We start from the raw sequence: 229,955 nt of genomic DNA, 5'->3' as shown, positions 1-229,955 counted from the left end.
GTCCGGAGGCGTGATGCAGCGTGCGCGCGGCGAGCTCCTTGCCGGCGCCGGAGGGACCGACGATCAGGATGCGGCTGTTGGCCTTGGCGGCGCGGTCGATGGTCTGGCGCAGCTGGTTCATGCAGGCCGAGCGGCCGGTCAGGACGCTCGCAGCCGGCGCCAGTTGCTTGAGCTCCTTCACCTCGCGCTTGAGGCGCGAGGTCTCCAGCGCGCGGGTCGCGACCAGGATCAGCCGGTCAGACTTGAACGGCTTCTCGATGAAGTCATAGGCGCCGCGCTTGATCGCTGCGACGGCGGTTTCGATGTTGCCGTGGCCGGAGATCATCACGACCGGCAGATCGGCATTGTCCTTCTTGATCTGCTCGAGCAGTTGCAGGCCGTCGAGCTTGGAGCCCTGCAGCCAGATGTCGAGGAAGACCAGGTTGGGGCGGCGGTTGGCGATCTCGGCAAGCGCCGAATCGCTGTCGCGCGCGGTGCGCGTGGAGAACCCCTCATCGTCCAGGATACCCGCAACGAGGTCGCGAATGTCAGCTTCGTCGTCGACAATCAGAATGTCACTTGCCATGGGTTACACCTGCGTTGTCAGTCGCCCGTCGCGGCTTTGATTCTTGGCTGTTGGCTTCTTGGCTCTTGTGCATTTGGCTCTTGGTTATTTGGTTCTTGCTGATCGGGTTCTTGGATTGGTCGTTGGATTTTTGGTTCATTGTTGGTCGCCTGTGCCGGGCCGTTGGTCGGCTCTTGCGGCGGATTTTTTTCGCTGTCGGGGTCGGATGATTTCACGTCCGGCTTTTGTTCCTTGCTCTCCGGTTTGGCCGCCTGGCCCGTGACGGAAAAGCGCAGCCGCATCCAGGCACCGCGCTGGCCCTCGCGGAAATCGGACGCGTCCTTGAGCTCGATGCGACCGCCATGGTCCTCCAGAACGCGACCGACGATCGCAAGTCCAAGGCCGGTGCCCTTCGCACGCGTCGTGACATAGGGCTCGAGCAGGCGCGCACGGGCGACCTTGGGCAGGCCGATGCCGTTGTCGACGACATCGATCAGGATGTCGTCGCCTTCGCGCTGCGCCACGACATCGATGCGGCCCTTGCCGAGCTCCTCGCGCGGGACCTGCTCGATCGCCTCGGTCGCGTTCTTGATGATGTTGGTCAGCGCCTGCGAGATCAGCCTGCGGTCGAACTGTGCCGGCAGCGGCGACTGCTTGATGTCGGCCTCGATGTCGAGATCCGGATGCGCGACCTTCATCAGGAACACCGCCTGGCGCACCACGTCGGCGACGTCCTCGCCTTCCATCACGGGCTTGGGCATCCGCGCAAAGCGCGAGAACTCGTCGACCATGCGCCTGATGTCGTCGACCTGGCGCACGATGGTGTCGGTGCACTGCTCGAAGATCGATTTGTCCTTCTCTTCGGTGATGGCCTTGCCGAACTTGCGGCGAATGCGCTCGGCAGAGAGCTGGATCGGGGTCAACGGGTTCTTGATCTCGTGGGCGATGCGGCGGGCGACGTCGCCCCAGGCCGAGGTGCGCTGCGCGGAGACCAGCTCGGTGATGTCGTCGAGCGTGATGATATAGCTGTCGCGGGATTGGCTGGTCTGCTCGGCCGAGACGCGAACCGACAGATTGCGCTCATTGCCGTCGCGCAGGATGGTGACCTGCCCCTGCACCAGGCGCTGGGTGCCCTCGCGCGCCGTCTTCATCATCTCGTCGAGCTCGGGCAGCACGTCCGAGAGCGGATGGCCGAGCGTCTCCGACTCGGCGTGCCCGATCAGCTTTTCGGCCGAACGATTGAGGACGCCGATGGTGCCGGAGGCGTCGACCCCGATGATCCCGGCGCTGGCCGATGACAGCACCGCCTCGATGAAGCGGCGGCGGCTGTCGATGGTCTCGCTGGCGTCGACCAGCTCGTTGCGCTGGGTGCGCAGTTCCTGGGTCATCTTGTTGAAGATTTCACCGAGCATCGCGAGGTCGCTTGCCGATTTGTGGACCGGCACCTGGACATTGAGGTTGCCGGTCGAGACCTCGCTCGCGGCGCCCATCAGCTGGCGGATCGGCGACACCAGCCCGTTGGCGAAATTCAGGCCGATCAGCACCGAAGCCATCAGGATGGTCAGCGCGATCACCGCGAACATCAGCGCGAACGCCACCTGGATGCCCAGCCGGCGGGTCTCGAGCTGGGCGTATTCGGCGGCACTGGTCTGGGTCTGCTTGAGCTGGGCGACGACAGCCGGATCGAGCAGACGCGCCACATACAGGAACATGTCGTCATAGGCCCGGAGGCGGACCACGGAGGCGACGTAGTTTTCGGGAAAGACCGAGATCTTCGGCTCGGTCTCGTTGATGTCCTTGAGGATGTCGGGTGGCGGCGCTTCATAGTTGAAGCGAACGCCGGTTTCCGCGCTGGCGACGATCTTGCCGTCCTTGTCCATCAGAACCGCGACCGGCAAATTGCGCGCCTCGGCGCCGGCGGTCAGGAGTTGCAGGAACGTCATGCGATCCTGGTCGTAGAGCGGACGTGCATGGGCGAGATCGTTGGCCATCGCCAGCGTGTCGCCGTTGATGAGCTGCGCGTGCTCCTGCATGTAGGCGCTGGCGATCGTCAGCGAGTTCTGGATCACCTGCTTGGTGGGACCCGAGAACAGCCGGTCGAGGCCGCGCTCGATGGTGACATTGGCGACGATCGACACCAGCACGGCGGGCAAGACCGCGATCACCGAGAACAGGCCGACGATCTGCACGTGCAGCCGTGCTGCCGCCCGGCCGCGCCGCCTCGCCTGCACCATCTGCCAGACTTCCCGGACGATGATGCCGACCAGCAGCAGGATCGTGGCGGCGTTGATCATCAGGAAGGAGCGGACGACGTCTGAGGTCGGCTCGATCGGGGTCAGGCCGGTCAGCACCACGAAGGTCAGGAAGGCGGACAGCAGCGCGATAGCCACGGCGAACGGCGCCAGCCAGCGCCGCAGTGGGAAGCCCCGCGCCTCTGCATTGGGCTCGGCCGCGGGCGCGTGTAACGTCGAAGCGGTGGTCTCTGCGCTGGTCATACCGGCAATTGAGCTGAGTGCGATCGCCCGCGGGAATTGCGAACTGATGCAATCATATCACAATGTTGCCGAATTGCGACATTTCCGCGGCGCGAACCGCGGTGCGGCGCCGTGTCCTCCAAAACCATTTGTGACTACTCAAAAACGGTGGCGAGGCTCGCGCCCCGCCCCGTCAGCCCTAGCCACCGCTCCGGTAGACCTGGATATCGAGGTCGCGGATCTTCTTGCGCAGCGTGTTGCGGTTCAATCCGAGCAGGTCGGCGGCCCGGATCTGGTTGCCGCGGGTCGCCGCCAGCGCGGCGGTCAGAAGCGGAATCTCGATCTCCTTCAGGATGCGGTGGTAGAGGCCCGGCGGCGGCACGCCGTTCGGGAAACCGGAGAAGTGCGAGGACAGATAGGCCTCCACGGCACCGCCGAGATTGTCGACGCCGACGGTCGCGGTGCTGCCCGAGGTGACGGCCGGCGGCGCCAGCTCGCCGTCGATGACGGAGGCGGTGATGACGTCCTGCGGATAGAGCGCGGCGAGCCGCCGGGCGAGGTTTTCCAGCTCGCGGACGTTACCCGGCCAGCGGTGCTGCTTGAGCCGCTCCAGCGCCTGGGCGTCGAGCTTCTTCGGCGGCAGACCGTCCTTCTCGGGCGAGCGAGAAGAAGTGCCGGATCAGGTCGGGCAGATCCTCGATCCGCTCGCGCAGCGGCGGCAGCCGCAGCGGCACCACGTTGAGGCGGAAGAACAGATCTTCGCGGAACAGGCCCTGCTGGATCAGGATGCGCAGATCCTTATTGGAGGCCGCGACGATGCGCACGTCGGTCTTGATCGGCGTGCGGCCGCCGACGGTGGTGTATTCGCCCTGCTGCAGCACGCGGAGCAGACGGGTCTGCGCCTCCATCGGCATGTCGCCGATCTCGTCGAGGAACAGCGTGCCGCCCTCGGCCTGCTCGAAGCGGCCGGAGGCGCGGGTGTTGGCGCCGGTGAAGGCGCCGCGCTCATGGCCGAACAATTCGGATTCGATCAGGTCGCGCGGGATCGCCGCCATGTTGACCGCGACGAACGGGCCGTTGCGGCGCCGGCCGTAATCGTGCAGCGCGCGGGCGACCAGCTCCTTGCCGGTGCCTGACTCGCCCGAGATCATCACGGTGAGATCGGTCTGCATCAGCCGCGCCAGCACGCGGTAGATCTCCTGCATCGCCGGGGAGCGGCCGACCAGCGGGATCGAGTCGAACTCGCCGTCGTCGGCGGAACTGGAGACCCGTTCCTTCGGCTCGGCCAGCGCGCGGCCGACGATGGTGATCAGCTCCTTCAGGTCGAACGGCTTCGGCAGATATTCGTAGGCGCCGCGCTCGGAGGCGCGGATCGCGGTCATGAAGGTGTTCTGCGCACTCATCACGATGACAGGCAGGTTCGGCCGCATCTTCTTGATCCGCGGCAGCAGATCGAACGCGTTCTCGTCGGGCATCACCACGTCGGTGATGACGAGATCGCCCTCGCCCTGGCTGACCCAGCGCCATAGCGTGGCGGCGTTACCGGTCAGGCGCACCTCATAGCCGGCGCGCGACAGCGCCTGGTTCAGGACGGTCCGGATGGCGGTGTCGTCGTCAGCGACAAGTATGCTACCTGCAGGCATTGTTGTTCCTCATCGTGCGCCCTGAGAGGCAGGCGAGGACGTACCCGGAACGTCATCGCGGTTGCTGTGATCGTGTTGCTTGGCGGCGCTGTACATCGGCATCAGCACGCGGAAGGTGGTCTTGCGCGGCTGCGACTCGCATTCGATGATGCCGCCGTGATCGCCGACGATCTTGGCGACCAACGCGAGGCCGAGCCCGCTGCCGGTCTGCTTGGTGGTGACGAAGGGATCGAACAGGTTCGGCAACAGGTCTTCCGGCACGCCTGAACCATTGTCCTTGACGCAGAATTCCAGCGGCAGCGAGACCCGCGATTTCTTGCCGGGCACCGACAGCCGCACGCCGGGCCGGAACGCCGTGGTGAGGTGGATCTCCGCATCGGTGCCGAGATCGGCAACCGCTTCGGCGGCGTTCTTCACGAGATTGAGGAACACCTGGATCAGCTGGTCCTGATTGGCCAGCACCGGCGGCAGCGACGGATCATAGTCCTCGATGAAGCGGACGTTGCGGGCGAAGCCGGATTGCGCCAGCCGCTTCACATGGTCGAGCACCGAATGGATGTTGACCGGGCCGCGCGCCACCGGACGGTCGTCGCCGAACACTTCCATGCGGTCGACCAGCGTGACGATGCGGTCCGCCTCGTCGCAGATCAGCCGCGTCAGCAGCCGGTCCTCGGAGGACGCCTGTTGCTCCAGGAGCTGGGCGGCGCCGCGGATGCCGGACAGCGGGTTCTTGATCTCATGGGCGAGCATCGCGGCCAGCGCGATCACCGAGCGCGCCGCGCTGCGATGGGTGAGCTGGCGGTCCATCTTGTCGGCGATGGTGCGCTCCTGCAGCATCACCACGATATGCCCGGGCCGCTCGGTCAGCGGCGCAACATGGAGATCGACCTGGCGATCGCCGCCGATCCGCGGCGTACCGAGATCGACCTTGTATTCGTTGACCGGCGAGCCGCTGGCGCGCACCTGCTCGATCAGCGCCAGCAGCGGGCTGCCGAACGGCACCAGCTCCTTCAGCGACTGCCGGCGCAGGAACTGGGTCGATATCTCGAAGAAGGACTCGGCGGCGATGTTGGCATCGACGATCCGGCCGTCGGGTGCGACCAGCAGCACCGGATTGGGCAGCGCGTTGAGGATGGCCTCGCCGTCGGTGGGCACGGGCCGGCGAAATTCCATGGCTGACGTCATGCGGCAGCACTCCAGGCAAAATCGTCGTAGGCGTCCTCGAGTGCGCGATGCACGCTGGACGGCTCCTCCGAGGTCAGGATCGCCTGCCGCCAGGTCTTCAAGGTTGCCGCCGGCGCGCAGCTATAGGCCGCAGCAGTCTCCAGCGCCCAGCCGAGATGCTTGCGCGCATGCCTGAGCCCGATACGCAGGCCATAGTGGCTGCAGACCTCGTCATAGAGCGCGCGAACATGCTTGAGCTGCTCGGCAAGCGACGGCGCAGCCTCGGCGATGCCGGTCTCGAGCCGGCGGCCGATCTGGCCGGGCAGCCAGGGCTGCCCCTGCGCGCCGGCGCCCGATCATGACGGCGTCGGCGCCCGAAATCTCCAGCGCGCCGAGCGCCTTGTCGAACGAGGTGATGTCGCCATTGACCACGACCGGGATCGTGACGGCGTCCTTGACCGCGCGCACCGCGCTCCAGTTCGCCTCGCCCTTGTAGAACTGGCAGCGCGTGCGGCCATGCACGGTGATCATCTGCACGCCTGATGCCTCGGCGCGGCGCGCCAATTCGGGCGCATTGAGCGAGCGATCGTCCCAGCCAAGTCGCATCTTCAGCGTCACCGGCACCTTGACCGCCGACAGCGTCGCCTCGATCAACGTCACCGCGTGGTCGAGGTCGCGCATCAGGGCCGAGCCTGACTGGCCGCCGGTCACGTGGCGCGCCGGGCAGCCCATGTTGATATCGATGATGTCGGCGCCGGCGCCCTCGGCGATCCGCGCGCCCTCCGCCATCCAATGGGTCTCGCAGCCGGCGAGCTGAACCACATGCGGCCCGATCCCGGCTGCCTCACAACGCAGCTTCGACATCGGCTTGCCATTCACCAGATCGTCGCTGGCGGTCATCTCGGAGACCACCAGCCCGGCGCCCAAAGTGGCGGCGAGTCGCCGGAAGGGCGCGTCGGTGATGCCGGACATGGGCGCGAGGAGAACCCGGTTGGCGACAGCAATATCGCCTATCTTCAATGGGTTACGAGGAGTACTTTGCACGCCGGTCACAGCCGTCTCGTCGTTCTGTCAGCCACGCCATTGCAGCTGACGCCGTCTATTCTGCGCACAATTCTTGTGCAGTCAAGGCTCATGCCTACAGTTTAGACATTCCTAGCATCTGTGCAAGTGCACTGCAACAAAATCTGCTTTTCCCACAGTCATTGGCAAACGCTCTGTTTTTGCGCAGCGGTCATGCTAAGGGCTGTGCGCGGCGGTCCCCGCCGCTCCCCTCATCCCCGATTCGTCTGTCACTGGTTCAACATGTCGAAGCCTGAGCGTACCGCAGCCATCCTTGTCGCAGCCGGCCGTGGACTGCGCGCCGGCGCAGGCGGACCAAAGCAGTATCGGACGATCGGCGGACAGACGGTGATCTACCGCGCTATGGAGGCGTTCTCCGGACACCCCGACGTGCTTGCGGTGCAGCCGGTGGTCAATCCCGATGATGCGGCGCTGTTCGACGAAGCGGTCGCAGGCCTCCGCCACCAACCGCCGACGCCGGGCGGCGCGACCCGGCAGGCCTCGGTCCATGCCGGGCTCGAGGCGCTCGCCAGCGAGAAACCCGACATCGTACTGATCCACGATGCCGCGCGCCCCTTCGTCACCGCGGCCGTGATCTCGCGCGCGATCGCCGCGGCCGGCCGGACCGGTGCTGCGATCCCCGTGATTCCCGTCACCGACACAATCAAGGTCACCGGTGATACCGGCGATGTCGAGGCGACGCCGGAGCGCGCCCGCTTGCGGATCGCGCAGACCCCACAGGCATTTCGTTTCGACGTAATATTGGAGGCGCATCGTCGTGCCGCCCGCGAGGGCCGCAGCGATTTCACCGACGATGCCGCGCTTGCTGAATGGGCGGGATTGACCGTTGCGACGTTTGAAGGCGATGCTGCCAACATGAAACTCACCACACCCGAAGATTTCGTGCGCGAGGAAGCGCGGCTTGCGAGCCAGCTCGGCGATATCAGGACCGGCACCGGCTACGACGTGCACGCCTTTGGCGACGGCGACCATGTCATGATCTGCGGTGTGCGCGTGCCGCACAGCAAAGGATTCCTGGCCCATTCCGACGGCGATGTCGGGCTGCATGCGCTGGTCGACGCGATCCTCGGCGCGCTGGCCGACGGCGACATCGGCTCGCATTTCCCGCCGAGCGACGCCAAGTGGAAAGGTGCCTCCTCCGACCAGTTCCTGAAATACGCCGTCGAGCGCGTCACCGCGCGCGGTGGCCGGATCGCCAATCTCGAGGTGACGCTGATCTGCGAGCGGCCGAAGATCGGGCCGCTGCGTGATACCATGCGGGCGAAGATCGCGGAGATCTCCGGCGTTCACATCTCGCGCGTGGCGGTCAAGGCCACCACCAGCGAGCGGCTCGGCTTCACCGGCCGTGAGGAAGGCATTGCAGCAACCGCAAGCGCCACGGTCCGTTTGCCCTGGGACGACAAAGGTTGGGACGAAAAAGGCTGGGGTGCCTGACATGGGCGGCAGCGACGCTCGTGCCCTCTCCCGCGCGCTGCTCGACCTGTGCCGGATGCGCAAGCTGACCATCGCGACCGCCGAGTCCTGCACCGGCGGTCTGGTCGCCGGCGCGCTCACCGACATCCCCGGCTCTTCCGACGTGATCGATCGTGGCTTCGTCACCTATTCGAACGAGGCCAAGCGGGTGATGCTCGGCGTCAAGGCGGCGACACTGGAGACGTTCGGCGCGGTGAGCAAGGAAACCGCGACCGCGATGGCGATCGGCGCACTGGAAAAGGCCGGCGTCGACCTTGCGGTCTCGATCACCGGGATCGCGGGCCCCGGCGGCGCGACGCCGGGCAAACCGGTCGGGCTGGTGCACTTCGCCGTCGCCGCGCGCGACGGCCGCATCCTTCACCGTGAGCAGCGATTTGGCGCGATCGGCCGCAGCACGGTGCGGCAGCGCTCGGTGGTCGAGGCGCTGCGCATGCTGATGGAGCTTGCACGCCCGCCGCAGGCCGCAAAGCCGCGCCGCGAGGCTACCAGCCGATTACGGCCGCGCGTGGCCCGTTCGCCGCGAAGCCACGCCGCGAAACGCCGGCGGCCGCCACGCGGATAGGCCTACGCAAGTCGAATCGCGCGAAGGCCAATCTCCTCACACCCCTGTGTCAACTGCGACCCAGTGCCGCCTATCTCAGGTGGAACTGCGAGGTCGCTTCGCCGTTTTCTATTGTTCCAACTCTGCTGTTTGAATTGTTTGTCCAAGCAGCAAAATCCCACAACAAGGAGAAATGATGAAGTTGGGAACTTTGGTCGTGGCCGCAATCACCTCAGGCGCCATGACGCTGTCGACTATTGCCCCCTCGTTCGCCGCACCGCTCGCGCCCGCGCGGTTGCAGGACCGGCCGACCTCCGTCGAGCACGTGCAGTATCGTCACTGGCATGGCGGCCCGCGTCACGGTTACCGCGGTGGCTACTACGGTCATCGCCATGGCGGTGGTGGAAACGGCGCGGCGATCATCGGCGGGCTTGCAGCCGGCGCGATCATCGGCGGCGCCATCGCGGCGAGCCAGGCCAAGGCCAACAACGACGCCTATTGCTCCCAGCGTTTCCGCTCCTACGACCCGGCTTCGGGCACCTACATCGCGTCGGGCGGCGTGCGGCGTTCCTGCCCGTAACGAAGCGCAAAGGGGCATACCGCTGAAGGCGACGATGCCCCTTCTCCCTCCCCGTCATTGCGAGGAGCGACAGCGACGAAGCAATCCATCTTTCTGCGTATGCGGTGCTGTGGATTGCTCACATGGGGATTTGGTGTGTCAAGATTTATGGTCAGCTCTTTGTTCGATTTTCGGGCCAGCTCTTCGTCCCGACCATGGGCCGGTTTGGAAGGCGCGCGCAGATCAGGTCAAGACCGGCCCGGCAGGGCCGCCGCGAAGCGGCTTGGTCTTGAGCTGAGCGAGCACGCCTTCAGGCTCGTCGGGTCGGGAAGTGCGGCGTGAACTCCTCCTATGTTCGGCGATCCAAGGGTCGAGCCAGTTCGGGCAATCTGGTTTGCATGCCAGATCAAACTCACATTCGGTCGTCGCTCGGTGGCGACTGCACCAACATTCCGCTTGCGGCGGGCAGGCTCGAGAGGACGGGACCATTCTTCGTTGCGGCGTTTGAAGCCATGCAATCCATCGGTTCGTCCGCCCGGATCGGCCGAGGCTGATCAACCTCGGCAGATTGGTTTTAAGCTTGCAGGAAGCCACGCATCAGGCGGCCTTCATCTCGGCCCCCTCGATCACGACGCCGGCGGTCACGTATTTCCACAGTGCCACGAGCAGCTTGCGGGCCAGCGCCACGATCGCGCGCGCTTGCGGCCGCACTGCGCCTTGAACCATTGGGTCAGCGCCGATTGCGGCTGGTGGCGCACCCAGAGCCAAGCGAGCTGGATCATCGTGGTTCTCAGGCGCGGATTGCCGGCTTTCGACACGCCTTGCTCGCGCTCGATCCCACCACTGCGCCAGGGCGTCGGCGCAAGTCCGACATAAGATGCGACCTGACGGCGGTTGGCGAACTGCCGCCAGAAGGCTTCCGACCACAGAACGGCAGCGAAGTTCGAGCCCAAACTCTTCAGACCGAGCAGCATCGCAACCGGGGTCGATGCAGCCTTCCCGCCCGACGGCTTGCTCGCGGCCAGCAACGCATCCTGCTCGCGCTCCACCGCCGCAATCTGCTCCAGCAGCAGTTCGAGCCGGTCGAGCTCACGGTCGATCTGCGCCTTCAGATGCGGCAGTAATGCGCGCCCGTCTCCAGTCCGCAAGGCCTCCAGCCGCTTCCGTCGATCCCGCCGCAACGGCGCATAACCCGATATCCCTTGCGCGAACAGAAGACCCTTGATCCGGTTCACATGCTCGACCCGCTCCGCGATCAATGTCCTCCGTTCGCGGCACAGCCGGCGGCGATCCTCCTCTTCGGGAGAGGGAGCAACAACCATGGCGCAGACCCGAGGCTCGCCGCGCTTGTAGGCCAGAAGCGTCCGCAACAGTGTCTCCCCATCCAGCCTGTCCGTCTTGGCTCGCTGGCGCCGGCGCGGCGTCGCAATCGAGGCCGGATCCACCACATGGCTCTCAATGCCTTCCTGCTGCAGGGCCCGGTGAAGCCAGAACCCATCCAGCCCCGCCTCCTGGATGGTGATGATCGGATAACTCTCGCCCGTGCGCGCCTGCGCCTTGCGCTTCAGCTCCGCGAACAGCTTCAGCAGTTCCGCAAGATCGCCGGCCACCACGCTGTGTTTGGACATCTTCTCGCCTTTGCCCGGCGAAAGCGAGGTGACCAGCCAAGTCGAACGGCTCAGTTCCAATGACGCGAAAATTGCGCCAAACTGAGTGCGGATAGCGGCCAGTTTGTCGGAAGGATGATCGAGCAACATCGTCGTCTCCAGGTTGAATGGGTGCAACCTCAGTCTGGCCTCAGACTTGGTCGCTATCCACTCCCCATGGAATCTTCGCTCCGCTCGCAATGACGGATGGGTCTACGACACGGCCGGCTTGCCGTAGACCTGGTCGGCGCGCTTCTCGAACGCGGCGGCAAAGCGCGAGAATGCGGCGTCGAACATCGAGCCCATCAGCATCGCCAGCATCCGGCTCTTGAACTCGTAATTGAGGAAAAAGCCGACATCGCATTCGGTCTCCGACTTCGGCTCGAAGCTCCAGCGGTTCTCCAGATTGCTGAACGGGCCGCGCAGATATTCGACCAGGATCTTCAGGTTGGGCCGGTCGAGCGTCACCTTGCTGGTGAAGGTTTCGCGCACCAACTTGAACGAGACCGTCATGTCGGCCACCACGACCTCGGTACCGTCGTCCTTGGGCGTCCGCTGGCGGATCTTGAGCGCCTGGCACAGCGGCACGAATTCCGGATAGCGCTCGACGTCGGCGACCAGATCGAACATTTGAGGTGCGGTGTGGCGGACCCGCCGCTTGCTTGAGAATCGTGGCATCAGTGGATACTCGCACGGTTTTGCTTCAGTGCGAGGCGCTTCAGATAATCGTCCGCCTGGGTCCGATCGGTGAAGCACACCAGCGATTGATCGGCGCGCAAGCCCGAAAAATATTCGATCAGCTTCGGCCGCTGCTGCTGGCGATAGGTCCAGACATAGCGGAAGAATTCGAGATCGATCTTCTCCGGGCAGCCTTCCGCCATCTCGGGGCGAACCTGGCCATAGCTGCCGGCGATCCGCCCCAGGATTCCGAGCATGCAGGTCAGCCGCGGCAGGTCGAACCAGATGATCGTATCGGAGAGCTGCCGGCGCAGTTCACCTGCGCCGCTCTTCATGTAGTTCCCATCCATGATCCAGCGCGGCGCTTGCGTAACCTCGACCATGCGCCGCTCGAATTCATCCTTGTCGGACTCGACCCAGCCCGGCTTCCAGAACAGCGCGTCGATCGACACAGTCGGGATGCCCGTCATGGCGGAGAGCCGTCGTGCAAAGGTCGACTTACCGGACCCCGACGATCCCATCACCAGAACGCGTTGCATTGGTCCAGTCCAAGGCTCGATCAAGCAACGGCGCGTAATGGCGCCGGCTCACCGCCGTTTACAAAATCTAGCGGCCGCGAGCCGTGCGCGCCGCCTGCAGCTTCGCAAAATCCTCGCCGGCATGATGCGACGAGCGCGTCAGCGGACTCGCCGACACCATCAGAAAACCCTTGGTATAGGCGACACGCTCGTAGCCCGCGAATTCGTCCGGCGTCACGTAGCGCATCACGGCGTGATGCTTGCGCGTCGGCTGCAGGTACTGGCCGATGGTCAGGAAATCGACCTCGGCCGAGCGCAGGTCGTCCATCACCTGCAGCACCTCGTGCCGTTCCTCGCCGAGGCCGACCATGATGCCCGACTTGGTGAAGATGGTGGGGTCCATCTCCTTGACCCGCTGCAGCAACCGGATCGAATGGAAATAGCGGGCACCGGGACGGACCGTCAGATAGCGCGACGGCACGGTTTCCAGATTGTGGTTGAAGACGTCGGGCTTGGCCGCGACCACGCGCTCGAGCGCGCCGTCCTTGCGCAGGAAGTCCGGCGTCAGGATCTCGATCGTGGTGGTCGGGCAGCGCGCGCGGATGGCCCGGATGGTCTCTGCAAAATGCTCGGCACCGCCGTCGGCGAGATCGTCGCGATCCACCGATGTGATCACGACATGGGTCAGACCCAGCTTCGAGACCGCCTCAGCGACGTATTCGGGCTCATGGGCATCGAGCGCGCCGGGCATGCCGGTCTTGACGTTGCAGAACGCACAGGCACGGGTGCAGGTGTCACCCATGATCATGAAGGTGGCGTGCTTCTTGTCCCAGCATTCGCCGATGTTGGGGCAGCCCGCCTCCTCGCACACCGTGACGAGGCCGTTCTCCTTCACGATCCGCCGTGTATCGGCATAGCCGCGCGTGTTCGGCGCGCGGACGCGGATCCAGTCCGGCTTCGGCGGCGACACGGCATCCGGCCGGTTCACCTTTTCGGGGTGGCGCGGGCGGAGCTGAGTGGTGGAAATGATGTCGACGATGGTGACCATTTGTGCCTGCAAGTCGCGAGAGGCCATAGCTAATCGGTGTTGACGCGGCTCGCAACCCGCCCTGCGACCCTAGCAGATCAGCCCATATATTGGCAGTCTTGCGGTCCGTTCCACGCCGATTCCCACCTCAAAATGGCTCAAAAACCCCGATCGACCCGTGCGACCGCGCCGCGCCTCGGCAAAGCTCTGAAACGCGCCTTCTTCGATCGCAGCGTCCACGAGGTCGCGGCCGACCTGATCGGCGCGACCTTCCTGGTCGGCGGCGTCGGCGGCATCATCACCGAGGTCGAGGCCTACCATCACGCACCGAGCCGGCGGCCCACTCGTTCAACGGACCGACCCCGCGCAACCAGATCATGTTCGGCCCGCCGGGCTTCTCCTATGTCTACCGCTCCTACGGCATCCATTGGTGCGTCAACTTCGTCTGCGAGGCGCCGGGCTCGGCCAGCGCCGTGCTGATCCGCGCGCTCGAGCCGACCCACGGGCTCGCCGCGATGCGCCGGCGGCGCGGGCTGGAGGATGAGCGCGCCTTGTGCTCGGGGCCCGGCAAGCTCTGCGAGGCGCTCGGCATCACCATCGCGCACAGCGAATTGCCGCTCGACCGCCCGCCGATCGCGCTCCACGCGCGGACCGAGACGCCCGACATCGTCACCGGATTGCGGATCGGCATCACGAAAGCCGTCGACCTGCCCTGGCGCTACGGGCTGAAGGGATCGAAATTCCTCAGCAAGCGGTTCTGAGCGTCGCAGCGTCGCCCGCTATGACGCCTTCTTCAACAGCTCGATCGCCTCGAGAATCTTGGCGCGGCGCTCCGTTGCGGCCGCGCGCTTTTCCTTCTCTTCCTCGACAAGTTCTTCCGGCGCGTTGGCGACGAACTTCTCGTTGGAGAGTTTGGCGTCGACCCGCTTGATGTCCGCGTCGGCCTTGCCGAGCTCCTTCTCCAGCCGCGCGCGTTCGGCCGCAAGATCGATCACGCCCTTCAGCGGCAGCGCGACGACTTCGCCGCGCACAAGCAGCTGCATGGCGCCTTCCGGCGCGGCGTCTGCGAAGGAAATCTCCGACAATCGCGCGAGGCGCTTGATGGTGTCGTTCCAGCGTTGGGCACGGTCCCGCGTCTCGTCGGAGGTGGTCACGATCACCAGCGGTGTCAGCGTCGACGGCGGGATGTTCATTTCCGCCTTCACCGACCGCATCGCGGTCACGAGATCGACCACCCAGCCGATCTCGGCTTCGGCTGCGGGATCGCTGAACTCGTCGGCGTCGAGCGCGGCAATCACCGGCGGAATGATCGGATCGACCACCGGACCTGCGGTTGCGATTGCCGCCAGCTGCTCCCCGGTCACGCCCGACTTGCGCGGCCAGGGCGCCAGCACCAGGAGGCCGTCGCGCTTCGCGGTGACGGCCCACAGCTCTTCGGTGATGAAGGGCATGAACGGATGCAGCAGCTTGAGGATCTCGTCGCGGGTCCAGGCGATCATGGCGCGGGTCTCGGCCTTGGCCGCGCCCTCCTCGCCCATCAGTACCGGCTTTGCGAGCTCGAGATACCAGTCGCAGAACACGTTCCAGACGAAGCGGTAGATCGCGCCGGCCGCATCGTTGAAGCGATGATCCTCGATCGTCTCGGTCACCTCGCGGGTGACGCGCCAGGTCTCGTGCGCGATCCAGCGGTTCAAGGTCTCCTTGGCGCCCTTCGGATCGAAGCCGTCCGGCTTCACGCACTCGTTCATTTCGGCGAAGCGGCAGGCGTTCCAGAACTTGGTCGCGAAGTTGCGGTTGGTCTCGACCAGATGCGGAGACAGGCGAATGTCATGGCCCTGCGCCGCCTCGCGGGTCAGCGCGAAGCGCAGCGCGTCGGCGCCGAAATCGTCGATCACGCCGAGCGGGTCGATGACATTGCCCTTCGACTTCGACATCTTCGCGCCCTTCTCGTCACGGACGAGACGGTGGATGTAGACGGTCGAGAACGGCGCCTCCTTCATGAAGTGGAGGCCCATCATCATCATGCGGGCGACCCAGAAGAAGATGATGTCGAAGCCCGTGACCAGCGTATTGGTCGGGTAGTAGCGCGCGACCTCCGGCGTGTCGTCCGGCCAGCCCAGCGTCGAGAACGGCCACAGCGCCGACGAGAACCAGGTGTCGAGCACGTCCTCGTCACGCGTGATGAAGCCCTCGCGCTTTGCGGGGTCGACCGCCATGTCGTGGCCCTGCTCCGGCGTGATGACTTCCTGCTCGACGTAGTAGCCGAGCGCGTTGCCGACTGCCTCTTCCTCGGTCTCGGCAACGAACACCTTGCCGTCGGGCCCGTACCAGGCGGGGATCTGATGGCCCCACCAGAGCTGGCGCGAGATGCACCAGGGCTGGATGTTCTCCATCCACTCGAAATAGGTCTTTTCCCAGTTCTTCGGCACGAACGTGGTTTCGCCCGAGCGCACCGCCGCGATCGCCGGCTGCGCCAGCGTCTTGGCGTCGACATACCACTGGTCGGTGAGGTACGGCTCGATCACGACATTGGAGCGGTCGCCATGCGGCACCATGTGGATGTTGGGCTCGATCCGCTCGAGGAAACCGAACTCCTCCAACCTTGCGACGATCTTCTTGCGCGCGGCGAAGCGCTCGATGCCGTGAAACTCTGCCGCGAATTCGTCGGCGCCCGCCGGCAGGCCGCGCAGGTAGTCCTCGTTGCCGGTGAGATTCAGGCAGCCTTCCTGGTCCAGCACGCTGATCTGCTGCAGGCCATGACGCTTGCCGATCTCGAAATCGTTGAAGTCGTGCGCCGGCGTCACCTTGACCGCGCCCGAGCCCTTCTCCGGATCGGAATAGTCGTCGGCGACGATCGGAATCTTGCGGCCGACCAGCGGCAGGATGACGTGCTTGCCGACCAGATCGGTGTAGCGCTCGTCGTCCGGATGCACCGCGACCGCGGTGTCGCCGAGCATCGTCTCCGGACGCGTGGTCGCGACCACGATGAACGATTTCGGGTCGTCGGGGCTGAAGGTGCGGCCCTCGATCGGATAGCGCAGGTACCAGAGATGGCCCCTGACCTCGACCTGCTGCACTTCGAGATCGGAGATCGCGGTGAGCAGCTTCGGGTCCCAATTGACCAGGCGCTTGTCCTTGTAGATCAGGCCCTGGCGGTGCAACTCGACGAACACCTTGACGACGGCACGCGACAGGCCCTCGTCCATGGTGAAGCGCTCGCGCGACCAGTCGCAGGAGGCGCCGAGGCGCTTGAGCTGGTTGACGATGGTGCCGCCGCTCTCGGCCTTCCACTGCCAGACCCGCTCGAGGAACTTGGCGCGGCCCATGTCGCGCCGGCCCGGCTCCTGCCGTTCCATCAGCTGACGCTCGACCACCATCTGGGTGGCGATGCCGGCATGGTCGGTTCCGGGCTGCCACAACACGTCGCGACCGCGCATCCGCTCGAAGCGGCACAGGATGTCCTGCAGCGTGTTGTTGAGCGCATGGCCCATGTGCAGCGAGCCGGTCACGTTCGGCGGCGGGATCACGATGGTGAAAGGCGCGGCGTCCTTGCGCTCGGGCCGGCCGGCCTTGAACGCACCGCTCTCCTCCCAGAGCTGGGCCATTCGGAGCTCGATATCGGCAGGCTGGTAGTTTTTCTCGATCATGACAATGCGCTGTGGACCATGGGGAAAGGGTAGAAAGCCGCCGGAGCGCACCGAGTCAACCGGACCGGCACGTCAAAACGGCATTGAGAGCGTTTTCGGGCGAAGTGGACACCGGTTCGCGTGAAGAAAACACGTCGAAACAGGGAACTGGCGTTTCGGGTCTGATCCTATCAGAACCGAAACTCTGGGGCATTTGGGGGCTGAATGAGGGCTGCCAAGCCCCCTGCGGCAGGAGCTACCGCCGGCGGTGGGGGCTAACGCCCGCGGGAGACCCGCTCGATCTCGGCCTTGACGATCCGCTCGACCAGCCCCGGCAGATTGTCGTCCAGCCAGGACTTCAGCATCGGTCGCAGCATCTCCTTGACTAGATCCTCCAGCGTCCGAGCATTGTTGCTCAGCACGGTGTTGGCCAGCGAGTTGAAGGCGGATTCGACCGCCCGCATCGTGGTTCCCGAGATGATCTGCTGCATCGGCGCCGTTTCGATTGCCGGCGGTTCTCGCTCTCGAACCGGTTCTCGCATGGGCTCCGGCGCCCGGGTGCGCGCTTCCGTGAACTCGACATCGTCCTGCGGCTCGACCTTGCGGAACGATGGCGTGGCCGCCGGCTCCGGCAGCGCCATGTCGTCAGTGAGCTCGAATACGTCGGCTTCGGGCTGCGGCGACGGCCGGATCTCGGCCTGCGGGCGTCGCCTCGTCGAGGCTGGCGAGCAGCGAGTCGATGTCGTCCTGACTGTTGCTGGCCGGTGCTGGTGCAGGCGGCGGTGATTTCGGCGCTGCCGCGGCGGGCTTCGCGGCCGGGGGCGCTGCGGGTGGCGGGCTCTTCATCGCGGGCTTGACTGCTGGCGGAGGCGGCTCGACCTTCGGCGGCGGCGTAGCGGCAGCAGGTTTCTCGGCCGCGGCCGGCTTCGCCTCGTCGTCGGCAATGATGCGACGGATCGACGCCAGAATCTCCTCCATCGAGGGCTCTTGGACCTTCGCAGGTTGCGTCATCTCCGACTCCACATCGAAACTTATTTTACATCAAGCCCGAGAGGATTCGCCGGTTCCGATGAAGCAGGCGGAGATTTTCATTGCTCCCGCCCGACTTGTCCCCAGATCAAGCCCGCCCGAGGCTTTGTGCAAGCTTCGTGTCGCCCAATGCAGCGTGATCACAGGTGGCGTCGCCCCTGCCATCACGCAACGCCGGCGCCGCGAATCGCCTTGCTGCCCGACAAAACGGTATGTCAGGCCAATTATCGATTGCAAGCAAACGCGCCAGTCTGTGGTCCTGATTAACTCAGAACCACAAACATGGCGCGACAAGCGATGTTGACGTGAAGGTGTTTAGCGGCCGTCTGGCGTGCGTACGCCGGCCCAGTTGTCGCGCACCTGCTGGTAATGCACGGTGGGATCATAGACGTTGGTCGAAAGGCCCATCACCTGCGGTGACAGCCGGCCAATCGCGCTCAGCACGTTGTAGGATGCAACGACGCGGTCGTGTTGCGCGGTGACGAGCGCATTGCGCGCATTGACCAGCGCCTGCTGCGCGTTGAGCACGTCGAGCGTGGTGCGCTGACCGGCCTTGGCCTCTTCGCGCACGCCGTTCAGCGCGATTTCGGACGCGGTCACCTGCGCCTGCGCCGACGCCACCTGCGACTTGCCGGCGACCAGCTGGCCCCATGCGGTGACGACGTTGGCGCGCGCCTGATCCCTGGTCTGTTCCAGGACCAGACGCTGCTGCGCCAGCGATTCCTTCGACTGCCGGATCAGCGAGTATTCAGTGCCGCCCTGATAGATCGGCACCGACACCTGAACCTGCGCCGCTGCATTGAAGCTGCGGTTCACCGACAATTGTTGCTGGTAGCCTTCGGTCACTGACGCCTGCAAGCCAACCGTCGGCAGCAGCGCGCCTTCGGCAACCTTGGTCTGCAGGAAGTTGACGTCGACGCCGTACATCGCGGACGTGACGTTCGGATTCTGGGTCAGGCTGAGTTCGACGGCGGCCGCAAGCGTCGCCGGCAGGAAGCGGTCGACCGGCGAGCCGGGCGCGAGATTCTGCGGCTCGTTGCCGATGATGCGGCGGAAGTTCGACCGCGTCGTCGTCAGGTTCGATTCCGCAGTGAGCTGCTGGGTCTTGCCAGCCGCGAGCTGTGCCTCGGATTGCGCCACGTCCGTCCGCGTCACCTCACCTACGTTGAAGCGATCCTGGGTCTGCTTCAGCGTCTGCTCCAGCACCCGCGTGTTGCTGCGCTGGACCTCGACGATCGCAGCGTCGCGCAGATAATCCATGTAGATGGTCGCGGCGCTCAGGATCACGGTCTGCTCGAGCACGCGCAGACCTTCGCGCGCCGACGACACCTGGCTCTCGGCAGCGCGCACCCGTTGCGGCGTCTGCGCGTTGAACAGTGACTGGTTCACCGTCAGGCCGGCGCTGGCCGGATTTTGGGTGCCGTGGATCGCGTCCTTGATGAGCGTCTGCTGCTGGTCGGTGTACTGATATCCGCCGTTCACGGTCAGCGCGGCGCGCGGGCGATAGCCTGACAGCGCCTGGGGAACGTTTTCGTCGGTCGCCCTGACCAGCGCGCGTTGCGCGTTCAGCTGGGGATTGTTCTGGTAGGACCGCACCAGCGCGGCCTCGATAGTGTCGGCGAGCGCGGGCACGGGGCCCATCTCCGCCAACAGAAGGACGGCAGTCGCAGCCGCGGTGATAGCTTTCACCCCTCGCATCCCCGGTAATCCAATCATTGTAGTCGCCGTCTCCACACGCAAGTCAGTCCGGCGGTCGCTTCAGATGAAGTGAGTCCCGCCTCACCTTAGTCCGCAGCTAAGGGCAACGGAACTACCCCGCAACGGAACGCGGTCGAAACTCTTCACGTGGGGCAAACGGGCCACACTTCTGATTCGGAATGGGATTTTATCAGCCAGTGCGCCGCGGTAGCGGTCAGAAGACGAACGCTGGAACCCGTTCCAATCCGGGCAGCACGGGGGCCGTGGCGTCGAACAGCTCGCGATGTCCGAAATCCCCGTGGGAATGAGTCACAAGGGTGGCGCGCGGCGGCGGCCTCAGGCCGAACACCCCGACCAGCCGGCCCCCCTCCTTGAGCTGGCCGAACAGCCCGGTCGGGATAATCTCGGTCGCACCGTTGAGAACGATGACGTCATATGGCGCGCCGGCGGCGTCACCGTCGGCAGCTGCTGCGGTCTTGACGGTCACATTCTGGATGCCGAGCTGGGCGAACGCTGCGGAGGCCTTTGCGGCCAGCGCCGGATCGCTTTCGGTTGCGCTGACCTCGGCGGCAAAGTGCGCCACGATGGCGGCGGCGTAGCCGGTCGCGCAGCCGACCACCAGGACGCGGTCGGTCGCCTTGATCTCGGCGGCTTGCAGTATCCTGGCGAGCAACGCCGGCGTAATCAGGCAGCGCCTGACCGCGCCGCCCTCGGTCACGTCGAGATCGAGGTCCAGATAAGCCAGCGCCTGCTTGCCGGCCGGCACGAACACCTCGCGCGGCACGGTCAGCATGGCTTCGAGAATACGATCGTCGGTCACGTCGCTCGGACGCACCTGACCATCCACCATGTACTGGCGCGCGGTCGAAAAACCGGTCATTGGCGGGACCCTGCAAGTCGCGGCATTGCCGCTGGAGAAGCTAGAACAGGGCCATCTTTTGGAACAAGCTCCGCCAAAACGCAACACGCCGTTGGCATGCAAAACGCGCTCCCAAAATGCGCGCCGATGCGCCCTATTCGATCGTGACGGCAAGCCGGCCGATCAGGCGGACTACTTCATCGAGATGCTCGGAATCATGCTCCTCGACGGCCCTCGCGAGCCGGCGGACACACTCATCGTCGCTGATGTCGGGAGTATCGCTCGGAACAAGCGTCGGCTGCGGCATCGACAGGTCGATCAGGTTAATGGCCATCAAAATCACCTCTCAAGACCCGGCAGGACGAAGTGTCGACGGTTATTGAGTCGATTTGACGACGTTTTTTGTCTGTCCGTAGCGGACCACAGGCTTGTGATGGGTGTTGAAGGGGTCTTGATGGGGCCAAAACTGGCTCCCCGGGCTGGATTCGAACCAGCGACCATTCGATTAACAGTCGAATGCTCTACCGCTGAGCTACCGAGGAATAGGCGAACAAAACGTTCGCGAGCGGGCAGCGTATAACAAAGCCTTTCGGCCTTGCAAAGAACCAAATGGGCCTCCGGCGAAACTTTAGCGGGGCACGGTAAACCTCTGCGGTGCAAGGCTTTGCCGGCGTTCCAGGGCGATGCAGGCCTGTCCCGGTTGTCCCGTTATCTGCGCCGCGGGCGCAAGGAAACACCGTCAAACACCGTCGGGTGCGGCCATTCCGCCGCGCCGCTGATTCTTCCGCGGGCACACCCCGCCCCCGACGTCATTCCACGATGGACGAGGTGGTCTTGGTGCCGGGGTCGTAGCGCAGCCTCAGGACGTTGAGCTTGCAGAGATTGACGTTCTTCCACAGCACCGATCCATTTTAGTTGGCCCAGTCGACCTTGCGAAGCGCCTCTCTGGAAAGCGCTCTATCGCGCGGCGATGGCGGCAATGAACAGCGCCGTCGCCGCAAGCGAAGCGATGGTCCGCAGGTGGTTCCAGAAGGTCCAATCGGTCAGGTAGCGCGCCCAGACCGGCACGGCCGCGGTGCTCGCGGGATCTGTGGCCGCAAGCTGATCGTTCAGCGGCACGTTGAAGACGACCGTGACGACGAACATCCCGACGACATAGAGGCCGCCGCCACAGATCATCGCAAGCGCGCCCGGCTCCTGCCATCGCAACCCGCCGAGCACGACCAGCACGGCGCAAGACAGCGTGGTGCCGAGAAAAACCGGCATGAACAGCGAGCGCACGATGTCGACATTGATCGCGTTCATCGCCGAGATGCCGGCGGCCTGGTCGATGCGGCCGAGCGCGCTCATGACGAACGCCGAGAACGCGAAATAGAGCCCGGCAAGCAGGCCGCAGCCAAGCGCGGAAAACCACAGCAAGCCCGAGGTCAGGATATTGCGCATCGCTCCACCCCCAAAAGCGAGAAGTACTCGCATTTGTAAAATGCGATAAACTCTCGTATTTGAGACGTCAACCCCGATTGCGGAGGAGACAGATGGCGAGACGAAAGGCCGCCCCCGCGGCAGTCGCAGGGGCCGCGCCCGGGGCGGAGGCCCCCCTACCCGGGCTGGCGCGGCTTGCTCCGACGCAGCGGCGCAGCCGCGAGCGGTTCGAGCGCATCCTCGCCTGCGCCACCGAGATCATGGCGGAGAAAGGCAGCGAGGCCTTCCGCATGAGCGACATCGTCGAACGCAGCGGCGTCGCATTCGGCTCGCTTTATCAATATTTCCCCGACAAGGCCGCGATCATCGGCACGCTGGCGGAACGGCATAACGCGGTCGGGCGCGATTGCGTCAGGCGCGATCTGGCCGCGGTCTCGTCCGCGCGCGACCTGCACCCGGCGCTATGCCGGATCGTCGATAGTTACTACGAGATGTTCATGCGCGAGCCTGTGATGCGCGACATCTGGCAGGCGACGCAGGCCGACCGCGCCCTGCAGAAGCTCGATGCGGACGACATGGCCGTGCTCTCCGGCCTGTTGTCCGACGCAGTCAGGCGGGTTGCGCCCACCATGCCGGCTGCCAGCCTCACCACCTTCTCGGGACTGACGATGACGCTGATCGCAGCCGCCGTGCGTCACGCGATCACGCTGCCGCCGCGGAAGGCGCGGCAGGTGCTGACACAGTTCAAGACCATGCTGCCGGGAGACCTCGCCGGGCTGGCATGACCGCGATCGTGCCGATGTCGGGAATTTCCCTTTCGCTGCGGCGATAGACAGCGAGCGTAGACGATCTACGCCGTTCGGGAGCGGCTCGCTGCACCGACGCCGTCCCGCTGGCGGACCATGCCGGCAAGAGCTGAGGATCGATGCGACATGGGATCGCCGACCATCCTGCGAAGCTTGCCTCCGCTGTCACGTCTCCCTAAAATTCCTGCGATATTTGACGGCTATGAATACTGCCGGGAAGTCCGGGAAGAGTTTTTCGCAAGATGTGATTTGTCTCACACGAGGAGCCGGCCGTGCCGACCTAGGTTCCCCACGGGGTCATCATCCATTTACCAAAGCGGGTGCCATCGTTCTTTTCATAAAATTCGAACGAATCGCTCAATCCGGACCGAACACAGTTTTGCGATCATGGTGCTCTCGAACCTCGGAGAGCGCGATGAGCGAAGTCGAATTTGATCTGCTGCTGGACGTCGTGCGTACGGCGATCGCGCCAATTGCTCAGGAGGATTTCGTGGCCCAACCGTCGCCCCGCATTCAGCCGCCGCCGCGCGCGGCGAATGACAACCAGGCGCCGTGGCCGCTGATTCCGTTTCCTGAAGGCTGGTACGCCGCAAGCTAATGCGGCTTCTCATTTGTCGGCTGCAAGCCATTGATGAGATGAGTGGAGGCCACGACCAGAATTGAACTGGTGTACACGGTTTTGCAGACCGTTGCGTAACCACTCCGCCACGTGGCCCCTTGCGGCGCACTTCATATACGCCCTCACTGCGATAGGCAACCAAGCCGGACAGCTAACGTCGGCGCTTCCGGAAGTCCCGCTTCTTCGGTTTTGGCGCCAATTCCGGCATTTCGGCCTGCACTTCGCGGAATCTCGCCAGCATCCGCTCGAAACTATCAGTTAACGTTGCCGCGATATCCGGCCGCTTTTCCAGCCCGGCCAGCAGGATCGCGGCCGCCTCGATGGTGGACAGGCCGTCGCGCCGCGGTTCCCGGCGCAGCTTGCCGTACAGCGAGGGCTGTTTCGGCCCGAGAATCACCCGCTGGCACTTCAGCATCCAGGCGTTGCGCCACCACAGCGCCTTTGCCTGGCTCCAGGTGCCGTCGAGCAGCACGATGCCCTCGATGTCGGAGAGGATCGCGCGCTGGTGCGGCTCCAACTGACCCTTGCGGTTGATCGCAACGATCTCGGCGTCGGTATCGAGATCCTCGACCTTGGCCGAGCCGAGATAGAGCACCGCCCAGCGCGACGGATCGGGCACCGGCCGGCCGAGCGCCTTGGCAAGGCTCGGCCAGGACAGTCCGATCCGCACCACCGCATTCTCAAAGTGCCGTGCGGTGAGCCGCGCCGTACCGAGCGCCCTGTCCTGCTCCTGCGGGTGCTGCAGGATCAGGAGCTGAATCCGGCTTTTGATCGGCGTGACGCTGTCGCAGATGCACAGCGGCATCGGCTTGCCGCAATGCGGACACTCCGGGATCTCGGTGGCAAGTTCGGTCTTTGCTTCGGTCGGTTCGGACATCGCTTCGCTATACGCGTGCGAAGCCGTTCAATCCAACCTATTCCGCTGGCGCGTGCACGCCTGACGGCGACGGGCGCCGGCGCAACCGGTCGATCAGGAGATAGATCACCGGCGTGGTGTAGAGCGTCAGGATCTGCGACACGAACAGGCCGCCGATGATGGTGATGCCGAGCGGCCGCCGCAGCTCGGTGCCCGGGCCGGTCGCGATCACCAGCGGAATGCCGGCGAACAGCGCGGCCATCGTCGTCATCAGGATCGGGCGGAAGCGCGCCCGGCAGGCCTCGAAGATCGCATCCCGGGACGACAGGCCCTGATGCCGCTCGGCCTCGAGCGCGAAGTCGACCATCATGATGCCGTTCTTCTTGACGATGCCGATCAACAGGATGATGCCGACAAAGGCGATCACGGTCAGCGGCGTGTTGGTGACCTGCAACGCCAGCAACGCGCCGAGCCCGGCCGACGGCAAGGTCGAGATGATCGTGATCGGATGCGCCAGGCTCTCATAGAGCACGCCGAGCACGATATACATCGCGACCAGCGCGCCGAGGATCAGCAGCGGCTGCCGCCCGCTGGTCTTGTTGAAGTCGCCGGCATTGCCGTCGAAGCTGCCGCGAATGCCCTCGGGCATGTGCAGCTCGTCGACCGCCTGCTGGATGTTCGTGGTCGCGACCTCCAGCGGCACGTCCGGCAGCAGGTTGAACGACACCGTGGTCGAGGGGAAGCCGCCGGAGTGATAGACGGCGAGCGCCGACAGTCCGCGCTGGTAGTGCACGAGCGCCGACAGCGGCACCTGCACGTCATTGGCGCCGGCGACATAGATGCGCTCGAGGTTCGACGGGTCGCTCTGGAATTTCGGATCGATCTCCAGCACCACCACGTACTGGTTGCGCTGAGTGTAGATGTACGAGATCTGCCGCTGCGAGAACGCGTTGTTGAGCGCATTGTCGATGTCCTGCACCCGGACGCCGAGGCTGGAGGCGATCTTGCGGTCGATCACGAGGTTGAGCTGCAAGCCGCCGGGGTCGCGGTCGGCGGAGACATCGGTGATGCCCTCCACCGTCTCCATGCGCTTGGCGACGAGCGGCGCCCATTTCTGCAACAGATCGAGATCGGTCGAGGCGAGCGTGTACTGGTAGTCGGAATCGCTCTGCCGGCCGCCGGTGCGGATATCCTGGGCGGCGAACATGAACAGGCGGATACCCGGCACCATGAACAGATTGCGGCGCAGCCGATCGATCACCTGCGCGGTCGACAGGCCTCCCCGCTCCTCCGGCGGCTTCAGGCTGATGAACATGGTGCCGCGATTGGAGGTGGCGCCGCCCGGGCCGCCGCCGGAGCCGACCGACGAGCCGATGCCAGCGACCGCGGGGTCCGCCATCACGATGTCGGCGAGCCGCTGCTGCAGACCGAGCATCGATTGGAACGAGATGTCGGCAGAAGCGCGGGTCGCCCCGATCACGAAGCCGCTGTCGTCGGTCGGGAAATAGGCCTTGGGCGTCTTGACGTACAGCACCACCGTCAGCGCGACGGTGGCGAAGAACACCACCAAGGTCAGGAAGGGATAGCCGAGCACGATGCGCAGGGTCAACGCATAGAACGCCACGACGCGCGACAGCGTGCCCTCGATGACACGATCGTACCAGGTGGCACGATCCGAGGTCGCCTCCTTGATGTAGTGCGCGCAGATCATCGGCGTGATCGTCACCGACACCAGGGTCGACACGATGATGGCAAACGTCAGGGTCAGCGAGAATTCGCGCAGCAGGCGGCCGACGATCCCGTCCATGAAGATCAGCGGCGTGAAGGCCGCGATCAGCGACAGCGAGATCGACAGCACCGTGAAGCCGATCTGCTTGGCGCCTTCAACCGCGGCCGGATATGGCGCCATGCCCTGCTCGAGATTGCGGTACATGTTTTCGATCATCACGATGGCGTCGTCGACCACGAAGCCGACGGAGATCGCGAGCGCCATCAGCGACAGATTGTCGATCGAGAAGCCGGCAAGCCACATCCCGGCGCAGGTGCCGGCCAGCGCCAGCGGCACCGAAACGCCGGCTGCGATCGTCGGTACGATCCTGCGCAGGAACACGAACACCACGACCATCACCAGCATGGCGGTCGCCAGCAGCGTGAACTGCATGTCCTGGACGCTGGCGCGGATCGTTCCGGTACGATCGACCAGGGTCGAGATCTCGACGCCGGCCGGGATCCACTGCTTCAGTTCCGGCAGCATCCTGCGAACGCCGTCGACGGTGTCGATGACGTTGGCGTCGCCCTGCTTGGTGATCTGGATCAGCACCGCGGGCTGCTTGTTGAACCAGGCGATCGAGCGCGAGTTGCGGACGGAATCCTCGACCTCGGCAACATCCGAGAGGCGGACGAAATTGCCGTTCGAGCTCTTGATGACGATATCGCGGAACTCGGCCGCGGTGCGCATCTGCTTGTTGATCGAAAGCGTCTCGCTCAGCCGGTCGCCATTGAAGATGCCGACCGGGCCCAGCGGATTGGCATTGATGATCGCAAGCCGGACGTCGTCGGTCGCGATCCCGGCATTCGCCAGCGACACCGGATTGAGCGCGATGCGCACCGCCGGCTGGTCGGCGCCGCTGACGGTGACCTCGCCGACACCTGGCACCTGCGAGATGCGCTGCGCCAGCACGGTGTCGGCGACGTCGTACATCGCGCTGGTCGAGATCGTCTTCGAGGTCAGCGCCAGCACGAACACGGGTGCCGCGGCCGGATTGGCCTTGCGGAACTTGGGTAGCGACGGCAGGTCGCTCGGCAGATCGGCGAGCGAGGCATTGATCGCGGCCTGCACGTCGCGCGCGGCGCGGTCGATATTGCGGCCGATCGAGAACTGCACCTGGATGCTGGTGGTGCCGAGCGAACTCGTCGAGGTGATCTGGTCGACCCCCGAAATGGTGCCGAGCTTGCGCTCCAGCGGCGCGGCGACGGTCGCAGCCATCACCGAGGGATCGGCGCCGGGCCGCGACGCCGACACCCGGATGGTCGGGAAGTCGACATTCGGAACCGACGACACCGGCAGGAATTCGTAGGCGACGATCCCGACCAGGAACAGCCCGATCGCCAGCAAGGTGGTGCCCACCGGCCGGCGGATGAAGGGCTCGGAGATCGAGATCACTGCATGCCCTCGGTGGCGCCTGCGATCGGCGGACCGCTGGGGCCGGGCTCAGGCACGGCCCGCTCGATCCGACGGTTGAGCCGGTCGAGCGCAAGATAGATCACCGGCGTGGTGTAGAGCGTCAGCAGCTGGCTCAGCAGCAGGCCGCCGATGATCGAAATACCGAGCGGGAAGCGCAGCTCGGCGCCGGTGCCGCTCTCGATCGCGAGCGGCAGCGCGCCGAACAGCGCCGCCAGCGTCGTCATCATGATCGGCCGGAACCGCAACAGGCAGGCCTGCACGATCGCATCATAGGACGACATGCCCTGATGCCGCTCGGCCTCCAGCGCGAAGTCGATCATCATGATCGCGTTCTTCTTGACGATGCCCATCAGCAGGATGATGCCGATCAGGCCGATCACCGAGAGGTCCTGCCCGCACAGCATCAACGCCAGGATCGCGCCGACGCCGGCCGAGGGCAGCGTCGACAGGATCGTGATCGGGTGGATGTAGCTCTCGTAGAGCACGCCGAGCACGATGTAGATCGTGATGATCGCCGCCAGGATCAACCAGGGCTGTCCGGCCAGCGAGCGCGCGAATTCGGCGGCGTCGCCGGAATAGATCCCGACGATGCTGCTGGGCATCCCGATCCGGGTCTCGATCGCCTTCACCGCCTCGACCGCGTCGCCAAGCGCCTCGCCCGGCGCCAGGTTGAAGCTCAGCGAAACCGACGGGAATTGCGCCTGGTGCGAGATCGCGAGCGGCGCCGTGGTGCGTACCAGCGTCGCCACCGCCGACAGCGGCACCTGCGCGCCGCCGGCGCCCGGCAGATAGAGCTTGTCGAGGATCGATGGGTCGCGCTGATACATCGGCAGCGCCTCGAGCACCACGCGGTACTGGTTGGCCTGGCCGTAAATGGTCGAGATCTGCCGCTGCGCGAAGGCGTCGTTCAGCGTGTCGGTGACGCCCTGCAGACTGACGCCGAGCTGGCCGGCGCGCTGGCGGTTGACGTCGAGCGCCGCGCGCAGGCCGCCATCCTGCGCTTCCGAGGAGACATCGCGGAAGATCGGGTCGCGCCGCATCTCGGCGACCAGCTTCTGCGACCATTGCGAGACCTCGGCGGCATCGGTCGCGGTCAGCGTGTACTGGTATTGCGAGCGGCTCGACTGGGTCGAGATCTGCACGTCCTGCACCGGCTGGAAGTAGACGGTCATGCCGGGGACCGTTGCGATCTTCTGCTTGAGTCGCTCGATCACCTTGACGACGCCGTCACGCCGCTGGTCGAGCGGCTTCAGCGTCATCACCAGGCGGCCGACATTGGTGGTCGGATTGACCGAGCCGGCGCCGATCACCGAGACCACGCCGACCACGTCGGGGTCGGCCTTGATGAGGTCGGAGACCTCGCTCTGGCGTCGCTGCATCTCGGCGAACGAAACGTCGCGGCCGGCCTCGGTCACCGCCGTGATCGATGACGTGTCCTGCAGCGGCAGGAAGCCCTTCGGCGCCAGCACATACATGATGAGCGTCAGCGCGATGGTCGCGAACGTCACCAGCAGCGTCGCGCGCTGGCGCTGCAGCACCCAGAGCAGCGTGCGATGATAGAATTCCACCATGCGGTCGATGAAGCGGCTGACCGCGGCAAGGCCCGGGACCGCCATCTCTTCGTGGATGTTCTTGAGCAGCCGCGAGCACATCATCGGCGTCAAGGTCAGCGAGACGATCGCCGAGGTCACGACCGCGATCGTCAGGGTCAGCGCGAATTCGCGGAACATGCGGCCGACCAGGCCGGACATGAACAACAGCGGGATGAACACCGCGATCAGCGACACCGTCAGCGAGATCACGGTGAAGCCGATTTCGCTGGCGCCCCTCAGCGAGGCCTCCATCACCGTCTCGCCGCCTTCCATATGGCGGACGATGTTCTCGATCATCACGATGGCGTCGTCGACCACGAAACCGGTTCCGATGGTCAGCGCCATCAGCGACAGATTGTCGAGGCTGAAGCCCGCGAAATACATGACGCCGAAGCTCGTGATCAGCGACAGCGGCAGCGCGACGCCGGCGATCAGGGTCGCGCGCAGCGACCGCAGGAACAACAGCACCACCAGTGTCACCAGCACGACGCTCAGAATCAGCGTGAACTGCACGTCGTGGACCGAAGCGCGGATCGTCACGGTGCGGTCGGAGACCACGGTCAGCTTGACGCCGGCCGGGACGGCCCGCTGCAATCGCGGGATTTCGCCGCGGATCTGCTTGACGACGTCGATGACGTTGGCGCCGGGCTGGCGCTGGATATCGATGATGACGGCCGGCGTGCCCTGGTACCAGCCGCCGGTGCGATCGTTCTCGAGCCCGTCGACGATCTGCGCGACATCGCCGATCGTCACCGGCGAGCCGTTGCGATAGGCGATGATGATCGGCCGGTAGGCGTCGGCGGCGGCGATCTGGTCGTTGGCGGCGATGGTATAGGACTGCTGGGCGCCGTCGAGCGAGCCCTTCGGCCCCGACACGTTGGCGCCGGCGATCGCGTTGCGCAGATCCTCCATCGCGATGCCATAGGCCGCAAGCCGCGCCAGATCGGCCTGCACGCGCACCGCGGGCTTCAATCCGCCAAGGATCGAGACCCGGCCGACGCCGGAGATCTGGCTCAGCCGCTGGCCGAGAATGGTATCGGCAAGATCGCTCATCGCCCGCAGCGAGATCGTGTCCGAGGTCAGCGCCAAGGTCATGACCGGCGCGTCCGCCGGATTCACCTTGGCGTAGACAGGCGGGTACGGCAGCGTCTTCGGCAGAATGCCGGCGGCGGCATTGATCGCGGCCTGGACGTCCTGGGTGGCGCCGTCGATATCGCGGTTGAGGTCGAACTGCAGCGATATCTGGCTGACGCCGAACGAGCTGGTCGAGTTCATCGACGACAGCGACGGAATCTGCCCGAGCTGCCGCTCCAGCGGCGCCGTGATCAGCGAGGCCACCACGTCGGGGCTCGCGCCCGGCAGTTGCGTCGTCACCTGTACGGTCGGGAAGTCGACCTGCGGCAGCGCCGAGACCGGTAAAGCCCAATAGCCCAGCGCGCCGCCGATCATCAGGGCGATGCCGAGCAGCGAGGTGGCGATCGGCCGGCGGATGAACGGTTCGGAGACGCTCATGGCTGCGTGCTCGCTGTTAGGTCGGACATTACGAGGTCAGGATGTCGGTCATGGCTGCGCCTTCGGCGCGCCGCCCGACTGTTCGCCCCCTGCCGCCGGCGCGGGTGCCGGTCCGGTCTGCCCCTTCTGATCGCCCTCGCTGTGGTCGCGTCGGCCGCGATGCTCGCCGTTCTTGCCCTGCCCGTCCTGCTTGGCGTCTTTGCTCTGGTCCTTGCCCTGGTCCTTGCTTGGGCCCTCGCCTTGCGCCCCGCGCTTGCCGTCGGGCGTGCGGCTGCGCTTGCGCGGCGCGAGATCGGCTGCCGGCGGCCCGTCGTCCTTGCCGACCACGACCTTGGAGCCATCGGCGAGATTGGCAAAGCCCGTCGTCACGACGCGGTCCGACGTGCTCAGGCCGCTGGCGATGACGGCTTCATGCTCGTTCTGCTGCGTGACCGTGACCGGCTTGGCGGTGACAGTGCTGTCCTCGCCGATGACGTAACTGAACGTGCCGGCGGGACCGCGCTGCACCGCCGAGGTCGGCACCACGATGGCCTGCGGCAAGGTTTCGACCTTGAGCCGCACATTGACGAACTGGCCAGGCCAGAGCTGGTAGCTGGCATTCGGCAATTCGGCCTTCAGCTTCAGCGTGCCGGTGGTCGGATCGACCTGGTTATCGATACCGGTCAGCTTGCCGGTATCGATCACGGTGACGCCGTCATTACCGAACACATCGACCGCAAGCTGGCCCTTCGCCGCCGCGGCGTTGACTCGCATGATCTGCTGCTGCGGCAGGCTAAACCACACCGCGATCGGTTGCAGCTGGGTCAGGATCACAAGCCCGGTGGTGTCGGAGGCGTGGATGATGTTGCCCTGGTCGACCTGGCGCAGGCCGGCGCGGCCGGAGATCGGCGCGACGATCTTGGTGTAGCTCAGGGTCGCGCCCGTATTGTCGATCGCGGCCTGGTCGGCCTTGATCAGCGCCTCCTGCTGCGCCACCAGCGCACGCTGCGTGTCGGCCTGCTGCTTGGAGCCGGCATTGCTGGCGGCCAGCTGCTCATAGCGGGTAAGGTCGAGCTTTTGATTGGTGAGCAGCGCGACGTCCTGCGCCTTCTTGGCGACGGCCTGGTCGTACTGCGCCTGATAGATCGCAGGATCGATCTCGCCCAGCACGTCGTCCTTCTTGACGTCCTGGCCCTCGACGAAGTTCACCTTGAGCAACTTGCCGTCGACCTGCGAGCGCACCGTGACGGTGTTGAGCGCCCTTACCGAGCCGACGCCGTCGAGATAGACCGCCACGTCCTGCACACGCGGCGTGGCCGCGAGCACCGGCACCGGCAGATCGGGCCGCGCGCCCGCGCCGCGCCCGCCGCCTCCATTTTGCTTGGGCTGGAAAGCAAGCCAGCCGAGATAGCCGAGCCCGCCGAGGATCACGAGCGTGATGAGCAGCGATACCATGCGCCCAAGCAGGCGCGAAACCAGGCTCCGCTTGCGTGGGGCTGAGCTTTTCTCGTCGTCCCTCGAGTCGGGCTTAAAGAGCATCGACCGGTCTTTCCATCTTCGGTTCCCAGCCGCCCCCCAAGGCCTGATACAGGCTCACAATCGCCAATAGCCGGGCCAGCTGGGCCTGGGAATAAGCGTCTTCCGCCTGGAACAGGGTCAGCTGCGTGTTTAGCACAGTTACGATGTCGGCGGTGCCGGCCTTGAGCTGCTGCTCGGCGAGATCGAAGGCGCGCCGCGACGACGACAGCACGTCGCGCTGCAGCTGCAGCCGCCGCGTGGTCTCGCGGATCGCGACCAGCGCGTTGTCGACATCGGTGAACGACTGCACGACCGTCTTGCGATAGGTCTGCAGCAACTCATCCTGCCGCGCCTTTGCGTTCTCGAAATTGCCGAGGATCCGGCCGCCGTCGAAGATCGGCTGGGTCATGCCGCCGACCAGATTGAAGAAGGCCGCATGCGGCTGGAACAGCGAGACCAGCGCCTGGCTCTGGTAGCCACCCGTCCCGGTCAGCTGGATGCTCGGGAAGAACTGCGCCCGCGCACTGCCGACATTGGCGGTGGCGGATGCGAGCTGCGCCTCCTGCCTGCGGATATCGGGACGTTGGGTCAGCAATTCGGACGGCAGGCCCGGCGTGACGCGCGGGATCGCGACCGAATTGAGCGAGCCGCCGGCGACGCGTACGCTCTCCGGCGGCCGCGACACCAGCACCGCGAGCGCGTTGATGCTCTGGTCAAGCGTCTGCCGCAGCGGCGGCACCAGCGCGCGCTGGTTGGCCAGCACGCTCTCCTGCTGCGCCACATCGAGATCGGAGCCGGTGCCGGCCTTGAAGCGGTCCCGGATCGCGTTGAGGATGCGCTCGGCGCTGGCGATGTTGCGCTGTGCGGTTCGCAGCCGGTCCTGGGTGGCAAGCACCGTGAAATAGGCGTTGGCGACGCTGGCGAGCGTGGTCAGTGCCACCACCTCGCGGTCGAACCGGTTGGCGACGGCAGTCTCCTCCGCCGCCTGCGCGGCGTCGCGATTCTGGCCCCAGAAGTCGAGCTGGTAGCTCGCGCTCAGCGAGGCGCTGTAGTTCACCACTTCGCGCCCGCCATTGGTGAGGCCGCTGGCGCTGGAGCCGGAGGTGCGTGAGTAGGTTTCAGACCCGTTGAGATTGAGGGTCGGGAGCAGCGCCGCGCCGGCCTGCCGCGCCAACGCGTCGGCCTGGCGGAAGCGCGCCACAGCCGCGGCGATGTCGAGGTTGACGGTCTGCGCCTCCTCCATCAACTGCGTCAGCTCCTTGGAGCGGAAGCCCCGCCACCAGTCGAGCGTCGGAAGCGCGTCGCCCGATCGGCCAAGCCGCGCGGCCTTGTAGCCCTGCGGCACGTCGAGCGCGGGATCGGGGATGTCCTGGGTCAGAATGCAGCCGGCTGAACCCGCGACCAGGCCGAGCGCGACAAGCGATCGTCCCGCGAGCCGTCGCATGCGGACGGCGAGGCCGAACCGGCCTCCAGGCGCCATCACGGACGCGGGCTGGGTCACACCCATTCTCCGCCAAAGCCAGACTTCGCCCGTGGCGCACGAATGACGCAGTCAGCAATGGTCTGGGTGACGTGCACGTAATGCTTCCAATGGAACCTGGCTGTCCCATCCTACCCTTGGGACGATAGGGCGGACAGTCCTGTCACGATTGTGCGACGTCGCATCCACTGTGATTCGCCACCACCCGGACAGACGAGTTTTCCCCATTTTTGCAGCGTTTCCTCGCACCGGAAGCAGTATCCGGGCGTTCTAATTCTAACAAAGATTTCATGGGGATTTCTCGGCCCTGTTGCTTCGAATCCGCAGCTTGCCGTCCCCAACGCGCCGGAATGATCCAGCCGCCGCGATCTGTCGTTACCCCATTGAGAGCTGCGCCCCGCGACAGTGGCGTTCAACCTTCGGGCCCCGACATGACCTACCTCTATGCCTACCTGTCGACACTCATCGTCTTTTTGCTCTGCGACATGGCCTGGCTTGGAACGATGGCGAGCCGATTGTACCGCCCGACGCTCGGCGACATCTTGTCGACGGAGGTCAACCTGCCTCCGGCAATCGCCTTCTATCTGATCTACCCGATCGGGCTCGTGGTGTTCGCGGTGCTCCCGGCGATAAGGTCTGAAAGTCTGGCTCAGGCGGCGCTCAGCGGCGCGCTGTTCGGCTTTTTCAGTTACATGACGTACGATTTGACCAACCAGGCGACTGTGCGGAACTGGACCTTCCAGCTCACTCTGCTCGATCTGACCTGGGGAACACTACTCGGCACCATGTCCGCCACGGCTGCTTGCCTCATTACGGCAAGGCTAGCCGCCTGAAGTCAGCTTCGGAAATGGAAAGAACGGCCGGGTCCGCGCCTGCACGTCGCGAAATTGCTGGCCGCGCGAGCGCAGCATGTGCTGTTCGAGCGGTGGCACGCCGGACACATAGACCAGAACCCAATACATGCAGGCCGGTGCAAGCAACGTGATCCAGCCGACGGGATACGAGGCATCGATCGCGATCAGCGGATAGGCCAGCCAACACAGCCACTCGAAGAAATAGTTCGGATGGCGCGACCACTTCCATAATCCGGCCTCGCAAATCCGATGTCGATTGGCGGGATCGGAGCGGAATTTGCTGAGCTGCGCGTCGGATAATGCCTCCCCGATCAAGCCAGTCAGCAGCAGCACCGCGCCGAACAAATCCGCAAACCCAAGTACGGCTCGCGGGTTATGCGCCGCGATTGCAACGGAGATCGTGAGGATGAGCCCAACTGCCGCCTGGGCCTGGACCTGCAGGAACATCCGCCTGTCGGCCGAGTCGCCCCATTGATCGATCAGGTCGCGATAACGCGGGTCGTCGCCGGCTTTCCAGGTCCGCGACAGAAGATGGCTTCCGAGCCGCAGCGACCAGATCGCGACCAGCAGCGCGACCATGATCTGCCGCGCGGTCGGTACGCCACCTCCTGAGGCCGGAACAAGGCTGGTCACGCAAGCGACCAAGCCGGTGCCAAATGTCCAGCAGACATCGATCCATCCGGTGGCCCCGGTCCGTCGTTGGATCTGCCAGGCGGCCGCCATGACCGCGGACAGCGCAAGGGCCATGATGGCGATCAGCTTGAGCAGGCTCACCGAGCATCTCCCACGAGCGACCGTCACATGCGGATCAACGGCTGCAATAGACGGCCGATCATCCCGTTGAGCTTCAAATCTCCCTGCATTGCGACCAGGCAGATGCAGTCCTCTGTCGAACTGATCCTGACGTCGTGATCCACCGCGCCGTCGCCAAAGTCGAAATCTCCGGGCCCGAAATGGCCGCCGGCATGGACGAAGCTTCCTGACAGCACGCAGGTCATTTCAAAGCCGGTGTGCGTGTGTTCGATCATCCGCGTTCCCGGGCTGGATTTCAGGAGAAAGACGCGCGTCGCGCTCGGCTCGGGCAGCCGGATCGGCCGCAAATGCACCTTTGGTGCGATCCATCTCCACGAACTATCGGGATAGCTGTCCAAAAAGTTCGGCAAACCCGGTACGTCGCGGAATGCCCGCCCCCGGCGCCGCTCCGGCGCGGATGTCCGCGAGGTCTCGTCCAGCCTGCGGGCCACTGCCGCGAGCGCTCCGTCCGACATCGCGGTCGGCGGCAATCCAGTCAGCATCGCGCCGCCGACATGCTCCATCTCGCGTACCACTGCACGGCACTTCGCACAGCCGACCAGATGGGTGGCAACTGCAATATGCTGACCGAGGTCGACCGTGCCGGCTGCGAACATCGCCAACAACTCGTCCGGGGGGTGATGATGGACGGTCATGAGAAGTCATCCAGCAAGCTGCGCAGCCGGACCATTGCCAGCCGCAAGCGTGATTTGACGGTGCCGAGCGGGATATCGAGCGCCCTCGCGATCTCCGCGTGGGCTGTTTCGTGAAAGAAAGATAGTTCGATCACCCGCATCTGCTCGTCCGGCAGCGCAGACAGCGCATCGCGAACCCGCGTCTCGATTTCAGATGCCGCCACCCCGGCGTCGGGCAGTGGTCCCTCATCTTGCTGAAACTCGAGTTCCGTCTGGGACGTATCGATCGTCGGGGTTCGTTTCTGACGACGGAGCGCGTCGATGCGGAGATTTCGCGCGATCGTAAATATCCAGGCTGCGGCACCAGCGCTGCTGGGATCGAACAGGCTGGCCTTCGACCACACTGCGAACAAGGCCTCCTGCGCCAGTTCGTCGGCAAGCTGCTCGCTCGCACCGGAGCGCTTCATGAACGTCTTGATGCGCGGCGCAAAATGCCGAAACAACGCCGCGAAGGCCTCGCGGTCTCTGCGAACAGCAACGGCTTTGATCAGCCGGGCCCATTTGGCGGCATCCGACGTCCCATTTTCGGGAGTTTCACTCAGCATGCCGCGCGGGCACTCCCAATTACTGACAGCTCTGCGACCGCAATACCGGATCGCGTCGGGCCTGACCAGACCGATGATCCCGGAGACATGTCGAGCGGCGGCTGCATTCATGCAACGGAAACGCCATCCGGCCGCGGTTGGATCACTGCCGGTGATCCAACCCGCAATATCCGTCGTTTCCGTCCATGACGCCGCCCGCGCAATCGGCCGGCGCATTGTGTGCCGCTGAGGGATTGTAGTTGAGCAGCGACGGCCGATTGAACATAGCCGTGATCGGGACCGGCATTTCCGGCCTCTCGGCTGCCTGGCTGCTCAGCCAGCGCCACGATGTGACTGTTTACGAGAAGTCCGATCGGATCGGCGGGCATTCCAACACCGTGATAGCGTCCATCGGGCGCGAACGCGTTGCCGTGGATACCGGCTTCATCGTGTTCAACCGGAACACCTACCCTAATCTCGCTGCGCTGTTCCGGCATCTCGACGTCCCTACACAAGCATCGGAGATGTCGCTGTCGGTCTCGCTCGACCGCGGCAATCTCGAATATTCCGGGACCGGCCTCTCGGGTCTGCTGGCGCAGCCCGGCAACCTCCTGCGCCCGCGCTTCTGGTCGATGCTGCGCGACCTCGTCCGGTTCTATAATCGCGCGACACGCGACGCGGCACGGCTGAGCGACGAGACGATCAGCCTCGGCGACTATCTCGTGCAAGGTGGTTATGGCTCAGCGTTCCGCGACGACCACCTGCTACCGATGGCAAGCGCCATCTGGTCGGCGCCTCCGGATGAAATTCTCGCCTTTCCCGCGGCCACGTTCATTCGCTTCCATCACAATCACGGGCTGCTCCAATTGACGAGGCGGCCGCCATGGGAAACCGTGATCGGCGGCAGCCAGGTCTATGTGCAGCGGCTGGTCCAGCCTTTCGCGGACCGGATCAGGCTCGACTGCGGCGTGGTCGGGATACGCCGATCGCCCGGCCGCGTCCTGGTCATGGATGTTCATGGCGAAACGCAGCCGTACGATCACGTCGTGCTGGCAACACACGCAAATCAGGCATTGTCGACGATCGATGACCCGACGCCCGATGAGGCCGAACTGCTCGGCGCGTTCCGCTATACCCGCAACCTAACCGTACTCCACTCCGATCCCAGATTCATGCCCCGACGCAGACCGGCCTGGTCGAGCTGGAATTATGTCGGATCGCGCGACAACGTCGCCGCGCCGGTCGGCGTCACCTATTGGATGAACCGGCTCCAGAACTATTCCCCAGCATTTGCCGCTCTTCGTCACGCTCAATCCGGCGCATCCGCCACACAGCGACACGCTGCATCACACGGAGGTCTACGAGCACCCGATCTTCGATGCCGCCGCAATCGCCGCACAGCGCCGGCTCTGGTCGCTGCAAGGTCAGAAAAACACCTGGTTCTGCGGCGCGCATTTTGGTGCCGGCTTCCACGAAGACGGGCTGCAATCAGGGCTTGCGGTCGCCGAACAGCTAGGAGGCGTGCGGCGGCCGTGGACCGTGTCCGACGAATCCGGACGCATAGCGCTCACCGCGGGCGCCAGGTCGTTGCCCGAACCGGAGCTGCAACCATGATGCTCCGCTCCTGCCTCTATCGCGGCAGCGTGATGCATCGGCGGCTGCGGCCTACCACGCATCGCTTCCGCTATCGTACGTTCTGGTTGCTGCTCGATCTCGACGAGATACCCCTGCTCGCCTCCCGTTTGCGGCTGTTCTCCCGCAACAGATTCAACCTGCTTTGCACTTCACGATGCCGATCACGGCGACGGTAGCGCGACGCCACTGCGCCTGCAGGCCGAACGTTGCCTGATGCAGGCAGGGATCGATATCGCCGGAGGGCCGATCCGGCTCTTCTGCATGCCTCGAACCCTCGGCTACAGCTTCAATCCGCTCAGCATCTATTTCTGCCACCGACATGACGGCCAGCTCGCCGCGATCATCTATCAGGTTCACAACACGTTCGGCGAACGCCACGCCTATGTGGCGTCGGTCGCGGCCGGTGCCGGCACCATTCGGCATGACTGCGGCAAGGCCTTCTATGTGTCTCCCTTCATGGACATGGACGTGTCCTATCACTTCCGGCTGAATCAGCCGGGCGAACATTTTGCGCTCGGTATCAGCGCAAGCGAGAGCGGAGAAACAGTGCTCGGCGCGTGCCTGACGGCGTCACGCCACGAACTCAGCGATCTAGCGCTGTTGCACAACTTCATTGCGGTTCCCCTGGTTACGGTCAAGGTGATCCTGGCGATTCATTGGGAAGCGTTGCGGCTTTGGTCGAAGGGCTTGCGGTTGCGCAGGCGCCCGCAACGCTCCCCGCACGGGATCACGTCCGTGCCCCCTTCACCCCAGCAGCGGATTGACTCGCATGCACTCTGACCACCCGCAGACCGTCCCCGGCCCGCAGCCCGTCGAATGGCCGCCAATGCTGCGCGCGACTGTCGGGAGTTTGCTGCGGCGAATGTTGCGCCGTATCGATTGCGGCGAAATCCTGCTCCAGACGCCAAGTGGGCGCGGCATTGTGATCTCCGGCATGCGGTGCGAGCAGCAGGCACATGTCAGGATTCATGATTGGAAATGCCTGCTGCGGCTGCTCATCGGCGGTGATCTGGGTTTTGCCGAAGGCTTCCTTGCCGGTGAATGGTCGACGCCCGACGTCTACTCGTTCCTGAGCGCGGCTGCGCCGCGTTCGGCCCGCGCCCCCTCGTTCGAGCGTCTGAGGCCGCCGCAGCCTCTCAACTGGCTTCGTCATGCCCTGCTCAATCGCAATACCAGGCGTGGCAGCCGGCGCAACATTCGCGCCCATTACGATCTCGGCAATGATTTCTACCGCCTCTGGCTCGACCCGAGCATGACCTATTCATCGGCGATCTACACCTCGCCACACCAGACGCTCGCGCAAGCCCAACAGAGCAAGCTCGATCGGGTCACCGAACTGCTCGATCTCAACGGCGGCGAGAGGGTTCTCGAGATCGGTTGCGGCTGGGGCGCGTTGGCACGGCATCTTGTCGAACGGGGCGCCCATCACGTCACCGGCCTGACACTGTCGACTGAACAGCTTGGCTACGCTTGTGAGCAACTCGCCGAGCGGGATCTCGCCGACAGAACAACTCTACGCCTGGAGGACTATCGCGATACCAACGGTACGTTTGATCGTGTCGTCTCGATCGAGATGCTGGAGGCGGTCGGCGAGGCGTACTGGCCGCTGTTTTTCGACAATCTGCGGCAACGGCTCGATAAAAAAATCGGCGGCATCGCGTTGCTGCAGGTGATCACGATCGACGAACGTCGCTTCGAGAGCTATCGCAGGCGGCCGGAATTCATCCAGCGATACGTTTTTCCGGGCGGAATGTTGCCGACCGTCGAGATCATCGAACAACTTGTCGACAATTCCGGACTTCGGCTGGTTTCCACTGAGTTCTTCGCTGCCAGCTATGCGCGCACCCTGGCCGATTGGCGCGATCGGTTCCGTGACGCCTGGCCATCGATCGAAGCCCTCGGCTTCGATGTCCGCTTCAAGCGGATGTGGGAGTATTATCTGGCCTATTGCAGGCTCGGCTTTGAAATCGGCGCACTCAATGTGGGGCTGTACAAGATCGAACGACCATCTTGAACTCACCGTGTCGTCCGAATCTGACGCGGTGCGCCGATTGGCAGCAAGATTTGGCCAAATCGCAGCGGATTTTCAAAACGATCTTTCCAGCGTGTCATCCCCCGAACGGCCGACTGGTTAACGCAGACCGCCGCGCGAAATTCGCCGCACTGCAAAAGCCTTCCCCTTTTGTCATCTGCGCACTAGTTTCCGGCCAGAGCAAAACACCGACCGGCAAAAGATTACCCCGACATGGCATTCAACAAAGACGTCATTGAAGCGATCGGCAACACCCCCCTCATCAAGCTGAAACGCGCATCCGAACTGACCGGCTGCACCATTCTCGGCAAGGCCGAATTCATGAATCCCGGCCAGTCGGTGAAGGATCGCGCCGGCAAGGGGATGATCCTGGAGGCCGAAAAGCGCGGCGATCTGAAGCCCGGCGGGCTCGTGGTCGAATCGACCGCGGGCAATACCGGCATCGGACTTGCGGTCGTAGCCAGTGCGCGGGGCTACCGCACCCTGATCGTCATTCCGGAGACGCAGAGCCAGGAAAAGAAGGACATGCTGCGCCTGTGCGGGGCCGAGCTCGTCGAGGCGCCGGCGCTGCCCTACTCCAATCCGAACAACTATCAGCATCTCGGCAGGCGTCTCGCCGAGCAGCTGCGCAAGACCGAGCCGAACGGCGTGCTGTTCGCCGACCAGTGGAACAACCTCGACAATCCCAAGGCGCACTACGACTCGACCGGACCGGAGATCTGGCAGCAGACCAACGGCAAGGTCGATGGCTTCATCTGCTCGGTCGGCACCGGCGGCACGCTCGCCGGCATCAGCCGATATTTGAAGGAAAGGAACAAGGACATCGTCACCGCCTGTGCCGATCCGCACGGTTTCGCGATGTACGAGCTGTTCAAGAACGGCCAGGTCAAATCGACGCCGGGTGACTCGATCACCGAAGGCATCGGCCTCGGACGCAAGACGCCGGTGATCGAGACAGCGAACGTCGACGATGCGTTCCTGGTCTCCGACGAGGAAGCCGTGACCATCATCTACGAGCTGCTGGAGCACGAAGGCCTGTGCCTCGGCGGCTCGACCGGCGTCAACATCGCGGGTGCGATCCAACTCGCCAAGCAGCTCGGCCCCGGCAAGACCATCGTCACCATTCTCTGCGACTCCGGCAACCGCTATCAGTCCAAGCTGTTCAACCCGGCCTTCATGCGTTCGAAGAACCTGCCGGTCCCGGAATGGCTGGAAAAGCGCAGCAAGATCGAGCTGCCGTTCGTTTGACGAACGACGTCCCGCAGACGTCATTGCGAGGAGCTATTGCGACGAAGCAATCCATGCTTCCGATGCGGATGATTGGATTGCTTCGCCCGCTCGCAATGACAGCGTAAATCACCGCAATATCTGGCTCAGGAACAGCTTCGACCGCGCGTGTTGCGGGTTGGCGAAGAATTCCTGCGGCGTGTTCGACTCGATGATCTGACCGGCGTCCATGAACACGACACGGTTGGCGACTTCGCGGGCAAAGCCCATTTCGTGGGTTACGACCAGCATGGTCATGCCCTCCCTGGCGAGATCGACCATGGTGTCGAGCACCTCCTTGACCATTTCCGGGTCGAGCGCCGAAGTCGGCTCGTCGAACAGCATCACCTTCGGGTTCATGGTCAGCGCGCGGGCGATCGCGACGCGCTGCTGCTGACCGCCCGACATCTGGCCGGGAAACTTGTTGGCCTGATGCGGGATCTTGACCCGCTCGAGGAACTTCATCGCGGCCGCCTCGGCATCCTTCTTCGGGATGTTGCGCACCCAGATCGGCGCCAGCGTGCAATTGTCGAGCACGGTGAGATGCGGGAACAGGTTGAAGCTCTGAAACACCATGCCGACCTCGCGCCGCACCTCGTCGACCCGGCGCAGGTTCGGGCCGAGCTCGATGCCGTCGACCACGATCTCGCCTTCCTGGAATTCCTCCAGCGCGTTGATGCAGCGGATCAGGGTCGACTTGCCCGAGCCGGACGGGCCGCAGATCACGATACGCTCGCCCTTGCCGACCTCAAGGTTGATGTCGCGCAACACGTGGAAGTCGCCGTACCATTTGTTGAGCGTGGAGATGTTGACGATCGGGGTTGTGGACATGGTGACCTTGTTCAGTGGCGGCGGTGAGCGTTGAGCCGATGTTCGACGAACAGCGAGTAGCGCGACATTCCGAAGCAGAACACGAAATAGATCATTCCCGCAAAGGCGAAGCCGGTAAAGGCCGTCGTCGGCGTCGACCAGTTCGGGTCGGAGAACGATGCCCGCAGGGAACCCAATAGATCGAACAGCGCCACGATCGACACCAGCGAGGTATCCTTGAACAGCGAGATGAAGCTGTTGACGATGCCGGGAATGACGTAGCGCAGCGCCTGCGGCAGCACGATCAGCGACGTCGTCTTCCACCAGGACAGGCCGAGCGCCGATGCGGCCTCCGCCTGCCCGCGCGCCACCGCGGCTAACCCGCCCCTGATCACCTCGGCCATATAGGCGCCGGTAAAGATCGCCACGCCGATCAGGGCACGCAACAGGCCGTCGACGGCGAAATTGCCCGGCACGAACAGCGGCAGCATGTAGGTCGCGAAGAACAGCACCGTGATCAGCGGCACGCCGCGCCAGAATTCGATGAAGGCGATCGAGAAGATCCGGATCAGCGGGATGCTGGAGCGACGGCCGAGCGCAAGCGCAATCCCGATCGGCATCGAGGCAACGATGCCGGTGATCGCGATCACCAGCGTCACCAGGAGCCCGCCCCACAGTCGCGTGTCGACGATGGGAAAGCCGCCGCGATCGAGCCCCATCAGCTTGATGCCAACGCCTATCCCGGCAAACGTCAGCAGGCTGCCGATCAGCGCTCTGCGGCCGGTCCGCATGCCGCCTCCGAGCACAAACAGCACGGCGGAGACGACCACGGCAGTGACCAGGAAATCGCCCCAGACCGGCAGCGACGAGAGCTGCAACTGGTCGCGCAGCCAGGTCAGCGGAAAGATCAGCCAATGGATCAGAAAGCCGACCAGGACAAGCACCTTGCCCAGTGCCCACGGCAGCGGGGCGATCGCCGAGCTCTTGCTGAGATTGACCAGCAGATCGCCGGCGCCGCCAACGCTCTGCTCGAACAGCTGCAATACGCCGGCGGTCCAGCTCACGCCGAAGCCCGCGATGCCGCCGCCATGCAGCAGGAAGAACGCCACCACCGGAAATGCGAAGAAAAACAGGCCGGAGTTGATGCCCTTGGCCGGCAGGCGCGGCATTAGCAGCGGCAGCAACAACGCGGCGCCGAGCCCATAGGTCAGATTGACCCGCCAGCGCTGCGCTTCCGGATAGAAGCCATAGATCAGCTGCGTCAGCTTGGCCTCAATATAGGGCCAGCAGGCACCGACCTCGTGCCCCGCCTTTTCGGCGAGGCAAGCGGTGCGATCCTTGCCGGCCCAGACCGCGTCGACCAGCAGGAACTTGATCGTCGGGACAACGATGTACCAGGCCAGCAATAGCCCGAGGATCGTGAGCAGGATGTTGCCCGGCGAATTCAGCAGCCGCGTTCGTACTAAGCCGATGAAGCCGGTGGTGTTGGCCGGCGCCGCACGCTCGGCGACCAGATCCTGCCGGACAAAGGACGGGGCGGACAGATCGGTCATGCCGCCATGCTCCGGTTGATGCGCCAGCCATAGACGCTCATCAGCGCGCTCGTCGCGAGCGAGAGCAGCAGGTAGACGCCCATCGTCATGGCGATGATCTCGATCGCCTGCCCGGTCTGGCTAACCGCGGTGCCGGCAAACACCGAGACAAGGTCCGGATAGCCGATCGCCACCGCCAGCGACGAATTCTTGGTGAGATTGAGGTACTGGCTGGTCAGCGGCGGCACGATGACCCGCATCGCCTGCGGCACCACGATCAGGCGCAGCGTCGCGGCGCGGCTGAGGCCGAGCGACGAGCCTGCCTCCATCTGTCCCTTGTGGACCGACATAACGCCGGCGCGGACGATCTCGGCGATGAAGGCCGCCGTATAGGTCGACAACGCGACCGTCAGCGCGACGAATTCGGGGATGACCCGCGCGCCGCCGGCGAAGTTGAAGCCTTTCAGCTGCGGCAGCTCGAATTTCAACGGCCAGCCGAAGATCAGCATGGAGACCAGCGGCAGACCTATCAGGCAACCCAGCACATAGGGCCAGATCCGGATCATCTGCCCGCGCTGGAACAGGGCGCGCCGCGCGTGGTGCCGCAAGCCCAGCGCCACGACGATGCCGACCGCGAGCGCGGCCAGGAACGGATAGAGGCCGGGCTCACTGACCGGCAGCGGCACGATCAGGCCGCGATTGTTGAGGAAGAACGTACCGAGGATCGAGATGCTCTGCCGCGGGGCCGGCAGCGCCGCGAGCACAGCGAGGTACCAGAACAGGATCTGGAACAGGACCGGCAAGTTCCTGACGATCTCGACGTAGATGCCGCCGATCCGCGACAGCAGCCAGTTCGGCGACAACCGGCACAGCGCCACGACGAAGCCGATCACGGTGGCAAAGACAATGCCGATCACCGAGACCAGGATCGTGTTCAACAAGCCGACGAAGAACACCCGCCAGTAGGTGTCGGAGTTGTTGTAGGCGATCAGGCTCTGATTGACGTCAAAGCCTGCATTGTAATTGAGGAAGCCGAAGCCCGACGCAATGTGCTGGGTCTCCAGGTTCGTCCGCGCATTCGCCACGATCTCGTAGGCGATCCAGGCCAGGACCGCGGCGAAGGCAATCTGGGCGACTAATCCGTTCCAGCCGGTCTTGCCGCCAAGCGCACGCTTCAGCCTGAGGGTAAATTGCAGCGGTGGTTTGCGGGGCGCGATGCTCATCGCGGCAGCCGTTGGCCGGACCGATCAGCGGATCGGCGGCGCGTACTGGATCCCGCCCTTGTTCCAGAGATTGTTGACGCCACGGGCGATGCCGAGCGGCGAGCCGGTGCCGACATTGCGCTCGAAGGTCTCGCCGTAATTGCCGACCGCCTTGACGATGCGCACCACCCAGTCCTTGGTCAGGCCGAGCTGCTCACCCAGATTGCCGTCGGTCCCGAGCACCCGCTTCATTTCCGGCTTGTCCGATTTGAGCATCGTGTCGACATTCTTCTGGGTGATGCCGAGCTCCTCGGCATTGATCATCGCAAACAGCGTCCACTTCACGATGTCGAACCACTGGTCGTCGCCGTGGCGCACCATCGGCCCCAGCGGCTCCTTGGAAATGATTTCGGGGAGCACGATGTGATCGGCCGGGTTCGCGAGCTTCAGACGGCTGGCATAGAGCCCGGAGGCGTCGTCAGTGAAGACGTCGCAGCGTCCGGACTCATAGGCTTTGACAGCTTCGTCGATGCTGCCGAATGCGATCACCTCGTACTTCATGTTGTTGCCCTTGAAGAAGTCGGCGAGGTTCTGCTCCGTCGTGGTGCCGGTCTGCACGCAGACCGAAGCGCTGTTCAGTTCGAGCGCCGAATTGACCTTGAGCGACTTCTTCACCATGAAGCCCTGCCCGTCATAATAGGTCACGCCGGTGAAATTGGCGCCGAGCGAGGTGTCGCGCGACACCGTCCAGGTGGTGTTGCGCGACAGCACGTCGATCTCGCCGGATTGCAGCGCGGTAAAGCGATCCTTGGCCGACAGCGGCACGAACTTGACCTTGGTCGGGTCGTCGAGCACCACGGCGGCAATGGCCCGGCACACGTCGACGTCGATCCCGGTCCAGTTCCCCTTGTCGTCCGGTGATGAAAAGCCAGGCAGGCCCTGGCTGACGCCGCAGGACAGCTGGCCCCGGTCCTTGACCGTCTTGAGGGTTTGCGCCGAGGCGGACTGGACCGACAAAGCAGCGGCAGCGGCAAGGAGGACAGCCAGGGATACGCGTTTCATGGGTAGGCCTTTCAGGGTCGTCCGTTGGACGTTTTGCTTTGTGATCGCCTCGCGTTCACGGGCCATCCCAATGATCCCTTGCAGCAAAAGATGCTGATCTGACAGTCAGTTTGACGTGTAAACCGGCCAGGCAACGGATCGTAGGTCGCGGCAGGCCCCTCAACGTGCGGCGACTGGTAGTTGCGGCGCATCACATAGCGACTGACGAGCCGGGTCAAGGGGTTGACGCACGTCTTCTACCTCTTGTTAGTAACACCTCCCGGCGTGGCCCTGTCTTCCCGACGCGGTCTGGCTGCGGCAAAAAGTCTAAAATCTAACGGCAGCACACCATGACCTCCTCCGACGGCTCCATGCCCTCCCGCCCGCACGACGCCGCGACCCGCCTGGTCACGGCCGGCCGCGACACCAAGGCCCAGAAGGGCTTCGTCAATCCGCCGGTGTTTCACGGCTCGACCGTGCTCTATCCGACCGCGGAAGACCTCCACGCCCATCGCGCCGAATTTACCTATGGCCGCCACGGCAGCCCGACCACGCGGGCGCTGCAGGACGTGCTGATGGCGCTGGAGGGCCCGCAATGCGCCGGCGTCGGCCTCGCCCCGTCGGGCCTGGCAGCGATCAGCACCACGCTGCTCGCCGTGCTGAAGGCCGGCGATCACCTGCTGGTGTGCGACAACGCCTATCGGCCGACCCGCAATTTCTGCGACAACATGCTGAAGCGCTACGGCATCGAAACCAGCTACTTCGATCCGCTGATCGGCGCCGGCATCGAGACGCTGTTCAAGCCGAATACCCGCGCGGTGCTGGTCGAGGCGCCCGGTTCGCAATCCTTCGAGATGCCCGACGTCCGCGCGATCTCGGCCGTGGCGCATGCCCGCGGCGCGCTCATGATCGACGACAACACCTGGGCGACGGCGCTCTACCACCGCTCGCTCGAACAGGGCGTCGACATCAGCATGCAGGCCGGCACAAAGTATATCGGCGGCCACTCCGACATCATGTTCGGCACCATCTCGGCCAATGCAAAGGCCTGGCCGCTGGTGCAGGAGGCGATCCGCCTGCTCGGCGTCTGCGCCGGCCCGGACGACGTCTATCTCGCGCTGCGCGGGGTCCGAACGCTGTCGGTGCGGCTGGCGCAGCATCACCGCTCCGGGCTCGAGATCGCGCGCTGGCTTGGCGCGCGGCCCGAAGTCGCTCGTGTGCTGCACCCCGGCCTTGAGACCGATCCCGGGCATGCGATCTGGAAGCGCGACTTCACCGGCGCCTCCGGCCTGTTCAGCATCGCGCTGAAGCCTGTGCCGCAGACCGCGGTCGATGCGATGCTCAACGCGCTCACGCTGTTCGGCATGGGCTTTTCCTGGGGCGGCTTTGAAAGCCTCGCCATCCCGTTCGACTGCAGCGACTATCGCAGCGCGACCGAATGGTCGCCGGGTGGCCCGACGCTGCGGCTGCATATCGGGCTCGAAAATCTCGACGACCTCAAGGCAGATCTCGATCGCGGTTTTGCCGCGTTGAAGGCCGCGCTCTGATCTTTCCACGCCGGCTGCGTTAGACGATGTTAACCACAACCGACCGGCCAAGACGCCGCGTTGCGACTAACGTCGCACGCGTTGCGCATACCCGATCTCCGGGATTCTGCGGAGATGCGACGGCGCCGATAACTCGCCGTTCACCATCCCCACCAAACCCTTAATTGTCCGAACCTTCCATCAAGTTCCCTTATACTTTTGCGGCCGTACTGATGCTCTCGGGAAGGGCTGTCAGTGCCGCAAGGACGTGACTGCCCTGCGTTAAGGGCATTCAGACAATCGCATGAAGACGGCACGCATCGTGGTCCTCGGCATCGCCGGCGTCGCAGGCCTCGCGGCCATGTATCTCGCGAGCGTTGGCGATCGCAAACCGGCGCCGGTAGCGCCGCCAATGGTACAATTGCCGACCGTCGAGGTGCTGGTGGCGAAGTCCGATATCGGGCTCGGTCAGTCGGTCAAGCCTGAAGACGTGCAATGGCAGCGCTGGCCGGCCGAAACCGCAAGCAGCGCGTTCATCCGCCACGACACCAATGCCGACGCCATGAACGACGTCATCGGCTCGATCGCACGCGCCCCCTTCATCGTCGGCGAGCCGATCCGCGAGCAGAAACTGGTCAAGGCCAATGGCAGCGGCTTCATGGCCGCGATCCTGCCCACCGGCATGCGCGCGATCTCCACGGAAATCTCGCCGGAGACCGGCGCCGGCGGCTTCATCCTGCCCAACGACCGCGTCGACGTGATCCTGTCGCGACGCGACAAGAATCCCGATCAGCAACAGGGCAGCCGCGACATCATCACCACCGAAATCTTGCTGTCCAACGTCCGCGTGCTGGCGATCGACCAAGCGCCGAAAGAGAAGGACGGCAACAACTCCCTCATCGGCAAGACCGTGACCCTCGAGCTCAAGCCCGAACAGGCCGAGACGCTCGCGCGGGCACGGCAGAGCGGCACGCTGGCGCTGGCGCTGCGCAGCATCGCCGACGTCAACGAGAAGAGCGACGAGACCACAGACCATGCCCCGAAGCGGGGCGAGAGCATCCGGGTGGTGCGTTTCGGCATCCCGAGCTCTCAGACGACACAGAAGTGATGGGGGCTTCGATATGACAATTGGTGCAAAACAACTGGCGACGCGGGCCACACTGGTCCGCTCGCTGTCATTCTCGGCGGTCACCGCCCTGATGCTGATCCCTGCCCTCGCCAGCGCGACCGATCCCGACAAGAACGCGGACGTCGCGGTGACGAGCAGCATCGCCGCCAAGACGCGCTTCGTCTCGCTCGGCGTCGGCAAGTCGGTGGTGGTCGACCTGCCGCGCGAAGCCAAGGACGTCCTGGTCGCCGACCCCAAGATCGCCAACGCCGTGATCCGCTCGGCGCAGCGCGCCTATATCATCGGCGCGGCGGTCGGCCAGACCAACGTGGTTTTCTTCGACGCCGACGGCAACCAGGTCGCCTCCTACGACATCGCGATCAAGCGCGATCTCAACGGCATGCGTGCCGCGCTGAAGCAGATGCTGCCGGGCGTCCAGATCGAGGGCGTCGGTGAGAGCGTGGTGCTGACCGGCACGGTGGCAAGCCCGGTCGAGGCCCAGCAGGCCGGCGATATCGCAGCCAAGCTGGTCGGCGGCGCCGACAAGGTTGTCAACTCCATCGTGGTGCGCGGCCGCGACCAGGTGATGCTGAAGGTCACCGTCGCCGAAGTGCGCCGCGACGTCGTCAAGCAGCTCGGCGTCGATCTCAGTGCCAACATGAACTATGGTACCGCTGCGGTCGTCTTCAACAACACCAACGCCTTCACCGCCAACAACGGACCGCTCGCCAACAACGTGCTGACCGGCGCCGCCCTGAACAAGCTCGGCGTGCCGACTGTCACCGCGACGCTGCGCGCGATGGAGAGCGCGGGCGTGGTGAAGACGCTGGCCGAGCCCAACCTCACGGCGATTTCGGGCGAGTCCGCGACCTTCGTGTCAGGCGGCGAGTTTCCCATTCCGACCGGCGTCACCTGTCAGACCTCGTCGACTGGCACGATCGGGAATTGCGTCCAGACCGTCAGCTTCAAGAAGTTCGGCATCTCGCTCAACTTCACCCCGGTGGTGCTGTCCGAGGGGCGCATCAGCCTGAAGGTGATGACCGAGGTTTCCGAAGTCTCGATGGACAACGCGTTGACCGGCGGCCAGGGCGGCACGACCATTCCCTCGATCAAGACCCGCCGCGCCGACACCACGCTGGAAGTGCCCTCCGGCGGCTCGATCGCGATGGCGGGATTGATCCAGGAGCAGACCAAGCAGGCCATCAACGGAATGCCCGGTGTCGATCAGATCCCGGTGCTCGGACAGCTGTTCAGGAGCCAGGACTTCGTCAACAACGAGACCGAGCTCATGGTCATCGTGACGCCCTATGTTGTGCGCGCCGTTGCGCAGAAGGAATTGTCGCGTCCCGATGACGGGTTCGCCCCGGCCTCCGACGCGCAGTCGGCGCTGCTGGCGCGCGTCAATCGCATCTACGGCGTTGCCGCCCGTGCCGAGCCGATCGGCGCCACGCCGGTCAATTTCGGCTTCATCATCGACTGACGCGTTGAAGGGATGGGGGATGCCATGATGACACGCAAAACACGAGCCGGTCATGCGAGGACGCTGTCGCTGTCCGGCGCCCTTCTCGCCACCGCGATCGCGCTTGGCGGCTGCAATCTGACCGGCGATAATATTACGACCGGCACGGTGCCCGACGACTACCGGCAGCGGCATCCGATCGCCGTCACCGAGGGCGAGCAGTCAATCGTCGTGTTCGTGGGCCGCGCCCGCGGCAATCTCACCGAAACGCAACGCGACGACGTCATGGGACTGGCTCGCACCTGGCGCCGCGAAGGCACCGGCGCAATCGCAATCGACGTCCCGGCCGGTACCACGAATGCGCGCTCGGCGCAGGCGGTGTACCAGGAGATCCGCGGCATGCTGGCGTCGATGGGCGTGCCCGCCCACGCGATCACGCGGCGTTCCTATCGCGTCGACGATCCGCGCGCGCTACCGACCATTCGCATCAGCTATCCGAAGATGGCCGCGGTCGCCGGGCCCTGCGGCGTGTGGCCGGCCGACCTTGGTCCGTCGATCTACAATCCCAGCTACAACGAGAACAAGCAGTGGGACAATTTCGGCTGCGCCACGCAGAGCAATTTGGCTGCGATGGTCGCCAATCCGTCCGACCTCGTGCAGCCGCGGACCGAAACCGCAGCCTACACGCCGCGCCGGTCGGTCGCGTTCCAGAAGTACGGCAAGGGTGAGTCGACCGCGACCACCTACCCTGAAGCCGATAGAGCCAAGCTGAGCGACGCCGGGAAATGACCGAACAACAAGACGAGCCACAGCACGTCAACGACCACATCGCGCCGGCGCCACGGATTTCCGTGCAGGCGTTCTGCGCCAGCGTCGCGACCGCCACGACGGCGCGCGCCGCCGCTGAAGACCGCCGGCTCGCCAAGGCCCACCTCTCCGTCCATATGGGCGGCATCGCTGCCGCCATCGACGCCTATCATAAGGCGCCGACGCCTAACGTCATCATGCTGGAGACCGAGCCGGACATTGATTTGCTTGCCGGTCTCGACGAACTCGCCACGGTCTGCGATCCCGGCACCCGCGTCGTCGTGCTCGGCACGCCCGGCGAGACTGCACCATATCGCGAATTGGTCCGGCGCGGCGTCAACGACTACGTCATCGGGCCGGTCAAGGTGCTCGACGTCGTGCGCTCGATCTGCGGCCTGTTCTCCTCCTCGGAGGCAGTCTCTGTGGGCCGTCTGATCGCGGTCGCGGGCGCCAAGGGCGGGGTCGGCGCCTCGACCATTGCTCACAATATCGCCTGGACCATCGCGCGCGACCTCGGGCTGGATTCGGTCGTGGTCGATCTCGACCTCGCCTTCGGTACCGCGGGCCTCGATTACAACCAGGATCCGACACAGGGTATCGCCAACGCCGTGTTCTCGCCCGAGCGCCCGGACAGTGCCTTCATGGAGCGTCTGCTGGCCAAATGCGGCGATCACCTCAGCCTGCTGGCGGCACCGGCCACGCTCGACCAGGTCTACGATTTCGGCGCGGAAGCTTTCGATGCCATCTTCGATACGATGCGCATGACCACATCCTGCATCGTGCTTGACGTTCCCCATCAATGGACCGCCTGGACCAAACGCGTGCTGGTCGGCGCCGACGATATCCTGATCGTCGCCGAGCCAGACCTCGCCAACATGCGCAACACCAAGAACATGATGAACCTGTTGCGGACCGCACGTCCGAACGACCGCCCGCCGCTCTACTGCCTGAACCAGGTCGGCATGTCGAAGCGCCCCGAGATCGAGGTCAAGGACTTCGCCAAGACGATCGAGAGCCAGCCGATCGCGACCATCCCGTTCGATTGCAGGTTGTTCGGTGAAGCCGCCAACAACGGTCAGATGATCGCGGAAGTCTCCGCGCGTCACCGCACCACCAAGACCTTCCTGCAGATCGCGCAACGCCTGACCGGCCGCCCCGATCTCGCCGAGACGCGCGAGTCGTTCCTGTCGCCGATCCTCAGGAAGCTGCAGTCGCGTCGAAGCGATGGACGCCGCGCCGCCGGCTAGCCTTCCAGACTTTCGCGTGAAAACGCTCTAGTCGCGGCGGCTGGCCGCGACCGGGATCTTGTCCGCATCGCTGCGGCTCGCATCCCTGCGCGTCAACAGCCGCTTCAGCGCGGTGACATTGGCTGATCCCTGATCGGGCGGCAGATCGGCCTTCATGATGGTCTCAGCCTCGGCCTGGCGGCCCTGCAGGCCGACCACGACAGCGAGATTGGTGCGCACCCGCATGTCGTCGGGCGCGCGATCCCGGGCCCGGCGCAGCGTTTCCTCGGCCTTCGGCAGATCTTTCGACAGCAGATAGGACAGGCCGAGATTGGAGAGCACCGATGGATCGTCAGGCACGATCTTCAGGGCGCTCGCGTAATATTGGCGGGCCTCGTCGTGGCGCTCGAGCTGATCGAGCACGGCACCCTGCGCCGACAGGATGCGCCAGTCCGGGTCTTCCGGGGTGTGGGCGCGCCCGAGCACGTCGAATGCCTGCTGGAAATTGCCGTTGTCGGCGAGCGCCCGTCCGTAGCCGGCGAGCAGCGCCTTGTTGCTGGGCTGCGCCAGCACCGCCTGCTCCATGACCGCGACCGCCTGCGCCCGCTGGCCGGTGGCACGCAGCGCCCGGGCGTATTTCAGCGCGGAGTCGGTGTCCTTGGGGTTCGCGCGGACGCGCTCGTGATAGGTCGCGATGTCGCGCCGCGGGTCGGCTGGGGCCGGCGTGGATTCCGCCGTATCGCCCAATGACCCAGTGATGTCGGACGGACCTGAGGTCTGACAGGCGGACAGCCCGATCAGCAGGAGCGCGGCAGATGCCGAGCCGGCGAGACGGTGCATGCGGCCTGAAGGTCGGGGCAGTTTGTCAGACATCAAGGAGACTCGGAACAGCGAAGGTTCCGGGATGCTCACAGCTTAACCCTAAGTTCCGGTTAAGGATGCCATCATCTCGCCGTCATCCGGCCCAGAAGCGGTGCCGGACGCGACACGAACCGCCAGCCTGGCGGCTGGATCAGTCGACGAACTGGGCGCCGAATTCGTGCCCGATCCGCCAGGCTAGGCGGCACTGACGCGGACTGCCGCTCGACAGGATGATGGTGAATTCCGGCGGAATCTCCAGATATTCAGCGATCACCTTGACGCCGCCGGCCGAGATATCGGTGATCATGCAGTCGCGAGGCAACGACCCTGTGCCCAATTGAATTTTGGCGACGCTCCGGCACTCACGGCGTTCGCTCTTGCGGCGATTGACAAACATCCTGATCCCCAAGCCCTTTTCTGGATAGCTTCTCGGCTGGACAGCTTCTCGTTCCCACCGTCATAACGGGGAAAGATTGGAAACTGCCTAGCGGAACCAATCGCAATTGAGCGGTCATGTTCGAGATTCGTTTACCGGCTCCAGTGACCTCAGTGCCTCATTTGGCGGCCGCGCTCGTTACAGGCCCTTCCGACAAGCCGGTTCCAACGGGAACAAAAAGGGGTTGATCCAAGGTCATTTGGCGATAGCGTGACCCCTTCGACTCGAATTTGCCGGGATATCCAGAAAGTATGGGAAGTCTTGTTCTGCTTGATCTGATGGGGGGCGTCGCACTCCTGCTGTGGGGCCTGCATATGGTCCACAGCGGGATTCTGCGGGCCTTCGGGCCCGATTTGCGGCTGTTGCTGGCCCGGGCGCTGAAAAACCGCTTCACCGCGCTTGGCGCTGGCCTTGGCCTGACTGCCCTGCTCCAGAGCTCGACCGCGACCGCCCTGATCACCAGTTCCTTCGCCGCCGAGGAGATCGTCAGCCTGGTGCCGGCGCTTGCGATCATGCTCGGCGCCAATATCGGCACCACGCTGATCGTGCAGGTGCTGTCGTTCAACGTCGCCGCCGTGGCGCCGGTGCTGTTCATTGTCGGCCTCGTCGCATTCCGCAGCGGGCCGCGCTCCCGGATCAAGGATCTCGGCCGCGTCTCGATCGGCCTCGGCTTGATGCTGCTCGCGCTGCATATCCTGCTCGATACGATGGCGCCGGCCGAGAATGCCCCGGGCGTGCGCGTATTCCTGAACGCGATCACCGGCGATCCCGTGCTCTGCATCCTGATCGGCGCGGTCGTGACCTGGCTGGTCCATTCCAGCGTCGCCAGCGTGCTGCTGGTGATGTCGCTGGCCTACTCCCAGTTCATCTCGCCCTATGCCGCGTTCGCGCTTGTGCTCGGCGCCAACCTCGGCAGCGCCGTCAATCCGTTGATGGAGGGGGCGCGGCGCGACAATCCGGCGAGCTACCGGCTGCCGGTCGGCAACCTCGTCAACCGTATCGTCGGCATCCTGCTGGTGGCGCCGTTCCTGCGCCCGATCACCGAGCATATTTACGCCTGGCAGCCCGATCTCGCCAAGGCGACCGCGCTGTTCCACATTGCCTTCAACATTGCAACCGCGCTGCTGTTCATCGGGGTGCTCGACCAGATGGCGCGTCTGCTCGAGCGCCTGTTGCCCAAGCGGGCGCAGGAGACCGATCCGTCACGGCCGCGCTATCTCGACGAGAGCGCGCTGGAGACGCCGTCACTCGCGCTGGCCGATGCCGCGCGCGAGGTGCTGCATATGGGCGATCACACCGAGGCCATGTTGCGCAAGGTGATGACGGCGATGCTGACCAACGATCGCGCAATGGTCGACCAGGTGTCGAAGATGGACAACACCGTCGACCGGCTGAACGAGGCGATCAAGCTTTACGTGACAAAACTTACCCGCGGCAGCCTCGATGAGCGCGAAGGTCAGCGCGCCATGGAGATCGTCGCATTCGCGATCAATCTCGAGCATATCGGCGACATCATCGACAAGAATCTGAGCGAGCTCGCGACCAAGAAGATCAAACATCGCCTGCAATTCTCGGCCGAAGGCGCCGAGGAATTGTCGGCGTTCCACAAGCGCACGATCGACTCGCTGCGGCTCGCGTTCGGCGTGTTCATGTCGGGCGACGCCGCCGAGGCGCGCAAGCTGCTCACCGAGAAGGCGGCGCTGCGCGCGGCCGAGCTTGCCGCCGTCGAGCGCCATCTGGAGCGCCTGCGCGAAGGCCGGCCCGAGACCATCGAGACCACCTCGCTGCATCTCGACGTGTTGCGCGACCTTCGCCGCATCCATTCGCACATCTGCTCGGTCGCCTATCCCGTGCTCGACGCCGCCGGCGAGACCGCGGCCGATCGCGAGAGCACCGCGGAGACGACCGACGTTGCTGCGCCGGTGGCCGGCCGCTGATCAGCTGTCGAGCGTCTTCGACGCCTTGCCGCGGTTCTTCACGATCAGCATGATGTTACGGATGTAGATCAGCGTCGCGAGGCCCTGCCCGATGATGATGACAGGCTCGCGTTTGGCGAACCCGTAGATCAGCGTCATCAAACCGCCGCCCATCGAGAAGAACCAGAACGCCATCGGCACCACGCTCTGGCCAGCGCGCTCGCTGGAAATCCACTGCACCAGGAAGCGCGCAGTGAAGAACAATTGCGCGATCAGGCCGAACGCCAGCCAGAAGTCGAACTTGGCGATGAACACTTCGTAGAAATAGGCGCTGAGCGCCTGGCCGAACTGAATCAGCATCACTTCACCTCGGTCACATCAGGCACTTCAGTGCGTGTCACTTCAGTGACGACCGGCGTCGGCTTCTTGCGGCGGATCAGCCACCACACGCCACCGAGATCCATGATCCCGATCCAGAGCCGGTCGAAGAATCCATAATTCGACACGCCGGAATGGCGCGGGCGGTCGACGACGTCGACATAGGCGATCGCGAGCCCCTCGCGGCGGACCAGCGCCGGAAGGAAACGATGCAGCCCGTCGAAATAGGGCATCGCCAGAAACACCTCGCGCGGAAACGCCTTCAGGCCGCATCCGGTGTCGCGGGTGCCGTCGCGCAGGATGATGCCACGCACGGCGTTGGCGATCCGCGATTGCAGCTTCTTGAAGCCGGTGTCCTTGCGCCCGACGCGCTGGCCCGCAGCGAGGCCAACCCGGCCATTGCCGCTCTCGACCGCCGCGATCAGGTTGGGCAGGAAGGTCGGATCGTTCTGGCCGTCGCCGTCAAGCGTTGCCACGATCGCCCCGCGCGCGGCGCGCACGCCGCTGCGCACGGCTGCCGACTGGCCCGAGGAGACTGCGTGGCGGAGCTGCCGGAGATTGGACCGCTGCGCCATGATCGCGCTCAGCCGTTCGCCGGTGGCGTCGGTCGAGCCGTCATTGACGTAGACGATCTCGTAGGCCCAGCGTCCGTCGAGCGCCGCCGCGATCTCGGCGATCAACGGCGCGATATTGTCCGCCTCGTTGCGCACGGGCACGACGATGGAAACGGCGACCGGCGTCTGGTCGGAAGCAGGCAAATCGGCACTCGTGGTTGGTGTTGGCAGCGGCTGGAACCCGCCCGATCCGGCCATCGGGCGACCGCTTTTATGGGGCGAAGGCGTTCCTCGCAACCCTTTTAAGGCGCCCTTCCGACGGTCCTGACAGCGCCAACACGGTGCCATCGCGATCAATGGCGAAACCAAGGCGGCGGGCGGCGAACCAGTAGCGCACGGCCATTGCGCCGATCACGCCGACCAGCGCGCCGGCCACCACGTCGCTCGGATGATGGGCCAGCAGCACGAGCCGCGTCGCGACGATGATCAGCGCATAGACCAGCATCGCGACCCGTGCGCGTGGCCATACCGCCGACACGGCGAAAGCCAGCGCAAGCGCGGTGATCGAATGTCCCGACGGAAAGCTCGAATAGGCCTCGGTGCCGGCGAAATGCTGGAAGTTGAACGCGTTGGCCTTGCCGCCGACAAAAGGCCGCCCGCGGCCGACGATCCATTTGATCAGCTCACCGACCGCCACCGACAACATGACCGACAGGAACAGGTATTGCAGCCTCGTTCCGAGGCCGAGCAGTGTCGCGCGCGGCACACCGCGCAGCGCAGGTGCCGCCAAGGCGACCGCAATCAGCAGCAGGCCAAGCGCGCACAGCACATACTCGTCCTTGCCGAAATCGGTGAGTATCTTCACCCACCAGAGACCCGGCGTGCCGCGTGGCGGCATCAGGCTGATCTCGGCGACATCGACCGCATACATCAGCGTGATGATGACGGCGCCAACGACGACGACGAGCAGGAGTGCGTGGCGCGCGGAGCGTCGCGCCGCCTCGGCCCGGCGCGAATGCGACGGTGCCCGCACGAGCTGGGCAAAGGATAGCCAGACCAGCGTCAGCAATCGTCCGAAATAGTTGGCGGATTCCGCCGTGGCTGGCGGCGCCGCCATGTCACTCCGTCCCTTCGGAACGGAAGATCGCGATCGAAACGGCCTTGCCCTGCGAGATGTTGTAGCCGTCGATCCGCACCGGCGCGTTGTAGCGCAGGCCGATCGCCTCGGCGCGTTGCACGAAGGCGCGCTCGGAGCGCTGTTCGACCAGCGCGAAGCGGCAGGAGCCCTGCCCCAGGAAATCCGCGGCGCCCGATCCGTCGGTGAGCAGCGTCGAGGTATCGGTCATGAACACGAGGCTCGGCTCGTGGAAGCCGGCAGCCGCCGCCTTCGGGCCGACGCAGGTCACGTTGCGCAGCGCGCGCGCGCGACCTCCTGGCTCGGAAACACGGTGGTGAGCCGCGGCAGCACCACGCCATAGGTTGCGCCCGCCATCAGCGCCGCGGCGATCACCGCATTGAGCAGCGAGCGCTCGGCGCGGCTATCCTCGAACATCCACCAGGCGATCAGGCCGAACACCATCGCCACCGCGAACAATGGCCAAGCCGGAAACACCGGCTGATGGATCGCCTTGATGGCGCCGACGATCACCAGCACGGCGCCGAACGCGGGGATAGCGAACCACCAGGCAGCGCCGCGCAACAGCCAAGGGGAGCGCGACAGCACACGCCGCTCCAGCCCGCCGACGGTCAGGATCGCGATCGCCGGATAGAGCGGCAGCACGTAGTGCGGCAGCTTGGTCAGCACCGCCTCGAACACGATCCAGGACGGGATCAACCAGGCCAGCAGAAACTGGGCACCCGGCTCGCGCCGCGCACGCCAGACAGCCGGCGCCGCCAAGCCGGCGAGCGGCGCGCCGGGCCAGAACGTGATCCAGAACAGCAGTAGATAGAGCCCGGGCGGCGCGCCGTGGGATTCTTGTGCGCCGAGCTTGCTCAGCATGTCGCCGCCGACGGAGTCGGCAAAGAAGGTTTCGCCGGCGCGCAGGAAGATCAGCACGAACCACGGCAGCACCAGCACCAGGGTCCACATCAGGCCCCAGACCGGGCGCATGCGCCAGAACCAGGCCGCCGATCGATCGAGGGTAGCAAGCCCGGCCATGGCAAGGCCGACGAACATCAGGATCAGCGGGCCCTTGAGCAGGATGCCGACCGCCAGCGCCGTCCAGAAGATCGCAGGCGGCACCCACGATGGATGCGCCGGGTCCTCGCCGCGTTGCCAGGACAGATACACCCGCGCCATCGCGCCCATCGCCGCTGTGACCGTCAGCAACAACATCGCGTCGGTCTTGGCGAGCCGCGCTTCGACTCCGAGTAGCACGCAGCTTGCCATCATCAAGGCAGCCAGCACCGCTCCCTGTCGCGTCACGAAGGCAAGTGCTGTCCAATAGGTCAGCAAAACGGCGCCGATGGCGCCGATCAGGGACGGCAGGCGGTAGACCCAGATGCGGACCTGGGCGCGCGGCACCCCGAGCGCGGAGATCGTCTTCAGCGCCGCCGCCTGCATCCAGTAGATGCCGACCGGTTTCTTGTAGCGGACGTCGTCCTGGAAGCGGATATCGACGAAGTCGCCGCTCTCGACCATCTGCTTGGTCGCCTGGGCAAAGCGAACCTCATCACGGTCGATCGGCGGGATGGTGAAGAAGCCCGGCAGGAACAGCACCAGGCAGGTCAGCGTCAGGAACAGAATCGAACGCCATTGGCTGGCCGTCGCGAACTCGAACGCCATGAACAGCCTGCGGCTCGAATGCGCAGGTTTTACAGACTGTTGCCCTGCTCCGAAGCGCCGGGGTTGGAGGCTATCCACCATGGGTTTCGCATACGATGAAACCGCAGCGCAAACAACCGTGCTGTTCCGCTTTCCCGCGCGATCATTGCACGCGGATCACAACGGTATCCGCTGCCCCCGTGGCGTCGATGACGGTGAGCCGCGCGAAGCCCGGCCCGGGCGGGTCGATCAGCCGCTGCCGCCGGCTGTCGATGTCCCCGGCTGAGACACCGTTCACGAGTACCGTCAGCGGCAGCACCCCACCGGCGACCTTGACCGGCATCGCTGTACGACCGCCCTCGGATTGATCGACGTCGATGCGTGAGCCATTCAGCGGAAACTGGATGTGTGGCGCCTGGTCGTTGCCGCTGCGGACCAGTTCGCCGAGCGGCCGGAACCGGCGCAGCGGCGGCGGCAATTTTGCGTTGGAGGCGACCAGCACGCCGCGCGGCGGCTTCGGCAACGCCGCCGGGATCTTCCCGGTGCGTGCAAAGGCATCGAACAGGATTGGCGCAGCCGCCGTGCGCCCAACCAGCCCCGGCACGGGCGCGCCATCCGGGCGACCGACCCAGACCCCGATGGTGATGCGACCGTCGAAGCCGACCGACCAAGCGTCGCGATAGCCGTAGCTGGTGCCGGTCTTGAACGCGATCCGGTTATGCACGCCGTTCTCCGGCGGCGGTGTGCCGAGCAGGACATTGCCCACCTGCCACGCCGCGGCCTGATCCATCAGCCGCATCGTTTCACGGCCGTCATTCGGCTGCACGATCTCGCGCAGCGGCTTGGTCGCACCGAGCCGCGCCAAACCGGAATAGAGCTGGGCGAGATCCTGCAGCGTGATGCCGACGCCGCCGAGGCCCATCGCAAGCCCTGGTGCCTCGTCCTTCGGCAGCACTAGGTTGGTGCCGGCCTGCTTCAGCCGTGACGATAGCCGGCTGGCGCCAACCCGGTCGAGCAGCGCGATCGCCGGCACGTTCAACGACAATTGCAGCGCCTTGCGGATCGGCACCGTGCCCTGGAACGTCATGTCGAAATTTTCCGGAGCATAGGTGCCGAAGCGGATCGGCCGATCCTCGATTAGGCTGTCGGGATGAACAAAGCCGTCTTCGAAGGCGAGGCCATAGATGAACGGCTTCAGCGTCGAGCCCGGCGAGCGCACCGCGCGCGTCATGTCGACCTGCCCGGCACGCCGCTCGTCGAAATAATCTGCCGAGCCGACGCGCGCGAGCACGTCGCCCGTCTCGTTGTCGACCACGACGATCGCGACCGAAACGTCCGGCCCCTGCGCGATGGCGCGGTCGCGCGCCAGCGCCTCCAGGTTCCGTTCCAGGGTGGCATCCAGCGTGAGCTTGATGACCGGCGCATCCTTCATCGTCGCGATCGCCTGATCGGACGAATGCGGCGCCAGGATCGGGATCTGCTTGCGCATCTTCGGCACGGGCGTTGCCCGGGCCTGCGCCGCGTCGTCCTTCGACACCGCGCCGTCCTCGACCATGCGGTCGAGCACGCGGTCCCGCGCGGCGTGGGCCGCGTCCGGATAACGATCGAGCCGCCGCCGCTCCGGAGATTGCGGCAGCGCAACCAGCAATGCGGCCTCCGCGAGCGAGAGCCGCTTCGGCTCCTTGCCGAAATAGGCGATCGAGGCGGCGCGCACGCCCTCGAGGTTGCCGCCGAATGGCGCCAGCGCAAGGTAGAGGTCGAGGATCTGGTCTTTCGAAAGCTGCCGCTCCAATTCAACCGCGCGCACCATCTGCCGCAGCTTTGCATAGACCGAGCGCTGGTGCCGCGGCTCGATCAACCGCGCCAGTTGCATCGTGATCGTCGAACCGCCCGAGACGATATGGCCGCTTGTGAGCAGCTGGAAGCCGGCGCGCGACAGCGCCAGCGGATCGATGCCGTGGTGCGCGTAGAAGCGCTTGTCCTCATAGGCGAACAACAGCTTCAGATAGGTGGGATCGACCGATGCCTTGGCGTCGACCGGTAGCCGCCAGCGTCCATCCGCCATTGCATAGGCGCGCAACAGTTTTCCATTGCGGTCGATGACCGTCGTCGAGACCTGCTGCGCCTGCGCAAGCGGCAGCGGCCCGAGCGAGACCACCCAGGCGGCGAAGGCCGCAGCAACCATGACGAGCACGATCGCAACAGCGTCGGCAATGCGAAGCACCAACCGACCGCTACGCTTGTCAAGCCCGGGCTTGACCCGGGCATCCATGTCTTTCGTGCCAGCGGACGTGTCCCTGGAAGGCCGGGTCAAGCCCGGCCATGACGAGAAGAGTTTTGGACGCGCGTCCTTGCTCATTCCACGATCACTCATTTCGCCGGCTTCACCTCGACCGCACCGGTGCCGCTGCGGCCGTAGCGCGAGGGGTTGTACATGTCCTCGACATAGGCCTGCGGCAGCACGTAATTGCCCGGCGACACCGCGCGCACGACATAGGCGACCGTGAACACCGACTTGTCATTGGCGCCCCGGTCGATCGCCGCAGTGAAGCGGTCATCGCGGAACTCGGTGTTCTTCGGCTCGACACCGTCCTCGATCCACTCGAGCGTGCCGGAATCGCCCGACGACACCAGGTTCGGATTGTCGATCTCGAGCCCCGCCGGCAGATAGTCGGCCACCATGATGTGACCGAATTCCGGTTTGGCTTCCGTCACCTTCAGCACAACTGCGAAGCGGTCATTCTGTTTCGCCTTGCTGACGTCGGCCGGCTTGCCGTCGAGCGTGAAATAGCTGCGCTCGATCTTGAAGCCGTTGGAGGCGGCGGGCTCCGGCGTCACCGGCGAGCCCGACACCGAGATCACCGCCTGTACCGGCGCATCGCCGGTGTTGGTGATCTTGAGCGGCTGGCCCGTCATCTCCTCGGCCTTGTAGCTGCGATAGACTGCGGTCTTGACCGGCTGGCCGTTGATGTCGAGCGCCATCGTCTCCCTGGCGAGCGCGCGTGCCGCCAGCACCATCCACGCATTCTCCTGCGTCGAGGTGTAAGGCGACAGCCCCCGCGCCGCTTCGACCCGCAGCACGGCCTGGGTCAGCGTCGTGCGCGGCGCATTGCCCTCGCCTGCGAGCGAAACCAGCGCGGCCGCATCGCGCAGCGCCGAGCCGTAATCGACGCGGCCGAACTCGATCACCGGTTTGGGGTTCAGCGCGTCGAGCGCGGCACCATAGACCCGCTCCGCCCTCGCCTTGTCGCCGACCAGCGCCAGCGCCGCGGCCAGCTGCGCCTTGGAGATCGGCGTCGCCAGATTGTTCAGCTTGGTGTCGGCGAGATAGCGCAGGTCGCCGATCGGCGCAGCGCCGTTACGGGCGAGCACGTAGAGGCCGTAGGCCAGATCGCGGCCGCCGTCCTTCTCCGGCTCGTTGGCATTGACCACCGAGTTTCTGACGCGGTCGAGTGCGTTCTTGAACAGCACGTCCGGCACCGCAAAGCCCTTTTCACGGACCCGGGTCAGGAAGTCGGTGACGTAGGCGTCGAGCCAGGCGTCGTCGCCGCCTGCCGACCACAGGCCGAACGAGCCATTCGATCCTTGCCGCGCCAGGAGCCGCTCGATCGCATCGCGGATGCGTTGGTCGACCGCGGTGTCCATCGCAAGATGGGCGCCGGCGGCGAGATCGTTGACATAGAGCAGCGGCAACGCGCGGCTGGTGATCTGCTCGGAGCAGCCATAAGGGTAGCGGTCGAGCGCCTTCAGAATGCTCGCCGCATCGAGCGCGGTCGACAGGCTCGCCGAGACCGAGACGCTGCCGGTGCCCGGCACCAGATCGGAGAACATGTCGGAGGTCAGCGTCAGGCTCTCGCCCTTCGCCAGCGTGCGGATCGAGCGGCGCGCCAGCACCTGGGTCGCCGGCTTGACGTCGAGCGCATAGTGCCGCGCCAACGTTATCCCGTTCGGCCCGGAAATGTCGACGTCGAAATCGGCGCGCCCCGCGCCGCCGGCCTCGAGGCCCAGCGACAGCGACGTGCGCTGCTTGGCGGCAAGCTTCACGGTCGTGGTCGGATTACCCGAAGCCTTGATCGGGCCGCTCGCCTTGACGCTGATGGCGTAATCGCCGGCGGCGCCCTCGACGTTGTCGATATCCATGCTGATGGTGCCCTTGTCACCGGTCAGCAGGAAACGCGGCAATGTCGCGGTCACCACCACGGGATCGCGCACGATGACATCAACATTGGCGCGGCCGAGCTTGGTGGCACTCCACGCCACCGCCATCACCCTCGCCGTGCCGGCGAATTCGGGGATGTCGAAGCTCACCTCGGCAGTGCCGTCGGGACCGACCGTGACGATGCCGGAATAGAGCGCGAGCGGCTTCTGCGTCGGCGGCGAGCCCTGCAGCTCGGCGCCGGCTGCGTCACCGCCGCTGCGGATCTGACCCTGGGTGCCCTGCATGCCGTCGATCAGCTGGCCGTAGAGGTCACGGATCTCGGCAGTCAGGCGGCGCTGGCCGAGATAGTAGTCATCCGGCGCCGGCGGCTTGTAGTTGGTCAGGTTGAGGATGCCGACATCGACCGCGGCGAGCACCACCTTGGCGTCCTCGCCGGGATTGAGCCCGCCGAGCTTGACCGGGATCTTCAGCGCCGTGCCCGGCCGCACCAATGCGGGTGGCGAGAGCTCGACGGCCAGTGTGCGTGTCTTCTTGTCGATGCCGAACCATTTCAGCCCGATCGCGCGGCCCGGCATGCGCCCGGCGGCGGCATCGAGCGGTCGGCGCAGCGTCGTCATGACATAGGCGCCGGTGCCCCAGTCCTTGCCGACCGGTAGCTTGACCTGCTGGGTGCCCTCCTTGACGTCGACACTTTGGGTCGTCAGCAGGCGGTCGCCCAGCACGTAGACCGTGAGCTTGCCGGCGGTGCGCGCGTTGACCGACACCGTCATGGTGTCGCCGGACTGGTATTCCGGCTTGTCGATCGAGGTTTCGAGCAGGTCGGGCGTGTCGGCACTGCCGTCGGAATACCAGCCGACATCGAACTGCACCGAGGTCACCGGACCATCGGCGTCGGTCGATTTCACATCGAGCCGGTAGCGGCCGGGCTGCGGCTGGAAGGTCAGGCGCATCGGCTTGTCGGCCGCGAGATTGACGTCGCCGTCGGCGACGCGGCGGGTCGATTTGACCGGCTCATACTGCCAGGACGAATTCTGCCGGTACCATTGGTAACGCGACTCCAGCTTCAACAGCTCGTAGCGCAGCCCGTTGCGCGACAGCTGCTTGCCGTCGGGCGCGACCAACACGACGTCGAACTCGGCCTTGGCGCCCTCGGCCACACTCTTGTCGCCGAACAACGGCTTGACGCCGATCAGCGAGGCCGCAGGCGCCACCGGCAGCACGATCTTGCGCTCGACCGAACGGCCGCCGGTCTCCGCCATGCGGATGAAGATCTGGGCCTCCTGCGGCCGGGTCGAGGCCGGGACCTTGTCGAGCTTGACCGGGAAGCTCGCCGCGCCATTGGCATCGGCCTCCGGCAGGTCCTCGATCGGGGTCCGCTCGTTGCTCGCGGTCTGCTCGTCGTCGACGCCGAACTGGTAGCCGGCATAGCCGGGTCGGCCGGTTGCTGCTGGCGCGACCAGCATGTCGCCTTCGAGCTGCAGGCCCGAGGCCGGCGCGCCATAAGAGGAAGTGGCCGGAAACCTGAAGTTCCACTGGAACTTCAGCTTTGATCACCTTCTCCTTGCTGGTCAGGTCGAATTCGATCCGCTCGGGGATGTAATCCTCGACCATGAAGGTGGTCTCGCCGACCGACGAGCCCTTGGGATCGGTAAAGACACGTGCCCGCCAGGTCCCCGTCGGCACCGCGGAGTTCAGCGCCACCGCCAGCATGCGGCCGCCAGCGCCCTGGTCGGGCAGCACGGTGCGGCGGAATTCGACGCCGTCGGGCCGCTCGATCACCATGGTCAGCGGCGTCCCGGTCAAGGCATTGCCCTGTCCGTCGCGCAGCAGCGCGGTCAAATAGACGGTCTCGTTGGAGCGATAGACGCCGCGCTCGGCGTAGACGAAGGCGTCCGCACCGGCCGGGATCGCCCGCCCTGCGACGCCGCGGTCGGTGAGGTCAAAAGCGTTGGTCTTCAGGCTCAGGAAGGCGTAGTCGGCCTTCTCGCCCGTCACCGTCAGCAGTGCCGGCGACAATCCACCCTCGCCGCGTGCCAGCCCCTGCTCGAACAGCACATGGCCTGCTGCATCGGTCTTGCGGGTGGCCAGGATCTCGTTGTTGCGGGCGACCAGCTTCACGTCGGCATTGGCGACCGGTTCGGTCGAGGCCAGCGAATTGACGAAGACGTGGATACCGTCGTTGCCGGAGAAGGCCGACAGGCCCATGTCGGAGACGATGAACCATTGCGTCGCCAGCGTGCCGTCATCGTCGCTGCCCGGCCCCTTGGCCGCGGCGGTCATGACGTAGACACCCGGCTGCAGGTCGCCGAGCGCCTGGTCGACCGGAAATGCGGTGACGACGTCCTGGTTCAACGTGGTGGCGGTGGCGAGCTCGCCGGACCACACCTTGACGCCACGCTGGTCGCCGAGATCGGAGAGCTGATAGCGGCTCAGCGTGCTCTGGAAGTCGCTGTCGATCACGGTGTTGATCAGGTTGCGGTCGCCGATCCGGAACACGTTGACCGTGACCGCCGGCGTGTTGACGCTGACCACCGGGATACCGCGCTGGCCGGTCCGCGGCAGCACGTAGGCCCGCCCGGTGAACCGCACGAACGGCTTGCGGTCGCGGACATAGATGTTGAACTCAGCGGATTTCGGCAGGGTCTCCTTGACGGTCGACGGCAGGCCGGCGCGCAGATTGATGTTGTAGCGCTCGCCGTGCTTCAGCCCGTCGACGCAGAGCTGCTGGCCTTCCGCCGACAAAGCCGGCTTGTCGGTGCCGGCCAGTGCGAGATACGGCGCGAAGTCGACGCGCTTGGCGAGTTCCTCGGAGAACTGGAAGCAGGCCCGCGGCGAGGCCGCATCGGAATCGACGGTATAATCGAGCAGCCGGAAGCCATGCTCGTCGCGCATCTTCTCATACTGGCCCCGGACATCGGCGACCTCGCGCAGGTCGAGCGACAGCCGCAGCGCGTCGAGCGCCGGACGCCACAGCTTGCGCTCCGCGAGCGCCTTGCCGAGCACGGCCAACGCATCGGCCTCCTCGCCCGCATTGCCGGCGCGCTGATAGGCGATGTAGGCGGCAGTGGAGGCGCGCTCCACCAGGAAGGTCTGTTCGCTGGAGCTGGCGGAGCGGATCTGGAACACGGTCCTGGCAAGCCGCAGCCAGTTGGCGCCGTCCTCGGGCGCGGTTGCCGCGATCTGGCCGAGGATCGTGAGCCCGCCGCGGAAATCATTGCGCTTGAAGGCTGCGTCCGCGTCGGTGCGCAAGGTCGCCGCCGACTTGTTGACCGCGCCCGCCTCGCTCTTGATCTGGGCTTCCAGCTTGATCGCGGAATCCGCGAGATCGTCGCGCCTGAAGGCCTTGTCCGCAGCCTGGGCGCTCACCAAGCCGAGCGCCAGCGTGGCGCAAATTGCGGCCGCACGAACCAATCCGATCATGATGGAGCTCCTGAACGCCCCGCGGTCGACCGCCGCGTTGGGGCTAAAAAATGCGCGAAAAGGTGACGGAGTGAAGGCGCTGACATGAACGGACGAAAACGTCGCAGATTGCATTGCCGACATTCCTTCGACCTGCCCCGGCGGCAGCGTCATGCCGGCTCGGCGGGCGGGTCTGGCCAACACAGGACGGGACCCCTGCTCGCCTTTGTCGTCTGACCACAAAAATCGGTTCGGACGGACTTGGCGGAAAGGCGGATTTTTCATATTGCGGGTGCTACAAGGCGGCCACGGTCCCGTAGCTCAACTGGATAGAGTAGCGGATTTCTACTCCGCGGGTTGCAGGTTCGAATCCTGCCGGGATCGCCACTCCCCCTCGATGAAGCCATTTTCCGGAAGCCGCGAAGCCGGCCGGAAACAAAGCCGGGGTAGCGTCCCGTCATTGCACCAAAAGGGGATTCGGTCATGTGGGATTTCATCAACGAATTGTACCGGGATTTCTGCCTGGCTCGCCTGCAGGAGATGCGGAAGCTCGAGCAACATATCTGAACAGGCGCGGAGCATGGACAACGATCAGCCCTTGGTCGGCGCGATCCTGACGGCAATGGTGATTGCCGCGGTGGTCTGGGTGACAATCGGACCTCCGCCGGGGCACAAGAAGGTCAGCAGCCAACACCAGACTGTCGCGAGACGCTAACGCCCGTATGAATACGGGGTCCTCGAACCTTGGCGCCGGTCTTGCAGACAGAACATCACTGGGATTGCGGGCCCAGGTTGAAACAGACCGCCGTCGGGACAATTCATTTCGAGCCCGGCGGCGTAGTTTCGTTAGCGACCCCAATTCTAAGGTTCTCTTAACCACCAACGAAGGCCGCGCGCGAGAGCGTGGACCGATTGCGCGTCCATTCGCGTTGTACAGCGCCATGCGTACAACGGGTCATTGGGTCATCGTTGCGGTGTGGGGCGCGGCAGTTCTCGCCACACCCATCGCAACCGCTGAGGCACAACAGGTGCAGGCCGGAACGCTCGCGTGTCGCGGCGCCCCCGACACCGGCTTCGTCCTCGGCGCGGTGACCAATCTCGATTGCGTGCTGCATGCCGATAGCGCACCGGACAGTCGTTACGTCGCAGCCATTCCCAACCTCGGCATTTTCATCGGCGACGAGGAAGTCGCAATGATCTGGAAGGTGATGGCGCCAGTGCCGTGGCTCGGGCTCGACCAACTCGCCGGCAGTTACGCGCACGAAAGCGGCGCGGGCGACAATGTCCTCACCGGCGGCACGAATACTCCGATCACGCTGCTTCCGTTGAACGAGGATGCTTTCTCGACTCCGCCGGTCAAGATCGAGAGCCTGGAAATTCGGCCGATGGATCGCTGATCCTGATCGAAGCCACGTACCGGCTGCCGAAATGCACAACGCCGCCCGCTTGAAATATAGGCGGACGGCGCTGCTCCTAGCCCCAGGAAGGTGATGCAAAATCCTGACAGCTCCAACTCTGCACGTTCTGTGCCAACGATCATGGCCCATATGGGCTATTTGGCTGCAGAGAAACAAAGGTAGGTTAAGCACCGAGGCGCTGGTGACGGTGCCTCACGACCAAAGTGTCAACTTGGCCTCAGCACGGCCCACGCGCTGAGGCTTTTCTTTTTTGATGCGCACAGTCTGCTCTGAGATCGCGTCTTGTTCTTTATCATTCAGCGCACGAAACGATTCCGTAGTTCTCCGTGCGTGAACAAAGTTCCGACGGCGCTTGAGATGCCGAACGTATTCTGTTCGCCACGTTGCAGGTTCCGATTCTCGCAGCGATCTTGGGCGGCGTGTTTCGTGATTTCTTAATCTGGAATTGCTTCCTCAAAGCGGTTGCCAGCGCGCTCATTGTTCGTCGATATTTTGGGATCGATATGGAAGACTCCGTCCAGATCCGTTGCACTCGCTGCAAGAACGTCTTTCGTGATCGCGCCAAGCGGCTGCAGAACGGTTACTCGCGTCAGTGCCCAAGCTGCGAGATCGTCCTCTTCTTCGACGAGGACTCGCATGATTCAAACATCAAGCGAGCGATGCGAACCGCACGGCGCGCGCGGAAGGAACTACGTGAAAGCGAAGGCGTGAGCACGAGAAGGGCCGCGAGCGCTCCCCGGCAATACAGCGGGCGCTCGGCATCGAACTCTCGGGGAACCGAGGAGGACGACGCCGATTGAATATGGCGCCAAGGGGCTACCGCACTATCCGCCTCGGCCGGCATTTTCCGACGCGCGGTCGAGCCATTGCCGCGTCGCCTCGTCGCTCCAGCCAGGAACGGCGAAGCGCGCCGACGGCGTTGCAGACGTGGGCGAACGAACGGTTGCGGGTTGGCGTGTGTGGGAGTGACGCCGTGTTGCGGCGCTCGCAGACACACACAGGATGACCAGTAGGCCAAGTGCCAAGACACAACGCATCGCATTTGCTCCTGACGACCTTCGCGATCGCGCCGAGAGAACGATCACCTCGCCCGTTTGCTCGGCCGATGCGCCATTCTCATATAGACCCCGCCGGCTCTCAATTCTTCCAGCATCTGGTCGATCCGCTTGCGCTTGGTTGCAGTCTCGCTGGCAGCACAAGCTGCCAGACCCTTGCTGCATCGATCACGTCGCCTCCAGTGGCCGGATCAGGACCGCTGCTTTGCCTCGACGTAGCGCTTGAAATTATCCAGGATCGCCTGCCAGCCGCCGCGCTGCTGCTCGACCGAATGGGTATCCTCGCCGTCGAAGCTGACCTGCAGCTTGACGCCTCCCGCCTCAGGCGTGAACGCGACCTGCGCGGTGCGGTCGCCGAACGCATATTCGAGCAGCCGGGGTGCCTCGACCTTGGTGTAAGTGCCGGCGAAATCGAACCCCATGCTGCCGTCCTTGGCTTCCATCCGCGACGAGAATGCGCCACCGGCGCGCAGGTCCACGGTCGCAGCAGTGGTGTGCCAATCGTCGGAGGCCGCATTCCACTGCTTGATGTCGTCGGGCGTGGTGTAGGCGCGCCAGACATCTGCGATCGGCGCGGCAACGATCGTTTCGACGGCAATCTTCAAATGCGTTCCTTCGTCGTTCCTAAATGAAGCGGATGCGCCCACGGCACCCGGCCGGGGCCGCCGGACCGCGGACACTCTACTAGTGCTATTCGCCGTGATCCACAAATCGCTCCGCCGGACGACAGCGCGAGCCAGGGCCGCCGGAAACATGAGGCGGCCGGCGACGCCGTTCAACAAACCAAATGGTGTGTGGCCGGCACAAGAATTTCGTCAGGAATGACCGTGTATGGAAGACGGGTCCAACGCCCGGAGAGGACGACATGCGGAACCTGAATACTGTGCTGAGCAAGCTGAACGACCGCCTGCTGCGGCTGGAGGGCGAGCTGTTCGTGCTGCGATCGATCGCGCGCGCCGCCCTGACTTCCGGCGACGAGTCCGCTATCCGCACCCGCAAACTGCTCGAAGGCGCCAAGCTCGCGCTGGCAGACGAAGCCGAACGGCCGCTGGACGCCGCGACCGGGAAATACGTCGCGGCCGCGATCGCCATGGTCGAAGAGCTGCTCGAGAATCCTCGCGAGGCAGCCCCGCTATTCAGGGTGATCGACGGCGGAAAGCGCGACGATTAGCCCGCGGTCAAGAATTACGACCGGGCCTAGCCCGTCTTATTCATCAGCGGCTTGTTGAGAGGCTGGCGAGCGTGGCGTAAGCCGCTGAGATGGCGTAGGATTCGGTTGCTGACACCCACCCTCCGCGCATCCGGGCCGCCACACTCGCCATGACCGACGATACGAGTCTGCCGTTCTCATTTCCAGCCGTTTCCCGCAAGAAGATCACAGCCTCGTTCGACGGCGGCAAGCTGACGTCGGATGGCGGCGTCATGCTTCTGGCCATGGCGGACCGGCGCCTCGGCTTGGCCGCGAAGTTGTCCTGCGTATTCCCCGAGCGGCGCGATCCGGGACGCATCGTGCACAGCCTTGCGGATATGATCCGCGCCCGCATCTTCGCCATCGCGTGTGGCTACGAGGATGGCAATGATCTCGATCGTTTACGCGGCGATCCGGCGTTCAAGCTGGCTTGCGGCCGACTGCCGGACACTGGCCGGGATCTGTGTTCGCAGCCGACCCTATCGCGCCTGGAGAATGCACCACACCTGCGCGAGGTGATCCGGCTGAGCTCTGTGCTGGTTGACCTATGGATGGACAGCTACGCGCGAGCGCCGAGCGCAATCACGCTCGACATCGACGACACGGTCGACGTGGTGCATGGCCGTCAGCAACTCTCGCTGTTCAACGCCCATTATGATGAACACTGCTTCCTGCCGATCCACGTCTACGACACCGAGCACAGCCGGCCTGTTGCGGTCATCCTGCGCCCCGGCAAGACGCCGAGCGGCCGCGAGGTGCGGGCACACCTGCGCCGCCTGGTTCGGCGCATTCGCCGGCGCTGGCCCGATACGCGTATCACCTTCCGCGGCGACAGCCATTACGCCGGCCCCGAGGCGATGACTTTTTGCGAGCAAAACGGCGTCGATTACATCTTCGCGCTAGCCGGCACGAAGCCGCTCGCCAGAAAGGTCGACGAGGTCTGTGATGCAGTTCGAACCGAACGTGCGATCGAGAACAAGATCGTGGTTCGCGGCTACACCGAGACCCGCCACGCGGCCGGCTCCTGGCATCGTGAGCGCCGCGTCGTCGCCCGCATCGAGGCAACCCAACAAGGGCTCGACGTCCGCTACGTCGTCACCAGCCTGGATATCGGCTCGGCTGAGTGGATCTATGACAGCCTCTATTGCGCTCGCGGACAGGCCGAGAACCTGATCAAGCTGCACAAGACCCAGCTCGCCTCCGATCGCACCAGTTGCCGCTCGGCGCTCGCCAACCAGGTCCGCCTCGTCTTCCACACCGCCGCCTATTGGCTCATCCTCGCCGTGCGCGATGCCATCCCAAAGCCGCGCGATCTGGCAACGGCCGAGTTCAACACGATCAGGCTCAGGCTTCTCAAGATCGCAGCCCGCGTCATCGAGACCGCCACCCGCGTCCGTCTCGCCTTCGCTGCGGCGTGCCCCGACGCCGACCTGTTCCGCGGCTTGGCAAACGCTCTGGTCCCGCAAGCACCCTGACGCGCGGGGCATGAGCCCCCGGTCACCCCGCTGCCGTCCTCCAACGCGTTCACGAAGTCGGGTCGAAAAGCGGCGAAAAAGCCGAAGCGTTCGCGCGCGCCTTCACCCCGACCGGAAATGTTCCAGCTGCCCCGCCCGGCAATCATGAATAAGACGGGCTAGCTCGCGCCCTGCACGGCCCTGTCATACGCCTCGATCGTGACTTTCGCCCTGACCGCAACATCGGCGGCCGTCATGCCCGGCTTGTAGAGGCTGCTGCCGAGACCGAAGGCGCGAATGCCCGCCTTCACGTATTCCGCGAAATTCTGGTCCGAGACGCCGCCGACCGCGGCGAGCATCACATCCGGCGGCAGCACGGCGCGGATCGCCGAGATGCCGGAAGCGCCGAGCACGCTTGCCGGAAAGAACTTCAGGCTCGAGGCGCCCCCGCGTGCGGCGAGCAGCGCTTCCGTCGGCGAGAACACACCGGGCATCGTGATCATCGCGTGGTGCTGCGCGCGCGCCAACACGTCGACATCGACGTTCGGCGACACCATGAGGCGTCCGCCGGCGTCATGGAGACGATCGACGTCTTCCGCGGTCAGCACCGTGCCGGCGCCGATCAGGACATCAGCAGGCGCCCGCTTCGCTGCAATCTCGATCGAACGGAACGGCTCGGGCGAGTTCAGCGGAATCTCGATCGCGGTCATATCAGCCTCGAGCAGCGCGCTCACGATGCCCAAGGCCTCGTCCGGCTTGACGCCGCGCAGGATCGCGACCAGCGGACGCTTCATCGGAGGAAACGGAATGCTCATGCGTTGATCCCTAAATTGGTCCAGATCGCCGCCGCGGCGCCGGCGAGGCCACGGCGAACCGCCTCCTCCGCATCCATCACGTTGAGCGGAATCGAAAGGCTTTCGAGCGCGATCCGATAGAGCCGCTGCAGCCGGCCCGATGCAATCAGCGTAACCGGCGTTGCTCGCTCCCGCTCCGCAAGGCCGGCCGCCAGCTCGGCACCGATCAACGTGCCGGAGATCGTCTCACGGGCCGTCTGCGCGCTGCCGCCGAACAGCAACTGCCGGGATCGCACCCGAAACAGCAAATTGGCCGATAGCGCCGGCGTTGCGAACGCCTCGATGACAGCAGAGCGGAACGCATCGGTATCAACGGCCTCTTCCGCGCCGGCGACGGCATGCGAGAGAACGGTGTCGCGCGCAACCACGCTGAACAACTCGCCGGTCATGAAGGTCGCAAAGCGCTCGACCGTTCCACCGCGCAAGCGCACCCATTTGGAATGGGTTCCCGGCATGCAAACGAGGGCCTCACCCGGCGCCTCCAGACCAAGCGCGCCGAGCAACTGGGTTTCCTCGCCACGCATCACATCGGGTGCCGCAGCATCGCGCTGTGCAATCCCGGGCAGGATGCGGATATCGCGCGGCTGCCCCCTGACCACGACGGCGCCTTTGAGGATATCGGAGAGATGCGCTGGTGTGTCGACATAGCCGGCCTCGACCCAGCCCTGCCGCGCGCCGGCCATGCCGCAGATCACGACCGGAAGGTTGGCCGTCGCGCCCAGCGCGTCGAGATGCGATTGCAGCACCGACGCAAAGCCGGCCCTAGCGGCCACCGTCATACCCTCGTTGCTGCGCCGTTCGCCGAACACCTCGCCGCCAGCGCTCATCAGCCAGAGCCGGAAGCTGCTGGTGCCCCAATCGACCGCGACATAGGAAGGCCCGCTCATCGCGCTCTGTTCCACGCTTTTTGGTTTCCGGCTCGGCGATGGCGCCGCTGACCAGACGCGATAACGGCGTTCATCACGCTGCGCAAGGCGCGCCAATATCGCGACGCCGCGCGGTCACGCGAACGCGCGCGCATGCGACCGCTGGGCCCTGTTCGCGTCGGTGAGTGCGCGGATCGGTTACCGCGCGCCCTTCAGCGTACAGGAGGTCGTGCAGGTCGTGACGTTGCCATGGTCACACTTGATGCAGGCATTGACGCACTGATCCATGACCTTGGGATTGTACTGGCTGTAAAGATTGGCCGCGCAGCTGTTGGTCGATCCCGTGACCTCCGGGTCGGACCAGCAACCGGACAGTAAAAATGCTGCGGCACTCAAAATGGCGACCTTGCGCATAAGGCCTCCTGCCACGCTCTATCCAAGTATTCTTGCAAGTAACCTTGATAGGTTAGGTTAAATTTCGGTTTCAATTGCGACCTGATCCGGAAGCAGTATTGCTTATCCACCGGACATTTCCCCAAGGTCCGGGCCCACACCGGCAAGGCCGTCAGGCGACCCCGCCTGGCGGCTTTGTTGCCCAGCAATGCACAAGGATACCAACAAGATGGCCCGAAAGCCGCGGTGGTCGTTCAAGGAGGACCGACGACTGATGGAATTGGCGCGCTCCTCCAAGTCGCTGGAGGAGGTCGTGAAGGCGACCGGCCGTTCCCCGGAGCGAATCAAGAAGATGGCGATGCGCCTTGGCCTCTCCATCAAGCCGCGTGGCGCCACCAAGAAATAGTTTGAAATACGGCCGCGGCCCGGCGCTCTCGCGCGAAGTGGGTAGCCGTCAGCGTGAAGGCGATACCTCAAAAACTAAGAATGCTAGCCCGTCTTATTCATCAGCGGCTTGTTGAGAGGCTGGCGAGCGTGGCGTAAGCCGCTGAGATGGCGTAGGATTCGGTTGCTGACACCCACCCTCCACGCATCCGGGCCGCCACACTCGCCATGACCGACGATACGAGTCTGCCGTTCTCATTTCCAGCCGTTTCCCGCAGGAAGATCACAGCCTCGTTCGACGGCGGCAAGCTGACGTCGGATGGCGGCGTCATGCTTCTGGCCATGGCGGACCGGCGCCTCGGCTTGGCCGCGAAGTTGTCCTGCGTATTCCCCGAGCGGCGCGATCCGGGACGCATCGTGCACAGCCTTGCGGATATGATCCGCGCCCGCATCTTCGCCATCGCGTGTGGCTACGAGGATGGCAATGATCTCGATCGTTTACGCGGCGATCCGGCGTTCAAGCTGGCTTGCGGCCGACTGCCGGACACTGGCCGGGATCTGTGTTCGCAGCCGACCCTATCGCGCCTGGAGAATGCACCACACCTGCGCGAGGTGATCCGGCTGAGCTCTGTGCTGGTTGACCTATGGATGGACAGCTACGCGCGAGCGCCGAGCGCAATCACGCTCGACATCGACGACACGGTCGACGTGGTGCATGGCCGTCAGCAACTCTCGCTGTTCAACGCCCATTATGATGAACACTGCTTCCTGCCGATCCACGTCTACGACACCGAGCACAGCCGGCCTGTTGCGGTCATCCTGCGCCCCGGCAAGACGCCGAGCGGCCGCGAGGTGCGGGCACACCTGCGCCGCCTGGTTCGGCGCATTCGCCGGCGCTGGCCCGATACGCGTATCACCTTCCGCGGCGACAGCCATTACGCCGGCCCCGAGGCGATGACTTTTTGCGAGCAAAACGGCGTCGATTACATCTTCGCGCTAGCCGGCACGAAGCCGCTCGCCAGAAAGGTCGACGAGGTCTGTGATGCAGTTCGAACCGAACGTGCGATCGAGAACAAGATCGTGGTTCGCGGCTACACCGAGACCCGCCACGCGGCCGGCTCCTGGCATCGTGAGCGCCGCGTCGTCGCCCGCATCGAGGCAACCCAACAAGGGCTCGACGTCCGCTACGTCGTCACCAGCCTGGATATCGGCTCGGCTGAGTGGATCTATGACAGCCTCTATTGCGCTCGCGGACAGGCCGAGAACCTGATCAAGCTGCACAAGACCCAGCTCGCCTCCGATCGCACCAGTTGCCGCTCGGCGCTCGCCAACCAGGTCCGCCTCGTCTTCCACACCGCCGCCTATTGGCTCATCCTCGCCGTGCGCGATGCCATCCCAAAGCCGCGCGATCTGGCAACGGCCGAGTTCAACACGATCAGGCTCAGGCTTCTCAAGATCGCAGCCCGCGTCATCGAGACCGCCACCCGCGTCCGTCTCGCCTTCGCTGCGGCGTGCCCCGACGCCGACCTGTTCCGCGGCTTGGCAAACGCTCTGGTCCCGCAAGCACCCTGACGCGCGGGGCATGAGCCCCCGGTCACCCCGCTGCCGTCCTCCAACGCGTTCACGAAGTCGGGTCGAAAAGCGGCGAAAAAGCCGAAGCGTTCGCGCGCGCCTTCACCCCGACCGGAAATGTTCCAGCTGCCCCGCCCGGCAATCATGAATAAGACGGGCTAGGTGGTGTGGACTCTAAGGATTCCCTTTTAGGCGCAAATCAGATTCAAGACTGCTTTTGGGGAGGCAGTCTTGGGTGTGATGGACCGTTTGGTATTGAGCGACGCGGCTTGGGAGCGGATGGCGCCGCTGATCATAGGTCGCCCCGACCAGAAGGGCTCCACTGGGCGCGACAATCGGATGTTCGTGGAAGGTGTACTTTGGATTGTTCGCACGGGCTCTCCCTGGCGTGATCTCCCGGAGGCGTTCGGGGATTGGAACAGCGTGTTCCGGCGCTTCAGTCGGTGGAGCATCAAGGGCGTCTGGTGGCGGATCTTCGAGGCGATGTCCGATGATCCGGACTTCGAATATTTGATCGTCGATTCCACCATCGTCCGGGCGCATCAGCACGCCGCCGGGGCCAAAAAAGGGGGTCTGAAGATCAGGCGATCGGCCGCTCGCGCGGTGGCCTGAGCACCAAGATACATATGGCCGTTCGTGGCTTGGGATGTCCCGTACGGTTCGCGCTGACCGCAGGCCAGAAGGGCGATGCACCGCAAGCTGCCGCATTGATCGAGGGACTACCTGCCGAGGTCGTCATGGCCGATACGGCCTATGACGCCGATCATTTGCGCCAAGCCATCGCCGCCAAGGGCGCGCTCGCCGTCATCCCCAACAACCCGTCACGCGCACTCAAATACCCGCTGGACAAGCACCTCTATGCCCAGCGTCACCTCGTCGAATGCTGCTTCTCAAAGCTCAAGCAGTTCCGACGCGTCGCAACCCGCTTCGAAAAGACCGCCCGAAATTACCTAGCCGTCGTCACTCTCGCAGCCATCGTCCTTTGGATGCGGTAAGTATCCACACCACCTAGGGTTCCGGCGGACAATCGTCCTTGGCCCGCACCGGGATCGCCTTGACCTCGCGCTCAGCCTTGACCTCGCGCTCAGCCCTGGCCTCTTGTTCATCCTCGTCCGCCCGCGTGCAGGTGGTCAGCACGAAAGCCACCCGGCTGCATTGCCAAGCCGGCCCGAGCGCCGCGCTCGACACCGGTTCTGGCGACGCCAGCGTCAGGGATAGATACGCTACCAAAACGGCACCCGCCGCGGCTGCGGCGGCCAGTGCCGCGCCCGTTCCGGACCACAGCTTAGACATCATGGCCTTGGTTCCCGCCGATCTCTGGGAGTCGAGGCAGCCCGCCTGCCCGCGTGTGACCGCAGTCACAACCGGGACCAAACAGTTCAGCCCGAGTCTTTGGGCTCGATGTGGGAGCGATATTGCACTGCCGCAAGGCAGGGTCAGCGCGCCGGCTCGATCACATTACAGTTGGTCCGGCCCGACATCAGGCAGTCCTGCATCTTGCTCGCCGCCGTCAGGTCATGCGCAAGCCAGAGACCGACCGCGAGCATGACCACCGCGACCAGCAGTCCGATTAGCGCCCCGCGGCGGTTGCCTCCGTCTTCGGATTCGCTCATGGCCGCCTCGGTTCCCTCTTGCTATCGCCCGCATCATGACCGTTTGCACGGTTGCGTGCGATCAATTCTGCAACAGTCGCACAACGAAATGCGCGCCGGCAGCGATCGGACCTGCAATTCCATTGCGGGCTCGCGCGACTCGCGAAAAACTGCTCGCTGAGTGGAGCGCGTGTGCGGGGCGTGCCGGTGAGCGAACAAGAAGCGAGTTACGATTATCAGCGTTACAGGCAGCTGCTCTCGGAAGTTGTCGACGAGACCAGCAGATTGCGGCTGATCAGCCTCCTGATCACCGAAAAGGCGCGCGACAGGCTGGAAGCGCAGCGCGCCTCGGACCGGAGCGCGATGACCGCCGAGACAGTCGCCAAGGTGCTCGGCAATGGGCGGCGCGAGCAGTTTCAGCGCGGCTAGGCCTGTCGGCAGGTTCGGTGACCAACCACTCACCACGCCGGCCGCCAGCCGGCGCAAAGACCGCCGCCGGCCATTTGCTGTCCGCTCATATCTCCTTTGCTCCACAGCCCCTCGTTCACCACTGGCCTTTTCGCTGCCATTCACTTATTGAACGCCGAACCGAACCCCATCCATCAACGAACAGAAAGCAGCAGGCTTCCTCTATGAGTGGCTTCAAGGAACCGGGTTTTGCCGACCGCCAGAAAGCGGCCCTGCAGGCGCGGCAAAACCTCCTCAACAAGTTTCGCACCCAGCCGGGCGCTGACGATCCGACCGTGAAGGCACGGGCCGAGGAGCGCGCGGCTATCGCCGAACGCCGCGCCAAGGCCAGGGAAGCCCGTGAAATCGAGAAGGCCGAACGGAAGCGCCGCGAGGAAGAGGCCGCCGCAGCCGAGGCCGCCCGCATTGCGCGGGAGAAGGAAGAGGAAACCGCACGACTGGCTGCGCTCGAGGCCGAGCAGAAGGCCAAGCGCGACGCCCGCTACGCGGCGCGCAAGGAGCGCGGCAAGAAGAAGCGCTGAGGCGCAACCAGGCCCGCCACGGCGGCGGGCCTGTGAAGGATGAGCGGTGGCGGCGGTCAGTTCTTCTTCATGCCGTCGTCTTTCTTCATCATCGCGCCGCCATCCTTCTTCATGGCGTCGTCCTTCTTCATCATGCCATCGTCCTTCTTCATGGCATCCTTGGACATCGTGCCTTCCTTCTTCATCGCATCGTCCTTGCCCATCTTGTCCTGAGCGAAGGCGGCGGGCGCAAGCGCGAGGCTGAACGAGAGCAGCGCGGCGGAAAGGCCGAGGCGGGTCTTGGTGGTCATGATGATGATCCCTTGTGTGGTCGAATGTGAGCGCGACGACTTGCCGCTCTCTCCTCGACGCACTTGCGCCGCCGGTTGTTACCTTCAATAACAAATTCTTGAAGCATCCCGGCGCGTACGCCCATCGCTCATCGCGCGAGGATCGGGCGGCGGCGCAGTGTGCGCCGCAGCAACGGCAAGACTTGCGACCGCCTGCCGGCCCGCACTAACAGGGCGCCTCGAACTATCAGACTAGAGAAGTTTCACGCGAAGACCGGCTAAGCTAAAGCTCCGCGCCGGTCTAACAGCCACTCAAGAAGCTCTTCAGGGGAACAACCATGCTCACACGTCGCCACGTCCTCGCTTCCGCCCTCGCCGCACCCGCCGTCCTGCGGATGGGTGTCGGGACCGCGCATGCCGCGACCACGCTGAAGATCTCGCACCAGTTCCCCGGCGGCACCATCGACAAGGGCGATTTCCGCGACAGGCTGTGCCGGATGTTCGCGGCCGAGGTCGCCAAGCGCTCGGGCGGCGACCTCACTGCCGAGGTCTATCCGAACTCCTCGCTGATCAAGACCAACGCGCAGTTCTCGGCGATGCGCAAGGGCGCGCTCGATCTCAGCCTCTATCCGATGCCCTATGCCGGCGGCGAATTGCCGGAAACCAATATCGGCCTGATGCCGGGCTTGGTCACGACCTACGACCAGGGCCTGCGCTGGAAGAAGGAGCCCGTCGGCAAGGCGCTGAGCGACTTCCTTGCCGACAAGGGCATTCTGCTGATCTCCTGGGTCTGGCAGGCCGGCGGCGTCGCGAGCCGCTCCAAGGCGATCGTGGCGCCCGAAGACGCCAAGGGCCTCAAGGTGCGCGGCGGCTCGCGCGAGATGGACATGGTGCTGCAGACCGCCGGCGCCGCCGTGCTATCGGTGCCCTCAAACGAGATCTACGCCGCGATGCAGACCGGCGCCTGCGATGCCGGCATCACCTCCTCCACCAGCCTGATCTCGTTCCGCCTCGAGGAAGTTGCGAAGTCGCTGACCTCGGGCGCCGGCGCCTCCTACTGGTTCATGCTGGAGCCGTTGATGATGTCGAAGGCGATCTTCGACAAGCTGCCGAAGAACCAGCAGGACATCATCCTCGCTGTCGGCGCCGAGCTCGAGGCGTTCGGCCGCAAGGGGGCGCAGGACGACGATACCGAAGTCACCAAGGTCTATGAAAAGGCAGGCGCCAAGGTCAGCGCGCTCGACGCCGCCATTGTCGGCAAGTGGCGCGACATCGCGCGCGATACCGCCTGGAAGGACTATGGTGCCAAGACGACGACTGCCGCCAACCTGCTGAAGCTCGCAAGCGACGTCGCCGCATGATGCATGGTCCGGTCGCGGATCAAGCCGAAACCGCAAGCACGGCCACCGGCAATGCACCCGTGGCTCTGCTCGGGCGGGCGCTGTCCGTCTGCAACAACATCATCGTGGTGTTCGCCGCGCTGGCCTTGATCGCGGCCTGCGTGATCCTGAGCTACAGCGTGCTCGGCCGCGCTTTGTTCCACAGCCCGAACTACTGGCAGGACGAGGCCGCCGTATTCCTGCTGGTCGGCGCCACCTTCATGACCTCGGCCTATGTGCAGAGCCAGCGCGGCCATGTCAGCATCGAGGCGTTCGTCGGCCTGCTCTCGGCCCGCGCCAACGGCATCAGGCTGTGGCTGGTCGATGTCGCAAGCTTCGCGTTTTGCACCTTCTTCGCTTGGAAGTCCTGGACCCTGGCGCACGAAGCCTATGTCGACGGCCAGGTGTCCAACTCGATGTGGTCGCCGCCGCTCGCCATCCCCTACGGGCTGATGGCGCTCGGCATGACGCTGCTCTGCGTGCAGCTCCTTCTGCAAATCCTCATTCCGCTGACCGGTGGCGCGCGCCGATGACCGTGTTTGGTATTGGCATCTCCTACGGGCTTGCCACCCTGTTTGCGATGTTCTCCGGCATGCCGATCGCGTTCGCGCTCGGTGCGGTCGCCGTCGCCTTCATGGCGATCTACATGCCGGCGGCCTCGCTCGATACGGTGACCCAGAACGTCTACGAGGAGATGGCCTCGATCACGCTGCTGTCGATCCCGCTGTTCATCCTGAAGGGCGCGGCGATCGGCAAATCGCGCGCCGGCCAGGATCTCTACTCGGCGCTGCATGCCTGGCTGCACCGCGTGCCCGGCGGCCTCGGCGTCGCCAACGTGTTCGCCTGCGCGTTGTTCGCGGCGATGGCCGGTTCCTCGCCCGCGACCTGCTCGGCGATCGGTTCGGCCGGCATCCCCGAGATGCGCAAGCGCGGCTATTCCGGCGGCTTTGCCGCGGGGATCATCGCCGCCGGCGGCACGCTCGGCATCCTGCTGCCGCCCTCGATCACAATGATCCTGTTTGCCGTCGCCGCCGAGAAATCGCTCGGACGGCTGTTTCTGGCCGGCATCGGCCCCGGACTGCTGCTGGTGTCGTTGTTCGGCCTCTACGCCGTGTTCCGGTTCCGCAAGGAATACGCCATGGCCCGCGCCGTCTACGACGCGACCGGCAAGGATGCCGCGATCCTGCAGCGCGACGAGTTCACCATGGCCGAACGCTTCAGCGCGCTGCCGCGCGTGATCCCGTTCGTGCTGCTGCTAACGGGCGTGATGATCGCGCTCTATGGCGGCTACGCGACGCCGTCGGAAACTGCCGGCCTCGGCGGCCTCCTGGCGCTCGGACTGATCGCCGTGATCTACAGCGTGTGGAAACCCAGCGATCTGTCGCCGATCCTGAAATCCACCATTCGTGAATCGACCATGCTGATGCTGATCATCGGCATGTCGCTGCTCTATTCCTATGTGATGAGCTATTTGCACATCTCGCAATCGGCGGCGGAGGCGATCGTCGCGATGCACCTGCCGCGCTGGGAGCTCTTGTTTGCGATCCTCGTGATGGTGATCGTGCTCGGCTTCTTCCTGCCGCCGGTCTCGATCATCCTGATGACCGCGCCGATCATCCTGCCGCCGCTCCGCGCCGCCGAGTTCGACATCATCTGGTTCGGCGTCGTCATGACCATCGTGATGGAGATGGGCCTGATCCACCCGCCGGTAGGGCTCAACATCTTCGTCATCCGCAACGTCGCGCCCGACATCCCCCTGAGCGAGGTGATCTGGGGCACGCTGCCCTTCGTGCTGCTGATGATGTTCGCGGTGCTGATGCTGTGCTTCTTCCCGGAGATCTCGACCTGGCTGCCCAATCTGGTGATGGGGCCGGACGGCGGGCGCTAAGCCGTTTTCGGACGAACAAGGCACCGGTCGCCTGAAGCAAACGCGTCAAACCGGAGCTTCAGGCCGCCTCCTGCTCCCTCGCAGCCAAGGCCTTCTCGATCCGGCGGACCATCAGCGCCGTTGGACGTCCCTCGCGCTGCAGCCGGCGGAGCTCATTCCAGAGCCTGATGATTTCGCGGTCTCGCTCGGCGTCCATGGCATTCTCCCGGAATGCCCAATATGAACGAAACAGGAACAAAACTCAAGACCGCAAGATGCGGTCGCTGGCGCGGGAACCAGGACGACGCAGCGCAATTGGGTCCTTCATGAAAATGGCCAAGGCAATTCGCAAGCAGGCGCAGACCGCGGAACGGGTCGCATCGGCGACCGCGGACGCAATCGTCGCCGATCAGATGCGCTCCCTGGCCCGCGCCTTCAGGAGCCAGGCCGAGATACTGAAGAAGAAAGAGAAGCAAAAGAAGAAGCAATCTCGCCCCGGCTAGGGATAGCCGTCGCCCGGAGTATCGACCTCGACGACGTCGATCCGCGACACCGATTTGCCCTTCCGCAGCTCTTCGTAGGACGTCTCCGCGCTTAGGCAGAACAGCGTGCTGCGGTCCGCGCCGCCGAGTGCACAGGCGAGCGCGCGGCGGCCGGGCACCGCGATGCGCGCGCGCTCCACACCATTGCGATCGATCCGGACAAACGCGTCTTCGGTGAAGGACGCGACCCAGACTGCGCCCTCGCCGTCGAGGCAGATGCCGTCGGGATCATTGACGCGACCGAACCGCCCGCGAAGGCTCAGGCCGCCGTCCGGCGCGATGTCGTAGTCGGCGAGACCGGCACCATCCATCTCAGCGACGACGAGCCGGCGATGGTCGGAGGAGACGGCAATACCGTTGGGAAAGCGCAAGCCGTCGGCGACGACGCGGGCGCTGCCGTCGGGCATCACCAGGATGATGCGGCCGACGGCGCCGCGGCCCTCCGGCGGCGGCAGATTGAAGCCGAGATCGCCGACGTAAGCGCGGCCTTGCCCGTCGACGATCATGTCGTCGATCGTACCGGTCGCGATCCCGGAGAGATCGGCATACAGCGACAGCGCGCCGCCGGAAAACCGCAGCAGCCGCTTCCTGAACATCGTCAGCACGACGATGTCGCCATCAGGCAGCACGCCAAGACCGCACGGCGTGTCGTCGCTCACCGCAGCATACTCCTGACGTTCGCCTGACGGGCTGATGCTGAGCAGCATCCGCGCCATGCAGTCGACGAACCAGAGGCGCCCGCGATGCCAGCGCGGGCCCTCGAAATAGCGCCCGCCATCCAGGATGGTTCTGAGACGAGCCGTCATGACGCACCGGCCTGAAAGAACAGCTCTGACATGAGAAAGCGCCGCGCCGCACGTCTGATGAGAATATATCCCCGCTGGGACCGGTCAAACCGGAGTCTTGGGCCCTTCAAAAACGTCCTCAAAAACCCGGTTCCCGCGGGTTCCGCACGTCATATTCCATATTTCGCCGTGTTTTCCCTGTTGAGTTGCAGCTGCATTAAGACTCGAGAATCGAGGGTGGTGGTAATCTGCGGCCGATGTGCCGCGTACGACGCGTTCCGTTTGTGCCTGATCGTTTCAGGGGGGCCAGGGAATGAACCATTGCCTACGTCCGCTGGCGTGCCTCGCCACGGTGGCCGTGCTCGCGCTGCTTCCGCTTGAGGCGGGCGCCAAACCGCATCATCAGCACCAGGCCAAGAGTGGCCACGGGGACAAGAAGGCGCACGGCGCCAAGGCGACGCGCGAGAGCGCCGCCGGCAAGCGGCGCCATGCTAGGCATGGCGCCGACAAGCGTAACTCAGCGAAGGCCAAATCCGCTTCGTCCAAGTCCACCGAGGCCTCGAAGGCGCCCGAGCCGGAGAAACCCGCCGGGCCGCAATTGTCGGGCGATCTCGCCGCGGTCAGGGACGCGATCGTCGCGGCGCGCCGCGGCAAGACCAGCGACGCGACCGATATCCAGGCAAAGATCACCGACCCCGTCGGGCGGAAGCTCGTCGAGTGGTATCTGCTGCGCCACTCCGAGTCGAATGCACCGTTCAGCCGCTATGCGGCATTCGTCACGGCGAATCCGGACTGGCCAAGCGTCACGCTGTTGCGCAAGCGGGCTGAAGCGCGGATCTGGCAGGAGCGCAGTGATCCAGCCACGGTGCACGGCTTCACCCTCGACCAGCCGATCAGCGCCAAGGGCAAGTTCGCGCTCGCTCGCACGCTGCTCGCCGAAGGCGATCGCGACGGCGCCACGCGGCTGGTACGCGAGGCCTGGCGCTCGGAAGACCTATCCGACCGCACCGAGAGCGACGCCTATGACGCATTCAAGGACCTGCTGGCGCGCGACGATCATCGCGCGCGCATGGACAAGCGGATCGGCGCCAAGGATCTCGCCGGCGCGAGGCGCGCAGCACAGCACCTCGGCAGCGACGAGCTGGCCATTGTGAAGGCTTGCGGCGCGGTCCGCGGACAATCCAACAAGGCCGAGGACACGCTCAACGACGTGCCGGCGGACGCCCGTAGCGACCTCGGCTACACCCTCTGCCGCATCCAGTGGCTGCTCGCGAAGAACAGGATCGACGATGCGGCGCGCGTGACGATTGCCGCGGCGCCCGAGACGATGGCGCAGCAGGACACCGACCAGTGGTGGCGCGAGCGCCGCATCCTCTCCCGCAAGCTGCTCGACCAGGGTGAGCACCAGGCGGCCTATGACGTCATCCGCGCCGCGGCGCCGCCGGACAACCCCTATTACCGCTCCGACATGCACTTCATGCGCGGCTGGATCGCGCTGCGCTATCTCGACGATGCCAGGACCGCGGCAGCGCATTTCGCACGGATCGACGAGGGCCAGACCAACCCGACCGTGCTGGCACGCGCCGCCTATTGGCGCGGCCGTGCCGCCGAGGCGCTCGGCAACAGTGTGGCGATGCGGGCCGACTACCAGGCCGCGGCGCGCTACCCGACGGCCTATTATGGTCAGCTCGCGCTGGCCAGGCTCGGCCGCGACGGCGTCGAGTTGCGCGCGCCCTCGCCGGCGGCCAGCGCCGGCAGCATGGCGGCCGACGAGCGCGTGCGTGCCGCCGACATGCTCTACGCGATCGGCGAGCCCGATATCGTGCTTTATTTCGCCGCCGACCTTGCCGAGGAAAGCGCAGATGTCGGGATGCTCGAGGCGCTCGGCGAGCTCACCGGCCGCCATAACGATGCCCGCGCCATGCTGCAGATCGGCAAGATTGCACTGGCGCGCGGCTTTGCCTTCGACCATTACGCCTTCCCGGTCATCGGCATTCCCAAGCACACCCCGATCGCCCCCGATATCGGGCGCAGCATGACCTACTCGATCGCGCGCACCGAAAGCGCGTTCGATCAACGCGACAAGTCGGCGGCCAATGCCGTCGGCCTGATGCAGGTGACGCCCGAAGCCGGCCGCGACACCGCCAAGCGTTTCGGCGTCAGCTACGACTGGAGCCGGATGGTCTCCGATCCGGTCTACAACGCCCAGATGGGCGCCGCCGAACTGAGTGCGCTGCTGGCGGAATATCGCGGCTGCCACATCATGACCTTTGCCGGCTACAACGCCGGCCGCGGCCGCGTCCGCGACTGGATCAAGGCCTATGGCGACCCGCGTGATCCCAAGGTCGATCCGGTCGACTGGGTAGAGCGGATTCCGATCTCGGAGACGCGCAACTACGTCCAGCGCGTGATGGAGAATTTCGCGGTCTATCAGGCACGGTTCGAGGACACAGGCACGGCGATGGCGGCAAAGAGCGGCGAGCGCGTCGTGACGCAGGAGAGCAACGCGGCGCCGGCGCAGACAATGCCGTCGCAATAATGCTGCGTCGTCCCGGCGAAGGCCGGGACCCATACGCCGTGGCCGACGTAAGGGGCAATCGGCTCGACGATTTGCGAACAAGCCACAGCGGTGGCTATGGGTCCCGGCCTTCGCCGGGACGACGTGGAGGGACCCCCCTCAATCCACCTTCACATTAGCGGCCTTGATCATCGGCCACCATTTTGCAATCTCCGCCTTCTGCCAGGCGCCGAGTGCGTCCGGCTTGAGCTGGTCCTTTGGCGGCATCTGCAAGCCGAGATTTTCGAGCTGCTTCTTCACGGCAGGATCGTTCATCGCCTGGATCGCCGCGACGTTGAGCTTGTCCACGATCTCCTTCGGCGTGCCCTTCGGCACCCAGAGGCCGGACCACAGCGTCATGTGGAAGCCCGGCAGGCCGGCCTCGTCGACCGTCGGGACCTCAGGCGCGTTCGCGACCCGCTTGGAATCGGTGACCGCGTAGGCGCGGATGTTGCCGGCGCGGACCTGGTTGATCGAGTTCGACGTCTGGTCGACGATGATATCGATCTGACCGGCGACGAGGTCGTTCAGCGCCGGCCCGGTGCCGCGATAGGGCACGTATTGCAGCTTGATGCCGGAGACGTTCTCGAAATAGAGCCCGGCGATATGGCTGCCGCTGCCGGCGCCGGCGGTGCCCGCGGTCGGCGGCGCCGGCCGCGACTTCAGCCACTCCAACAGCTCCTTCAGCGACTTCGCCGGCACGGCGTTCTTGCTGACGATGATCATCGGATTGCTCGGCAGCAGCACCACCGGCTCGAGATCATCGACGAGGTCGTAGCCGAGTTTGTAGATCGCGCCGTTCGCGACATGGGTGCCGAGATGGCCGAACGAGACGGTGTAGCCGTCCGGCGCCGCGCGCACTGCACGGCCGACACCGAGCGAGCCGCCCGCTCCGGTCACGTTCTCGATCAGAACCACCTCGCCGAGCGACCGCTTTCATGCGCTCGGCGAGGATGCGCGCCATCGCATCCGACGGACCGCCGGCGGCGAACGGCACGACGATGGTGATCGGGTGCGCGGGCCAGGTTTCCGCCGAAACGCTCCCGGTGAACGACAACATCGCCAGCACGGCCAGAACCAGCTTCCGCATCACGCGCTCCCCTCAATCTTCCTTGTCGTATCATTTTTGAAGGGCCATCTTTCGACAAGATGGCCCTTCGGATGAGGCGTCAGAACTGCGAGAAGTCGATCGGCTTGTGCCGGTCGAGCGCGCGGGTCACCGGCGGCAGCGGGTATTTCAGGCCGCTGGCGCAATTGAACAGCATCACGCGGTCTGCGTTGGTGACGCGGCCGTCGGCAAGGCTCTGCTTGTAGGCGGCATAGGTCGCTGCCCCCTCGGGGCACAGCAGCAGTCCCTCCTCGCGCGCGACCTCGTTGAGGGCGGCGGTGATCTTGTCGTCGTCGACCGCGATCGCAAATCCCTTGCTCTCGCGCACCGCGCGCAGGATGAGAAAGTCGCCAATCGCCTGCGGCACGCGGATGCCGGAGGCGATGGTGTGAGCGTCCTCCCAGCGCGCCGCATGTTCGGTGCCGGCCTCATAGGCGCGCACCATCGGCGCGCAGCCGGAGGCCTGCACCGCGACCATCCGCGGGCGTTTCGAACCGATGAAACCGATCTTCTCGAGCTCGTCGAACGCCTTCCACATGCCGATCAGGCCGGTGCCGCCACCGGTCGGATAGAAGATCACATCGGGCACGTCCCAGCCGAGCTGCTCGGCGAGCTCGAGGCCCATCGTCTTCTTGCCCTCGATCCGGTACGGCTCCTTCAGGGTCGATGTATCGAACCAGCCGACTTTTGCTTTTCCCTCGCCGACGATCTTGCCGCAGTCGTCGATATAGCCGTTGACGCGATAGACGGTGGCGCCCTGCAGCTCGATCTCGCTGACATTCACCTCCGGCGTATCCGCCGGACAGAAGATCGTGGTCTTGATCCCACAGGAGGTCGCGTAGGCCGCGAGCGCCGCGCCGGCGTTGCCGTTGGTCGGCATCGCCATGTGCTTGATGCCGAGCGCCTTGCCCATCGAGACCGCCATGACGAGGCCGCGCGCCTTGAACGAGCCGGTCGGCAGCCGCCCCTCGTCCTTGACGATGATCTCGCCACCGCCAAGCCGTGCGGAAAGCTTCGGCAGCCGGATCAGCGGCGTCGTGACTTCGCCGAGACTGACGATGTCCTTGCATTTGCGCACCGGCAACAGCTCGCGGTAGCGCCACAGGTCGGCGGGGCGCTCGGCCAGCGCGTCCTTGGTCAGCGCCTTCTTCACCCCGGCGAGATCGTAGCGCACCAGCAGCGGCTTGCCGGCCTTGGAGAGGTTGTGCACCTGATCCGCCGCATAATGATCGCCCTCCATCGCGCATTCGAGGTGGGTCACGAAGGTCGGGCGTTCGATGGTGAGGTTGTCGTTGTCGTGCACGGGTTCTGATCCTTCTTGTTCTTAGGTCCACTGATATCAGACCCGTCACCCTGAGGTGGCCGCGTCTTAGCGGCCCTCGAAGGGCGACGAGCCCTGCTGCATGATCTCGGCCGTGCATCCTTCGAGGCTCGCGTCCCGCGAGCACCTCAGGATGACGGGACTTCTACCTGCGACGTCTCCAAACGTCAGATATTCAGCACGCGCCCGTAGGCGTCGAGTACCGCTTCCTTCATCATTTCCGACAAAGTCGGATGCGGGAACACGGTGTGCATCAATTCCTCCTCCGTGGTCTCCAGATTCATCGCCACGACATAGCCCTGGATCAGCTCGGTGACCTCGGCGCCGATCATGTGCGCGCCGAGCAGCTGGCCGGTCTTCTTGTCGAACACCACCTTGACGAGGCCCTGGTCCTCGCCGAGCGCGATCGCCTTGCCGTTACCGACGAACGGGAAGCGGCCGACGCGGACCTCGCGACCGTCTTCCTTGGCCTTGGCTTCGGTGAGGCCGACGGAGGCGACCTGCGGGTTTGCAGTAGGTGCAGCCCGGGATCAGCAGCTTGTCCATCGGGTGCGGATGCAGGCCCTTGATCGCCTCGATGCAGATCACGCCCTCATGCTCGGCCTTGTGCGCAAGCATCGGCGGTCCCGCGACGTCGCCGATCGCGTAGATGCCGGGGACGTTGGTCTTGCCGAGACCGTCGATCACGATGCAGCCGCGGTCGGTTTTGACGCCGAGCTTCTCCAGCCCGAGATTCTCGATGTTGCCGACCACGCCGACCGCCGAGATCACGCGCTCGAACTCCTTGGCCTGCGGCTGGCCCTTGCCGTCGTCGATGGTCGCGACCACGCTGTCGGCCTTCTTCTCAAGCTTCGTGACCTTGGTCGAGGACATGATCTTGATGCCCATCTTCTCGAACCGCTTGCGCGCCAGCCCCGCGATCTCGGCGTCCTCGACGGGCAGGATCTGCGGCAGCACCTCGACCACGGTGACGTCAGAGCCCATGGTGTGGAAGAACGAGGCGAACTCGATGCCGATCGCGCCGGAGCCGACCACCAGCAGCGATTTCGGCATCCGCTCCGGCACCATCGCCTCGAAATAGGTCCAGATCAGCTTCTTGTCGGGCTCGAGCCCGGGCAGTACGCGCGGCCGCGCGCCGGTCGCGACGATGATGTGCTTGGCCTGATAGGTGCCTTCGCCGCTGGCACCTTTCGGCGCCTCGACCGCCGATTTCTTCACCGTGATCTTGCCGGGCGCATCGATCGTGGCATCGCCCCAGATCACCGTGACCTTGTTCTTCTTCATCAGGAAGCCGACGCCGTCGTTGAGGCGCTTCGAGACCCCGCGCGAGCGCTGCACCACCGCCTTCGGATCGAACGAGACGTTGTCGGCCGACAACCCGTAATCCTTGGCGTGCTGCATGTAGTGATAGATCTCGGCGGAGCGCAGCAGCGCTTTGGTCGGGATGCAGCCCCAGTTCAGGCAGATGCCGCCGAGATAGGATTTCTCCACGATCGCGGTCTTGAATCCGAGCTGCGCGGCGCGGATCGCGGTCACGTAGCCGCCGGGGCCGGAGCCGATGATGATGACGTCAAAGGATGTATCGGCCATGGCGGCTCCCGTTCAACTCAATTTGTGACGCCGCGCGCGCGGCTTCTTGCGATCAACGACCTGACCAGCCATTCGAGCCCGATCGCCACGGCCATGATGGCCAGGGCCGTCAGCACGATCGGCTGGGCGATATTCCGCGCCAGCCGTTCGCCGGCGAAGAACGCGGAGTGCAGAAAATCGAACCCGACCGGATTGCACACCAGTGCGGCCGACAGCAGCAGCGAGATCCAGGGCCAGCGCGTGCGAGCCGTGCCGGCCATCTATCCGTACTCCTGCCATACCGCACCGAGGAATATCGACCACGCCAGCGCCAGCACGACGGCGGCGATCATCATGATCCTGAACTGGATCGTCGAAATCAGGTCGCGGTTGACCGCGACGAGCAACGCGACGGCAACGGCGGCGAGCAGGACGTACGGACCGTAGATCGCGTACATGGCTGATGCCCGTCACACCATCATCATCACGGGGTTTTCGATCAGCTGCTTGAAAGCGCCGATCAGCTCGGCGCCGAGCGCGCCGTCGATCGCGCGGTGATCGCACGACAGGGTCACGCTCATCATGTGCGCGATCTCGATCTTGCCGCCGCGCACCACCGGACGTTCCTCCGAGGTGCCGACCGCGAGGATCGAGGCGTGCGGCGGGTTGATCACGGCGGTGAAGTGGTTGATGCCGTACATGCCGAGGTTCGACACCGCGGTGGTGCCGCCCTGGTATTCTTCCGGCTTCAGCTTGCGGGCACGGGCGCGCGCGGCAAAATCCTTCATCTCGTTGGAGATGGTCGAGAGCGTCTTGGTCTCGGCCTTGCGGATGATCGGCGTGATCAGGCCGCCCGGCATCGCCACCGCGACGCCGACGTCGGAATGCTTGTGCTTGAGCATGCCGCCCTCGGTCCAGCTGACGTTGCAGTTCGGGATCTTCTGCAGCGCGACCGCCATCGCCTTGATGACGAAGTCGTTGACCGAGATCTTGTAGAGCGGCTTCTTCTCCTTGTCCTTCGGCGCAGCCGCGTTGATCTCCTCGCGCGCGGCGAGCAGCTTGCCGATGTCGCAGTCGATTGTGAGATAGAAGTGCGGGACGTTCTGCACCGAGGCGGTGAGACGTTGCGCGATGGTGCGGCGCATGCCGTCATGCGGCACGACTTCGTAGGAGCCCGGCTCGAACAGCGCCAGGATCTGCTTGTCGGACATTGACGGCGCGATGCTCGGCCCAGCGGCCGCGGGCGCAGCTGCCGGCGCCTTCAGTCCCTTGCCGGACTTGGCGTCGTCGACGTCGCGCGCGATGACGCGGCCGTGCGGGCCGGTGCCGGTGATGCGGCCGAGATCGATACCGGCTTCCTTCGCGAGACGCCGTGCCAACGGCGAGGAGAACACGCGGGCGTGGCCATTGGCCTGCGCGGCCGGTGCAGCAGCCTGCGGCGCAGCGGCGGGCGCTGCGGCCGGCTGCGGCGCGGGCGCAGCCGCCGGTGCGGGAGCCGCGGCAGGCGCGGCCTGGGCGGCAGGCTTCGGGGCCTCGGCGGGCTTGGCGGCCGGGGCAGCACCCGCTCCGGCGCTGGCTGCCGCCTTCACGTCCTCGCCGTCACCGGCCATGACGGCGATGACGTCGTTGACCGGCACGTCCTGGGTGCCTTCGGGCACCAGGATCCTGGCGATCGTGCCTTCGTCGACCGCCTCGACTTCCATCGTCGCCTTGTCGGTCTCGATCTCCGCGATCACGTCGCCGGACTTGACCTTGTCGCCCTCTTTCTTGAGCCACTTGGCGAGGTTGCCCTTTTCCATCGTCGGCGACAGCGCGGGCATGAGAATATTGATCGGCATTGTCAGTGACCTTGTTGCGACCGCGGTTTGGTTTGGCCCATGTCGGTCGGCCGGGCGATTTCGGCTTCGAACATCTCGACGATGCGCGCGAGCGCCTCGTCTTCGGTGTATTCGCTCTCGCGCGAATAGGCGCGCGCAGCGTGGCGGGCGATGTCCACGAGCATCAGCCCCCACATGTCCGGCTCTTCGAAGGCGCGCTGGAACGCGATCGACAGGCCGCCGTCGACGACGAAGGCGCGCAGCACCTCGACGGCGTCCTCGCGGCCCATCACGTCAGGCGGCAGCGGCTGCTCCTTCGGACCGGCCATCGGCGTTACCGGTACGACACGGCCTTGGCGGCCGCGACCACCTCGGCGACGGAGGGCAGAGCGAGCTTTTCGAGGTTCGCGGCATAGGGCATCGGCACGTCCTTGCCCGAGACGCGCGCGACCGGCGCATCGAGATAGTCGAAGGCATGCTCCATGATGCGCGCGGCGACCTCGGAGCCGACGCCGCTCTGCTGCCAGCCCTCCTCTACCGTGACCGCACGGCCGGTCTTCTTCACCGAATTGATGATCGTCTCGGTGTCCATCGGACGGATGGTTCGAAGATCGATCACCTCGGCCTCGATGCCTTCCTTGGCGAGTTCATCGGCGGCCTTCAGCGCATAGGACATGCCCATCGCCCAGGAGACGATGGTGACGTCCTTGCCGGCGCGCGCGATCCGCGCCTTGCCGATCGGCACCACGAAATCGGGCAGCTTCGGCACCTCGCCGGTGTGGCCGTACAGCATCTCGTTCTCGAGGAAGACCACCGGATTGGGATCGCGGATCGCGGCCTTGAGCAGGCCCTTGTAGTCGGCGGCCGAGTACGGCGCGATCACCTTGAGGCCCGGGATCTGCGAGTACCAGGCGGCGTAGTCCTGGCTGTGCTGGGCGGCGACGCGCGCGGCGGCGCCGTTCGGGCCGCGGAACACGATCGAGCATCCCATCTGGCCGCCGGACATATACAGCGTCTTGGCGGCGGAGTTGATGATCTGGTCGATCGCCTGCATCGCGAAATTCCAGGTCATGAACTCGACGATCGGCTTCAGCCCGGCCATCGCTGCGCCGACGCCGACGCCGGCAAAGCCGTGCTCGGTGATCGGCGTGTCGATCACGCGCCGGGCGCCGAATTCCTGCAACAGGCCCTGCGTCACCTTGTAGGCACCCTGATACTCGGCGACCTCTTCGCCCATGATGAAGACGTCGCCGTCGCGCCGCATCTCCTCGGCCATCGCATCGCGCAGCGCCTCGCGAATGGTCTGGGTGACCATCTCGGTACCCGCCGGAATTTCCGGATCGGGCAGTGCTTCGCTGACCGGCGCGGCGGGCGCCTTCGGCGCAGGCTGCGGCGCTTCCGCCTTGGCTTCCGCAGCGGGAGCCTCCGCGGCCTTCGGCTGCGGCGCCGGTGCGGCAGGCGCCTTGGCGAGGTCGGCGGCGCTTTCGCCGTCGGCCAGGATGGTGGCGATCGGCGTGTTCACCGCAACGTCGGCGGTGCCTTCCGGAATCAGGATCTTGCCGAGCGTGCCCTCGTCCGTCGCCTCGACCTCCATCGTCGCCTTGTCGGTCTCGATCTCGGCGATGACGTCACCGGACTTGATGGTCTCGCCTTCCTTTTTCAGCCATTTGGCGAGGTTGCCCTTCTCCATGGTGGGCGACAGCGCAGGCATCAGCACTTGAATGGGCATATCAGCTCCCGAAATCGGTCTTGAGATTCTTCTGCGCGGGTTGGGTCAGCGGTAGATGTCGGTGTAGAGCTCGGATGGATCGGGCTCCGGATCGTGCTGCGCGAAGTCAGCGGCTGCGTTGACGATCTCGCGCACCTCGGCGTCGATCGCCTTCAAATCCTGCTCGCTCACGCCTGCCGCCAGCAAGCGGTTGCGCACCTGCTCGATCGGGTCCTGGTCGTGGCGAACCTTCTCGACCTCCTCGCGAGTGCGGTACTTCGCTGGATCGGACATCGAATGGCCGCGGTAACGGTAGGTCTGCATCTCGAGAATGATCGGACCGTTGCCGCCGCGGCACCATGCCGTGGCCTCATCGGCGGCGGCCTTCACAGCGCGCACATCCATGCCGTCGACCTGCTTGCCGGGAATGTTGAAGGAGACGCCGCGCTTGGAGAAGTCCTGTTGCGCCGAGGCGCGCGACACCGCGGTGCCCATCGCATAGCGATTGTTCTCGATGACGTAGATCACCGGCAGCTTCCACAACTCCGCCATGTTGAAGCTTTCGTAGACCTGGCCCTGGTTGGCCGCGCCGTCGCCGAAATAGGTCACGCTGACGTTATCGTTGCCGCGATAGCGGTTGGCGAACGCAAGGCCGGTGCCCAGCGACACCTGCGCGCCCACGATTCCGTGACCGCCGTAGAAATGCTTCTCCTTGCTGAACATGTGCATGGAGCCGCCCTTGCCGCGGGAGTAGCCGCCGCGGCGTCCGGTCAACTCAGCCATCACGCCCTTGGCTTCCATGTCGCACGCAAGCATGTGGCCGTGGTCGCGGTAGCCGGTTATGACCTCGTCACCCTGCTTCAATGCCATCTGCATGCCGACCACGACGGCTTCCTGGCCGATATAGAGATGGCAGAAGCCGCCGATCGCACCCATGCCGTAGAGCTGACCGGCCTTCTCCTCGAAGCGTCGGATCAGGAGCATATCCCGCAGAGCCTTGAGCTCCTGCTCCCTGGAGAATTCAGGCGGAGAGCCAGCCTTCTCCTGCCCTGATTCCTTTGCGACGGTTTTCTTGGGTGCGGCCATGGCAATTCCGGGTGAGAGAAGTCGAAGAACCCTCTCTAACCCAACTCAAATCGCCTTGGAAGGATTGCGTTCGCCTGATGGAATTTTGCTATGCCGCACTGCAGCGCGGCGCGACATTTTTGTGATGCTGATCGATCAATTTTGAAATTTGAAGAACGGGCGCGAGTTAATTTCGGACAAGCGCTGTCCAAAAATCACTGCCGGTGTCAATTCGCCTTGTTGACCCGAACGAGATCGCGCGGATTGGCGTAGTCGAGCTGGAAGCGCGCGCGCTCGTCCAGCATGTCGGGATCGACCCGGTCCGACCGCAACAGCGACACGCGCTGCTCGCCTTCGGCCCGTTCCTTCTTCAGCCGCGCCAGTTCCGAGGTCAGCGCGATGATTTCCTGGTCGAGCTCTTGCCGCGCGTTCAGGCCGTATTTGCCGGTGTAGGCGTTGACGCCGAAATACCCGACCATCAGCGCCGCCAGCGTGTAGAGGGCGAGCCCGGTCAGAATCGATTTGAGGCGTGTGCGGGAAACCATGGCCGCGAAGATGCGGCCATGCGGTTAACGGAGTGCTAAACCAGAGCGTTTTCGAGCGAAGCCTGTCCCGGACTTGATCCGGGATGGATAGCGGTTCGCGCGCAGAAAACCGGACAAAACAACAAGCCTCGAGCCCCGCTCCGATTCAATCGGAACGGGGCGCCGGGTCAGCCGTTCTGCTTCGCGACGAAGGCTGCGAAGGCGTCGAGGTACTGCTGCAACACCGTCTTGAGCGCTTCCTTGGTCAGTTCGCCCTTCTCGTCGAAGGCATCGCCGACGCCATTGAGATAGGTTTCCGGCTGACCGAGGATCGGGCCGGAAATGCCCGGCAGGATGTTCTGCAGGTGCTTCGCCGCGCTGACCCCGCCGAGCGGGCCCGGCGAGTTGGAGACGATTCCGACCGGCTTGCCGATGAATGAACTCTTGCCATAGGGCCGCGAGGCGACGTCGATCGCGTTCTTCAGCACGCCCGGGATCGAGCGGTTGTATTCGGGCGTCACGAACAGCACGCCGTTCGACTTCTGTAGCTTCTCGCGAAAGGCCAGCCAGTCCGCCGGCGGCGCCGCCTCGAGGTCCTGGTTGAAGAAGGAAATGCCCTCGAGGGTCGTCACATCGAGATTCAGCGAGGCCGGCGCGAGCTTGGCCAGCGCATTGGCGATCTTGAGCGAGAAGCTCTGCTTGCGGATACTGCCGACGATCGTGACGATGTTATAGGCCATTGCAAAATTCCCCTCGGGTTACGCGTAAGACTGGTGCACTTCACCTACCGGCACGCCAAGAACGATGCAAGTGCATGGATCGTCCAATTCCGGAAACGCAGTGTTCGCGAAATTTGCCTGAACATCGGGCTTCACCCAACCAGGAGGTCCCGAAGCGACGGCCCGGACCATGCGCAGCAAATTGTCGACATCTTCGTCCGAGCATACTGCCATGGATTCCTACATCACCCGCCGACGTCGAGAGGCCAAACAATGCCAGAGCGCAAGATCCGGGTCGCGATCCTGTTCGGTGGCCGCTCCGCCGAACACGACGTTTCGCGGGCATCAGCCGCCAACGTACTTCGCTCACTCGACCCGGATCGCTATGACCCGACCGCGATCGGCATCACCCGCGATGGCCGCTGGATCGTCACCGACGCGGGAAACGGCGCCGGCACCGGGAGCGGCGCGCTGACCATTCCGGACCAGGGACCGCAACTCGCTTTGCTGCCGGGCGGACAGGGCCGCGTCGTGGTGCTTCGAGGACCGGCGGAATTGCCGGCGTTCGATGTCGTCTTCCCGGTCCTGCATGGCCCGAACGGCGAGGATGGCACGGTGCAGGGCGCGCTGGAATTGTCGGATGTCGCCTATGTCGGCTCGCGCGTGATGGGCTCGGCGGCCGGCATGGACAAGGACATCGCCAAGCGCCTGATGCGCGAAGCGGGCTTGCCGATCGTCCCCTTTGTCGCGATGTCGAGCGCGGCTCCCATCCGCTATCACGACGCGGTCAGCGCCCTCGGATCGCAGGAGGTCTTCGTCAAGCCCGCCAACATGGGATCATCGGTCGGCGTGTCGAGGGCGCGCACCGCGGAGGAGTTCGAGGCCGGCTGCAGATTGGCGTTCCGTTTCGACACCAAAATCCTGATCGAGCGCGGTGTCGCGCCGATCCGGGAGGTCGAGTGCTCCGTGCTCGAGGATGCCGAGGGCCGCGTCCGTGCCTCCCAGCTCGGCGAGATCGTTCCGTCCGACAAGCACGGCTTCTATTCCTACGACGCGAAGTATCTCGATGCGGATGGCGCGCTGCTGCAGGTGCCGGCCAACGTGCCGGCTGCCGTCGCCGAAACCATCAGGGAGCTCGCCATCAAGACATTCCGCGTGCTCGGCTGCGAGGGCATGGCGCGGATCGACTTCTTCCTGCACGGCGAGCAGGCCTTCGTGAACGAGGCGAACACCCTGCCCGGCTTCACCAACATCAGCATGTATCCGCGGCTGTGGGAGGCCAGCGGCCTGCCGCAATCCGAGCTGATGGATGTCCTGATCGGCCACGCCCTGGAGCGTCACAAACGCTCCGGGAAGCTGGCATTCGAGCGCGAGTAGACGCGGTTGGTTACGCGCCCTTGTTCGGGTTGATCAGGAATTTCTCGCCGGTCGCGCGCTTGCCGTAGACCGCGATGTTGTCGAGCTGCAGGGTCTCCTGCAGCGACACCACCTTGGTGTAGTGACTGGCGAAAGTCGTCTTCAACTCGGCCACCACGCGCTGGCGCAGCTTGTTGCCGGCCTCCGGACCGATCTTCATCAGGAACGGGAACAGCAGCCAGCCGCCGATGCCCCAGGCCATGCCGAAGCCGCGCGGCAGCTCGATCTCGCGGGTATCGAGGCTGCCATAGACATAGACCTGCTTGTGCACGTTCGAGCCGTAGCGGCTGTAGACCTTGGCAGTCTTGTTGATCGCGGTCTCCATCGCGACCAGGATCTGGCCCGCGAGCTTGCCGCCGCCGATCGCATCGAAGGCGATGGTCGCGCCGGTCTCGACCAGCGCGCCGGTGAGCTTGTCCATGAAATCGGGCGCGCTGGAATCGACGACATGCTTGGCGCCGATCTTGTGCAGGATGTCGGCCTGCTCCTTGTTGCGCACGATGTTGACGAGGCCGATGCCGTCCTTGAGGCAGATCCTGTTCAGCATCTGGCCGAGGTTCGACGCCGCCGCCGTGTGCACCAGCGCCTTGTGCCCCTCGCGCCGCATCGTCTCGGTCATGCCGAGCGCGGTCAGCGGATTGACGAAGCAGGACGCGCCTTCCGCCGGCGTGGTGCCGTCGGGCAGCGGCAGGCATTCATTGACCCGCAGCGTGCGGTATTGCGCATACATCGCGCCGCCGATCATCGCGACGGTGCGGCCCATCAGGGCTTTCGCCGCGTCCGACGAGCCGGTCCTGATCACGACACCGGCACCTTCATTGCCGACCGGCATCGACTCGTCGAGCCGCGCGGCGAGGCCAGGCAACGCCGCTTCCGGCACGCGAGCGGTCACCACAGGCAATTCTTTGCTGCCGGAGACCTTTGCCGCCGCCATGTTGGCCGGGCCGATCAGGAGCCCGAGGTCAGATGGGTTGATCGGGGTCGCCTCGACCCGGACCACGACCTCGTCGGGACCGGGCTCGGGGGTCGGGACATTGACCAGCGACAATTCCAGTTCGCCATCCTTCTTGAGCAGCGAACGCAGCTGCAGACCGCTCTTGCCGTCACTCATCCCGACCTCCCTTTTTTGCGTCTTGTTCAGTCCCGATCAGTTGGGGCGCTAGGCCAGCGCCTTCAAGGCCGCCCTGCCTGCGTATTTCGCCTGCGTGCCGAGCTGCTGCTCGATGCGCAGCAGCTGGTTGTACTTGGCGGTGCGGTCGGAGCGCGCCAGCGAGCCGGTCTTGATCTGCCCGCAATTGGTGGCGACCGCGAGGTCGGCAATCGTGGAGTCCTCGGTCTCGCCGGAGCGATGCGACATCACGGCGGTGTAGCCGGCCTTGTAGGCCATCTCGATCGCCGCAAGCGTCTCGGTCAGCGTGCCGATCTGGTTGACCTTGACCAGGATCGAATTGCCTCGACCGTTCTTGATGCCGTCGGCAAGCCGCGTGACGTTGGTGACGAACAAATCGTCGCCGACCAGCTGGCACTTCTTGCCGATCGCGTCCGTCAGCTCCTTCCAGCCGTCCATGTCGTCTTCCGACATGCCGTCCTCGATGGTGACGATCGGATAGCGGGCGACGAGATCGGCGAGATACTTCACCTGCTCCGAACGCGAGCGGGTCTTGTTCTCGCCGCCATAGACGTAGGCGCCTTCCTTGAAGAATTCGGTGGAGGCGCAGTCGAGGCCGAGCACGACGTCGTCGCCCGCTTTGTAGCCGGCCTTGCCGATCGCGTTCATGACGAACTCAAGCGCGGCGTCGGCCGACGGCAGGTTCGGTGCGAAGCCGCCCTCGTCGCCGACATTGGTGTTGTGGCCGGCCTTCTTCAGCTCGCCGCGCAGCGTGTGGAAGATTTCCGAACCGCAACGCAGCGCCTCGGCGAACGACGTGGCGCCGACCGGCAGGATCATGAATTCCTGGAAGTCGATCGGGTTGTCGGCATGCACGCCGCCATTGATGATGTTCATCATCGGCACCGGCAGCGTCCGCGCCGAGGTGCCGCCGACGTAACGATACAGCGGCATGTCGAAGGATTCGGCCGCGGCCTTGGCGCAGGCCAGCGACACGCCGAGGATGGCGTTGGCCCCGAGCCGGCTCTTGTTCGGCGTGCCGTCGAGCTCGATCATGATCTGGTCGATCGCGACCTGCTCCTCGACGGCCTGGTCGCTGAGCGCCTCGAAGATCTCGCCATTGACGGCGGCAACCGCCTTTTCCACGCCCTTGCCGAGATAGCGCGACTTGTCGCCGTCGCGCAGTTCCACTGCCTCATGGGCGCCGGTGGAGGCGCCCGACGGCACCGCCGCGCGGCCGATTGACCCATCCTCCAGCACCACATCGACCTCGACCGTAGGGTTGCCGCGGCTATCCAGGATTTCGCGGCCGATGATGTCGACGATGTCAGTCATGAGTACCTCTTGTGGCAGTGAGGGGGTCGGATGGCGGTGCTTCTAGCGCAATGCATCGAGGGGGAAAAGGCCGGGTGACGGACGCCCGATCATAGGCTAGGAGACCCCCCGGAGACCCCGAATGGCGAAGAAATCCAGCAAATCAACGACCTCCCCCGGCCTGCAACTCGGCCGTGCGGTGGAATGGCCCGACGCGCCGGAAAAGGCGCGGCTCGACCGCGTGCCCAATCCGCAGGCTGGCACCGATTATCTGGTACGCTTCACGGTGCCGGAATTCACCTCGATCTGCCCGGTGACGGGCCAACCGGATTTCGCGCATCTGGTGATCGACTACGTGCCGGGCCGCTGGCTCTTGGAATCCAAATCGCTGAAGCTGTTCGCCGCCAGCTTCCGCAACCACGGCGCATTCCATGAGGATTGCACGGTCATGATCGGCCGGCGGATATCAGACGAGATCAAGCCGAAATGGCTGCGCATCGGCGGCTACTGGTATCCGCGCGGCGGCATTCCAATCGACGTGTTCTTCCAGACCGGCCGGCTGCCGAAAGGCCTCTGGGTTCCCGATCAGGGCGTCGCGACTTATCGCGGGCGGGGTTAAGCCGAGCACCCACAAATTCGCCACGTCCGCTTATTTTCGGAAGACGACTTGGAGGCCGACGTGAATTCATGTGCAGCCGCAAGCCTCTCGGCGATCGACAGCGACATTGTTGAGCAATCAACAGGAACTGAGCCGCCACTGCCGGATTAGCCTAGGTCAATTTGCGTCCCACGCAAATCACAGCCGGGCTTGCACATTCAATGACACGCTCGGCTGTTCTGGTCGTCGAAGACGATTTTCTGATCCGCATGCAGGCCGCCGACATGGTCGAGGAAGCTGGGTTCCACGCCATTGAAGCTGGGAACGCCGACGACGCGATAACGATTCTTGAAGCGCGTGACGACATCCGGGTGATTTTCACCGATATCCAGATGCCCGGCTCGATCGACGGCTTGAGGCTTGCGCATGTCGTTCGCCATCGTTGGCCGCCGATTGCGATCATTGCCACGTCAGCCACTGACGTAACCCTCGACGACCTCCCGGCCGGCGGTCATTTCATTCCCAAGCCGTACAGCCTCGCCGACGTCGGGATGCACCTCCGGCAGGTTACGGCTGACCAATAGTTGGCGATTGCGCACCGGCGTCACCTGGACGCCAATTGGTCGCCTCGGTCCGGCATGAGATCCAATGCGCGAGAGATCAGGATGTAGGGTCTTTCATGACGCGGCTCCGTTGTCGAACATGTTGCGAAAGCCTCGCGGCAGCCGCGCCTCGCCTTCAGGCATATTGCAACGAGGACATGGCGCCCCGGCCCCGCAACACGTGCAGGCGTCGGGGCCTGTCCATGGCTGATCCTCGTGAGTCTTACAGACCCAGCGCGTGTCATCACAAAGGATGCAATGACCGATCATGACAGCTCGGCGGACGTGCGGAACAATCGCCAGCCCAAATAGCTAAAAGTGCCCGACCATTGATGCACCAATCTGGCGCAATGAACGCAGTGAAACTTTCCACTGCGATCGTTGCGATCCTGTGAGGCCTCATATGTGGCACCACAGCTTTCGCAGGAAAAATACACGGAAATATGAGGCAAACTGATCATTGGCGGCGCTGTTCCCTGAGTGGGGCGAAAGCGCAACGGCGTTCTCATCACCGATAGAAGCCACGAGCCGGGCGGCGATACGGGAAGCATACGCCGATCCTGCTGGCGGCGATAGGGCCACGATCAAACACGATACGGTGGACATCCGGTCTGAGCACCGACGGATGTTCCTTTCGAGGCCAACACTACCGTTGAAGCCGCTTTGCGGCGACATTCGATGTCACGGTATCCGCACCTGGCATTTCAAACACTGAAAGCAGCAGACCTCCGGATCAATGCAAGCGAAGCCGGCTGGCACATGGTCAGCGCGCGTACCGCTATCGCCTCTCACATAAGCATAGCCATCCGCCTGAGACAGAATAGCTACGTCGATGCTCCCGCAGCGCGGGCACTCCAAGTCTACGGTCCATCTATCACGCGCGACCATGGGTCAATATTGCCTCGTTGGGGCGACGGTTATCAGGCTTCGGTGTCGAGCTTTGCCATGATCACGTTAACGGTGGGGCGGCCGACCGGGCGCTGCCGGTTCACCGCGACTTGAGAATTCTGGGCTGCATACGCGAGATCAGACTGAGCGTCAGAATACGGGAGGCACGTCGAGATCATACATTGGTCATGAGCCCTGCAATCGCTCCAGGAGCTCTTTTGCCCTTCTCAGCGCTTCTGCAGGCGTCGGGCATCTCGAATTGACGCGAGAAAAGCTGATTGTTGCCATTGACGAGATATTGCAGCTCCGGCGCGCTAACCACGCCAGACGGCCGCAGCGACCAGGCAGAGCAGAAGAAACAGCGGCACGATGACCGGCGGCACAATTCAGTCGGTCATGCGACGTCCAGACAACGCGCACGCTCCTTCATCACCACGGCGGGAGCGTTCGTTACCCTCGGTCACCGTCAGAGGCCGCGTTGGAAGCACGGTGATAAGGCACGCTACGCGCATCTTGTTTGAATAGCGAGCACTAAGGCGACTGAACGACACGATACCTTGATGCTTGTGATGTCCATGACCTGAGGGATCGCTAGGGCTCGACGTCCGGGCGCAGGTCGGCGTCGGCCGGTCGCCGCTGCCTCAGGAATCTCGCGCAGATGAAGCCGAGCACGACCATCACGGCGGCGGCGGAAACGAGCGTCGCGGTCTTGCCGGCATGTTGCAGGCCGAAGCCATAGGCGATCGGGCCGACGGTCTGCCCCATGAAAAAGAAGAACGAGTGCAGCGACAGCGCGGTGGCGCGCGCCTCGACCGACAGCTCGCTGGCGAACACCTGCAGGCAGCCGTGGATCATGTAGAAGCCGAGGCCCATCACCAGCAGGCTCGCCATCTGCAGCTTCCAGTGCGGCCCGAAGGCGACGCCGACCAGCTGGATGCCGACCAGCGTTGCGCCGACGACCATCATGCCCCTCACGCCGATCAACGGCAGCAGGCGCGCCACCGTCAGCGTGTAGAGCAATCCGCCGATCGCAAAGCCTGCGATCACGATACCGGCGATCGACAGCGAGGTCTCGCCGAGCTCGAACAGGAACGAGGCGATGAACGGAAACAGCCCGAGCACGCAGCAGCCTTCGATGAAGACCGCCGAATAGCAGATCCGCGCGTTCGGATTGGTGAAGATGGGTGCGATAGCCGTGACGCAGCGCCTTCAGGCTGGTGCGCGGCGGACGGTTCAGCGCAGCGCCGCGAAAGCCGGCCGCAACCGCGAGCGCAACGATGATCACGAGGCCGCCGAGCACCGCGAGCACACCGCGCCACCCGAGGAAATCGCCGATCAGACCGGAGGCCGTGGCGCCGAGCAAATTGCCGGTCATCGAGCCTGCGAGCGTTCGCCCGATCGCAAGCTGCCGCTTGTCGGAACCGACGAGATCGCTGGTCAGCGACAGCGCCACGGGAAACACGCCGCCCGAGCCGATGCCGGCGAGGATGCGGGTCACGAACAGCATCGGAAACGAGGTCGAGAGTGCGCCAAGGATGTTGGCGACGCCGAGCAGGCCAAGGCAGATCGTCATCAGCCGCGCCTTGCCGAACAAATCGGCGGCGGCGCCGATCGCCGGCTGGACCGCGGCAAAGGTGAAGGCGAACACTGCGGCGAAGCTCGCCGCGGTCGCGATGCTGACGCCCAAAATCCTCCGCGACATGCGGCAGCACCGGATCGAGTGCGCGCACCGACAGGCTCGCCGCGAAGGTCGCCAGCGTAATGACGTTGAGGGCCGGCGGCATGCCGCTCGTTGCGGTCATGTCGTTGTCCGCTGATCAGGCTGCCGTCTTGGCGAGCGCGTCGAACTGCATCAGCCGCTTGACGAGGGATTCGAAGTCGCGGAGCGGCACCATGTTGGGACCGTCGGACGGCGCGTGATCCGGATCGGGATGGGTCTCGATGAACACGCCGGCAACGCCGACCGCGACCGCGGCGCGCGCCAGCACCGGCACGAATTCGCGTTCGCCGCCCGAGGACGTGCCTTTGCCGCCCGGCTGCTGCACCGAATGGGTGGCGTCGAAGATCACAGGCGCGCCGGTGGTGCGCGCCAGGATCGGCAACGCGCGCATGTCTGACACCAGCGTGTTGTAGCCGAACGACGCGCCGCGCTCGGTGACCAGCACATTGGCATTGCCGGCGCCGGTGATCTTGCTGGCCACATTCGCCATGTCCCATGGCGCCAGGAACTGGCCCTTCTTGACGTTGACGACCTTGCCGGTCGCAGCCGCAGCCAGCAGGAGATCCGTCTGCCGGCACAGGAAGGCCGGGATCTGCAGCACGTCGACTGCCTGCGCCGCCTCAGCGCACTGGTCGGGTTCATGCACGTCGGTCAGCACGGGCAGCCCGAGCGAAGAACGGATCTCGGCGAAGATCGGCAGCGCCTGCTTCAGCCCGATGCCGCGCGCGGCCGACGCGCTGGTGCGGTTCGCCTTGTCGAACGAGGTCTTGTACACCAGACCGATCTTTAGCCTTGCTGCGATCTCCTTCAGCGCGGACGCCACTTCGAGCGCATGCGCGCGGCTCTCGAGCTGGCAGGGACCGGCGATGATCGAGATTGGCAAGGCATTGCCGAATTTGGCCGATCCGACGGCAACGATCGGCGCGGCGGCTGGCGCGGAAACTTGATTTGTCAAAATGCTGCATCCTTTTGCCGGCGACCATGCAATCCCGCGCCGGAGGGATCAAGCCATCCCGCACGATGAGGGGGTTGCGCTGACGCCGTGGGTGCGCCGTGCTATCACAATCCTGCCCCAACCGCTCCTATAAGTTGTCGCGGAACGGATTCCCATGAGGAACGAAATGCGCATATCGGTTGTGATCGGAGCTGTGACCGCCCTATCGGCGATGCCGGGCCTGGCGCACGCCCAGACCAGCAGCCAACCAGGCATCGTCACCGGTGGCGCCGCAGGCGTCACCGTCAACGGCAAGCCGGCCGCGCGCAGCGGCGACACCACCAGCAATGGCGGTCCGCTCGTCGAGGGCGTGCCCAACGTCCTGATCAACGGCAAGCCGGCCGTGGTGATGGGCGATCGCACGCATTGCGGCGGCAAGACCACTTCAGGCAGCCACGGCGTCTTCATCAATGGCAAGCCGATGGTCCGCGAGGGCGATCAGACGTCGGGCTGCCCGCAATAGTTTCGCCGCTGCATTTCGGACGGGACCCGCTACAGCAGATGGCGCACTGTGCCTCGCCGGCAAGAAACTCGCCACCGCAGGTCCGCGCGGCCAAAATATCGAAAACAACCCCATGCAAAGGCGCTGGCGGCTACCGGCGTTCGACATGGCACCTTGACCCGTCGGGCAAATCAGGGATATATTTCCAGTATTCCGAAATCGTGCAAGCACCCTCTCGCCTGCCGTCGTTGCGCGGAGCGACAGCGACGAAGCACTCCATCGCTCGCATATGCGGTGCCAATGGATTGCTTCGCTCCGCTCGCAATGACGGCAGCCTGCGTCACTTCACCGCTGAGAACGCGGTCGGCACCAACAGCTGGTTTTCGATGGTGAGAACGATCTGGCCGTCTTCCTCGGTCTTGGCGCGCGCGGCGATCCATTCCGGATCGGTCGCGAATGCGGTCCATTTCTTCTCGCGTTCGGCGAGCGATTCCCAGGCCAGCAGATAGGTCAGGTCCTGGTTGGATTCGCCGACCAGCGTCGTGAAGAAGCCGGCCTGCCTGATGCCGTGCTTGTCCCAGAGCTTCAGCGTGATGGTCTCGAAGCGCTTGAGCAGCGCCGGCAGCCGGCCCGGCAGGCAGCGATAGACGCGGGTCTCGTAGATCATTGGCAGTCCTCCCAGATCCAGTTGTGCGGGCGGTTATAGCCAGCCGGTTCCGGACTGTCTTGAGGGGGCGACAACATGGCACCTCTGCTCGTCGGAAGCGGCCATTTCCGCAATGTTGTTGCAATGTTACTTGCCCTACAACCGGCCGTACGGGAACTGGACCCAAAAGCACATGCGGATACTGCTGGTTGAAGACGAGGCCGAAATGGCGGCGGCGCTGTCGCAGGCGCTGAAAGGCTACGACATGGTCGTCGATCATGTGCCGACCCTTGCCGAGGCCGAGGAAGCGATTTCCGCCGACGTGCATGGCGCCGTCCTGCTCGACCGCCAGCTCCCCGACGGCGACGGCCTCACGCTGATCCCGAAGCTGCGCGCCAAGGCCGACGGCGTTCCGATCATCGTGCTGACCGCACGCGGCGATCTCGCCGACCGCATCACCGGCCTCGACAGCGGCGCTGACGACTATCTGGCCAAGCCGTTCGCGGTCGAGGAGCTGTTGGCGCGGCTGCGCGCCGTGCTGCGCCGTCCCGCCGGCGTGCAGTTCGAGATCATCAAGGCCGGCCGGATGGCGTTCGACTGCAGCCATCGCGAGGCCAGCGTCAATGGCCGCCCGCTCGAGCTGCCGCGGCGCGAGCTGCTGGTGCTGGAGACGCTGCTGCGCCGGATGGGCCGCACCGTGCTGCGCGCGACGCTCGAGGAAGCCGTCTACAATTTCGAGGACGAGATTCAGTCGAACGCGCTCGACGCTCACGTCTCGCGGCTGCGGCGCAAGCTCGCGGACTCCGATGCCGGCGTCGAAATCCACAGCATCCGGGGCGTGGGCTACCTGCTGAAGCAGGTGTCATGAGCGAGCCCGCCGATCACTACTGCCTGCGCTCGCAACTGAGCTGGCGCCTGGTTGCGCTGCAGGCAATCTTGCTGACGGGACTCGTGCTCACGGTGCTCGGCGCCCTGTGGGCGTCGGGCTTCCTGCTGGTCAACCGGGATGAAGATCGCGTCGTCGACGTCGTGCAATCGGCTGTCGCGCGCAACGCGCAGGGCGAACTGGTGCTGCGTCCGACCGACGATCTCAACAAGCTGCGGGCCGAGATTCCCGATCTCTGGTTCGCCGTGCGGGACCGCGAGGGGCACACGCTGTCCGAAGGCGAGGTGCCACCAGATTTCGCGCGGATCGGCAATGCCCTCGATCATATCAGCCAGGCGCGGCTCGGTTACCAGATGCTGGAGGACAGCCCCGGCAAGCCGGCGGCGCGGCTGAAGCGCGTCAACACGGATGCCGGAAACGTCCAGATTCTTACCGCGACACAAGGCCGGATGACCGGGACCAAGGCGCTGCTGGTGATGGCGGCGACGTGCCTGGGCAGTACCCTGCCCGGCCTGTTGCTGATGGCGTGCGCCACCTTCATCGCGACGCCGATGGTGGTGCGGCGCGCGTTTGCGGGCATCGACTCCACGGCCGACGAAGCCCGCCGGATCGATTTCCGCCAGCGCGGCAGCCGGCTGTCGGCCGACCAGTTGCCGCTCGAAGTCGCGCCGCTGGTGAGCGCCGTCAACGATGCGCTGACGCGGCTCGACGACGGCTATTCGCGTCATCAGCGCTTCGTCGCGGATGCCGCGCATGAATTGCGCACGCCGATCGCGATCCTCAACACGCGGCTGGAGTCGCTGCCGTCAGGGCCGGAGAAAACCCGCCTGCTCGAGGATGCGGCACGGCTTGCGACGCTCGCCGAGCAGCTGCTCGACATCCAGCGTTTCGACCAGTGCCGCAATCCGTTCGGCCGTGTCGATCTCGTCGCGGTCGCGCGCAATGTCGCCGCCGATCTCGCGCCGCTCGCGATCGCGGCCGGCTACGAATTGTCGCTCGATACATCGGCCGATCGGGTCGAAACGATCGGCGACCGCGCCGCGCTGGAGCGCGCGCTGACCAATCTCGTGCAGAACGCCATCCAGCACGGCGGCCGCCGCGGCACCATCACCATCCATGTCGGCAGCGCCGCGACGATCGACGTGACCGATGAAGGTGACGGTATTCCGAAGGATGAGCGCGCCCGGATCTTCGATCCGTTCTATCGGCTTGCGCCGCTCGATCGCGGCGCCGGCCTGGGCCTCAACATGGTGCGCGAGATCGCAAGACTGCATGGCGGTCACGTCTCCGTGCTCGATGGCCGGACGGGCGGCGCGAGCTTCCGTCTCACGTTACCGCCGGCACCGTTCGCATCGTGATGCCAGCGCATTTTCGAGCGAAGTCTGTCCCGGACTTGATCCGGGATGGGCATCGGTTGGCGTGAAGGAAACGGGTCAGACCAGAGTCTGGAGCCCGTTCCGATTCAATCCGAACGGGCTCCAGCAACATCGCGCAATGTTGTCGCAATGCAGGCCCCGCAAAGAAGAGAACGCGCCACGCAATCGAGTCGAGGCGCGGCGACACTTTGTTGGGAATCCCAATGTCACATGATCTCCTGTCTTTCTTCACGGCGTGGATGGCAGCCCCCGGCCGCGTCGGCGCCATCGCGCCCTCGGGCGCAGCGCTCGCCGAACTGATCACGCGCGACATCAGCGCCAAGACCGGTCCGGTGCTGGAGCTCGGTCCTGGAACGGGCGCCTTCACCTATCAGCTGCTGAAGCGCGGCGTGCGCCAACAGGATCTCACGTTGATCGAATACGGTTCGGATTTCATGCGGCTGTTGCAGCTCCGCTTTCCCGGCGCGCGCGTGCTGTGGATGGACGCCGCGCGGCTGGCCTCGGAACGGCTGTACGAGGGCGCGCCGGTCGGCGCCGTGGTCAGCGGACTGCCGCTGCTCAACATGTCGCCGCGCAAGGTGATCTCGATCGTCAGCGGCGCATTCAGCTACATGCGTCCCAATGGCGCATTCTATCAATTCACCTACGGCATGCGCTGCCCGGTGCCGCGGCCGATCCTCGACCGGCTCGGTCTGCGCGCCACGCTGGTCGATCGCGCCATCCTCAACGTGCCGCCTGCCGCGGTCTACCGGCTGACGCGACGCCCGCAATACAAGCTCATCACGCGCGACGTCACCCCTGCGGTCGATGCAGGCATCTCACCGATCAAGAAGGAAAGCCGGGCCAGCAAGGACTGCGCCGCCGTGTGACGGTGCAGCTGACGGCGGCTTACATCAGCCGGCTCTGCTTCGCTGCCGCCTCGATGAACGACGCAAACAGCGGGTGCGGCTCAAAGGGCCGCGACTTCAGCTCGGGGTGGAACTGGACGCCGATGAACCAGGGATGGTCCTCGTATTCGACGATCTCCGGCAGCACGCCATCGGGCGACATGCCGGAGAAACGCAGGCCGTGCTGCTCGAGGCGGTCCTTGTAGGCGGTGTTGACCTCGTAGCGATGGCGGTGCCGCTCCGAGATCTCGGTCGCGCCGCCATAGACCTGCGAGACGCGGCTGCCGCGGTTCAGCGCCGCGGGATAGGCGCCGAGCCGCATGGTGCCGCCGAGGTCGCCGCTCTGCGAGCGCTTCTCGAGCTCGTTGCCGCGCAGCCATTCGGTCATCAGGCCGACCAGCGGCTCACTGGTCGGGCCGAACTCGGTCGAGTTGGCCTCCTCGATGCCGACCAGATTGCGCGCGGCCTCGATCACGGCCATCTGCATGCCGAAGCAGATGCCGAAATACGGCACGTCACGCTCGCGCGCGAACTGCGCCGCGCGGATCTTGCCCTCGGCGCCGCGCTGGCCGAAGCCGCCGGGCACCAGGATGCCGTTGACGTGCTCGAGGAACGGCGCCGGGTCCTCGTTCTCGAACACCTCGCTCTCGATCCAGTCGAGATTGACCTTCACCTTGTTGGCGATGCCGCCATGCGAGAGCGCCTCGATCAGCGATTTGTAGGCGTCCTTCATGCCGGTGTACTTGCCGACGATCGCGATCGTCACCGCGCCTTCCGGATTGCGGACGCGCTCGTTGATGACGTTCCAGCTCTGCAGCGCCGGCGGAATCTTCGCCGTGATGCCGAACGCGGCCAGCACCTCGTCGTCGAGACCGGCCGCGTGATAGGCCTCCGGCACGGCGTAGATGTTGTCGACGTCGCGCGCCTCGATCACGGCGCTCTCGCGCACGTTGCAGAACAGGCCGAGCTTGCGCCGCTCTTCCTTCGGGATTTCACGGTCGGTGCGGCACAGCAGGATGTCCGGCTGGATGCCGATCGAGCGCAGCTCCTTGACCGAGTGCTGCGTCGGTTTTGTCTTGAGCTCGCCGGCACTTGGAATGTACGGCAAAAGCGTCAGGTGAATGTAGACGGCGTGATCGCGCGGCAGCTCGTTCTTGAGCTGACGGATCGCCTCGAAGAACGGCAGGCCCTCGATGTCGCCGACGGTGCCGCCGATCTCGACCAGCACGAAATCGTACTCGTCGTTGCCCGACAGCACGAATTCCTTGATCGCGTTGGTGACGTGCGGGACCACCTGGATGGTGGCGCCGAGATAATCGCCGCGGCGCTCCTTGGTGATGATGTCCTGGTAGATCCGCCCGGTCGTGATGTTGTCGGCCTTGGTGGCCGGACGACCGGTGAATCGCTCGTAATGGCCGAGATCGAGATCGGTCTCGGCGCCGTCGTCGGTCACGAACACTTCGCCGTGCTGATACGGCGACATCGTTCCCGGATCGAGGTTGAGATAGGGATCGAGCTTGCGAAGGCGGACTTTGTAGCCTCGGGCCTGCAGCAGAGCGCCGAGCGCCGCCGATGCCAGACCCTTTCCGAGCGAGGAGACCACGCCGCCGGTGATGAATATGTACCGCGCCATGGGACTTTACCTTTAAGCCGACTCCAGCGATTCGCAAAACGAATCGGCTGTTCCCGGCAAACAATCCACCGGGCTGTGGGTTAGATTAAATTGGAAGCGATTTCAGAGCATTGATGGGGATTTCTGATGCAGGATGCCAGCGCTGCATCCTGCATGGCGCCCCTGCTTTATTGCGACCGTGGTGCCTGCGGGCCGCTCGGAGCCTGCTGCCCCTGCTGCTCGTCGGTCTTCTTCAGCGAATCGAGGATGCCGCCGGAGGTCGGTGCAGTGATCGGCGCGCCGCTGGCCGGCTGGGTCTGCGCCGGTGCGCCGGTGCCGATGATCGAGCTCGGCTTGCGGTCGTAGCCCGCATACCAGGACAGGAACAGGCTGGTGAGGAAGAAGCCGGCCGCGAGGATCGCGGTGGTCCGCGACAACAGATTCGCGGTGCCGCGGCTCGACATGAAGCCGGCGCCGCCGCCCATGCCAAGGCCCCCGCCTTCGGATTTCTGCAACAGTACAGCGCCGATCATGACGGCGACGATCATGAGATGGATAATGATAACGACAGTCTGCATCGCAAGCCTTCCGTCACAAGCCGCTAAGCGGCCAGACAAACGGCGCTATCGGCTTTGCGGTTTTTCGTGAAGTCGCGCCCTGTTACACGATTGGACCGGGCATTGTCACCCCCGAGATAGTCGCAATGGCTGACATCACAAGCTGCCTCGGCCGCGCTTGCCTGAGCCTTGATCGGAACCGGCCATTTCTATTATAATAGAAAAATGGATACTTTGATAGACGATCTGAGCCAGCGCCTGGCGCAGCGGATCAGGCTCGAGCGCGACGGCCGGGGCTGGTCACTGGCCGAGCTTGCCGAACGCTCCGGCGTCTCGAAGGCGACGATCAGCAAGATCGAGCGCGCCGAGGTCAGCCCGACCGCGGTCGTGCTGGTGCGTCTCGCCTCGGCCTTCGACCTCACTCTGGCCGGCCTGATGTTGCGCGCAGAAGGCCAGGGCGAACGGCTGTCGCGCGCGGCCGCGCAGCCGATCTGGAGCGATCCGGAAACCGGCTATCTGCGCCGCCAGGTGTTCAGCCGTCCCGATCATCCGGTCGAGCTGGTGCGGGTGGAAATGCCGGCGAGGCAGTCCGTGACCCTGCCCGCCTCGTCCTACGCCCATATTCGCCAGCTGGTCTGGGTGCTGAGCGGCAGCCTTGTCATCACCGAGGGCGGCGCGCGCTATGTGCTTGCCGCCGGCGATTGCCTCGGCTTCGGGCCGCCCGCTGAGACCACCTTCGCCAACGAAACCAACGCCGGCTGCACCTACGTGGTCGCCTTGGCCCGGAGCTGATGCATGTCGCACTTCGCCATCAAGCCGCTCGAGGACGAGCCGGACCTGTGCAACGCACTCGGTGCGCTGCTGATCGAGACCGTCGCGAGCGGCGGCTCAGTGAGCTTCATGCATCCGCTGCCGTTAAATGACGCGAAGGCATTCTGGCAGGACTCGCTTGGCGCCGCGGCGCGCGGCGAGCGAGTAGTGCTCGGCGCGTTCGACGGCGACAGCCTGATCGGCACCGTAACGCTGCTGCTGAAGCTGCCGCCGAACCAGCCGCATCGCGCCGAGATCGCCAAGATGATGACGCGCGTGAGCCACCGCAACCGCGGCGTGGCGACGGCATTGCTGCGCGCCGCCGAGCAGCTGGCGATCGCGCACGGGCGCACGCTGCTGGTGCTCGACACCGCCGTCGACGACGGCGCCGCGCCGCTTTACGAGAAGCAGGGCTTTCGGCTCAGCGGCATCATCCCCGATTACGCGTTGAAGCCGCATGGCGGCCTCACCGGGACGATGATCTACTGGAAGCGGATCGGCGCGGCCGCGGCGGCGTAACCCGAATCCGTCATTGCGAGGAGCGAAGCGACGAAGCAATCCATATTTCCGCATATGCGGAGCCATGGATTGCTTCGCTTCGCTCGCAATGACGGAGGCATAGCGTCGGCCACGGCCACTTAACAGCCAGCGGCGATCGCCAAAAAGTCCGACGCCTTCAGGCTGGCGCCGCCGACCAGCGCGCCGTTGACATTGGCGACGGCCATCAGCTCGGCGGCATTCGACGGCTTCACCGAGCCGCCATAGAGAATCCTGGTCCGGCTTCCCTCGCCCTTGAAGCGATCGGTGAGCTGACCTCGGATAAACCTGTGAACTTCCTCGACATCCTCTGCGGTCGGGGTCAGGCCAGTGCCGATCGCCCAGACCGGCTCATAGGCCACCACCAGATTGGCCGCGGTCGAGCCGTCGGGCAGCGAGCCGACAAGCTGGGTGCCGCAGACATCGAGCGTCCTGCCGGCGTCGCGCTGCTCGCGCGTCTCGCCGATACAGACGATCGCGGTCAGCCCGGCGCGCCACACTGCCTCCGCCTTCTGCCGAATCAAGGCATCGGTCTCGCCATGGTCGGCGCGCCGCTCGGAGTGGCCGACGATGATGGCGACCGCGCCGAGATCCCTAAACATTTCCGCCGAGAGGTCGCCGGTGTGGGCGCCCGACGCTTTCGGATGGCAGTCCTGGGCGCCGACGGCGACCTTCGAGCCGCGCGCCTTGTCGGCAAAGGCCCCGACCAATGTCGCCGGCGGGCAGACCAAGAGATCGGCCTTCCCGGCGACATCGCCGGCGCCGGCCAGCATCGCGTCGAACTCGGCAAAAGAGGATTTCAGGCCGTTCATTTTCCAGTTGCCGGCGATCAGCGGCCGGATGGCGTCGGTCATGTCGGATTTCCCATCATTCAAGCGTGCCCCTGCGCTATCAGAGCCGGGCGGCGACTTCCAGAGCGCGGCTTCGCGCCTGCCGTGCGACGCTTCCGCCCGCGCGCCCGAGGTTGCGGGGGGACACGAGCCACTTTATAAGCGTTTTCAATTCGGTGACGCCCTGCTGCCGGACAAAAAGTCCCGACTTTTAGTCCCACTTGGGTACGACCCGGTTCCCCTCCTGTAAAACAAGTTGGACCCATGCTTCGAGGAATGCGGAAAGCCTCATCAAACTGGCTCGGCAAGACGATTATGGCCGTGGTGATGGGCGTTTTGATCGTCAGTTTCGGAATTTGGGGCATTGCCGACATCTTCAAGGGGTTTGGCCAGTCGACCTTCGCCAAGGTGGGCGGGACCGAGATTTCGGCCGAGCAGTTCCGCCAGATCTATACCGACCGGCTGCAGCAGCTTGGCCGCCAGTTCGGCCGTCCGCTGACCCCCGACCAGGCGCGCGCTTTCGGGATTGACCGCCAGGTGCTGCAGCAGACGCTCGCGGAGGCCGCGCTGGACGAGGAAGCGCGCCGCATGGGCCTCAACCAGTCCGATGCCGAGGTGCTGCGCACGATCTACAACGATCCGAACTTCAAGGGCCTCAACGGCCAGTTCGATCCACAGCGCTTCCAGTCCGTGATCCGCAACTTCGGCTACACCGAGGGCCGCTACATCGCCGAGCAGCGCCGCGTCGGCCTGCGGCGGCAGATCGCCGGCACCATCTCGTCCGGGATCGAGCCGACCAAGGCCGTGGTCGAGGCGCTGACCCGTTTCCAGAACGAGCAGCGCTCGATCGACTATGTCACGCTCGGCGCCGCGCAGGCCGGCACCATCGATCCGCCCTCGCCCGAGGCGCTGGCTGCCTATTTCGAGGACCACAAGGTCCAGTTCCGCGCGCCCGAGTACCGCAAGATCGCCTTCGTCGCGATCACGCCGGAAGAAATCGGCAAGTGGGAGACCGTGTCCGACGAGGATGCCAAGAAGATCTTCGAGGAGCGCAAGGACCGGCTCAGCACGCCGGAGAAGCGCGAGGTCTCGCAGATCGTGTTTCCGGACGCCGGTGAGGCGCAGGCCGCCCGCGCCCGCATCACCTCGGGCACCTCGTTCGACGACATCGCCAAGGAGCGCAAGCTCAATCCCGCCGACGTCAACCTCGGTCTGGTCGCGAAGTCGGCGATCCTTGACCCTGCGGTCGGCGATGCCGCCTTCGCGCTGCCGGCAGGCGAAGTCAGCCAGCCGATCCAGGGCCGCTTCGGCGTCGCGCTGGTCAAGGTCGGCAAGATCGAGCCCGGCGTTACCCCGAGCTATGAGGCCCTTGCGCAGCAGGTGAAGAACGAGATCGCGACCGAGCGCGCCCGCGCCAATGTCGCTGAGCTCCGCGACAAGATGGAAGACGAGCGCGGCGGCGGCTCCAGCGTCATCGACGCGGCGCAGAAGCTGAAATTGACCGCCGTCACCATCGACGCGATCGATCGCTCGGGACGTCTGCCGAACGGCCAGGTCGCGTCAAACATCCCACGCGGCCTCGACGTGGTGTCGCAGGCCTTCAACAGCGACGTCGGCGTCGACAACGACCCGATCCAGTTCAACAACGGCTATGTCTGGTACGACGTGCTCGGCATCACGCCGTCGCGCGAGCGCACCCTCGACGAGGTCCGCGACCAGGTCGAGGCCAAGTGGCGCGAGGACCAGATCTCCGCCAGGCTGCGCGCCAAGGCGACCGAGATGGTCCAGAAGCTCGACAGCGGCGCCAAGCTCGCCGACGAGGCCACGGCGGCCGGCGTCAAGGTCGAGACCGCCGCGAACTTCCGCCGCGAGGCCACGCTGCCCAACGTGCCGGCCGGCGTGATCGCGGCCGCATTCCGCACCGCCAAGGACGGCGACGGACAGACCTCCGCGGCCGGCGGCAGCCAGTGGGTGGTGTTCCGCGTCACCGATGTGACGGTGCCCCCGGTCGACTTCGCCTCCAACGAGGTCAAGCAGCTCAGCGAGGCGCTGCGGCGCTCGTTGAGCGACGAGCAGGTCGCGCAATATGTCGCGAAGATCGAGACCGACATCGGTGTGACCGTCAACCAGGCAGCCTTCGCACAGGTGACAGGCGCAAATAATTGAGCATGATCGGGACAGCGCGACGACGCGCTGCGCGGCGACCAAGCTCCAACAACAGACCCTGAGCCAGCGAATGGACGACCTGAAATCGATCATCGGAAAAGTCGCCACCGGCGCCACGCTGACGCGTGAAGAGGCGGCGTCCGCCTTCGACAGCATGATGTCGGGCGAAGCCACGCCCTCGCAGATGGGCGGGCTGTTGATGGCGCTGCGGGTGCGCGGCGAGACCGTCGAAGAGATCACCGGCGCGGTCAGCGCGATGCGCGGCAAGATGCTGCGGGTCACCGCACCGGCGGAAGCCGTCGACATCGTCGGCACCGGCGGCGACGGCTCCGGCTCGGTCAACGTCTCGACCTGCGCGGCCTTCATCGTGGCCGGCGCCGGCGTGCCCGTCGCCAAGCACGGCAATCGCGCGCTGTCGTCGCGCTCGGGTGCCGCCGATGTGCTGGCCTCGCTTGGGGTCAAGCTCGACCTGACGCCTGCGCAAGTCGGGCGCTGCGTCAAGGAAGCCGGCATCGGCTTCATGTTCGCGCCTTCGCATCATCCGGCCATGAAGAATGTCGGCCCGACCCGCGTCGAGCTTGCCACCCGCACCATCTTCAACCTGCTCGGGCCGCTCTCCAACCCGGCCGGCGTCAAGCGGCAGATGGTCGGCGTGTTCTCGCGGCAATGGGTGCAGCCGCTGGCGCAGGTGTTGAAGAACCTCGGCTCCGACAAGGTCTGGGTCGTGCACGGCTCCGATGGCCTCGACGAGATCACCCTCACCGGCCCGACCTTCGTTGCAACGCTCGAGAACGGCGAGATCAGGACATTCGAGGTGACGCCTGAGGAGGCGGGCCTCGGCCGCGTCGGCGGCGAGGCGCTGAAGGGCGGTGATGCCGACGCCAATGCGATCGCGCTGTCGAGCGTGCTCCAGGGCAAGCCGAGCGCCTATCGCGACGTCGCTTTGCTCAACGCGGCCGCCGCGCTGATCGTGGCCGGCCGTGCCAAGGATTTGAAGGAAGGCGTGGCGATCGGCGCCCAGTCGCTCGACAGCGGCGCGGCCGCGGCGCGGCTGAAGCACCTGGTCGCGGTTTCCAACGGCTGAGAGCGCGGGACATGTCCGACATCCTGACCAAGATCGAGGCTTACAAGCGCGAGGAGATCGCCGCCGCGAAGCGCGCGCGTCCGCTCGCCGAGGTCGAGGCGCGGGCGAAAGCGGCCTCAGCTCCACGCGGCTTCGTCCGCGCCCTGAAGGACAAGCATGCACGCGGCGACTACGCGCTGATCGCGGAGGTGAAGAAGGCCTCGCCCTCCAAGGGGTTGATCCGGGCCGACTTCGATCCGCCCGTGCTCGCGAAGGCTTATGAGGCGGGTGGCGCGGCGTGCCTGTCGGTACTGACGGATGCGCCGTCGTTCCAGGGCCATCTCGACTTCATGGTCGCGGCCCGCACGGCGACCAATCTGCCGGTGCTGCGCAAGGACTTCATGTTCGACACCTATCAGGTGGCGGAGGCGCGTGCCCACGGCGCCGACTGCATCCTGATCATCATGGCCGCGCTCGACGATGCGGCGGCCTGCGAGATCGAGGACGCCGCGCTCGGCTATGGCATGGACGTGCTGATCGAGATCCACGACCGCGCCGAGCTCGACCGTGCCCTGAAGCTTCGCTCGCCGATGATCGGCGTCAACAACCGCAATCTGCGCACCTTCGAGACGACACTCGCAACCAGCGAGGCACTGGCGCCGCTGATCCCGGACGACCGCCTGATGGTCGGCGAGAGCGGCATCTTCACGCCGGAGGACCTCGCCCGCCTCGAGCGCGTCGGAATGTCGACTTTCCTGGTCGGCGAGAGCCTGATGCGTCAGCAGGACGTCACCGCGGCCACCCGCGCCTTGCTGACGCGGCAGGCGGCACCGCGCGCCACCGGCACGCGCTGACGCGATGGCGCGCAAGACCAAAGCCGGATCGAAGGGACCCGTCGCCGCCCTCACCCATATCGACGCCAAGGGCGAGGCGCGCATGGTCGACGTCTCGGCCAAGCCCGCGACCGAACGGACCGCGATCGCCGAAGGCCGCGTCCTGATGAGCAAGGCAACGCTCGCGCTGATCGAGTCCGGACAGGCCAAGAAAGGCGACGTGCTGGCGACCGCGCGGATATCAGGCATCATGGCGGCGAAGCGGACCTCGGAATTGATCCCGCTCTGCCATCCGCTGGCCCTGACCAAGGTCACGATCGACATCGCCACCGACGAGAAGCTGCCCGGCTGCATCGTCCGCGCCAGTGTCAAGGTGACGGGGCCGACCGGCGTCGAGATGGAGGCGTTGACCGCGGTTTCGGTCGCCTGCCTGACGATCTACGACATGGTCAAGGCGGTCGATCGTGGCATCCGGATCGAAGGCATTCACCTCGTCGAGAAGATCGGCGGCAAGTCCGGGCACTATCACGCAGCCGAGTGATCGCGACCGATGCGCAGGGATAGCCTTTCGCGAAGACGCGCAACCATCCGTTAACCAATCTCGCTAACCCGCGCTCCATTTCGTTTGGATACGACTTTCGCGGGCCGGAGGTGCGCGAAAGCTACTTCCGGGTGAAACGCCTGGAAGCGATAGCGTCAGATGAAGCAAAACGGCAGCGCCTCGTTCAACGTCACCTCGGTGATCGGCAGTGGTCCGATCCGCTGGCTGATCCTTGGCGGCGCCGTGCTGATGGCCGCGATTGCAATCGGCGCCACCCTGATGGCCGAGAATTTCCGCGAGCGCGCCCTGCACAACAGCGAGCGTGAGCTCGAGAACACCGTGTTGCTGCTGGCGCGGCATTTCGACCAGCAGCTCGAGGATTTCGAGGTGGTCCAGCGCGACCTGATCGCGTTCATGCGCGACAACGGGATCGCGACACCGGAGAATTACAAGCGCCGGATGTCGGCCGCGGACATCCATGCAATGCTCAAGTCCAAGATGGACGCGCTGTCCAATGTCGGCAGACTCAACGTGTTCGACGCCGACGGCATGCTGATCAACAGCTCAGGCGACTGGCCGTTGCCGCAGGTCAGCATCGCCGACCGCAGCTACTTCCAGACTTTCAAATCGAGCCCCTACTCGCCCGACATGCTGGTCGCCCCGGTGGTCAGCCGCGTCAGCGGAGTCTGGACCACCGCCATCACCCGCAAGGTGACCGGCCCACGCGGCGAGTTTCTCGGCGTACTCGTCCGCGGCGTCGAGCCGGCGACCTTCGAGAAATTCTTCTCGACCGTTGCGCTCGGCGAAGGCGCCGCGATCTCGATGCACCATCGCGACGGCACGCTGCTGGCGCGCTATCCCCATGTCGAGGAGATGATCGGGAAGAACTTCCGCACCGGCCCGGCCGGTCAGCAGCAGGTGTTCGAGCAGCCCGAGAGCACCTCGCGATTGACCAGCCCGGTCGACGGCAAGGACCGCCTGGTGTCGTCGCGGGCACTCGCCAAATTCCCGATCGTCGTCGTCGCCACGACCACCACGGAAGCGGCACTCGCCAACTGGCGCGAGCAGATCGGCATGCTGATCGCGGTGACCGCAGCATCGGTGCTGGCGATCGCGATCCTACTGACGCTCGTGGTGCGCAAGCTGTTGCAGCAGCACCGCACCCAGCAGCAACGCCTGACGCTGGAGAAGCTCCGGCTCGACACCGCCGTCAACAACATGACGCAGGGGCTGTTGCTGTTCGATGCCGCGCAGCGGCTGGTGATCTGCAACAAGCGCTATATCGAGATGTACGGATTATCCGCCGACGTCATCCGGCCCGGCTGCAGCTTCCGCGACGTCATCGTGCATCGCCACCTGACGGGCTCGTTCCAGGGCGACGTCGAGCGCTACGTCAACCTCGTGCTGCGCGACGTCGGCATCCGCAACACCATGGTGATCGCGACGCCCGACGGGCGCTCGATCCAGGTCGTCAACGAGCCGCTGGCCGATGGCGGCTGGCTTGCAACCCACGAGGACGTCACCGAGCGCCGCCGCGCCGAGGAGCGCATCACGCATCTTGCCCACTACGATGCTCTCACCGACCTGCCGAACCGCGCGCTGTTCCACGAGGAGATCAAGCGCGAGCTGCCGCATGTCGCCCCCGACAGCCAGCTCGCGGTGCTCTATATCGACATCGACGAATTCAAGGGCGTCAACGACTCGCTCGGCCACATGGTCGGCGATGAATTACTCAAGTCCGTTGCGCGGACGCTATCCGGCGTGATCGGCGACGGCGATTTCGTCGCCCGGCTCGGCGGCGACGAATTCGCGATCGTGCAGACCGGCGTGAAGAACGAGGTCGAGGTCACCGACCTCGTCGCGCGCATCTACGAGGTCATCCGCTCGCCCTATCAATGCCTCGGCCACCAGGTCACGACCGACGCCAGCATCGGCATTGCGCTGGCGCCGAAGGACGGCACCGATCTCGACCAGATATTGAAGAACGCCGACCTTGCGATGTATGCGGCGAAGTCGGCCGGCCGGCGCGTCTCGCGCTTCTTCGAACCGGCGATGGATGCCGATGCCCGCGCCCGCCGGGAGCTCGAGATGGAGCTGCGGCAGACCATCGCCGCGGGCAGCGGGCTCGAAGTGTATTACCAGCCCTGCGTCGACCTGCGCAGCAACGAGATCACCGGCTGCGAGGCGCTGGTGCGCTGGCGCCATCCGGTGCGCGGCATGATCTCGCCGGCCGACTTCGTGCCGATCGCCGAGGAGACCGGCCTGATCAACCAGCTCGGCGAATGGGTGCTGATGACGGCCTGCAAGGAAGCCGTGAACTGGCCCGATCACGTCAAGCTCGCGGTCAACGTCTCGCCGGTGCAGTTCCGGACCGGCACGCTGGCGCTCAAGGTGATCGCGGCGCTGGCGGCATCGGGCCTGTCGGCGGGCCGGCTGGAGCTTGAGATCACCGAGGCGGTGCTGATCCGCGACGACGAGACGGCGCTGGCCGCGCTGCATCAGCTCCGCGCCATCGGCATCAGGATCGCGCTCGACGATTTCGGCACCGGCTATTCGTCGCTGAGCTATTTGAAGCGTTTCCCGTTCGACAAGATCAAGATCGACCGCTGCTTCGTCACCGACATCGCCGATCCGCAAGGTTCGGCCGGCATCGTCGAGGCCGTCGTCAACATCGCCGCCGAGCGCAGCATGACCACGACGGCGGAAGGCGTCGAGACCGCGCAGCAGCAGCAATTGCTGCGCGAGCTCGGCTGTTCGGAAATGCAGGGCTATCTGTTCAGCCCGCCGAAGCCGGCCGCCCAGATCCGCGAGCTCTTGGCCGGGCATCGCCGTGGCCCTGCTGCAGGTCCGACCGCCACGCGTCGGCGCAAACCTGTTGCCGGCGCGGCGTAGACTTCGGAAGGTGTGGACGACCGATAACGCGTCATGCCCGAGCGTGACCCGGGCATGACGAAGCAGAGATGGGCCTAGTTCGGCACCGGCCGCTTCTGCGCAGCCTTGTCCGCGTTCTTGGCGTCGGCGTTCACGGTGACGCCGCGCAGCTGGTTGAACGCCGCGGCCAGCGCCTTGTCGTTCTTCTCGTCCGGCGGCACGTAGGATTGCGAGCCGGTCTGCTCGGCGCCCTCGGCGGAGAGGTGGCCGCGCATCGAGGCTTCGCCCTTGAGCTCGGAGCGGGTCTTGAACTCGTCCGGCACGTCCTGCAGCACCTCGATGTCGGGCTTGATGCCGAGCGCCTGGATCGAATGACCCGACGGGGTGAAATAGCGCGCCGTGGTCAGCGCCAGCGCGCCATTGCCGGCGCCGAGCGGAATGATGGTCTGCACCGAGCCCTTACCGAACGAGCGGGTCCCGATCAGGGTCGCGCGCTTGTGGTCGTGCAGCGCCCCGGCGACGATCTCGGAAGCCGAAGCCGAGCCGCCATTGATCAGCACCACGAGCGGCTTGCCCTTGGTCATGTCGCCGCCGTGGGCGGTGAAGCGCTGGGTCTCTTCCGGATTGCGGCCGCGGGTCGAAACCACCTCGCCGCGCTGCATCAGCGTCGAGGTCACCGAGACCGCCTGGTCGAGCAGGCCGCCCGGGTTGTTGCGGAGGTCGACGACGTAGCCGTCGAGCTTGTCCTGCGGGACCTGCTTCTGGATCTCGCCGATCGCCTTGCGCAGGCCCTCGGTGGTCTGCTCGTTGAACGAGGTGATCCTGATGTAGCCGATGTCGCCGCCCTCGACGTGATACTTCACCGGGCGGACGCGGATGATCTCGCGGGTAATCGAGACCTCGAATCGGCTTGTCGGCGTCCTTGCGGACGACCTTCAGCCGGATCGAGCTGTTGGGCGCGCCCTTCATCTTGTTGACGGCCTGGTCGAGCGTCAGGCCCTGGATCTGCTCATCGTCGATCGAGGTGATCACGTCGCCCGACATGATGCCGGCGCGCGAAGCCGGCGTGTCGTCGATCGGCGCCACCACCTTGACGAAGCCGTCCTCCATCGTGACCTCGATGCCGAGCCCGCCGAACTCGCCATGCGTGGTCTCCTGCATCTCCGCCCAGCCCTTCTCGTTCATGTAGCGGGAGTGCGGATCGAGCGAGGAGATCATGCCGTTGATCGCCCCTTCGACGAGCTTGGAGTCCTCGGGCTTCTCGACGTAGTCGGTCTTGATCTTCTCGAACACCTCGCCGAACAGGTTGAGCTGCGAATAGGTGTTGTCGGCATGCGCGGCGGCATTGGCGACGGCGAACAGATGCGCCCCCTGCGGCGAGGCCACGAGCAGGGTGAGACACGCTCCCGCAACCGTCCCGAGGAAGAAGCCAACATGTTTGCGCATTATCCGCGATCCTTTTTCGCTATCGGCCGGCAACGTTCCGCAACGTTCGCCTGCCCCACCCCGACGGGGGCACCACACAACGGCTTTTTGGTCGGATCAAGGCCGCCTTGTCGCTGGACCATTACGGTCCTGTCACGATGCCCTGGTCAGCCCCAAAATCAGCATTTAGTCAGCACCACGTCAGCCTCAAGTCGGCTTCCGGTCGGCCTCTGGCCCAGCCTCCCGCAGCCCGCTCTGCCAGGTCGACGGCCGGGTCCCGAATCCGCGCTTGGCCCGGGTGCCCAGCCAATAGCCAAACTGCGGAGGAACATGGCGAAATGGCCCTTCAACCCCGAGTTTCAGCGCGGCATCCATCGGCCAGTTGGGGTTATTGAGGATTTCCCGGCCGACCGCGATCAAATCTGCTTGTTTGTCGCGCAGGATTTGCTCGGCCTGGTCACCATGGATGATCAGGCCGACCGCCATGGTCATGATATCGGCATGCCGGCGGACATATTCCGCCAGCGGCACCTGATAGTTGTATTTGATCTCCTTGCCCAGAATCGGCGCCATCTCGCTGATTCCCCCGGACGAGCAGTCGATCACGTCGACGCCCTTCGGCTTCAGGATCGCCGCCAGCCGCGCGCTCTGTTCCGGACCCCAGCCGGCATTGTCCTCGACCGACAGCCGCACGAACAGCGGCTTGTGATCCGGCCAGTGCGCGCGCACGGCCTCCGTCACCTCGATCAGGAAGCGCATCCGGTTGGCTTCCGAGCCGCCATATTGATCGCTGCGTTGGTTCGAACGCTCCGAGAGGAATTCGTGCACGAGATAGCCATGGGCGCCGTGCAGCTCCAGCACCTCGAACCCGGCCTCGTGCGCGCGCCGCGCCGCCTGCCCCCAGGCCGCGACGAGGTCCTTCACCTCCAGCGTTTCCAGCGCGCGCGGCACCGGCCAGCGCTCGCTATGAGCGATCGCGCTCGGCGCCACCGGCGTCCAGGCGTCCCAATCCTCGATTGCGGCGCTGCGTTCGAGCGGTCGGTCGCCTTCCCAGGGGCGGCTTGCGCGCGCCTTGCGGCCGGAATGGCCGAGCTGGATGCCGGCCACCGCGTTCTGCTGCTTGATGAAGCCGACGAGCCGGCTGAGCGGCGCGATGAACTTGTCGTCCCAGATGCCGAGATCGCCGATCGTCCCGCAACCGCGCCGCTCGACCTTGGTCGATTCGACGATCACGAGACCGGCGCCGCCGGCGGCGAACTTGCCTGCGTTCATCAGATGCCAGTCGGTCGGAAAGCCCTTCTCGGCCGAATATTGATGCATCGGCGGCACCACGATGCGGTTCTTCAGCGTGACGCCGCGGATGGTCATCGGCGAAAACAGCAGCATGTCGGACATCGCTTCCTCACTTCACGTCGTTACCTGGCGCGCGGGACCGATCTTCTATTTGCCGCCGACGTTATACGCACTGCACGATGGCCGAAAGGGGCGCGGGGCGCGCATCACCGAGGCAACATCCATCCACGAGCTGTTCCTATTGAGCGGGCTTCCGGTTCGCCGACAGGTCCGTCGGGCAGTCTACCCCGCATGCGATCACTTTCCTCTGGTCGGCAACGCGCCACACCAGCAGCGCGGCCAGGACGATGATGGTGACGGTGAGCTTGGCCAACGTGTCGTGATTCAATTTCAGCTCCGAGCAACAATCCGCATGAGCGACAATTATCAGCTGCGAACAAAAACTGGCTCCGGGGCGCCTGAAGGCCGCTGACGGGGCCGACCCGCGTTCGATTCAACGTGATCTGGATCATCATCGTACGGACCTGGCGCGGCCGGCAAGCTCTCCGGTCCGCATGGCAGCACAGCACAGCCGCGCGCGGCCATGCTGGAACTTTCTCGTCCGGAATGCCGCGATCTCCGGGAACCTGCCCGTCCATCACCTAGCCCATATGGGCTACATCCTCACCGTGGCCGTCAACTCCGCACGAGCCTTACTGCGCCCGCGGCGATCGCGTCGTTGAAGCTCGTATCCCAGAATTGTCCGACCTCGGCGCGCGCGTCGAGCACGCCGAGCTTGAGGAAGGTGTCGGCAACCTTCTGGTGGGTGTCCGGCACGTCAGACGTTACACCAGCCAGCGAGAAGTCGTCGCTGCGGCGGGCGAACCGGTCGAGAATGTCCTGCAACGGCAGATGGGTTTCGGCCACCTGCGCCGCCGCATAGAGGGGAAAATTCTTGTTGGCGAACGCATAGGCGCGCTGGATCCGCAGCAGCAGATCGCTCACGGCCGCGTGGCGCAGCGGATCGTCGATGGCCTTCGGATTGGCGTAGATCGGGAAATTGCCCGAGAGATAGCCGACGCCGGTCTTGAGCAGCCGCGCGCCCTGCCTGGCGATGGCGAGCTGTCCGTTGTAGCCATAGATCGCCCAGGCATCGAGCTTGCCGGAGGCGAACGCCGAGTAGCCGTCGGACGGCGTCAGATTGATCGCCTCGATATCGCCGAACCCAAGGCCTGCCTCCTCGAGCTGTTTCGCGAGGAAGTAATGCGCCGTGGTCGCGCGCACATAGCCGACGCGCTTTCCCTTGAGGTCGGCAATCGAATGGATCGGCGCGTCCTTTGCCGCCACCGTGACCTGGATGTTGAGATCCTCATGGGTGACGGCGATGAAGCGCACCTTTGCGTTCTGGCGCGCGGCGAACATCGCGGGAACCTCGCTGCCCGAACCGACGTCGAGCGCATCGCCGTTCAGGGCCTCGATGTGGAGCACCCCGTTGTTGAGCTCCTTCCATTCGATTTTGTAGGGCGTCTTGTCCTCGCCCGCCGCCTGCAGCAGCGGACGCCAGCCGCCCTTGTAATACGCCACCCGCAAGGTGACGCCAACGAGATCGGCGCCCTCACCCGCCCCGGTTTCCGCGCGCGCACTTCCCGCAACCAGACTTCCGGCGAGCACGCCGAGCGCAGAACGTCGCGAAAGGACAAATGGCGTGGTCACCGGCTTAGGCTCCTGATCAGCAGTTACATTGCCTGCAAGCTTAGGAGAAAATCCGCCGATGTATATGAGACGCTATTTCGTTTTTCGCCGCGCGCGCGAAAAGCCGTTCCAAGGATTGACGGCTTGGCGCGGAAAACAATATCCGACGACGCGAACGTAGCCCGGATGGGCGCAGCGATATCCGGGGCCGCTCTCTCAGTTTGCGGTGACCTCCCCGCATGTCGCGGAGCCCGTCATCGGGCGCGCGTTCGCGCGACCCGTTGGCTCATGCAGGCGGGCTACGTCAGCCGCGCTACTTTGCAACCTCATAAACATCAGGATCGAAGCTCGAGCTCGGATGGGCGAATGCATTCTTCAGTGCCGGCGACATCGGGACATTGTAATTGATGCCGTTCGGCGGGGTCGGCTGCTCCAGCCACTTCTTGTACATGACCTCGATCTCCGGGCTCCCATAGAGCTCGGCCGTCGCGCGGTCCGCGAGCGCCTTGAACGGCGCGTCCTCCCGGCGCAGCATGATTCCGAACGGCTCGGCCTTCGAGAACGCCTCCTCGCTGATCATGTAGAGCGAAGGCTGCTTGGATCGGGCAATCGCGACGGCGAGCTGGACATCGTCGAGCGCATAGGCCTGGGCGCGATCGGTCTCCAGCATCAGGAACGCTTCGGCCTGGTCCTTGGCCGGCTGAACGTTGATGCCGAGCTTGCGTTCGGTGTTGACCTTGATGAGCTGCGTGAGGTTCACCGAGCCTGCAACGGCGGTGACCGACTTGCCCTTGAGATCGTCGATGGCGTTGATGCCGGCGGACTTCTTGGCGGCAAATCGCGTCGCGCTCAGGAAGTGCGAGTTGGTGAAGGTCACCTGCTTCTGGCGCTCGGCGCTGTTGGTGGTCGCCGAGCAGTGCAGATCGATCGTGCCGTTGACCATCAGCGGGATGCGGTTCGACGAGGTCACCGGGAGATAGTCGACCGTGATGTCGGGCATGCCGATCTCCTTCTTCACGGCATCGACGATCTTGAGGCAGATATCGAGCGCGAAGCCGATCGGCCGCTGGTTGTCGTCCAGATAGCTGAAGGGAACGGAGGCCTCCTGAAAGCCCAGCGTGACCTTCCTGGTCTCCTTGATCTTCTGCAGCGTGCCCGACAGCTCCTCGGCTGCCGCGGGGCTCGCGGCGAACATGAGAGCGAAGAGGAGGGCGGGCAAACGCATCGGCGGCTCCTGGGCGATGATCAGATGGCGGTGATAGCCCACACACAGGCCCGGCGATAGAAGATGATGTGTCTATCAGCTATCGCGCTTTGCTATGGTCCGCCTGCCGAGCGCTTGCGACCACAGCCCCGAGACATCCGCACCCGGATCGCTACTGCTGCGCCCCGCCCTCGAGCAGGCGGTCGCCGACCAGGTGAACCGCGCCGCGGGTCCATGAGTAATCGGCGCCCATCCGCAAGCCGCTGTCGCCGCGTGAGACGACCGCGCCGCTGCGGGCGTCGCGCACCTGGAAGCCGACCGTGTATTCGGTCCGGCTGACCCGCCTGATCACACCGATCAGCGATTGATCGGCGCCGAGCTTCTGCGCGATCGCCGCCTCGCAACCGTCGCAGTCGCGCAGCGCCCGCGCCTTGACGGGCTCGGCCATTGCGCCGCCGGTATCGACCAGGCGATAGCGGCCCGATTGCGCAAGCCGGTTGCGGACGCCCTGGGTGACATCGGCCAGAGTGGCGGCATCGGAGCCTGCAACACCGGACGACGGTGCCGCGGAATTGTCCTCGAGCTCGAACTCGAACACCGCAAGCCCGATCGGCGCCGCGGCGGCGGCCCGTGCCGTCGGCAACGCAGCGGCAAGAACGGCGCGCACCTCGCGCGACACGAACATCCGCGCATGGTCCCATGCCTCGTCATTGTCGCCACGAAACGTGTAGAGCTTTTCATACAGCACACGGCTCGCGCCGACATCGATGACCGCCACCTTGGCCCACTGCACCAGCGTGCTCATCTTCTGCACGCCGCCGACCACCCTGATTTGGGCCTCGCCTGTGGGCGCCGCCGACGCCACCAGGCGATAGCGCGGCTCCGCAGCGACATCGGCGCGCAGCGCAGCCATGAACGCATCCAGCCGCTTCTGATGCACGGCGGTTTGGTCGATCACCTCGCCCGAGGTGTCGAGATAGCTGAAATCATCGATGCTGACGCCAAGCGGGGAAGCCGCGGCGGCGCCGGTTTCGGCGCGCAGCGGACAAGATTCGGCCAGAAGGCCGATCAATGCGAGGGCGCGTACGACGAGGCGGGACTGGCGCATGATCGAGGCCTTTCAGCTGCTGGTGCGGTTGGTTCGATCGCAGCCTGGGCCGGCAGGCCGCCGCGCCGCAGCGGAGCGCCTCCCGGCCGGTGCCGGGAAAATTTCACGACCGTGGTCCGCACCCAAGGCAGTGCTTCTCGACGCTTCCTTTCTGCCGTTTAATGGGCGTGACGGCCCTGCCCGCAACCATGCGCCGAAGGGTCGTCTGCGACCTCTGAGGATACGCCAATGTGGAATTGGTCCGGAAGCGATCTGAAGCTGCGGCTGACGTTGCGTGTGGCTGCGGTGTCGATGCTCTGCTTTGCCGCGATCGCCGGCTACTTCCTGATCGAGGCCGACCGCTCGGTGCGCGCCAGGATCGCTGCCGTTGCCGATGTCGCCGCCAGGACGCTGGAGCTGCAGCAGAGCAAGATCCAATGGCTGAACAATCCGCGCTCCGATTTCCCCGATCTCGACAGCGTTGCCGCCTCGGTCATGGCGCCCGGCCTGTGCCTCGCGTTTCGCAGCAATAGCGGCGAGATCAGCCAGCGCTTCTGCGGCGGCACGCAGACCGATACGGCCGCGCCGCCGCAGGCCTTTGCGGCGCTCTATCGCCGCCTGTTCGATCCCGGCCGGGAGACCGTGCGCCCGGTGATTGCGCGCGGCCAGGCGATCGGCGAGGCCGTGGTCTGGGTCGATCCGGCCGTGCTGACGGCCGAGGCCTGGCACGATGCCGGCCGGCTGATGACGGTGCTGATGCTCGCACTGCCGCTGCTCTGCGCGCTGGTCTATGCGGCACTGTCGCGCGCGCTGCGTCCGACACGGCTGATCCGCGACGGGCTCGAGCGGATCGCCGCAGGCGACCTCGCCGCGCGCCTGCCGCCGTTCGATCTCGCCGAATTGTCGGCGATCGGCGACGTCTTCAACCATCTCGCCGAGCGCCTCACCACTGCGCTCTCCGACCGCAATGCGCTGACGCAGAAACTGATCGTGGTGCAGGACGAGGAACGCCGGCATCTCGCGCGCGAGCTGCACGACGAGTTCGGGCAATCGCTGGCCGCGATCCGCGCGCTCGCCGCCTCGGCGCGCCTGACCGCGGGGCAGGATTGCCCTACCTTGCTCGCCGAATGCGACGGCATCGCGCGGACCGCAACCGACATGATGGAGACGTTGCGCGGCGCCCTCTTCAGGTTGCGCCCGCCCGACGTCGACGAACTCGGCCTTGCAGCCAGTCTGGAGGGCCTGATCGCCGGCTGGAACGGCCGTAGCCGGGGACAGCCGCGGTTCGAGATCGCCATAACGGGATCGTTCGAGCGCATCGCCGCCTCCACCGGCGCCAACCTCTATCGCATCGTGCAGGAGGCGCTCACCAACGCGGCCAAGCACGCCGGCGCCACGCGCGTCATGCTGCGGCTTGAGATGCGCGAGACGGCTTCGGCCGGCGGCGGCGGCGAAATCGTGCTCGCGATCGACGATGATGGCAGGCCCGGCGATCCCCAGGGCGATCCTCAAGTGAAGTCCGGCATGGGCCTGCTCGGTATGCGCGAGCGGGTCGCCGCGCTCGGCGGGCGGCTGAACTTCGAAGCCGGCCAGTCCGCCGGCTCTTCGCTCCGTGTCAGCGTTCCCGTCGCGGCCGGCCGAGAGGCCGCATTTTTGGAACGCGCGGCATGAGCACTGCGGCGCGAACCATCCTGCTGGTCGATGACCACGCCGTCGTTCGGGAGGGCTACCGGGCAATGCTGCAGAAGCAGCCGGGCCTCGCCGTCGTCGCCGAGGCCTCCGACGGGGTCGAGGCCTACCGTCTCTACAAGGAGACCGGGCCCGACCTCGTCATCATGGACCTGTCGATGCCCGGCATCGGCGGCATCGAGGCCATCCGGCGCCTCAGGCAGTGGGACAAACGGGCAAAGATCCTGGTGTTCACCATGCACCAGAACGCGGCCTTTGCCGTGCAGGCGATCCGCGCCGGCGCGAGCGGCTATGTCACCAAGACCAGTCCGCCGGAGACGCTGGTGCACGCCGTGATGGATGCGCTGTCGGGCAAGATCGCGATCAGCCCGGATATCGACCACGAACTCGCACTTAGCCACCTCGCCGGCGAGAGCGCCGCCGCCGATCTCCTGACCGCACGGGAGTTCGAGGTGCTGCGCATGCTGCTGGCGGAAAAGACCACCGACGAGATCGCCGAGACGCTGCATCTCAGCCCCAAGACGGTTGCGAACCTGCATTCCATGATCAAGGACAAGCTCGGCGTCGGCACGGACATCGAGTTGGTCCGCCTTGCGCTGCGGCAAGGCATCCTCACGCCGATCGATCTGGGCGAACGGTGAACCCGCATCGCCGAACGACCGAGGCTGCCCCACGGCCGTTCCCGCCGTGCGGGCAGGTTGACGAAACCGGACAGACAATCCAGAATAGCGACATGCGCAACATCTGTCCGATGTCTTTGACCACTGCGACGACCAGCCTTGGCGGGTCGTCTCCTGGTCGTATGCGGTAACAGACTGCACAACCAGACAAGGCCCCGCCGGCGACGGACGGGGCTTTTTTCATGCGCAAACTCGTCCGCGCTGCTTCCATCAGGAGAGCAAGCTATGGACGATCTCGATCACAGAAGCCTCGGAACGCGTCTCGATCTCTGGCACATCCAGGAGGATGCGCCAGGGATGGTGTTCTGGCATCCGCGTGGCAACACGCTTTATCGCGTCCTGGAGGACTACATCCGCCGCAAGATGCGCCGGTTGGGCTATGCCGAGGTTCGAACGCCTCAGTTGCTGCCCCGCGACCTCTGGATTCAAAGCGGCCATTGGGAGAAATTCGGCGCGCACATGTTCGGCTTTGCCGACGGCGAGCGCGCAATGGCGCTCAAGCCGATGTCCTGTCCCTGCCACGTCCAGATCTTCAACAAGGGCCTTCGTTCCTGGCGCGACCTGCCGCTGCGCTACGCCGAGTTCGGCGTCTGTCACCGCGATGAGCCGTCAGGCTCGCTGCACGGACTGATGCGCACGCGCGGCTTCGAGCAGGACGACGCCCATGTGTTCTGCCGCGAGCAGGACGTGCCCAATGAAGTCGCCCGCTTCGTTGCGCTCCTCTCGGAAGTCTATGCCGAGTTCGGCTTCCCGGCGCCCGAGGTGTCGCTCTCCACCCGGCCGGCCGCGCGCGCCGGCTCGGACGAATTATGGGATTGGGCGGAAGCGACCCTTGCCGCGGCCGCGCGCCAGTGCGGGCTGTCGTACGAGATCCAGCCCAGCGAAGGCGCTTTCTATGGGCCGAAGCTGGAGTTCGCGCTGCGGGACCGGCTGGGCCGATCCTGGCAATGCGGAACGGTTCAGCTCGACAGCGTTCTGCCGGGCCGTCTCAACGCGTCCTATGTCGGACCGGACGGCGATCGCGCGAACCCGGTGATGATCCACCATGCCGTATTCGGTTCAATCGGTCGCGTCATCGCGATGCTGCTTGAACATCATGCCGGCGCGCTGCCGTTCTGGCTGTCGCCGGACCAGGTCGCGGTCGCGCCGATCTCGCGTGATCACTCCGGATACGCGGTCAAGGTTCTCGATGCGCTCGAAGCTGAAGGCATCAGAGGCGTCCTGTTCGCCAGCGCCGACACCCTGTCGCGACGGATCGTTGCCGCACACGAAGCGGGCATTCCAGTCGTGGCCGTCGTCGGGCAGCGTGAAGCGCAACAAGGCACCGTGAGCCTCCGCGAGCGCGCCGGGGCCGTTTCCGTTTTGCCGCTGGATGACGCCGTCCGGGCGCTTCGACAGCGTGCTTGTCCGGGTCAGGTCGCCGACTGAAAACTCGCTGCGCGCAGCCCCGGCGCCGCGGGATCCGCGACGCAAAGAAAGGCCCCAGCGAGGGGGTACACGCTGAGGCCAGAGCAACTTGGTCACACCATCCTAGACCTCGCCCCCGGCGCTTTCCTTTGCTCCTTTGGAGTACCGGATTCATACGGGTCGAAGACTGAACCTTATTGCTCGCTCGCGCGTATCCATAACGCCAGGATTTTGCCATTCCTCCTGGGGCTAGAACCAACGCCGCCCGTCGTATTTCAATGCGGGCGGCGTTGCGCGTTTCTGGCCTGGAACGCGAGGAGACCTAGCGCGCCCGCGCGGCTGACATTGATGAAAGTTCCCGGGCAGGAACCGGAACGGATAACAGCCGACGTGAGTTGGACAGCATGATCTTGAAGGATGGAGCGTCATCGCCGTGAGCCGAAAAAACCCTACAGGCACGTTCGGAGCAGGCGCTCGTCGTCGTCATTCTCAGCACCGGCGCGCTCATCGCCTACCTCGGCCTGGCGCTTTCCAGGATCTGAGAGGTCTGCCCGGCAAGCAGCAAGCCGCTTGACGCACCGAAAGCGCGTAAGGCCCAATCCCTGATTTGCCCGACGGCGCAAGCCCCCCGCAACAAAAATATTTCGCCTTATCAGAAGTGCAGCTCAGTGTATGCTTCGCCCGTCTCACCCGATCGAGGGGCGCTTCGCGATCGTCACGAACGTGGGTCCAGATGCGGTGGACGCGCAGTGTGCAACTGACGAAGGCCCATGAAGCGGCTCCGGTTACACCTGTGGTCCTACCCCCGAGCTCTCTACCTTTTGCTCGGGGCCCCTGGGTGCGATCGGCAGCCGGCTTTCCCTGCGCCCTCTACTCAAGAGAGAGGGCGAGATGAGATGCAAAGCTCGGACAATTCATGTCGCGAGAATGCGAAGCTGTGACCTCATCCTCACCTGTCATTACCCGGCTCGACCGGGCGATCCAGTACGCCGCGGCCTCTCGGCTCGAGCACCAGCGCCTCAGGAATACTGGATCACCAGCATGCGCGGGTGATGACACCGCGTGAGAATGGACCGAGCCGGGCCAACGTCAGCACCTTGGTCGCATGCCTGCCGCACAAATCGGGGACATTGCCGCCCGCCCGCAATTCTCGTACACGGTTTCACGCAATGACCTCGCAACTCTCTCCCGATTCCGTCGACGTGCTGCTGTTCGATATCGGCCGCGTCGTGCTCGACATCGACTTCGAGAAGGTGATGGCGCACTGGGCGCAGCATGCCGGCTGCGCGCCGGCCGACCTCGCCACGCGTTTTGTCGTCGACGACAGCTTCAAGCATCACGAGATCGGCCGGATCGACGATGCGGCGTTCTTCGCAAACCTGCGCCGGACGCTCGGCATCAACCTCACCGATACGCAGTTCCTGGAAGGCTGGAATGCGATCTTCACCGGCGAGATGCCGGGGATTGCCCCCCTGCTCGCGACCGCCGCCGTGCGGATGCCGCTCTACGCCTTCTCCAACACCAATCCGGCCCATGTCGCGCATTTCTCGGTCACCCATGCCGAGTTGCTCAGCCATTTCCGCACCGTCTTCCTGTCCTCGACGATCGGGTTTCGGAAACCCGACGCCGAGGCCTACGATCATGTGGTAAAAGCCATCGGCGTGCCGGCGTCGCGGATCCTGTTCTTCGACGACCTGGCCGCCAACATCGAGGGCGCGCGGGCGCGCGGCCTTCATGCCATCCACGTGACATCGACGGATGACGTGGCGAGGGCTCTGACTGCACTTGGTATTGAACATTTGGATTGAAGGAGCTCCGAGCGTGGCCCTGATGCCGGTTGCCGATGCCCTGTCCGCCGTCCTCGCCGGCGCCGAACCGCTGCCGGAGGAGATGGTCGCGCTCGATGCCGCCTACCACCGCACCCTGGCGCGCGACCTCGCCGCCCGGCGCACCCAGCCGCCGCAGCCGATGTCGGCGATGGACGGCTATGCCGTGCGCGCGGCCGACGCTGGTGATCTGAAGGCCCGGCTCAGGGTAATCGGCGAAGTCGCCGCCGGCCGGCCGTTCGAGCGCACGGTCGGCCCCGGCGAAGCGGTGCGGATCTTCACCGGCGGCGTGATCCCCGATGGCGCCGACGCCGTCATCATCCAGGAAGACACCGCCGTCGACGGCGACCACATCACGATTACCGAGGCCGCAACCGCCGGACGGCACATCCGCCCGGCCGGCGTCGACTTCCGTGAAGGCGACGTGCTGCTCGATGCCGGCAGCCGCCTCTCCGATCGCGCGCTGTCGCTGGCGGCCGCCATGAACTATCCGGACCTCCCGGTGCACCGCCGTCCGAAGGTCGCGGTGCTGGCGACCGGCGACGAGCTGGTGATGCCGGGCTCGACGCCCGGCCCCGGCCAGATCGTCTATTCCAACGGCTATGCGCTGCGGGCGCTGGCGCGCGCCGAAGGCGCCGAGACCGTCGATCTCGGGGTTGCCGCCGACACGGTGGAGGCCACCACCGCCGGTATCCGCCGGGCGCGCGAGACCGGTGCCGACATCCTGATCACGACCGGCGGCGCCTCGGTTGGCGACCACGACCTGGTCAAGCAGTCGCTGGAGGCCGAGGGCGTCGAGATGGCGTTCTGGCGGATCGCGATGCGGCCCGGCAAGCCGATGATGCATGGCCGGCTCGGCGCGATGCGGGTGATCGGCCTGCCCGGCAATCCGGTGTCCTCCTATGTCTGCGCCTTCCTGTTTCTGGTGCCGTTGATTCGGGCACTGAGCGGCCGAAAAGCGATTCATCACCGCCGCGCGAGCGCAGTGCTCGGCCGCGACCTCGCCGCCAACGACCAGCGCGAGGACTATCTGCGCGCACGCCTCGAGGAGCGCGAGGACGGCATGCTGATCGCAACGCCTGTCACGCAGCAGGACTCGTCGCTGCTCGGGAATCTCGCTGCGGCACGGGCACTTCTCGTGCGTCCGCCGTTTGCGCCTGCCGCCGTCAAAAGCAGCGAATGCGAGATCCTGATGCTGCCCGAGTGACAGCGGAGACCGCATCGCTTGAGCGCCCGCCGGATGTGTTCACCGGAAATTAAGTGGTTGCGGAACACATATCGAACATATAGTGTCCGTTCATGATTTGTTTCGAGTACTGGTGTGTACAAATGGGAGGCCGCGAAGGAGCGCTTGTGATGAGCACCGTGCTCCTGAGGACTGGCCCCGCCTGAAAAGTCTCGGAATCGAACGACGCTACCAACCGGGGGAATACTCGAGATGCTCACGCGCAAACAGTACGAACTTCTGCGTTTCATCAATGAACGTCTGAAAGAGGCCGGCGTACCGCCCTCGTTCGACGAGATGAAGGATGCGCTCGACCTGCGCTCGAAATCCGGAATCCACCGCCTGATCACTGCGCTGGAAGAGCGCGGCTTCATCCGCCGCCTGCCCAACCGCGCCCGCGCCATCGAGGTCATCAAGCTGCCCGAGCTCTCGGCCGGCGGCGGTAACGGCCGCCGCGGCTTCACCCCGAGCGTGATCGAAGGCACCCTCGGCAAGCGCACCAGCACGCCGCCGATCGCCGAGGACGACGGCAACCGTCCGGTCGCGGTCCCCGTGATGGGCCGGATCGCCGCCGGTACGCCGATCGAGGCGCTGCAGACCCGCAGCCACACCATCAGCGTACCGCCCGACATGCTCGGCTCCGGCGAGCACTATGCGCTGGAAGTGCGCGGCGACTCGATGGTCGATGCCGGCATCCTCGACGGCGACATGGCGCTGATCCAGCGCAACGACGTCGCCAACACCGGCGACATCGTGGTGGCGCTGATCGACGAGGAGGAAGCCACCCTGAAGCGCTTCCGCCGCCGCGGCGCATCAATCGCTCTGGAGCCGGCCAACACCGCCTATGAAGTGCGCATCCTGCCGCCGAACCGGGTGCGCATCCAGGGCAAGCTGATCGGCCTCTATCGCAAATACTGAATTTCAAATACTTGCGGCGGCCGGGAACGAGCGACACATCGGATCGTTCCTTGAATGATAGCGTAACGTGCTGTTTGCCCGATGCGCTCCGATACCTCTCACGCAGCGTCGCGTGTTTGTGATCGGGAGCGTTGGGCGACCAGTCGTACAATCGCCCAGAAGCGAGGAGACACTCGTTCGCTATCGTCCACTCTGGTAGAGGCCCTATGCCTCAAGGAGAGGCACGGGTCGCTACCTCGATTTGAGGAGCCATCCGATGTGTGACTATAGTCTGCACGCCGTGGCGTCGCGCCCCGCCATTGTTGGAGAGACGCTGATCACCACGACTTTCCGCGGCACGTCGACCCGCGGCTTTGCTTCGGAGACCGATCCCACTGTCGCGGTCTGCATGCTGCCGGGCACCGAGCTCGCTTTCGCCGAGAACGTTCGCTACGACAGCCGCTGGATCTGGACCAAGACGATGAACTTCCGCGTCGGCGCGTGTTCAATGAAGTCGAGCCCGACGTTCCCGATCGCCATCATGACGCGGTCGAATTCCCCGACGGCAGCCATGTGCTGGTGACCCAGCTCGTCGAGGGACAACGCGTCAGCGTGCTGCAATTGCCGGCACTGCATCCGCCGGTCGAGCAGAAGCCGAAGGTTGTGGAGCGACGGCCCTCCGCATTTGCGTCGCTGTTTTTGGGTTGAGCGCATCGTCGCCGCGGAATGAGCTGTTCAGCGGCGGATGACCTAAGCGATTTCGAGCGACCCCGGACGCCGGGTTCCGGGGCGCAGCTGGAGAATTGCGTCGGCGCGCGCCTTGGCGCATCATCGGGCACGGAGGACGTGCGTGGTGGTCGACAAGGTCACATGGCAAAAGGCTGGACGCGTCACGGAGCCGGGTCGCTACATGTTCCGGTTCGGCTGGCTGACGGTGACGGCTGACGACCTGAAGGTCTGGGAGCAATTCCCCGAGGCTTCCTTCACCCTCGTCAAGAAGCCCGACGCGGGCCCCGACTCCGACGAATACCATCTCGGCCTGTTCGAGCTGCCGACCGGCCCCTTACCCGACAACGGCTAATCCTCGCCCTGCAAATCGGTCTCGGCCGGCGTCGCATCGACGGCGGGCCGGGGCGCGCTGGCGGGTGCGCGCAGCGTGGTCTCGCTCTCGCCATCGCCGGGAACCGCTGGCGACCATGGCCGGTCGATCCCTCCGGGCTTGACCGCATCGATGGCGTAGCCGTCGCTGATGCGCCGCAGCACCAGCGCGCCGTGGCGCCGCAGCCGCTCGGCATCGATCACCGAGGCCGCGCAGTCCCGCGGTGCCGGCCGCGCGGTCACGATCAGCGCTGCACGGTCGCAGTCGTCGGCCAGCGCCTCGGGCCGGCTCGCCAGCGCGACGAAGGCGCCGCCCGGCCCTTGCGTCACGCAGCCGCTCGGATCGCAGGAGACGCCCTCGCCGAGCGAGGAATCCGTGGCAGTCCGCGCGTCAGCATCCGCCGCCAGCCACTCCTTGACGAGGAAGGCGTCCTTCGCGCTGTGCATCACATGCAGCCGGCCGTCGCCGCCGCGCACCGCGACGTTGCGGCCGTCGGCGGAGACCAGCACGTCCGGCTGCGGCACCCGCACAGCCCAGACCGAGGCGACCACCAGCAGCACGGCACCCGACCAGCGCAGCGGCGTGTGCAACAGCCCGAGAAGAACGAGGCCGGCGCTTGCCACGATCATCGGTCCGACCCCGAACGCCGCCATCCGGCCGACTGCGCCCGGAAGCGCCGCGACCCATTGCGTCACCAGGATCATCCAGTCGATGCCGAAACCCATGATCGCCCAGAACACCCCGTCGAAGCCGAACGGCATGGCGACGAGCCCGAGCAGGCCGGCCGGCATCACGACCGCCGACACCACCGGCATCGCCGCAAGGTTCGCCAGCAGCCCGTAGGGCGTCACGCGGTGGAAATGGAACGCGGCGTAGGGCGTGGTCGCGAGCCCCGCCACCAGCGAGGCCAGCATCAGCATCGTGAGCTCGCGCCCGCCCCACAGCGCAACCCGCGCAGTCGCCGAATGATCGGGTGACGCCAGCAGGTTCGGCAGCCCGATCTGCACCAGCGCCGCCAGCCCGAGCGTTGCCGCAAACGACATCTGAAAGCTCGGATGCACCAGCGCTTCCGGCGCGATCGCGAGCACGATCAGCGCCGCCACCGCCAACGTGCGGAAGGTGATCGCGCGGCGGTCGACCATCACCGCGATCAGCACCACGGCCGTCATGAAGAACGATCGCTGGGTCGCGACCTCCGCTCCCGACAGCAGCAGGTAGAACGCCGCCGCGACGAGCGCGGCCGCCGCCGCCCATTTCTTGATCGGGTGTCCCGCCGTCAGCGCCGGAAACAGCGCAAGCAGCGCGCGGATGGTGAAGAAGACGACGCCCGCGACCACGGCCATGTGGTAGCCGGAAATCGACAGCACGTGGCCGAGGCCCGAGATGAACATCGCGTCGTTGACCGGCGTCGTGATCGCATCGCGCCGGCCGGTGAGCAGCGCGGTTGCGATCGCGCGCTGATCCCCGTCGAGCGTGGTGCGGATCCGCGCGTCGATGGCATCGCGCAGCCACTGCATGAAGGCGGCATAACGCAGCGCAAGACCGCCGGTCGCCGGCGGCTCCCTGGTCTTCACCGCCCCCATTACGAAGCCGGACGCGCCGATACCCTGGAAATAGAGGTCGCGGCCGAAATCATAGGAGCCCGGCCGCTGCGGCCCGAGCGGCGGCATCAGCCGCGCCTTCAATTCGACGAAGCTGCCGACCTCGGGCGCGGTGCCCTTCTTCACCGAGAGTCTGACGCGCTCGAGTTTCGGCACCTCGCGCTGGCTTTCCATCGACACGATGCGCAGCACGAAGCGGTCGGTCTTCTCGCGGACGTCGCGTGTCTCGACAAAACCGGTCAGTGCCACGGAAAATATCGGCCGCGCCAGCACGCCATGGGCGATCCGCGCGGTCTTCCATGTCGCGGTCGCAAAGCCCGCCGCGACCGCCGCCAGCATCACGACGGCGGGAAACACGCTGCGCCGCCGAAGCAGCAACGCCAGCAGGCAGAGCGCGATTGCGACGGTCGCCGCGACCGACAGCACCGGCTCGTGCTCAGCCGCAAAATAGAATGCAATGCCGGTGCCGAACGCTACCGGCACCCACGGCAACAGCCGCCCGGCCCCCGTCTCCGCACGCGCCCATTGCCGCAATGTCTCGACGAGAGGCCGCCAGATGCTGGCGCGCACCGGAACATAGCCACCGACCGGCGCAGCCGCGCGCGGCGGCCACGTCCCCGCGTAGCCGCGTCTGCCGCCCGGCGTCGTGCCCTGCTCCGCCATTCCGCTCGCGATCCCTGCCGGAGCGGCAGGCTAGCGGATGCTGCGACCTGATCGCTAGCGGAACAGATCAAGAATACGGGACCGGCCAGCCGGGATACCAGGACCGACCTGCGTCACGGCTCCCGGCGGCAGGCCGTCGCCGGTGCCTGCGTCAAACCGATCGAGCCGAAAGTCTCATTAGGTGCCGATCCCATTGGGACTAGACTGTCATGATGCCTCCACTCCCGGAGAGACGGGGATGACGTGGCAACGGCTCGCGGCACTGAAGGCCGCTGGAGCTCTTCTCAGGAGGCCCAAAACTCCCCTGAGATCAGGCGTTGCGGACAAACTCGCAAATCTCGCCTGCAACGCCGCGCACCACGCGCACGCCGCGAGCGGATCGAGCGCTGGAAAACGCGAAGAGTAGCGTTTGCAATTGATAGGAGCAGCACATGGCAATTCAAGTACCGAGCGATTTTCGTCGCGTGATTGTCGCTGCGTCAGTGGGAAACATCATTGAATGGTACGACTTCTACATTTTTGGCAGCCTGGCCGCAGTTCTGTCGGTCAAATTCTTTGAGCAATCCCACCCCGTCGCAGCCCTGCTGAGCACGATCGCGCTGTTCACTGCGGGATTCCTGATCCGTCCGCTGGGGGCTTTCCTGTTCGGATGGATGGGCGATCGGGTCGGCCGCAAATATACATTTCTCATTACGCTGAGCGGAATGGGACTGGGGACGGGCGCGATCGGACTGATCCCAACCTATCAGTCGATCGGCCTGACGGCCGCATTCGTTCTGTTCGGCTTGCGGATGATCCAGGGTCTCTGCCTGGGCGGCGAATATGGCGGCGCCATCACCTATGTCGCCGAGCATGTTCCGGACGACCGCCGCGGCTACTACACAGGCTGGCTGCAAACCTCGCCGACGCTTGGGATCGTGGTGTCGCTGGCCGTGATCGTCCTGACCCGGACCTGGGCCGGCAATCAGGCCTTCGACGAATGGGCGTGGCGCGTTCCGTTCCTGGTCTCGTTCGTGCTGGTCGCGATCGCCATCTACATCCGCCTCCAGCTCCAGGAGACGCCGATTTTCCAGGAGATCAAGGCACGCGGACAGATGACCAGGAATCCCTGGCGGGAAGCTTTCCTCAGCACCAACATCAAGTACATCTTGATCGCCATCGTCGTCCTGATCGGACAGGGCGTGGTCTGGTACAGCGGTCAATTCTGGGCACTGTACTTCCTGCAGCAGGTCTCCAAGGTCGATCCGGTTACCTCGGCCTATATCGTCGGAGCCGCACTGCTGATCGCAACGCCGAGCCTGATCTTCTTTGGCTGGCTGTCGGACCAGATCGGCCGCAAATCCGTGATCCTCGGAGGAATGCTGCTTGCCGCGCTCACCTACTATCCGCTGTACCTGTGGCTCGGCATGGTCACGCAGCCGGGACACATCAACTATCCGGTCGCCGTCTTCATCATCTTCATCCTCGTCTGCTACGTCGGGATGGTGTACGGGCCGGTCGGCGCGTTCCTGGCGGAGTTCTTCCCGGCCAGGATCAGGTACACCTCGGTCTCGGTGCCGTATCATATCGGCAACGGTTGGGGCGGCGGATTGGTGCCGTTCATCACATCGGCCGCCTTCGCAGCGACTGGCAGCATCGGCTACGCGCTGATCTACCCGATTGTCGTTCCCGCGGTGTGCTTCGTGATCGCCCTCTTCATCATGCCGGAGACACGTAAGACCAGAATTTGGGAGCAGATCGAGGCGCGAGCCGCATCGTGACCGAGTGGCCTCGCTGAGGGAGCGACCAACGCTTGCTGCAAGAGTCATGGCCTGGTCATGGCCGCCTTGCAGCGCGTACGGGACGACGCTTCGTCCTGTACGCGCGTGATTCCGCTGCGGAGCTTGCATCGGCACGAGGTCAACGCGCCTCGGACGGATCCGGTTTGGCGCAATCCCTATCTCTCCGGCCGCCTGTGACTGGCGGTCAGGCCAACGTTTCAGTCGGCTCCCTCTCAGCCAGCCCGGTGATGCCAGCGATCGTGCCACCAAATGGCAAAATCACGATCCATCGTCAGCTCCCAGCAAGCGAGCACGATCACCGCGATGCCGGCGAGCACGCTGCTCGTCGTGGCCGATCCATGTTCGTAGCTGAACGTCCAAGGTGCCAGCACCAGGGCCAGCCCCATCAGCATCTCGCCCCATTCCTCCAGATAGGACGGAATGATGAATGCCTCGATGGCAAACAGCACGACGCCCAATCCAAGTGCGATGGAGATCCAAAGAGCTGCCCCGGAGAAGCCCAGGGCAAACGGCGACGCGACCAGCCAGACGCCAACCAACAGGCTGACAGCATCCTGCCAGTGTTGAATGCGCATAATCCTCACCTCCCTCTTCCGAGCATATGGTGCGGCGGGGACAAAAAGGCATCGGTCCGACCTGCGATGTGTTGCCGCTGTTTGATCCGCAAGCCGACGACCATGTGGCCGTCCGCCCGGAAGCCGCTCTCCACAGCCTCCGACCCTGGTCCCGTCTCGCGATCCAGCGAGGTCCAGACGGCCTGCAAGTCAGGGGCAAGATCGCTTGGCTGAGCGGCGGCCGCGAGGTGCACAACGCCCGGCCAAGAACGCTGCCTGACCACGAGGGCCCGCCGGCCCTCGACGCTTATGCCACGCTCCGGCGTGGAGCCTAGATCAGCGGTGTCTGCGACGAGACGTGATGGCAGACGATCTTCCAGTCGCCGTGCTCGCGCGCGATCACCCAGGTGATCTTGACGGCGAGCGAGGGCACATCGCCGTCGAGGAAAAAGGACGCGATAGCAGCCATGTTGACGAGGCCGTCATTGACCCGCTCCGTCCTGACCTCGCTGAATTGGACGCGCGGCGCGTGCCAGCGCGGCAGACCACTAAAATAGGCCTTCACGCCGTCGCGGCCACGATACAGCGTCGGGTTCGAGCCGAAGAAGAACGCGTGCTGCGAATAGAGCGCAGCAAGTGTATCCGCATCGAGCTTGCCGAAACCTGCGGACCATCTGGCGATGATGGCGGAGGCGATATCGTCGGCTTCGTCAAGCATCGATCGCCTCCGTCCGTTATTCGCGCCGGATCGCGCTAACCCTTGCCGCCGACTTCCTTGGCGAAGGTGTCGCGCAGGCCGATGGTGCGGTTGAATACCAGCCTGTCCGGCGTCGAATCCGCATCGCGCACGAAATAGCCCTGCCGCTCGAATTGCATGGCCTCAGGTGAATTGCCCTCGGCGATCGCAGGCTCGACCCGCGCATCGCTGAGCACTTCCAGCGACTGCGGATTGAGGTCGGCGGCGAAATCGGCGGCGTTCGGGCTCGGGTTGGCGAACAGCTGATTGTAGATGCGGATTTCCGCCGGCTTCGACTGCGCCGCCGGCAACCAGTGCATCGTCGCCTTCACCTTGCGGCCATCGGGCGCGTTGCCGCCCTTGGTCGCGGGATCGTAGGTCGCGCGAAGCTCGACGATCTCGCCGGCGTCGTTCTTCACGACGCTGGTGCACTTGATGAAGTAGGCATAGCGCAGCCGCACCTCATTGCCGGGCGAGAGGCGGAAGAACTTCTTCGGCGGGTTTTCCATGAAGTCGTCGCGCTCGATATAGAGCTCGCGGCCGAAGGCGATCTTGCGGGTGCCGGCATCCGGATTGTCGGGATGGTTGATCGCCTCGATCTCCTCGACCTGCCCTTCCGGATAGTTCTCGATCACGACCTTGAGCGGCCGCAGCACCGCCATACGGCGCAGCGACGTGCGGTTCAGCTCCTCGCGGATGCAGAATTCGAGCATGCCGACATCGACCACGCTGTTGGCCTTGGCGACGCCGATGCGCTTGATGAACTCGCGTACCGCGGCCGGCGGCACGCCGCGCCGCTTCAGGCCGGCGATGGTCGGCATCCGCGGATCGTCCCAGCCCGAGACATGGCCATCACGGACGAGTTGGGTCAGCACGCGCTTGGACAGCAACGTGTAGGTCAAATTGAGCCGCGCCATTTCGTACTGACGCGGCTTCGAGGGTACGGGCAGCTTGTCGAGGAGCCACTCATAGAGCGGCCGGTGATCCTCGAACTCCAGCGTACAGATCGAATGGGTGATGCCCTCGATCGCATCCGACTGGCCGTGCGCGTAGTCGTAGCTCGGATAGATCGACCATTTGTCGCCGGTGCGCGGATGGTGGGCGTGCAGGATGCGGTACAGCACGGGATCGCGCAGGTTGATGTTGCCGGCGGACATGTCGATTTTGGCGCGCAGCACGCGGGCGCCGTTCGTGAACTCGCCGGCCTTCATGCGGCGGAACAGGTCGAGGTTCTCCTCGACCGACCGATCGCGGAACGGCGAGTTCTTGCCGGGCTCGGTCAGCGTACCTCGGGACAGCCGGATCTCCTCCTGCGACTGATCGTCGACATAGGCATGGCCAGCCTTGATCAGGCCCTCGGCCCAATCGTACAGGCGCTCGAAATAGTCCGAGGCAAAGAAGAGGTTTTTGCCCCAATCGTAGCCGAGCCAGTGCACGTCGGCCTGGATCGAGTCGATGTACTCCTGCTCCTCCTTGGTCGGATTGGTGTCGTCGAAGCGCAAATTGCACTGGCCGCCGAACTCCTGCGCGATGCCGAAATTCAGGGCAATCGACTTGGCGTGACCGATATGCAGGTAGCCGTTCGGCTCCGGCGGGAAGCGGGTCACGATCCGATTGTGCTTGTGGGAGGAGAGATCGGCCTGGACGATGTCGCGGATGAAGTCGCGCCCTGCCTCTGCCGTCGTGTCAATCGTCATCAAAGGGTTCCCTGGAGGAGTCAGCTCAACCTTCTGCCAAATTCGCGCCGTCCGGCCAAGCCTGGTTTCAAAGTCTGGTTTCAAAGCCTGGTTTGGCCGGCAAAAGATCAGCCGGGGCTTTAGTTATGTTCGGTTCCTGATATACACCACCGCCCATTCCAGCATACGTCGCACTCGATCATGACCAATTCCGTCGTTACCCGCTTCGCCCCCTCGCCGACCGGCTTCCTCCACATCGGGGGTGCCCGCACCGCGCTGTTCAACTGGCTCTATGCCAGGAAGCTCGGCGGCAAGATGCTGCTCCGGATCGAGGACACCGACCGCGAACGCTCGACCAAGGAGGCGATCGACGCCATCCTGGACGGCCCTGAAATGGCTCGAGCTCGATTGGGACGGCGATGTCATCTACCAGTTCAGCCGCGCCGCCCGCCATCGCGAGGTCGCCGAGGGCCTGCTCGCCGCCGGGCGCGCCTATTACTGCTACGCCACCCCGGAGGAGCTCACCGCGATGCGCGAGAAGGCGCGCGCCGAGGGCCGCACCCGCCTGTATGACGGCATGTGGCGTGACCGCGATCCGGCCGCCGCGCCTTCCGACGTCAAGCCGACCATCCGCCTCAAGGCGCCGCAGACCGGCGAGACCGTGATCGAGGATCAGGTTCAGGGCCGCGTGGTCTGGCAGAATGAGAACCTCGACGACCTCGTCCTGCTCCGCGGCGACGGCACCCCGACCTACATGCTCGCAGTCGTGGTCGACGACCACGATATGGGCGTTACCCACATCATCCGCGGCGACGACCACCTGATCAACGCCGCGCGCCAGAAGCAGATCTACGACGCGCTGGAGTGGGAGCTGCCGAGCATGTCCCACATTCCGCTGATCCACGGCCCCGACGGCTCGAAGCTGTCGAAGCGGCATGGCGCGCTCGGCGTCGATGCCTACCGCGCGCTGGGCTATCTGCCGGCCGCCTTGCGCAACTATCTCGTCCGGCTCGGCTGGAGCCATGGCGACCAGGAGATCTTTTCGACCCAGGAGATGATCGACGCGTTCGATCTCTCGGGCGTCGGCCGCTCGGCGGCGCGGTTCGATTTCGCCAAGCTGGAGAACCTCAACGGCCACTATATCCGGCAGAGCGACGATCAATCCCTCGTGAGCCAATTCGAGAGCGTGCTGGATTATGTTCCTGAGGGCGCCGCGCTGAAGGCCAAGCTCAATGACACCACCCGCGCGCAATTGCTGCGGGCGATGCCGAGCCTGAAGGAGCGCAGCAAGACGCTGATCGAGCTGATCTCGGGCGCCTACTTCATTTTCGCCGATCGCCCGCTTGAGCTCGATCCGAAAGCGGCAGCGCTCGTCACGCCGGAAACACGCGCGTTGATCGGCAGGCTGCGCACCGCGCTGGAAGCCGTCAACGACTGGACGGCCGAAACCACCGAGACCGCCATGCGGAATTTCGCCGAGCAGAACAATCTGAAACTCGGCGCCGTTGCCCAGCCGCTGCGGGTGGCGCTGACGGGACGTACGACATCGCCGGGCATCTTCGACGTGCTGGCCGTCCTGGGACGCCAGGAGTGCCTTGCCCGTCTCGCCGATCAGGCGGCGTGATCCTGCATGGACCCCCTCCAGGGTCCATCTTGCAGCGCACATTGCAATGAGCTACCCATCGCCGGACGCTTTCTCCACAAGCCGTTCCGCCCCGCCATGGGCCGCAAATTAGCGACTGGGCAAGGTCGGTTTTCGCAACGATTTCATCGGGGATCTCACGATGGACGCAAAATCCAGCAAGACAGCCACACTCACCATTGGCAACAAGAACTACGATTTCCCGATCCTGAGCGGCACGGTTGGGCCTGATGTCATCGACATCGGCAAGCTCTACGGCCAGGCCGGGGTGTTCACCTACGACCCCGGCTTCACCTCGACCGGCAGCTGCCAGTCGAAGATCACCTATATCGACGGCGACGCCGGTATCCTCGAATACCGCGGCTACCCGATCGAGCAGCTCGCCGAGCACGGCGACTTCCTCGAAACCTGCTACCTGCTGCTCTATGGGGAGCTTCCGACCCCGGCGCAGAAGAAGGATTTCGACTATCGCGTGATCCATCACACGATGGTGCATGAGCAGATGGCCCGCTTCTTCCAGGGCTTCCGCCGCGACGCGCATCCGATGGCGATCATGGTTGCTGCCGTCGGCGCGCTCGCCGCGTTCTACCACGACTCCACCGACATCAACGATCCGCGGCAGCGCATGATCGCCTCGATGCGGATGATCGCGAAGGTGCCGACGCTGGCGGCGATGGCCTACAAGTACACCATCGGCCAGCCCTTCATGTATCCGAAGAACTCGCTCTCCTTCGCCGAGAACTTCCTGCAGATGTGCTTCAGCGTGCCCTGCGAGGAATACAAGATCAACCCGGTGCTCGCCGACGCGCTCGACAAGATCTTCATCCTGCATGCCGATCACGAGCAGAACGCGTCGACCTCGACGGTGCGTATCGCCGGCTCCTCCGGCGCCAACCCGTTCGCCTGCATCGCGGCCGGCATCGCCTGCCTGTGGGGTCCGGCCCATGGCGGCGCCAACGAAGCCGCGCTCGCCATGCTGTCGTCGATCGGAACGGTCGACAAGATTCCCGAATTCATCGCCAAGGTGAAGGACAAGAACAGCGAAGTCCGCCTGATGGGCTTCGGTCACCGGGTCTACAAGAACTACGATCCGCGCGCCAAGATCATGCAGAAGATGTGTCACGCGGTGCTGGCCGAGACCGGCCATGGCAATGACCCGATGTTGAAGGTTGCGCTCGAGCTCGAGAAGATCGCGCTCAGCGATCCCTACTTCATCGACCGCAAGCTTTACCCGAACGTCGACTTCTATTCGGGCATCACGCTGAAGGCGATGGGCTTCCCGACCTCGATGTTCACCGTGCTGTTCGCGGTCGCCCGCACCGTCGGCTGGATCAGCCAGTGGAGCGAGATGATCGAGGATCCGCAGCAGAAGATCGGCCGTCCGCGCCAGCTCTACACCGGCGTCGCGCGCCGCGACTATGTGACGATCGACAAGCGCAAGTAGGCGTCATCTCTGACAAGTTCGAGACGGCGCCATCATTCCTGATGGCGCCGTTTTCGTTTGCCGCGGGCGACTTCGGTCGCGAGCGCATCGAGACGCGGCAGCCAGAGCGCCCTGAACCGGTCCAGCCAGGCGTCGACCTCGCGTAGCCGCCCCGGCTCGACGGCATAGATGCGGCGCGTGCCGTCGGCGCGCACCGACGCAAAACCGGCGTCGCGCAGGATCCGCAGCTGCTGCGAGACCGCCGATTGGGTGATGCCGAACTCGTGCTGCACGACGGCGACGACGTCGCCCGAACTGTGCTCGCCGGTCGCCAGCAACTCCAGGATACGCCGGCGGACGGGATCGCCGAGGATGTCGAAGGCGTGCACGGCGCGCTAGCCTCCGCCGCCGGGTTCAGGCTCGCCGCAATAGAACGCGGTGGTGTTGGCTTCTGCCTTGCGCGCGGCCGCCTCATCCGTGCCGGCCTTGATCGAGGCTCGGCACCAGTCGGCGCTGCTGCGGCGGATGAAATCCTTGCCGTCGGCCGACGCAGGCCAGGCCGCGGCGGCCGCGCGGTCGAATGGCTGTCCCGGCGGCGTCGCGAAGTACAAAGCGAGCCCCATCAAGGCGAGGTCCCAGCCGACCCCGACCGCGCCAGGCCCATAGCGATCCCAGAAGTCATCTTCGATGACCGAGAGGTGCTCCAGCTCCAAACGGGTTCCGCTGGAACCGTCGTCAGCCAGCGTCACCGTCACCCAGCTGACAGTGCCAGCAAACTCCCAAGTCACAGCAAGCTGACGCGGCGGCTCGCAGGCCGTGATCTGACCGCCGGCCTGCCCCTCGAACTGGTAGCGGCCGCCGAGTTTTAGGTCTCCGGAGATCGGCAGGAACCAACGCGGAATGCGCTCGGGATTGGTCAGCGCGTCCCAGAGATCGGCGATGTCGGTGTCGTAGCTGCGCGTCGCGATGACAGCCCGCGCCGGCTTGCCATCGTGGTCCCGGACGGCGACTTCGCGGACAACTGCTCCGACATAGGCGACAGGATCGATCTTCATGAGGGCACTCCGCATCAATATTAGCTATTACTAATATTAGCGCAGTCTAAATATCCAAAGCAAGCGGAACCGTTGCGGCCGTATGCCGCCGCTGACGACAGGATGAGCGAATGACTAGGCGGGACGCCGGCTCATTTCCGCGAGCACAATGTCGGCGGCGCGGACGCTCGGCGGCTGGTCGCCGGTCGACATCTTCCCGTCCATCGTCGCGAACGCCACGAGCTGCCGCAGACGGTCGGGCGAAGCCGCGAGGACATCACCCAGCGCTTGCGCGAGCTTGTCCGGCGTGCAGTTCTCCTGCAGGAACTCGGGAATGATGTCGCTGCCGATCACGAGATTGGCGAGGATCACCGACGACACCCGGATCGCACGGCGCAGGATGAACGCCTCGGCGGCACCGACGCGATAGGCCGTCACCATCGGAATGCCTGACAGCGCGAGCTCCAGCGTCACCGTGCCCGACTTTGCGAGCGCCGCGCGGGCCACGCGGAATGCCGCGCGCTTCTCGATCTCGCCGACGGCGAGCCGCGGCACCATGGGCCACGACGCGACGCCTTCGCGCACCATGGCCTCGAGATGCGGCATGGTGGGAAGCACGAGCTCGAACGGAGTGTGCTTGTTGAGCTCGCCGAGCGCCGCGCCGAACAGCGCCAGATGATGCCTGATCTCGCTGCGCCGGCTTCCGGGCAGTACCAGCAGGACGGGCGGCTGCGCATCCCGCCGCTTCTGCTCCTCCTCGTTCGGCCGAAGCGAAGTGAGCTGCTCGGTCAGGGGATGCCCGACATAGCTGCATGGCGGTCCCTGCAGCTTGCGATATTCCTCCGGTTCGAACGGCAGCAGCGCGAGCACGTGATCGACATAGCCTCGCATCGCGCGCGCCCGGCCCGGCCGCCACGCCCAGACCGATGGCGAAACGTAGTCGACGATCGCAATGTTCGGGTTGCGCGCCCGGACGCGGCGGGCGACGCGGTGGGTGAAGTCAGGGCTGTCGATGATGACGAGCATGTCAGGCGCATCAGCGAGCACGGCATCGGCCGTGCGTCGGATCAATTGCAGGATCTTCGGCAATTGCTTCACGACGGCGGCAAAGCCGATGATCGAGAGCTCCTCGATCGGAAACAGGGGATCGATGCCCTCGCCCGTCATCTCCCGGCCGCCGACGCCGGAAAATTGCACGGCATCGCCAAGGCGCTGGCGCAGCACCTTCATCAGTGCCGCGCCAAGGCGGTCGCCGGACTCCTCGGTCGCGATGAGGAAGATCCTGCGGCCGCTGCTGGGACTGCGCGCCTGCATCAGCCCGCCAGTCCGATGACAAACAGCCCTTTGGCGTCGGCGGCCTCGATCAGCGCCTGCGGATCGGCGGCAAGCGTGTTGCCGGCGATCACGGCGATGCCGGCGATGCCCGCCGCGGCCGCGCCCTCGACCGTGCGTGGACCGATGGTCGGCAGATCGAAGCGCAGATCCTGCTTGCTCTTCGGCGCCTTCACCAGCACGCCGCGGCCAGCCTTGGTGCGGATGCGGCCGTCGGCGCGCAGCCGCGCCACCCGCGCCAGGAGCCCATCGGTGCCTTCGATGTCCTCGACCGCAACCACGTGACCGTCGATCACCACGGCGGCCTGACCGATGTCGAACGGTCCAAGCGCATCGAGCACACCGCGTCCGCGCGCAATGTCGGCGAGCGCGCTCGAGTCCGGCGTCGTGCGCGTCACGGCGCCCTCAGGCATCAGGAGATCTGGCGCGACATCCTTGATTCCGACCATGCGAAATCCCTGCTGCTCGAGGATGCGGCCGACGCTCGACAGCAGATGATCGTCGCCGCCGCGGAACGCGCGCACGACATGGCCGAGCAGCCGCAGCGTGCCCCAGTCGAGCCGGATCTCCGACAACGCGGGACGCACCAGGGTGCCGATGAAGATCAGGTCGCGGCAGCCTTCGTCGCGGAACAACCGGGTCGCGCGTCCGAGCTGGCCGACCGAGATCCAGCGATGACGAAACCGCTGCGCGCGCGCCGGATCGCAGGCACCGCGCAGCGCGAACAGCACCGGCGTGATGCCGCGCGCGGTGAGCTGATCGGCGACCGCGAACGGCATGGCGCCGCCGCCGGCGATCACGCCGACCGGCGAAGAAACCGAGGGAGCCGCTGACGTCATGCTGGCGGCCATCCCCTGCTCAATTGACGTCGGCGGGAAGACAGAGCGGCCGGAGCTTGCCGCCCTCGATGAAGGCGAGGATTTCCGCGATCGCAGGATCCTCACCCGCCAGCGGCTGCACCGAAGCCAGCCGCTCGGCGAAGATGCCGGGACCGTGGAACAGTCTCTGATAGAACGCGCGCACTGTCGCCAGCCGGGCCTTGGTGAACTGGCGCCGCCGCATGCCGATGATATTGAGCCCTTCGAGCACCGCGTATTGACCGTTGGCTAACCCGAACGGGATGATGTCGCCGCGCACGCCGCAGACGCCGCCGATCATCACCTGCGAGCCGACGCGGGTGAACTGGTGCACCGCCGACAGGCCGCCGATATAGACGAAGTCGCCGATCTCGCAGTGGCCGCCGAGCGTCGCTGACGTCGCGAAGATCACGCCGTTGCCGACCATGCAGTCATGGCCGACATGGCTGTTGTTCATGAAGAAGCCGCGATCGCCGACGCGGGTGAGCCCACCGCCCTTGACCGTGCCGACATTCATCGTCACGCCTTCGCGGATCGTGCAGGCCTCGCCGACTTCGAGACGGGTCGGCTCGCCGCGATAGCTGAGATCCTGCGGTGGCCCGCCGAGCGCGGCAAACGGCGAGATGACGCAGCCGGCGCCGATCTTCGTGTGCCCGCTGATCGTGACATGCGCGATCAGCTTGCAGTTCTCGCCCAGCACGACGTTGGGGCCGATGATGCAGTACGGACCGATCTCGGTGCCGGCCCCGATCACAGCGCCATCCGCAATCCGCGCAGTGGGGTCGATCATGCTCATGTCGTTATGGTCCGGAATTCGTTAGTGGCGCCAAGGTGCTATGTGTCGGGTTCGGCGGTCGTTAGCGCGACTTTGCCCGCCCTGTCCAGTGACGTATGATGACGGCCTGTTGCAAACGAGAAGGTCGCAACCGATCCATGGTCCGGGCCGCCGCGCTGATCCTCAGCCTGTTCTCCGCGCCGATCGGCCCGGAGACCGCCGACCTCGGCAACAGCACGAGCGTCGATCTCTCGGCCTTCGACTGCCGCGACATCAACCGCAGCACGATCGTCCAGCGCGTCTGCTACAGCGCAAGCGAGCGCACGCTGCTGGTCGCGGTCAGGGGCAGCTACCAGCATTATTGCGGCGTGCCTGCCGAAACCTACGACGCGCTGATGATCGCACCATCGATGGGCGTCTTCCTCAACCGCGTCCTGCGGATCGCCGGTGCGGACGGCCGATACGCGTGCAGGATGTCTTGACCTCGGCGGCCCAGGGCTTTTTTTGACGCGTTTTCTTCACGCGGTCCGGGGGCCGCTTCGCTCGAAAACGCTCTAATCCGTCAGCATCGCGCCGACATCGGCCTCGGCGACAACCTGACCGTTGACCTTGGCGTCACCGTGAAACCACCACATCGTCTTGCGGCGGCCGAGCGAGCGCATGTGGTACTCGATGGTGTCGCCGGGCATCACCGGCTTCCTGAACTTGCACTTGTCGATGGTGAGGAAATACACCGCGCGCGGCTTCTCGGTGCCCTCGACCGACTTGATTCCGATCACGCCGGCAGTCTGGGCCATCGCCTCGATCATCATCACGCCGGGGTACACCGGGCGATCCGGGAAATGCCCCTGGAACGGCGGCTCGTTGAAGGTGACGTTCTTGATGCCGATACCGCTGTAGTCGGTGCGGATCTTGATCACGCGGTCGATCAGCAACATCGGAAAGCGATGCGGGAGCGTCTTCAGGATATCGTCGATATCCACGAGCTCGAATTTGACCGGTGCCTCCTCCATCACTCCTGTTCCTTGCCTTTGGCTTCGTTGTCGCGCACCAGGCGCTCCACCGCGATAATTTCCCTGAACCACTGCTTGGTCGGCTTGGCGAAATGCCCGCCCCAGCGACCATTGGCCGGAATGTCGTCCTTGACCGCGCTCATCGCCGTCACCTGGGCGCCGTCGCCGATCTTGAGGTGGTTGTTGATGCCCACCTTGGCGCCGAGCGCGACATTGTCGCCGATCGTCAGACTGCCGGCGAGCCCGATCTGGGCCGCGAGCAGGCAGTGCCGGCCAATGGTCACATTGTGGCCGATCTGGACCTGGTTGTCGATTTTGGTTCCTTCGCCGATCACTGTGTCGCGCAGGGAACCGCGGTCGATGGTCGAGGCAGCGCCGACCTCGACATTGTTCTGGATCACCACGCGGCCGGTCTGCGGCACCTTCACGTGCCCTGCCGGCCCGAAGAAGATGAAGCCGTAGCCGTCCTGGCCGATATTGCAGGCCGGGTGGATCAGCACGTTGTTGCCGATCAACGCGAACTGAATGGTGGTCTTGGCGCCGACGTTGCAGTCGCGGCCGATCTTGACGTCGGCGCCGATCACCGCGCCGGCGCCGATGATGGTGCCCGAGCCGATCTCGACCCGCGGGCCGATCACGACCAGCGGATCGACGATGACGCCATCCTCGAGGCGCGCGGTGGGATCGATGATCGCCGACGGGGCGATGCCCTCGGTCCCGAACCAGGATTGCGGCCGCAGCGCATCGGCGTGCCATTCGCGGGCGAGTTCGACGAACACCTGGAACGGTTTTGCGGCCCGCAGCACGGCGGTGCCCTTCGGCACCTGCGCCTCGAAACGCGGGCTGACCAGGCAGGCGCCGGCCTTGGTCGCAGCGAGCTGGTCGGCGTATTTGAGATTGTCGAAAAAGGCGAGATGCATCGGACCGGCCTCGTCGAGCGAGGCCAGCCCCCTGATCTGAAGCGCACCCCTATCGGGGTCGACCAGTTGCGCCTTCGTCAGCGCGGCGATTTCAGCCAGCGATGACGAAGGAGGACTCTTGAAGAAGATCGGCTGCGCCATTCCATCCGTCGCAGTCCGGTCGAGCAGCGGTGTTAGAAAGTCGTACCGCCGCCAAACCGGAATTCTTGCACGCGGTCATACGCACCCTTGGTCAGCGGTACAGCGTAGTCGAAGCGCAGCGGACCAAACGGCGACTGCCAGATCAGGCCGACACCGACCGAGGTACGGACAACCTTGCTGTCGTCAAACGACAGGCCTAGACAGGTGCCCGGCGACGGCGGGTTGTTCGTCGGCTTGATACAGCCGGGCTGGTTGACTTCGCCGGTTGCCGCCCACGAGGTCGGACCCTTGTAGTCATATAGCCCGCCAGCGTCGGCATAGACCGCGCCCTTGAGCCCGACTTCCTTCGGCAAGAACCAGAACGGCATCTGCAGTTCCGCCGACACACCCCAGTACTTGGTGCCGCCGATGGCGTCCATGGTGCCGTAGGGGTTGATGTCACGCGGACCGATACCGTTCGGCGCGAAGCCGCGGACCAGGTTCGGGCCCATCTGGAAGTGATCGAGCATGCGCAGTTCGTCGCTGCCGAGCTTGTTCAGGATGCCGCCCTGGGCGTGGATCACGCCGACGATGTCGGAGACCAGCGGGGTGTAGTACTTCGCGTCGATCGCGCTCTTGATGTAGCTGACGTCACCGCCGACGCCGGCGAAGTCCTGCTTGAAGTCGACGATCAGGCCATCGGTCGGGTTCTTGTTGTTGTCGAGGGTGTTGTAGTTGAGCGTGTAGCCCAACGCCGAGGTCAGGGTCTTGCCGTTCGCGAGTTCCTTGCGGACCGGCAACGAGGCTTCGCCGTCATAGAAGCAGCCCAGACCATTGGTCGACACCAGGCTGATCCCGTTCAGGTTCGCATAGGCCGGGCTCGGATTGAACGCAGGATTGGGCGTTACACCGTCAGCCAGGAAGGGATTGTTGTTACAGTTGTTCAACGTCGACGGCAGCGTGATTTCTTGCTGATAGATCGAGTAGCGCAGCTGCAGCGACAGATCTTCCCGCAGGCTGAAGCCGAGGCGCGGGCTGAAGCCCAGCGTCTTGGTGCCGTAGGCGATGTAGCTGTTGGACAGCTGCTGGCGCTGGTAGAAATCGAGGCCGAGCGCGACGCGGTAGTCGAGCAGATAGGGCTCGACGAACGACAGCGAGTAGCCGCGGGCATACTGGCCGTAGGTCACCGACGCCTTCGCGAACAGGCCGCGGCCGAGCAGGTTGCGCTCGGAGACGCTGACTTCAGCCAGCGCGCCATCGGTGGTCGAATAGGCCACCCGACACCGAGAAGTCGCCGGTCGACTTCTCCTCGAGATCGACGATCAGGATGACGCGATCGCTGGAGGACCCGGGCTCGGTGGTAATCTTCACCGTCTTGAAGAAGTCGAGGTTCTTCAGCCGGCGCTCGGCGCGGTCGACCAGCGCACGGTTGTAGGCGTCGCCTTCCGAGATATCGAATTCGCGGCGGATCACGTAGTCGCGCGTGCGGCTGTTGCCGCGGATGTTGATGCGCTCGATATAGGTGCGCGGACCTTCATCGATCGCGAAGGTGATCGACACCGTGTGATTGTCGAAATTGCGATCGCCGCGCGGACGGACCACCGCGAACGCGTAGCCGCGGCGTGACGCCTCGATCTGCATCTCCTCGACCGACTTCTCCAGCGCCTCGGCGTTGTAGAGCGAGCCGATATTGACGCGCGAGAACGAGCGCAGCGCGTTCGGATCGAGCGTTGCGATCGACGACGTATAGTTGACAGCCGCGACGCGGTACTGCTGGCCCTCTTCGATCTTGAAGGTAACCAGGAAGCCCTTCTTGTCGGGATCGTATTCGGTCAGTGCTGCCACGACCTGAACGTCGGCATAGCCGTTCTTGAGGTAGAAGCGGCGCAGCAGGTCACGGTCGGCCTCGACCCGGTCGGGGTCGTAGACGTCGTTGCCGCCGAGGAAGCTCAAGAGATTTGATTCGCGGGTCTTGATGACGTCGCGCAGGCGGGACGCCGAGTAGGCATTGTTGCCCACGAACTCGATCGACCGCACACCGGTCTTCACGCCTTCATTGACCTCGAAGATCAGGTCGACGCGATTGTTCGGCTGCTCGATGATCTGCGGATTGACCCGCACGTCGTAGCGGCCCGAACGGCGGTAGATTTCGGCGATGCGCAGGGCATCCGACTGCACCATCGGGCGCGAGAAGGTGCCGCGCGGCTTGGACTGGACTTCGGCGGTGAGCTGCTCGTCCTTGACCTTCTTGTTGCCTTCGAAGGCAACGCGGCCAATCACCGGGTTCTCGACCACGACCACGACGAGGCGCCCGCCCCGCTGATCGATATGGACGTCCTGGAACAGACCGGTCTCGATCAGCGCTTTCAGGCCGTCGTCGATCTGGGCCTGGCCCAGCCGACCGCCCGGTCCGGGATGGAAATAGGAACGGATGGTTTCGAGCTCGACGCGGCGGTTCCCCTCCACCGTGATCGAATCGACAGTCTGCGCAAGCGCAGGCGCAGAGACAGCAACGGCCGCCAAGGTCGCCGCCACCGGCGCGGCGAACATGACCAAGGCGGCAAACAGCCCCCCCCTCACTCGCATTCCAAACATCATGCGCAACGCGCCCTTATCTTTCGCAATGCCGGACCGTTCCCCAACGACCCGACAGATTCCCAACCTGCCGCTCAGCTTGTAGCCAACTTTGCCAAGGGGGCAAACTTACTACAGCTGAACATTTCCATTTTCATACCAAGACGTTGCCCATTGGCAACGCCACAGAAAAGCCCCGTTTCAGGACCCAGCGATTCTGAGGATGTCGTTATACGTCGCAAACACCATCAGCATCAGAACCAAACCCAGCCCGATTCGGAAACCCACCTCCTGCGTCCGCTCTGAAAGCGGGCGCCCACGAAGCGCCTCCGCGCTGTAGAACAAGAGGTGTCCGCCATCCAAAAGCGGGATCGGAAACAGATTCAGCAGCCCGATCGAGACCGAGAGGATGGCGCAAAGATTGATAACGAACTGGAACCCGGCGCTCGCGGCCTGCCCCGACAGCTTCGCGATTCCAATGACCCCGCTCACCTCAGCCGGATTGCCGGTCCCGACGAACAGCGACCCCAGGAACTTGAACGTGCTCGAAATGATGTACCAAACCTGCTCGACACCGATCTTCATGGCTTCAAAGACGCCGACCGGAGCGCTGGATGCCTCGCCGACCTGAGCCTTGTGCTCGATTCCGAGCACGCCGATTCGGTGGGCATTGCCGAAGGGATCCTTCACCTCCTTCAGTGCGGGCGTCGCCTTCAGCGCAACGACCGCGCCGTCCCGCTTCACTTTGAACCCAAGTTCTGAACCAGCATTCGAAGCTACGATGCGCTGCATGTCGGCGAAGCTCTGGATCGCGCTGCCGTCGATATCGACGACGACATCGCCGACCTTGAAGCCCGCGTTCGCAGCGACGCTCTCGGCGACCAGGCCATCGACCCGCGCGATCGTGCTGGGCTTGCCGTAATAGAGCGCCATGCCCGCGAAAATCAGGGCACCGAGAATGAAGTTCGCGACCGGACCGGCCGCGACGATGGCGGTGCGCTTGCCGACCGACTTGTGATGGAAGCTGCCTTCGCGCTCCTCCGCCGTCATGGCGGCGAGCGTCTCCGTCGACGGCGTCGACGCTTCGCTGTCGTCGCCGAAGAACTTGACGTAACCGCCGAGCGGAATCGCCGAGATCTTCCAGCGTGTGCCATGCCGGTCGTTGAAGCCGGCAAGCTCCGGCCCGAAACCCAGCGAGAACGTCAGCACCTTCACGCCGGCCCAGCGCGCGACCAGGAAATGGCCGAGCTCGTGAAAGAAAACAACGATGGTCAGGACGAACAGAAAGGGAACGATATAGCCGAGGAGCCCATGGCTCAACGCATTGATACTATGAAGAAAATACTCGGGCATTCGAATTCCCCTCGACAAGAGCCATAGGCTCCGTCCCCAACCCTCTAGGTTGCCTTTAAGGCAATTTGAGGCAATAGGGCGGCAGCTTTATTTCGCGCGATATGGTCAACGGAAATCGCATCATCCGCCGAGTTCAGTGGTGGCTGATTCCCCGACCTGATCCAATCGTTCATCGTCGCCTCGACCAGCCGGGCGATCGCACCGAACTTGATCTTGCCAGCAATAAACGCCGCGACCGCGATCTCGTTCGACGCGTTGTAGACCGTTGTCGCGCCATTGCCGAGCCGGAGTGCCTCGTAAGCGAGCCGCAGCCCCGGGAAACGCTGGAAGTCGGGCACCTCGAAGGTCAGCTGTCCGATCTTGGCGAGATCGAGCTTGGCGGACGGGCCGACGATCCGGTCCGGCCAGCCGAGGCAATGCGCGATCGGAATCCGCATGTCCGGCGTGCCGAGCTGGGCCATCACGGAGCGATCGGAGAATTCGACCATGCCGTGGATGATCGACTGCGGGTGCACCAGCACGTCGATCTCGTCGGGCGCCAGGGCGAACAGGTAGGACGCCTCGATCACCTCGAGGCCCTTGTTCATCATCGAGGCGGAATCGATCGTGATCTTCTGCCCCATGCTCCAGTTCGGATGCTTGAGCGCCTGTTCCAGCGTCGCCTGCTCGATGTCGGCGGGAGCCCAGGTGCGGAACGGCCCGCCGGACGCAGTGATGATCACCCGCGTCAGTTCCTCGCGATTGCCGGACGCCAGCGCCTGGAACAGCGCATTATGCTCGGAGTCCGCCGGCAGGATGCAGGCGCCGGCCTTCTTGGCCCGCTCCATGAAGATGTCGCCGGCGCAGACCAGGCACTCCTTGTTGGCGAGCGCGACGGTTGCGCCGCGATCGACCGCGGCGAGCGCCGGCTTCAATCCGGCAGCGCCGCTGACCGCGGCCATCACCCAATCCGCCGGCCGCGCGGCCGCCTCGATGATGGCGCTCTCTCCGGCTCCGCATTCGATCCGGGTTCCGGCCAGTGCGTCCTTCAATTCGGAAAGCCGCGCCGGATCGGCAATGGCGGCGAACCGCGCGCCGAACTCCTTGGCGAGCTTGGCCAATCCCTCGACATTGCTGTTCGCGGTCAGCGCCTCGACCCGGTAACGGTCGCGCGCGCCACGCAGCAGATCCATCGTGCTGTCGCCGATCGAGCCGGTGGCACCGAGGACGGTCACGGACCGCGCGGCGGATGCCGCCGCGGCCTTATTGTTACGCAACGGAACTGCGCTCATCTCATCACCAAATCATAAGACCGCGTCCGACGCCATCGGCGCCACCACGGAGAAAGCCGAAAATCGCCGCCACAATGACGGCCGCGACAAAGCCGTCCAGGCGATCCAAAAGGCCGCCATGGCCGGGAATGATGTGGCTCGAATCCTTCACCCCGAACCGCCGCTTCACAGCGGATTCGAAGAGATCGCCAAGCTGCGAGACCACCGACAACACGGCTCCGAGCATCAGCAGCGGCCCGGCCGTGCCGACCTCGAAGGCGGCAAAGCAGGCCGCAATCAACAGGCTCGCGACGAAACCGCCGGCCGCGCCAGCCCATGTCTTCTTGGGGCTGACACGCACCCAAAGCTTCGGCCCACCGATGCTGCGGCCCGCGAAATAGCCGCCGATATCCGTGACCCACACGATCAGCAACACGAACATCAGCGCGGCAAAGCCCTTCGCCGTATCGAGACGCAGCAGCACCGATGCGATCTCGGCGGCCGCAGCATAGAGCAATCCCGCGATGGCCCAGTTGCGCCGCACGCCCGATGTCAGCGCCACGACAACCGCACCGACGGCGAGGACCACCAGCGCCGCATCGATGCGGCCGGCGATCAGGCAAAGTCCGGCGAGCAGCAGCGCGACAACACCAGGCACCATGACGCGGAGTTCGCGTCCGAGCCCGGTGACCATGAGCCATTCCGCGAACAATCCGACCGCAACCAGCGTCACCAGTAGCGACCAGGCGATGCCGCCCAGATAGGCCAGCGCGATCGCAACCGGCGCCAGCACTAGCGCCGCAACCACGCGCATCGCGAAGTTGCGCGACCCCTGCTCGCTCGCGGCCGCCTGCTCGCTTGCTGCCGCCGGTGCGGCTTCGCGCTCGCTCACGAGCCGGTTTTCGCGGCGAGGCCGCCGAACCGGCGCTCACGCTTGCCGTATTCCGCAATTGCGCCTTCGAGCGCCGCCTTGTCGAAATCAGGCCAGTGAATCGGCACGAACACGAGCTCGCTATAGGCGGCCTGCCACATCAGGAAGTTCGACAGACGCTGTTCGCCGCTGGTGCGGATGATCAGGTCGGGGTCCGGAATGTCGGGCGCATCGAGATAGTGCCCGAGCGTATCGGCATCGATGGAGTTGGCGTCGCGCTTGCCTTCGGCGACCTCGCGCGCAAGGCGCCGCGCGGCGGCGGCGATCTCCGCCCGCGAGCCGTAGTTGAAGGCGACCACGAGGTTGAGCTTGACGTTGTTCCGCGTCAGCTCCTCGGCCTCGTTGAGCAGCGCGCAGATGTCGGGATCGAGCCCGGCGCGCTCGCCGATCACGCGCACCCGCACGCCGTCACGATGCAGCGTCGCCAGATCGTTCCGGATGAAGCGGCGCAGCAGGCCGAACAGATCGCCGATCTCGCTGGCCGGCCGCGACCAGTTTTCCGAGCTGAACGAAAAGATCGTGAGATAGACGATGCCGAGTTCATGGGCCGCACGCACCACGCGGCGCAGCGCCTCGACGCCGCGGCGATGGCCCTCGACGCGCGGCAGGCCGCGCGAAGCGGCCCAGCGCCCATTGCCGTCCATGATGATCGCCACATGCAACGGACTGCCGGAGCGATCCGGTCCGTCGGTTGCTGGGGCGGCGGCGTTCGACATCGACTCTTTCCCGTAGCGCCTTCAGACCGTCAGGATTTCCTTTTCCTTGGCGGCAAGCAGCTGATCAACTTCGGCGATCACACCGTCGGTCGCCTTCTGCACCTCGTTCGACAGGCGCTCCTGATCGTCCTCGGAGATCTCGTGATTCTTCTCGAGCTTCTTGATCACGTCGAGGCCGTCGCGGCGCACGTGGCGTACCGCGACCTTGGCCGCTTCCGCGTATTTGTGCGCGACCTTGACCAGCTCCTTGCGGCGCTCCTCGTTGAGTTCGGGAATCCGCAAGCGAAGCACCTGGCCTTCGGTTGCCGGCGAAAGGCCGAGGTTGGAGTCGACGATCGCCTTCTCCACGGCCTTCACCATCGCCTTGTCCCAGACCTGCACCGAGAGCAGGCGCGGCTCGGGCACGCTGATGGTCGCAACCTGGTTGAGCGGCATATGCGAGCCATAAGCCTCGACCTGGACCGGCTCCAGCATGGAGGCCGCGGCGCGGCCGGTACGCAGACCGCCGAGCTCGTGCTTGAGCGATTGTGTCGCGCCCTGCATGCGGCGCTTCACGTCGTTGATGTCAAAACCAGCTGCGGCCATGACGCTTCTCCCTTTACTAGAAACCGGCTGTCGACGCCCGGAGGCGCGGCAATCAGCCGGCGACGACCGTGCCGTGTCCGGTACCGCGCAGAATCGCACCGATCGAACCGGGCTCCGCGATCGAGAACACGATGATAGGCAGCGACGTCTCGCGGGCAAGTGCGAAAGCGGTCGCGTCCATGACCTTGTAGCCGCCCTCGATCGCCTGCGAATGGGTCAGGCGGTCGAAACGTTTGGCTTTGGGGTCCTTCTTCGGATCGGCGCTGTAGACGCCGTCGACATTGGTGGCTTTCAGCACCGCCTCTGCACCGATCTCGGCCGCGCGCAGCACGGCGGTGGTATCGGTGGTGAAGAACGGGTTGCCGGTTCCGCCGCCGAGCAGGACGATGCGTCCCTCGGCGAGATATTTGTGCGTCGCACTACGGGTGAACAGCTCGGAAATCTCCGGCATCACGAATGCCGACAAGGTCCGCGCCGGTGTCCCCTTGCGCTCGATCGCCGCCTCGAGCGCGAGGCAGTTCATCATGGTGGCAAGCATGCCCATGGTGTCACCGGTCGGCCGGGACACGCCGCGCGAGGACACCTCGACGCCGCGGACGATGTTGCCGCCGCCGATCACGACCGCGACCTCGACACCGAGCTTGCGGGCCGCGATCAGGTCGTCGGCGACGCGGTCGACCGTCGGTTGATCGATACCGAACCCGTGGGAGCCGGCCAGATATTCGCCGGACAGCTTGATCACCACGCGACGATAGATCGGCTCAGCCATGATGCGATCGCTTTCTCATCCCGCGCAGGCAGGCCTCCGGCGCGGACGCCGGACGCCAGGTGTCAGCGGTTACTTCTTGCCGCTGGCGGCCGCGACTTCGGCGGCGAAGTCGCTTTCCTGCTTCTCGATTCCCTCACCGAGAGCATAGTTCACAAAGCCAGCGATTTTGATCGGCCCGCCGACCTTACCCTCAGCTTCCTTCACCGCCTGGGCGACGGACTTGCCGCTGTCGTGGATAAAGGCCTGATCGAGCAGGCAGACTTCCTTGTAGTAGGTCTTCAGGCCGGAATCGACGATCTTCTCGATGACGTTCTCCGGCTTGCCCTGCTGGCGGTACTTGTCGGCCAGCACGTCCTTCTCGCGCTTGACGGTCTCCGGATCGAGCCCGGCCGGATCGAGCGCCAGCGGCTTTGCCGCCGCGACGTGCATGGCGAGCTGGCGGCCGAGCACTGCGAGTTCGTCGGTCTTGCCCGTGGACTCCAGCGCCACGATCACGCCGATCTTGCCGGCGCCTTCGACGACGGCGTTGTGGACGTAGCTCGACACCACGCCTTTGCTCACTTCGAGCGAGGCGGCGCGGCGCAGCGTCATATTCTCGCCGATCGTCGCGATGGCGTCGGAGATCGCGGTCTCGACGGTGACGTCGCCGACCTTGGCCGCCTTGATCGTCTCGACATCGGCACCGTTATGCAGCGCGACCTGGGCGATCATCTTGACCAGGCCCTGGAACTGCTCGTTACGCGCAACGAAGTCGGTCTCGGAATTGACCTCGACCAGCACGCCCTTGGTGCCGGAGGTCAGCGCGCCGATCAGGCCCTCGGCGGCCACGCGGCCGGCCTTCTTGGCGGCCTTGGACAGGCCCTTCTTGCGCAGCCAATCCTGCGCGGCCTGCATGTCGCCGCCGTTCTCGGTCAGCGCCGCTTTGCAATCCATCATGCCCGCGCCGGTCGATTCGCGGAGATCCTTGACCATCGCTGCTGTGATCGTTGCCATCGTTCAATGTCCTTCTTGCCTGTACAGAAACCGCGGCGCCCGATGGCACCGCTGTCAGCGACAGGGAAATCGTTGTTCGTGGAATAGGAGCGGTGGCCGGGCGAGGCCCGGCCACGCCGTGTAACTTTTATTCCGCTTCGGCGAGCGTCTTGGCCTGGGCAACCCAGGCGTCGGCACGGCTCGGCAGACCGACTTCTTCGCCGATCTTGTGCGCGGTGTCGTGGTCGAGCTCCGCGAGCTGCCAGTAGTGGAAGATGCCGAGGTCGTTGAGCTTCTTCTCGATGGTACCGGACACGCCGGTGAGCTTCTTGAGGTTGTCGGCGGTGCCGCGCGGACCAGCGAGGCCCTGGAAGCCGGACGGCGCAGCCGCCGGGAGGTCTTCCTGCACGGGCGCAGCCGACGCACCGATATCGATTCCGGAATCGCCCTGCGCACGCGAGATGCCGTCGATGGCGGCGCGCGCCACGAGATCGCAATATAGCGAGATCGCGCGGCCGGCGTCGTCATTGCCCGGCACCACATAGGTGATGCCCTTGGGGTCCGAATTGGTGTCGACGATCGCAGCGACCGGGATGTTGAGCCGCTGGGCTTCCTGGATCGCGATGTCTTCCTTGTTGGTGTCGATCACGAAGATCATGTCGGGAAGACCGCCCATGTCCTTGATGCCGCCGAGCGAACGGTCGAGCTTGTCGCGCTCGCGCTGCAGCGTCAGCCGCTCCTTCTTGGTGTAGGAGCTGGCTTCGCCCGACGACAGCACGTCGTCGAGATGGCGCAGACGCTTGATCGAGGCCGAGATCGTCTTCCAGTTGGTCAGCGTGCCGCCGAGCCAGCGCGAGTTGACGAAATACTGGGCCGAGCGCTTGGCCGCATCGGCAACGCCGTCCTGGGCCGAGCGCTTGGTGCCGACGAACAGGATGCGGCCGCCCTTGGCGACGGTATCGCTGACCGCCTGCAGGGCACGATGCAGCATCGGCACAGTTTGCGCGAGGTCGATGATGTGGATGTTGTTGCGGGCGCCGAAGATGTAATCCTGCATCTTCGGGTTCCAGCGGTGAGACTGATGGCCAAAGTGAACGCCAGCTTCCAAGAGCTGACGCATGTTGAATTCGGGCAGCGACATAGATCTAATTCTCCGGTTGGTTCCTCCGGAAACGTGTGAGCAAACGAGCCTGAATGGCCCGGTTGCCACCGGACGGCCTTTGAGAGCCATGTTTCCGTGTGAGATGGCGCGGTATATAGCGCGATTTGCGCCAGAAGCAAGGAAATACGGCTGGTTACACCGGCCGGACGGGCCCAAATCGTGCCGAAACGGCCCTGTTTGGCGGCCGGAGGCCCATCGCGGGTGCGCGCGGCCAAAATATCGAAAAACAACCCCATGCAAAGGAGCAGGCCGGCGACCGGCGTTGGACAAGCCGCTTGACCCGTCGGGCAAATCACGGCTACATTTCCAATATTCCGAAATCATGCAACCGCTCGCGGGCAGCGCTTTTCGCACCCGAAGCAGAACGTTAGTCGGACCGTGCGGCCGACTCGTCAGTTTTCATGATCGGCTGGCCTGCCTTGACCTGCTGGCCGACGCGGTCACGCACGATTCAAATTTTTGTCTTTTGACCTTGGGGCCGGCAAATATCCGCCCACGTGGTCGTTGCCACCGTGCGCGGCGATGAACATGGCGACGGCCGACCGGCAATAGGATTCGATTTCGTTGTCGTCCTCTGCTCTCGCCTCATCGAAGCGTGCGATCATCAGGAGATCGGATCCTTTGAAAAGCGCAGCAAACAAGCGGGCGGACCGGAGAGGATCGGGCACGTTCAGAAGCGCCTTCGCGTGCAACTGACGCAACAGGGCCTCGATTTGGGCGATGACATGGGCGGGCCCGGCTTCGTAATGGAGCTTGCTTAACGACTCTTGATTCGTCTTGTCGGCCATGACCATGGCTTCGATACTGCGGACGTCTGATCTCAACAGCGTGCGAAGCAGTGATGATCCCACCGCCATGAGGTGATCTTCGACCGAACCGTCGACGCCTCCAAGAAGGACCTGTGGCGCAAACAATTGATGGCAGCCGGCCGCGATGGCCGCGCTGAACAGCGCCTCCTTGTTCTCGAAGTGCCGATAGATGCTGAGCTTGGATATCTTCGCCCGCTGGGCGACCTTGTCCAATGTCGTCGCTTGAAAACCCAATTCCACAAAGAGTTCGCTCGCGGCGTCGACTATCGTTTGGCCAAGCGCCTCGTTGGCGGGCCGGCCGCGCCGGCCCTGGCTTTTTTCGGTCACGGCAATTCCAATACTTGACAGTATCCTAATTCTTGAATTACGATACCATATAGTATCTGAAATATGCAAGCCAATGGGTAGGTTTCAACCTGTCCTCCAAACGGAGCCCATCACCATGGATGACGTCATCATCATCGGCGGCAGCTTTGCCGGTCTCGCCGGCGCCCTGCAGCTCGGCCGTGCCCGCCGCAAGGTCACCGTTCTCGATACCGGCCTGCCGCGCAATCGCTTCGCCGGCCACTCGCATGGCCTGCTCGGCCACGATCACAAGCCACCGCTGGACATCCTGGCCGAGGCGCGGCAGCAGCTGGCGCGTTATCCCACGATCAAGCTGGTCAGTGCCCGGGCCGACAGTGTCTCCGGCGCTCTCGACGATTTCAACGTCCTCACTTCCGATGGCGAAAGCTTTAGGGCGCGTCGTCTGATCCTGAGCTATGGCGTCGCCGACCAGATGCCTGATGTTCCGGGCTTCGCCGAAAGCTGGGGCACCTCCATCGTGCCCTGCCCCTATTGCGACGGCTTTGAAGTCGCCGGCCAGCATTGGGGCCTCGTCTGGTCCGGCCCGCAGTCGCACAATCAGGTCAGGCTGTTCCACGATTGGACCGACAAGTTGACGCTCTTCGCCGATGGTCACGATATTCCGCCCGATATCCGGGCCGATCTGGCGCGACGCAACACACCCGTCGTCGATGGCCGGATCACTGGGATCGCCCAACGCGGGGCCCATAACGCCACCGTCAAGCTCGATACCGGCCCCGATGTCGCGGTCGACATCCTGTTCGCGCATCCGCGCAACAAGCCGTCCGCAAGCCTGCATGAATCACTGGGCCTCGCCACGGTCAAAACACCCCTCGGCATCATCCTAAAGGTCGACGAGCGCCGCGAAACCAGCATGCCCGGCATCTACGCCGCCGGCGACCTCGCCAATCCCATCACGCCGCCATCCGTCACCCTGGCATCATCGCACGGCGCGATGGCGGGTATCTTCGCCCAGCAGTCGATGCTGGCTTGAGAGCAAGCAGCATCGATCACGCCAGTTTCAATTTCACAATAGACGGGAGCGCCACCATGGCCGTCCTAAAGCCATTCAAGCCCCTAGACGATAAATTCCCGCTTGAGCGCCAACTCGGCATCGCGGCCGCGCCCGTCGTGCTCATCAACGTCTTCACGCTCGATTCCGCCGACGAAGCGGGCTTCCTAGACGCCTTTACGGCGGCTGCCGAAATCCTGAAGAAGCAGCCGGGCTTCATCTCTACCCAACTGCACCGAGCGATCGGCGATAGCCCGACCTACCTGAACTATGTGGTGTGGGAATCCACCGAGACGGTCCGCGCCGCCCTCACCCGTCCCGAGTTCGTCGCGAAGCTTTCGGCCTATCCGTCATCCGTCGTAGCCAGCCCGCATCTGTTCCAGAAGGTGGCCGTCCCCGGCTTTTGCACGGCCTGACTCCGGAAATATGGCAAGGCGCGATGGCGGGTATCTTCGCCCAGCAGTCGATGCTGGCTTCAGAGCGCAGATTGGAGGATGAGCATGGCCGTCGAACGGGACAGCGCGGGTGTGCGCTTCCCTCCGCCCTTCGTCTATCTGGGAGCGCTGCTGTTGGGGCTGGCGGCGGAGCGGTTCGTCACCCTGCGCTCTTTCGGCATCGACTGGCGGTTGCTAGTCGCGACGGGCGCGCTGCTGTTCGTTGCCGGCGCGGCGATGATGCTTGCGGCGGCGGGACTGTTCCGGCGGCTGGGTACCAACGTTCCGCCGTCGCAGCCAACGACCCTCATCGCAACGACCGGTCCTTATCGGTGGACCCGCAATCCCATGTATCTCGGCATGACGCTTATCTATGCCGGCCTTGCGATCGGCTTCGACGGGCCGATCGCCTTCGCCTTGCTCCCGTTCGTGCTGATCGCGATCCAGACGCAAGTGATCGCCCGCGAGGAGCGCTATCTCGAAGCGAAGTTCGGCGACGACTACCGCCGCTACAAGGCCGAGGTTCGCCGATGGCTCTGACTATTGCGCCGCTGCCGTCTGCGTGGCCGCCTGTCAGCCAGCTTTCCCAACAGATCGCGTCGTTACCCGGAGCAGCTTTCAGTATCTGGAAAGTATCCATCGGTCTTGCAGAGCCGTCGGCTATCCAACAACAGGGTGCATCAATGGTCTACAGTCTAATTGTCAAAAAAGAGATCCGCAGGAGCTTCGATCATGTCAACAACCAGCGTTGGGATGATGCTGCAAAGGGCCTAACACCAAACGCCTATCACCGGGTTGCCGGAGATCATGCGTTGGGGGGTGAGCGACATGGAAAGCAATCGGTGAAGCAGTGGTTCGAGCGCATGGGCCGTGTTTTCCCGAAGCTGCACATAGATATTGAGCAGGTCGAGGTGACGGGTTGGCCATGGAATACCACAGTGTTCGTCAGGTGGCGGGCCAACGCGAGGCTACTTGACGGCCAAAGCTCGTATGTGAACAGGGGCGTCCACGTCTTCAAGTTGCGATGGAGCAAGGTTTATTCGATTGAGGAATACTTCGACTCGCAGGCTGCAGAACGAAGCCTCGCCATCCAAGCTCGTGCCGGTTTGGATGAAGCTGCGGCTGGACCAATCGTGAGCTAACGCGGATCACGTGTGATGCCGCCATCAGCTTATCAGGTCGCCGACTGGAATGGCCAAAGCGGGGAGCGCTGGGTCGCCCACCAGGCCCGGCTCGATGCCAGGGTGGCGGTGTTCGGCCAGGCCGCGATCGAAGCCGCAGCACCCGCCACGGGCGAACGCGTGCTGGACATCGGCTGCGGCGCGGGCGCGTCCAGTCTGGCTCTGGCCGCCCGCGTCGGCGCGGGGGGCCATGTGCTGGGCGTGGACATATCCGAACCGCTGATCGGCCGAGCGCGCGCGCTTGCGCCACAGGATACGCCGGTCCAGTTCCGGGTGGCCGACGCCAGCAGCGCCGAGCTGCCCGAGGGCGCGTTCGACATCCTGTTCTCGCGCTTCGGACTGATGTTCTTTGACTATCCTACGGCGGCGTTCGCTCATATGCGCCGTGCGCTCAAGCCGGGCGGGCGGGTCGCTTTCGTCTGCTGGCGTGGCGCGGCCGAGAACGATTGGGTGCGATTGCCGATGGACGCGATCAAAGGCATCGTCCCGCCGACGGCGCCGCCCGATCCCGAAGCGCCCGGCCCATTCTCGTTCGGCGACCGGGGGCGGGTTGCGCGCATCCTGACGGCGGCCGGCTTCACCGATATCGCTATCGCGCCCTTCGATGCTTCCATCCCGTTTGGCGAGGGCGCGACGCGGGACGCGGCGATCGACGACGCGGTGAAGATGACGTTCGAGGTCGGCCCGCTGTCGCGCGCGCTCGCTGATCAGCCCGACGACATCCGCGCTCGCGCCTCGGCCGCGGTTCGTGCCGCCTTCGCGGGCCGCGCCGGCGAGCGGTCGGTGATGATCGACAGAGCGACGTGGATCGTCACGGCGCGCAATCCGGCAAGCTGACAGGGATTAGCAGGAGAGACGCCCCGCTCGGTGAGGGGGCGTCTTTGGCCCGTCAGCGGGACCAGATGAGGGCGTATTCGCCGGCGAAGCACCCAATGCCAGCGCCCTATTCGGGCGTTGGACGGACAAGCCGGCCGACACGAGCGCCGGACGTCGGTGACAAAAGCCGTTGGGCTGTCCTGCTTTGCCAATTCACCATGCCGGATACGGCTTGCACGGCGACTTTCTCGCGGCGGCCGGCGCAGCTGCCTCACCCTTGCTGCGTCTTCTCACGATGAAGCCGCGTCCGGTCGCCGCGAGCGGTATCGCTGCGCTCTCAAAAGGAAGGGCGATGGTGGTCGCGGGCCTGGCGAACAAGATGGCCGCCTTCTCGAACCGCCTGACGCCTCGATCGATGCAAAGAGCAGCGATGAGAAAAATCATGGCAGTGAAACAGCGCCCCTTTGGAAGCCCAATGCGATCGCCCTGCCCCTACAGCGTCTGCACGTCGACCACGCCCGCGACCGCCTTGATTGCGCCGGCGATCTGCGGCGAGACCTTGTAGCGGCCGGGCAGCTTCATCTCGACCTCGGTTTCGAGGTCCAGCATCATCACCAGCGAGACGTCGCCGTCGGCCGCACCTGCCGGCGCTGCTGACGGTGCGGGCTTGACGGCCGGCGGCTTTGCGGCGCCAGCCGGGGCGAGCGCGGCATCCGGCATGTTGAGCCGGCGCGCGATCGAATCCAGCGACTTGGTGTCGCGCACGAAAATCCGCAGGCCCTTTTGCGTCTTGGCCGCGGCGTGATCCAGCGGCTCGGCGTGCAGCACCCGCGCCCGCACGTCCTCGCCCTGCAGCTCGGCGCCGAGCTGCAACAGCACGGCGGCCCCGGGCTCGAGCACATCGCGGTACTGCGCGAGGCCCTCGGAGAACAAGACCGCCTCGAAATGGCCGGTCGGATCCGACAGGCCCATGATGCCCATCTTGTTGCCGGTTTTGGTGCGCCGCTCCATGCGAGACACCACGGTTGCCGCGACCTTGCCCGCCGTCGCGCCAGTCTTCACCGCGCGCGAGAATTCCGCCCAGGACTGCACGCGCAGCCGCTTCAGCGCGGTCGCGTAGTCGTCGAGCGGATGACCCGACAGGAAGAAGCCGATCGCATCATATTCGCGCCGCAGCCGGTCCGCGGGCAGCCATGGCTCGACCAGCGGCAGCATGATGCTGGGCGCATCCGGCGCGCTGCCGAACATGTCGTTCTGGCCCGAGGTCGCCGCCTCGTGGCTGCGCTGACACGCCGCGAGGATCGCATCGGCACCGGCGAAGACGCGGGCCCGGTTCGGGTCCAGCGTGTCGAACGCGCCGGCCGCCGCAAGGCTTTCGATGATCCGCTTGTTGACGGCGCGCGGGCTCACCCTTGCGGCGAAATCGGCGAGCGAGGTAAAGGCGCCCTTCCTGTTGCGCTCCTCGATGATCTGCTCCACCGCCTGGATGCCGACGCCCTTCAGCGCGGCGAGCGCGTAGTAGATCGTGTTGCCGCTGACCTCGAAGGTCGGGCCGGAGCGATTGATGTTGGGCGCCTCGACCTTGATGCCGAGCCGCTGCGCCTCGGAGCGGAATTCGGAAAGCTTGTCGGTGTTGTTGAGTTCGAGCGTCATCGACGCCGCCAGGAACTCGACCGGGTAATGCGCCTTCATATAGGCGGTGTGGTACGACACCAGCGCATAGGCCGCCGCGTGACTCTTGTTGAAGCCGTAGTCGGCGAACTTGGCGAGCAGCTCGAAGATCGTCTCCGCCTGCCCCTTCCCAACGCCGTTCTTCATCGCGCCAGCGACGAAGATGTCGCGCTGCTTGTCCATCTCGGCGCGGATCTTCTTGCCCATCGCGCGGCGCAGCAGGTCGGCCTGGCCGAGCGAATAGCCCGCCATCTGCTGCGCGATCTGCATCACCTGTTCCTGATAGATGATGACGCCGAAGGTCTCCTTCAGGATCGGCTCCAGGATCGGATGCAGATATTCCGACTCCTCATCGCCGTGCTTGCGCGCGCAATAGGTCGGGATGTTCGCCATCGGGCCCGGGCGATACAGCGCGACCAGTGCGATGATGTCCTCGAAGCGGTCCGGCCGCATGTCGATCAGCGCGCGCCGCATGCCCTGGCTTTCCACCTGGAACACGCCGACGACATCGCCCCGGGCCAGCATCTGGTAACTCGGCGCATCGTCGATCGGCAGCGTCGCGAGGTCGACATGAACGTCGCGCTGCTTGAGCAGCTTGACCGCGACATCGAGCACCGTCAGCGTCTTGAGGCCGAGGAAGTCGAACTTCACGAGGCCCGCCGGCTCGACCCATTTCATGTTGAACTGGGTGACCGGCATGTCGGATTTCGGATCGCGGTACATCGGCACCAGCTCGCTCAGCGGCCGGTCGCCGATCACGATACCTGCGGCGTGGGTCGAGGCGTGGCGGGTCAGGCCCTCGAGGCGCTGCGCGATGTCGAACGCACGCGCCACCACCGGATCCTCGTCGCGGAACGCCTGCAGCTTGGGCTCGCCTTCGATCGCCTGCGCCAGCGTCACGGGAGCCGCGGGGTTCTGCGGCACCAGCTTGGTCAGCTTGTCGACCTGCCCGTACGGCATCTGTAGCACGCGCCCGACGTCGCGCAGCACGCCGCGCGCCTGCAGCGTACCAAAGGTGATGATCTGCGCCACCTGGTCGCGGCCGTAGCGCTCCTGAACGTACTGGATCACCTCGCCGCGGCGGTCCTGGCAGAAGTCGATGTCGAAGTCCGGCATCGAGACGCGTTCGGGATTGAGGAAGCGCTCGAACAGCAAGGCGAACCGCATCGGATCGAGGTCGGTGATGGTGAGCACCCAGGCGACCAGCGAGCCCGCGCCGGAGCCGCGGCCCGGTCCGACCGGAATGCCCTGCGCCTTCGCCCATTTGATGAAGTCCGAGACGATCAGGAAGTAGCCCGCATATTTCATGCGGGTGATGACGTCGAGCTCGAAAGCCAGTCGCTTGCTGTAGTCCTCTTCAGTCATGCCTGGCGAGAGACCGTGCACCCGCAGGCGGTTGGCGAGCCCCTCCTCGGCCTGGCGCTTCAACTCGGCGGCTTCGTCGGCGGCCGCATCGGAGCTAGCCGCGGCGCCGACCGTGAAGAACGGCAGGATCGGCTTGCGGGTCTTCGGCCGGAACGAGCAGCGCTCAGCGATCTCCACCGTCGAGGCCAGCGCCTCCGGAATATCGGCGAACAGCACCGCCATTTCCGCACGGGTCTTGAAGCGGTGATCGGGGGTCAATTGCTCGCGGTTGGTCTCGGCGATCAAATGGCCGCCGGCGATGCACAGCAGCGCATCATGCGATTCGTAGTCGTCGCTGGTGGCGAAATACGGCTCGTTGGTCGCAACCAGCGGCAGGCCCTTGCCGTAGGCGAGATCGATCAGACCGCCCTCGGTACGGCGCTCCTTGTCGATGCCGTGGCGTTGCAATTCGATGTAGAGACGATCGCCGAACAGGCTCGCCAGGCGTTCGCAGCGGGTCGCAGCCAGCGCCGCCTGCTCGGCACGCAGCGCCAGCGCGATCGGCCCGTCGGGACCTCCGGTCAGCGCGATCAGATCCTCGGCGTCGTCGGTGAGCCAGTCGAGCTTGATGTGCGGGGTCTGGTTGACCGGTGTCTCCAGGAACGCCCGCGAGTTCAGCCGCATCAGGCTGCGGTAGCCGCGCTCGCGGGCCGCCAGCAGCACGATTCGCGTCGGCCCCGTCGTCGCCAGGATGCTCCGCGTATTGGGGTCGACATCGCCGAAATCCACCGCCAGTTCGCAACCGACGATTGGCTGGATGCCGTAGCCGGCCATCTTGTCCGAGAATTCCAGCGCCCCGAACATGTTGTCGGTGTCGGTGAGCGCCAGCGCCGGCTGACGGTCGGCCTTGGCGAGCTCGCCGAGCTTGGCGATCTTGATCGAGCCCTTCAGCAGCGAATAGGCGGAATGAACGTGAAGATGAACGAATCCGGCATTCGGCATGGCTGCTCGGGGGTCTCTTGAAGGCAGGGATGGCGCGAGTGCCCAAGCCGGAACTCGAAAGCATCAGACCCGACTCGCATCCCATCGTGGGGCCTCAGCCCTGCCAAGTCCACGCCGAACGCGGCGTGGCGGCAGGTCGCCCTGCTTTTCCCCAGACGCAACCTATGCCCTGTCCCTGCGGGCACATTTCAGAACTGGGTGATCAGTTGGGCCCAAACCGCGATCATCCCGACGAACAGCGTGATCGACGCCAGCGCTGCAGCTTCCTGCACAAAAATCTTCAACATGGCCGCTCTCCCTGACTGGAACGTATGCAGAACATTGTTCCTTTTTTGTTCTGGGAGTCAAGCGAGCTCGGGAATGCCCGCGCCGCCTTCACGGCCGATGGTTAATCCGCCAGGCCAACAAAAAACCCCGGGCCGAAGCCCGGGGTTTTCGATGCCGCTTGGATTAAGCGAGCGATCAGTAACGCGCGATGATCGGGCCACCGAACTTGTAGTTCAGACGGCCGAGGACCATGTCGGTGTCGCCACCGGTGTGGAAGCCGGTCACGCCGACGCCAGCCGGGGTCACGAAGGTCGCACCGTGCGTGTCTTCGAAGATGTGGTTGTATTCGACGCCGAGCGACCAGCCCTGAGCGAAGGCGAATTCGAGGCCAACGCCGACCGTCGGGCTCCAACGGGTGTCGAAGCCGGTCGAGGACGCCAGCGCGCCGCCGGGTGCCAGGAACTGATAGTTGCGATCGGTGACCGCAGCGCCGCCCTTGGCGTACAGCAGGACGTTGTTCCAGGCGTAGCCGATCTGACCGGTGAACAGGCCGAACGCATCGGTCTTCGAGCGAACGGTGCCGCCCGGGACCAGCAGGTTGCCGGTGCTGCCGGAGAAGTCAGCCCAGTTGCCCTGAGCTTCCAGACCCCAGACCCAGCCGCCGGTCTGCCAGCGGTAGCCGACCTGGCCACCGACGGTGCCGCCGTTGGCATCGTAGCTGCCAGCCTGGCCGAAACCGTCGACCGAACGGTTGTCGTGGCTCTGGCCCCAACCACCGTTGATACCGATGTAGAAGCCGGTCCAATCATACACAGCGGCAACCATGGGCGGCGGAGCCTTCGTGTAAGGGCGAGCCGCGAGGTCAGCCGCAGAGGCAGCGGTCGCGCTGAGCGCGAGCAGGCTGGCGGTGACAAGCAAAATCTTTTTCATTTTCCCGTTCCAACTTTTTCTACAGGCCCCCAAGGCCGCGAGACACCGTCATAGCAGCCCCCGTCGGAATTGCTGTAACTTCGCTGCAACAGGCAGGCCCAAACGACTTCGCTCAAATTTGAAGTTAATACTGCGTTACAAGCACTTCTAGGAGCTTTCGCCACATAGCTGCCGCACAATCTTCACAATTCGAAGCTGCGTGCGCGGCTGCGCGTAAGATCGTGTTGACCGGAACCGGCTTGTCCGATTTGGATCGTCGCCGAGATCGAATCTTCGCAGCGATAAGGAATGCACATGCGGACGATGATTCTTGCTGCTGCGGCGTCGGTGGTCGCGCTCGCCACGTTTGGCACGGCGCCCTCGCATGCCGTCGGCGTGCGCTACCCGTTCTGCATCCAGGGCGACCGCTACCCAGGTCTCAGCAACTGCTCCTATCCGTCCTATGAGGCGTGCCTCGCCACCGCCTCCGGCATCGGACAGAACTGCATCGCCAACCCCTATTATGCCGGCGACAACGACCCGCGCTCCTATCTGCACGTCGCCCCGCGGGACCGCCGTGAGGGCAATTTCTTCGACCTGTTCTTCCACTGAGGCCCGCCCGGCGTCGCCGCCGCGGGAATGTGAGTTGATCGCTCCCGCACGCGGGGGCTGTTTGCACGGACGTTGGGCGCGAGCGTTGCCGGCGCCAGATCGATTGGAGCTTCTGATGCGAAACCTGGTTCTGGCACTGTTTCCGGCGCTCCTGGCGCTGGGTGCGATCACAAGCACGCCAGCCAATGCCCAGAAATACGATTCGACCTCGCCGGTCTGCAAGACGAACTACCGATGGGGCGGCGAGGATACCGACTGCGGCTACACGTCGCTGGAGCAGTGCCGCGCCTCGGCGTCCGGCCTCGCCGCGATGTGCATCACTAATCCATATTATGCCGGGCCGCCGATTGATCGTCGGCCGAGCCAGTCGGGCAGACGGCCTCGCGCCGCTTATTGAGGGCTCAAGCCTTTCCGCTCCGCCTGAAGCAGAGCGGAAAAGCCCTAGATTCACGTGCTTAGCGTGTGTTCTTCACACGAGCTGCGACCCACTTCGCGCGAAACGCTACTCGAGCTCGACGACCTGCCCATTCGACAGCGACACCCGGCGATCCATCCGTGCGGCGAGATCCATGTTGTGGGTCGCGATCAGCATCGCGACTCGGGTCGCCTTCACGAGCTGCATCAGCGCGTTGAAGACGTGATCGGCCGTCCCCGGATCCAGATTCCCGGTCGGCTCGTCCGCAAACAGCACCCGCGGTGCGTTGGCAACCGCGCGCGCGATCGCCACACGCTGCTGTTCGCCGCCCGAGAGCTCCGCGGGACGATGGGTGATGCGGTCGCCGAGCCCGAGATAGGCCAGGATCTCGGTCGCGCGTTTCACGGTTTCGGAGCGCTTGAGGCCACGAATCATCTGCGGCAGCATGACGTTCTCGAGCGCCGAGAACTCCGGCAGCAGCCGGTGCGACTGATAGACGAAACCGATATCGGAGCGGCGAATCTGCGTGCGGTCGACGTCGGACATCTGCGAGGTCGGCGTGCCCGCGACATAGACCTCACCCTCATCGGGACTCTCCAGCAGGCCCGCGATGTGCAGCAGCGTCGACTTGCCGGATCCCGACGGCGCCACCAGCGCCACCGATTGACCGGGCCACAGCGCCAGCTTGGCGCCGTTCAGGATCGTCAGCGTCGCTTCGCCCTGCCTGTATTCCCGCCTGATATCATGAAGATAGACGACCGGTACGTCTTCCGCCCCCTCTGCCATGTGCGCTCCCTATTCGTACCGGAGCGCTTCGACCGGATCGAGGCGCGCGGCGCGCCACGACGGGTAGAGCGTCGCAAGGAAGGACAGCGTCAGCGCCATGATCACGACGGCGAGCGTCTCACCGAAATCGACCTCAGCCGGCAGCTTGGAGAGGAAATACAGTTCCGGCGAGAACAGCTCGGTGTTGGTGAGCCATGACAGGAACTGCCTGATCGATTCGATGTTCAGGCAGATCAGCATGCCGACCGCAAAGCCGGTCAGCGTTCCGACCACACCGATCGAGGCGCCGGTAATCAGGAAGATCCGCATGATCGAGCCCTGCGAGGCGCCCATGGTGCGCAGGATCGCGATGTCCTGGCCCTTGTCCTTCACCAGCATGATCAGCCCGGAGACGATGTTGAGCGCCGCGACCAGTACGATCATGGTCAGGATCAGGAACATCACGTTGCGTTCGACCTGCAGCGCGTTGAAGAACGTCGAGTTGCGCTGCCGCCAGTCGACCAGGAAGACCGGCCGGCCGGCCGCCTCCGTCACCAGCTTGCGGTAGGTGTCGATCTTGTCCGGATTGGTGGTGAACACCTCGATCGAGGACACGTCGTTGTTGCGGTTGAAATAGGCCTGCGCCTCGGCCAGCGGCATGAACACGAAGGTCGAATCGTATTCCGACATGCCGATCTCGAACACCGCCGTGATCTTGTAGGGCTTGATGCGCGGCGTCGTGCCCATCGGCGTCACCGCGCCCTTCGGCGAAACCAGCGTGATCATGTCACCGGCATGCAGCGAGAGTTGGTCGGCAAGCCGGCGGCCGATCGCAACCCCCTGCCCCTCGTCGAAGCCTTCGAGCGTGCCCTGCTTGATGTTCTTGGCGATCGAGGTGAGGTTGTTGAGATCGTCGGCGCGAATGCCGCGGATGAAGACGCCGGCCGCGTTGAACGGCGACGAGCCGAGCCCCTGTCCGTCAACAACGGGCGCGGCCAGACGGATGCCCTGCACCTGGCTGATGCGGTCGGCGACGTCTTTCCAGTCGGTCAGCGGCGATTCCAATGGCTGCACCAGAAGGTGGCCGTTGAGGCCGAGGATCTTGTCGAGCAGCTCCTTGCGGAAGCCGTTCATGACGGCCATCACCACGATCAGCGTGGCAACGCCGAGCATGATACCGAGGAACGAGAAGCCGGCGATGACCGAAATGAACCCTTCCTTGCGGCGCGCGCGCAGATAGCGTCCGGACAGCAGCCATTCGAATGGCGCAAAAGGCGGGGTACGGACTGGCTCGTTCATGGTCTCATCCATCTCTCGATAATCCCATGATTCGGGTCAAATGTGGCCGGATTACCCCGCCGATAGATACGGCGTGAATAAACTTTAACCCGCGAGCTTCGCGACCACGTCCGCGGGGCTCATGTTCTCGCGTGAACCGTCGCTGCGGCGCTTCACTTCGACCTTGCCTTCCGCGAGCCCCTTGGGCCCAACGAGAATCTGCCAGGGGATACCGATCAGATCGGCCGCGGCGAACTTGGCGCCGGCGCGCTGATCGGTGTCGTCGTAGAGCACATCGACGCCCTTCGCCGAGAGCTCGCGATAAAGCTGCTCGCAGGCACCGTCGACCGCGGCATCCCCCTGCTTGAGGTTGAGGATCGCGACGCGGAACGGCGCGACCGCCTCGGGCCACATGATGCCCGCGTCATCGTGACAGGCTTCGATGATCGCACCGACCAGGCGCGACACGCCGACACCGTAGGAGCCGCCATGGATCGGCACGTCGACGCCGTCGGGCCCCGCCACCATCGCCTTCATGGTGTCGGAATATTTGGTGCCGAAATAGAAGATCTGGCCGACCTCGATGCCGCGGGTGTTGAGCCGCTTTGCTTCCGGCACTTCCTGCTCGAAGCGCGCAGCCTCGTGGACGTCCTCGGTCGCCGCATAGACCGAGGTCCACTGCTTGATGATCGGCGTGAGATCACCGTCATAATCAACGTCCTCGCCCGGCACCGGCAGGTCGAGCACATCGCGGTTGATGTAGACGCCGGACTCGCCGGTCTCCGCCAGCACGATGAATTCGTGGCTGAGGTCGCCGCCGATCGGGCCGGTCTCGGCCCGCATCGGGATCGCCTTCAGGCCCATCCGCGCAAAGGTGCGCAGATAAGCCACGAACATCTTGTTGTAGGAGCGCCGCGCGCCGGCCTCGTCGAGGTCGAACGAATAGGCATCCTTCATCAGGAATTCGCGGCCGCGCATCACGCCGAAGCGCGGACGCTGTTCGTCGCGGAACTTCCACTGGATGTGGTAGAGGTTGAGCGGCAGGTTCTTGTAGGACTTGACGTAGGAGCGGAAGATCTCCGTGATCATTTCCTCGTTGGTCGGTCCGTACAACAGCTCGCGCTTGTGACGATCGAGGATGCGCAGCATCTCGGGGCCATAGGCGTCGTAGCGGCCGCTTTCACGCCAGAGATCGGCAAGCTGCAGCGTCGGCATCAAGAGCTCGAGCGCACCGGCGCGGTCCTGCTCCTCGCGAACGATCTGCTCGATCTTCTTCAGCACCCGGAAGCCGAGCGGCAGCCAGGCATAGATGCCGGCCGCCTCCTGCCGCATCATGCCCGCGCGCAGCATCAGCCGATGCGAGACGATCTCCGCCTCTTTCGGGTTTTCTTTCAGGATGGGCAGGAAAAACCGCGACAATCGCATGGCGTTACTCGGGAATCAGGAAAGCCTGGGAAGCGCAGCAGTGAAACCGGATCGGCTGTGAAAACACAAGGCCGCCAAATGACAAAAGCCCTTCAAATCAGGCTATTTTCCGCCATTTGACCGATTTGCGTCCCTCCGGCGTGCCCGGCGCGCTGATCGTGCGTTTACCTGACCTCGAAATCGTCTTCCAGCGTCACTTTCCTGAAATCGGTCACCAGGGCGTCGATCTGCATGTGCCAGCGGCCCGGGACCGGCAACGGCACCTTCTTCACGTGCCAATAGCCGTCGGGACCCAGCGCGGCACTGCGTTCCAACGGCTCGATGCCGCGATCCGGCAGGCTCAGCGTCAGCATCGCCTCCTTGGCCGCGAACGGGCTCGCATCGCCGTTCATCAGCTGCAGCACGAAGTCATTCTGCCCGACCTTGCCCGGCGCGATCAGCACCTGGAACATCGCGGCATCGGTGTGGATGTGCACCGCGAGCGGAACGTCGTCCGACATTGCCAGCACGCGCGGCGGCGGCGTGAAGCGCCAGAGCGCGACGAGACCGAGGATCGCGATCATCAGCACGAACTCGAGCGCGATCGAGCGCTGCAGCGGCCGCGTGCGGTGAAATTCGCGCGCGATCGCCGGCGTGAACACCAGCCGGTTCAGCGCAGCGAGCGTGAGCAACAGCGACACCAACACAAGTTTCGCCAGGAGGATGTTGCCGTATCCGGTGTCGATCAGTGCGCCAAAGCTCTCGAGCTGAACGACGGCGAGTGCCAGGCCGGACAAGGCGATCAACGCGACCGCCGGCACCGCGAGCATTGAAAAGCGCCCGAGCACCCGCAGCAGCGAATCCTTGCGCTGCCAGGCCAGCACCGCCAGCGGCGCGAGCGCCCCCATCCAGAAGGCGAGGCCGACGCCATGGATGAACAGCGCGGTCCGCGTCAGCCATTGCGGAGAGGCGGTGGCGGCATGGCCGCTGACCGAAAGCGAGAGCCCGACACAGATCATTGCGACCGCGGTGCGGATCCAGGCCGCGCTGAACGACGGACTGCGCCAGGCGATCGCCGCGATCAACATCGCGACGATGGCTAGCAACAGCGCGGGAAACAGGCTGGTGCCGGCCGCGCTGGCCCACGCTGCCCATGTCAGCACGCCCGTGATCGGCAGGTTCAGCAGGTCGACGCCCTGCAAGCCGAGCGAGGCGATCGCGCCGATGAGGCCGATCGCCAGCGACCACATGATCAGCCGTTCGCCGGCCGGTCCCTGCCCGATCCAGGCGGCAAAGAACACACCGCCGACGCCGGCAAACAGCCCGAGATAGAGCCCGAGCCGTGCCAGCCAGATCAGCGCATGCAGCACGCCATCGCCGACCGGCGCCGCCGAGCCGGTGACGACGCCGATCGAGAACAAGAGCGAACCCGCAACCGGATGGCCGTCCTGCGACACCACGCGATAGCTGACCACCTGCGTGCCCTGAGGCAAGTCGGCCGGCAGGGTCACCATCACGGATTGATCGACGGCGCGGATCGTGACGTCGCGCGGCTTGCCCGCAGCGTCGAGCAGGCTGACCGCGGTCGGCGCCACCGCTTCGTTGAAGCGGAGCACCACTGTCTTCGGTGCCTCCGTCACCACGCTACCATCCGCCGGCTCGGCAGCGATCAGGACGGCATGCGCATGGGCCGAGGTCGCAAGGCACAGCGCCAACAGCAGCGCAACCAGGCCTGTTACAACAAGACTTGCGACCGCCCGCACGGCTTACGACTTCGGCAGCAGCTTGACGCCGGGCGCCGGCGTCTTGCTGCCGTGGTCGTGCCCGCCGCCCTGCCCCTCGGCCGGAACATCGATCCAGCGGCTGACGCCCTGTTCGCATTCCTGCACGACGGGAAAATACAACGTGGTGTTCGGCTTCAGCGTATCGGTGAGAAACGTCTGCATCACGAACTCGTCGTAGTTCTGGTCGGAGAGCTTGCCACCGCTCCAGGCGACTTCCTTCACGCCCTCGGCGAGCTTGGCGCCGTTATAGTCGTATTGGGCGGCATATTTGCCGGTGACCGTATCAAGGGTCCAGCCGGGCTTCGGCATCGGCTTGACCCCGATCACGCCTTCCGGAATCTGCACGCGGATCTTGATCGTCGCCGATCCCGCGCAGCCATGCGGCACGGCAAAGACAGCCTTGTAATACGAGCCGACCGCCGCCTGCTTTCCCTCAAGCGTGATATGAGCGACCGCCGGCGACGCTGCGAGCAGCGCCGCCGTGGCAATGAGCAGCGTGTTTGATCGCATGGCTCCCTCACATCTTCTTCATGTCCATGTGACCGGAATGGTCGCCATGGCCGGAGTGATCGCCGCCACCCGGCGCCTGCGCACCGACGGCCTGGACGTCCAGCGAGACCGAGACCTTGCCGGCCTTCTCGAATTCGAGCGTGACCGGCACTTTGTCGCCCTGCTTCAGCGGGTTCTTCAGGTCGAACATCATCAGATGATAGCTCCCGGGTGCGAGCTTCACGGTCTTGCCCGGCTCGATGGTCAGTCCCTTGTCGAGGGCACGCATCTTCATCACGCCATTGTCCATCGACATTTCGTGGACTTCGATCTTGCCGGCGACGTCGCCGGAGCCCGACATCAGCCGGTCGGGTGTCGCCCCCTTGTTCTCGATCGTCAGATAGCCGCCGCCGATCTTGGCGCCGTTCGGCGTGGCGCGCGTCCACGCCTGCGTGATCACGAGGTCGCCGGCCTTGACGTCCTCGGCGCGTGCGGAGGTGGACATGACTGCAGCCAGCGCTGCGAGAGCAAGGATACGGGAGAGCGTCTTCATGGCGGCGGATTCCTTATCAGGTTGAAGTGGTCGTGCTATCGGATTGCTGCGGCCTGGGCGTCAGACCATTTGTTCAGATCGGCGATTTCGGCCGATCCTTCGATCGTTGTGATCGTTCCGTCACGAGCAATCAGCATGGTTCGCGGGATATCACCTTGCCACGCCGGATCGATCTCAAATCTCAATCGCTCGGCAAAGCCGTCGCCAAAAATCCAGTTCTCGGCGGAAGCGAGCCCGGCGTGATCCAGCATCGATCGCGTCGCCTCGGGAAGGTTCGGAACCAAATCCGCGCTGATCGTAACGACGTCGATATCGGGATGATCCTTCATGAACTGGCCAAGCTGCGGTAGTTCGAACTTGCATGGTCCACAGGTCACGCCCCAAAAGTGCACCAGGGTCGGATGACCGGTGTGCGCATGTAGCAGCTTCTGCCAGCTGCCGCGTTCGAGCGGCTTCGGCGCGCCCTCGCCTGCCGCCAGTGCGGACGGCAGCGTTGCGAGCAGGACAAGAGCAGCGAGCAAATGACGTTTCATGGTTCGCCCTCGATCGCTTGAAAATGGTAGCCGTCGGCCTTCGTCATCCACGACAGGTAGGTCTGCCGGCTGTCCGAGACCAGCAGCGGATGGTCGGAGCTGTCGGCGGTGTCGGCAATGACAGCGGGTTTCGACCAGCTCGCTCCGTCGTCGCGCGAGGTCATCAGGTTGATCGATGTCTTTTCGCCGTCGAACTCCTTCCACGCCATCACCAACCCCTGCGGGCCTGCGATGACCTGCGGCCGTGATGGGCTCCTGTTCGGCTGACCAATCGGAAGCGGATCGGAGAAGGTTTTGCCGCCGTCGCGTGACCGCGCGTAGAACAACCCCTTGCGCACCTTGCCGTTGGTGTACCACGTCACGTGATAGGTTCCCTCGCGCGAAATGGTCAGGCTCGGACCATGATGCGGACATGCGGCGATCTGCCAGTCGTCGCGGCTCACCCGATGCACCTCGCCGGGCGTGGCTAGATCGGTGAACGTCACGATCGCATGGTCGCGTACACCGCCTTCGAAGATGTTTCGAAACACCACGACAGGATGGCCCGAACCATCGAATGCCAGGGCGAGACGGCAGCACTCGCAGGTATTGTCGGCCACAAGCTGCGCGTCGGAGTAGGACGCGCCACCGTCCTTCGATGAAGCAAAGAACAATCCGGCACCGTCATACTTCTCGCCGCGCTGCTGCGCCGGCACGCGATTGCGCTTGTCGAGCCAGACCGCGAACACGGCACCGCCTGGATCGAAGCCGATCGCCTCGAAGCGCTGGCTCTCGTTGTTGGCGGTGATCGGCTTCGGCGGATCAAAGCTGCGCCCGCCATCGGTCGACCGCGTGGTCAGCACCTGGCCGTTGAAGGCCTGATCGCGAAAGATCGAGAATGCCAGCGCGATGTCTCCCTTGGCGTCGATCGCAAGCTTCGGGCGCGCATCCGGGCCCCAATCAAGGTTGAGCCAGTCCCGGGTCACCTGCACGGCCGCGGAAAAGCTCTTGCCCCGATCCTTCGACCTCGCGACGGAGATTTGACCTCCGGCCATCCATGTCAGCCACAGTGTCCCGTCCGGCGCGAAGGCCGGAGTGACCTTGCTCGCGCAACGCAAGACGGTGTCCTCGCACGCCGCTTCCGAGGCATGCTGGTGGCTCATCTGCGCGCAGGCGAAATCGGGCAAAGCCCCGAGCAGGATCGTCGCCAGCACGATCCGAGCCGCAGTCTTGCGAAACGTCATCGATGCGCTCCTCATTTGAACGCGATCTTCATGCCCGCGACAAACGCCCGCGGCGATCCGGCATAGATCGAGCCCGTGGTGTTCGCCAGTATGCTCGCAGGATTTTGAACGCCCGCTGCCGTCACCGAGTTCGCGATATTGTTCGCCGAGGCAATGTAGGTTCGATCGAACACGTTCCGCACCTCGAGATACAGATTCAGCGACTTGAAATAGTCGGAGATCAGATCCGTCGTGTAGTGAACGTTGAGATTGACCAGCTCGTAACCCGGCGCCCGCAGCAGATTGGCGTTGTCCATGTAGAAGCCATCCTTCCACTGGACTTCGACGAAGCCGCCAAGCCCCTGTAGCGGACCTGACGGCTGGTCATAGCCAAGCCGTGTCGTCAGCTCATTCGGCGAGACGCCGGGAATCTTGTTCCCGACCCGATTGAATGTGAAGCCGCTGATGCTTTCCGTGTAGTCGGTATATACTTCGTCCAGGTAGGTGTAGGCCGCCGTGAGCCGCCACCCCTGATAAAATCCCCATTGAGCGGCGAGCTCAACGCCGCGATGATCCGAGCGCGGTGCGTTAAAGGTGTATGTAAATCCCGCCACAGGCGTCGCCTGAGTAAACAAGTTCATTGTTGAAGAATTCGTAGAAGGCGGTGGCGCTAACCTTCACGCTCTTGTTGGGCGACCAATCCGCGCCGAGGTCGTAGCCGAGGTTGGTCTGGGTTTTGAGCGACGTGTTGTTGCCCGATAACCCACTCGGCAGAACGAACAGATTGCTGACCTGCGGCGTACCGTAGCCGGTCGCTACGCGAGCACGTAGCTGCCATTCGTTGTCCGGCTTGTAGACGAGCGCGAACTCCGGCGCGTTGTTGGTGAACACAGGCGCCGCTTGCGTCACGGTCGCTCCCACGATTGCGGGATTGTTGATGACCGGATAGGACAGCGCAGTGTTGACACCGTTTAGCGTGGTTGTTTCCCAGCTGACCCCAGCGATCGCCGTCACCGACGGAATCAGCTTGATTTCTTCCCGCGCCCGGACGCCATAATTGGTTGTGGATTGATACAGACTGCTCTGTGGCAGTCCGAGTGTCGCATTCCCCCCGGGCGCAACGTTCCAGGTCGTACCGGTCGTCGTGAGGGTGTTGTACCAACCCCCGACCATCGTGGTCGAATCCATTCCGAACAATTCGCCGCGCTTGGTCAAATCGCTCATGAAGTTGTACGAAGGATAGTCACCCAGCGCGCTAGTCGATCCCGTCGGCTGATTGATGTTCCTGTCGTCGAAGACGAATTGGTTGCGCCACGTAGTCGTGTTGTCGAAATCGTGTTCCCAGCGGCCCCCAACGATCGTCCGGCGGTCGTCTCGGCCGAGACCAGCTTGAACCGCAGTCTCGGTGGATTTGGTTCCGTTGAAGCCGTTGTTGAACAGAGAGACGGTTCCGCATCCCGCCGCGGCCGTAGCGCCGGTGGTGCAGCCCTGCTGGAACGGGTTCTGGTTGAACTGATTGAGCGACGAGCGGATCGGCAGGCGCGCCGTCAAATCGTTGTTGATCAGCTTGAACGTGAAACGGTCGTCCGGCGTCACCTGCAGGGTGCCGAGGAAATTGACCGTCTGGGTGTTGAACCAGCTGTTGCCGAGATATCCGTCGCCGCGCGCGTCGCTGGCGAACAGCGAGCCTTCGAAATTGGCGACCTTCTTGCCCGCGGCCAGATAGTTGTTGAGATAGCCGAAGCTGCCTCCGTCGACGCCGTATTCGACGCCGTCGATCGTGCCGCCCGGCCGGGTCCGGAAATTCAGCGCGCCGCCGGTCGCATAGTTGCCGTAGAGCGCCGATGACGGGCCGCGGACCACGTCGATCGCGCCATAGGCGTGGGGATCGATCAGGTCGCTGCGGGACAGGCCGTCCGGCTGGGTGACCGGAAAACCGTCTTCGAAGATCACGAGATTCCGGATGCCGAAGCCATTGCGGGCGTTCGACCCGCGGATCGAGATGCCGAAATCGCGCGGGCCGTTGCCCTGCTTGACCGAGATACCCGGACTGTCCCGCAACACGTCCGCCACCGAGAAGGACGGCCGATTGTCGAACTGGCTGCGGTCGACGGTGGTTTGCGTCTGACCGGCGGGCCCCTGATTCAGGCTGTCCCGCGCCGCGCTGGGGGTAACGCGCTGCGCGCGCCCAGCCGCTGCCACGGCCAGGGGCGCCAGCGGCCTTGCGGGCCGCCGGGCGGCAACCGCGCGCGTCTTCGGCTTGGATCTTGCCGGTTTCGCTCGCGCGGCCTGCGGCGCATCGACCGTGACGGACGGCAGCGTCGTCTGCGCCTCTGCCCAGTTTATAAGCATGGAAAGCCCGACGCCCAGCGTGAGCGCACTGGCTCCGGCCCGCGGATGAAATCGAAACATGGATGAATCCTGACACCGGCTCTACGGCCGGCTTGCTCTAAGGCACTCGCCGACGCGCGACGCGCATCGGCAGCGAGAACGTCGTCAGGAAAAAACCGGCGGCGCGCGGGCTTGCGCGGAGTGGCGCGCCGGCGAACGATCGAATTCGCCCGCGAAATCAAGCCAGGCGATGCGGGTTGAAGGCCGCTCGACGGCGTGAGCCGTAATCTCCGGATGATCAACGGGTGCACCGGTCTGCAGCACGCTGCATGCGGAGCAACAGCCGTCATGGGCATCATGACCGGTCTGGTCACCCTGCCCGCCCCCGGAGCCGGCATTGCCATGGCAGATGGTGGCGGCCGCGAGCGGGTCAGACGCGGCAAGGCTCGTCGCCCAGCAGGCCCCGATCGGTGCGAAAATCTGCACCAGCAGGGCAACCAGGACTATGGGCAGAAAAATCTTCAGCCGCCGGCGCATCGCAAAACCCATCCGGGACGGAACTAACCACCACAGCCGTCGGAAGTCGAGATCATCGACATCCCTCGTTTCTTCCGGCTGACGGAAATTGCCGGGCGTGACACTTGCGTCGCGGCCGCTCCACAGGCCTTTGTATCCCCTTACCCCGTCACGTGTTTTCGGCTCACTTTCGCAACCGCCGGTGGCACCATCCCAATCATTTCGCAAATTGCTCGAAATTTGAACAATCGTTGCCGAAAATGATGACAAGGCTGGAAAGATAGTCTACCAATTCGGGCTCAGGCCAGCCGCGAGGTGTGTCCTGGTGGTCCAAGTCTCGGGAGGAGCCCGACGCGCACAAGCAGCGTCACCCCATCAATCAAGATCAAACCGAATTTTTGGGGCAAATAGGGTCGACACAATTTTTGGAGCAGGGCTTGGAGCCCTGCTCTTTTTTTATGTGATGATCGCAAAGCGCTATGACTCCATCATCGAATCCAATCGAACGCAGTTTTGAACTCGGAGCAGCGGCTTGCGATGATCTGACGCCGTTGGTGTACCAGCGCTTGTTTCGCGAACATCCCGAGGCGCAGGCGATGTTTCGCACCGAAGGCAGCGAGCCGGTGAAAGGCTCGATGCTGGCGTTGACGATCGAAGCCATCCTCGATTTCGCGGGCGAGCGCCGCGGACATTTTCGCCTGATCGAATCCGAGGTGTTCTCGCATGATGCCTACGGGACGCCGCGCGAATTGTTCGTCGCATTCTTTGCCGTGATCGCGGACCCGCTTGCGCGACATTCTCGGTGAGCAATGGTCTGACGAGATCGATGCTGCGTGGCACAAGCTGCTTCGCGACATCGAGGCCATCGTGCTGCAACAGAAACATCTCATGGACGCGAAGGCGTAGCGTCACCGTTCCGATTGTGACACACTCCCTTTATCCGCGGCGCGTGCAACTGACGCCGACGGGCAGAAAAACGAAGAGGGAGCAAACAATGCCAGGGACCGACAAGGGGATGGACAAGGCGTCGACGACTCGGCGCGACCTTTTGCAATTGGCGGCGGCAGGTGGAGCTGCGGCCGGCCTGTTCGGTGGAATGGGCGTGACGTCCGCGCTCGCAGCCGAAACGGGACGTTCGGAAAAGCCGCTGAAGGCCGCGTTCTCCAACGCCGGACTGCAGGCGACGTGGTGCGCGCAGGGCAAGCAGGCCGCCGAATTCTGGGGCAAGCTGTTCAACGTCGAGGTGACCTGGTTCGACGGCCAGCTCGATGCCGTCAAGCAGCGTGCCGCGATCGACAACATGGCCTCGCAGAAATGGGACTTCGTCGCGATCCAGGCGTTCGGCATCGGCACGCTGACCCAGCCGGTGCAGAAGATGATCGACGCCGGCACCCCCGTGATCGACATGGACACGCTGATCGCGCCACTCGACCAGATCAACGTCCATTCGTTCCTCGCCCCCGATAACGAGTTCATGGGCGCCTCGGTGACGCAGGCGCTGTGCAACGCGATCGGCGGCAAGGGCAAGGTCATCATGACCCAGGGCGCGCTCGGCCACACCGGCGCGCAGGGCCGCGCCAAGGGCTTCAACTCCGTCGTCAAGCAGTTCCCGAACATCGAGGTGCTGGATACCCAGCCCGCCGACTGGGACGTCTCCAAGACCGCCCGGCTTTGGGAAACCTATCTGACGAAGTATCCGCAGATCGACGCGGCGTTCTTCCACAATGACGACATGGCGCTTGCCGCCGCCAACATCATGAAGGCGCACAACCGCACCAACATCCTGATCGGCGGCGTCGACGCCATGCCGCCGGCGATCCAGGCGGTCAGCGAAGGCCGCATGTTCGCAACCGTCCGCAATCCGTCCTGCCGCATTCATGGCGGCGCGATCGTCGCGGGCGTCGCGGCCGTGGTCGGCGGCGAGAAGAGCGGCCAGGGCATTCCGAAGCACGTCGTGACCGATGGTCCCGTCGTGACCAAGGCCAACGCCGCCGGCATGCAATGGATGGAGGATCACTTCCTGATCTGAGCGGTCTCCATGTCGCAGGGACGCTCCCCGATCCTCGAGTTGAACCAGATCACGAAGGCCTTCGGCGGTGTCGAAGCCCTTCGTGGGGTCGACTTCGCGCTGTACACCGGCGAGATTCATGGTCTCGTCGGCGAGAACGGCGCCGGAAAAAGCACGCTGATGAAGATCATCGCCGGCGTGCACCCGGAGTTCTCCGGCCGCTTCGTGCTCGACGGCAAGGAAACCCGCTTCCGCTCCACCCGCGACGCCCACGCCGCTGGTATCGGCATGGTGCATCAGGAGCTCAGCGTCGCGCCAGATCTCACCGTCGCCGAGAACGTCTTCCTCGGCAACCAGCCGACCAACCGCCTCGGCGTCGTGCAATGGCGGCGGATGGCGCGCGAGGCCGGCGAGCAGCTCTCGCGGTTTGGCATCGACGTCGATCCGATGACGCGGCTCGGCGACCTGCCGATCGGCCTGCAGCAGCTGATCGAGATCGCCCGCGTGCTGTTCTCCGGCGCGCGCATCATCATCCTCGACGAGCCGACCTCCGCCCTCTCCCCGCCCGAGGTCGAACGTCTGTTCACGACGCTGCACAGGCTCCGGGACGAAGGCACCAGCATCGTCTTCATCTCGCATTTCATCGAGGACATCCTGCGGGTCTCCGACGTCGTGACCGTGTTCCGCAACGGGCGGAAGATCGCCGAGACCGCATCCGCGGACACCACCAAGGGCGCGCTGATCGAAGCCATGATCGGCCGTGGCGGCGAGGCGCTGGAGCACAGCTACACCGACGACCTCATGCTCCCCCGATCGAGCGCCGGCCCGGTGGTGCTGAAGGTCGATCAGCTTTCGCTCCGCCGCAGCCTGCAGGAGGTCTCGTTCGAGGCCCGGGCCGGCGAAGTGCTCGGCATCTACGGCTTCATGGGCTGCGGCCAACTGGAGCTGTCGCGCATCCTGTTCGGCAAGCTCAGGCCGGACAGCGGAACGCTTGTCGTCGATGGCGCCGCGAAAACCTTCCGCAGCACCGCCGCGGCGCGGCGGGCCGGCGTCGCGCTGGTGCCGGAGAGCCGCCGCGCCATGCTGTTCCACCAGGAGCCGGTCTACAAGAACATCTCGATCAGCATCCTCGAGCGGATCGCGGCGCTGCTGCTCAAGCCGGTGCGCGAGCGCGCGATCGCCCAGCGCCAGGTCGAGCAGTTGCAGATCAGGCCGCCGGTGGTCGGCCTCGATCTCGGCATGCTCTCCGGCGGCAACCAGCAGAAGGTGGCGCTGGCGAAATGGCTGACCTACCCGCCGCGCCTTCTGGTGCTGTGCGAGCCGACCCGCGGCATGGATGTCGGCGCCAAGAACGACGTGATCAACATCGTGCGCGACCTCCGCGCCAAGGGCCTTGCGATCATCGTGCTGTCGACCGAGCCGGAGACGGTGCTGTCGCTGGCCGACCGGATCCTGGTGCTGAAGCGCGGCGCGGTGGTACGCGAATTCGCCGGCGAAGCGGTCAGCAAGGATCGGCTGCTGGAAGCCGCTTAGAGCATGATCCGGAAAAGTGCGAAGCGGTTTTCCGACAAGGTCATGCTCAAGAAAATAGACGGGGCGCGATGACCAACTCAGCGCGCCCAATGGAGAAGTGTTATGGCGAGCAGTGACAGCGCGACGAGCCCGGCCGATCACAAGCGGCCGCGCGGGCTGGCGCCGTTCCTGCGCTCGCAGATGCGCAACATCGCGCCGTTCTTGACGCTGATCTTTCTCAGCGGCTTCTTCGCGATCGCCACAGCCCGTCGTTTGCGACCATCGACAATCTCGGCAATATCCTGACGCAGGTGTCGGTCACCGGCATCATCGCTGTCGGCCTCACCTTCGTGATCCTGTGCGCCGAGATCGACCTGTCGATCGCCAGCATCGCCAACGTCACCGGCATTGCGGTGGCCTACTTCACGCTGCAGGAGTCCTACGTCAACATCGCCAATGTCCCGATGCCGGGCTTTGTCGCGATCCTGCTGGCGCTGGCGCTGTGCGCGGTGCTTGGCCTCGTCAACGCGCTGGGCCTGACCATGATCGGCATCCCCTCCTTCATCATGACGCTGGCCATGATGCAGATCGCGGCCGGCGTCTCGGCGCTGCTGGTGCGCGGCCAGATCGCCTACAAGGTGCCGCCGCTGATCACGACGCTCGGCTCGGGCTCGATCGGCCGCATCCCCTGGATCGTGATCGTCGCCGCCGTGATGCTGCTCGGCGGCCATCTGGTGCTGACCTACACGCGGTTCGGCCGCTACGTCTACATGGTCGGCGGCAACCGCGAGGCCGCGGAATTCGCCGGCCTCAACGTCAAGCTCATCCTCGGCAGCGTGATGGTGATCTCGGCGGTGTGCTCCGGAATCGGCGGCATGCTCGGGGTCGCGCATTTCGGCAGCGCGCAACAGAACGAGTTCGACACGTACCTGCTCGACTCCATCGCGGCGGTCGTGGTCGGCGGCACCAGCCTGTTCGGCGGCCGCGGCGGCATCGGCAACACCATCGTCGGCCTGTTCGTGCTCGGCGTGCTCAACAACGGCCTCGACCACGTCAACATCGACAGCTTCCTGAAGATATTGATCCGCGGTCTGATCCTGCTCGCAGCGCTGATCATCAACGTCTACGCGCAGCGGCTGCGGGAGCAGGCGGCGGAGTGATGATTGAGCCGAGCAAATAGCTCCCTCCTCTCGTCGTCCCGGCGAAGGCCGGGACCCATACCCGCAGGGTTGTGTTGTTGGAAACAAGCCGTGGCCCCAGCGTCACGCAACAATTCGCATTTGTGGTAATGGATCCCGGCCTTCGCCGGGACGACAGCGAATATGTGGCGCGCTGGTAAATCACACATCCGCGTTCTCGCGACATGATCTGCCCGAGCTTTGCTCTTCGTTCCGCCCTCTCCTCGAACAGAGGGCGCAGGGAAAGCCGGGTGCCGATCGCACCCGTGGGCCCCGAGCAATGGGTAGAAAAGCTCGGGGGTAGGACCACAGGTGTAACCGGAGCAATCCGGCTTTCCCTGCGCGATGGGTTACGGCTCATACGTGCTCTCCCCGGCGAGACTGGGCCTTTTTGTCACCGTCTTCGCAGCGCGCATCGCGCAATTCGAAAAGACACCGGCCGCTCGGGCGTCAGGACCACACGACTTCGCCGCTCACATCATGCGCACTCGTCAGTTGCGCAATCCGCGTCCACCGCATCTCACACCGCGTTCGTGACGACCGCGAAGCGCCCCTCGATCGGGTGAGACGCACAAACCATACGCCGAGTTGCGCTTCGGATAAAACGAAATATCTTTGCGCGAAGGGCTTGCGCCGTCGGGCAAATCAGTGGCATGGGCGCGGCGATCGCAAATCGCGCCGACACCGTGTGCACGATCATTCATCCGTTCCATCGCGAATTCGCAGTGCTAGATCAGCGAATGCAAAGCCCTGACCGCAGCCTCACGGCTTTCCACCGGAACAAAGAAACTTACCGAATGCGACGACAGGACATACTTGTCGGCGATGACCCCGTGATGTTGCAGAGTCTGAACCGCCTTGTATGGCAGGTTTGGAGAAATGCCGCCGAAGCAAGTGAGGCTCACCGAACTCAGAGTCTCGCGCTGCTTGCGGAGGTCTTTGCTCCCGTCCAGTGTGCGCAGCAACGCGTCGAGTGTCTCCGGATCGCAAGTCATCATGATGCGGGTTTTGTCGGTGAAAGCCGAGGCGAGGAGTTGCGGCCAAGGCAAGCCATTTTGCTGGAGATGCTGCGCGAACTTCTCAAAGCCTTGATTGAGGTTCGCCGAATCGATCTCCACGTGCTCAATGCGAGCCATTGAGTTGACGGCCAGGACTTTTCCGTTCTCCATATCCGCGACCTCCTTCATCACCTGCGTGCTGTGTCGAGCACCGCCCCACTTTCTCAAGACCAGAGGTACGTTTTGGCTGTGGGCCAGCTCCACGCTGCGGAAATGCAGGACTTTTGCGCCCCAGAAACACATTTCGGATAGGGATGCGAAATCCAGCTGGCGCAAGGGTTTTGCATCCGCGACGATGCGAGGATCAGCCGAGCACACTCCGTCGACTTCCTTGATAATCTCGCAGCACTCCGCCTTGAGCGCCGCAGCCATGGCGACCGCAGTGGTATCGCTGCCACCCCGGCCAAGCGTCGTGATTTCCTTGGTCAGCGGATCCACGCCCTGGAAGCCCGCCAAGACCACGATGCGTCCGCGATCGAGCTCTTCGCGCACCCGAATGGGCCGCACATCCAAGATGCGTGCGGATGAATGGGATCCGTCGGTCATCACACCGGCCTGACTGCCGGTAAAGCTGATCGCCGACACGCCGAGATCAGACAGCGCCATGCTCATCAAGGACATGCTGATGCGCTCGCCGGTGGTCAATAACATATCGAGTTCGCGGCGATTGGGATACGGGCTGATCTGATAGGCCATCCTGACGAGTTCGTCGGTGGTCTTGCCCATCGCTGAAACGATCGCCACGACACGATGGCCACGGCCATGCAAGTCGGCGACGCTGCTCGCGACTGCGCGGATTTTTGCCGGCGTTTCGAGACAGGCGCCGCCGTATTTTTGCACAATGATGGGATTGCTAGGCATTCTTGCCTGCGTCGTGTTGAAAGGCGCAGCCGAACCCGATCAGATCGTTCTCCCCTTCGACGCTTTTGCGGTTTTTGATCGTTTCGCCGCGACCTGCAGAGCGCCCCGGTTGCGCTTCTTGACATCCGCTTCGGCGTGTTGAGCTTTCGTCCCGCCGCGGTGAGCGGCGTATTCCTTGCCGTCTATCGGCGCGACATGCGGTGGATCTCGATCGAGATATGGTCGTCCGATTCCAAAATCCGATCCGCGCGCATCGATCCATTTCCAAAGGGCCTCAGTGGAAACCCAACGCTCCGCGCGCGTCGCGCCTTTGACGCTCACGATATCAGCGGCAAGCCCGTGGCCGTAGCCACCGCGGAAGCTCCCTCCATGGTATGACTTGTCGGACGCCGCCTTCAAGCCGCTCGCGATCGATTGACGGTAGTCATCGCGGAACGCACTGGTTATCCCGGGCGACAACCCGGCCTGCTCCGCCGCGTAGAGCGCATGAAAGAGCTTGAGCTTGAAGCCCCGATCCACCCCTCCAATCACGTAGTCGATCATCGGCATGCCCATTCTTTCCGCCGCCTTCGGATCTTTCCACGTGAAATCGTTATCGACGCGCCTGCTGAATGTCCTGGTGACGGTCACCGTCTTGCGCTTCCTTTTGACCGTTACTTTCCGCTGCTCTTGTATGCTGATGGTGTCTTCCTTGGGCGTCCGCTCGTAGAGCGCCCACAGGTACCGGTCGATGCAGACATTAACGACGAGGCACTCTTCGAAAATATCCAGGGGTCTCGCGGCCTCCTTGGTGTCGCTCGACACTGGAGGCGTCCTCGCTGTCGCCGTCTGCTCCGGCGATGTTTCAACCGACAGCATCTGCGACGAATCCGGCAACGCAGCCACGACGATTGATTTCGGTCCGCTCAAGGTCGCTATCGCATCAGGGGCCGGCGGCTCCGGCATCGATTCAACCGCCATCGCCGCATCGGCGTTGGCGACAGCGCTGCCCATGACGCCTGCCTGCGGCGCGGCCGTCGCGTCGGAGGCCGGCCACGTCACGGGTTCGGCAGCCATCGCCACGTCAGCGTTCACGTTGGCGACTGCAGTTGCCTGTCGCGCATCAGCCAGTTCGGCATTGGCGGCGAGAGATGGTGCTAGTCCCTCGATGGGCACTGCTCCGGTGTTCCCGATGCCGGCAGAGCCGGCAAGCCAGGCAAAGAGCCAACTTGCGAGAACGACCGTCCCGCACAACTCCGGCGTCACCGTCGCAATTCGCCGCGGGTTCATCATCCCGAAGCCTCCAAAGGCTCGATCCGAGCCCTGTTGCACAGCCAAGCACGCGACGGGGTCGATCATTTGGATCAAAATGGAAACGCGCAATGGGCGGAAGCCGTTGACCCTACGCTTTTCCAAAGGGTGTTGCTCGAGCGCAACGCCGATCGCCCGCAGCGTGCCGCTGCCTTCGGTGATTTTCGCCAGCGACAGAGCTCTGATGTTCGCTCCAGGTCAGGAGTCGAAGTTGTGCCCCTCATCGCTCGCGTCGACTCGCTCATGGTTAATTCCGTACTCAAGCGCCGTGGCAATGGCCTAAATATTCGCTAACCTCTGGGGGGCAGCGGAGGGCTACTCCTTTGTCAGCGTCGAGGGCACACCGTGAGAGGATCGGCTGGAAGATGGCGGTCGCGGCCGGGCTTGCTCTAAGTCAGGCCGCGGTAGCAGCACCGCCCGATAGCCCGAATGCCACGCTTGCCCCATGGTTTGAGAGCCTCAGGCAACCAGGCACCGGTGCGTCGTGCTGCTCGATTGCGGATTGTAGAACGGTAGAGTTCCGACAGGACCGAGACGGCTACGAGGTATTGATCGATGGTCGCTGGAAAATGTCGAAGCCATTCTGGCTGCGGGTCCCGCCGAACCGGATCATCGACAGAACCGACAATCCGACGAACCGCGCTGTGGTCTGTTTCACGCCTGAGGCCGGCATTCTCTGTTTCGTACGTCCGGCCGAAAGCTAGCTCATGCCGCGGCGGCTGGATCGTCGTTCCTGAGCTGTAGGCACTCGAGGGATGACAAGATACCAGCGACTACCGCGACCGTCAGGGACAGCACCTCATCGTCCGCAGACGGCCTGCCAAACAATCCTTGCCAATCCTTGCCGTACGCGACGATCGATGCTCACCAGATCACCTGGCGAAATCCGGCTGCCAGTGGCGCAGCTCGCGCGCGGCGTAGGTGACTGTGCCGATCGTCGTATAGGACGCTGCTTCCAGCATCATGTTGCGCGCGAGCTTGAGGCTGCGCGCCTCGCAGATCGCGCGCTGCTTCTCGTCCGCGATCCATTCGAAATCGATGTTGTGCGCAAGGCCAAGAATGCGCCGGATGGTCTTGGCCGCGGCAAAGCCGACCGTGTCCTGAAACAGCCGCGCCATGTAGCTCTGTCGTTCCGCCTCCAGCCGCGCGGCGCCGGCCTCGCCTGCGAACAGCGACAGCGGATAGCCGTCGCCCTTGGCCTCGTTGCGCCACAGCACGAGAAACTTGCGAGAGAACTCGGTCCAGACGCCTTCGATGGTTTCCAAGAGCCACGCCTCGAACGACGCGCGCTTGCCCGCCGTGCGCTCATGGCCGGCGGAGGCCAGATAGGCCATCAGGAGATTGCCGATCACGGCGCCGATGTCGAAGCCCATTGGGCCATAGAAGGCGAATTCGGGATCGATCACCTTGGTCTCGCTGTCGGTCACCATGATCGAACCGGTGTGCAGATCGCCGTGCAGCAGCGCCTCCGGGCTCGCCATGAACTTCAGCTTGAGCCTGGAGATCGCGACGTGCAGGTCGAGATCCTCGCGGAACGCCGCCGCCGTCGCGTCGAGATACGGTGCGGTCCAGCGGTTCTGCTCAGCGATGCGATAGGGATCGGTGAAGATCAAATCCTCGGTGATCTTGCAGAGCGCGTGGTTGCCGGCGAAATCGGCGATCCCCTGCTTCTTTTCCGCGGCCGACAGCGCCAGATCGGACGTGAAGAACAGCGTCTGCGCCAGGAAGGTCGAGATATCCTCGACAAAGCGCGGATAGCGCGTGGCGCCGATCAGCCCTTTGCGCATGATGATGTGCGGCTCGAGCAGCTCCATCGCGGTGAGCGCGAGCGGCGCGTCGTGGTGCAGCACCGCCGGCACGAGCCTCGGCGCCAGTCGCGCCTGATGCACCAGCGCCAGATGTTCATAATGTGCCCGCGACAGCGGCAGCGGCCAGCTCTCGCCGACCAGCCGCACATAAGGCAGTGCCTGCTTGACCGCGATGCCGCCGCTGTTGCCCATGACGATGAAGACGAGGTTGAGATTGCCGTCGCCGACCTCGCTGATCGACCAGTCGGTCGGCGCTCCACCGAGTTGGGTAACGATGGCGGGAAGGCTCGCGAGATAGTCGCGCAGATCGGCTTCGCGCAGGATTCGATAGGCGCTCTGCCCGGAGCCTGGCTGGGCCTGCAGGTTCATCGTGGTCGCCTCCCCAATACTTGAGCCCGAGCCATTGGCCGCTCGTTGTGCTATTCCGGGCAGGCTGCCGCAAGGGCTGACGGTCCGGTTCGACGCCCACAATCGCAGGCGACGGGACGCGCCGCAATGCTCCAGACGAAGTCCCTAAAGCCAGGGATCGATCAGACCCCATCCGGCCGGCGTTGTTTCAGAACGTACGATGTATTTCCGAGTCGAGGACGCAATGCTCGTCGCCGTATTCTCGGTATTCGCGGCCAGCCGCAAGGACCCGCTCGTCGATATGGTCGAGCAAGTCCACGCAGGCTTCCTTGCCGCCGGGTTTGGCGAGCCGACGGTACGTCTCAGGCTGTCCGATCCCCCGCTCACCGCCGAGATCGCCGCCGTGCAAGCGATCGCGGGGACGAAGCGCATTTCCAGTATCGCCAGGGTGGTCAAGCGCTGGCCGGAATTGGAGCGCTTCGTGCGGACGACCGGCTCGGTTGGCCCTGGCAAGGCGGAAGCGCGGGTGCTGTCGAACGTGACCGAAACTGGCGCCGTCGAGGCGATCGACTTCGCGATCCTCAAGGAGATCGCACAGGGCGTCCCGAAGTCATTTCCATGCCACGCCATCGACCTGCATTTCTCGGTGCCCGGCTTTTCCGACGGTCCGCAATTGCCCGCTCAGCCTGACCTTCAGACGCTCCGGGGCCTGATGCGCGCCGGCGTCGACATCGGCGCAGGGCACCCGACCTCGCCCGGCATCAGCGTGCACGACAAGTGGTGGGTGAATGGGCGGCAGCGGTCGCTCGCCGCGCTGCGCATTGTCGAAGCCGATCCGCAGGCGAAGAAATTGCCGGCTCCCCCGGCCGATCTCGCAACCTTGCTCTCAGCCTGCGGCAAGGTGCGAAAGACGATCCAGGTGCCGATGGTCGCGACACCCGCCGCCACGGCGGCTGCCGTGTCCCCCGGCGGCTTGACTCCGGACATGGACGACGCCATCCGCACGGTCGTGCGTGGGTATCGGGCGAAGATGACCGAGCTGCTCGATACACTTCCGCACGATCTGCCACATCAGGTCGAGAACGTGGCTGCGACACCCCCCGGCGGGAGCCCGAGCGCCGGCCCCAAGAAGCCTGATCTCGTTCGGGCCTTCACGCCACTCGGCTACGATTGCCGCGGCGAGAGCGGATCATTCAGGCTACAGCGGCGCACTCCGGGCAATCTCACTGTCAGGCTTCAGGTCGATGTTGGCAGCTGGAACAGTTCGGTCGCGGCCTTCATGCAGGTGATCGGCATGGTGAACGGGCATGGCTTCAAGGCCACGCTGCCGCTCCATGCCTCGCGCCGCGCGGTTCGTGGTGAAGTGAGAGGGGTCGAGTTGCCGAGCCAGTTTCCGATCGGCAGCACCGAGCGGTGGACGCAAATCGTCGACAATCTGGCAACGCTAGTTGCAGCGCTTGATCGCAGCTTCGTGCCCGAGGTCGAGGCAATTTCGGGCCCTTCACCCGAATGGTTTCGGCCGGAGCAAACCTAACCGTGCCGTTCACGAACTCGGCGCTCTAGAACGGCATCCCCATTAGCTTCGACAGCCGCTCAATCGAGAGATAGCCGGAATAATAGGCCCACATCGCAATCACGAAGATCACGGCCGAGATCAGCGTGGTCCACAGCAGCTTGCGGCCCATCCGCGCCAGGATCGGCGCGCCGGGATCGGTGCCGGGGCGCGCCGACGCCGTCCTCATGCTGGCTGCGAATGCCGAACGGCAGCGTCAGGAACAGCACGAGCCACCAAAGGACGAAGTAGATCGCAAGCCCGGTGGAGATCTGGTACACCATGTGGGCTCAGGCCTGTTCGATCTCGACCAAGGCGCCGGAAAAGTCCTTGGGGTGGAAGAACAGCACCGGCTTGCCGTGTGCGCCGATCTTCGGCTGGCCGTCGCCCAGCACCCGCGCGCCCTCGGCGATCATGCGGTCGCGGGCGGCGATGATGTCGGGCACGTCGTAGCAGACATGGTGGATACCGCCATCGGCGTTGCGCTCGACGAACTTCGCGATCGGCGAGGCCTCGCCGAGCGGCTCGATGAACTCGATCTTGGTGTTGGGGAGCGTCACGAACACGGTGATGACGCCATGCTCCGGCAGCGGCACCGCATCGGAAATCTCGGCATTGAAGGCCGTGCCGTAGATCTTGGCGGCCTGCCTGGCGTCCTTGACCGCGATGGCGACGTGATTGAGGCGGCCCAGCATATCTCTCTCCCTTTGTCGTTGCGCACGCCTTAAAGGCGTGTGTCAGACCGTCAGAACGTGCACGACGCAGATCGGCTTCTTGCCCCACTGCTCGTTCAGCGCGGCCCGCACCGCACGGCGCACCGATTCCCCGAGTGCGTCCGGATCGCGGCGCCGCGGCCGGGGCAGGCCCTCGATCGTCGATACCACGACATCGAACACGATGTCGTCGAACAATTCGCCCGCGGCATTTTTCTCCGGCATGCCGACGAGATCAACTTCGGGATCATCGACCATCTCGCCCTGCGCGGTCATGGCGACGGCGACGAAGGCGCAGCCGGCAAAACCCATCCGCCGCCGCTCGACCACGGCGCGCGACTTGGAATCCTCAAGGATGGTTCCGTCCTTGTAGAGCCGCCCCGACGGCACTTCGCCGACGATGCCGGGATCGCCGGGCCCGAGCTTGACGAGGTCGCCGTTGCGGCAGGTCAGCACCTTGGGGACGCCCGCGGCACGCGCCAGCTTGGCGTGCTCGGCGAGATGCAGCGCCTCGCCATGCACCGGGATCAGGAGCTGCGGTCGCACCCAGGAGATCATGTCGCGCAGCTCGTCGCGGCGCGGATGGCCGGAGACGTGCACCAGATGCTCGCGGTCGGTGATGATTTCGACGCCCTGGGTCACCAGCCCGTTGATGATGCCGCCGACCGCCTTCTCGTTGCCGGGAATGGTGCGGGAGGAGAAGATCACGGTGTCCCCCCGGTTCAGGGTCACCTGCGGATGGTCGTCATTAGCGATCCGCGCTAGCGCGGCTCGGGGTTCGCCCTGGCTGCCGGTGCACAGCGCCAGCACCTTGTCGGCCGGGAAATGGCCGTAATAGTCGGCGCTGCGGAACTTGTGCGAGCCGTCGAGATAGCCGCATTCGCGCGCGACCTGCACCACCCGCTCCATGGCGCGGCCGACCACGACGACCTCGCGATCGGCAGCGTTTGCGGCGTCCGCCACCGCCCTCACGCGGGCGACATTGGAGGCGAAAGTCGTGACCGCGACCCGGCCCTTGGCCGCCTTGACCAGCTTCTTGATGGTGGCGGCAACCTCGGTCTCCGAGGGCGAGCGCCCGTCACGCACCGCGTTGGTGGAATCGCCGACCAGCGCCAGCACGCCTTCGTCACCGAGCTCGCGCAACCGCCGCTCGTCGGTCGGCAGGCCGATGATCGGGGTCGGATCGATCTTCCAATCGCCGGTATGCAGCACGGTGCCGACATCGGTCTTGATCGCCAGCGCATGCGATTCCGGAATCGAATGCGCGACCGGGATGAACTCGACATTGAACGGGCCGATATCGACCCGCCCGCCCGACGGGATCACGGTGATCGGGATCTTCGGCGGATTGCGCTCGGCGGCGCATTTGGCCTCGAACAGCGCCGCGCTGAATTGCGTCGCGTAGATCTTGCAGCCGAGCTTCGGCCAGAGATCGATGATCGCGCCGAAATGGTCCTCATGAGCGTGCGTCAGCACGAGGCCCATCAGATTGTTGCGCTCCTTCTCCAGGAAGCGGACATCCGGCATGATCAGGTCGATGCCCGGAAGATGCTCCTCGTCGCCAAAGGAGACGCCGAGATCGACCGCGAGGAACGAGCGCTGGTGGCGGTTGCCGAGCCCATAGATCGACAAATTCATGCCTATCTCGCCGACGCCGCCGAGCGGTGCAAAGGTAAGCTCGTCAGGTCGCGCCATCAGTTCGCCCTCACTGTGGCTGCGGTGCCGAAATAGACCTCGCCGGCCGTTACGGGCAAGCGCTGCCCGGCCGCGGTGCGGACGATCAGGCAGCCGGTGTCGTCGATGGTGTCAAAGGTACCTTCAACGGTCGTCGTGCCGGTCTGGACCGCGACCCTGTCGCCGAGGCCGGCTGCGCGCTCCAGCCACAGCCTGCGGATCTCCGGAAAGCCGCGGCCATCGTCCCAGATGCCGCGAAACTCGACCCAAGCATCCGACAATGCCACAAACAGCTCTTCCGCACCGATCTGGATGCCGAGTGCAGCGAGCGATACCGCAGGCGTCGGCGTGCCCTCGGGCGCCGCAATGACGTTGGTGCCGATGCCGACGACGACTGCAAGCCGGTCGCCGACCGCCTCGGCCTCCAGCAGGATGCCCGAGAGCTTCTTGCCGTTGGCCAGCACGTCGTTCGGCCATTTCAGGGTGAATTTCGGGCTGTCCGGCCCGAGCCGCAGCGCCGCCTCGATGCTGACCTTCCGCAACGCGGCTTCGAGCGACAGCCCCGCGGCAAAGCCGAGCGTCGCGGCAACCGCCGGCTGAACGTCGGTCACCTCGAGAATGCTGCTGGCGAGATTGCCGCGCGGTGCGACCCAGACCCGCTGACGGCGTCCGCGGCCAGCGGTCTGCTCCGGCGTCACGAACCACATCGGCCCGCGTTCGCCATCGCGCGCGCGCAGCATCGCCTCGGCATTGGTCGAGCCGATCTGATCGAAGGCGGCGAGCTTATAGCCCGCCGCAATGGCCCGAGGTCCGAGCGTAAAGGTCATGTCAAGGTTATGCGCATGATCCGGTCCGAAAGCCAGCCTCCGTGTCCGGAATCATACGCGTCAGGGCCGCGTGATGCGGCCCTGAGTTGTTTTTTTGACGCGTTTTCTTCACGCGAACCGGTGTCCACTTCGCTCGAAAACACTTTAGAACAGCGACTTCGCCGCCGCCGTGGCCACGCTCACCAGCGGTCCCGGATAGGCGAAGAAGAAGATATTGAAGATGCCTGCGACCGCCAGCACGGTGCGCAGCTCGACGCGGACCGGGTCGAGCTTGCCGAGCGGCTGGTCGAAATACATCACCTTGACGATCGACAGATAATAGAACGCGCCCACCACGCTGGTCAGCACGCCGATCACCGCGAGCGTGAACAGATTGGCCTTGATCGCGGCGACGAACACGTACCATTTGCCGAAGAAGCCGGCGAGCGGCGGCACGCCGGCCAGCGAGAACAGCAGCATCGCGAAGACGAAGGCGATCAGCGGGTTGGTGCGGGACAGGCCGGCGAAATCACTGATCTGCTCCAGCGCGTGGCCGTTGCGCTTCATGGCAAGGATGATCGAGAAGGTGCCGAGCGTCATCGCGACATAGATCGCGATGTAGATCAAGACGCCCTGCGCGCCCTCGACCGTGCCGGAGGCGAGGCCGACCAGCGCAAAGCCCATATGGCCGATCGAGGAATAGGCCATCAGCCGCTTGATGTTGGACTGGCCGATCGCGGCGAACGAGCCCAGCGCCATCGAGGCGATCGCCACGAACACCAGGATCTGCTGCCACTGGGTAACGATGCCCGGGAACGCGGTCAGCGTCGCACGGGTGAACACGGCGAGCGCCGCGACCTTCGGGGCCGAGGCGAAGAACGCCGTCACCGGGGTCGGTGCGCCCTCATAGACGTCCGGCGTCCACATGTGGAACGGCACCGCCGAGACCTTGAAGCAGAGGCCGGCGAGCAGGAACACCAGGCCGAACACGATGCCGATGCTGCCCGTGGTCGCGGCCGCCGCGATGCCGGCGAAGCTGACGGTGCCGGTGAAGCCGTAGATCAGCGAGGCGCCGTAGAGCAGCATGCCCGACGACAGCGCGCCGAGCACGAAATACTTCAGGCCGGCCTCGCTCGACTTGGCATTGTCGCGCTGGCTGGCGGCGACGACGTAGAGCGCAAGGCTCATCAGCTCGAGGCCGAGATAGAGCGAAATCAGGTCGCCGGCCGAGATCAGCACCATCATGCCGAGCGTCGACAGCAGCACCAGGATCGAGAACTCGAAATTGCGGGTCGACGGCTGGGACAGGTACTCGGTCGACAGGATCAACGTTGCCGCCGAGGCGATCAAAGCGAGGATCTTCAGGAAGCGGGCGAAGTCGTCGACGATGAAGCTGCCGCCGAAGGTGACGAGCTTGCCGGCCGGCAGCCAGAGCTCCAGCACGCCGGTCAGCACCAGCAGACACACCGCGAGCGCGGTGATCAGCCGGGTCGTGCCCTGCCCGCGATAGGCTCCGATCATCAACAGCACCATGGCGCCGACCGCGAGCACCAGCTCCGGCAGCACCGGCTGCAACTGATAACCTGCACTGGAAAAGCTCATGGGCTAAGGCCTTACTGCGTAACCAGCGCGGCTGCCTTCACGGCAGTCACGGCGGTGTTGTAATTGTTGACGAGCTGCTGCACCGAGGCGGCCGACATGTCGAGCACCGGCTTCGGATAGACGCCGAACAGGATGGTCAGCGCGATCAGCGGGAACAGCGTCACGCATTCGCGGAAGGTCAGATCCTTGATCGACATCAGCGACGGCTTGACCAGCGCGCCGAACACCACCTTGCGGTAGAGCCAGAGCGCGTAGCAGGCCGACAGGATCACGCCCGTGGTGGCGAAGAACGCCGTCGGCAGCGATATCTTGAAGGTGCCGAGCAAGGTCATGAACTCGCCGACGAATCCGCTCGTGCCCGGCAGACCGACATTGGCCATGGTGAAGACCATGAAGGTCATCGCGTAGAGCGGCATCCGGTTGACGAGGCCGCCATAGGCCGCGATCTCGCGGGTGTGCATGCGGTCGTAGACGATGCCGACGCAGAGGAACAGCGCGCCGGAGACGATGCCGTGCGAGATCATCTGGAACATGCCGCCGGCGACACCCTGCGTGGTCACCGCGAAGATGCCCATGGTGACGAAGCCCATATGCGCGACCGAGGAGTACGCGATGAGCTTCTTCATGTCCTCCTGCATCATCGCCACCAGCGAGGTGTAGATGATGGCGATGACCGACAGCGTGAACACGAACGGCGCGAAGTCGTGCGAGGCCAGCGGAAACATCGGCAGCGAGAAGCGCAGGAAGCCGTAGCCGCCCATCTTCAGCAGGATCGCGGCCAGGATCACCGAGCCCGCCGTCGGCGCCTCGACGTGCGCATCAGGCAACCAGGTGTGCACCGGCCACATCGGCATCTTCACCGCGAACGAGGCGAAGAAGGCGAGCCACGCCCAGGTCTGCATCGAGCGCGGCACCGCGGTGTGCATCAGGGTCGGGATGTCGGTGGTGCCGGCGTTCCAGTACAGCGCCATGATGGCGAGCAGCATCAAGACCGAGCCGAGGAACGTATAGAGGAAGAACTTGAACGAGGCGTAGACCCGGCGCGGACCGCCCCAGACGCCGATGATCAGGAACATTGGGATCAGGCCGCCCTCGAAGAACAGATAGAACAGCACGAGGTCGAGCGCCGAGAAGGTGCCGACCATCAACGTTTCCAGGATCAGGAACGCCATCATGTATTCGCTGACGCGCTGCGTCACCGACTTCCAGCTCGCGATGATGCAGAGCGGCATGATCGCGGTGGTCAGGATGATCAGCGGCAGCGAGATGCCGTCGATGCCCATGTGATAGGTGATGCCGGTGGCGAGCCAGGACGTCTTCTCGACGAACTGGAAGTCGGTCTGCGCGGGATCGAAACGCGCCACCAGGATCATCAGCGACACCGCGAAGGTGATCAGCGTGGTCCACAGCGCGATCCAGCGCGCCGCGCGGCTCGCGGTCTCGTCGCCGCCCCGCGCCAAGAGGTAGACCAGGATCGCGCCGACCGCCGGCAGGAAGGTCGTGACGGAAAGGATGGGCCAGGTTGTCATTTACTGGCCTCCCAAGCCGAACATGAACCAGGTGATCAATCCGGCGGCCCCGATCAGCATCGCGAACGCGTAGTGATAGAGGTAGCCGGTCTGCAATTTCACGACGTTGCGGGTGACGTCGAGCACGCGGGCCGAGACGCCGTCCGGACCGAAGCCGTCGATGACGAAGCCGTCGCCCTTTTTCCACAGCGTGTAGCCGAGCCACTTCGCCGGGCGCACGAAGATCCAGTCGTACAGCTCGTCGAAGTACCATTTGTTGAGCAGGAACTGGTACAGCATCGGCTGCTGGTTCGCGAGCTCGACCGGCAGATACGGCCTGCGGATGTAAAACAGGTACGAGATGAACAGGCCGAGCGCCATCATGACGGTGGGCAGCGGCGCGAGCCAGCTCGGCATGTGCTCCATGTCCTCGAGGATATGCGGGTTCATCTTCACGGACTCGCGGAAAAACTCCTCGACGCCGTGCGGGCTGGCGAACACTTCCTTGAACGGAAGGCCCGCGAGGATCGAGCCGGCGGCGAGCACGCCGATCGGCACCAGCATCCACACCGGGCTCTCATGCGCGGCCTCATAGTGCTTCTGGTCGTGCGGCTCGCCGAAGAACGTCTTGAAGATCAGACGCCAGGAGTAGAACGAGGTCAGGCCGGCGGCCAAAATGGTCAAGAGATAGGCGTAAGTCGCGAACGGGTTGTGCGCCGCATAGGCCGCCTCGATGATCGCGTCCTTGGAGAAGTAGCCGGCAAACAGCGGGAATCCGGTCAGCGCCAGGGTGCCGATGCACATCACCGCGAACGTGTACGGGATCTTGCGCCACAGGCCGCCCATGTTGCGGATGTCCTGCTCATGGTGCATCGCGTAGATCACCGAGCCGGAACCGAGGAACAGCAGGGCCTTGAAGAAGGCGTGCGTGAACAAATGGAACATGCCGACCGAATAGGCCCCCGCTCCCATCGCCACGAACATGTAGCCGAGCTGCGAACAGGTCGAGTACGCGACGATGCGCTTGATGTCGTTCTGCACGAGGCCGATCGTGGCGGCGAAGAAGGCCGTAGTCGCGCCGAAGAACATCACCACCGCTTGCGCGGTCGGCGACAGCTCGAACAGCGGCGACAGCCGCGCCACCATGAAGACGCCGGCGGTGACCATGGTCGCGGCATGGATCAGCGCCGACACGGGGGTCGGGCCTTCCATCGCGTCCGGCAACCAGGTGTGTAGCAGGAACTGGGCCGACTTGCCCATCGCGCCCATGAACAGGAACAGACAGGTCAGCGTCAGCGCGTCAGGGTGCCAGCCGAAGAAGTCGATGGTCTTGCCGGTCAGCCCGGGCGCGGCATGGAAGATGGTCTCGAAGTCGGTCGAGCCGACCAGCGCGAAGATCGCGAAGATGCCGAGCGCGAAGCCGAAGTCGCCGACGCGGTTGACCACGAACGCCTTGATCGCCGCCGCATTGGCCGACGGCTTCTGGTACCAGAACCCGATCAGCAGGTAGCTCGCGAGACCGACGCCCTCCCAGCCGAAGAACAGCTGCACGAGGTTGTCCGAGGTCACCAGCATCAGCATCGCGAAGGTGAACAGCGAGAGATAGCCGAAGAAGCGCGGCCGGTTCGGGTCCTCGTCCATGTAGCCGATGGAATAGAGGTGGACCAGCGCGGACACGGTGTTGACCACGACCAGCATCACCGCCGTCAGGGTATCGACCCGCAGCGTCCAGGCCACCTGCAGGTCGCCCGAGGTGATCCAGGGCAGCAGCACGACGCGCGCGTCATGATGCATGAAGCCGACATCGACCAGCGTGAACCAGGACAGTGCCGCCGAGACGAACAGCAAGCCCGTGGTGATCAGCTCGGCCAGCCGCGATCCGGCCGCCGGCGGCTCGGCGACATGGTGGTCGTCGTGGCCGTGATCGTCACCAACGTGATCATTATGGGCCGCCGACGCATGGGCCTCGCCATGCGCATCGTCGTGATGGTCGACGGTGTCGCCGCTCGGGCAGCGCGCATGCGCGCCGACCAGCGAGATGATCCCCGCGAGAATGGCTCCCAGCAGAGGCAGAAATACGATTGCCTGTATCATCGCCGGATTAGCCCTTCATCAGATTGACGTCTTCAACCGCGATCGAACCGCGGTTGCGGAAATACACCACCAGCACGGCAAGGCCGATCGCGGCCTCGGCGGCGGCCACCGTCAGCACCAGCAGCGCGAACACCTGGCCGACGATATCGCCGAGGAACGTCGAGAACGCCACCAAGTTGATGTTCACCGAGAGCAGGATCAGCTCGATCGACATCAGGATGACGATGATGTTCTTGCGGTTCAGGAAGATGCCGAGGATCCCGAGCGTGAACAGGATCGCGCCGACCGCCAGATAGTGCCCCAGCCCGATCGTCATTTCACCCACTCCGCCGCGTCCGCATCCTGCAGGCCCTGCCCCGACGCCACCTTGCGCATCGCCATCGCCATGTCGGGCGTGCGCGCGTTCTGCACGTTGATGTTCTGCCGCTTGACGTTGGCCTTGTGGCGCAGCGTCAGCACGATGGCACCGATCATCGCGACCAGGAGCACCATGCCGGCGAGCTGGAAGTAATGGATGTACTTCGTGTAGAGCACGAGGCCGAGCGCCTCGGTGTTGCTGATATTGGTCGGGATCGCCGCCGTGATCGTCTTGGTCACGGACGGGTTGATCACCCAGGCGCCGACCACCAGCAGCAGCTCGAACAGGAAGATGCCGCCGATCACGATGCCGATCGGCAGGTACTGCATGAAGCCCTCGCGCAATTCGACGAAGTCGACGTCGAGCATCATGATCACGAACAGGAACAGCACCGCGACCGCGCCGACATAGACCAGGGGTGTTATTGGTTTAGGCGATCAGCATCATCCCGAGGAACTCGGCGCCCATCAGGATGAACAGGCCCGAGGCGTTGACGAACGCCAGGATCAGGTACAGCACGGAGTGCACGGGATTGCGCGAGACAATCACCATGACCGCCGAGGCCACGCAAGCCGCGGCAAACAGGTAGAAGAACAGCGCCGGAAGGATCATGCCCTCACCTCACCGGTACGCCGCGTCGAGCGCGATCGACTTCGCAATCTCGCGCTCCCAGCGGTCGCCATTGGCGAGCAGCTTCGCCTTGTCATAGTAGAGTTCCTCGCGGGTCTCGGTCGCGAATTCGAAATTCGGTCCCTCGACGATGGCGTCCACCGGGCATGCCTCCTGGCACAGGCCGCAATAGATGCACTTCACCATGTCGATGTCGTAGCGCACCGTGCGGCGAGTGCCGTCGTTGCGGCGTGGGCCGGCCTCGATCGTGATCGCCTGCGCCGGGCAGATCGCCTCGCACAGCTTGCAGGCGATACAGCGCTCCTCGCCGTTCGGATAACGGCGCAGCGCGTGCTCGCCGCGGAAGCGCGGCGAGATCGGCCCCTTCTCGAAGGGATAATTCAGCGTCGGCTTCGGCTTGAAGAAATAGCGCATGGCGAGAACGAACGCCGAGACGAATTCAGAGAGCAGAAGCGAGCGGGCTGTTGCGTTGACGTTGACACTCATGACGACCTCACTTCGGCGCGATGCCGGCGAACTGCAGCACACCGGCCACGATCACCACCATCGCCAGCGACAGCGGCAGGAACACCTTCCAGCCGAGCCGCATCAGTTGATCGTAGCGGTAGCGCGGCACGATCGCCTTCGCCATCGCGAACATGAAGAACATGAAGAACACCTTGAGGGCGAACCAGACGATGCCCGGAATCCAGGTGAACGGCGGCAGGTTGACCGGCGGCAGCCAGCCGCCCAGGAACAGGATCGACGCCAGCGCGCACATCGTGGTGATCGCGACATACTCGCCGAGCATGAACAGGAGATACGGGGTCGAGCCGTATTCGGTCATGAAGCCCGCGACCAGTTCGGATTCAGCTTCGACGAGATCGAATGGCGGACGGTTGGTTTCCGCCAGCGCCGAAACGTAGAACACCACGAACATCGGGAACAGCGGCCACACATACCAGTTCAGGATGGTGAGCTGCGGCAGGCCGATCAGGTGCGCCAGACCGCGGGTGTTCTGGGCCTCGACCACGGCCGACAGGTTCAGCGAGCCGACGCAGAGCAAGACGGTGATGATGACGAAGCCGATCGAGACTTCATAGGACACCATCTGCGCCGCCGAGCGCAGCGCGGCCAGGAACGGGTATTTCGAGTTCGACGACCAGCCGGCCATGATGATGCCGTAGATCGACAAGGACGAGATCGCGAAGATGTAGAGAATGCCGACATTGATGTCGGAAATCACCCAGCCGAGGTTGAACGGGATCACGGCCCAGGCGGCCAGCGCCAGGATGCACGAAACCAGCGGCGCCAGCAGGAACACGCCCTTGTTGGAGCCGGACGGAATCACCGGCTCCTTCAGCACGAACTTCAAGAGGTCGGCGAAGGATTGCAGCAATCCGAACGGGCCGACCACGTTGGGGCCGCGGCGGATCTGCACCGCCGCCCAGATCTTGCGGTCGGCGAGCAGGATGTAGGCGATCGCGATCAGCAGCACGACGAGCAGCAACAGGCTTTCCGCGACCATGATGATCAGCGGCCAGAGGAAGCCGGTCCAGAACGCGCTTGCGAAGAATTCAGCCATCAGGTCACGCTCACTCCGCTGCCGTCAGCATTCGGCCCGACGCCAGCCGCGAGCATTCCGCCATCACGGCAGAGGCCCGCGCGATCGGGTTGGTCAGATAGAAATCCTCGACGGTCGGCTTGAATGCCGCCTTGTCGACGCTGCCGCCCTTGCCGGCCAGCGCCTTGACGTCGTCGGCCTTGCCGGCCTCGATCTGGTCGAGCCGCATCAGATGCGGAGTGGTCTTGAACATCGCCTGGCGCAGCGCCTGCAGCGAGTCGAACGGCAGCTTCTTGCCGAGCACGTCGGACAGCGCGCGGATGATCGCCCAGTCCTCGCGGGCTTCTCCCGGCGGGAACGCGGCGCGGTTGGCGATCTGCGCCCGGCCCTCTGTGTTGACGTAGATTCCCGACTTTTCGGTATAGGCGGCGCCCGGCAGGATGACGTCGGCGCGGTGCGCGCCCTGGTCGCCATGGGTGCCGATATAGACGACGAAGGTGCCATCCGGGACCTTGATCTCGTCGGCGCCGAGCAGGAACAGCACGTCGAGGGTCCCGAAGGTCGTCATCTGCGCCGTGGTCAGGCCACCGGCCGAAGGCGAGAAGCCGATATCGAGCGCCCCGGCGCGCGAGGCGGTGTCCTGCAGCACGGCAAAGCCGTTCCAGCCGTCCTTCAGCGCACCGACATCGACGGCGAGCTTGGCCGCCTGCGCCAGCACCGCCCCGCCGTCATGCCTGGCGTAGGCGCCGGCGCCGACCAGGATGATCGGGGTCTTGGCGTTCTTCAGCACGTCGGCAAAGGAGTGCTTGCCGGCCACGAGATCGGCGAGCGTGTCGGTGCCCGCACCGAGATAGTCATGGTCGTAGGTGAAATCGGCCTTGGCGCCGATCATGCCGACCTTCAGCCCGCCGGTGCGCCAGCGCTTGCGGATCCGCGCGTTCAGTACCGCGGCTTCCTTGCGCGGATGCGAGCCGATGATCAGGATCGCGTCGGCCTGGTCGATGCCGGCAATCGTCGGGTTGAAGATATAGGAGCCGCGGCCGGCCTTGGCGTCAAAAGCGTCGCCGCCCTGCACTGCCCGATTGACCGAGCCGAACTTCGCGAGCAGCTCCTTCAGCGCATACATTTCATCGACCGCGGCGAGATCGCCCGCGATCGCGCCGATCCGCTTGCCGTCGGTCCGGCCGGCCTTGGCGGCGATCGCGGCAAATGCTTCCTGCCAGGTCGCTGGCTTGAGCTGGCCGTTCTCGCGCACATACGGACGGTCGAGGCGCTGCGTGCGCAGGCCGTCGACGACGTGGCGGGTCTTGTCGGAGATCCACTCCTCGTTCACCGCCTCGTTGATGCGCGGCAGGATGCGCATCACCTCGCGGCCGCGGGTGTCGACGCGGATAGCCGATCCGACGCCGTCCATGACGTCGACCGACTGCGTCTTGCCGAGCTCCCAGGGGCGCGCCGCGAAAGCATAGGGCTTCGAGGTCAGCGCACCGACCGGACAGATATCGACGAGATTGCCCTGTAGCTCCGAGCTCAGCGCCTGCTCGAGATAGGTGGTGATCTCCATGTCCTCGCCGCGCCCGGTCGCGCCCATTTCCGGCGCGCCGCAGACTTCGGCGGAGAAGCGGACGCAGCGCGTGCACTGGATGCAGCGGTTCATCGAGGTCTTGACCAGCGCGCCGAGATACTTGTCCTCGACCGCGCGCTTGTTCTCGGCGAAACGGCTGGTGTCGACGCCGTAGCCCATCGCCTGGTCCTGAAGATCGCACTCGCCGCCCTGGTCGCAGATCGGGCAGTCCAGCGGATGGTTGATCAGCAGGAATTCCATCACGCCTTCGCGCGCCTTCTTGACCATCGGCGAACGGGTCGAGATTTCCGGCGGCTCACCCTTCGGTCCCGGACGGCAGTCGCGCACGGCCCAGGCGCAGCTCGCGACCGGCTTTGGGCCGCCCTTCACCTCGACCAGGCACATCCGGCAATTGCCGGCGATCGACAACCGCTCGTGATAGCAGAAGCGCGGAATCTCGGCGCCCGCCGCCTCACACGCCTGCAACAGCGTGTACTCCGGCGGCACATCGATCTCTTTGCCATCGACGATGATCTTGCTCATGTCTCTTCTCTACTCCGCCGCGACCATGTGGACGGGATCACGAACGCCCTGATCGTCGAGATCGGCCTTGTGCGAATACTGATCGATGCGCTCTTCAATCTCGTGACGGAAGTGCGCAATCAGGCCCTGGATCGGCCACGCCGCGGCGTCGCCGAGCGCACAGATGGTGTGGCCCTCGACCTGCTTGGTGACTTCGAGCAGCATGTCGATCTCGCGCTTGTGGGCGCGGCCGTCGGCCATGCGGGTCAGGACGCGCCACATCCAGCCGGTGCCCTCGCGGCACGGTGTGCACTGGCCGCAGCTCTCATGCTTGTAGAAATACGAGATGCGCGCGATCGCCCGGATCAGGTCGGTCGACTTGTCCATCACGATCACGGCCGCGGTGCCGAGGCCCGAGCGCAGCTTGCTCAAACTGTCGAAATCCATCGGCGTGTCGATGATCTGCTCGGCCGGCACCATGCGCACCGACGAGCCGCCCGGGATGACGGCCTTCAGATTGTCCCAGCCGCCGCGAATGCCGCCGCAATGCTTCTCGATCAGCTCGCGGAACGGAATCCCCATCGCCTCTTCGACGTTGCAGGGGCGCTCGACATGGCCGGAGATGCAGAACAGCTTGGTGCCGACATTGTTCGGCCGGCCGATGGCGGCGAACCAAGGCGGCGCCGCGGCGCAGGATGTCGGGCGCGACCGCAACCGACTCGACGTTGTTGACGGTGGTCGGGCAACCATAGAGGCCGACATTGGCCGGGAACGGCGGCTTCAGCCGCGGCTGGCCCTTCTTGCCCTCGAGGCTCTCGAGCAGCGCAGTCTCCTCGCCGCAGATATAGGCGCCGGCGCCGTGCGCGACATAGATGTCGAACGGCCAGCCATTGATGTTGTCCTTGCCGACCAGCTTGGCCTCATAGGCCTGGTCGATCGCCGCCTGCAGCCGCTCGCGCTCGCGGATGAACTCGCCGCGGATATAGACGTAGCAGGCATGCGCGCCCATAGCGAAGCTTGCGAGCAGGCAGCCTTCGACCAAAAGATGCGGATCGTGCCGCATGATCTCGCGGTCCTTGCAGGTTCCGGGCTCCGACTCGTCCGCATTGACGACGAGATAGCTCGGACGGCCGTCCTTGGACTCCTTCGGCATGAACGACCACTTCATGCCGGTCGGAAAGCCCGCACCGCCGCGGCCGCGCAGGCCCGAGGCCTTCATCTCGTTGATGATCCAGTCGCGGCCCTTGTCGATGATCCCCTTGGTGCCATCCCAGGCGCCTCTGCGGCGCGCGCCCTCGAGGCCCCAATCATGGAGGCCGTAGAGGTTCTTGAAGATGCGGTCCTTGTCGTCGAGCATGCTCAAAACTTTCCGAACATCACCGATTGGCTTGGGAGTAAGCGAGCCCGGCGGCACAGCCGCCGAACACGATGGCCCACAACAGGCTGGATTCCAGCGTCGCGCTAAGGCCGTAACGTTGCAGCAGGAACATGAAGCCGGCCGCGACAGTGGTATGCAGGGCGATCGTGCGCCAGGCCTTCATCGCAGCGCCCCTCCCCACCTTGTATTCCTGCCCGTTTGCCTGCACCTGAAAGCCCCCCATCAGGTGGTTTCCTTCAGCGTCGTCGGCCCGCCTGCGGGCGCCGAGAACTGACGGTCGACCTGCGGACCCGGCTTCGGCGGATTGCCGGCGGCAAAGCCGTCTAGCACCTTGCCGAAGCTTTCCTTGGTCAGGTCCTCATAGGTGTCCTTCCAGATCAGCACCATCGGCGCGTTCACGCAGGCCCCTAGGCACTCGACCTCTTCCCAGGAAAAGTTGCCGTCCTTCGACAGCTGGAAGGGATCGTGATGGATGCGATGCTGGCACACCTCGATCAAGTCGGCGGCGCCGCGCAGCCGGCATGGCGTGGTGCCGCAGACCTGGACATGCGCCTTCTTGCCGACCGGCGAGAGCTGGAACATGGTGTAGAAGGTCGCGATCTCCAGCATGCGGATATGCGGCATCTCGAGCAGGTCGGCGACGGCGCGGATCGCCGCTTCCGAGACCCAGCCGTCATGCTGTTCCTGCACGCGCCACAGGATCGCGATCGCAGCCGAGGCCTGACGGCCCGGCGGATATTTCTCGATCTGCTTCTTGGCCCAAGCGAGATTCTCGTCCGTGAACGTGAAGCTCGCGGGGCTGCAATTCCTTCGGGGCAAGGCGGCGGACGGACATCGATCAAACTCTCATTGCGGGCGGTGCGGATGCGGACATCATCACCGGTCGACCTCGCCGAACACGATGTCCAGCGAGCCAAGGATGGCGGAAACGTCGGCCAGCAGATGGCCCTTGCAGATGTGATCCATCGCCTGCAGATGGGCGAAGCCCGGCGCGCGGATCTTGCACTTGTAGGGCTTGTTGGTGCCGTCGGCGACGAGATAGACGCCGAACTCGCCCTTCGGCGCCTCGACCGCGGCGTAGACCTCGCCGGCCGGCACGTGCACGCCTTCGGTGTAGAGCTTGAAATGATGGATCAGCGCTTCCATCGAGCGCTTCATGTCACCACGGCGCGGCGGCGCGATCTTGTTGTCCTCGACCACGACCGGGCCCTGGCCGTCCGCAGCCTTCAGCTTCTGGATGCACTGCTTCATGATGCGTACCGACTGGCGCATCTCTTCCATGCGGATCAGGTAGCGGTCCGTAGCAGTCGCCGTTCTTGCCGATCGGAATGTCGAATTCCATCTCGGCGTAGCACTCATAGGGCTGCGACTTGCGCAGGTCCCAGGCCGCGCCCGAGCCGCGCACCATCACGCCGGAGAAACCCCACTCCCAGGCTTCCTTCAGCGGCACCACGCCGATGTCGACGTTGCGCTGCTTGAAGATGCGGTTGCCGGTCAACAGCGTGTCGAGGTCGTCGACGACCTTGAGGAACGGATCGCACCACGCCTCGATATCGTCGATCAGCTTCGGTGGTAGATCCTGGTGCACGCCGCCGACCCGGAAGAACGCCGCGTGCATGCGCGAGCCCGAGGCACGCTCGTAGAACACCATCAGCTTTTCGCGCTCTTCGAAGCCCCACAGCGGCGGGGTGAGCGCGCCGACGTCCATCGCCTGCGTGGTGACGTTGAGCAGATGCGACAGGATGCGGCCGATCTCGCAATAGAGCACGCGGATCAGCTGGCCGCGGCGCGGCACCGTGATGCCGAGCAGCTTTTCGGCCGCGAGGCAGAACGCATGCTCCTGGTTCATCGGCGCGACATAGTCGAGCCGGTCGAAATACGGAATCGCCTGCAGATAGGTCTTGTGCTCGATCAGCTTTTCGGTGCCGCGGTGAAGCAGGCCGATATGCGGATCGACGCGTTCAACGACCTCGCCGTCAAGCTCCAGCACGAGACGCAAAACACCGTGGGCGGCCGGATGCTGCGGCCCAAAGTTGATGGTGAAATTACGAAGATTCTGTTCGTTCATGATCAGGCCTTCGGTTCCGCCTTCGCCTTTTCGTCACCCGGCAAGGGGTAATCGGCCCCCTCCCACGGCGACAGGAAATCGAACTTGCGGAATTCCTGGTTGAGCCGGACCGGCTCGTACAGCACCCGCTTCTCCTGGTCGTCGTAGCGAACCTCGACGAAGCCGGTCAGCGGGAAATCCTTGCGCAGCGGATGGCCGTCGAAGCCGTAATCCGTCAGCAGGCGGCGCATGTCGGGGTGGCCGATGAAGATCACGCCGTAGAGATCGTAGGTCTCGCGCTCGAACCAGTCGGCGCCGGGGAATACGCCGATGATCGACGGCACCTGCGTGGTCTCGTCGGCTTGCCCCCGTACTCGGATGCGTGTGTTCAGCGTCGGCGACAGCAGATGATAGACGACATCGAAGCGCTTTTCGCGGCTCGGATAGTCGACCGCCGTCGCGTCGGTGAAATTGACGAAGCGGCAGTTCGGATCGTCACGCAGAAAAGTGACGACGTCCACGATTCTGCCAATCTCGACGTCGATAGTGAGTTGGTTGAACGCGACCAAGTGCGCCGTGGCGGCGCCCGGAAGCGCGCTCACGATCGTCTGCCCAAGGGCGTCGAGCTTGCCGTCGTCCATGCCTGAAACCTTAGCGTTCGATAGTGCCGATACGGCGGATCTTCTTCTGCAGCAGCAGCACGCCGTAGAGCAGCGCTTCCGCCGTGGGCGGACAGCCCGGCACGTAGATGTCGATCGGCACTATGCGGTCGCAACCGCGCACCACCGAGTACGAATAGTGGTAGTAGCCGCCGCCATTGGCGCAGGAGCCCATCGAGATGACGTAGCGCGGCTCCGGCATCTGGTCGTAGACCTTGCGCAGCGCGGGCGCCATCTTGTTGGTCAGCGTGCCCGCGACGATCATCACGTCGGACTGCCGCGGCGAGGCGCGCGGCGCAAAGCCGAAGCGCTCGACGTCGTAACGCGGCATCGAGACCTGCATCATCTCGACTGCGCAGCAGGCGAGACCGAAGGTCATCCACATCAGGGAGCCGGTGCGCGCCCAGGTGATGAGGTCGTCGGCCGCGGCGACGAAGAAGCCCTTGTCGGACAGCTCGTGATTGACCTCGAGGAAAAACGGATCATTGGCGCCGACCGGCTTGCCGGTCGACGGATCGAGAATGCCTCTCGGAGCTTGCGCAATCGCCGGCTGCGAGGATGCGGCGGTGGGGCTCAATCCCATTCGAGCGCGCCTTTCTTCCATTCATACGCGAACCCGACCGTCAGTACGGCCAGGAACACCATCATCGACCAGAAGCCGGTCGCGCCCAGTTTTCCGAACGCCACTGCCCACGGGAACAGGAACGCGACTTCGAGATCGAAGATGATGAAGAGGATCGCCACCAGATAGAAGCGGACGTCGAACTTCATGCGGGCGTCGTCAAAAGCGTTGAATCCGCATTCATAGGCGGACAGCTTTTCCGGATCCGGCGACTGGAACGCGACCAGGAACGGCGCAATCAGGAGCGCCAGCCCGATCAGGCTCGCGACCCCGATAAAGACCACAAGTGGGAGATAATTCTGCAGGATGCCGGTCATCGGCGAGGCCTTCTTGCTGCGGTTTCGGACGTGCCGCAGATTCGTTGATTGGAATTGTTCTTGAGGCTTTAGCGCAGCGCAACAGGGGGCGCAAGACAAGCTATTTTGACGCTTTTACCGCCCCTTCCCGCGGGCTGATGGCCTCATCGGGCGGATGCGCTGCCTCAATGGGCAACGCTGCGCCGGCCACCCGGTGCCCTGCATCAGCCCAGCTCCCTTTCGGCAGCGAGCATCTCGGCCGCGGTCAGCGTCAGGCGGTCGAGATGTCCGAGCAGCAGCTCAAGATCCTGTGGACCAAGCTGTTCCAGCAGGCGCCGGTTTCGCTCCTGCGCGCCGGCCACAATGGCGTCATGGGCGGCGAGCCCGGCCTTGGTGAGGGAGACAAGTGTTTCCCGATTGTCACGCGGATTGGCGGCCTTGGCGACCAGCTTGCGCGCGACGAGCTCGGCGAGCGCCCGGCTGATCTGGCCCTTGTCCATGCCGACGGCTTCGGCAAGCCGCACCACGCTCATCGGCGGCCGCCGACCGAGCGAGGCAACCAGGCCGAACTCGACCGAGGAGAGGCCGGTCAGCCGCTTGTAGCGCAGCAGCGCACCGCGCCTGAGCAGATTCGCCAGCACCATCAGCCGCGACGACATCATCGCGGTGATCGGCGCCAGCTCGGCATCGACCACCGCTTCCGGCGGCAAGGCCCTCGCAGTCCTGAGCTTCTCGGTCATCGCCAACCTCTGCCAACAAAGCCTGCCGCTGCCAAGTTAATCGAGATCGTTGACATTGTCATCGATATATCGTTGACTTCGTCAACGACACAGCGACCGGCGGCAAGAATCCGGCGGCGGGAGGAAACCAGCATGACCATCACCCAGCGGGACCGCGATCTCGGCACGGCCTATGCGATGAAACCGTCCACCACCCGGACCGAGCTCACCTCGGTCGTCCGCGGCACACCGATGGGCGAGCTGTTGCGCCGCTACTGGCACCCGATCGGCCTCGTCGGCGACGCCACCGATATCCCCAGAAAAGTCCGTGCACTCGGCGAAGACCTGATCCTGTTCCGCGACCGGCATGGCCGGGTGGGCCTCTTGCATGCGCGCTGCTGCCATCGCGGCACCACACTCTATTACGGCAAGGTCGAGGAAGACGGCATCCGTTGCTGCTATCACGGCTGGAAGTTCGACACCGAGGGCCGCTGCCTCGAACAGCCCTGCGAGCCCGAAGGCGGCCTGTTCAAGGGCAAGGTGCGCCAGCCCTGGTATCCGGTGCAGGAACGCTACGGCCTGATCTTCGCCTATATGGGCTCGGCAGATAAGAAGCCGGTGCTGCCGCGCTACGAGTGCCTGGAGAATATGGACGACGGCGAATTCGTCGAGGCCGATGATTCCTCGATCGGCGGCGGCGGGCCCGCCGTGATCCCCTGCAACTGGCTGCAGCATTTCGAGAACGTCGCCGACCCCTATCATGTGCCGGTGCTGCACGGCTCGTTCTCAGGGCCGCAATTCACCACCATGATGGCCTCGATGCCCGAGGTGAAGTTCGAGATGTCGCCGCGTGGCGTCGCGGTGCGCTCGATCCGCCGGCAGGACGACGGCAAGGTGTTCTATCGCGTCACCGAAGCCGCCCTCCCCACGCTCCGCGTCGTGCCGAATCCGCGGGTCGCGCAATTCGCCCGCGTCGAATCGATCGGCTGGACCTTGCCGATCGACGACACCTCATTCCGCATCTATGTCGCCGGCCGGGTCAAGAAGTCAGGCGATATCGGTCGCATGCGCTCGAAGTTCAATGGCAAGTTCTGGTGGGACATGACGGAGCAGGAGCACCAGCAATTTCCCGGCGACTACGAGGCCCAGGTCGGCCAGGGGCCGGTGACGGTTCATTCGGAAGAGCACTTCGGCCAGAGCGACCGCGGCGTCCTGATGATCCGCCGGATGCTCTCTGACCAGCTCGAGGCCGTGGCCGCCGGCCGCGACCCGATCGGCGTGTCGTTCGACGCCAATGCCGGGCCAGTCGAATTCGAGGCAGGGAATTACATCCGCGAGGCGTAGGGCCCGCGCCCAAGCAAACAAGAAAAGACCAGAGATCATCGGGGGAGGAAGTCATGGTCGATGTCGCACCGCAGGCGGCTGCAGCCACACGGGCCGCTGCCTTGCCCTCCGCTCGCCGTTACTACGTGCTCGGCTTGCTCACGATCATCTACGCCCTCAACTTCCTCGACCGCACGATCTTCAACGTCCTGATCGAGCCCATCAAGAAGGAGTTCGCGCTTAGCGACACCACGATGGGCCTGTTGGCCGGGTTCGGCTTCGTGCTGTTCTACTCGCTGCTCGGCATTCCGATTGCGCGGATGGCCGATCGCCTCAACCGCCGCAACATCGTCGCGGCAGCCTTCGCGTTCTGGAGCGCGATGACCTATCTCTGCGGCCTGGCCTCCAGCGTCGCGACGCTGGCACTGGCGCGGGTCGGCGTCGGCATCGGGGAGTCCGCGGGCACGCCGGCCTCGCAATCGATGATCGCCGATCTGTTCGACAAGAACGAGCGTCCGCGCGCGCTCGGCATCTACGCGATCGGCACCTATCTCGGCGTCTTCCTCGGCTATTTCATCGGCGGTTACGTCAATCAGCACTATGGCTGGCGGATGGCCTTCTTCACCACCGGCCTGCCCGGCATCGCGCTCGCCGCGGTGCTGTGGCTGACGATCTCCGAGCCGAGGCGCGGTGCGATGGCCGAGACCTTCAAGGCCGAGCCGATCGGACCGACGCTGGGCTTTCTGATCTCGCAGCCGAGCTTCGTCATCGTGCTGGTGGGCTTCTGTCTCACGACCTACACCAACTACGCCACTGCGGTGTGGATCCCGCCGTTCCTGGCGCGCATCCATCATTTGACGAGTGCCGAGATCGGCACCTATGCCGGCACCTTCAAGGGTCTCGCCGGCATGGCGGGCACGCTGATCGGCGGCCTCGTGGTAGCGCAGATCGGCCGCCGCGACGATCGCTGGAAGCTGTGGGCGCCCGCGATCATGTCCGGCCTCGCGGGCCCCGTCTTCGCATTGTGCATGCTGACGCAAAGCTTCACGCTGATGGTCGCGACGCTCGCGTTGACCTCGTTCATGGTCGGCTTCCATCTCGGCCCGATCTTTGCGATCGCCCAGACGGTCGCAAAGCCCAGCATGCGGGCGCTGGCTTCGGCGATCGTGCTGCTCACCGCGACCTGCTTCGGCCAGGGCGTTGGCCCCCTCGCCGTCGGCATGATCAACGACGCCCTGAAGGGCGCGTACGGCACGGATGCGGTTCGCTACTCGCTGCTGTCGGCCGCGGTGACGACGACGCTGGGCGCACTGCTGTTCGTTTGGGCGGCGCGCTGGATCCGTGCGGATATCGCACGCGTCAGCTAAGCGTCCATGAAGGCCAGCAAGTCGGCCATCAAGCGCGCGCTGTGCGTCAGCGGCAGTGCGTGCGGCGCGCCTTCATAGACGGCAAGCTTGCTGCCCTTGATCAGCGCCGCCGTCTTCGCGCCGGTCAATTCGAGCGGGGCACTGGCATCCTTGTCGCCGTGCACGATCAGCGTCGGGCGATCGATCCTCTTGGCTGCGGCGCGCAGATCGGCGAACGAGATGGTCTTGCGGCAGGCCAGCGCCACCGGCAGCGGCACGCTCAGCATCATCTCCCTGATCCAGGCCCGCGTGGCCTCGGGCGTGTCGGGCATGAAGAACGGCGCCTCGTTCTCGCCCATCCATTTCGGGAAGTCCTGCGCGATCGCGGCATTCTGCGCCTCGACCATCGCCCTCGGCACCGCGATCGGATTGTCCTCGGTCTGGACGATGAACGGCGTGGTCGGCGCTACCAAGACCAGCCGCGCGATACGGTCCGCGCCGTGACGCGCCAGATAGTTCACCGCCTCGATCGATCCCATCGAATGCGCGACGATCGTGACGTCGTGCAGATCGTGCTGCTCGATCACGGCATCGACGTCATCGGTCAGCGTATCGAGATCGTACCCTGTCATCGGCATGTCGGAACGGCCGTGGCCGCGCCGATCCGGCGCGACGCAACGGAAACCCTTGGCGTTCAGCGCGACGATCTGGCTGCCCCAGACGCCGGAATTGAACGTCCAGGCGGCAAGCAGCAGCACCGGCTTACCCGAGCCCCAATCCTGCACGAACAGTTTTGTGCCGTCGCTCGCGGTCGCATAAAGCGGTTGGCTGGCCATAATGTCTTTCCCTTTGCGGATCGATCGGCAACATCGCCGCCGATGCACCGACCATCGCAAAGGGAGATCGCGCGCGCGATTACGCGTCAGGTAATCACGCGCGTGATACCAAGTTTATGGAAGCGGAAACGCGCCCGTCTCACCACTGATAGCGCACCACGCCCTTTTCGGCGTAGCTCGAGGTGACGTTGGAGAACTCGCCTTCGAACGTCGCGGCCGCCGACCAGCCGTTTCGCCAGTTCATCTCAACCGATGCTGTGGTCAGCGCGGAGTCGCTTGCCTGCGCCGCGCCGTTGACGACGAAGCTGGTGCCCGGCAGCGCCTGGAAGGTCGCGGCAGCCGAGCGGCTGGGGTCGTAGTCGTGGGCCCAGGCGAAGCGCGTGCGCAGCGTCAGGATGCCGTCCTGCACCGGGAAGGACTTGTCGGTGCGAAGGCCGAGCTCGCTGCGCGTATCGGTCAGGCTCTTGCCGCCATAGGTCAGCGCAAACGTCGACAGGCCCGAAATCACCCGCTCGGCGTAACCGGGCAGTTCGAAAGTCGTGAACTGGCCCGCGGCGTAAGGCGTGATGCCGACGCCGCCGATCCACGGCGCGACAAAACGATAGCCGCCCTCGAGCCGCCCCGAATAGGCGTTGGCATTGAACTCGGCGCGAAGCTGGTCGACGCCAGCGGCCGTCACGGTGCGGTTGGTGGTGATGTCCTGCCAGCCATAGGCGAGCGCGGCGGAGACATAGGCCGGACCTTCGCTGTGGCGGACATAGGCGCCGGCCTGAAACAGATCGGACCGGCCGCTGCCGCTGCCCGCGACCGAGAAGCTGGTGCCGCCGCCGGCGATCGCAAATCCCGCAACGGTGTTCGGCGAGAACAGATAATCGGCCCCGACCGCCGTGCCATAGATGCTGCTGGTGGTGTCGTTCGATCCAACCATGGCGTTGCCGCTGGTCGATTGCGAACCGCCGAAGCCGGCGGCCCAGACGTTCCAGCGCGGCACGAACGCACCGGCGGCGCCTTGGTGAACATCGCGAACGCATCGGTCTTCCGGGTCGCGGCATAGGCGCTCGCTTCGCCCTCCTCCGCATAACCCGTTGCGCCCGCCATCGCCCCCGCTCCGCCCGTGCGGTTCATGAAGGGATCGGTGAGCAGCCCCATGAACAGGTTCATGGCATCGAACGTCGTTTGCTGCGAGCCGGTCGCCAACTCGCCGGACGCCTGCGTCAGCCCCGCCGCATTCAACGTGCCATACGCCATCGGAATGCCGCCGGTCGTGTTGAAGTAGTTGACCAGCGTGTTCGCGACGTTCTGCTGGTTGGTGGAGAAGCCGCCGCCGAAATTGGGGGTCGGTGTCGATGTGAAATCCAGCGCGAGATTCAGAAAAGCATTATTGGCGTCGTAGCTCAGGCTCGATTTGAATCCGCTCGGCAAATTGGTGTTGACCGGTCCGTTGAACGTGCCGTTCACGCCGCCGGCGGCATTCACGATGGTGTACTGCTTGGCGACATAAGTGCCCGCCGCAAAGTTCGCATTCACGATCGCGCCGCCCAGGGTTGCGGTCCCCGTCACGTTGGTGCGGTCGGCATTGGCAGGCGAAACCTCGACCAGATAGCTCGACGCTGCCGTGAAAACGAGATTGCCCCGAACGGTCAGCAGTCCGATCGAATTGCCCGGCGAGAGCGTGCCACCGGCGTTGATGGTGGTGTCGCCGACCGTGCCGTTGCCGCCGAGTGCGCCGCCGGCATTCACCGTGGTCGAAGATACGATTGAGCCATCTACCGCTAGCGTACCGCCGTTCACGGTGGTCGGACCGGTATAGGTGTTGGCACCGGAGAGCGTGAAGGTGCCGGTGCCAATCTTCGTAAGACCCAGCGTCAGATTCAGAGATGCACCGTTCGAAATCGTTCCCGAGAACGTGGTCGACGAGTTGTCGGCACCGGACGTCAGGATCACCTGGCCGCCCGCGATTGGACTGTGCACCTTGCCCGCGCCCGCGAGCGAACCAATCGTCTCGTCATTTGCGATGCCCAGAGTCGCACCGCTGGCGACCGTCACGGCTGACGTATCGGGAATCGCATTGCCGTTACCGACATCCAACGTTCCGGCGTTGATGATGGTCGCCCCGCCATAAGTGTTTGTTCCGTTCAACACCAGGGTGCCTATGCCGATCTTGGTCAAGCCCCCAGAGCCGCCAATGGCGGAGGAGATTGACAGAACATCGAAAGGACCACCGTTAGCGACGTCGAACGTGCCGCCGCCGCTATTCAAGGTAATGGCGCGGGTCGGCGAAAGCACAAGTGATCCGGCACCTGCGTATTGCAAAGTACCACCGTTGAAGGTGAGCGCGCTGCTTGCCGCCCCGAGATTGGCATCGGTCGAGATCGCCAGCGTCCCCTGGTTGATGCTCCAGGGCGTGAGGGCTGTCGTCGAGCCGGTCAGCGTCCAGGTGCCGGTGCCAGTCTTCGCGAATGCCGCAAAACCCTGATACTGCGCAGCCGACCCGATCGCGGACACGTCGAGGCTCGCACTACCCGCGCCACCCAACCGCAACGTGTCGCTTCCGGTGCCGGCCACGTTGCCAATGATGGTCGAGCCGGCTTGCAGTTCGAGTATATTGCTGCCGCCGGTAAAGGTGATGGCGTTGGCGCGGATGCCGCCGGCGCCGGAGATCCCGCCGGCAACGGTGCCGCTGTTGATGACGGTGAGATTGGCACCGACAATGCCGGCACCACCTGTCCCTGCCGTACCTGCAATCGCAATAGCACCGCTACCTGCGGCGCCTCCGACACTGCCATTGCCGCCCTGGATAAACCCATTATTGACCAGCACGGCTGGCACACCGGCGCCGAGAACCCCCACGCCCCCCGATCCGCCATTGCCGCCATTGCCGCCTGTAGGTCCGTTGCCACCCACCCCGCCGACCCCGCCGAGACCTCCTTGAATCGTACCCGTGTTGGTGAAGACTGCCCCGGGCCCGCCAACCTTCAGGCCAGCCCCGCCACCGCCACCACCGCCGCCACCACCGCCCGACGCCGAGGCGTTGCCGCCGCTGCCACCCGTTCCACCGGTGCCGCCCGTCAGCGTAGAGCCGTTCGAGCTTGCGGCAGCCCCCGTCACGACCAGGGCATGCCCGCCCGAGCCGCCGCCGCCACCACCACCACCGTCAGGGCCGGGACCGCCGCTGGTGTTGCCGCCGCTGCCTCCAGTCAGGCCTGTCCCGCCGACGATCGGCGCAACATTCTGGATGAAGGGGACTGACAACCCGTTGGCGCCGCCGGCGCCGCCCGCGCCACCATTGCCGCCCGATGCGCTGCCGGAGGTATCACCGAGCCCGCCTTGGCCACCCGGCGCGCTTCCGGCGCCACCGCCTCCGCCACCTCCGCCGCCGCTGGTGGTGCCGGCAGCCGCATTGGTGCCGGGTGCTCCCGCCAGGCCGTCCGCTCCACCTGCGCCACCGATACCGACCAGATTGGGGGATTGCCATGATGGGCATTGCCTCCCGTGCCGCCATCAGCGAACGCCGGCGCGAGCGGCGACCAACAGAGCAGAGAGATCAGTGCAAGCGATGTAGCACCGGCCGATATCGACGTCAGGCTGCGCCTAGAGGACCGCCGTACTCGGACCTCCGCACGTTTCATTTCGCCGACTGGATCGCTCAGCTCTGTGGCACACTCAGACACACAGGAACGATTGAAAAGGCGCCCAGCGCAATAGCATGCACGGGTTCGAAAGCGTTCAACAACGGACACGCGCATGGCATTCCAACTCGGGCCGCGCATGGGCGGCCACTGAAAATCTCAGCGGGAGGTTGTATCCCCTGAGAAGTCCTGCCGCATGACAAAAAACAAAAATGGAACCGAAAACGCGACGATGTGTTTTCCGTGCCACAAGACGAGGCCCCGCTTCATCCCGCCACGTCCAGAACGATGGGCCGTCGTCGGCGCGGAGTCCCGTGGGACTTACCTGTTGGTATTTTCCGTGAAGCTCGCCACGACATTCCGATAGCGCTTGCTGCCCGCGATCGTCTCGCCATTGTCCATCCGCAGGACGAAGTCCCCCGCCGGACGATGCTCGACTGCCACGACCCGCGCCAAATTCACCAGCCGCGCCCGATGCACCCGGACAAGGCCGAACGGCTTCAGCCGATCCTCCTCCCGCGCAAGCGTGCCGCGGATCAGGTGACGTCCGTTGGGGAGGCTAAACTCGACATAGTTGCCCGCAGACGTCACGGCCACGATATCGCGAGGATCGACCCGAAAGCTCGTGGCGCCGTCCCGCAGCCACAGGCTGGGATTGGCGGTGTCGACGGACGGTCCGGCCAGCGGCAGCGCAAGCGCCGAGGCCGGCGGCGCTGGTGTTGCGAGCATCGGTGTTACGGGCATCGCCAACACCTTGCGGTCCATCAGCCAGATTACCACGGCCACCATCAGCGACGAGACGACGTCCTTCTGGAGCTCATGCGGAAACGCCGTTGCCCAATGAAAGGAATAGCCGTCGGCCAGCAGCAGCTTGCGCAACCCGACCATGGTGACGAGATGTGCGAACGCGTAGAGCAACGTCGCCGCCACTGCCCATGTGACGGCCATCACTCGGCCGCGACCGACACGCAATCGGGTGATGCCGCTTCGCAGCAGCGGCAGAAACACGATCCAGGCAATGGCACTCGTCACCTCGAGCAGCACGGGCATGCGCAATGGCGCGAACCCCGCGGACAGTTTGAATTCGCTCACCGAGGAGAAGACGTTGACCACGCCGCTCGCCACGATCAGCAGCGCCACCCAACCATAGGCGAGCATCGAGCCGCGCTTCGCCCCGCCCGGTCGGATCGCCGTCACATCGCTGCGATTTTCGTCCCCGAAATCCGCTTGCTCATCCCAACCCCGCTCGACGCGCCGATCGATGCCGCGTTCAATGGAATCCTCTGGCTGCGTCGTGGACATGTCGGGATGGAGTAAATGCTGCAACTCGTCAGGTCACCTGCCCCGGCGGACAGGTCCGGGCCCCAATTGCGATCCGTCACGCGATCAGGTCTTTATCACAGGCAGGCGAGCGGCGTCCCGCAAGGACAGTATGGCGCGCCGTCCGGACGGCGTGAAATTCGCTCTACTCACGGACAGGTGACCGGCCTATGAATCGTCGCGAACTCCTGATCGGCGCCGCCCTGACGCCGATGGCGCGCTGGATCGGTCCGGGGCCGGTTGCCGCTGCGCAGGGTGCGAGCAACTCCTCGCAAATATTTCGGCGAACGCGTCCCTCGAACCCGCAATGGCCGTCGGCCGCCAGCTGGAACCGGCTGAACGAGCAAACTGACGGCCGCCTCATGGCTGTGAAGTCGCCGTTGGCGGCGTGTCAGGACAGTCCCACAGGTCCGGCGTGCCGCGATGTGTTCAAGGGGCTGAAGAACCCCTACTACATCGGCGACGACCCGGCGCTGACCCAGACCACGGGCTATCTCGATGCATGGGCGTCCCAGCCAAGTGTCTACGCCGTCGCGGCGCGCAACACAGGTGACGTCGTTGCCGCCGTCAATTTCGCACGTGACAACAACCTGCGGCTGGTCGTCAGAGGCGGCGGCCACTCTTATCTCGGCACATCGAGTGCGCCCGACTCGCTGATGATCTGGACCCGCGCGATGCACGACATCACGCTGCACGTCAGCTTCGTCCCGCAAGGCTGCCTGGATCCGCCGCAGCCGGCCGTCACCATCGGCGCCGGCGCGATCTGGATGCATGTCTACAATGAGGTGACGACCCGAGGTGGCCGCTATGTCCAGGGTGGCGGCTGTGGAACCGTCGGCGTAGCGGGACTCGTGCAGGGCGGCGGCTTCGGCAGCTATTCGAAGAACTACGGCACCGCCGCGGCGAGCCTGCTGGAAGCCGAGATCGTCACCGCGGACGGCCTCGTGCGGATCGCAAATGCCCGCAGCAACCCGGACCTGTTCTGGGCCTTGCGCGGCGGGCGGCGGCGGCACCTTTGGCGTCGTCACCCGCCTGACGTTGCGCACCCATGAACTACCCGACGTCTTCGGCTTTGCCTCCATGACGATCAAAGCGGCGTCTCACGCGTCATTCCGCCGCCTCGTGAGCGCATTCGTGGATCTCTACGCCGACCGCCTGCATAACCGCCACTGGGGCGAGATCGTCAACATCAAGCCCGGCAATACGCTCGACGTCCAGCTGTCGTTCCTGGGCCTTGACAGGCAGCAGGCCGACGAACTGTGGCAGCCATTCATTCTCTTCGTCACCGCGGCCGAGGCTGAATTCACCTTCACCCGTCCGCCGTCGATCCGCACCGGTCCGGCAGCGCACCGCTGGGACGCCGCCTACATCCGACAGCGCGCTCCGCAGGCGATCCTCTCCGACGATCGTCCGGGCGCTCCGGCGGAGAACGTGTTCTGGGCCGCCAATCTGAGCGAAGCCGGACACTTCATCCACGGTTTTGAATCGCTCTGGCTTCCGGCATCGCTGCTGAGCGGCGTGGAACGTCCGCGGCTTGTCGAAGCCCTGCTGGCGGCCGCCCACCATGCGACGGTCGAGTTGCACTTCCAGAAAGGGCTGGCCGGCGGATCGGAAGCCGCGATCGCCTCCGCGAGGGAAACCGCCACGAACCCCGCCGTGATCGACGCCTTCGTGCTCGCCATCATCGCGAGCGAGGGCCCGCCCGCCTATTCCGGCCTCAGCGGCCACGAGCCTGACCTGGCCGATGCGCGCAAGAATGCCGCCGGGATCGCGAAGGCGGTCGGCGAACTCAGAAAGGTGGCGCCGGACGGCCGCGCCTATCTTGCGGAAAGCAGCTTCTTCGAACCGAAATGGCAGCAGGCCTATGGGGGCCCGAACTACCAGCGGCTTCTGGAGATCAAGCAGAAGTACGATCCGGCCGGCCTGTTCTTCGTGCGCCACGGCGTCGGCAGCGACGACTGGAGCGACGACGGCTTTACGCGGCTGGCGACGCGTCCATGAGGGTCCCGAAATGACCCGTCGGCGATTTGCAGCTCGACCGGAACCCTCGCTCCGGATCATTTGAACGTCGCGAAAGGAGTTCGCGCGCGAGAGGGGTAAGTGGAGCGCGACGCCGGAGATCGCCGCGCTCACACCGTCAGGTCAGCTTGCCGGTGTACTTCTCCAGCGCCGCCCAGGCGTCCGCGCCATAGGTCTTCTGCCACTGCGTGTAGAAACCGGCTTTCACCAAGGCTGCCCTGAACTGCACTGGATCGGGCGTGTTGAAGGTCATGCCCTTCTCGGTCAGCTCGGCCTGCAACGAGCGGTCCATCGCGACCAGATCGGCGCGCTCCTTCACTGCCGCCGCATCGAATGCCGCATTGATGAGCTCGAGCAGATCGGGCGGCAGGGCCGCCATCGCGCGGCGGTTGCCGAGGATCCAGTAGCCGCTCCAGCAATGGTTCGACAGCGCGCAGTATTTCTGTACCTCGTAGAGCTTTCCGGTCGAGACCTGCGCCAGCGGGTTCTCCTGCCCTTCGACGATGTGGGTCTGCAGCGCCGAATAGAGCTCGCTGTAGGAGATGCTCGACGGCAGCGCGCCAAGTCCTGAGAACAGCGACGTCAGCAATGCCGTCACCGGCACGCGAATTTTGAAACCCTTGAGATCGTCGACGCTGTTGAGCTGCCGGCTCGACGACGAGGTGATCTGGCGGAAGCCGTTGTCCCAGACCTTCTTCAGCGGCACGACGCCGGTCCTGGCGATCGCATCGCGGACGATGCCGCCGACGCCGCCATCCATCGCCGCCCAGACCTGATCGTAGGACTGGAACGCAAAACCGATGCTGGGCAGGCCCGACAGCGGCACCAGCGTCGACAAGGTCATGCTGGGTGCCGCCAATAGCTCGATACCGCCGGCACGGACCTGCGACAGCATCTCCGGATCGCCACCGAGCTGGCTGTTGGCGAACACCGTGATGTTGATCCTGCCGGACGACTGCGTGCCGACCAGTCTGGCCGCCTCGGCCAGACGGATTGTTAGCGGATGGGTTTCCGGAGTGTTGACGCCGAGCTTGAAGTCGAACTCTGCAGCGGCAAGAGACGGCTTACCAAACATCGCGGCGGCAAGTGCCACGGAGCCAGTTCCCAGCACCCGCCGTCGGGTCATGTTCCTTGTTTTCATTATTATTTTTCTCCCAGGCGCAGTCCGCGCCCATGGTCAGTTTCAGCCCTCTCTTTCTGTGACGCAAGGCACGGTGAAACCAATCCGCCCGTGGCACGAAACCATTTCCGGGAACTCACGAAACGATCCGGAAACAGATGGCGCTTACCAGTAGCGGCCATAGACGGCGCATAGACGCCCGGAGGCGACCATGAACCACTCGATCCATTCAGCCGATCGCGCGACCCACCTCAAGATTGTGGTTGTTGCCCTCGTTGCGGCCATCGGGATTGCGGCTTTCGGCATTTCGGCGCGGAACAACGCGGATTTCACCCAGACCGCCCAGACCAACCAGGTCATCAAGGCCGGCAAGCCTGTCGCGATCACCTCCTCGGGCACCTCGACGGTCCGCTAGAACGTATTCAGGCTTCGGCAGACAAAGCGGCCGCCTTCGGCGGCTTTTTTGTTGGGCCTGATCGTCTCGCGCTCTGATCAGGGCGGTGTGGCCTTCGCCAGGTTCGGCTACGGCGATTGCGGGACCACCGAGAGCGGGGCGCGCGAGATCGCTGCCGCTGGTGCTCGATCTCGACGGCACCCTGATCAAGAACGACCTGTTCAATCTGAGCTTGTTCTCAATCCTGCGCCGCAATCCGCTGCTCGTTGTTGCATGCGCGGTCTGGCTGACGCGCGACCGCGCAGCCGCGGCGAAATCTTAATCGCCTCCTAACGCGGTCGTTCGATTGCAATCCGCTCCGCGACCCCAGTTTTAAAAATTGTTCCATTAAGGTCGGCATCAACAGAGGCGCAGGCCCACAATGAATTTGCAGCAGCAAGTAATTTCGACCGGATTCAAGATCATCTGCACGGATTGCGGCAGCCTGGCGATCAAGGTCGCCGATCCCGCGCATGCGTCCGGCGACACCATCATCGAATGCCGCCGCTGCAACGCCGTGCGCGGCACGGTGGCGGACCTGCACACCCTGGCGCGGCGCGGCCGCGACCTGTTCGAATTCTAACCCCGGCGCCGCCGATGCTGTCAGATCCGAACGCGACCATGCAGAGCGACATTCCCTTGGACACGGTCTGGTCGATCCTCGAGGCCGCCAACGAATTGGGCGATACCCACACGGTTGACGCTTGCCGCCGTATCATCGACGCGAATTTGCGCGGCGACGCCCCGGGACAATCCGACCTCAACGCGGTCGCCGCATTCTTTGCCTGATCAAGGCGGCGGGTTGCGGTTTGTGAATTCAATGCGGCGCCGCGGTGACAGATCGCCCGGCCGAAACATAACAATACAGACCGAGACGTCGCTTAACCTTGCTTGACTTGATCAGCCCGAGGTCGATCGGCTAGCTGTCGCACAGCTTTCGATTCGGACGGGCCGATGCAATTGACGCGCGAAGACCTGGTTGTCGGGGTCACAATCCCTGGGTTCTTCGTCCTCAGCACCGCCTCGATGATCGCCTGCGGGCACGCGTTCCCGGCGATGCATGTCTGGCGCTCCGGCATCACTGCCGAGGCCATCCTCGGCACCGCCGTCATGGCCGTCTTCATCCCGGCGTTCATCGCGGGCCGCTTCAGCTTCGGTTATCTGGTGAGCTTCGCGCTGCTCTCAGCGGTGTTCGGCTTCGTCTGGCTCAGCTTCTTCAGCGCGTTCGATTATCCGCATGCCATCGCCCGCTGGGCCATGATCGCCGCGCTGGCCGCCGCGATGATCCCCCTGATGTTCCAGAATATGCCGGTTTGGCGGCCCGGCCTGTCCGAAACGGCGATCAAACGCATTGCGCTGCTGCTGCTGGCGTCGTCCTTGGCCGTGCTGGTCGCCGACATCTCGTACGGCGCCAATCTCGGCAACCCCTATGGCGCAGCCCGCAACGCCGTCACGCGGCCGGCGCTTTTGAATTATCTCACCGGGATCATGATCGGCGCGGTCCTGCCTTATCTGTTCGCGCATTTCGCGTCGCGCAGGCAATGGGTGCAGGCCGCTTGCGTGTTGCTGTTTGCGCTTTGCTTCTATCCGGTCGTCAACAACAAGACCGTGCTGCTGTTGCCGATCTGGCTGCCGTTTCTGTTCTGGCTGTTCGGCCGGTTCACCCCGCGGCCGGCCACGGTGCTCGCATTCCTCATTCCCATGATCATCGGGCTCACGGCGTTCGCCGTGCTCGGCGCCGACAGGGATTACGTCGTGTTCAGCGCCATCAATCTGCGCTTCCTCGCAATCCCGTCGCTCGCCCTTGATCAATATGCCGACTTCTTCGCGCACCGCGACCTGACCCGCTTCTGCCAGATATCGATCGTGCGACAGGTGACCACCTGCCCGTATGGCGAGCTCGGCCCCGCGCTCGGAGCGATCTATCGGGACGGCAATTTCAACGCCTCCTTCCTCGCCACCGAAGGCATCGCGTCGGTCGGTCTTGCGCTCACGCCGGTTTCGGCGCTCGTATGCGGCCTGATCCTGTCGGTGGGGTCGATGGTCTCGCGGCACCTGTCGCCGCGCTTCATCGCAGTGTCGTCGGGCATCGCGGTTCAGGCCATCATGAACGTGCCGCTCACGACAAGCCTGATGTCGAACGGGATCGCGCTGCTGTTCCTGCTGTGGTGGCTGACGCCCGAATGGCGAGCGGAAGCTTCGCAGCATCAGCAACAGTCAACGCGACCCGTCGGTGTCGCGGCCTGATGTCTTGCGCCCTGCCGCGGCACGACGCTGCGGCCTGAGAGATCGACAGCCGCGACCAAGCAACGCCGATACGACCCTGTGGCCTCACTTCTTTCGGAGAACGATGATGCTCTGATACGGTGAGATCCCGTTCATGCCGACGTCAACGAGATCAAACCGGTCGGTCCAGTGCGTCTCGATGTACCGCTTGCTGATGATCGTCTCGCCGTAGGTCATTTCGCCATCGACCGGATAGCTTTGCGGATAGAAGTAGAATCCGTCCCGCGCCACAGTCTCGGCGATTTTTTGCTGATCCCAGCCGGGCAATTTGGCAATCGGCTCATAGAATGCGTATGCCGGCGGCCGAACGGTCAGAAGAAAGAGACCGCGATTCTCCAGAGAATCGTGAACCGCGGTCAGGCATGTGTCGCTTGCGGCAGGCGAGAGGTGCGTCCAGATCGATAACGCGTAAGCGACATCAAATTTCTGGTTGAACGGCAGACGTCTCGGCAGACTGTCCGACAACACGATATCGGCGCGCGGGTTGGAGCGTTGCGCGACCTGGATGATGCCCTTGTGCGGATCACACCCATGCAGATTGCGCAGTGGCACATCCTTCATGAAGTACCGGAGCACACTGCCCCAGCCGCAGCCATAGTCCAGCACCGCGCATTCGGCGAACGGCTTATCCAGATGACGCCTGAGCTTATCGTGCAACAGGCGATAGGTTTCGATGACGGCGGCGCCGAGCTCCATCCCGGAACGACCGCTCCAGTTTTTCTGGGTGCCAGCATCTGGTGGATCGGGAATGGCGGCCTTGATCGCCTTGAAGCCATCATATTCCTTCCAGAGCAGCACGTTCCACAGATACGGATCGTCGATCCATTTGAGTGCGTCGTATACGGACTCTCCCCTTCGGCAGGCGGCGTCCGCTCTTTCCAGTTCGTCGTTGTAGTATTCGTTCAGCCACGAACTCCAATTCATCGGCACGCCTCCGTGTTAGGTTCGCTTCATCAGCCCTCGCCCACGCTCGCGTCGTTTGAATGTCCTGAACTGTCTTCGCTTACTCCGGCAACTTTAAGACCCGTCGAGAGCGTGTGAGTTCCGGAAGATGGTGGAACCGCTGATGTCGTTTTTGCGTCATGGACGAGCGATCGCCGTCGCCAGGAGCGACAGCGACAGACCTCGACCGCAGAACATTGGATCTGTTCCGTCAGCTTCCATCGCACCGGCAGCGACAAGACGCTGAAGACGAAGCCGACGCATGCCGTCGCAGAACCCGTGTCGGCAACGTCGACCGCAATGTGGTCACATCGGAGGACACACGCGCAGGCGCGGGAACCAGTTGATGGCCACTGTCGAGTGTGACGCCGGCGGCGCGACGGGGAGGATCGACAAGATAGCAAACATGATCGATCACAACGAGAAGGTGCGCGAGACTTGCAGTCCGGCAAACGTCGGGAGCACCCACCGTTTCGACCACGCCCAGCTCATCAGGACCGATCTGCCCGAGGCGCAAAAACGCATTCCGGCGACCTCC

General features: G+C 64.6%; 188 protein-coding genes, 3 tRNA genes and 25 pseudogenes (2 of these 216 cut by a window edge). 83 read left to right on the top strand and 133 right to left on the bottom strand.

The features are described 5' to 3' along the window. The 5 genes and pseudogenes from ntrX to dusB all read right to left on the bottom strand — a co-directional run. Positions 1–565, bottom strand: the 5' portion of a protein-coding gene (ntrX, locus tag ACVWW1_RS09985; protein WP_028331957.1) for a nitrogen assimilation response regulator NtrX. Its footprint begins 806 nt before the window's first position; 565 of the gene's 1,371 nt are visible here — the first part of the coding sequence; it begins with the start codon at positions 563–565; its stop codon lies off the left edge, out of view. Positions 566–582: 17 nt separating this feature from the next. Next, entirely contained in the window at positions 583–3,039 is a 2,457-nt protein-coding gene (locus ACVWW1_RS09980; RefSeq protein ID WP_456655646.1) for an ATP-binding protein, read from the bottom strand. Between the two features lie 178 nt (positions 3,040–3,217). Next, positions 3,218–4,661 (bottom strand): annotated as a pseudogene (gene ntrC, locus ACVWW1_RS09975) (nitrogen regulation protein NR(I)). A gap of 9 nt (positions 4,662–4,670) precedes the next feature. Then, on the bottom strand, positions 4,671–5,846 hold the full coding sequence (locus ACVWW1_RS09970; protein WP_176531356.1) for a two-component system sensor histidine kinase NtrB: 1,176 nt from the start codon (positions 5,844–5,846) through the stop codon (positions 4,671–4,673). Next, positions 5,843–6,797 (bottom strand): annotated as a pseudogene (gene dusB, locus ACVWW1_RS09965) (tRNA dihydrouridine synthase DusB). The gene ACVWW1_RS09970 and the pseudogene dusB overlap by 4 nt, the downstream one beginning before the upstream one ends. A gap of 333 nt (positions 6,798–7,130) precedes the next feature. Between dusB and ACVWW1_RS09960 the strand changes: the two are divergent. The 3 genes from ACVWW1_RS09960 (at position 7,131) to ACVWW1_RS09950 (ending at position 9,502) form a co-directional block, all read left to right on the top strand. Further along, complete coding sequence (locus ACVWW1_RS09960; RefSeq protein WP_456655645.1) at positions 7,131–8,342, top strand: bifunctional 2-C-methyl-D-erythritol 4-phosphate cytidylyltransferase/2-C-methyl-D-erythritol 2,4-cyclodiphosphate synthase; 1,212 nt, start codon at positions 7,131–7,133, stop codon at positions 8,340–8,342. Between the two features lies 1 nt (position 8,343). After that, entirely contained in the window at positions 8,344–8,943 is a 600-nt protein-coding gene (locus tag ACVWW1_RS09955; protein ID WP_456655644.1) for a CinA family protein, read from the top strand. Between the two features lie 172 nt (positions 8,944–9,115). Then, a complete protein-coding gene (locus ACVWW1_RS09950; RefSeq protein WP_092114492.1) occupies positions 9,116–9,502 on the top strand; it encodes a BA14K family protein in 387 nt (128 codons plus the stop codon). Between the two features lie 576 nt (positions 9,503–10,078). Here ACVWW1_RS09950 and ACVWW1_RS09945 read toward each other — a convergent pair. The 4 genes and pseudogenes from ACVWW1_RS09945 to lipA all read right to left on the bottom strand — a co-directional run bounded on the left by ACVWW1_RS09945 (position 10,079) and on the right by lipA (position 13,371). Beyond that, a pseudogene (locus tag ACVWW1_RS09945) lies at positions 10,079–11,238 on the bottom strand (IS110 family RNA-guided transposase). A gap of 102 nt (positions 11,239–11,340) precedes the next feature. Beyond that, positions 11,341–11,805: a type II toxin-antitoxin system RatA family toxin gene (locus ACVWW1_RS09940; protein WP_456655643.1), complete on the bottom strand. Its 465-nt coding sequence runs from the start codon at positions 11,803–11,805 to the stop codon at positions 11,341–11,343. Then, positions 11,805–12,344 carry a DNA topology modulation protein gene (locus ACVWW1_RS09935; RefSeq protein WP_456655642.1) on the bottom strand — a complete coding sequence of 180 codons (540 nt, stop codon included), beginning with the start codon at positions 12,342–12,344 and terminating at the stop codon, positions 11,805–11,807. Before ACVWW1_RS09935 ends, ACVWW1_RS09940 begins: the two co-directional genes overlap by 1 nt. 67 nt (positions 12,345–12,411) lie before the next feature. After that, complete coding sequence (lipA, locus tag ACVWW1_RS09930) at positions 12,412–13,371, bottom strand: lipoyl synthase (RefSeq protein WP_456655641.1); 960 nt, start codon at positions 13,369–13,371, stop codon at positions 12,412–12,414. A 132-nt stretch (positions 13,372–13,503) separates the two neighbouring features. Between lipA and ACVWW1_RS09925 the strand changes: the two are divergent. After that, positions 13,504–14,111: pseudogene (locus ACVWW1_RS09925) on the top strand (DNA-3-methyladenine glycosylase). An 18-nt stretch (positions 14,112–14,129) separates the two neighbouring features. Here ACVWW1_RS09925 and ACVWW1_RS09920 read toward each other — a convergent pair. The 7 genes and pseudogenes from ACVWW1_RS09920 to ACVWW1_RS09890 form a co-directional block, all read right to left on the bottom strand. Beyond that, positions 14,130–16,997 carry a valine--tRNA ligase gene (locus ACVWW1_RS09920; protein WP_456655640.1) on the bottom strand — a complete coding sequence of 956 codons (2,868 nt, stop codon included), beginning with the start codon at positions 16,995–16,997 and terminating at the stop codon, positions 14,130–14,132. Positions 16,998–17,251: 254 nt separating this feature from the next. Beyond that, positions 17,252–17,987: pseudogene (locus ACVWW1_RS09915) on the bottom strand (PopZ family protein). A 333-nt stretch (positions 17,988–18,320) separates the two neighbouring features. Continuing rightward, complete coding sequence (locus ACVWW1_RS09910) at positions 18,321–19,703, bottom strand: TolC family outer membrane protein (RefSeq protein WP_176531366.1); 1,383 nt, start codon at positions 19,701–19,703, stop codon at positions 18,321–18,323. A 214-nt stretch (positions 19,704–19,917) separates the two neighbouring features. Further along, complete coding sequence (locus ACVWW1_RS09905; RefSeq protein WP_456655639.1) at positions 19,918–20,583, bottom strand: protein-L-isoaspartate O-methyltransferase family protein; 666 nt, start codon at positions 20,581–20,583, stop codon at positions 19,918–19,920. Positions 20,584–20,716: 133 nt separating this feature from the next. After that, a complete protein-coding gene (locus ACVWW1_RS09900) occupies positions 20,717–20,896 on the bottom strand; it encodes a hypothetical protein (protein ID WP_176531368.1) in 180 nt (59 codons plus the stop codon). A gap of 133 nt (positions 20,897–21,029) precedes the next feature. Next, a tRNA-Asn gene (locus ACVWW1_RS09895) sits at positions 21,030–21,104 on the bottom strand. A gap of 415 nt (positions 21,105–21,519) precedes the next feature. After that, entirely contained in the window at positions 21,520–22,005 is a 486-nt protein-coding gene (locus ACVWW1_RS09890; RefSeq protein ID WP_456655638.1) for an anthrone oxygenase family protein, read from the bottom strand. A gap of 92 nt (positions 22,006–22,097) precedes the next feature. Between ACVWW1_RS09890 and ACVWW1_RS09885 the strand changes: the two genes are divergently transcribed. Both ACVWW1_RS09885 and ACVWW1_RS09880 read left to right on the top strand, forming a co-directional pair. Further along, complete coding sequence (locus ACVWW1_RS09885; RefSeq protein ID WP_456655637.1) at positions 22,098–22,769, top strand: TetR family transcriptional regulator; 672 nt, start codon at positions 22,098–22,100, stop codon at positions 22,767–22,769. Positions 22,770–23,205: 436 nt separating this feature from the next. Next, entirely contained in the window at positions 23,206–23,388 is a 183-nt protein-coding gene (locus tag ACVWW1_RS09880) for a hypothetical protein (RefSeq protein ID WP_207839919.1), read from the top strand. A 43-nt stretch (positions 23,389–23,431) separates the two neighbouring features. Here the strand turns inward: ACVWW1_RS09880 and ACVWW1_RS09875 are convergent. The 6 genes from ACVWW1_RS09875 to ACVWW1_RS09850 form a co-directional block, all read right to left on the bottom strand. Then, positions 23,432–23,505, bottom strand: a tRNA-Cys gene (locus ACVWW1_RS09875). A gap of 55 nt (positions 23,506–23,560) precedes the next feature. After that, positions 23,561–24,286 carry a tRNA-uridine aminocarboxypropyltransferase gene (locus tag ACVWW1_RS09870; protein ID WP_456655636.1) on the bottom strand — a complete coding sequence of 242 codons (726 nt, stop codon included), beginning with the start codon at positions 24,284–24,286 and terminating at the stop codon, positions 23,561–23,563. 37 nt (positions 24,287–24,323) lie between these two features. Continuing rightward, entirely contained in the window at positions 24,324–27,428 is a 3,105-nt protein-coding gene (locus ACVWW1_RS09865; RefSeq protein WP_456655635.1) for an efflux RND transporter permease subunit, read from the bottom strand. Then, on the bottom strand, positions 27,425–30,553 hold the full coding sequence (locus ACVWW1_RS09860) for an efflux RND transporter permease subunit (RefSeq protein WP_456655634.1): 3,129 nt from the start codon (positions 30,551–30,553) through the stop codon (positions 27,425–27,427). Before ACVWW1_RS09860 ends, ACVWW1_RS09865 begins: the two co-directional genes overlap by 4 nt. 48 nt (positions 30,554–30,601) lie before the next feature. Then, a complete protein-coding gene (locus ACVWW1_RS09855) occupies positions 30,602–32,071 on the bottom strand; it encodes an efflux RND transporter periplasmic adaptor subunit (RefSeq protein WP_456655633.1) in 1,470 nt (489 codons plus the stop codon). Then, positions 32,061–33,557: an efflux transporter outer membrane subunit gene (locus tag ACVWW1_RS09850; RefSeq protein WP_456655632.1), complete on the bottom strand. Its 1,497-nt coding sequence runs from the start codon at positions 33,555–33,557 to the stop codon at positions 32,061–32,063. The genes ACVWW1_RS09855 and ACVWW1_RS09850 overlap by 11 nt, the downstream gene beginning before the upstream one ends. Before the next feature lie 404 nt (positions 33,558–33,961). Between ACVWW1_RS09850 and ACVWW1_RS09845 the strand changes: the two genes are divergently transcribed. Next, complete coding sequence (locus ACVWW1_RS09845; protein WP_176531438.1) at positions 33,962–34,363, top strand: DUF2177 family protein; 402 nt, start codon at positions 33,962–33,964, stop codon at positions 34,361–34,363. Here the strand turns inward: ACVWW1_RS09845 and ACVWW1_RS09840 are convergent. Genes ACVWW1_RS09840 through ACVWW1_RS09830 form a run of 3 tightly spaced genes read right to left on the bottom strand, consistent with a single transcriptional unit; the run spans position 34,352 to position 36,632 of the window. Further along, positions 34,352–35,158 (bottom strand): DUF1295 domain-containing protein, encoded by an 807-nt coding sequence (locus tag ACVWW1_RS09840; RefSeq protein ID WP_456655631.1) that lies wholly within the window; start codon positions 35,156–35,158, stop codon positions 34,352–34,354. The two genes, ACVWW1_RS09845 and ACVWW1_RS09840, sit on opposite strands and share 12 nt — an antisense overlap. Before the next feature lie 23 nt (positions 35,159–35,181). Continuing rightward, entirely contained in the window at positions 35,182–35,832 is a 651-nt protein-coding gene (locus tag ACVWW1_RS09835) for a ChrR family anti-sigma-E factor (RefSeq protein ID WP_456655630.1), read from the bottom strand. Further along, positions 35,829–36,632, bottom strand: coding sequence for a sigma-70 family RNA polymerase sigma factor (locus ACVWW1_RS09830; RefSeq protein WP_456655629.1), 804 nt, complete (start codon positions 36,630–36,632; stop codon positions 35,829–35,831). The genes ACVWW1_RS09835 and ACVWW1_RS09830 overlap by 4 nt, the downstream gene beginning before the upstream one ends. A gap of 23 nt (positions 36,633–36,655) precedes the next feature. Here ACVWW1_RS09830 and ACVWW1_RS09825 point away from each other — a divergent pair. The 5 genes and pseudogenes from ACVWW1_RS09825 to ACVWW1_RS09805 all read left to right on the top strand — a co-directional run bounded on the left by ACVWW1_RS09825 (position 36,656) and on the right by ACVWW1_RS09805 (position 41,310). Continuing rightward, a pseudogene (locus tag ACVWW1_RS09825) lies at positions 36,656–38,009 on the top strand (NAD(P)/FAD-dependent oxidoreductase). Continuing rightward, positions 38,006–38,206: a DUF1365 family protein gene (locus ACVWW1_RS09820; RefSeq protein WP_456655628.1), complete on the top strand. Its 201-nt coding sequence runs from the start codon at positions 38,006–38,008 to the stop codon at positions 38,204–38,206. The pseudogene ACVWW1_RS09825 and the gene ACVWW1_RS09820 overlap by 4 nt, the downstream one beginning before the upstream one ends. Positions 38,207–38,216: 10 nt before the next feature. After that, positions 38,217–38,810, top strand: a complete 594-nt coding sequence (locus tag ACVWW1_RS09815) for a DUF1365 domain-containing protein (RefSeq protein ID WP_456656645.1) — start codon at positions 38,217–38,219, stop codon at positions 38,808–38,810. Continuing rightward, the gene (locus ACVWW1_RS09810; RefSeq protein ID WP_456655627.1) at positions 38,800–40,044 is read left to right on the top strand and encodes a class I SAM-dependent methyltransferase; all 1,245 of its coding nucleotides are present in this window, start codon (positions 38,800–38,802) and stop codon (positions 40,042–40,044) included. Before ACVWW1_RS09815 ends, ACVWW1_RS09810 begins: the two co-directional genes overlap by 11 nt. Before the next feature lie 231 nt (positions 40,045–40,275). Then, positions 40,276–41,310, top strand: coding sequence for a cysteine synthase A (locus tag ACVWW1_RS09805; RefSeq protein WP_212314543.1), 1,035 nt, complete (start codon positions 40,276–40,278; stop codon positions 41,308–41,310). 108 nt (positions 41,311–41,418) lie between these two features. Here ACVWW1_RS09805 and ACVWW1_RS09800 read toward each other — a convergent pair whose 3' ends face one another. Genes ACVWW1_RS09800 through ACVWW1_RS09785 form a run of 4 tightly spaced genes read right to left on the bottom strand, consistent with a single transcriptional unit; the run spans position 41,419 to position 45,934 of the window. Beyond that, a complete protein-coding gene (locus ACVWW1_RS09800) occupies positions 41,419–42,159 on the bottom strand; it encodes an amino acid ABC transporter ATP-binding protein (protein ID WP_029083902.1) in 741 nt (246 codons plus the stop codon). Positions 42,160–42,170: 11 nt separating this feature from the next. After that, positions 42,171–43,691, bottom strand: a complete 1,521-nt coding sequence (locus ACVWW1_RS09795; protein ID WP_456655626.1) for an amino acid ABC transporter permease — start codon at positions 43,689–43,691, stop codon at positions 42,171–42,173. Continuing rightward, a complete protein-coding gene (locus ACVWW1_RS09790) occupies positions 43,688–44,893 on the bottom strand; it encodes an amino acid ABC transporter permease (protein WP_456655625.1) in 1,206 nt (401 codons plus the stop codon). The genes ACVWW1_RS09795 and ACVWW1_RS09790 overlap by 4 nt, the downstream gene beginning before the upstream one ends. Positions 44,894–44,917: 24 nt before the next feature. Continuing rightward, positions 44,918–45,934, bottom strand: coding sequence for an amino acid ABC transporter substrate-binding protein (locus tag ACVWW1_RS09785; protein ID WP_176531446.1), 1,017 nt, complete (start codon positions 45,932–45,934; stop codon positions 44,918–44,920). A 329-nt stretch (positions 45,935–46,263) separates the two neighbouring features. On the opposite strand from ACVWW1_RS09785, the gene metC reads away from it, so the two are divergent. From metC to ACVWW1_RS09760, 5 genes are all read left to right on the top strand, one after another. Further along, on the top strand, positions 46,264–47,460 hold the full coding sequence (gene metC, locus ACVWW1_RS09780) for a cystathionine beta-lyase (RefSeq protein ID WP_456655624.1): 1,197 nt from the start codon (positions 46,264–46,266) through the stop codon (positions 47,458–47,460). Positions 47,461–47,743: 283 nt separating this feature from the next. After that, entirely contained in the window at positions 47,744–48,547 is an 804-nt protein-coding gene (gene cpaB, locus ACVWW1_RS09775) for a Flp pilus assembly protein CpaB (RefSeq protein ID WP_456655623.1), read from the top strand. Positions 48,548–48,560: 13 nt separating this feature from the next. Beyond that, positions 48,561–50,027 carry a type II and III secretion system protein family protein gene (locus ACVWW1_RS09770; protein ID WP_207840021.1) on the top strand — a complete coding sequence of 489 codons (1,467 nt, stop codon included), beginning with the start codon at positions 48,561–48,563 and terminating at the stop codon, positions 50,025–50,027. A 24-nt stretch (positions 50,028–50,051) separates the two neighbouring features. Continuing rightward, the gene (locus ACVWW1_RS09765) at positions 50,052–50,795 is read left to right on the top strand and encodes a CpaD family pilus assembly protein (RefSeq protein WP_456655622.1); all 744 of its coding nucleotides are present in this window, start codon (positions 50,052–50,054) and stop codon (positions 50,793–50,795) included. Then, a complete protein-coding gene (locus tag ACVWW1_RS09760; protein WP_176531451.1) occupies positions 50,792–52,060 on the top strand; it encodes an AAA family ATPase in 1,269 nt (422 codons plus the stop codon). Before ACVWW1_RS09765 ends, ACVWW1_RS09760 begins: the two co-directional genes overlap by 4 nt. 27 nt (positions 52,061–52,087) lie before the next feature. Here the strand turns inward: ACVWW1_RS09760 and ACVWW1_RS09755 are convergent, their stop codons facing one another. Next, a complete protein-coding gene (locus ACVWW1_RS09755) occupies positions 52,088–52,912 on the bottom strand; it encodes a tetratricopeptide repeat protein (protein ID WP_224924433.1) in 825 nt (274 codons plus the stop codon). Between the two features lie 139 nt (positions 52,913–53,051). Continuing rightward, positions 53,052–53,297 (bottom strand): PilZ domain-containing protein, encoded by a 246-nt coding sequence (locus ACVWW1_RS09750; protein ID WP_021079298.1) that lies wholly within the window; start codon positions 53,295–53,297, stop codon positions 53,052–53,054. A 290-nt stretch (positions 53,298–53,587) separates the two neighbouring features. Between ACVWW1_RS09750 and ACVWW1_RS09745 the strand changes: the two genes are divergently transcribed. Further along, entirely contained in the window at positions 53,588–55,273 is a 1,686-nt protein-coding gene (locus ACVWW1_RS09745; RefSeq protein WP_176531452.1) for a Na/Pi cotransporter family protein, read from the top strand. Here the strand turns inward: ACVWW1_RS09745 and ACVWW1_RS09740 are convergent, their stop codons facing one another. The 6 genes and pseudogenes from ACVWW1_RS09740 to ACVWW1_RS09715 form a co-directional block, all read right to left on the bottom strand. Beyond that, on the bottom strand, positions 55,274–55,612 hold the full coding sequence (locus tag ACVWW1_RS09740) for a lipid-A-disaccharide synthase N-terminal domain-containing protein (protein ID WP_092114520.1): 339 nt from the start codon (positions 55,610–55,612) through the stop codon (positions 55,274–55,276). Next, complete coding sequence (locus ACVWW1_RS09735; RefSeq protein WP_456655621.1) at positions 55,612–56,388, bottom strand: glycosyltransferase family 2 protein; 777 nt, start codon at positions 56,386–56,388, stop codon at positions 55,612–55,614. The genes ACVWW1_RS09740 and ACVWW1_RS09735 overlap by 1 nt, the downstream gene beginning before the upstream one ends. A gap of 67 nt (positions 56,389–56,455) precedes the next feature. Next, the gene (locus ACVWW1_RS09730; RefSeq protein WP_176531453.1) at positions 56,456–57,301 is read right to left on the bottom strand and encodes a phosphatase PAP2 family protein; all 846 of its coding nucleotides are present in this window, start codon (positions 57,299–57,301) and stop codon (positions 56,456–56,458) included. 1 nt (position 57,302) lies between these two features. Continuing rightward, a pseudogene (locus ACVWW1_RS09725) lies at positions 57,303–59,050 on the bottom strand (ArnT family glycosyltransferase). Positions 59,051–59,111: 61 nt separating this feature from the next. Beyond that, positions 59,112–61,220, bottom strand: a complete 2,109-nt coding sequence (pbpC, locus tag ACVWW1_RS09720; protein ID WP_456655620.1) for a penicillin-binding protein 1C — start codon at positions 61,218–61,220, stop codon at positions 59,112–59,114. A 98-nt stretch (positions 61,221–61,318) separates the two neighbouring features. After that, positions 61,319–66,527: pseudogene (locus tag ACVWW1_RS09715) on the bottom strand (alpha-2-macroglobulin family protein). Positions 66,528–66,816: 289 nt separating this feature from the next. Here ACVWW1_RS09715 and ACVWW1_RS09710 point away from each other — a divergent pair. The 3 genes from ACVWW1_RS09710 (at position 66,817) to ACVWW1_RS09700 (ending at position 67,903) form a co-directional block, all read left to right on the top strand. Then, a tRNA-Arg gene (locus ACVWW1_RS09710) sits at positions 66,817–66,893 on the top strand. Between the two features lie 193 nt (positions 66,894–67,086). Next, on the top strand, positions 67,087–67,221 hold the full coding sequence (locus tag ACVWW1_RS09705) for a hypothetical protein (protein ID WP_456655619.1): 135 nt from the start codon (positions 67,087–67,089) through the stop codon (positions 67,219–67,221). A gap of 226 nt (positions 67,222–67,447) precedes the next feature. After that, a complete protein-coding gene (locus tag ACVWW1_RS09700; RefSeq protein WP_456655618.1) occupies positions 67,448–67,903 on the top strand; it encodes a DUF992 domain-containing protein in 456 nt (151 codons plus the stop codon). A gap of 455 nt (positions 67,904–68,358) precedes the next feature. Here ACVWW1_RS09700 and ACVWW1_RS09695 read toward each other — a convergent pair whose 3' ends face one another. Both ACVWW1_RS09695 and ACVWW1_RS09690 read right to left on the bottom strand, forming a co-directional pair. Continuing rightward, a complete protein-coding gene (locus ACVWW1_RS09695; protein ID WP_456655617.1) occupies positions 68,359–68,562 on the bottom strand; it encodes a hypothetical protein in 204 nt (67 codons plus the stop codon). A gap of 608 nt (positions 68,563–69,170) precedes the next feature. Further along, the gene (locus tag ACVWW1_RS09690) at positions 69,171–69,584 is read right to left on the bottom strand and encodes an SRPBCC family protein (RefSeq protein ID WP_176531114.1); all 414 of its coding nucleotides are present in this window, start codon (positions 69,582–69,584) and stop codon (positions 69,171–69,173) included. 260 nt (positions 69,585–69,844) lie between these two features. Here ACVWW1_RS09690 and ACVWW1_RS09685 point away from each other — a divergent pair, with 260 nt between their 5' ends. Both ACVWW1_RS09685 and ACVWW1_RS09680 read left to right on the top strand, forming a co-directional pair. Beyond that, the gene (locus ACVWW1_RS09685) at positions 69,845–70,150 is read left to right on the top strand and encodes a hypothetical protein (RefSeq protein WP_092114532.1); all 306 of its coding nucleotides are present in this window, start codon (positions 69,845–69,847) and stop codon (positions 70,148–70,150) included. A 149-nt stretch (positions 70,151–70,299) separates the two neighbouring features. Further along, positions 70,300–71,643 (top strand): IS1380 family transposase, encoded by a 1,344-nt coding sequence (locus ACVWW1_RS09680; protein ID WP_338825421.1) that lies wholly within the window; start codon positions 70,300–70,302, stop codon positions 71,641–71,643. Positions 71,644–71,801: 158 nt separating this feature from the next. On the opposite strand, the gene ACVWW1_RS09675 is transcribed toward ACVWW1_RS09680, so the two are convergent. The 3 genes from ACVWW1_RS09675 to ACVWW1_RS09665 form a co-directional block, all read right to left on the bottom strand. After that, the gene (locus tag ACVWW1_RS09675; protein WP_456655616.1) at positions 71,802–72,437 is read right to left on the bottom strand and encodes a 2-dehydro-3-deoxy-6-phosphogalactonate aldolase; all 636 of its coding nucleotides are present in this window, start codon (positions 72,435–72,437) and stop codon (positions 71,802–71,804) included. Next, complete coding sequence (locus ACVWW1_RS09670; protein ID WP_456655615.1) at positions 72,434–73,363, bottom strand: 2-dehydro-3-deoxygalactonokinase; 930 nt, start codon at positions 73,361–73,363, stop codon at positions 72,434–72,436. Before ACVWW1_RS09670 ends, ACVWW1_RS09675 begins: the two co-directional genes overlap by 4 nt. Before the next feature lie 177 nt (positions 73,364–73,540). Further along, a complete protein-coding gene (locus ACVWW1_RS09665) occupies positions 73,541–73,756 on the bottom strand; it encodes a hypothetical protein (protein WP_050402491.1) in 216 nt (71 codons plus the stop codon). Positions 73,757–73,964: 208 nt separating this feature from the next. Here ACVWW1_RS09665 and ACVWW1_RS09660 point away from each other — a divergent pair, with 208 nt between their 5' ends. The 3 genes from ACVWW1_RS09660 to ACVWW1_RS09650 all read left to right on the top strand — a co-directional run bounded on the left by ACVWW1_RS09660 (position 73,965) and on the right by ACVWW1_RS09650 (position 76,686). After that, positions 73,965–74,141, top strand: coding sequence for a hypothetical protein (locus ACVWW1_RS09660; protein ID WP_171947593.1), 177 nt, complete (start codon positions 73,965–73,967; stop codon positions 74,139–74,141). A gap of 206 nt (positions 74,142–74,347) precedes the next feature. After that, the gene (locus tag ACVWW1_RS09655; protein WP_456655614.1) at positions 74,348–75,691 is read left to right on the top strand and encodes an IS1380 family transposase; all 1,344 of its coding nucleotides are present in this window, start codon (positions 74,348–74,350) and stop codon (positions 75,689–75,691) included. A 231-nt stretch (positions 75,692–75,922) separates the two neighbouring features. Next, a protein-coding gene (locus ACVWW1_RS09650; RefSeq protein ID WP_207832802.1) for an IS5 family transposase occupies positions 75,923–76,686 on the top strand; the annotation gives its coding sequence in 2 pieces (ribosomal slippage) (positions 75,923–76,258 and positions 76,261–76,686; 762 coding nt in all). Between the two features lie 13 nt (positions 76,687–76,699). Here ACVWW1_RS09650 and ACVWW1_RS09645 read toward each other — a convergent pair. Continuing rightward, a complete protein-coding gene (locus ACVWW1_RS09645; protein ID WP_456655613.1) occupies positions 76,700–76,987 on the bottom strand; it encodes a hypothetical protein in 288 nt (95 codons plus the stop codon). 140 nt (positions 76,988–77,127) lie between these two features. Next, complete coding sequence (locus ACVWW1_RS09640; RefSeq protein ID WP_171947595.1) at positions 77,128–77,304, bottom strand: hypothetical protein; 177 nt, start codon at positions 77,302–77,304, stop codon at positions 77,128–77,130. A gap of 186 nt (positions 77,305–77,490) precedes the next feature. Here ACVWW1_RS09640 and ACVWW1_RS09635 point away from each other — a divergent pair, with 186 nt between their 5' ends. Together ACVWW1_RS09635 and ACVWW1_RS09630 are read left to right on the top strand one after the other, a co-directional pair. Then, positions 77,491–77,712 (top strand): hypothetical protein, encoded by a 222-nt coding sequence (locus ACVWW1_RS09635; RefSeq protein ID WP_456655612.1) that lies wholly within the window; start codon positions 77,491–77,493, stop codon positions 77,710–77,712. 203 nt (positions 77,713–77,915) lie between these two features. After that, the gene (locus tag ACVWW1_RS09630) at positions 77,916–78,272 is read left to right on the top strand and encodes a DUF6481 family protein (RefSeq protein ID WP_173642888.1); all 357 of its coding nucleotides are present in this window, start codon (positions 77,916–77,918) and stop codon (positions 78,270–78,272) included. Positions 78,273–78,328: 56 nt separating this feature from the next. Here ACVWW1_RS09630 and ACVWW1_RS09625 read toward each other — a convergent pair whose 3' ends face one another. Beyond that, positions 78,329–78,562 (bottom strand): pentapeptide MXKDX repeat protein, encoded by a 234-nt coding sequence (locus tag ACVWW1_RS09625; RefSeq protein ID WP_092114537.1) that lies wholly within the window; start codon positions 78,560–78,562, stop codon positions 78,329–78,331. A 317-nt stretch (positions 78,563–78,879) separates the two neighbouring features. Between ACVWW1_RS09625 and ACVWW1_RS09620 the strand changes: the two genes are divergently transcribed. From ACVWW1_RS09620 to ACVWW1_RS09610, 3 genes are read left to right on the top strand one after another with little or no spacing between them, the layout of a single operon-like run. Then, the gene (locus ACVWW1_RS09620; RefSeq protein ID WP_176531108.1) at positions 78,880–79,902 is read left to right on the top strand and encodes a TRAP transporter substrate-binding protein; all 1,023 of its coding nucleotides are present in this window, start codon (positions 78,880–78,882) and stop codon (positions 79,900–79,902) included. Then, a complete protein-coding gene (locus ACVWW1_RS09615; protein ID WP_456656644.1) occupies positions 79,902–80,453 on the top strand; it encodes a TRAP transporter small permease in 552 nt (183 codons plus the stop codon). Before ACVWW1_RS09620 ends, ACVWW1_RS09615 begins: the two co-directional genes overlap by 1 nt. Then, positions 80,450–81,808, top strand: coding sequence for a TRAP transporter large permease (locus ACVWW1_RS09610; protein WP_456655611.1), 1,359 nt, complete (start codon positions 80,450–80,452; stop codon positions 81,806–81,808). Before ACVWW1_RS09615 ends, ACVWW1_RS09610 begins: the two co-directional genes overlap by 4 nt. Before the next feature lie 58 nt (positions 81,809–81,866). On the opposite strand, the gene ACVWW1_RS09605 is transcribed toward ACVWW1_RS09610, so the two are convergent. After that, complete coding sequence (locus ACVWW1_RS09605; RefSeq protein WP_456655610.1) at positions 81,867–82,004, bottom strand: hypothetical protein; 138 nt, start codon at positions 82,002–82,004, stop codon at positions 81,867–81,869. A gap of 58 nt (positions 82,005–82,062) precedes the next feature. On the opposite strand from ACVWW1_RS09605, the gene ACVWW1_RS09600 reads away from it, so the two are divergent. Then, the gene (locus tag ACVWW1_RS09600; protein ID WP_456655609.1) at positions 82,063–82,290 is read left to right on the top strand and encodes a hypothetical protein; all 228 of its coding nucleotides are present in this window, start codon (positions 82,063–82,065) and stop codon (positions 82,288–82,290) included. On the opposite strand, the gene ACVWW1_RS09595 is transcribed toward ACVWW1_RS09600, so the two are convergent. After that, positions 82,287–83,135: an SMP-30/gluconolactonase/LRE family protein gene (locus tag ACVWW1_RS09595; RefSeq protein WP_456655608.1), complete on the bottom strand. Its 849-nt coding sequence runs from the start codon at positions 83,133–83,135 to the stop codon at positions 82,287–82,289. The two genes, ACVWW1_RS09600 and ACVWW1_RS09595, sit on opposite strands and share 4 nt — an antisense overlap. 292 nt (positions 83,136–83,427) lie before the next feature. On the opposite strand from ACVWW1_RS09595, the gene ACVWW1_RS09590 reads away from it, so the two are divergent. After that, complete coding sequence (locus ACVWW1_RS09590) at positions 83,428–85,653, top strand: lytic transglycosylase domain-containing protein (RefSeq protein WP_456655607.1); 2,226 nt, start codon at positions 83,428–83,430, stop codon at positions 85,651–85,653. Positions 85,654–85,791: 138 nt separating this feature from the next. Here the strand turns inward: ACVWW1_RS09590 and ACVWW1_RS09585 are convergent. The 11 genes and pseudogenes from ACVWW1_RS09585 to ACVWW1_RS09535 form a co-directional block, all read right to left on the bottom strand. After that, positions 85,792–86,761, bottom strand: a pseudogene (locus ACVWW1_RS09585) (tripartite tricarboxylate transporter substrate binding protein BugD). Positions 86,762–86,840: 79 nt separating this feature from the next. After that, a complete protein-coding gene (locus ACVWW1_RS09580) occupies positions 86,841–88,082 on the bottom strand; it encodes a threonine synthase (protein ID WP_456655606.1) in 1,242 nt (413 codons plus the stop codon). A gap of 185 nt (positions 88,083–88,267) precedes the next feature. Then, a pseudogene (lpdA, locus tag ACVWW1_RS09575) lies at positions 88,268–89,690 on the bottom strand (dihydrolipoyl dehydrogenase). 17 nt (positions 89,691–89,707) lie between these two features. Next, positions 89,708–89,950 carry a hypothetical protein gene (locus ACVWW1_RS09570; protein WP_456655605.1) on the bottom strand — a complete coding sequence of 81 codons (243 nt, stop codon included), beginning with the start codon at positions 89,948–89,950 and terminating at the stop codon, positions 89,708–89,710. Beyond that, entirely contained in the window at positions 89,951–90,127 is a 177-nt protein-coding gene (locus ACVWW1_RS09565; protein ID WP_456655604.1) for a hypothetical protein, read from the bottom strand. A gap of 12 nt (positions 90,128–90,139) precedes the next feature. Continuing rightward, positions 90,140–91,507, bottom strand: a complete 1,368-nt coding sequence (locus ACVWW1_RS09560) for a pyruvate dehydrogenase complex dihydrolipoamide acetyltransferase (RefSeq protein WP_456655603.1) — start codon at positions 91,505–91,507, stop codon at positions 90,140–90,142. Positions 91,508–91,509: 2 nt separating this feature from the next. Further along, a complete protein-coding gene (locus tag ACVWW1_RS09555; RefSeq protein ID WP_207829689.1) occupies positions 91,510–91,815 on the bottom strand; it encodes a DUF5076 domain-containing protein in 306 nt (101 codons plus the stop codon). 5 nt (positions 91,816–91,820) lie between these two features. Beyond that, positions 91,821–93,215 (bottom strand): pyruvate dehydrogenase complex E1 component subunit beta, encoded by a 1,395-nt coding sequence (locus ACVWW1_RS09550; RefSeq protein WP_456655602.1) that lies wholly within the window; start codon positions 93,213–93,215, stop codon positions 91,821–91,823. A gap of 45 nt (positions 93,216–93,260) precedes the next feature. Then, positions 93,261–94,280 carry a pyruvate dehydrogenase (acetyl-transferring) E1 component subunit alpha gene (pdhA, locus tag ACVWW1_RS09545; protein WP_456655601.1) on the bottom strand — a complete coding sequence of 340 codons (1,020 nt, stop codon included), beginning with the start codon at positions 94,278–94,280 and terminating at the stop codon, positions 93,261–93,263. A gap of 206 nt (positions 94,281–94,486) precedes the next feature. Then, positions 94,487–94,804 carry an FtsB family cell division protein gene (locus tag ACVWW1_RS09540; protein ID WP_176531094.1) on the bottom strand — a complete coding sequence of 106 codons (318 nt, stop codon included), beginning with the start codon at positions 94,802–94,804 and terminating at the stop codon, positions 94,487–94,489. Positions 94,805–94,971: 167 nt separating this feature from the next. Next, on the bottom strand, positions 94,972–95,523 hold the full coding sequence (locus ACVWW1_RS09535) for an NADPH-dependent FMN reductase (RefSeq protein WP_456655600.1): 552 nt from the start codon (positions 95,521–95,523) through the stop codon (positions 94,972–94,974). Between the two features lie 252 nt (positions 95,524–95,775). Here ACVWW1_RS09535 and ACVWW1_RS09530 point away from each other — a divergent pair, with 252 nt between their 5' ends. Then, positions 95,776–96,879, top strand: a complete 1,104-nt coding sequence (locus ACVWW1_RS09530) for a D-alanine--D-alanine ligase family protein (RefSeq protein ID WP_456655599.1) — start codon at positions 95,776–95,778, stop codon at positions 96,877–96,879. Between the two features lie 10 nt (positions 96,880–96,889). Here ACVWW1_RS09530 and ACVWW1_RS09525 read toward each other — a convergent pair whose 3' ends face one another. Then, positions 96,890–98,029, bottom strand: a complete 1,140-nt coding sequence (locus ACVWW1_RS09525) for a zinc-binding dehydrogenase (protein WP_207829694.1) — start codon at positions 98,027–98,029, stop codon at positions 96,890–96,892. A 48-nt stretch (positions 98,030–98,077) separates the two neighbouring features. Next, positions 98,078–99,361, bottom strand: coding sequence for a phosphopyruvate hydratase (gene eno / locus ACVWW1_RS09520; protein ID WP_176531090.1), 1,284 nt, complete (start codon positions 99,359–99,361; stop codon positions 98,078–98,080). Between the two features lie 121 nt (positions 99,362–99,482). On the opposite strand from eno, the gene queF reads away from it, so the two are divergent. Both queF and ACVWW1_RS09510 read left to right on the top strand, forming a co-directional pair. Further along, positions 99,483–99,959: a preQ(1) synthase gene (gene queF / locus ACVWW1_RS09515; protein ID WP_097676339.1), complete on the top strand. Its 477-nt coding sequence runs from the start codon at positions 99,483–99,485 to the stop codon at positions 99,957–99,959. Between the two features lie 200 nt (positions 99,960–100,159). Then, on the top strand, positions 100,160–100,522 hold the full coding sequence (locus tag ACVWW1_RS09510) for a response regulator (RefSeq protein ID WP_207829696.1): 363 nt from the start codon (positions 100,160–100,162) through the stop codon (positions 100,520–100,522). Positions 100,523–102,019: 1,497 nt separating this feature from the next. Here the strand turns inward: ACVWW1_RS09510 and ACVWW1_RS09505 are convergent. Together ACVWW1_RS09505 and kdsA are read right to left on the bottom strand one after the other, a co-directional pair. Then, positions 102,020–103,230: pseudogene (locus ACVWW1_RS09505) on the bottom strand (MFS transporter). Positions 103,231–103,245: 15 nt separating this feature from the next. Then, positions 103,246–104,103 (bottom strand): 3-deoxy-8-phosphooctulonate synthase, encoded by an 858-nt coding sequence (gene kdsA, locus ACVWW1_RS09500; protein ID WP_229168624.1) that lies wholly within the window; start codon positions 104,101–104,103, stop codon positions 103,246–103,248. A 166-nt stretch (positions 104,104–104,269) separates the two neighbouring features. Between kdsA and ACVWW1_RS09495 the strand changes: the two genes are divergently transcribed. After that, positions 104,270–104,605, top strand: a complete 336-nt coding sequence (locus ACVWW1_RS09495) for a PAAR domain-containing protein (protein ID WP_176531086.1) — start codon at positions 104,270–104,272, stop codon at positions 104,603–104,605. Positions 104,606–104,924: 319 nt separating this feature from the next. Here ACVWW1_RS09495 and ACVWW1_RS09490 read toward each other — a convergent pair whose 3' ends face one another. Then, the gene (locus ACVWW1_RS09490; protein WP_050626418.1) at positions 104,925–105,251 is read right to left on the bottom strand and encodes an NIPSNAP family protein; all 327 of its coding nucleotides are present in this window, start codon (positions 105,249–105,251) and stop codon (positions 104,925–104,927) included. Between the two features lie 172 nt (positions 105,252–105,423). On the opposite strand from ACVWW1_RS09490, the gene ACVWW1_RS09485 reads away from it, so the two are divergent. The 3 genes from ACVWW1_RS09485 to ACVWW1_RS09475 all read left to right on the top strand — a co-directional run bounded on the left by ACVWW1_RS09485 (position 105,424) and on the right by ACVWW1_RS09475 (position 108,361). Then, the gene (locus ACVWW1_RS09485; protein ID WP_176531085.1) at positions 105,424–106,098 is read left to right on the top strand and encodes a response regulator transcription factor; all 675 of its coding nucleotides are present in this window, start codon (positions 105,424–105,426) and stop codon (positions 106,096–106,098) included. Beyond that, complete coding sequence (locus ACVWW1_RS09480; RefSeq protein WP_456655598.1) at positions 106,095–107,474, top strand: sensor histidine kinase; 1,380 nt, start codon at positions 106,095–106,097, stop codon at positions 107,472–107,474. The genes ACVWW1_RS09485 and ACVWW1_RS09480 overlap by 4 nt, the downstream gene beginning before the upstream one ends. Positions 107,475–107,695: 221 nt before the next feature. Further along, positions 107,696–108,361: a class I SAM-dependent methyltransferase gene (locus ACVWW1_RS09475; protein ID WP_456655597.1), complete on the top strand. Its 666-nt coding sequence runs from the start codon at positions 107,696–107,698 to the stop codon at positions 108,359–108,361. Positions 108,362–108,380: 19 nt separating this feature from the next. On the opposite strand, the gene ACVWW1_RS09470 is transcribed toward ACVWW1_RS09475, so the two are convergent. Together ACVWW1_RS09470 and secG are read right to left on the bottom strand one after the other, a co-directional pair. Then, on the bottom strand, positions 108,381–110,012 hold the full coding sequence (locus ACVWW1_RS09470) for a CTP synthase (protein WP_207829711.1): 1,632 nt from the start codon (positions 110,010–110,012) through the stop codon (positions 108,381–108,383). 167 nt (positions 110,013–110,179) lie between these two features. Beyond that, the gene (secG, locus tag ACVWW1_RS09465; RefSeq protein WP_092114570.1) at positions 110,180–110,569 is read right to left on the bottom strand and encodes a preprotein translocase subunit SecG; all 390 of its coding nucleotides are present in this window, start codon (positions 110,567–110,569) and stop codon (positions 110,180–110,182) included. Between the two features lie 204 nt (positions 110,570–110,773). On the opposite strand from secG, the gene ACVWW1_RS09460 reads away from it, so the two are divergent. Both ACVWW1_RS09460 and ACVWW1_RS09455 read left to right on the top strand, forming a co-directional pair. Then, positions 110,774–111,340, top strand: a complete 567-nt coding sequence (locus tag ACVWW1_RS09460; RefSeq protein WP_456655596.1) for a helix-turn-helix domain-containing protein — start codon at positions 110,774–110,776, stop codon at positions 111,338–111,340. Between the two features lie 3 nt (positions 111,341–111,343). Continuing rightward, the gene (locus ACVWW1_RS09455; RefSeq protein ID WP_176531081.1) at positions 111,344–111,877 is read left to right on the top strand and encodes a GNAT family N-acetyltransferase; all 534 of its coding nucleotides are present in this window, start codon (positions 111,344–111,346) and stop codon (positions 111,875–111,877) included. 119 nt (positions 111,878–111,996) lie between these two features. Here the strand turns inward: ACVWW1_RS09455 and tpiA are convergent, their stop codons facing one another. Then, positions 111,997–112,749, bottom strand: a complete 753-nt coding sequence (gene tpiA / locus ACVWW1_RS09450; protein ID WP_456655595.1) for a triose-phosphate isomerase — start codon at positions 112,747–112,749, stop codon at positions 111,997–111,999. Positions 112,750–112,989: 240 nt separating this feature from the next. Between tpiA and ACVWW1_RS09445 the strand changes: the two genes are divergently transcribed. The 5 genes from ACVWW1_RS09445 to ACVWW1_RS09425 all read left to right on the top strand — a co-directional run bounded on the left by ACVWW1_RS09445 (position 112,990) and on the right by ACVWW1_RS09425 (position 120,220). Continuing rightward, on the top strand, positions 112,990–114,891 hold the full coding sequence (locus ACVWW1_RS09445) for a SurA N-terminal domain-containing protein (RefSeq protein WP_456655594.1): 1,902 nt from the start codon (positions 112,990–112,992) through the stop codon (positions 114,889–114,891). Between the two features lie 70 nt (positions 114,892–114,961). After that, positions 114,962–115,975, top strand: coding sequence for an anthranilate phosphoribosyltransferase (gene trpD, locus ACVWW1_RS09440; protein ID WP_456655593.1), 1,014 nt, complete (start codon positions 114,962–114,964; stop codon positions 115,973–115,975). Positions 115,976–115,986: 11 nt separating this feature from the next. Continuing rightward, a complete protein-coding gene (gene trpC, locus ACVWW1_RS09435) occupies positions 115,987–116,808 on the top strand; it encodes an indole-3-glycerol phosphate synthase TrpC (protein ID WP_176531077.1) in 822 nt (273 codons plus the stop codon). Between the two features lie 4 nt (positions 116,809–116,812). Continuing rightward, a complete protein-coding gene (moaC, locus tag ACVWW1_RS09430) occupies positions 116,813–117,328 on the top strand; it encodes a cyclic pyranopterin monophosphate synthase MoaC (RefSeq protein ID WP_176531076.1) in 516 nt (171 codons plus the stop codon). Between the two features lie 159 nt (positions 117,329–117,487). Further along, positions 117,488–120,220 (top strand): bifunctional diguanylate cyclase/phosphodiesterase, encoded by a 2,733-nt coding sequence (locus ACVWW1_RS09425; RefSeq protein ID WP_176531075.1) that lies wholly within the window; start codon positions 117,488–117,490, stop codon positions 120,218–120,220. A 74-nt stretch (positions 120,221–120,294) separates the two neighbouring features. On the opposite strand, the pseudogene ACVWW1_RS09420 reads toward ACVWW1_RS09425, so the two are convergent. The 6 genes and pseudogenes from ACVWW1_RS09420 to ACVWW1_RS09395 form a co-directional block, all read right to left on the bottom strand. Then, positions 120,295–121,645: pseudogene (locus ACVWW1_RS09420) on the bottom strand (S41 family peptidase). A 186-nt stretch (positions 121,646–121,831) separates the two neighbouring features. After that, positions 121,832–123,019, bottom strand: a complete 1,188-nt coding sequence (locus ACVWW1_RS09415; RefSeq protein ID WP_456655592.1) for an NADH:flavin oxidoreductase/NADH oxidase — start codon at positions 123,017–123,019, stop codon at positions 121,832–121,834. A 136-nt stretch (positions 123,020–123,155) separates the two neighbouring features. Beyond that, positions 123,156–123,305 carry a hypothetical protein gene (locus tag ACVWW1_RS09410; RefSeq protein WP_176531072.1) on the bottom strand — a complete coding sequence of 50 codons (150 nt, stop codon included), beginning with the start codon at positions 123,303–123,305 and terminating at the stop codon, positions 123,156–123,158. Positions 123,306–123,592: 287 nt separating this feature from the next. After that, positions 123,593–124,609 carry an ABC transporter substrate-binding protein gene (locus ACVWW1_RS09405; protein ID WP_456655591.1) on the bottom strand — a complete coding sequence of 339 codons (1,017 nt, stop codon included), beginning with the start codon at positions 124,607–124,609 and terminating at the stop codon, positions 123,593–123,595. Between the two features lie 292 nt (positions 124,610–124,901). Then, positions 124,902–125,813, bottom strand: a complete 912-nt coding sequence (locus tag ACVWW1_RS09400) for an amino acid ABC transporter substrate-binding protein (RefSeq protein ID WP_456655590.1) — start codon at positions 125,811–125,813, stop codon at positions 124,902–124,904. A 151-nt stretch (positions 125,814–125,964) separates the two neighbouring features. Next, entirely contained in the window at positions 125,965–126,900 is a 936-nt protein-coding gene (locus ACVWW1_RS09395) for a DUF2380 domain-containing protein (protein ID WP_456655589.1), read from the bottom strand. 228 nt (positions 126,901–127,128) lie between these two features. Here ACVWW1_RS09395 and ACVWW1_RS09390 point away from each other — a divergent pair, with 228 nt between their 5' ends. The 8 genes and pseudogenes from ACVWW1_RS09390 (at position 127,129) to ACVWW1_RS09355 (ending at position 135,684) form a co-directional block, all read left to right on the top strand. Continuing rightward, positions 127,129–128,550, top strand: a complete 1,422-nt coding sequence (locus tag ACVWW1_RS09390; protein ID WP_456655588.1) for a histidine kinase — start codon at positions 127,129–127,131, stop codon at positions 128,548–128,550. Next, positions 128,547–129,209, top strand: a complete 663-nt coding sequence (locus tag ACVWW1_RS09385) for a response regulator (protein WP_456655587.1) — start codon at positions 128,547–128,549, stop codon at positions 129,207–129,209. The genes ACVWW1_RS09390 and ACVWW1_RS09385 overlap by 4 nt, the downstream gene beginning before the upstream one ends. A 264-nt stretch (positions 129,210–129,473) precedes the next feature. Next, positions 129,474–130,676, top strand: a complete 1,203-nt coding sequence (gene thrS, locus ACVWW1_RS09380; RefSeq protein WP_456655586.1) for a threonine--tRNA ligase — start codon at positions 129,474–129,476, stop codon at positions 130,674–130,676. Between the two features lie 1,148 nt (positions 130,677–131,824). Then, positions 131,825–132,463: an HAD family hydrolase gene (locus ACVWW1_RS09375; RefSeq protein ID WP_456655585.1), complete on the top strand. Its 639-nt coding sequence runs from the start codon at positions 131,825–131,827 to the stop codon at positions 132,461–132,463. 13 nt (positions 132,464–132,476) lie between these two features. Beyond that, a complete protein-coding gene (locus ACVWW1_RS09370; protein WP_456655584.1) occupies positions 132,477–133,688 on the top strand; it encodes a molybdopterin molybdotransferase MoeA in 1,212 nt (403 codons plus the stop codon). Positions 133,689–133,919: 231 nt separating this feature from the next. Further along, positions 133,920–134,624 (top strand): transcriptional repressor LexA, encoded by a 705-nt coding sequence (lexA, locus tag ACVWW1_RS09365; RefSeq protein WP_076857656.1) that lies wholly within the window; start codon positions 133,920–133,922, stop codon positions 134,622–134,624. 256 nt (positions 134,625–134,880) lie between these two features. Next, positions 134,881–135,311: pseudogene (locus ACVWW1_RS09360) on the top strand (hypothetical protein). Positions 135,312–135,456: 145 nt separating this feature from the next. Then, positions 135,457–135,684, top strand: coding sequence for a hypothetical protein (locus ACVWW1_RS09355; RefSeq protein WP_176535021.1), 228 nt, complete (start codon positions 135,457–135,459; stop codon positions 135,682–135,684). Here the strand turns inward: ACVWW1_RS09355 and ACVWW1_RS09350 are convergent. Continuing rightward, positions 135,681–137,966 (bottom strand): ComEC/Rec2 family competence protein, encoded by a 2,286-nt coding sequence (locus tag ACVWW1_RS09350; RefSeq protein WP_456655583.1) that lies wholly within the window; start codon positions 137,964–137,966, stop codon positions 135,681–135,683. The genes ACVWW1_RS09355 and ACVWW1_RS09350 overlap by 4 nt on opposite strands. 431 nt (positions 137,967–138,397) lie before the next feature. Here ACVWW1_RS09350 and ACVWW1_RS09345 point away from each other — a divergent pair, with 431 nt between their 5' ends. Further along, entirely contained in the window at positions 138,398–139,726 is a 1,329-nt protein-coding gene (locus ACVWW1_RS09345; RefSeq protein WP_176531063.1) for an MFS transporter, read from the top strand. Positions 139,727–139,959: 233 nt separating this feature from the next. On the opposite strand, the gene ACVWW1_RS09340 is transcribed toward ACVWW1_RS09345, so the two are convergent. From ACVWW1_RS09340 to ACVWW1_RS09330, 3 genes are all read right to left on the bottom strand, one after another. Then, complete coding sequence (locus tag ACVWW1_RS09340; protein WP_176531062.1) at positions 139,960–140,322, bottom strand: SPW repeat domain-containing protein; 363 nt, start codon at positions 140,320–140,322, stop codon at positions 139,960–139,962. A gap of 310 nt (positions 140,323–140,632) precedes the next feature. After that, positions 140,633–141,019, bottom strand: coding sequence for a YybH family protein (locus ACVWW1_RS09335; RefSeq protein ID WP_456655582.1), 387 nt, complete (start codon positions 141,017–141,019; stop codon positions 140,633–140,635). 35 nt (positions 141,020–141,054) lie between these two features. Then, complete coding sequence (locus ACVWW1_RS09330) at positions 141,055–142,734, bottom strand: glutamine--tRNA ligase/YqeY domain fusion protein (protein ID WP_456655581.1); 1,680 nt, start codon at positions 142,732–142,734, stop codon at positions 141,055–141,057. A 180-nt stretch (positions 142,735–142,914) separates the two neighbouring features. Here ACVWW1_RS09330 and gltX point away from each other — a divergent pair. Together gltX and gltA are read left to right on the top strand one after the other, a co-directional pair. After that, positions 142,915–144,337: pseudogene (gene gltX / locus ACVWW1_RS09325) on the top strand (glutamate--tRNA ligase). A gap of 160 nt (positions 144,338–144,497) precedes the next feature. Continuing rightward, the gene (gene gltA / locus ACVWW1_RS09320; RefSeq protein ID WP_456655580.1) at positions 144,498–145,799 is read left to right on the top strand and encodes a citrate synthase; all 1,302 of its coding nucleotides are present in this window, start codon (positions 144,498–144,500) and stop codon (positions 145,797–145,799) included. A gap of 32 nt (positions 145,800–145,831) precedes the next feature. Here the strand turns inward: gltA and ACVWW1_RS09315 are convergent, their stop codons facing one another. The 5 genes from ACVWW1_RS09315 to lpxA form a co-directional block, all read right to left on the bottom strand. Then, the gene (locus tag ACVWW1_RS09315) at positions 145,832–146,167 is read right to left on the bottom strand and encodes an ArsR/SmtB family transcription factor (RefSeq protein WP_176531057.1); all 336 of its coding nucleotides are present in this window, start codon (positions 146,165–146,167) and stop codon (positions 145,832–145,834) included. A gap of 6 nt (positions 146,168–146,173) precedes the next feature. After that, on the bottom strand, positions 146,174–146,833 hold the full coding sequence (locus tag ACVWW1_RS09310; protein WP_456655579.1) for an SRPBCC family protein: 660 nt from the start codon (positions 146,831–146,833) through the stop codon (positions 146,174–146,176). Between the two features lie 114 nt (positions 146,834–146,947). Next, the gene (gene lpxB, locus ACVWW1_RS09305; protein ID WP_456655578.1) at positions 146,948–148,126 is read right to left on the bottom strand and encodes a lipid-A-disaccharide synthase; all 1,179 of its coding nucleotides are present in this window, start codon (positions 148,124–148,126) and stop codon (positions 146,948–146,950) included. Then, the gene (locus tag ACVWW1_RS09300; RefSeq protein WP_456655577.1) at positions 148,126–148,983 is read right to left on the bottom strand and encodes an LpxI family protein; all 858 of its coding nucleotides are present in this window, start codon (positions 148,981–148,983) and stop codon (positions 148,126–148,128) included. Before ACVWW1_RS09300 ends, lpxB begins: the two co-directional genes overlap by 1 nt. 19 nt (positions 148,984–149,002) lie before the next feature. Next, a complete protein-coding gene (lpxA, locus tag ACVWW1_RS09295) occupies positions 149,003–149,797 on the bottom strand; it encodes an acyl-ACP--UDP-N-acetylglucosamine O-acyltransferase (protein WP_456655576.1) in 795 nt (264 codons plus the stop codon). A 137-nt stretch (positions 149,798–149,934) separates the two neighbouring features. Here lpxA and ACVWW1_RS09290 point away from each other — a divergent pair, with 137 nt between their 5' ends. Further along, the gene (locus tag ACVWW1_RS09290; RefSeq protein ID WP_176531052.1) at positions 149,935–150,258 is read left to right on the top strand and encodes a KTSC domain-containing protein; all 324 of its coding nucleotides are present in this window, start codon (positions 149,935–149,937) and stop codon (positions 150,256–150,258) included. Positions 150,259–150,330: 72 nt separating this feature from the next. Here ACVWW1_RS09290 and fabZ read toward each other — a convergent pair whose 3' ends face one another. From fabZ to ACVWW1_RS09230, 12 genes and pseudogenes are all read right to left on the bottom strand, one after another. Further along, a complete protein-coding gene (gene fabZ, locus ACVWW1_RS09285; protein WP_456655575.1) occupies positions 150,331–150,789 on the bottom strand; it encodes a 3-hydroxyacyl-ACP dehydratase FabZ in 459 nt (152 codons plus the stop codon). Continuing rightward, positions 150,789–151,850 (bottom strand): UDP-3-O-(3-hydroxymyristoyl)glucosamine N-acyltransferase, encoded by a 1,062-nt coding sequence (gene lpxD / locus ACVWW1_RS09280; RefSeq protein WP_176531051.1) that lies wholly within the window; start codon positions 151,848–151,850, stop codon positions 150,789–150,791. Before lpxD ends, fabZ begins: the two co-directional genes overlap by 1 nt. 32 nt (positions 151,851–151,882) lie before the next feature. After that, a pseudogene (bamA, locus tag ACVWW1_RS09275) lies at positions 151,883–154,427 on the bottom strand (outer membrane protein assembly factor BamA). A gap of 177 nt (positions 154,428–154,604) precedes the next feature. Then, complete coding sequence (gene rseP, locus ACVWW1_RS09270) at positions 154,605–155,756, bottom strand: RIP metalloprotease RseP (RefSeq protein WP_207829751.1); 1,152 nt, start codon at positions 155,754–155,756, stop codon at positions 154,605–154,607. Between the two features lie 44 nt (positions 155,757–155,800). Further along, the gene (gene dxr / locus ACVWW1_RS09265) at positions 155,801–157,027 is read right to left on the bottom strand and encodes a 1-deoxy-D-xylulose-5-phosphate reductoisomerase (protein WP_176531048.1); all 1,227 of its coding nucleotides are present in this window, start codon (positions 157,025–157,027) and stop codon (positions 155,801–155,803) included. Positions 157,028–157,031: 4 nt separating this feature from the next. After that, positions 157,032–157,898 (bottom strand): phosphatidate cytidylyltransferase, encoded by an 867-nt coding sequence (locus ACVWW1_RS09260; protein WP_456655574.1) that lies wholly within the window; start codon positions 157,896–157,898, stop codon positions 157,032–157,034. Beyond that, the gene (locus ACVWW1_RS09255; protein WP_176531046.1) at positions 157,895–158,653 is read right to left on the bottom strand and encodes an isoprenyl transferase; all 759 of its coding nucleotides are present in this window, start codon (positions 158,651–158,653) and stop codon (positions 157,895–157,897) included. Before ACVWW1_RS09255 ends, ACVWW1_RS09260 begins: the two co-directional genes overlap by 4 nt. A 21-nt stretch (positions 158,654–158,674) precedes the next feature. Further along, on the bottom strand, positions 158,675–159,238 hold the full coding sequence (gene frr, locus ACVWW1_RS09250; protein ID WP_207829754.1) for a ribosome recycling factor: 564 nt from the start codon (positions 159,236–159,238) through the stop codon (positions 158,675–158,677). Positions 159,239–159,290: 52 nt separating this feature from the next. Further along, the gene (gene pyrH, locus ACVWW1_RS09245; protein WP_092114611.1) at positions 159,291–160,007 is read right to left on the bottom strand and encodes a UMP kinase; all 717 of its coding nucleotides are present in this window, start codon (positions 160,005–160,007) and stop codon (positions 159,291–159,293) included. A gap of 69 nt (positions 160,008–160,076) precedes the next feature. Continuing rightward, positions 160,077–161,000, bottom strand: coding sequence for a translation elongation factor Ts (tsf, locus tag ACVWW1_RS09240; RefSeq protein WP_176531044.1), 924 nt, complete (start codon positions 160,998–161,000; stop codon positions 160,077–160,079). Between the two features lie 127 nt (positions 161,001–161,127). Next, positions 161,128–162,120 (bottom strand): 30S ribosomal protein S2, encoded by a 993-nt coding sequence (locus ACVWW1_RS09235; protein ID WP_176531043.1) that lies wholly within the window; start codon positions 162,118–162,120, stop codon positions 161,128–161,130. A 461-nt stretch (positions 162,121–162,581) separates the two neighbouring features. Further along, positions 162,582–163,277, bottom strand: a complete 696-nt coding sequence (locus ACVWW1_RS09230) for a TetR/AcrR family transcriptional regulator (RefSeq protein ID WP_456655573.1) — start codon at positions 163,275–163,277, stop codon at positions 162,582–162,584. A gap of 115 nt (positions 163,278–163,392) precedes the next feature. Here ACVWW1_RS09230 and ACVWW1_RS09225 point away from each other — a divergent pair, with 115 nt between their 5' ends. The 6 genes and pseudogenes from ACVWW1_RS09225 to ACVWW1_RS09200 form a co-directional block, all read left to right on the top strand. Then, positions 163,393–164,289, top strand: coding sequence for an NAD(P)/FAD-dependent oxidoreductase (locus tag ACVWW1_RS09225; RefSeq protein WP_456655572.1), 897 nt, complete (start codon positions 163,393–163,395; stop codon positions 164,287–164,289). A 56-nt stretch (positions 164,290–164,345) separates the two neighbouring features. Further along, positions 164,346–164,723, top strand: coding sequence for an antibiotic biosynthesis monooxygenase family protein (locus tag ACVWW1_RS09220; RefSeq protein ID WP_456655571.1), 378 nt, complete (start codon positions 164,346–164,348; stop codon positions 164,721–164,723). A gap of 84 nt (positions 164,724–164,807) precedes the next feature. After that, positions 164,808–165,281 (top strand): methyltransferase family protein, encoded by a 474-nt coding sequence (locus tag ACVWW1_RS09215; RefSeq protein ID WP_456655570.1) that lies wholly within the window; start codon positions 164,808–164,810, stop codon positions 165,279–165,281. After that, positions 165,272–165,883, top strand: coding sequence for a nuclear transport factor 2 family protein (locus tag ACVWW1_RS09210; RefSeq protein ID WP_456655569.1), 612 nt, complete (start codon positions 165,272–165,274; stop codon positions 165,881–165,883). The genes ACVWW1_RS09215 and ACVWW1_RS09210 overlap by 10 nt, the downstream gene beginning before the upstream one ends. 15 nt (positions 165,884–165,898) lie before the next feature. Next, on the top strand, positions 165,899–166,759 hold the full coding sequence (locus tag ACVWW1_RS09205; RefSeq protein WP_456655568.1) for a class I SAM-dependent methyltransferase: 861 nt from the start codon (positions 165,899–165,901) through the stop codon (positions 166,757–166,759). A 223-nt stretch (positions 166,760–166,982) separates the two neighbouring features. After that, positions 166,983–167,183, top strand: a pseudogene (locus tag ACVWW1_RS09200) (SDR family NAD(P)-dependent oxidoreductase); the annotation flags it as partial. A gap of 47 nt (positions 167,184–167,230) precedes the next feature. Here ACVWW1_RS09200 and dnaE read toward each other — a convergent pair. Together dnaE and ACVWW1_RS09190 are read right to left on the bottom strand one after the other, a co-directional pair. Further along, the gene (gene dnaE / locus ACVWW1_RS09195; protein WP_456655567.1) at positions 167,231–170,755 is read right to left on the bottom strand and encodes a DNA polymerase III subunit alpha; all 3,525 of its coding nucleotides are present in this window, start codon (positions 170,753–170,755) and stop codon (positions 167,231–167,233) included. Between the two features lie 462 nt (positions 170,756–171,217). Beyond that, positions 171,218–171,952 carry an outer membrane protein gene (locus ACVWW1_RS09190; RefSeq protein WP_207829757.1) on the bottom strand — a complete coding sequence of 245 codons (735 nt, stop codon included), beginning with the start codon at positions 171,950–171,952 and terminating at the stop codon, positions 171,218–171,220. A 294-nt stretch (positions 171,953–172,246) separates the two neighbouring features. Between ACVWW1_RS09190 and ACVWW1_RS09185 the strand changes: the two genes are divergently transcribed. Together ACVWW1_RS09185 and ACVWW1_RS09180 are read left to right on the top strand one after the other, a co-directional pair. Then, a complete protein-coding gene (locus ACVWW1_RS09185; RefSeq protein WP_224924440.1) occupies positions 172,247–172,543 on the top strand; it encodes a DUF3551 domain-containing protein in 297 nt (98 codons plus the stop codon). Between the two features lie 115 nt (positions 172,544–172,658). Continuing rightward, a complete protein-coding gene (locus tag ACVWW1_RS09180; protein ID WP_176531035.1) occupies positions 172,659–172,940 on the top strand; it encodes a DUF3551 domain-containing protein in 282 nt (93 codons plus the stop codon). 105 nt (positions 172,941–173,045) lie between these two features. Here the strand turns inward: ACVWW1_RS09180 and ACVWW1_RS09175 are convergent, their stop codons facing one another. The 10 genes and pseudogenes from ACVWW1_RS09175 to ACVWW1_RS09130 all read right to left on the bottom strand — a co-directional run bounded on the left by ACVWW1_RS09175 (position 173,046) and on the right by ACVWW1_RS09130 (position 184,083). Continuing rightward, positions 173,046–173,744, bottom strand: coding sequence for an ABC transporter ATP-binding protein (locus tag ACVWW1_RS09175; RefSeq protein WP_456655566.1), 699 nt, complete (start codon positions 173,742–173,744; stop codon positions 173,046–173,048). Between the two features lie 9 nt (positions 173,745–173,753). Then, on the bottom strand, positions 173,754–175,034 hold the full coding sequence (locus ACVWW1_RS09170) for a lipoprotein-releasing ABC transporter permease subunit (protein WP_092114619.1): 1,281 nt from the start codon (positions 175,032–175,034) through the stop codon (positions 173,754–173,756). 72 nt (positions 175,035–175,106) lie between these two features. Then, complete coding sequence (gene proS, locus ACVWW1_RS09165) at positions 175,107–176,426, bottom strand: proline--tRNA ligase (protein ID WP_176531034.1); 1,320 nt, start codon at positions 176,424–176,426, stop codon at positions 175,107–175,109. A 164-nt stretch (positions 176,427–176,590) separates the two neighbouring features. Next, positions 176,591–178,168 (bottom strand): copper resistance CopC/CopD family protein, encoded by a 1,578-nt coding sequence (locus tag ACVWW1_RS09160; RefSeq protein ID WP_456655565.1) that lies wholly within the window; start codon positions 178,166–178,168, stop codon positions 176,591–176,593. A gap of 3 nt (positions 178,169–178,171) precedes the next feature. Further along, complete coding sequence (locus ACVWW1_RS09155) at positions 178,172–178,699, bottom strand: YcnI family copper-binding membrane protein (protein ID WP_456655564.1); 528 nt, start codon at positions 178,697–178,699, stop codon at positions 178,172–178,174. A gap of 7 nt (positions 178,700–178,706) precedes the next feature. Next, positions 178,707–179,231 carry a copper chaperone PCu(A)C gene (locus ACVWW1_RS09150; RefSeq protein ID WP_456655563.1) on the bottom strand — a complete coding sequence of 175 codons (525 nt, stop codon included), beginning with the start codon at positions 179,229–179,231 and terminating at the stop codon, positions 178,707–178,709. A gap of 35 nt (positions 179,232–179,266) precedes the next feature. Further along, positions 179,267–179,764, bottom strand: coding sequence for a TlpA family protein disulfide reductase (locus ACVWW1_RS09145; RefSeq protein ID WP_456655562.1), 498 nt, complete (start codon positions 179,762–179,764; stop codon positions 179,267–179,269). Then, entirely contained in the window at positions 179,761–180,987 is a 1,227-nt protein-coding gene (locus tag ACVWW1_RS09140; RefSeq protein ID WP_456655561.1) for a sialidase family protein, read from the bottom strand. Before ACVWW1_RS09140 ends, ACVWW1_RS09145 begins: the two co-directional genes overlap by 4 nt. Before the next feature lie 11 nt (positions 180,988–180,998). After that, positions 180,999–183,378 (bottom strand): annotated as a pseudogene (locus tag ACVWW1_RS09135) (TonB-dependent receptor family protein). A gap of 84 nt (positions 183,379–183,462) precedes the next feature. Further along, positions 183,463–184,083 carry a DUF2946 domain-containing protein gene (locus tag ACVWW1_RS09130; RefSeq protein ID WP_456655560.1) on the bottom strand — a complete coding sequence of 207 codons (621 nt, stop codon included), beginning with the start codon at positions 184,081–184,083 and terminating at the stop codon, positions 183,463–183,465. 209 nt (positions 184,084–184,292) lie between these two features. Between ACVWW1_RS09130 and ACVWW1_RS09125 the strand changes: the two are divergent. From ACVWW1_RS09125 to ACVWW1_RS09110, 4 genes and pseudogenes are all read left to right on the top strand, one after another. After that, a pseudogene (locus tag ACVWW1_RS09125) lies at positions 184,293–184,719 on the top strand (globin). 88 nt (positions 184,720–184,807) lie between these two features. Continuing rightward, positions 184,808–185,842: a sugar ABC transporter substrate-binding protein gene (locus ACVWW1_RS09120; protein WP_176531028.1), complete on the top strand. Its 1,035-nt coding sequence runs from the start codon at positions 184,808–184,810 to the stop codon at positions 185,840–185,842. Positions 185,843–185,851: 9 nt separating this feature from the next. Beyond that, a complete protein-coding gene (locus ACVWW1_RS09115) occupies positions 185,852–187,354 on the top strand; it encodes a sugar ABC transporter ATP-binding protein (protein WP_456655559.1) in 1,503 nt (500 codons plus the stop codon). A gap of 102 nt (positions 187,355–187,456) precedes the next feature. Beyond that, positions 187,457–188,493, top strand: a pseudogene (locus ACVWW1_RS09110) (ABC transporter permease). 746 nt (positions 188,494–189,239) lie between these two features. Here the strand turns inward: ACVWW1_RS09110 and ACVWW1_RS09105 are convergent. Together ACVWW1_RS09105 and ACVWW1_RS09100 are read right to left on the bottom strand one after the other, a co-directional pair. Next, entirely contained in the window at positions 189,240–190,430 is a 1,191-nt protein-coding gene (locus ACVWW1_RS09105; RefSeq protein WP_456655558.1) for an aspartate kinase, read from the bottom strand. 39 nt (positions 190,431–190,469) lie between these two features. Beyond that, positions 190,470–191,768, bottom strand: coding sequence for a peptidase M15 (locus tag ACVWW1_RS09100; protein WP_456655557.1), 1,299 nt, complete (start codon positions 191,766–191,768; stop codon positions 190,470–190,472). A 317-nt stretch (positions 191,769–192,085) separates the two neighbouring features. On the opposite strand from ACVWW1_RS09100, the gene ACVWW1_RS09095 reads away from it, so the two are divergent. Further along, on the top strand, positions 192,086–192,424 hold the full coding sequence (locus tag ACVWW1_RS09095; protein ID WP_456655556.1) for a hypothetical protein: 339 nt from the start codon (positions 192,086–192,088) through the stop codon (positions 192,422–192,424). 168 nt (positions 192,425–192,592) lie between these two features. Here ACVWW1_RS09095 and mtnK read toward each other — a convergent pair whose 3' ends face one another. Then, positions 192,593–193,897, bottom strand: coding sequence for an S-methyl-5-thioribose kinase (mtnK, locus tag ACVWW1_RS09090; protein WP_456655555.1), 1,305 nt, complete (start codon positions 193,895–193,897; stop codon positions 192,593–192,595). Between the two features lie 223 nt (positions 193,898–194,120). Here mtnK and ACVWW1_RS09085 point away from each other — a divergent pair, with 223 nt between their 5' ends. Next, a complete protein-coding gene (locus ACVWW1_RS09085; RefSeq protein ID WP_456655554.1) occupies positions 194,121–195,410 on the top strand; it encodes a hypothetical protein in 1,290 nt (429 codons plus the stop codon). A 25-nt stretch (positions 195,411–195,435) separates the two neighbouring features. Here ACVWW1_RS09085 and ACVWW1_RS09080 read toward each other — a convergent pair. From ACVWW1_RS09080 to ACVWW1_RS08985, 20 genes and pseudogenes are all read right to left on the bottom strand, one after another. Beyond that, positions 195,436–195,712: pseudogene (locus ACVWW1_RS09080) on the bottom strand (DUF1467 family protein). Between the two features lie 6 nt (positions 195,713–195,718). Next, on the bottom strand, positions 195,719–196,123 hold the full coding sequence (gene mce, locus ACVWW1_RS09075) for a methylmalonyl-CoA epimerase (protein WP_092114633.1): 405 nt from the start codon (positions 196,121–196,123) through the stop codon (positions 195,719–195,721). Positions 196,124–196,165: 42 nt separating this feature from the next. Then, complete coding sequence (locus ACVWW1_RS09070; RefSeq protein ID WP_207829779.1) at positions 196,166–197,836, bottom strand: ribonuclease J; 1,671 nt, start codon at positions 197,834–197,836, stop codon at positions 196,166–196,168. After that, positions 197,836–198,642, bottom strand: coding sequence for a biotin--[acetyl-CoA-carboxylase] ligase (locus tag ACVWW1_RS09065; protein WP_176531019.1), 807 nt, complete (start codon positions 198,640–198,642; stop codon positions 197,836–197,838). Before ACVWW1_RS09065 ends, ACVWW1_RS09070 begins: the two co-directional genes overlap by 1 nt. A gap of 144 nt (positions 198,643–198,786) precedes the next feature. Continuing rightward, positions 198,787–200,223 carry an NADH-quinone oxidoreductase subunit NuoN gene (gene nuoN, locus ACVWW1_RS09060; protein WP_456655553.1) on the bottom strand — a complete coding sequence of 479 codons (1,437 nt, stop codon included), beginning with the start codon at positions 200,221–200,223 and terminating at the stop codon, positions 198,787–198,789. A gap of 11 nt (positions 200,224–200,234) precedes the next feature. Continuing rightward, positions 200,235–201,752, bottom strand: a complete 1,518-nt coding sequence (locus tag ACVWW1_RS09055) for an NADH-quinone oxidoreductase subunit M (RefSeq protein WP_456655552.1) — start codon at positions 201,750–201,752, stop codon at positions 200,235–200,237. Next, entirely contained in the window at positions 201,753–203,825 is a 2,073-nt protein-coding gene (nuoL, locus tag ACVWW1_RS09050; protein WP_207829782.1) for an NADH-quinone oxidoreductase subunit L, read from the bottom strand. It abuts the gene before it with no gap. A gap of 7 nt (positions 203,826–203,832) precedes the next feature. Next, entirely contained in the window at positions 203,833–204,141 is a 309-nt protein-coding gene (nuoK, locus tag ACVWW1_RS09045; RefSeq protein ID WP_027537255.1) for an NADH-quinone oxidoreductase subunit NuoK, read from the bottom strand. Beyond that, positions 204,138–204,795: pseudogene (locus ACVWW1_RS09040) on the bottom strand (NADH-quinone oxidoreductase subunit J). The gene nuoK and the pseudogene ACVWW1_RS09040 overlap by 4 nt, the downstream one beginning before the upstream one ends. 9 nt (positions 204,796–204,804) lie before the next feature. Further along, complete coding sequence (gene nuoI, locus ACVWW1_RS09035) at positions 204,805–205,299, bottom strand: NADH-quinone oxidoreductase subunit NuoI (RefSeq protein ID WP_456655551.1); 495 nt, start codon at positions 205,297–205,299, stop codon at positions 204,805–204,807. A gap of 7 nt (positions 205,300–205,306) precedes the next feature. Next, positions 205,307–206,377 carry an NADH-quinone oxidoreductase subunit NuoH gene (nuoH, locus tag ACVWW1_RS09030; protein WP_298369394.1) on the bottom strand — a complete coding sequence of 357 codons (1,071 nt, stop codon included), beginning with the start codon at positions 206,375–206,377 and terminating at the stop codon, positions 205,307–205,309. Positions 206,378–206,387: 10 nt separating this feature from the next. Continuing rightward, the gene (nuoG, locus tag ACVWW1_RS09025; RefSeq protein ID WP_456655550.1) at positions 206,388–208,463 is read right to left on the bottom strand and encodes an NADH-quinone oxidoreductase subunit NuoG; all 2,076 of its coding nucleotides are present in this window, start codon (positions 208,461–208,463) and stop codon (positions 206,388–206,390) included. Positions 208,464–208,472: 9 nt separating this feature from the next. Then, a pseudogene (nuoF, locus tag ACVWW1_RS09020) lies at positions 208,473–209,799 on the bottom strand (NADH-quinone oxidoreductase subunit NuoF). Between the two features lie 19 nt (positions 209,800–209,818). After that, entirely contained in the window at positions 209,819–210,043 is a 225-nt protein-coding gene (locus ACVWW1_RS09015) for a hypothetical protein (protein WP_207829785.1), read from the bottom strand. Further along, positions 210,043–210,655 (bottom strand): annotated as a pseudogene (gene nuoE / locus ACVWW1_RS09010) (NADH-quinone oxidoreductase subunit NuoE). Before nuoE ends, ACVWW1_RS09015 begins: the two are co-directional and overlap by 1 nt. A 41-nt stretch (positions 210,656–210,696) precedes the next feature. Then, positions 210,697–211,888: pseudogene (locus ACVWW1_RS09005) on the bottom strand (NADH-quinone oxidoreductase subunit D). A gap of 2 nt (positions 211,889–211,890) precedes the next feature. Beyond that, the gene (locus tag ACVWW1_RS09000) at positions 211,891–212,508 is read right to left on the bottom strand and encodes an NADH-quinone oxidoreductase subunit C (protein WP_456655549.1); all 618 of its coding nucleotides are present in this window, start codon (positions 212,506–212,508) and stop codon (positions 211,891–211,893) included. Positions 212,509–212,518: 10 nt separating this feature from the next. Further along, positions 212,519–213,109 carry a NuoB/complex I 20 kDa subunit family protein gene (locus ACVWW1_RS08995; RefSeq protein ID WP_050402390.1) on the bottom strand — a complete coding sequence of 197 codons (591 nt, stop codon included), beginning with the start codon at positions 213,107–213,109 and terminating at the stop codon, positions 212,519–212,521. After that, positions 213,100–213,465, bottom strand: coding sequence for an NADH-quinone oxidoreductase subunit A (locus ACVWW1_RS08990; protein WP_018271860.1), 366 nt, complete (start codon positions 213,463–213,465; stop codon positions 213,100–213,102). The genes ACVWW1_RS08995 and ACVWW1_RS08990 overlap by 10 nt, the downstream gene beginning before the upstream one ends. Before the next feature lie 203 nt (positions 213,466–213,668). Next, the gene (locus tag ACVWW1_RS08985; RefSeq protein WP_173642780.1) at positions 213,669–214,184 is read right to left on the bottom strand and encodes a MarR family winged helix-turn-helix transcriptional regulator; all 516 of its coding nucleotides are present in this window, start codon (positions 214,182–214,184) and stop codon (positions 213,669–213,671) included. Positions 214,185–214,316: 132 nt separating this feature from the next. On the opposite strand from ACVWW1_RS08985, the gene ACVWW1_RS08980 reads away from it, so the two are divergent. Together ACVWW1_RS08980 and ACVWW1_RS08975 are read left to right on the top strand one after the other, a co-directional pair. Continuing rightward, complete coding sequence (locus tag ACVWW1_RS08980; RefSeq protein ID WP_456655548.1) at positions 214,317–215,507, top strand: Rieske 2Fe-2S domain-containing protein; 1,191 nt, start codon at positions 214,317–214,319, stop codon at positions 215,505–215,507. Between the two features lie 53 nt (positions 215,508–215,560). Beyond that, positions 215,561–216,853, top strand: a complete 1,293-nt coding sequence (locus ACVWW1_RS08975) for a spinster family MFS transporter (RefSeq protein ID WP_456655547.1) — start codon at positions 215,561–215,563, stop codon at positions 216,851–216,853. On the opposite strand, the gene ACVWW1_RS08970 is transcribed toward ACVWW1_RS08975, so the two are convergent. From ACVWW1_RS08970 to ACVWW1_RS08960, 3 genes and pseudogenes are all read right to left on the bottom strand, one after another. Beyond that, positions 216,850–217,668 carry an alpha/beta fold hydrolase gene (locus ACVWW1_RS08970; protein ID WP_456655546.1) on the bottom strand — a complete coding sequence of 273 codons (819 nt, stop codon included), beginning with the start codon at positions 217,666–217,668 and terminating at the stop codon, positions 216,850–216,852. The genes ACVWW1_RS08975 and ACVWW1_RS08970 overlap by 4 nt on opposite strands. A 139-nt stretch (positions 217,669–217,807) precedes the next feature. Continuing rightward, positions 217,808–220,488: pseudogene (locus tag ACVWW1_RS08965) on the bottom strand (autotransporter domain-containing protein). A gap of 1,130 nt (positions 220,489–221,618) precedes the next feature. After that, positions 221,619–222,437 (bottom strand): LytTR family DNA-binding domain-containing protein, encoded by an 819-nt coding sequence (locus ACVWW1_RS08960; protein WP_456655545.1) that lies wholly within the window; start codon positions 222,435–222,437, stop codon positions 221,619–221,621. Positions 222,438–222,787: 350 nt separating this feature from the next. Between ACVWW1_RS08960 and ACVWW1_RS08955 the strand changes: the two genes are divergently transcribed. Continuing rightward, entirely contained in the window at positions 222,788–223,669 is an 882-nt protein-coding gene (locus ACVWW1_RS08955) for an FAD-binding oxidoreductase (protein WP_456655544.1), read from the top strand. A gap of 70 nt (positions 223,670–223,739) precedes the next feature. After that, a complete protein-coding gene (locus ACVWW1_RS08950; protein ID WP_456655543.1) occupies positions 223,740–224,618 on the top strand; it encodes a BBE domain-containing protein in 879 nt (292 codons plus the stop codon). Positions 224,619–224,754: 136 nt separating this feature from the next. On the opposite strand, the gene ACVWW1_RS08945 is transcribed toward ACVWW1_RS08950, so the two are convergent. Next, positions 224,755–225,711, bottom strand: coding sequence for a TRAP transporter substrate-binding protein (locus tag ACVWW1_RS08945; RefSeq protein ID WP_456656643.1), 957 nt, complete (start codon positions 225,709–225,711; stop codon positions 224,755–224,757). A gap of 256 nt (positions 225,712–225,967) precedes the next feature. On the opposite strand from ACVWW1_RS08945, the gene ACVWW1_RS08940 reads away from it, so the two are divergent. The 5 genes from ACVWW1_RS08940 (at position 225,968) to ACVWW1_RS08920 (ending at position 228,436) form a co-directional block, all read left to right on the top strand. Then, entirely contained in the window at positions 225,968–226,171 is a 204-nt protein-coding gene (locus ACVWW1_RS08940; RefSeq protein ID WP_092114654.1) for a hypothetical protein, read from the top strand. Positions 226,172–226,331: 160 nt separating this feature from the next. Next, entirely contained in the window at positions 226,332–226,472 is a 141-nt protein-coding gene (locus ACVWW1_RS08935; RefSeq protein WP_456655542.1) for a hypothetical protein, read from the top strand. Between the two features lie 99 nt (positions 226,473–226,571). Continuing rightward, positions 226,572–226,772: a hypothetical protein gene (locus ACVWW1_RS08930; protein ID WP_050405629.1), complete on the top strand. Its 201-nt coding sequence runs from the start codon at positions 226,572–226,574 to the stop codon at positions 226,770–226,772. Between the two features lie 14 nt (positions 226,773–226,786). Then, positions 226,787–226,978: a hypothetical protein gene (locus tag ACVWW1_RS08925; protein ID WP_173642771.1), complete on the top strand. Its 192-nt coding sequence runs from the start codon at positions 226,787–226,789 to the stop codon at positions 226,976–226,978. A gap of 165 nt (positions 226,979–227,143) precedes the next feature. Beyond that, positions 227,144–228,436 carry a hypothetical protein gene (locus ACVWW1_RS08920; protein WP_456655541.1) on the top strand — a complete coding sequence of 431 codons (1,293 nt, stop codon included), beginning with the start codon at positions 227,144–227,146 and terminating at the stop codon, positions 228,434–228,436. An 84-nt stretch (positions 228,437–228,520) separates the two neighbouring features. Here the strand turns inward: ACVWW1_RS08920 and ACVWW1_RS08915 are convergent, their stop codons facing one another. Further along, the gene (locus tag ACVWW1_RS08915; RefSeq protein ID WP_176531002.1) at positions 228,521–229,399 is read right to left on the bottom strand and encodes a class I SAM-dependent methyltransferase; all 879 of its coding nucleotides are present in this window, start codon (positions 229,397–229,399) and stop codon (positions 228,521–228,523) included. A gap of 364 nt (positions 229,400–229,763) precedes the next feature. On the opposite strand from ACVWW1_RS08915, the gene ACVWW1_RS08910 reads away from it, so the two are divergent. Continuing rightward, on the top strand, positions 229,764–229,955 hold the 5' portion of the coding sequence (locus tag ACVWW1_RS08910) for a hypothetical protein (RefSeq protein WP_456655540.1). The gene runs 48 nt beyond the window's last position; 192 of the gene's 240 nt are visible here — the first part of the coding sequence; the start codon lies at positions 229,764–229,766; the stop codon falls past the right edge of the window.

The organism is Bradyrhizobium sp. JR3.5, assembly GCF_054057015.1.
The sequence above is the reverse complement of the archived record's forward strand: the minus strand, read 5'-3'. Positions and strand labels throughout refer to the sequence as shown.

What these genes read in the sequence shown, in the direction of transcription:
- ACVWW1_RS09665 (WP_050402491.1), bottom strand. Translation starts at nt 73,756, where the DNA reads ATGCGCAAGGTCGCCATTTTGAGTGCCGCAGCATTTTTACTGTCCGGT.
- nuoL (WP_207829782.1), bottom strand. Translation starts at nt 203,825, where the DNA reads ATGATACAGGCAATCGTATTTCTGCCTCTGCTGGGAGCCATTCTCGCG.
- ACVWW1_RS09190 (WP_207829757.1), bottom strand. Translation starts at nt 171,952, where the DNA reads ATGAAAAAGATTTTGCTTGTCACCGCCAGCCTGCTCGCGCTCAGCGCG.
- nuoG (WP_456655550.1), bottom strand. Translation starts at nt 208,463, where the DNA reads ATGAGCAAGATCATCGTCGATGGCAAAGAGATCGATGTGCCGCCGGAG.
- ACVWW1_RS09680 (WP_338825421.1), top strand. Translation starts at nt 70,300, where the DNA reads ATGACCGACGATACGAGTCTGCCGTTCTCATTTCCAGCCGTTTCCCGC.
- nuoN (WP_456655553.1), bottom strand. Translation starts at nt 200,223, where the DNA reads ATGAGCTTTTCCAGTGCAGGTTATCAGTTGCAGCCGGTGCTGCCGGAG.
- ACVWW1_RS09310 (WP_456655579.1), bottom strand. Translation starts at nt 146,833, where the DNA reads ATGAAGATCGATCCTGTCGCCTATGTCGGAGCAGTTGTCCGCGAAGTC.
- nuoH (WP_298369394.1), bottom strand. Translation starts at nt 206,377, where the DNA reads ATGGCTGAATTCTTCGCAAGCGCGTTCTGGACCGGCTTCCTCTGGCCG.
- ACVWW1_RS09705 (WP_456655619.1), top strand. Translation starts at nt 67,087, where the DNA reads ATGGACAACGATCAGCCCTTGGTCGGCGCGATCCTGACGGCAATGGTG.
- nuoI (WP_456655551.1), bottom strand. Translation starts at nt 205,299, where the DNA reads ATGAGTGTCAACGTCAACGCAACAGCCCGCTCGCTTCTGCTCTCTGAA.
- ACVWW1_RS09790 (WP_456655625.1), bottom strand. Translation starts at nt 44,893, where the DNA reads ATGAGCATCGCGCCCCGCAAACCACCGCTGCAATTTACCCTCAGGCTG.
- pyrH (WP_092114611.1), bottom strand. Translation starts at nt 160,007, where the DNA reads ATGGCTGAGCCGATCTATCGTCGCGTGGTGATCAAGCTGTCCGGCGAA.
- ACVWW1_RS09855 (WP_456655633.1), bottom strand. Translation starts at nt 32,071, where the DNA reads ATGCTCTTTAAGCCCGACTCGAGGGACGACGAGAAAAGCTCAGCCCCA.
- ACVWW1_RS09935 (WP_456655642.1), bottom strand. Translation starts at nt 12,344, where the DNA reads ATGCAACGCGTTCTGGTGATGGGATCGTCGGGGTCCGGTAAGTCGACC.
- ACVWW1_RS09000 (WP_456655549.1), bottom strand. Translation starts at nt 212,508, where the DNA reads ATGGACGACGGCAAGCTCGACGCCCTTGGGCAGACGATCGTGAGCGCG.
- lipA (WP_456655641.1), bottom strand. Translation starts at nt 13,371, where the DNA reads ATGGTCACCATCGTCGACATCATTTCCACCACTCAGCTCCGCCCGCGC.
- ACVWW1_RS09760 (WP_176531451.1), top strand. Translation starts at nt 50,792, where the DNA reads ATGACCGAACAACAAGACGAGCCACAGCACGTCAACGACCACATCGCG.
- ACVWW1_RS09700 (WP_456655618.1), top strand. Translation starts at nt 67,448, where the DNA reads ATGCGTACAACGGGTCATTGGGTCATCGTTGCGGTGTGGGGCGCGGCA.
- ACVWW1_RS09485 (WP_176531085.1), top strand. Translation starts at nt 105,424, where the DNA reads ATGCGGATACTGCTGGTTGAAGACGAGGCCGAAATGGCGGCGGCGCTG.
- ACVWW1_RS09795 (WP_456655626.1), bottom strand. Translation starts at nt 43,691, where the DNA reads ATGACCGATCTGTCCGCCCCGTCCTTTGTCCGGCAGGATCTGGTCGCC.
- ACVWW1_RS09300 (WP_456655577.1), bottom strand. Translation starts at nt 148,983, where the DNA reads ATGACGTCAGCGGCTCCCTCGGTTTCTTCGCCGGTCGGCGTGATCGCC.
- ACVWW1_RS09560 (WP_456655603.1), bottom strand. Translation starts at nt 91,507, where the DNA reads ATGCCGATCAATATTCTCATGCCCGCGCTGTCGCCGACGATGGAAAAG.
- ACVWW1_RS09235 (WP_176531043.1), bottom strand. Translation starts at nt 162,120, where the DNA reads ATGTCGCTGCCCGAATTCAACATGCGTCAGCTCTTGGAAGCTGGCGTT.
- ACVWW1_RS09655 (WP_456655614.1), top strand. Translation starts at nt 74,348, where the DNA reads ATGACCGACGATACGAGTCTGCCGTTCTCATTTCCAGCCGTTTCCCGC.
- ACVWW1_RS08970 (WP_456655546.1), bottom strand. Translation starts at nt 217,668, where the DNA reads ATGGCCAGCCAACCGCTTTATGCGACCGCGAGCGACGGCACAAAACTG.
- ACVWW1_RS09065 (WP_176531019.1), bottom strand. Translation starts at nt 198,642, where the DNA reads ATGACCTTTACGCTCGGACCTCGGGCCATTGCGGCGGGCTATAAGCTC.
- ACVWW1_RS09605 (WP_456655610.1), bottom strand. Translation starts at nt 82,004, where the DNA reads ATGGACGCCGAGCGAGACCGCGAAATCATCAGGCTCTGGAATGAGCTC.
- ACVWW1_RS09495 (WP_176531086.1), top strand. Translation starts at nt 104,270, where the DNA reads ATGCGCATATCGGTTGTGATCGGAGCTGTGACCGCCCTATCGGCGATG.
- frr (WP_207829754.1), bottom strand. Translation starts at nt 159,238, where the DNA reads ATGGCCGCAGCTGGTTTTGACATCAACGACGTGAAGCGCCGCATGCAG.
- ACVWW1_RS09620 (WP_176531108.1), top strand. Translation starts at nt 78,880, where the DNA reads ATGCTCACACGTCGCCACGTCCTCGCTTCCGCCCTCGCCGCACCCGCC.
- ACVWW1_RS09805 (WP_212314543.1), top strand. Translation starts at nt 40,276, where the DNA reads ATGGCATTCAACAAAGACGTCATTGAAGCGATCGGCAACACCCCCCTC.
- ACVWW1_RS09535 (WP_456655600.1), bottom strand. Translation starts at nt 95,523, where the DNA reads ATGGCCTATAACATCGTCACGATCGTCGGCAGTATCCGCAAGCAGAGC.
- ACVWW1_RS09210 (WP_456655569.1), top strand. Translation starts at nt 165,272, where the DNA reads ATGGCTCTGACTATTGCGCCGCTGCCGTCTGCGTGGCCGCCTGTCAGC.
- ACVWW1_RS09880 (WP_207839919.1), top strand. Translation starts at nt 23,206, where the DNA reads ATGAGCGAAGTCGAATTTGATCTGCTGCTGGACGTCGTGCGTACGGCG.
- mtnK (WP_456655555.1), bottom strand. Translation starts at nt 193,897, where the DNA reads ATGAACCTGCAGGCCCAGCCAGGCTCCGGGCAGAGCGCCTATCGAATC.
- ACVWW1_RS09115 (WP_456655559.1), top strand. Translation starts at nt 185,852, where the DNA reads ATGTCGCAGGGACGCTCCCCGATCCTCGAGTTGAACCAGATCACGAAG.
- ACVWW1_RS08925 (WP_173642771.1), top strand. Translation starts at nt 226,787, where the DNA reads ATGCTGTCAGATCCGAACGCGACCATGCAGAGCGACATTCCCTTGGAC.
- ACVWW1_RS09185 (WP_224924440.1), top strand. Translation starts at nt 172,247, where the DNA reads ATGCGGACGATGATTCTTGCTGCTGCGGCGTCGGTGGTCGCGCTCGCC.
- ACVWW1_RS09150 (WP_456655563.1), bottom strand. Translation starts at nt 179,231, where the DNA reads ATGAAGACGCTCTCCCGTATCCTTGCTCTCGCAGCGCTGGCTGCAGTC.
- ACVWW1_RS09835 (WP_456655630.1), bottom strand. Translation starts at nt 35,832, where the DNA reads ATGACCGTCCATCATCACCCCCCGGACGAGTTGTTGGCGATGTTCGCA.
- ACVWW1_RS09600 (WP_456655609.1), top strand. Translation starts at nt 82,063, where the DNA reads ATGCGGTCGCTGGCGCGGGAACCAGGACGACGCAGCGCAATTGGGTCC.
- ACVWW1_RS09225 (WP_456655572.1), top strand. Translation starts at nt 163,393, where the DNA reads ATGGATGACGTCATCATCATCGGCGGCAGCTTTGCCGGTCTCGCCGGC.
- ACVWW1_RS09100 (WP_456655557.1), bottom strand. Translation starts at nt 191,768, where the DNA reads ATGATCGACCCCGTCGCGTGCTTGGCTGTGCAACAGGGCTCGGATCGA.
- ACVWW1_RS09180 (WP_176531035.1), top strand. Translation starts at nt 172,659, where the DNA reads ATGCGAAACCTGGTTCTGGCACTGTTTCCGGCGCTCCTGGCGCTGGGT.
- ACVWW1_RS09400 (WP_456655590.1), bottom strand. Translation starts at nt 125,813, where the DNA reads ATGCGTTTGCCCGCCCTCCTCTTCGCTCTCATGTTCGCCGCGAGCCCC.
- ACVWW1_RS08990 (WP_018271860.1), bottom strand. Translation starts at nt 213,465, where the DNA reads ATGACCGGCATCCTGCAGAATTATCTCCCACTTGTGGTCTTTATCGGG.
- ACVWW1_RS09140 (WP_456655561.1), bottom strand. Translation starts at nt 180,987, where the DNA reads ATGACGTTTCGCAAGACTGCGGCTCGGATCGTGCTGGCGACGATCCTG.
- ACVWW1_RS09920 (WP_456655640.1), bottom strand. Translation starts at nt 16,997, where the DNA reads ATGATCGAGAAAAACTACCAGCCTGCCGATATCGAGCTCCGAATGGCC.
- ACVWW1_RS09850 (WP_456655632.1), bottom strand. Translation starts at nt 33,557, where the DNA reads ATGGGTGTGACCCAGCCCGCGTCCGTGATGGCGCCTGGAGGCCGGTTC.
- ACVWW1_RS09175 (WP_456655566.1), bottom strand. Translation starts at nt 173,744, where the DNA reads ATGGCAGAGGGGGCGGAAGACGTACCGGTCGTCTATCTTCATGATATC.
- ACVWW1_RS09525 (WP_207829694.1), bottom strand. Translation starts at nt 98,029, where the DNA reads ATGAGTGACGGCAAGAGCGGTCTGCAGCTGCGTTCGCTGCTCAAGAAG.
- ACVWW1_RS09890 (WP_456655638.1), bottom strand. Translation starts at nt 22,005, where the DNA reads ATGCGCAATATCCTGACCTCGGGCTTGCTGTGGTTTTCCGCGCTTGGC.
- tpiA (WP_456655595.1), bottom strand. Translation starts at nt 112,749, where the DNA reads ATGACCGACGCCATCCGGCCGCTGATCGCCGGCAACTGGAAAATGAAC.
- nuoK (WP_027537255.1), bottom strand. Translation starts at nt 204,141, where the DNA reads ATGACGATCGGGCTGGGGCACTATCTGGCGGTCGGCGCGATCCTGTTC.
- ACVWW1_RS09950 (WP_092114492.1), top strand. Translation starts at nt 9,116, where the DNA reads ATGATGAAGTTGGGAACTTTGGTCGTGGCCGCAATCACCTCAGGCGCC.
- ACVWW1_RS09550 (WP_456655602.1), bottom strand. Translation starts at nt 93,215, where the DNA reads ATGCCCATTCAAGTGCTGATGCCTGCGCTGTCGCCCACCATGGAGAAG.
- ACVWW1_RS09730 (WP_176531453.1), bottom strand. Translation starts at nt 57,301, where the DNA reads ATGGCGGCGCCGCCAGCCACGGCGGAATCCGCCAACTATTTCGGACGA.
- ACVWW1_RS09885 (WP_456655637.1), top strand. Translation starts at nt 22,098, where the DNA reads ATGGCGAGACGAAAGGCCGCCCCCGCGGCAGTCGCAGGGGCCGCGCCC.
- ACVWW1_RS09205 (WP_456655568.1), top strand. Translation starts at nt 165,899, where the DNA reads ATGCCGCCATCAGCTTATCAGGTCGCCGACTGGAATGGCCAAAGCGGG.
- ACVWW1_RS09675 (WP_456655616.1), bottom strand. Translation starts at nt 72,437, where the DNA reads ATGAGCATTCCGTTTCCTCCGATGAAGCGTCCGCTGGTCGCGATCCTG.
- thrS (WP_456655586.1), top strand. Translation starts at nt 129,474, where the DNA reads ATGGACGATCTCGATCACAGAAGCCTCGGAACGCGTCTCGATCTCTGG.
- ACVWW1_RS09490 (WP_050626418.1), bottom strand. Translation starts at nt 105,251, where the DNA reads ATGATCTACGAGACCCGCGTCTATCGCTGCCTGCCGGGCCGGCTGCCG.
- ACVWW1_RS09595 (WP_456655608.1), bottom strand. Translation starts at nt 83,135, where the DNA reads ATGACGGCTCGTCTCAGAACCATCCTGGATGGCGGGCGCTATTTCGAG.
- ACVWW1_RS09630 (WP_173642888.1), top strand. Translation starts at nt 77,916, where the DNA reads ATGAGTGGCTTCAAGGAACCGGGTTTTGCCGACCGCCAGAAAGCGGCC.
- ACVWW1_RS09860 (WP_456655634.1), bottom strand. Translation starts at nt 30,553, where the DNA reads ATGAGCGTCTCCGAACCGTTCATCCGCCGGCCGATCGCCACCTCGCTG.
- ACVWW1_RS09070 (WP_207829779.1), bottom strand. Translation starts at nt 197,836, where the DNA reads ATGGCGCGACCTGACGAGCTTACCTTTGCACCGCTCGGCGGCGTCGGC.
- trpD (WP_456655593.1), top strand. Translation starts at nt 114,962, where the DNA reads ATGGACGACCTGAAATCGATCATCGGAAAAGTCGCCACCGGCGCCACG.
- ACVWW1_RS09640 (WP_171947595.1), bottom strand. Translation starts at nt 77,304, where the DNA reads ATGAGCGAATCCGAAGACGGAGGCAACCGCCGCGGGGCGCTAATCGGA.
- ACVWW1_RS09695 (WP_456655617.1), bottom strand. Translation starts at nt 68,562, where the DNA reads ATGCGAGTCCTCGTCGAAGAAGAGGACGATCTCGCAGCTTGGGCACTG.
- ACVWW1_RS09670 (WP_456655615.1), bottom strand. Translation starts at nt 73,363, where the DNA reads ATGAGCGGGCCTTCCTATGTCGCGGTCGATTGGGGCACCAGCAGCTTC.
- ACVWW1_RS09390 (WP_456655588.1), top strand. Translation starts at nt 127,129, where the DNA reads ATGTGGAATTGGTCCGGAAGCGATCTGAAGCTGCGGCTGACGTTGCGT.
- ACVWW1_RS08980 (WP_456655548.1), top strand. Translation starts at nt 214,317, where the DNA reads ATGACCATCACCCAGCGGGACCGCGATCTCGGCACGGCCTATGCGATG.
- ACVWW1_RS09625 (WP_092114537.1), bottom strand. Translation starts at nt 78,562, where the DNA reads ATGACCACCAAGACCCGCCTCGGCCTTTCCGCCGCGCTGCTCTCGTTC.
- ACVWW1_RS09800 (WP_029083902.1), bottom strand. Translation starts at nt 42,159, where the DNA reads ATGTCCACAACCCCGATCGTCAACATCTCCACGCTCAACAAATGGTAC.
- ACVWW1_RS09830 (WP_456655629.1), bottom strand. Translation starts at nt 36,632, where the DNA reads ATGCGCCGGCCGATTGCGCGGGCGGCGTCATGGACGGAAACGACGGAT.
- ACVWW1_RS09845 (WP_176531438.1), top strand. Translation starts at nt 33,962, where the DNA reads ATGACCTACCTCTATGCCTACCTGTCGACACTCATCGTCTTTTTGCTC.
- ACVWW1_RS09460 (WP_456655596.1), top strand. Translation starts at nt 110,774, where the DNA reads ATGGATACTTTGATAGACGATCTGAGCCAGCGCCTGGCGCAGCGGATC.
- ACVWW1_RS09615 (WP_456656644.1), top strand. Translation starts at nt 79,902, where the DNA reads ATGCATGGTCCGGTCGCGGATCAAGCCGAAACCGCAAGCACGGCCACC.
- ACVWW1_RS09330 (WP_456655581.1), bottom strand. Translation starts at nt 142,734, where the DNA reads ATGACGATTGACACGACGGCAGAGGCAGGGCGCGACTTCATCCGCGAC.
- ACVWW1_RS09415 (WP_456655592.1), bottom strand. Translation starts at nt 123,019, where the DNA reads ATGTCCGACATGCTGCTGTTTTCGCCGATGACCATCCGCGGCGTCACG.
- ACVWW1_RS09955 (WP_456655644.1), top strand. Translation starts at nt 8,344, where the DNA reads ATGGGCGGCAGCGACGCTCGTGCCCTCTCCCGCGCGCTGCTCGACCTG.
- ACVWW1_RS09055 (WP_456655552.1), bottom strand. Translation starts at nt 201,752, where the DNA reads ATGACAACCTGGCCCATCCTTTCCGTCACGACCTTCCTGCCGGCGGTC.
- ACVWW1_RS09290 (WP_176531052.1), top strand. Translation starts at nt 149,935, where the DNA reads ATGGTCCGGGCCGCCGCGCTGATCCTCAGCCTGTTCTCCGCGCCGATC.
- dnaE (WP_456655567.1), bottom strand. Translation starts at nt 170,755, where the DNA reads ATGCCGAATGCCGGATTCGTTCATCTTCACGTTCATTCCGCCTATTCG.
- mce (WP_092114633.1), bottom strand. Translation starts at nt 196,123, where the DNA reads ATGCTGGGCCGCCTCAATCACGTCGCCATCGCGGTCAAGGACGCCAGG.
- ACVWW1_RS09475 (WP_456655597.1), top strand. Translation starts at nt 107,696, where the DNA reads ATGTCACATGATCTCCTGTCTTTCTTCACGGCGTGGATGGCAGCCCCC.
- pbpC (WP_456655620.1), bottom strand. Translation starts at nt 61,220, where the DNA reads ATGGATGCCCGGGTCAAGCCCGGGCTTGACAAGCGTAGCGGTCGGTTG.
- moaC (WP_176531076.1), top strand. Translation starts at nt 116,813, where the DNA reads ATGGCGCGCAAGACCAAAGCCGGATCGAAGGGACCCGTCGCCGCCCTC.
- lpxB (WP_456655578.1), bottom strand. Translation starts at nt 148,126, where the DNA reads ATGCAGGCGCGCAGTCCCAGCAGCGGCCGCAGGATCTTCCTCATCGCG.
- eno (WP_176531090.1), bottom strand. Translation starts at nt 99,361, where the DNA reads ATGACTGACATCGTCGACATCATCGGCCGCGAAATCCTGGATAGCCGC.
- ACVWW1_RS09345 (WP_176531063.1), top strand. Translation starts at nt 138,398, where the DNA reads ATGGCAATTCAAGTACCGAGCGATTTTCGTCGCGTGATTGTCGCTGCG.
- ACVWW1_RS09540 (WP_176531094.1), bottom strand. Translation starts at nt 94,804, where the DNA reads ATGGTTTCCCGCACACGCCTCAAATCGATTCTGACCGGGCTCGCCCTC.
- ACVWW1_RS09255 (WP_176531046.1), bottom strand. Translation starts at nt 158,653, where the DNA reads ATGTCGAACGCCGCCGCCCCAGCAACCGACGGACCGGATCGCTCCGGC.
- ACVWW1_RS09350 (WP_456655583.1), bottom strand. Translation starts at nt 137,966, where the DNA reads ATGGCGGAGCAGGGCACGACGCCGGGCGGCAGACGCGGCTACGCGGGG.
- ACVWW1_RS09425 (WP_176531075.1), top strand. Translation starts at nt 117,488, where the DNA reads ATGAAGCAAAACGGCAGCGCCTCGTTCAACGTCACCTCGGTGATCGGC.
- ACVWW1_RS09900 (WP_176531368.1), bottom strand. Translation starts at nt 20,896, where the DNA reads ATGGCCATTAACCTGATCGACCTGTCGATGCCGCAGCCGACGCTTGTT.
- ACVWW1_RS09095 (WP_456655556.1), top strand. Translation starts at nt 192,086, where the DNA reads ATGGCGGTCGCGGCCGGGCTTGCTCTAAGTCAGGCCGCGGTAGCAGCA.
- ACVWW1_RS09215 (WP_456655570.1), top strand. Translation starts at nt 164,808, where the DNA reads ATGGCCGTCGAACGGGACAGCGCGGGTGTGCGCTTCCCTCCGCCCTTC.
- ACVWW1_RS09755 (WP_224924433.1), bottom strand. Translation starts at nt 52,912, where the DNA reads ATGTCTGACAAACTGCCCCGACCTTCAGGCCGCATGCACCGTCTCGCC.
- ACVWW1_RS09510 (WP_207829696.1), top strand. Translation starts at nt 100,160, where the DNA reads ATGACACGCTCGGCTGTTCTGGTCGTCGAAGACGATTTTCTGATCCGC.
- ACVWW1_RS09590 (WP_456655607.1), top strand. Translation starts at nt 83,428, where the DNA reads ATGAACCATTGCCTACGTCCGCTGGCGTGCCTCGCCACGGTGGCCGTG.
- gltA (WP_456655580.1), top strand. Translation starts at nt 144,498, where the DNA reads ATGGACGCAAAATCCAGCAAGACAGCCACACTCACCATTGGCAACAAG.
- ACVWW1_RS09445 (WP_456655594.1), top strand. Translation starts at nt 112,990, where the DNA reads ATGCTTCGAGGAATGCGGAAAGCCTCATCAAACTGGCTCGGCAAGACG.
- ACVWW1_RS09145 (WP_456655562.1), bottom strand. Translation starts at nt 179,764, where the DNA reads ATGAAACGTCATTTGCTCGCTGCTCTTGTCCTGCTCGCAACGCTGCCG.
- pdhA (WP_456655601.1), bottom strand. Translation starts at nt 94,280, where the DNA reads ATGGCCGCACCCAAGAAAACCGTCGCAAAGGAATCAGGGCAGGAGAAG.
- ACVWW1_RS09940 (WP_456655643.1), bottom strand. Translation starts at nt 11,805, where the DNA reads ATGCCACGATTCTCAAGCAAGCGGCGGGTCCGCCACACCGCACCTCAA.
- ACVWW1_RS09610 (WP_456655611.1), top strand. Translation starts at nt 80,450, where the DNA reads ATGACCGTGTTTGGTATTGGCATCTCCTACGGGCTTGCCACCCTGTTT.
- rseP (WP_207829751.1), bottom strand. Translation starts at nt 155,756, where the DNA reads ATGCCCGAGTATTTTCTTCATAGTATCAATGCGTTGAGCCATGGGCTC.
- ACVWW1_RS09750 (WP_021079298.1), bottom strand. Translation starts at nt 53,297, where the DNA reads ATGTTTGTCAATCGCCGCAAGAGCGAACGCCGTGAGTGCCGGAGCGTC.
- ACVWW1_RS09085 (WP_456655554.1), top strand. Translation starts at nt 194,121, where the DNA reads ATGCTCGTCGCCGTATTCTCGGTATTCGCGGCCAGCCGCAAGGACCCG.
- ACVWW1_RS09785 (WP_176531446.1), bottom strand. Translation starts at nt 45,934, where the DNA reads ATGAAACGCGTATCCCTGGCTGTCCTCCTTGCCGCTGCCGCTGCTTTG.
- proS (WP_176531034.1), bottom strand. Translation starts at nt 176,426, where the DNA reads ATGCGATTGTCGCGGTTTTTCCTGCCCATCCTGAAAGAAAACCCGAAA.
- ACVWW1_RS09530 (WP_456655599.1), top strand. Translation starts at nt 95,776, where the DNA reads ATGCCAGAGCGCAAGATCCGGGTCGCGATCCTGTTCGGTGGCCGCTCC.
- ACVWW1_RS09395 (WP_456655589.1), bottom strand. Translation starts at nt 126,900, where the DNA reads ATGCGCCAGTCCCGCCTCGTCGTACGCGCCCTCGCATTGATCGGCCTT.
- ACVWW1_RS09685 (WP_092114532.1), top strand. Translation starts at nt 69,845, where the DNA reads ATGCGGAACCTGAATACTGTGCTGAGCAAGCTGAACGACCGCCTGCTG.
- ACVWW1_RS09155 (WP_456655564.1), bottom strand. Translation starts at nt 178,699, where the DNA reads ATGCGATCAAACACGCTGCTCATTGCCACGGCGGCGCTGCTCGCAGCG.
- tsf (WP_176531044.1), bottom strand. Translation starts at nt 161,000, where the DNA reads ATGGCAACGATCACAGCAGCGATGGTCAAGGATCTCCGCGAATCGACC.
- ACVWW1_RS09555 (WP_207829689.1), bottom strand. Translation starts at nt 91,815, where the DNA reads ATGGCCGGTCCGAAGGAGCAGCCGCTGCCGCCTGACGTGATGGGCCGC.
- ACVWW1_RS09740 (WP_092114520.1), bottom strand. Translation starts at nt 55,612, where the DNA reads ATGCTGATTCAGTTCGGCCAGGCGCTCAGCGCCTATTTCTACGAAGTG.
- ACVWW1_RS09340 (WP_176531062.1), bottom strand. Translation starts at nt 140,322, where the DNA reads ATGCGCATTCAACACTGGCAGGATGCTGTCAGCCTGTTGGTTGGCGTC.
- ACVWW1_RS09770 (WP_207840021.1), top strand. Translation starts at nt 48,561, where the DNA reads ATGACAATTGGTGCAAAACAACTGGCGACGCGGGCCACACTGGTCCGC.
- ACVWW1_RS09645 (WP_456655613.1), bottom strand. Translation starts at nt 76,987, where the DNA reads ATGATGTCTAAGCTGTGGTCCGGAACGGGCGCGGCACTGGCCGCCGCA.
- ACVWW1_RS09565 (WP_456655604.1), bottom strand. Translation starts at nt 90,127, where the DNA reads ATGTACGCGATCTACGGTCCGTACGTCCTGCTCGCCGCCGTTGCCGTC.
- ACVWW1_RS08995 (WP_050402390.1), bottom strand. Translation starts at nt 213,109, where the DNA reads ATGGGATTGAGCCCCACCGCCGCATCCTCGCAGCCGGCGATTGCGCAA.
- ACVWW1_RS09220 (WP_456655571.1), top strand. Translation starts at nt 164,346, where the DNA reads ATGGCCGTCCTAAAGCCATTCAAGCCCCTAGACGATAAATTCCCGCTT.
- ACVWW1_RS09960 (WP_456655645.1), top strand. Translation starts at nt 7,131, where the DNA reads ATGTCGAAGCCTGAGCGTACCGCAGCCATCCTTGTCGCAGCCGGCCGT.
- ACVWW1_RS09170 (WP_092114619.1), bottom strand. Translation starts at nt 175,034, where the DNA reads ATGGATGAGACCATGAACGAGCCAGTCCGTACCCCGCCTTTTGCGCCA.
- ACVWW1_RS09015 (WP_207829785.1), bottom strand. Translation starts at nt 210,043, where the DNA reads ATGGGGGGCTTTCAGGTGCAGGCAAACGGGCAGGAATACAAGGTGGGG.
- ACVWW1_RS09470 (WP_207829711.1), bottom strand. Translation starts at nt 110,012, where the DNA reads ATGGCGCGGTACATATTCATCACCGGCGGCGTGGTCTCCTCGCTCGGA.
- ACVWW1_RS08985 (WP_173642780.1), bottom strand. Translation starts at nt 214,184, where the DNA reads ATGACCGAGAAGCTCAGGACTGCGAGGGCCTTGCCGCCGGAAGCGGTG.
- ACVWW1_RS09765 (WP_456655622.1), top strand. Translation starts at nt 50,052, where the DNA reads ATGATGACACGCAAAACACGAGCCGGTCATGCGAGGACGCTGTCGCTG.
- ACVWW1_RS09335 (WP_456655582.1), bottom strand. Translation starts at nt 141,019, where the DNA reads ATGCTTGACGAAGCCGACGATATCGCCTCCGCCATCATCGCCAGATGG.
- ACVWW1_RS09905 (WP_456655639.1), bottom strand. Translation starts at nt 20,583, where the DNA reads ATGACCGGTTTTTCGACCGCGCGCCAGTACATGGTGGATGGTCAGGTG.
- ACVWW1_RS08940 (WP_092114654.1), top strand. Translation starts at nt 225,968, where the DNA reads ATGAACCACTCGATCCATTCAGCCGATCGCGCGACCCACCTCAAGATT.
- ACVWW1_RS09660 (WP_171947593.1), top strand. Translation starts at nt 73,965, where the DNA reads ATGGCCCGAAAGCCGCGGTGGTCGTTCAAGGAGGACCGACGACTGATG.
- secG (WP_092114570.1), bottom strand. Translation starts at nt 110,569, where the DNA reads ATGCAGACTGTCGTTATCATTATCCATCTCATGATCGTCGCCGTCATG.
- queF (WP_097676339.1), top strand. Translation starts at nt 99,483, where the DNA reads ATGGCGAAGAAATCCAGCAAATCAACGACCTCCCCCGGCCTGCAACTC.
- ACVWW1_RS09980 (WP_456655646.1), bottom strand. Translation starts at nt 3,039, where the DNA reads ATGACCAGCGCAGAGACCACCGCTTCGACGTTACACGCGCCCGCGGCC.
- ACVWW1_RS09455 (WP_176531081.1), top strand. Translation starts at nt 111,344, where the DNA reads ATGTCGCACTTCGCCATCAAGCCGCTCGAGGACGAGCCGGACCTGTGC.
- ACVWW1_RS09105 (WP_456655558.1), bottom strand. Translation starts at nt 190,430, where the DNA reads ATGCCTAGCAATCCCATCATTGTGCAAAAATACGGCGGCGCCTGTCTC.
- ACVWW1_RS09570 (WP_456655605.1), bottom strand. Translation starts at nt 89,950, where the DNA reads ATGGCCGGCACGGCTCGCACGCGCTGGCCCTGGATCTCGCTGCTGCTG.
- ACVWW1_RS09820 (WP_456655628.1), top strand. Translation starts at nt 38,006, where the DNA reads ATGATGCTCCGCTCCTGCCTCTATCGCGGCAGCGTGATGCATCGGCGG.
- ACVWW1_RS09120 (WP_176531028.1), top strand. Translation starts at nt 184,808, where the DNA reads ATGCCAGGGACCGACAAGGGGATGGACAAGGCGTCGACGACTCGGCGC.
- ACVWW1_RS08955 (WP_456655544.1), top strand. Translation starts at nt 222,788, where the DNA reads ATGAATCGTCGCGAACTCCTGATCGGCGCCGCCCTGACGCCGATGGCG.
- ACVWW1_RS08920 (WP_456655541.1), top strand. Translation starts at nt 227,144, where the DNA reads ATGCAATTGACGCGCGAAGACCTGGTTGTCGGGGTCACAATCCCTGGG.
- ACVWW1_RS09480 (WP_456655598.1), top strand. Translation starts at nt 106,095, where the DNA reads ATGAGCGAGCCCGCCGATCACTACTGCCTGCGCTCGCAACTGAGCTGG.
- cpaB (WP_456655623.1), top strand. Translation starts at nt 47,744, where the DNA reads ATGAAGACGGCACGCATCGTGGTCCTCGGCATCGCCGGCGTCGCAGGC.
- ACVWW1_RS09375 (WP_456655585.1), top strand. Translation starts at nt 131,825, where the DNA reads ATGACCTCGCAACTCTCTCCCGATTCCGTCGACGTGCTGCTGTTCGAT.
- ACVWW1_RS09910 (WP_176531366.1), bottom strand. Translation starts at nt 19,703, where the DNA reads ATGCGAGGGGTGAAAGCTATCACCGCGGCTGCGACTGCCGTCCTTCTG.
- ACVWW1_RS09385 (WP_456655587.1), top strand. Translation starts at nt 128,547, where the DNA reads ATGAGCACTGCGGCGCGAACCATCCTGCTGGTCGATGACCACGCCGTC.
- metC (WP_456655624.1), top strand. Translation starts at nt 46,264, where the DNA reads ATGACCTCCTCCGACGGCTCCATGCCCTCCCGCCCGCACGACGCCGCG.
- ACVWW1_RS08945 (WP_456656643.1), bottom strand. Translation starts at nt 225,711, where the DNA reads ATGTTTGGTAAGCCGTCTCTTGCCGCTGCAGAGTTCGACTTCAAGCTC.
- lexA (WP_076857656.1), top strand. Translation starts at nt 133,920, where the DNA reads ATGCTCACGCGCAAACAGTACGAACTTCTGCGTTTCATCAATGAACGT.
- ACVWW1_RS09745 (WP_176531452.1), top strand. Translation starts at nt 53,588, where the DNA reads ATGGGAAGTCTTGTTCTGCTTGATCTGATGGGGGGCGTCGCACTCCTG.
- ACVWW1_RS09970 (WP_176531356.1), bottom strand. Translation starts at nt 5,846, where the DNA reads ATGACGTCAGCCATGGAATTTCGCCGGCCCGTGCCCACCGACGGCGAG.
- ACVWW1_RS08915 (WP_176531002.1), bottom strand. Translation starts at nt 229,399, where the DNA reads ATGAATTGGAGTTCGTGGCTGAACGAATACTACAACGACGAACTGGAA.
- ACVWW1_RS08975 (WP_456655547.1), top strand. Translation starts at nt 215,561, where the DNA reads ATGGTCGATGTCGCACCGCAGGCGGCTGCAGCCACACGGGCCGCTGCC.
- fabZ (WP_456655575.1), bottom strand. Translation starts at nt 150,789, where the DNA reads ATGGAGGAGGCACCGGTCAAATTCGAGCTCGTGGATATCGACGATATC.
- trpC (WP_176531077.1), top strand. Translation starts at nt 115,987, where the DNA reads ATGTCCGACATCCTGACCAAGATCGAGGCTTACAAGCGCGAGGAGATC.
- dxr (WP_176531048.1), bottom strand. Translation starts at nt 157,027, where the DNA reads ATGAGCGCAGTTCCGTTGCGTAACAATAAGGCCGCGGCGGCATCCGCC.
- lpxD (WP_176531051.1), bottom strand. Translation starts at nt 151,850, where the DNA reads ATGGCGCAGCCGATCTTCTTCAAGAGTCCTCCTTCGTCATCGCTGGCT.
- ACVWW1_RS09870 (WP_456655636.1), bottom strand. Translation starts at nt 24,286, where the DNA reads ATGTCCGAACCGACCGAAGCAAAGACCGAACTTGCCACCGAGATCCCG.
- ACVWW1_RS09810 (WP_456655627.1), top strand. Translation starts at nt 38,800, where the DNA reads ATGCACTCTGACCACCCGCAGACCGTCCCCGGCCCGCAGCCCGTCGAA.
- lpxA (WP_456655576.1), bottom strand. Translation starts at nt 149,797, where the DNA reads ATGAGCATGATCGACCCCACTGCGCGGATTGCGGATGGCGCTGTGATC.
- ACVWW1_RS08930 (WP_050405629.1), top strand. Translation starts at nt 226,572, where the DNA reads ATGAATTTGCAGCAGCAAGTAATTTCGACCGGATTCAAGATCATCTGC.